This window comes from Glutamicibacter sp. St.4D3, assembly GCF_059728615.1.
In genome coordinates, this window is the sequence record NZ_AP039380.1 from 799512 (window position 1) to 1026494 (window position 226983).

A 226983-nucleotide genomic window follows, 5' to 3' on the forward strand; every position below is an offset into this window, starting at 1 on the left:
CGGCAACGAATACGCCGACATCGCCCTGCCGGGGGAGCTGGAGATCCGCATGCTCAGCGTGGACCCCACCGTGCAGCGCAGCGGCGCCGGCAAGGCGATGGTCGCTGCGGCCCTGGCCCACGCCCGCAGCCTGGACCGGGTGCACACCGTCTCACTGACCACCGGCGGTCACTGGGTCGCCGCGCGCGGGCTCTACGAGAAGCTGGGCTTCACCCACCGCGAGGAACGCGACTGGTTCGTCCCGGACACCGACATTCGCCTGGTGGTCTACACCTACGGGCTCTAGGCCGCGTCCGCGGCATTGCCCCCACCGGTGTTTCTTGGAACACTGTGGCCATGGGAATCATTTACGCCACCACCATGGATCCGACCAAGACCGAGCTGCTGACCTCCTGGCTGCCGCAGCAGGACTTCTTTAGCGGGACCGCGCGCCCGCAGCTGGACACCGTGGGCGGGTTCCGCCTGGAGGACCCCGCCGGGCAGGTCGGCATGGAATTCATCATCGCCTTGGACCGGCAGGACGGAACCGTCTACCACCTGCCGCTGAGCTACCGCGGCGAACCGCTGGAGGGCGGGCAGGACCACCTGCTGGGCACCAGCCAGCACGGGGTGCTGGGCCTGCGCTACGTCTACGACGCCGAGCACGACCCCACCTGGCAGCAGTGCGTGCGGGACCTGTTCGCCGGGCTGAGCGTGCCGCAGCACCAGAACAACTCGGACACCGACGAGCCGCGGGTCACCGTGGAGGGCGGGATGGACACCACCGGTTCCGGCGCCATCGGCATTGAACGCCGCCCGCGGCCCGGGGCCGGCACCGGACACTACCTCAGCGCCGAATGGGTGGATGGCGCCGGGGCCACACAGCGTGGTGCGGTATTGCGCATGGCGTAATGCGGCGCACCACATCTGGGCTTTGCCCTGCGGCCCAGGGGCTAGAATTGGAGGAGAAATCCAACCGCCCACCCTAGGGAGATATATGTCTGCCATCAGCCGTGAGGACGTTGTGCACCTGGCACGCCTGGCTCACATCGAGATGAGCGACGCAGAGCTGGACAAGATGACCGGTGAACTCGGCGTGATCGTCGATGCCATCGCCTCTGTCAGCGAAGTCGCATCCTCCGACATCCCGGCCACCAGCCACCCGATCCCGCTGACCAACGTCATGCGCGAGGACGTGGTGGGCCAGACCCTGTCGATCGACGAGGTCCTGGCCAACGCACCGGACTCCGATCAGGACCGCTTCAAGGTCCCGGCAATCCTGGATGGTGAATAAGGACATGAACCAGATCATCAAGCTCTCCGCCACCGAACTGGCCGCCAAGCTGCGCGCCGGGGAAGTCACCTCCGTCCAGGCGGTCCAGGCGCACCTGGAGCGCATTGCCGAGGTTGACCCCACCCTGAATGCGTTCCTGCACGTGAACGCGGAAGAGGCGCTGGCCGTGGCCGCCGAGGTCGACGCAATCCGCGCCGCCGGCGGCACCGAGGCCGAGGCGCTGCACCCGCTGGCCGGTGTTCCGATCGCCATCAAGGACCTGATCGTCACCAAGGGCCAGCCCACCACCGCCGCCTCGAAGATGCTCGAAGGCTGGATGAGCCCGTACGACGCGACCGTGATCGAAAAGATCCGCGCCGCGAAGCTGCCGATGCTGGGCAAGACCAACCTGGACGAATTCGCGATGGGCTCCTCCACCGAGCACTCCGCCTACGGGGTCACCCGCAACCCGTGGGACCTGAACCGCATCCCGGGCGGCTCCGGCGGCGGCTCGGCCGCGGCGGTCGCCTCCTTCGAGGCCCCGCTGGCGCTGGGCACCGACACCGGCGGTTCGATCCGCCAGCCCGGCGCGGTCACCGGCACCGTGGGCGTGAAGCCCACCTACGGCGCGGTCTCCCGCTATGGGGCCATCGCCATGGCCTCCTCCCTGGACCAGATCGGCCCGGTCTCGCGCACCGTGTTGGACTCGGCCCACCTGCAGGAGCTGATCGGCGGGCACGACCCGAAGGACTCCACCTCCCTTCCCGACGCCCTGCAGGGCCTGGTGGCCGCCGCCGAATCCGGTGCCGCCGGAGACCTGTCCGGGCTGCGCATCGGGGTCATCAACGAACTGCAGGGCGAGGGCTACCAGGCCGGCGTGCAGGCCCGCTTCGAGGAATCGCTGCAGCTGCTGCGCGAGGCCGGGGCCCAGATCGTGGAGGTCTCCTGCCCGAACTTCAAGTACGCGCTGGGCGCCTACTACCTGATCATGCCCTCGGAGGTCTCCTCCAACCTGGCCAAGTTCGACGGCGTGCGCTACGGCAACCGGGTGTTGCCCGAGGACGGTGCGCTGACCATCGAACGCGTCATGGGCGCCACCCGCGCCGCCGGCTTCGGTGACGAGGTCAAGCGCCGCATCGTGCTGGGCACCTACGCGCTGTCGGCCGGCTACTACGACGCCTACTACGGTTCGGCGCAGAAGATCCGCACCCTGATCCAGCGCGACTTCACCGCCGCGTTCGAGCAGGCCGACGTGCTGATCTCCCCGACCGCACCGACCGTCGCCTTCGAACTGGGCGCGAAGACCGATGACCCGCTGGCCATGTACCTGAACGACGTGGCCACCATCCCGGCGAACCTGGCCGGCGTGCCGGGCATCACCGTGCCCGGCGGGCTGAGCGAGGGGCTGCCGGTGGGCATCCAGTTCCTGGCCCCCGCGTTCGAGGACGCCCGCCTCTACCGTGCCGGCGCCGCGCTGGAGACCCTGCTGGAAAAGCAGTGGGGCCACTCGCTGATCTCGCAGGCACCCGCCATTGACACCGACTCGATCGCCCAGAAGGCCTAGGGGGAGAGCATGACCACCGAAGAACTCGTAGACTTCGACGTCGCACTGGAAAAGTACGACCCGGTACTGGGCTTCGAGGTGCACGTCGAACTGAACACCAAGACCAAGATGTTCTCCGACGCGCCCAACGCCTTTGGCGATGAGCCGAACACCAACGTCACCCCCGTGGACCTGGGCCTGCCCGGCGTGCTGCCGGTCGTGAACAAGACCGCGGTGGAATACTCCATCCTCATTGGGCTGGCGCTGAACTGCCAGATCGCCGAGAAGTGCGGTTTTGCCCGGAAGAACTACTTCTACCCGGACACCCCGAAGAACTTCCAGACCTCCCAGTACGATGACCCGATCGCCCACGACGGCTGGCTGGACATCGAGCTGGAGGACGGGGAGGTCTTCCGCGTCGAGATCGAGCGCGCGCACATGGAGGAGGATGCCGGCAAGCTGACCCACATGGGCGGGGCCGCCGGGCGCATCCAGGGCTCCGACTACTCGCTGGTGGACTACAACCGCGCCGGCGTGCCGCTGGTGGAGATCGTCACCAAGCCGATCGTCGGGGCCGGTGCCCGCGCCCCGGAACTGGCCCGCGCCTACGTCGCGGCGATTCGCGAGATCGTCAAGAACCTGGGTGTCTCCGATGCCCGCATGGAGCGCGGCAACGTGCGCTGCGACGCGAACGTCTCGCTGATGCCCAAGGGGGCGGAGAAGTTCGGCACCCGCACCGAGACCAAGAACGTGAACTCGCTGCGCGCCGTGGAGCACGCGGTGCGCTTCGAGATCGAACGCCACGCCGCGGTGCTGGATTCGGGCCAGAAGATCGTGCAGGAAACCCGCCACTGGCATGAGGACACCCGCTCGACCACCTCGGGCCGCCCGAAGTCGGACGCGGATGACTACCGCTACTTCCCGGAACCGGACCTGGTCCCCATCGTGACCACCGCGGACTGGATCGAGCAGCTGCGCTCCCGACTGCCCGAACCGCCGGCCGAGCGCCGCAAGCGGCTGAAGGCCGAATGGGGTTACGCGGAAAAGGAATTCCGCGACGTGGTCAACGCCGGGGTGCTCGATGAAATCGAGGCAACCATTGCCGCCGGGGCCACCGCCGCGGTCGCCCGCAAGTGGTGGATGGGCGAGATCGCCCGCCTGGCCAAGGCCGCGGACAAGGAAATCGCCGAGGTTGGCGTCACGCCGGAAACCATCGTCGAGATCGACCAGCTGATCCAGGGCAAGAAGATCAACGACAAGATTGCCCGCCAGGTGCTCGAGTACGTGCTGGCCGGGGAAGGCACCCCCAGCCAGATCGTCGAGCAGCGTTCGCTGGCGATCGTGAACGATGACGCGGCGCTGGGCAAGGCCGTGGATGACGCGATCGCCGCGATGCCCGACGTGGTCGAGAAGATCAAGGGCGGCAAGATGCAGGCCATCGGTGCGCTGATGGGCCCGGTCATGAAGGCGACCCGCGGGCAGGCCGACGCCGGCCGCGTGCGTGAACTGGTCATGGAGAAGCTGGGACTCTAGTCTCCAGCCACCGAGCAAGGCATCGCGCCTGCATCCCCGAACGCGGGGGGTGCAGGCGCGATGCCTATTTTGCCCGCTTCCTGGTACTCATCCGGTGCCGTGACCGATGTGAGGCCGCTGCCGGATACCGCGCCGGGGCAGTCCGCCCGCCCCGCTCGTGGCGCCAATGTCCGGCCGCTGGGCTGTGCGCCCGGTCCATGCCGCGGGCGCTTTGCTCACGGTTCGCCGCGCACGCCAGTGGCCACCTCGTTGAACGCAACAGCGACGGCCAGGGTTTTCACTGACCGGCCCCAGCGTACGCCGGCCGCGGCCGTGGTGGGCGTGCGATCCTGCACGTGGATGAGGGGACCGCGGCCCCTGGGAAAGCTGATCGTGGTTGGGCTGGGGACAGTACGTGAAGCGCGGCCGGCTGTGGCGTCTCTTGGGCGGGGGTTGGCGGGAGCCATCGCCCCGCTCCCCGGTGGGTGGGCGCAGGTGGAGGCACTACGATGAAAACCATGACTGCAGGCCGTTTCACCCCGCCGGGTGCGCCCGAGGCCGAAGTGCGCATCGACCGCTGCCTGGTGCAAGAGCTGCTCCGCGGGCAGGCACCGCAGTGGGCCGAATTGCCGGTGGCATACTTTGCCAGCGGGTGGGACAACGAGATCTACCGGCTGGGTCCGCGGCACCTCATCCGCCTGCCGCGCCGTGCCCAGGCCGAGCGGATCGGCACACAGGAACGCGCCTGGCTGGCCCGGCTGGCCGCCGACACGGGCCTAAGCCCGGGGCTGGCGCTGCATGTAGGGCACCCCACCGCAACCTACCCGTTCACCTTCTCCATCGTCCCCTTCGTCCCGGGGGTCAGCGCGGCGGGCCTGCCGCGCGCAGAGCGCGACGCCTACGCCCCGGCCCTGGCCGACTACCTCCGGGCATTGCACGTCCCCGCCCCCGCGCAGGCGCCGACCAGCAACTTCCGCGGTCTTGCCCTGCGGGAGCTCGATGGCGCCACCCGCGCGCTGTTGCCGCGGCTGCCGGCAGGACGACGACCGGCCGCCGCAGCGATCTGGGCGGCCGCGCTGCAGTCCGCGGATCATGCCGGCGCGCCGCGGTGGCTGCACGGGGACCCGCACCCGCACAACACCATCGTGCGCCGCGCCGCCACCGGGTACCGCTTCGCGGCCCTCGTGGATTTCGGGGATCTGTGCGCCGGGGATCCGGCCTCGGACCTGGGCATGCTGTGGCTGCATTTCGGGTCCACCGCACGAACCCGGGCCCTGGAACGCTACGGGGTGAGCGACGGGGAGGACCTGTGGCACCGTGCGCGGGGCTGGGCGTTGCGCTACGGGCTGCTCCTCTGCCAGCTCGACCCGGTGGACCCCTTGGAGCGCATCGGGCGGGAAAGCCTGGACCTGCTGCTCTCCGCCGGCCGATAGCTGGATTCGCCGCTTGCGCCAACCGTGAATCACGAACGTGACTTGTAATGATCTACCCGGGCGCCGCGGGGCATCGGTCCTGCGGTGCCGTGGCGGGCCGGTGGTCAATTGTTACCGGCGGCAAAGTGGGGAGCGCAAATGGTGGCACAATGATGAAAGTTCGCTTTCACATCGCGTGTAGAAAAACACATTCCCTCGAAAGGCCCCGGTGACATGAGTCGAAAAACGGATCCGGTGCGCGCGCAGAATTTTTCCGCAGTCCTGCAGCAGGTTTTCGCCGCGCCCGGCAGCTCCCGCAAGGAGGTCGCCGACGCCATTGGGGTCAGCGCCGCCTCGGTCACGAGTATTGCCGCTCGGCTGATCGATGCCGGGCTGATTTTTGAGGGGGAGCCGGTGGCCCGCGGCCAGGGCCGCCCGCGGGTTCCGCTGCATGTCGATGCGCGCTCCCACCTTGTCATGGGCATCCACCTGGGCCCACGGGTGACCGGCGTGGTGCTCACCGGGCTTGACGGGGTCAGCCAGGCCTCGGTGCTGATCCCGCACTCCGGCATGGACGTGGATCAGGCCTTCGAGGTGATTGTTGCCGGTGCACGGGATCTGATGCAGCAGCACGCCGGGGGACGACGGGTGCTGGGCACCGGGGTCGCCACCGGCGGCATCGTCGATCGCCAGCAGGGGAGGATCGTGGACAACCCCGGTGCTGCGTGGGTCGATGTGCCGGCGGTGCAGCTGCTGGCCGAGCAGCTTCCGCTCCCGGTCATCCTGGATCACAACGCCAGGGCGGCAGCGCAGTCCGAACTGCTCTACGGGCACGGCCGGGAGGAATCGGACTTCGTCATGCTGGTGAACACCTCGGACCTCGGCGCGGTGCTGGTCAGCGACGGCAGGATCCGCGCCGGGCGGACCCAGCACGCCGGGAACATCGCCCACCTTTCGGTCTCCGACGGGCGGCATCCCTGCCCCTGTGGTCGCAACGGCTGTCTGCAGGTGATGGCAACGGACGAGGCCACCGTGCGGCTGGCCCACGAGGCGGGCCGGGACGACGTGGTGCACTATGGTGACATCGACCGGCTGTACGACGCGGGGGATGAGCAGATCCGGGCGCTGGTGGCCGACCGGGACCGCTATGTCGCCCGTGCCGCTGCCACCCTGGTTGATTTGCTGGACCCGGGCCTTCTGGTGATCGCCGGCACTCCGGCCGAACGCCCCGAGACCCTGGCCCAGGTCAAGCGGGATGTGGCGCGCTTTTCGCTGCGGGGCGCCGAGGCGGCGCACAGGGTGGTTTATTCCACTGACCATGCGCTTTCGCTCACGCTCTTCGCCGCGAGCATTATGGTCAACGAGGTGTTGGCCCACCCGCTGCGCTTCATTGAAGCCATGGATCTGGGGACTTTCGCGGCCCTCGGCTAGTCATCTTGTTGACAACGTCACACTCGTATGTTTACTTTATTTCATAAAATAAAGTATGTGATGGCAGGCACAGGTCGCATTGAGGCGGCTCACGTGTCACTCGCACCAAGGAGAGACCATGAGGAAACATTCCAAGGCATTGGCGGCCGCCGCAGGCGCAGTCACGCTGATGATGGCGGCCACGGCCTGCTCATCCAACGGCCAGCCCAGCGCCGGACAGGACGGCGGGGAGCGCGTGCTCTCGTTCATGTCCACCGAGCCCAAGAGCATCGTCCCGCAGAAGGAGCCGGGCAGTCAGCTGGGGATGGCGCTGTGCGCCAACCTGATGGAAATCAACCTGGATACCCAGGAGTTCGAGCCGCTGGCCGCCAAGTCCGTCACCAGCGATGACGCCAAGGTTTGGGACATCGAGCTGCAGGAGGGCTGGACCTTCCACGACGGCACCGCGGTGACCGCCCAGTCGTTCGCCGATGCCTGGAACGCCACCGCCACCGGCTCCAACGCCTGGCAGGGCAACGGCACCTTCGTCAGTTTCGAAGGCTACAAGGACCTGAACCCGGAGGACGGATCCAAGCCGAGCACCAAGACGATGTCCGGGGTCAAGGTCATCGACGACACCCACATGCAGGTCACGCTGACCGCCCCGAACCGCGACTTCCCCAAGATCCTGAGCACCAACCCCACCTGCCCCATGCCGGAGTCGGCCTTTGACGACCTGGACGCCTACGAGCAGAACCCCGTCTCCAACGGCCCCTACAAGTTCGTCTCCTGGGACCACAACCAGCAGGTTGTGCTGGAAAAGTGGGACGACTTCCAGGGTGCCCAGGGCTTCAGCGGCGGCGCCGATCAGCTGGTCGCCAAGATCTACACCGCAGTGGATCCGGCCTACACCGACATGACCGCCGGGAACCTGGACATGATCCGCAATGTGCCGGCGACCATGGTCGACAAGGCCAAGAACCAGCTCGGCGAGCAGGCCCTCTACGAGGTCAAGACCAGCTCCAAGCAGCAGACCCTGCAAATCCCGGAGTACGTGGACACCCTGAAGTCCCCGGCGCTGCGCAAGGCGATCTCCATGTCCATCGACCGTGAGGCGATCGCCCAGTCGCTGCTCAAGGGCCACTCCGAGCCCTCCGACTCGCTGGTCCCGCCGTCCCTGGACTCCTACGTTGAGGGATCCTGCGAGGCCTGCGAATTCAACCCCGAGGAAGCCAAGAAGATCCTGGCCGATGACGGCGGCTTCGACGGCACACTGATCATCGAAAGCGATTCGGCCTCCGACCAGCAGCTGGTGCAGGCCATCGCCAAGCAGATCCAGGACAACCTGGGCATCAAGGTGCAGATGAAGCCGATGCTGGGAACCGAACTGTCCGAGCGGCGCAACTCCCAGAAGCTGGAAGGGTCGGCCTTTGGGCTGTGGGGCTGGTCCTACAAGTCCCCGGACCAGTACCTGAGCCAGTATGAAACCGGCGGCGACGGCAACTCGGCCACCGCCTACTCCAACCCGGAGGTCGACAAGCTGGTCAAGGCCGCCCGCGCCGAAATGGACGACGCCAAGTCGACCGAGCTGTTCAAGCAGGCCGAGGCCCTGATCATCAAGGACATGCCGGCCATCCCGCTGTTCATCCCCACCGACTACGGTCTTCAGTCCGGCTGCGCCGAACTGAATGACGTGCAGGGCGACCTGCAGTACTACCGCGCGGGCTACACCTGCTAACCAGATCGAACATGGACTTGGACCCGTGGTCCCACGGGTCCAAGTCTCTTTATCGAACAAAGAGGTAAGCAAATGCTGGGTTACACCCTACGGCGTGTGGCACAAATGATCCCGGTGCTGCTGGGAGCAACATTCATCATCTACGCCCTGACCTTCCTGATGCCGGGCGACCCGATTTCCGCCCTGACCGGTGAGCGGCCCCTGCCGGAGGCCACCGTGGCGCAGATCCGCCAGGCCTACCACCTGGATGATCCGTTCCTGGTGCAGTACGGCAACTACATGCTCGGCGTTTTCCAGGGCAACTTCGGCATCGACTTCTTCGGTCGGCCGGTCCTGGACCTGATCCTCGAACGCCTGCCGGTCACCTTCACCCTGGCCCTGACCGCCTGGGTGCTCAAGCTGATCATCGGCCTGGTCATTGGCGTGTACGGCGGGCTGCGCAACGGGCGGGCCGGAGACCACTTCGCGCTGGTGTTCACCGTCATCTTCATGGGTGTGCCCGGTTTCGTGATTGCCCTGGGTGCCCAGACCTACTTTGGTGTGCACCTGGGCTGGGTGGAGCCGGCCGGCATCCGGGCCGGTTGGCCCATGGCGTTCATCCTGCCGGCCTTGGTCATGGCGTTTGAAGCCGCCGCCGGCCTGGCCCGGCTCACCCGCACCTCACTGGTGGACGTGCTGCGTGCCGAGTACCTGCGCACCGCCAAGGCCAAGGGGCTTTCCCCGCGCCGCATCATTTGGGGGCACGCGCTGCGCAACTCGATGATCCCGGTGGTGACCTACCTGGGCCTGAGCCTGGCCGGCATGCTGGGCGGCGCGGTGATCATCGAGGCCATCTTCAACATCCCCGGCATCGGGGGACTGATGGTCAGCTCCATCAACAACAAGGAAGGCACCGTGGTCGTGGGCATCGCCACCCTGCTGGTGCTGGTTTACCTGGTCTTCAACCTGCTTGTTGACCTGACCTACGGCCTGATCGATCCACGGGTGAGAATATGAGTAACGTTACCGCGACCGTCGCCTCCGGGGACGGGGCAGAAGCCGTCGAGCGCGAACCGGACCAGCCCAAGGGCACGCACCGCCGCTGGTGGCTGCGTCCGCGCTTCGCGATCTCCGGGGCCATCGTTCTGCTGATGGTGCTGATGGCGGCCTTCCCGCAGCTGTTCACCGGCTTCGGACCCGGGCCGACCGAGAACTGCGACATCCTCAAATCAAACCTGCCGCCCAGTGCCGAGCACATCTTCGGCATCGACATCCAGGGCTGCGACTACTACACGAACGTGATCTACGGGGCCCGGGCCTCGATCCTGGTCGGCGTGCTCGTCTCGGCCATCGCCTTTGCGATCGCGGCCATCGTCGGGGCCATTGCCGGGTATTTCGGCGGTTGGGTCGACGCGGTCATCTCCCGCATCTGCGACATGGCCTTCGGGCTGCCGTTCATCCTGGCGGCCATCGTGGTGCTGCAGCTCTTCGGGGAGCGCAACGTGTGGACCGTGATCTTTGCCCTGGCCCTGTTCAGCTGGCCGGGTGGCGTCCGCTTCATGCGCTCCTCCGTCATGGAGGTGCGCCACCGCGAATACGTTCAGGCAGCCAAGCTGCTGGGCGCCGGCAACGGGCGGATCATCCGCAAGCACATCATGCCCAACGCGATCACCCCGCTGCTGGTGCTGCAGACCCTGGGCGTGGGCGGGATGATCTCCGCCGAGGCCGGGCTGACGTTCATCGGCATCGGCCTGACGCCCCCGGCCGTCTCCTGGGGGCTGCAGTTGGCCGCCGCGCGCGACTACATCGATGCGGCACCGCACCTGCTGATCTTCCCGGCAGTCTTCCTGACGATCACGGTGCTGGGCTTCGTGCTGTTCGGTGAAGCCATCCGCGACGAATTCGACCCGAAGGGCAAATGATGATTCCAACAACCCAGGCCCAGCATCACAAGCTGCTCTCGGTGAGCAACCTGCGCGTTGAGTTCGCCACCGCACAGGGGGTGGCGACCGCCATCAATGGTGTCAACCTGTCGGTCCAGGCCGGGCAGTCCCTGGGGATCCTGGGCGAGTCCGGCTCCGGCAAGTCCGTCACCGCCCGCACCATCATGGGGTTGCTGGATACCCCTCCGGCCCGGGTGGTCGACGGGGAAATCCTGCTGGATGGGGAGGACCTGCTCTCCATCAGCGCCAAGCGGCGCCGCCAGCTGACCGGTCCGAAGGTTTCCATGGTGTTCCAGGATGCCCTTAGCGCCCTGAATCCGGTTCATCCGGTGGGGCGGCAGATCGGTGAACTGTACCGGGTGCACCGCGGGATGAGCCGAACCGCAGCGAAGAAGGCCGCCATCGAAATGATGGACCGGGTCAAGATCCCCGCCTCGGCCAGCCGCGTGAACGACTACCCGCACCAGTTCTCCGGCGGGATGCGCCAGCGCATCGTCATCGCCATGGCACTGGCGCTGGGCCCGGAACTGCTGATCGCCGACGAGCCGACCACGGCGCTGGATGTCACGGTGCAGGCCCAGATCCTGCAGCTGCTCAAGGAACAGCAGGCCGAGAACAACATGGGCCTGATCCTGATCACCCACGACATCTCGGTGGTGCGTGAGGTGACCGACCAGGTGGCGGTGATGTACGCCGGGCGGATCATCGAGAACGGCCCGACCGCCCAGGTGCTGGATGAGCCGGCCCATCCCTACACCAAGGGGCTGGCCGAATCCATCGCCAGCGAGGAGCTCAAGGGCCAGTTGCTGCCGGCGATCCCCGGCAGCCCGCCGGACCTGCTGGCCCTGCCGGCCGGGTGCTCCTTCGCCGATCGCTGCCGGTACGTCACCGAGCACTGCACCACCGCGGTGCCGCCACTGGAACAGATTGACCCACAGCGCCACACCGCCTGCTTCAACTACCGGGAGGTCGAAAGCCTTGTCACTCACCGAAACTGAACTCGGCTTCACCGCCCAGAGCCATGAATCGATCATGGAGCTGCGCGGGGTCAAACAGCACTATCCGGTCGCCCGCCCGCTGCCCTTTGGGCCGCGCAAGGTCGTCAAGGCCCTGGACGGGGTGGATCTGCAGGTCGCCGGCGGCCGAACCCTGGGCGTGATCGGTGAAAGCGGGTGCGGCAAGTCCACCCTGGCCCGGATCATGAGCGGTCTGGAAAAGCCGACCGAGGGGCAGGTGCTGTTCCAGGGGGTCGACATCAACTCCCTGCACGGCGCCGAACGCGCCGAGATGCGGCGCAACATCCAGCTGATCTTCCAGGACCCCTATGCGTCGCTGAACCCGCGCATGACCATCGAACAAATCCTGCTCGAGCCCTTCGAAATCCACCCGGAGCTGGTGCGGCCCTCCGCCCGCCGGGCCAAGGTGCGCGAGCTGATGGAACTTGTCGGACTGAACCCGGACCATCTGGAGCGCTACCCGCACAACTTTTCCGGCGGCCAGCAGCAGCGGATCGGGATCGCCCGGGGCATTGCGCTGAACCCCAAGGTGCTGATCTGCGACGAGGCGGTCTCCGCCCTGGACGTCTCGGTGCGCGCCCAGGTGGTGAACCTGCTGATGCAGCTGCAGCGCGAGCTGGGGCTCAGCTACGTGTTCATCGCCCACGACCTGCAGATCGTGCGCCACATTTCCGACAGCGTCGCCACCATGTACCTGGGGCGCGTGGTGGAAACCGGCACCTACGACCAGGTGTACGACGACAGCGCCCACCCCTACACCCAGGCGCTGCTCTCGGCCGCGCCGGAGCTGCGTCGTGGCGATGGCACCGACCGGAAGCTGATCATGCTCCAGGGCGACCCGCCCTCGCCCATTGATCCACCCACCGGCTGCCGCTTCCACACCCGTTGCCCGATCGCGCAGCCCAGTTGTGCGCTGGGTGAACCGGCACTGGAGCCCTGGCGCGATGACCACCAGGTGCGGTGCTATTTCCCCGGCCCAATTTCTGTCAAAGCAGAGTAGATGCTCCGTGCCCCGCACGGAATCAAAGGAGAAGAATTAATGGATCTCAAAGTAGGAATCGTGGGCTTTGGCCTGCGCGCCTCACTGCACCGCTACGTACAGCGCCCGGGACAGGGCAGCGTGGTCAGCATCGTGTGCGACACCAGTGAGCGCGGACGGGCCGATGCGCGCAACGCCCTGCCCGAAAGCGTGGTCACCGACGATCTGCAGGAACTGCTGGACAGCGGTATTGACGCGGTTTTGGTGCTGACCCCCGACCACACCCACCGCGACGTCGTGGTGCGCACCCTGCAGGCCGGGATCCCAACCTTCTGCGAGAAGCCGCTGGACATCAGCACGCAGGCGGCCGACGAAATACTGCAGACCGCCTACCGCACCGGCGCCAGGCTCTACGTCGGCCACAACATGCGGCACATGCCGGTCATCCGCCAGCTCAAGCAGCTGATAGACGAGGGGGCAATCGGGCAGGTCAAGGCCGTGTGGTGCCGGCACTTCGTGGGCAATGGCGGGGACTACTACTTCAAGGACTGGCATGCCGAGCGCCGCTACTCCAATACCCTGCTGCTGCAAAAGGGAGCGCATGACATCGACGTGATCCACTGGCTGGCTGGCGGTTACAGCACCGAAGTTTCGGGACTGGGCGGCTTGACCGTGTACGGGGATGTGAGCGATCGGCGGGATAATTCGGACCGTCGCATGGGGGACTGGTTCTCGAAGGAGAACTGGCCGCCGACCGCGCAGAAGGACCTGAACCCGACCATCGATGTCGAAGACCTGTCGATGGTGCAGATGAAGCTGGACAATGGCGTCTTCGCCTCCTACCAGCAGTGCCACTTCACTCCGGACTACTGGCGCAACTACACAGTCATCGGCACCGAAGGACGCATCGAGAACTTCGGCGACGGGCCCGGCGAATCGATCTACCTCTGGAACACGCGCAGCACCAGCGGTTTTGCCGAACCGGACCGGAAGATCACCATCGAAGGAGACCCAGAAGGCCACGGCGGGGCCGATCCGGGGCTGATCGCCGAGTTCCTGCGCTTTGCCAGTGACGGCGGGGCAACCCAGACCTCCCCGCTTGCCGCGCGGGCCGCGGTGGCCGTGGGAGACCTTGGCGCCCAGTCGCTGCGCTCCGACGGCAGCAGCCAGAGCGTGCCGCCGCTGGACGCGGAGCTGGTCAACTACTTCGAGGCCAACCAGCAGTCGGTTAGCGTGTAGCGGACCCCGGGGTGCTGACCAGTTGCTGCACCGTGGCCTTGATCGCGGAAATCACCGTGTGAATAGTGCTGCGGTGCAGATGCTCGGAGCGAAGCAACAAGTCGATTTGTCGCCCCAGTCTCACCCCCTGCACCGGGCGTAAAGTCACCGCATTGCCCATACTGCGCCGTGCCGTGTAGCGTGGCAGGATCCCCAGGCAGCCACTGGCCTCAACCAGCGCCGCGGCCGTGGAGTAGTCGTTGACCCGGTGCTCCGCCTTCGCCTCGGCGCCGCCCAGCGCGGCAATTACCTCCAACACGTCAGCGGGTGAATAACCGCTACGCGAGACAACCCACGGCTCTCCGACGACCTGCTGCGGGGTCAGCTGGTCAAACTGCGCCAATCGGTGCTCACGCTGCATGGCCACATCCAGGGGTTCGAAGGCCAGCGGGATCACCGCAATATTCGAGGGCCACCGTTCGGTGTGCGGCATCCGGTGGGCCAGCACAAGATCGTAGCTGGACGTTAGCGCCGGAAACTGCGGCTGCGAAACATCTTCGTCGAAGAACTGCAGCTTCGGCATTCGGTGATCTTCCAAGGCCAGCAACGGGGCAAAAATGGTCTGCCCAATCGAATGGAATCCGGCAATCCTGATTGGCCGATCCTGCTCGTGCTGCTCGGTTTCAATCTGGGCCGTCGCCGAGGCCAGCGTGGAAGCCACGTCGGCGGCCGCCGAAGCCAGGATCTGTCCGGCATCGGTCAACACCAGGGCGCGTCCGGACTTTTTAGTCAGTGGAACATCGAACTGGCGCTGCAGCTGGGCCAGGTGCTGTGAGATCGCCGAGGGGGAGACGAACAGCGATTTGGCCACGGCGTTGACGCTGCCCAGATCCCCGAGCTCGCGCAGAATGCGCAACTGATGCAATTCCATAAGTAGATGCTAAATCAACAATTCAGAAAATCAGCGGATGACTAATGTGTCATTGCCTGGCATGACCTGCAACACTTGAAGTAATCCGACATGCTGCGTCCCGGCGGGCGCCCGGAACCGAAGGTAGAACACGATGAAAGCACTGTACAAGGCCAATCCCGAGGCAGGTCTGGAACTTGTCGACCGGCCTGAACCGGAAACCGGTGTCCACGACGTCAAGATCCGGGTGATGACCACCGGAATCTGCGGCACCGACCTGCACATCGAGGCCTACGATGACGCGGCCAAATCCATGATCAACACACCACTGATCCCGGGCCATGAATTCTATGGCGAGGTCGTGGAGGTCGGTTCCTTCGTGCATGGCGTCCAGATCGGGGACCGGGTCTCGGGCGAAGGGCACATTGTCTGCGGGCTGTGCCGCAACTGCCGCGCCGGCCGCCGCCAGATGTGCATCAACGTCAGCTCCGTGGGCGTGCAGCGCGACGGCGCGTTCGCCGAATACGTGGTCATCCCCGAAAGCAATGTCTGGGTTCACCAGGACGAGAAGATCACCCCCCTGCTGGGCGCCATCTTCGACCCCTTCGGCAATGCGGTGCACACCGCCCTGCAGTTTCCGATGGTGGGCGACGACGTGCTGATCACCGGCGCTGGGCCCATCGGACTCATGGCGGTGGCGGTGGCCCGCCACGTCGGTGCCCGCCGCATCGCCATCACCGATGTCTCCGAGCAGCGGCTGGACCTGGCCGCCGCCATGGGCGCAGACCTCGCGGTGAACGTCAGCGAGTCGCGCATCGCCCAGGCGCAGCAGCAGCTGGGCCTGCTGGAAGGCTTTGATTTCGGCATGGAAATGTCCGGGCATTCCTCGGCACTGCCGGAAATGATCAACAACATGAACCACGGCGGCAAGATCTGCATGCTTGGACTGCCCAGCGCCCCCATCGACATCGACTGGGGCAAGGTGGTGACCCATATGCTGACCCTGAAGGGAATCTACGGCCGCGAGATGTACGAGACCTGGTACGCGATGAGCGCCATGCTCACCAGCTCGGATCTCATGCGCGAGCGGATTTCCTCGGTGGTTACCGATTTCCTTCCCGCCTCCCAATGGCAGGACGGGTTCGCCGCGGCCAAGGCCGGACAGGGCGGAAAAGTAGTACTTGACTGGACCGTTTTCTAGGAGCGAGACAATGTACACGGACATGAAAGAGCAGCTGGCAACCGAACTGCAGGAGCTGCGCGAGTCGGGACTCTACAAGGCTGAACGCCATATTGATTCCCCGCAGTCGGCGCGCATCCAGGCCGGGGCCCTGGGGGATGAGGCGCGCGAGGTGCTGAACTTCTGCGCGAACAACTACCTGGGGTTGGCCGATGATGAACGGATCATCGCTGCCGCCAAGCAGGCACTGGACGAGCGAGGTTTCGGAATGGCCTCGGTGCGCTTCATTTGCGGCACGCAGGATATCCACCTGGAGCTGGAGCAGCGGCTGTCGGCCTTTTTGGGCACCGATGACACCATCTTGTTCTCCAGCTGCTTCGACGCCAACGGGGGAGTGTTCGAATCCCTGTTTGGGGCCCAGGACGCCATCATCTCCGATGCACTGAACCACGCCTCGATTATTGACGGCATCCGCCTGTCCAAGGCAGCCCGCTTCCGCTACGCCAACCGGGACATGGCTGACCTGGAGAAGCAGCTGCAGGCCGCCGCGCAGCTGAACGACGGCGCCGGTGCACGTCGGACCATCATCGTCACCGACGGGGTGTTCTCCATGGATGGCTACCTGGCGCCGTTGGAACAGATCTGCGACCTGGCGGATCAGTACGGTGCGCTGGTGATGGTTGATGACTCGCATGCCGTGGGCTTCATGGGCCCCACCGGCGCCGGCACCCCGGAGCACGCCGGGGTTTCTGAGCGCGTGGACATCTACACCGGCACCTTTGGCAAGGCCTTGGGCGGGGCTTCGGGCGGCTATGTCGCAGGACGGGCGGAGATCGTGGAGATGCTGCGCCAAAAGGCCCGCCCCTACCTGTTCTCCAATTCCCTGGCCCCCTCGATTGTGTCGGCCACCCTCACCGCCCTGGAGCTGGTGGCAGGTTCCGGACAGCTGCGCGAGAAGCTGGAAGACAACGCGAAGCTGTTCCGCACCAAGATGGCCGAGGCCGGCTTCGAGCTGCTTGACGGCGAGCACGCGATCATCCCGGTGATGTTCGGCGACGCCGTGCTGGCCGGCCGCATCGCGGCACAGATGCTCGAGCGCGGGGTCTTTGTCACCGCCTTCAGCTACCCGGTGGTCCCCAAGGGCCAGGCGCGCATTCGTGTGCAGCTCTCGGCGGCGCACTCGGCCGAGGACATCGAGCGTTGCGTGCAGGCGTTCATCGATTCCCGACAGGCCGTCTCCCAGGAGGCGTAGTCCCCGCCGTTGTCTGGGATCCCGGACGTAGGTCGCTGACCGGGCCCGCTCCCGGCCCATCCGATCCGATACGGTCTAACCAACGGTGCCCAGCTTCCAGCCGGGCACCGTTGGAGTCGTTTCAGGACGTGGAAGGGGAACTTGTGGCAAGCCTGCTGCTGACAAATATTGCCCAGCTCAATACCATCGATGCCGAGGGGACGGTTCTTGCCGATGCCGCGGTATTGATCGAAAACGGTCTCATCGCCTGGAGCGGCCCGGCGGGGCAGGCCCCTGAGGCCGAGGAGACCCACGACCTGGGCGGGCGCGCAGTGCTTCCCGGATGGGTCGATTCGCACAGCCACTTGATCTTCGGCGGCGATCGGGCCGATGAATTCGTTGCCCGGATGGCCGGGCAGGACTATGCGGCCGGCGGCATTGCCGTGACCACCTCCGCCACCCGTTCCCTGGACGACCAGCAGCTGGCGACCGCGGTGCGTGAACGTCGGGCCGAAGCCTTGTCCATGGGTACCACCTGGATGGAAACCAAAACGGGATACGGCTTGGACGTGGCCGAGGAAGCCCGCCATGCCCGCATCGCCCGTCCGCTGGTGGAACAGTTAACGTTCCTGGGAGCCCATCTGGTGCCAGCCGGTTGGGACGCGGAGCAGTACACGCAGACCGTCGCCGGTCCGATGCTGGACGAGGTGGCCGGGGATGTTGACTTCGTCGACGTCTTCTGTGAACGAGGCGCCTTCACCGAGGAGCAAGCACGCCAGGTGCTGCAGGCGGCCACGCACCGGGGAATCGCCACCAAGGTCCATGGCAACCAACTCGGCCCGGGTCCTGGAGTCCGACTGGCCGTTGAATTTGGCAGCCGGTCGGTGGACCATGTGAACTACCTGGACCGGCAGGACGTCGCCGCGCTCGCAGGCAGCTGGGCCCACTGGGAACAGGCAACCCGTACCGGACGGCCCGGGGTGGTGGCCACCTGCCTGCCGGCCTGCGATCTGTCCACCCGCCAACCCCTGGCCCCGGGACGCGACCTGCTCGACGCCGGGGCTGTGATCGCGTTGGCCAGCAACTGCAATCCGGGCACCAGCTACACCAGCAACATGAACTTCGTCGTGGCCACGGCCGTCCTGCAGATGCACCTGAGCCTGCCCGAGGCGCTGGAGGCGGCCACGTATGGCGGGGCGTTGGCCCTCGGCGTCCAGGACCACGTCGGCTCCATCGAAGTGGGCAAGCGGGCTGACCTGCATGTGCTCGATGCCCCGTCCGCGGCGCATTTGGCCTACCGCCCGGGCATGCCACTGACCTACGCGGTCTACCAGGCGGGGCAACGACGCGTCTGATCCTCGCATCGCAAGCTCCTTAGATGTTGTCCCAGTAGGTGTTGCGCTGCGGGGTTTGGGTGGGGTCGATGTGCTTTGGCATGATCACGTGGGGCAGTCCCTTGTAGTTGACGACCTTGATGATCCCAGCCTGCTCCGCAGTGTGGTCATTGCGGCACATCAGCGACCCGGAACCGATCCTGGTCCGGCACCCGCCCTTCCAGCCCCCGCCCTCGAAATGGTGGACGTCGCAGTTTTCCGGTGGTTCGGTGCACCCGGGAACGATGCAGCCCTTGTCCCGGCAGATGATCCCATCGCGGAGGTAGTCGGGGTAGAAGCGGCTGGCCCTGCCCAGATCCAATATCTGGCTCTCACCGCCAAACACGACCGGGATTATGTCGGCTTCAGTTAGCAGTCGTCGCAGCTCGCCCGGAGTGAGCCTCACGCCGTGCGTGGTGATTCCATGGGCCGTCGCCAGATCCCGCAGGTCATCGAGCTGCATGAAGACCATTAGCTGCGGTCGGATGGCCTTGGTCTTGGCGGTTCCCGAACCATTCTGCCGAATGAGGGTCATCATCGCGTTCATTCGCCGCATGGGGACCGGAACCTGCAGATCGATCTGTTCGGCCGGCGAAAGGCCCTCGGTATTCTCCGGAATCTGGGCACCAGTTGGCCCGGCCGCAGATCCTGTTTCCCCGGTTTCGTCCACCGCCCACGGGGGAGGGGGATCGGTGGGCTGCAGCCAGCTGGGTGTTTGCGTGCTGTCCACTGCCGGATTCGCTTCCCGTCCGGCCAAGTTCTCTTCATCCGGCTGCCGGGTGCGGGCTGCGGCACCGGCCTTGGTCCGGGGATTGTCGGCCTGCGCCACCAGGGAGCGCATGAAGCCGGCATCGGAGCCGCGCACCCGCAGGACGTACTCGTCGACCCCGTTGATGCTGCGGCGTTTGAACAACCCCAGTTCCGGGGTGGCGGCCTCGGCGTTTTCCTCCTTGTACTTCTTGACCAGTTCGTTCACCTGCTTCTTCGCGGTGCGCGGCTCATTGCCCTCCAGGATCTGCACCGCGCGTTCTTCCAGCGACGGCCCATCTTGCTGCCGGGCGGCAGGCGGCAAGGGGGCTCCCTCGCCGATGGTGTCCTTGGGCTCCAGCCTGTTCAGGCTGCGGGCCGTTTGGAGGGTCGCGCGCGGATCAACCGCGGGATCCTGGTAGGTGGTGCCCAACTGCTCGAAACGCGGTGTGGTGAGCGTTCCGGCAATGGTGACCCGCCCGATGACCAGGTGCGCGTCATTGAGCATGCCCTCGGCCTCGAAATAGGTGATTCGCAACCAGGCGGCCAGGAAATCCGCCGTGGTCTTGTAGCAGGGCCGGCCGGCGGCATACCTGGCCGGCCGCGAGTAGTCGGTCCTGCCCTCGCGCAGGTCGTCGTACTCTTCCAGGTCCAGTGTGTGGGCACCGGTGGCTTCGGCCAGCAGGGCCAGCTCCAGCCGGGCGCGGCTGATGCGGTGCGAGAGGCTTTCAACTATGCTGCCCATTTCGGCGGCAACGCGGGGGTCGGAACGGTGGGTGGCCGCCTGCAGCACGTTGTCCAGGATTTCCAGATTCAGCCGTGCCGTTTCGGCCAGCACTTGCCCCGATAATCGGGAACCGCCGGCCGCAGCGGCCCGGCGCAGCGCCTCCATTGCGGAGGCCAGGGAGATGGTGTTCATGGACCCAGTCTCGGTGCCGCCCAACGTCGGGGCTTCCAAGAAGCGGCGGGTTGGGGATAAACGCCTTCCGGCGCCGGAAGAGACGTGGCTGGACCAGGCGGGCGGTGCCGCGCGAGGGCGGCGGTGCCTCAATGGTGTCCGGGAGCAACGGGATGAGCCGGCGGGCCCCGGTGCACGCCAAGAGCGGAATTCATGTCATGTTCGCCGAAATCCGGCGGCGTGTGACCGGCTTCATGATAGACAAGGACTATGGCTACTACTGCAATTGATGGAAACCCAGTCCAGACCGTAGGCGAGCTGCCGGCCGTTGGCGCCAAGGCTCCCGAATTCACCCTGACCGGCACCGATCTTCAGGACGTGACCAGCGCGTCCCTGGCCGGCCGCCGCGTCGTGCTGAACATCTTCCCGTCGGTGGACACCGGCGTCTGCGCCGCCAGCGTACGCCGCTTCAACGAACTGGCCTCGGGCCTGGAGAACACCACCGTGGTGTGCGCCTCCAAGGACCTGCCGATGGCCCTGGGCCGCTTCTGCGGTGCCGAGGGCCTGGAGAACGTGGTCGCCGCCTCGGCGTTCCGTTCCAGCTTCGGCGAGGACTACGGCGTCACCCAGGCCGACGGCCCGCTGCGCGGCCTGCTGGCCCGCACCGTGATCATCCTGGATGAGGAGGGCAAGGTGATCTACAGCCAGCTGGTTCCGGAGATCAAGACCGAACCGGACTACGACGCCGCGATCGCCGCGCTGAGCTAAGCCCGGCAGCCAAGGAAACCGGCGCCCACACCCCTGTGCTTCAGGGGCGTGGGCGCCGGTTCGCGTTAATCGGTGCGCGGCGGCCTTTGGCCGGGGCAGGGTGCGTGCTTAGAGCGGTCGTCCTTGGCGGAAGACCTGAAGCAGCTCCAGGTCCTGGTCGACCACCAGCACATCGGCGCTCCGTCCGCTGCGCAGGGCACCGGCGGTGTCCTGCAGGCCCAGCAACCGGGCCGGGACCGCCGTCGCGGAGAGCAGGGCCTGCTCCAGCGGCACCCCACCGGCCACCGCCCGGCGCACGACATCCAGCAGGGTGGCGGTGCCCCCGGCCAGCGAGCCGTCCGAGCTGAGCCGGGCCTGCCCGTCGGCGACGGTGACCTGCTGCGGGCCCAGCTCATAGTTCCCGTCCGCCAGCCCGGTGGCGGCCATCGAATCGGTGACCAGCACGATGTTCGCGGCCCCCACCAGGGTGAACACCATGCGCACGGTGTCCGGGTCCAGATGCACCCCGTCGGCGATGAGCTCCACCACCGCCTGGCCCTGCCGGGCCTGTTCCAGGCAGGCGGCCAGCGGCCCGGGGCTGCGGTGATGCAGCGGCGGCATGCCGTTGAACAGGTGCGTCACCGTGGGGGTGGAGGGCATCGAGGCGTGGGCGCTCAGCCGGCGGTGGGCGTGGCGCAGCGAGTTGGCGGCTTGCGCGGTGCTCGAATCGGTGTGTCCAAGGGAGGGCAGCACGCCCAGGTCGACCAGCTGCCCGATCAGCTCGCTGCTGCCAGCGCGTTCCGGGGCGTAGGTCATGGTGCGCAGCGTGCCGCGGCAGGCGGCGGCCAGATCGGCAACGAAGCGGGGATCGGGATCGCCCAGGTAGCGCGGATCCTGCGCGCCGCAGCGCGCCTCGGAGAGGAAAGGTCCCTCGGCGTGGATGCCGGCCAGCAGCCCGGCCTCGACGAAGTCGGCCAGGGTGGCCGCGGCCTGCAGCATCGTGCCGCGCTCCGCGGTGACCAGGGAGCCAAGCAGCGTGGTGGTTCCGGCGCGGTGCAGGAAGTCGATGGCCTGGGCCACGGGGCCCGGCTGGGCGTTGGGGAAGTCGGCACCCACCGCGCCGTGGCAGTGCAGGTCGATCAGCCCGGGCAGCAGCTGGGCGCCCTCTGGCACCGGCCGGACGGTGAACGCCGCGGCATCGGCCCGGGCCAGGAACTGCGCGCGCGTGCCGGAAAAGGCGATGCGCTCGCCGGTGACGGCCAGCGCCCCGTCCGGCACGTGGGATCCGTCGGTGTGCAGGGGCGCGAAGATGACAAAACTGGTGCTGGGCATGGGATTAGTTTAGCGCCGGGGGTACCGCGTCCCGGGTGCCGGGGCGCTGGATGACCCGTGCTGCGGGCAGGGCGGGCAGGCGGGTGGGCGGTGCATGCCTTTCCTTGCGCGGAAGTACGACGTATACTCGTCTTAGATCGTTTCTGATTGTTAAACGGTAGAAACAATCATAAATAAGCATCACTGAGGTGAGTTGCACGCTCTGCGGAAGAATCGTGCCTGAAAGGTGGAGAACAATGAGTGAGAACACTGTGCCCGGGGCACATATGGAAGCCGAACTGCTCTCGCAGCCGGAGATGTGGACCCGGGCGGTCAGCCAGCAGCAGGCCGAGGACCTGCTGCCGGCCCCCGGCCAGAAGGTCGCGGTCGTGGGCTGCGGCACCTCCTGGTTCATGGCCGAAGCCTATGCGGCGGCCCGTGAGGCCGCCGGGTTGGGCGTGACCGACGCCTTCGCCGCCTCCGAGGCCCCGCTGGCCACGCGCGACTACGATGCGCTGGTGGCCATCACCCGCTCCGGCACCACCTCCGAGGTGCTGGACCTGCTGGAGCGGTTCGGCGGCCGGCTGCGCACCATCGCCCTGGTCGGTGACATCGACTCGCCGATCGCCTCCAAGGTCGATGCGATGATCGCCCTGCCGTACGCCGATGAGCAGTCGGTGGTGCAGACCCGCTTCGCCACCACTGCCCTGGCCTACCTGCTCTCCAGCACCGGGATGGACCTGGAGCCGGCCATCGCCCAGGCCACCGAGCTGCTGGGGCAGGAAACCGAGCAGGCGCTGATCGACGCGGAGCAGTTCACCTTCCTGGGCCGCGGCTACAGCGTCGGGCTGGCCCATGAGGCGGCGCTGAAGATGCGTGAAGCCGTGCAGGGCTGGACCGAGGCCTACCCGGCCATGGACTACCGCCACGGCCCGATCTCGATCGCCGCTGCGAACCGGGTGACCTGGATGCTCGGGGAGCAGCCCGAGGGCCTGGACCAGCAGCTGGCGCCCACCGGCGCGCTCTACCTGAACCGGGACCTGCATCCGCTGGCCGAGCTCGCCCAGATCCACAAGGTCACCCTGGACCGGGCCCGCGCGCGCGGAATGAATCCGGACACCCCGCGCAACCTGACCCGTTCGGTCATCCTGGAGCACTAGCAAATGGGTACCGGGCACTACCTGGTCTTCGACGTCGGCGGCACCGATGTGAAGGCGGGCCTGGCCGACGCCGGCGGCCAGCTGCACCACGTGCGGCGCCAGCCCACGGCCATCGCCGCACCGGGCGAGGATCCGGCGGCCGTGCTGATCGAACAGCTGGCCACCCTGGCCGGGACGCTGCGCCAGACCGCGCACGAGCCGCCGCGGGCGGTGGGCCTGGCCGTGTGCGGGCTGGTCGACGCCCCGGCCGGCATCGGGCGCTATTCGGCGAACCTGGGCTGGGTGGATGCACCGCTGCGCCAGATGGCGCAGGACGCGCTGGGCCTGCCGGTCGGCTTCGGACACGATGTGGCCACCGCCGCCCGCGCCGAACTGGAGCTGGGCGCCGGGGCCCAGGACCCGCAGTTGCGCCGCAACAGTGCCCTGCTGATCATCGGCACCGGCATCGCCTCCACCCTGGTGGTCGAGGGGCAGGTGGTCAGCTCCGAAGGGTACGCCGGGGAACTGGGCCACGCCCAGGTGCCCGGCGGGCTGCCGTGCAAGTGCGGGGCCACCGGCTGCCTGGAAACCATCGCCTCGGCCGGGGCCATTGCCCGGCTCTACAGCCAGCAGGCCAGCGCCGTGCCCGGGGCAGAGCAGGTGTTCGCCGCCCGGGCGGCCGGGGACAGCATCGCCGGGCAGGTGATCGAGCAGGCCATCGAGGCGCTGAGCTTCACCCTGGCCCAGCTGTGCGCCACCACCGCCCCCTACGGGATTGTCATCGGCGGGGGACTGGCCCAGGCCGGCCCTCCCTTCTTTGCCGAACTGGGCCAGGCGCTGGAACGCCGGTTGTCCTTCCACCGCCGCCCGCGCCTGGTTCCGGCCGCCCTGGGCGCCGACGCCGGGCTGCAGGGCGCCTGGCTGCTGGCCCGCCAGACCACCACCACGGGAGGGACCCCATGATCCTGACGCTTACCCCCAACCCGGCGATCGACGAGAGCTACCAGGTTCCCGGGATCACCCTGGACACCAGCCACCGAGTGCCGATGCCGCTGTGGCGGGCCGGGGGCAAGGGGATCAACGTCGCCCGGGTGCTTGAACAGCTCGGCTACCGCGCCCTGGCGCTTTTTCCCAGCGGCGGGACCAGCGGCGAGGCGCTGTGCTCCGAACTGCGGGCCGCACACCTGGCCCACCACGCGGTTCCGGTGTCCGGGCAGACCCGGCGTTCGATGGCGTTCCATGACCCGCAGGCCAACACCACCACGCTGTTCAACCAAAGCGGTGAGCCGCTGCGCCAGGAGGACATCCAGGCGCTGGAAAACGAGTTCATTCGGCTGCTGCCCACCTGCCGGGCGGTGACGATCAACGGGTCCTGGCCCCCACACACCCCCGCGGACCTGCTGCCGCGGCTGATCACCGCGGCCCGGCGGGCCGGGGTGTGGGTGCTGGCCGATGCCAGCGGCGAGGCGCTGCTGCAGGCCGCCCGGGCCGGTGCGGTGCTCAAGCCCAATGAGCATGAGCTGCGCGAGGCCACCGGGTGCAGCAGCCTGTCTCAGGGGGCCCGGCAGCTGCTGGAGCTGGGCGCCCCCGCCGTTTTCGCCAGCGCCGGGGCCGACGGGCTCTACCACTTCGCCCCTTCGCAACCGGTGACCCACGCACTGTTGCCGCAGGCGTTGAGCGGCAACCCCACCGGGGCCGGGGATTCGGCGGTGGCCGCGCTGGCGGCCAGCGCCCTGCAGGGCCTGGAGATCGAGCCGACGCTGCGCCGGGCCGTGGCCTGGTCCGCGGCCACGGTGCTGATGCCCACCGCCGGGGCGGTGCACCCCAGCTACCAGCAGCTGGCCCGGGAGGTCATCTGCCAAACCCTGTCCACCGACGCACACCACTAAGGAACCGCATGCCACTTGTACCCACCGCCCAGATCATGGACCAGGCCGTTCGCGCGGCGCGCGGGCAGGGCGCGTTTAACGTCATCCACCTGGAGACCGCGCAGGCCCTGATCACCGCCGCCGAGCAGGCCGCCGTGCCGGTGATCCTGCAGATCAGCGAAAACTGCATGAAGTACCACGGCTCACTGGCGCCGCTGACCCTGGCCTGCAAGGCGCTGGCCGAGGAGTCCAGCGCCGAAATCGCGCTGCACCTGGACCACGCCGAGGATGAGGCCCTGGCCTACCAGGCGATCGAGCTGGGTTTCGGTTCGGTGATGTTTGACGGGGCGAAGCTGGAATTCGAGCAGAACGTGGCCGCCACCGCCCGGGTGGTGGCCGCGGCCCGCGAGGCCGGGGTCTATGTCGAGGCCGAGCTGGGGGAGATCGGCGGCAAGGACGGGGCCCACGCCCCCGGGGTGCGCACCGACCCGCAGGAGGCCGCGCTGTTCGTGCAGCGCACCGGGGTCGACGCCCTGGCGGTGGCCGTGGGATCCTCGCACGCCATGACCGAACGCAGTGCCAACCTGGACTTGGAGCTCATCGACCGGCTGGCGCGGCACCTGGAGGTTCCGCTGGTCCTGCATGGCTCCTCAGGGGTGCCCGATGCCGTCCTGCAGGAGGGCATCCGCGCCGGGCTGCGCAAGATCAACGTCTCCACGCACCTGAACGGCTTCTTCACCCGAGCGGTGCGCCAATGGCTGGATGAGAACCCCGCCGGGGTCGATTCGCGCAAGTACCTGGCGGCGGGACGCTCGGCGTTGTCCCGGGAAGCTGCCCGGCTGCTGGGCCTCTTCGCGGGCGCGTGAGCAGTTCTGATTCTTTGGTGCGCCAGTTGCCGGAATGGAACACCGAACCCTTGACGTGAGATAGATAACATCTCATAATCGTGAGTAACCTGATTTTTACTGATTTATTTCAGTACAAAAAATCTAGAATCACTCACTCGCATCGCAGGGGACTGGCAATGAAACGCACCAAACGGACAACACTGCTGGCTTTGTCTGCCATCGGGGCCCTGGCCCTGAGCAGCTGCGGATTTTCCGACAAGCCCGCCGAAGGCGGCGGGGGCGAGGGCGGGGAGGCCGTGACCCTGCAGATGCTGGTCCCGACCTACTCCACCGGCACCAAGGGCCTGTGGGAAGGGGTCATCAAGGACTTCGAAGCCGAACACGAGAACATCACCGTGAACCTCGAGGTGCAGTCCTGGGAAAACATCGAAAGCGTGCTGAAGACCAAGCTGCAGGGCAACCAGGCGCCGGATATCTACAACGGCGGAGCGTTCGCCGAATTCGCCGCCGAGGAACTGCTGGCCCCGGCCAGCGACATCGCTTCGCAGGAGACCCTGGCCGACTTCCAGGAAAGCTTCGCCGAGGCCGAGAAGTACGAGGGCACCCAGTACGGGCTGCCGCTGATTGCCTCGGCCCGCGCGTTGTTCTACAACAAGGACCTGATGGAGGAGGCCGGGGTTTCCCAGGTGCCCGGCACCTGGGATGAACTGCATGAGGCATCCAAGAAGATCAGCGAAAAGACCAAGGCCTCGGGCTACGGTATGCCGCTGGGCAGTGAAGAGGCCCAGGGCGAGAGCCTGATCTGGTTCGCCGGCAACGGTGGCAACTTCGGCACCGACGAACAGATCCAGGTCGACACCCCGGCCAACCTGGAAGCCGCGCAGTTCATGAAGAAGATGATCGATGACGGGGTGACGCAGAAGGACCCGGGTGCGACCCAGCGCACCCCGATGCTCAACACCTTCATCCAGGGCAAGATCGGCTTCGCCTACGGCCTGCCGCAGACCGTGGGCCAGATCGAGGACGAGAACCCGGACCTGAACTACGGCATCGCGCCGGTGGCCACCAAGACCGGGGACCCGGCCACCCTGGGCGTGGCCGACCGGCTGATGTCCTTCAGCGCCGATGAGGCGAAGAAGGAAGCGGTAGGCGAGTTCATGGACTACTTCTTCTCCTCCGAGGTCTACACCGACTGGGTCTCCACCGAGGGCTTCCTGCCCACCACGAAGTCGGGGTCCGAGGCCATGGCCGGGGATGAAACGCTCAAGCCGTTCCTGGACCTGCTGCCCAACGCCGTGTTCTACCCGACCACCAACCCGGCCTGGAACGCCACCGACGGTGCGTTCAAGTCCCTGATGGGTGAACTGGGAACCGGCAAGTCGGCCGAGGACGTGCTGAAGTCGATCCAGGCCAAGGCCGACGCCGCACGCTAACCGGCGGCAAACCACACCGATCCATGGCGGAGGCCCGGCGCTCGCAACACCAGGCCTCCGCCATTGTCGATTCCCCATCCCGCCACCGGCCCGCCCTACCGGCATCGGCAACCGCCACCGCCCGCTGCACCGCCCCGGCTGCCAGGGCGCCGGCGGGAGGGGACCAAGGAGCTAACCATGAGTGCACCACCCGTGCTCACTGCGGTTGAGCCGGCCAAACGCCGGCCCACCAGTGGGAACCAGTCCTTCTTCAGCTCACTGCCGTGGATCGGCCCGGCGCTGCTGCTGATCCTGGCCATGGTCGCCTTCCCGGCCGGCTACATGATCTTCAACTCCACCCGCAAGATCTCCCAGGTCGGCACGGACCTGCATTCGGTGGGGCTGGCAAACTTCGTGACCGTCTTCCAGGACCCGGCGCTGCCGCGAATCCTGCTGAACACCTTCGTGTGGGTGGTTTCCGTCGTGGGAATCACCGTGCTGCTCTCCCTGGCACTGGCCCAGTTCCTGAACAAGCCGTTCCCGGGACGAACGATCGTGCGCATGGCCGTGATCGTGCCCTGGGCGGCGTCGGTGGTCATGACCACCACCGTGTTCTACTACGGCCTGGACCCGAACTACGGGATCTTCAACAAGTTCCTGATGGACGTGGGGGTCCTGGATGAGGGGTTCGGCTGGACGAAGTCCGCGGTGCCGGCGATGTTCGTCTCGGTGATCGTGGCGATCTTCGTGTCGATCCCGTTCACCACCTACACGCTGCTGGCCGGGCTGCAGTCAATCCCCCAGGAGACGCTTGAGGCGGCCCGCGTGGATGGGGCCGGGCGCTGGCAGACCTACCTGTTCGTCATCCTGCCCCAGCTGCGTTCCGCGCTGGCGGTCTCGGTGCTGATCAACATCATCAACGTATTCAACAACCTGCCGATCCTGAAGGTGATGACCGGTTCGATCCCCGGAACGAACGCCGACACCCTGATGACCTACATCTTCAAGGTGCTGCAGTTCGACCGGCGCCTGGACATCTCCTCGGCCCTGTCGGTCGTGAACTTCGCGGTGGTGGTGCTCATCGTGGCGATCTACGTCAAGACCGTCAAGCCCATGAAGGAGGTCTGAGGTGGCACTGCTGGACGCCGCGGACCGCGCGCCGCGCAAGGTGGTCATCACCCGCATGGTCGTGGGGCTGCTGATCGCGGCCCTGTTCCTGATCCCGTACGCGACGATGTTCATCGGTTCGCTGAAGACCCAGAGCGAGATCCTCTCCATTCCGCCCTCCTATCTGCCCCAGGCCGGGGCGCAGTGGTCGAACTACGCCTCGATGTGGGACACCCCGGAGACCCCGGTGCCCTACAACCTGGTTTCCACGATCGTGATCTCGGTGTTTGCGACCCTGCTGGTGCTGCTGGTGGCGACCCCGGCCGCGTACTTCACCGCCCGGTTCAAGTTCCCGGGCAAGATGGTGTTCATGTTCCTGGTGATCGTCACCCAGATGCTGCAGCCGGCGGTGCTCACCGCGGGATTGTTCAAGCAGATGCTGGCCTGGAACATCCACGACACGTGGCTGGCGATGATCCTGATCAACGCCGCGTTCAATCTGGCGTTCGCGGTGTGGATCATGCACTCCTTCTTCGCCGCGGTGCCCCGTTCCATTGACGAGGCGGCGCAGATTGACGGGGCCGGGAAGCTGCGGGTGCTGTTCACCATCAACCTGCCGCTGGTGTGGCCCGGGATCGTGACCGCGGTGATCTTCACGTTCATTTCCTGCTGGAATGAATTCGCCGCCTCCCTGGTGATCCTGTCCACCGCCGAGAACCAGCCGCTGAGCGTGGCGCTGACCAAGTTCATCGGGCAGTACGCCACCGCCTGGCAGTACGTGTTCGGGGTTTCGATCGTGGCGATCGTGCCGGTGATCATCCTGTTCGCGTTGATTGAAAAGCGGCTGATCGGCGGGTTGGCGGCCGGTGCCGTGAAGTAGCGTGACCGGCGCGGCGCCGCGCTTTTGGCAGTTGGCGCCGGTGCGGTGTTGACTTAATCAACGGGCGCGTGTCCCCGCCGGGGGCGGCAGGCGGCGCCCGATCGCAGGCAGGGCGGCAGGAGGAACCAGGGAGAATGAAGCGCGAGGAGCGGCTGAACCACGTGCTGGATTTGCTGGCCCGGCACGGGAAGATCGATGTTGAGCAGATCGTGGAGCAGCTGGGGGTATCCGCGGCCACCGCCCGGCGTGACCTGGATTCGCTGGCGGCGGCCTCCCTGCTCACCCGCACCCACGGCGGGGCGGTCTCCAGCACCGTGGCCTACGACCTGCCCGCCCGCTACCAGAACGATTCGCGCGACGATGAGAAGGCGCAGATCGCCCGGGCGGCGGCGGCGATGGTGCGCCCGGACATGGTGGTTGGGCTTTCGGGCGGGACCACCACCAAGGCGATCGCCCACGAGCTGGGGATGCGCCAGGACCTGATCGGGGAGCCGGGGCGCATCACCCTGACGGTGGTGACCAACGCCGTGAACATTGCCGGGCTGCTGGCGGTGCGCCCGCACATCCGGGTGATGGTCACCGGCGGGGTGCTCAATGCCCGGTCCTATGAACTGGTCGGGCCGATGGCGCAGGCGGCGCTGGGCAAGATCACCATGGATTTGTGCTTCGTGGGGGTCAACGGGCTGGACCCGCGGCTGGGGCCGATGGTCTCGGATGAGATGGAGGCGGCGGTCAACGAGCTGATGGTCGCCCAGTCCCGGGACAGCTACCTGGTGCTGGACTCCTCCAAGGTGGGCACCCGCTCCTTTGTCATCCTGGACACCGCTAACCTCACCGGCATGATCACCGACCGGCAGCTGGATGCCGGCCAGCTTGCGGCCCTGGATGCGGCCGGGCTGAAGGTGCTCACCGCCTAGGGTGCCGCCCGCTGCGCGGCGCACCGCCCGGCGTGGGGCCTAGCCGCGTGCGGCGGCGGCCGCCGCCATGCGCAGGCGCGGGCCGATTTTGCGCAGCAGCTTGTCCAGCCGCGGATGATCGGTGCGCGCAATGGCGTCGCTGAAGCGCTCCAGGCTCATCAGCCCCAGCCAGATCCTGGCCCGGCGGGCCTGCCCGGGATCCGGAGCGACCTGGTCGATCAGGTCCTGGCCGTGCCACAGGCACAAGTAGGCGGTGTTCAGCGCCGGGTCCCAGGCCGCGGCCAGGTCCCAGTCCAGGATCCCAATCAGCTCCCCGTCGACCCAGTGCATGTTGTGCCCGGCCAGGTCCCCGTGCACCAGGCCCGGGGGCACCTGGGCCAGTTCGGGCAGCTGCTCCCACAGGGTGAGGGCCGCCGGGCGCAGCTCGAGCGGCAGCGCATCGTGGCTGGCCTGGCGGCGCTCGGTGGTCCACGGCCCGCCGAACGCGAACGGTTCGGCCAGCAGCGGGCGCAGCGTGTCGAGCTCTACCTCGGCCAGGGCATCGACCACCCGGCGCAGGATGCACGCATCGCCCCGGTGCGGTGGGTGCGCGGTGCCGGGAATGTAGCGCATCGCCACCGCCGCCAGCCCTTGCGCGTCAGTGGCGATCGGGCCCAGCGCGGTGGGCACCTGCCAGGCAAGGCGTTCGGAGACGGCCCGGTGCAGGGCCACGCTGCGGGGCATGGCCGCGCTGGCCTGCGGGGTGCGGGCCATGCGGATCACCGCCTGCTCGTTGCCCAGCAGCACCCGGTGGAACTGCCCGCCTTCCTCCACCCGGGCCCCTTGCCAGGACAGCTGCGGGGCCAGGCGCCGGGCCAGGGCCAGCTCGGCATCGGTGGCGGCTCGACTCACGGGTTCTCCCTTGGTATGTGGTGGGCGGGGCGGCGCCCGGACCTGCGGGCCGAGCGGTTCCAACGCTATCGCAGCCACCGCGGTGCTTCAGCCCAGGCACAGCGGGCACGCATAGGATCAAGGGGTGCAAAGCAATCTGGCAGACGGCCCGCGGCAGGCGGGGCCGCTGAAATTCGAGATCTTTTTGGTGCTGGCGCTGTCGCTGGGCCAAAGCGCGGTGTATTCGATCGTCAGCTTCCTGGACAAGGTGACCCGCGCGCCGCTGGGTGAGCAGACCACCTCGATGAACAACCCGCTCAGCGCCCGGCCCTGGTTCGATCTGACCTACCAGCTGCTGGACATCGCCTTCGCCCTGGTGCCGGTGGCGCTGGCGCTGTACTTCATGGCGCGCAGTCTGGGGCTCGGGCCGCGGCAGGTGGGGTTCGATTTGCGCCGGCCCGGCCGAGACGCGGCCTGGGGCGCCGGCTTGTTCCTGGCGATGGGGCTGGGCACCCTGGGCCTGTACGCGGTGGGGCGGGCGCTGGGGCTGACCACCGCGCTGTCGGTGGCGAACCTGGAGGGGTATTGGTGGACGGTGCCGGTGCTGCTGCTGTCCGCGGCCCGCCACGCGGTGCTGGAGGAGGTGCTCATGCTGGCCTTCCTCTTCGCCCACGGCCGGGCGCTGAAGATCGCCCCCTGGGCGCTGCTTCTGGGGTCGGCGCTGCTGCGCGGCAGCTACCACCTGTACCAGGGATTCGGGCCGTTCATCGGCAACGCGGTGATGGGCGCCGTGTTCGGTTGGGTGTACCTGCGGTGGGGGCGGGTGATGCCGCTGGTGATCGCGCACTTCCTGCTCGACGCGGTGGGCTTTGTGGGCTTCGCGCTGATCGGTCCGGCGATCGGGATCGGCGGCTGAGCCGGCCGCCCGGCCTTTGCGCCGCGGCGCCGGCGGGTTAACGGATCAGGGGCAGGGGGCGAACCCTCGCGGTTCACGCCCTGCCCCTATATCCGTGCGTCCTTGGCTACAGCACGACCTCGCCCTTGGGGGTCTGGAAGGTGACCGAGAGGATGCCCGGGGTCCCGTTGGGGGACTGGTAGCTCATGGTGACCTCGCCCAGCTGCACCTCATCGGGCTTGCCCAGCCACTCCAGCACCCGGTCGCGGGAGCCGGCGATGGTGATCTCATCGATGAAGCCCACCGGGTCCAGGGCGCGGGAAGGGTGCAGGTCCTCGGTGCCGTCGTCCCAGCGCAGCAGGTAGGGCACCTGCGGGTCGGCGATCAGGCCCTTGATGCCGATCTGCTGCCAGGTCAGTTCGCGCCCGTCGGGGAACTTGCGGTTGCCCGGCACGGCCTGGCGGCCCAGCCGTTGCTCGGCCTGGCCCATCTCATCCAGGGACACGCACCAGCCCATCCATCCCCCGCCCAGTTCGGAGCGGGCGCGCACGGCCTGCCCGAAGGGGGCCTTGAGGCTTGCCGGGTGGTCCAGCACCTCGACGACTTCCAGGTACTGGTTGTGCTGCAGCGGAAAAATTACATTGCGAGTTCCGAATCGTGGGTGGATCCCACCCTTGACGAACTCCAGGCCCAGGGTCTGGGAGATGCGTTCGGCGGTTTCCATCAGCCCATCGGGGCCACATGCATACGAAACGTGATCTAGCCTCATCATGCGATCATCATGCCATTTTTGTGATCCAAGTCTCGACTTAGGGTCGCCTAATTATTTCTCCAGGTGTTGACGTTCCGGCCCGAACGTGCCAAGTGCGGCGCAAGGGGTGCGCTGTTGTGTGACCGATTGCGACGCCGCGGACGCAGCGCCGATTGCATCGTCCGCCGCGCCTGCGGCACACTGGTGGCAGGTCATGAGTCCCAGCTACGAGCCCCGGCTTGCTGGGCGGCAACCCTCCAACCGCGGTGGGGTGCCCCGGGTGAAGACCTGGCCCTGCACACCTAGGTGTGCCAAGGACAAGCGCGGGTTACACCCTGAGAACTCACCGGCCACCGGCCTCTTAGGGTGAATTTCAGTGGTGTACCCCCGAATAGTCAACGAACTATGGGAGGAAAACCATGAGCGAAAACTGGTCATTCGAGACCCGTCAGATCCACGCCGGGCAAAGCCCGGACCCGCACACCGGGGCCCGGGCCCTGCCGATCTACCAGACCACGTCCTTCGAATTCCCCACCGCGCAGACCGCGGCCGAGCGCTTTGCGCTGCAGGACCTGGGTCCGATCTACACCCGCATCGGCAACCCCACCCAGGAGGCGGTGGAGAACCGGATCGCCAGCCTGGAGGGCGGGGTGGGCGCCCTGCTGCTGGCCTCCGGGCAGGCGGCCACCACGTTCGCGATCCTGAACCTGGCCGAGGCGGGGGACCACATCGTGGCCAGCCCCAGCCTCTACGGGGGCACCCAGAACCTGTTCAAGCACACGCTGCGCAAGCTGGGAATCGAGGTCAGCTTCGTGGCCGACCCGGACGACCTGCAGGGGTGGCGCGCCGCGATCCGCCCGAACACCAAGGCGCTGTTCGGCGAGGTGGTCTCCAACCCGCGCCAGGACGTGCTGGACATTGCGGCGATCGCGGACATCGCCCACGCGGCCGGCGTGCCGCTGCTGGTGGACAACACCCTGTCCACCCCCTACCTGATCCGCCCGATCGAGTCCGGCGCGGACATCGTCATCCACTCGGCCACGAAGTACCTGGGCGGGCACGGCACCGCGATCGCCGGGGTGATCGTGGATTCGGGCAACTTCGACTTCGGGGCCGACCCGCAGAAGTTCCCGGGCTTCAACACCCCGGATGAGTCCTACAACAACCTGGTCTTCGCCCGCGACCTGGGCGTGGACGGCGCACTGGGGGCGAACCTGGCCTACATCCTCAAGGCGCGGGTGCAGCTGCTGCGCGACCTGGGTTCGGCCGTGTCCCCCTTCAACGCGTTCTTGATCGCCCAGGGCCTGGAAACCCTGTCCCTGCGCATGGAGCGCCACGTGGCCAACGCGGTCCAGGTGGCCCGCTGGCTGGAGGCGCACCCGCAGGTGCAGCAGGTCTCCTACGCCGGGCTGCCCTCCTCCCCGTGGTACGAACGCGGACGCAAGTACGGGCCGAACGGGGTGGGCGCGATCGTCTCCTTCGACGTGGCCGGCGGGGCCGCGGCCGGCCAGGCGTTCGCCGATGCGCTGGTGCTGCATTCGAACGTGGCCAACCTGGGGGACGTGCGCTCCCTGGTGGTGCACCCGGCCTCCACCACCCACGCCCAGCTCAGCGACGCCGAGCAGCTGGCCGCGGGGGTGCGTCCGGGGCTGGTGCGCCTGAGCGTGGGGCTGGAGAACGTCAAGGACATCCTGGCCGACCTGGAACTGGGCTTCGCGGCCGTGGCCGCCCGCCAGACCGACGAGACCCTGGCCGAAGCGCGCTAAGCCGATGACTGCGATCGCAAGGACCGGGCGGCCGGCCACCCGCACCGCCGTGCACGGCATGAGGCGCCGAGCGGCGGTGGGGGAGTATGGCTTTGAAACCGGCGGCTACCTGCCGCAGGTGGAGCTGGCCTACGAAACCTGGGGGGAACTGGACGCACAGGGCTCCAACGCGGTGCTGATCACCCACGCGCTGACCGGCGATGCCCACGTCAGCCGCGGGGACTCGGACTTCGACGGCTGGTGGGAGGACTTCGTGGGCCCCGGCAAGCCGATCGACACCAACCGCTACCACGTGGTGGCGGCGAACATCGTCGGCGGCTGCAACGGCAGCACCGGGCCGGGCAGCCTGGACGCCAACGGGCGGGCCTGGGGTTCGCGTTTCCCGTTCACCACCATCAAGGACTCGGTGCACCTGGAGGCCCGGCTGGCCGACGCGCTGGGGATCGAGACCTGGCACGCGGTGATCGGCGGGTCGATGGGCGGGGCACGGGCCCTGGAGTGGGCCGTGCTCTACCCGCACCGGGTGCGCAACCTGGTGGTGATGGCCGCCTGCGCGCAGGCCAGCGCCGAACAGATCGCCTTCGCCCAGGTGCAAAGCGAATCGATCCGGCTGGACCCGCACTTCGCCAATGGGGACTACTACCACACCGGGCGGGCGCCGGACGCCGGGCTCGGGGTGGCCCGGCGCCTGGCGCACGTCACCTACCGTTCCGAGGCCGAGCTGCAGCAGCGCTTCGGACGCAGGGGGCAGGGCCAGGAGGACCCGCTGGGATCGGCCAGCTGGCCGCGCGGACGCTACATGGTCGAAAGCTACCTGGACCACCAGGCGGCCAAGCTGTCCCGGCGTTTTGACGCGAACAGCTACCTGGTGCTCACCGAGGCGCTGATGAGCCACGACGTGGCCCGCGGGTTCGGCTCGCTGGAGCACGCCCTGGCCCGGCTGGCCGGGGTGAACACGGTGATCGCCGCGGTGCGCAGCGACCGGCTCTACCTGCCCGAGCAGTCCGAGCAGCTGGCCGCGCTGATTCCCGGCGCCGCGCCGGTGCACTACATCGACTCGCCGATCGGCCACGACGGGTTCCTGACCGACGCGGTGCAGCTGGCCGGGGTGCTGGCCGAGCGCGTGTTCGCCTAGCCGCCCTGCGACGCAGCAGCTTTTTTGCGCGCGCCGGGACATCCACCAGTATGCGGTGGATGTCCCGGCGCGCACTGCGTTAAAGGGCCCGGATCGTGCGGCGGCGGTGCCGTCCCCGCGGTGGGCGGCCCACCGCGGGGGCGGACCCCCATAGACTTATCGGGTGCCTTTAGAGAATCCTGGATTTCAAGCCTCCATCACGCCGCGCCAGTGGCTGTCCCTGTTCCGCCGGCCCTGGTTCCTGCTGGGCCTGGCCGCCGCGCTGGGGATCGTGCTGCTGGCCTCCCCGCTGTACGGGCTGGACTTCCGGGTGTACCGCGAAGGGGCGAAGGTGCTGTTCGCCGGGCTGAACGAGCGTTCCTTGTATGACCCGATGCCGCAGGAGCTGGGCACCCGGGGCCTGCCGTTCACCTACCCGCCGTTCGCCGCCGCCTTGTTCCTGCCCTTCGCGCTGCTGCCCGCGACGCTGGGCATGGTGCTGATCACCGCCACCACGCTGCTGTGCCTGGTGGGGGCCGCGCTCTTGGCGGTCGGCTACATGCACCGCCACGGGGCGCTGGGCTGGTTCGCCCACACCCAGCTCCGCCGCGGCCTGGCGGTGCTGCTGGCCATCACGCTGATCGGGGTGAGCGGGCCCTGGCGGGACAGCCTGGACTTCGGGCAGATCAACGCGATGATCATGGCGTTGATCGTGATCGACGTGGTGCGCCCGGGCCGCTGGCTGCCGCGCGGGGTGCTGATCGGGGTGGCCGCCGGGATCAAGCTCACGCCCCTGGCATTCGGGCTGATCTTCCTGGCCCGCCGGGATCTGCGGTCGCTGTTCGGGATGGCCGGCGGGTTCGCCGCCACCATCGCCATCGGCTGGCTGGTGGCCGGAGGCGAGTCGATGACGTTCTGGTCCTCGCTGCTGGAATCGGCCACCCGGGTCGGGGACCCGGCCGCGATGTACAACCTGTCGCTGAACTCGCTGCTGTTCCACCTTGGGCTCGAGGGCAGCGCCCAGAAGCTGGCCTGGGCGGCGGCCTGCCTGGGCATGGTGCTCCTGGGGTACGCGGCGATCCGCCTCGCGCAGCGGCGCGGAGACGTGCTGGCCGCGATCAGCGTCAACGCGCTGGTGATGCTGGCGATCTCCCCGGTGTCCTGGTTCCACCACTGGGTGTGGATCGCGTTGGGGCTGCCGGTGGTGTGGGTGGCCGCCTGGCGCCGCCGCGGGATCGCCCGCGCCCTGGGCCGGGGCCTGTGCCTGGTGCTGGTGCTGGCGTTCTCGCTCTCCTCCTACGCCTGGACGATCCTGGTGGCCGGGAAGATCTTCAATTCCGGGCCCTGGGGCTGGGAGATGTATTCCAGCCTCGGGCTGCTGGCCTCGCTCACCGCCGTGGCCGGGGCGCTGGTCACCCGCCCGCAACCCGCGCCGCCCGCGAACGCGGAGGCCGGGGCCGGCGCCGGAACGGTGCCCGCCAACCAGCGGCCGGGCACCGGCGGCTAAAGGCCGGGTAAACCGGCAAAAGTCCTGCCGGGCACCTTCCAAAAGGTGCCCGGCAGGACTTTTTCGCATTCGCCTGCCGGCTGGCGCCGGCGGCAGCTACTTCCCGGCGCCCAGGGATTCGTTCGGGGCCGGTTCGGTGAACGGGGTGGGTTCCGGGCGCTTGGGGGTGATCCCGTCCCCGGAGGACTGGTGGCGCAGCCGGCGCAGCACCCACGGGGCCAGGTGTTCACGCGCCCAATGCAGGTCCTCCAGCCGGGCGGTGCGCCAGGTGCGGGTGTCCGGCTCGAAGTTCACCTCAAGATCCAGGGTGTGCGGCACGTTCAGCGCGTCCAGGGCCATCGCGGCAATCCGCTGGTGCCCGAGCGGGGAGAAGTGCAGCCGGTCCTCGGACCACATGGCCGGGTGGTGCAGTTCGCGCAGCGCCCACATGTCGGCCACGATCGCATCATGGCGGGCGGCCACGGTACGGATGTTCTCGTTGTAGATCGCCACCCGGCCGCGGATTCCGCCCAGCACCGGGGTGTCACGGATGTCCGGGCCGTTGAAGATCAGCAAGGTGGCCCCCGAGGCGGCCAGGGCCCCGACCGCTGCATCGAGCTGCTCGGCGATCCGGTCCGGGTCCCCGCCGGGGCGCAGCACGTCGTTGCCGCCGGCGCAGATGCTGATCAAGTCGGGCTTTAGGGCGATCGCCGGGTCAATCTGCTCCTCGACGATCTGGGCGATCAGTCGTCCGCGGATGGCCAGGTTCGCGTAGGCGAAGTCCTCGACGCTGGAGCTGAGCTGTTCGGCCACCCGGTCGGCCCAGCCGCGGTGGCGTCCCGGGTTGTTCTCATCCGGGTCCCCGATGCCCTCGGTGAAGGAATCACCCAGCGCCACATAGCGGCGCCAGGGATGGGGGCCGGGGTTGCCGGTGCTGGCTGGTTCTACGTCTGGATTCTGTGACACACACAGTATGTTACTAGTCAGTCACCTACAGTCAATGGCCGGGCCCCGATCCCGGGCTGCGCTAGGCTGGTGGGCATTATGGACCCGATGACTTCCGCCCCCGTTGCCCTGATTTCCCGTTCCGAAACCGAGCGGGCCGGCACCCCGCTGCTGGTGCTGCTGCACGGCTATGGCTCCAATGAACAGGACCTGATGGGGCTGCTGCGCCTGCTGCCCGAGGAATTCACCTATCTTTCGGTGCGCGCCCCGCTGCCCGCCGGCCCCGGATACTCCTGGTTCCCGCTGAACCAGGACATCGACTATTCGCTGGATGCGGTGGAGACCAGCGTCCAGGCGCTGTGGCAGTTCCTGGCCCCGCAGCTGCAGCAGCATTCCTCGCTCAGCCTGCTGGGCTTCTCCCAGGGCATGGCGATGGCGACCTCGCTGGCCCGCTACCGGCGGGAGGCGGTCACCGCGGTGGTGGGCCTCTCGGGATTTGTGGTCCAGGCGCCGGATTCGCAGGTCTTTGACGACGCCAAGCTCAAGGCCGACCCGCTGCCGCTGTTCTGGGGCAGGGACGTGGCCGACCCGGTGATCACCCCGCAGAAGGTGGAGTACACCATGGGCTGGGTGCAGCAGCACGCTAAGCTGACCCACCACACCTACCCGCAGATCCAGCACTCGGTGTGCGCCGAGGAGCTGGCCGACGTCAGCGCGTTCCTGCGCGCCCACGTGCTCCAGCAGGCCAAGTAGCCGCAGCTAACCGGCGCGCTGCACCTGCACGCACTGCCCGTGCACGCACACGGTTTCGCCCCCGCGCAGCTGGGCGCCGCGCCGGGTCTCCACCTGGCCGTCCACGGTGACCAGGCCCTCGGCTATCAGCTCCTTGGCATCCAGGCCGTCCTCGGCCAGGTTCGCCAGCTTCAGCAGCTGGCCCAGGCGGATGGATTCGTCGCGGATTTGGATGGGGAAGATCTCTTCGCTGCTCATGCCTCCATTCTCGCCCATCCCGGCGCCGGGCGGGGCACCGCGGCCCGGAAGGTGAGTTCCACATCTCACGTGAGCTACTCAATGCGGTGCCCCGGGGATGGGGAGGATAGGCTGGGAGGGTATGTTTTTCCCCCTGCGGACCGCAACCAGCGGCCTCGTGAGTACCCATGGAGTTGATATGGCGCCACAGTCCAAGCTTGATCAAGTCATTTCCCTCGCCAAGCGGCGCGGTTTCGTCTTCCAGGCCGGTGAAATCTACGGCGGTTCCCGCTCCGCATGGGACTACGGGCCCCTGGGCACGGAACTGAAGGAGAACATCAAGCGCCAGTGGTGGCAGGCATTCGTGCGCGGCCGCGAGGACATGGTGGGCCTGGACTCCTCAATCATCCTGCCCAAGGCCGTCTGGGAGGCCTCCGGGCACGTGGCCACGTTCACCGACCCGCTGGTGGAGTGCACCAACTGCCACAAGCGCCACCGTCAGGACCACCTGATCGAGGCGTTCGAGGCTAAGAAGGGCCGCGCCCCGAAGGACGGGATGAGCGAGATCGCCTGCCCGGACTGCGGAACCAAGGGCCAGTTCACCGAACCGCAGCTGTTCTCCGGCCTGGTCAAAACGTACCTGGGCCCGGTGGACAACGAGGCCGGGCTGCACTACATGCGCCCGGAAACCGCGCAGGGCATCTTCGTGAACTTCGCCAACGTGCTCACCGCCAGCCGCAAGAAGCCGCCGTTCGGCATCGGGCAGATCGGCAAGGCGTTCCGCAACGAGATCACCCCGGGCAACTTCATCTTCCGCACCCGCGAGTTCGAGCAGATGGAGATCGAGTACTTCACCGCCCCGGAGGAGGCCAAGGAGCACTTCGACGCGTGGGTGGAGACCTGCTGGAACTGGTTCCTGGACCTGGGCATCAACGAGGAGAACCTGCGCCGCTTCGACGTGCCCGAAGACGAACGCGCCCACTACTCGGAGGCGACCATCGACTTCGAGTACCGCTTCGGCTTCGCCGGCTCGGAGTGGGGTGAGCTGATGGGCGTGGCCAACCGCACCGACTACGACCTGGCCTCGCACACCAAGGCCTCCGGCGTGGACCTGAGCTACTTCAACCAGGCCACCGGCCAGCGCTACACCCCGTACGTGATCGAACCGTCCTTCGGGCTGACCCGTTCGATGATGGCCTTCCTGGTCGACGCGTACACCGAGGACGAGGCCCCGAACACCAAGGGCGGGGTGGACAAGCGCACGGTGCTCAAGCTCGACCCGCGCCTGGCCCCGGTCAAGGCCGCCGTGCTGCCGCTGAGCCGCAACGCCGAGCTGTCCCCGAAGGCCAAGGAGCTGGCCAGCGAGCTGCGCCGCCGCTGGAACATCGACTTCGACGACGCCGGGGCGATCGGGCGCCGCTACCGCCGCCAGGATGAGATCGGCACCCCGTTCTGCATCACCGTGGACTTCGACACCCTGGAGGACCAGGCCGTGACGATCCGCGAACGCGACACCATGGCCCAGGAGCGCATCGCGCTGGATAAGGTCACCACCTACCTGTCCGAGCGGCTGAACGGGGCCTAGGGCAATGGCAGAGGTGAACTTCCGCCCCTGGCGTGCCGGCGATGACCTGCAGCTGCTGCAGGTCTTCGGCGACCCGCGCTCCCCGCAGGCCCACCAGGACCGCACCATGCTGCGCGCGGACTCCGACGCGCCGTTCTCCCGCTGCCTGGTGGCCACCGTCCAGGACGTGGCCGTGGGCGCCGGGGTGGTGTTCGCCTCCTCCCTGCACCCGCAGCGGCTGTGGCTGTTCGTGGAAATCGCCCCGGCCAACCGCCGGCAGGGCATTGGCCGGGAACTGGTCCGGCGGCTGCGCGCACTCATCCCGGGCGACCAGCCCGGCGAGCTCAAGGCCCGCTACACGGTGACCCCGGGGGACGCGGCCGAGGCCGCCGCCGGGTTCTGCGCGGCACTGGGGCTGAAGGAGATCCAGGTGTCCCGCGATGTGATCCTGGAGCCCGGGGCGCTGGCCGAACCGGACTTTGAAACCAACGAGCGGGTGATCGAGGACCTGGCCACCGGCAGCGTGGAGCTGACCAAGCTGGTCATGGACTTCTACAACGCCACCCACCAGTGGGACCCGGCGCAGATGACGCTGGGTTCGGCGCAGCGGATGCTGCTTGATGAGCACACCGGGGCGCAGGCCGCCCTGGTGCTGCGCGACCGGCCCAAGGCCCAGGGCGGGAACATCCTGGCCTTCGCGGTCAGCTACCTCCCGGCCCGGGAGAATGCGCCCAGCGACGTGCTGGTTGGGCACAACCCGGCGTTCAGCGACGAGGACGTGGCCGAGGCGGTGCGGGACATGGTGGCGATGCTGATCCACCAGTACCCGGTGAAACTGGAGGTCGACTCCTCGATGTTCGTGCTCTCCTCCCTGGTGGACGCACTGGCCGGGGTGGAGCAGGCCACGGTCATCTCCACCACCCACATCCTGGCCTCCGACGCCTAGCTCCGGCTGCCCGGAGGCAGGAGAACAACAGCGGGACCCGAACATTCGGGTCCCGCTGTTGTTTCAGGCCTCCGGCGTGGGCCTGGGCGCTACTTCCAGCCGAGCTGGCGCACCACCTGGCTCAGGTTCGTCATGACCTCTTCGTTGTACTCCACCCCCAGCTGGTTGGGCAGGGCGAAGAGCAGGTAGTCGGCCTCGTTCATGGCCGCATCCCGGTCGAATTGTTCGGCCAGCTCATCCAGCGACCCGGAATAGGTGGGTCCGGAGCGGGCCCGGCGTCCGTCGAGCACCCCCACCGAGTCCCCGGCCTCGCGCCGCCCGAAATACAGTTCGTCCAGGTCGGTGATGACCGGGAAGGCGCTGCGGGTCACCGCGGTCATCCCGCCGGTGCTGTGCCCGGAGTCCGCGTAGGACTGCCGGTACTGCTTGAGCTGATCGGCCTGGGTCAGGTGGAAGGGGCGCCCGTCATCCTCCAGCAGCAGCGTGGAGGAGAGCAGGTTCATGCCCTCCTGGCCGGCCCAGACGCCCGAGCCGATGGTCGCCGCGCCCCACCAGATCCGGTTGCTCAGCCCCGGGGAGACCGGCGCGATCGGCACCAGCTCATCACCCTGGCTGGGATGGGCGATGCCCTGCCCGGCGATGGCGGTCCGGAAGCGTTCGGCCCGTTCCCGGGTGTTCTGCGACCAGTCCTGCCCCTCGGGCAGCTCGAAGCCGAACTGCTGCGGCCCATCCACGACGGCAGAGGGCGCGCCGCGGCTGATGCCCAGCTGCAGGCGGCCATTGGAGACCGCGTCCACGATCCCGGCCTCCTCGGCCATGTACAGCGGATTCTCATAGCGCATATCGTGGTTACAACACTCGTCCACGTAAGCTTGGTTGCATGGTCGAACTGGTAGCGCTGAGGAAGACGAACGAGGTGGCGGCCTACGTCCGCGCCTCCATGGACCGCAAGGGCGACCGCTGGACGGTCGATACGCAACTGAGGAAGATCAGGGCACTGGCCGAGGCCAAGGACTGGACCGTGGTCGAGGTCTACGAGGACAACGCGGTGTCGGCGACGAAGAAGCGTCGAGCTGGTACCCGCTGGGCCGAGATGCTGGACGACGCCCGAGCAGGTCGGTTCTCGATGGTCGTCGCCGTGGACATGGACCGACTGCTGCGGAGCACGAAGGACCTCAACACGCTGATCGACCTCGGCCTGCGCGTCGTCACAGTGGACGGCGAGATCGATCTCTCGACAGCAGATGGAGAGTTTCGGGCGACGATGCTCGCAGCACTCGCCCGGTTCGAGGCACGGCGGAAGGCGGAGCGGCAGATCAGGTCGAACGAGCGCCGACGTGCCGAGGGCATCCCCGCGTCCACATGGAAGGCGTTCGGCTGGACGAGGGAGGGCGAAGTGATCGAGGAGGAGGCCGCCGCCGTCCGGCGGGCCTTCGACGCGTTCCTCGGCGAGCCATCGCTGTCGATCCGGCGCATCCGAGAGGACCTGAACAACGCCGGTCATCTCACCGCGCGCGGGTCCGAGTTCTCCGTCGATGCCGTGCGGTACCTGCTGGCGAACTCGCTCTACGCTGGCTTCATCCGCCACTACAAGACCGGCGAGCTGTACCCGGTGCAGGGCGAGGCGTTCCCGCCCATCGTCGGCGAGCAGACGTGGCGGGCCGCGGTGGCGAAGCTGGAGGACAACGTGCGGAGGTCGGCGAGGCAGGGCAATCAGCCGAAGTACCTCCTGTCCACGATCGGCCTCTGTGGGAAGTGCGGCGCGACGCTCGTCTCGGGGACAAATAGCCGCAAGCAGCCGACGTACCGCTGTGGCGAGCAGTTCCACCTCACCCGCCAGCGCGAGCCCGTCGATGCGATGGTCACCGAGGCGGTGCTCACGCGCCTGTCGTCCGTGGACGTGCACGACCTCGTGATGCCGCAGGAGGACGACGGGCCGGATCGCGAGGAACTGCTGACCGAGCGGAACGCCCTGGTCGAGCGTGTGAAAGAGCTGAGCCCGCTGCTGCGCGACATCCATCAGCCGGTCCTGGAGATCACCGCGGCGATCAACGACGTGAAGGCCCGCATCGATGAGATCGACACGGAGCTGCTGGACCGCTCGGTGTCGGTGGCGGCGAAGCTGCTGGCGGGCGTGGAGGAGGCGGTCGGCACCGCGGAGCGTCGTGAGGTCGTCGAGTCGAAGTGGAAGGCGTTGGACATGGACCGTCGCCGGATGCTCGTGGACGAGCTGGTGACGGTGACCATCGAGCCCATAATGCCGGGTCACGTGAAGTTCGACCCCGATCTCGTGCGGATCGAGCCGAGAAGCGACTGACTCATGACTCGACTCGTCATTGCACTGGTGAGTCGAGTCATGGGAGAATGGTTGCAGACAAGAAGATCCCACCGGGGCCGCGACTTAGAAGCGCGGGGTTCTGCTCCCGGATGAGTAGCCGGTCAAACAGCCCAATTACCGTGGCGGGGAACCGGAAGATACTCATGTCTGAGGACTTCCGATGTCTGTCGTTATCGACGTCCCCCGCGCATCCGCGCTCGACCACCCTCGCCTCGATCAGGGCTCCACTCCTTCGCCGCAGGCAGACGGCCACGATCCCGTCATCGCCGCCGCCCGTGCCGCTGGCCGCCGAGCCGGTGAGCGCCTGGCACTCACTCCGCTGACCCCGCGCCAGCGCGCCGCCGTTGCCTCTGTGATGGGTGGTGGTCGCTGATGAGCGCGAACTCCGCCGCCTTCGATCACCTGACCGGCTTCCGCTGGCGTCAGGGCGACCCGTCCCTCGCCGACGCCGAGGCCCAGCTCTACGACCTCGGCGTGCTCCGCTCCGTACTGGAGGAGGCGGTCGAGATCGCCGTCGCCGACGCCCGCGCCGACGGGGTGACCTGGGCCAGGATCGGCGACGCGCTCGGCGTCACGCATCAGGCTGTCATCAAGCGCTACGGCCGGGGCGGTGGTCGCTGATGTACGCCGACGCACGCAACCTCAGCACCGCTCCCACCGACCTGACCCCGCCCGGAGGGCCTGGCCTGGCACCCGCCGAAGGCGGGCTGCCCGTCGTCGTGATGACTGCCCGTAGCCGTGCTTCGCACTCCAAGAGTTACGAGACCCTCATTCGTTCCTACGGGCGCGGCAAGGGCTTGTCGATTGCCGCGCCATGCAACAACGTGCCTGGTCAGCAGCCGGTTCCACCCTCGCTCCGTCGCGTGGCCTCGTGGGATCATTTTGGGTCTCATTTGGGGGTCAATAGGGGGTCATTTAGGCGCCGCACTCCCTCTGAGACCCTCCGCGCCGCCCGCGGCGGGGGTGGTCGCCGTGGCTAAGCAGGAGAACAACCCGACGAGCATCGGGCTCACGCAATACCTCGATCCGTCGTACTGGGCCTGGGCTGCCGAGGACCCGAACGGGGCCGCGCTGCTCCAGCAGGGTGCCGAGGCGATCCTCGCCTACGTGGTGCAGCGGCTCGAGGCCACCGGCTGCGAGGTCGTCGAGGCCTACGGCATCGTGCACGACAAGGACGAGCGCGAGGTCTGGAGCGACACGGAGAAGGCCCTGGTGGTCGAACTGAAGCCCGAGCACCTGCACGCCGTGATCAAGTTCGCCAGCCGTGCGAAGAGTGCGCCGCTGGATCGGCTCGCGTTCGGCATCGGTGTCGAGCCTCAGTACGTCGAGAAGCCTGGCCGCGGGCGGTACGCCTTCGACAACATGCTGTCGTATCTGACGCACGTGAAGTACGCGGACAAGCACCAGTACGCGCCTTCGAAGGTTGCCACGGTGCGCGGGCCTGAGTATCTCGGGATCGACGCCCAGCGCCGGGAGACGTGGCTGAAGGGCCGCGCCCACGTGAAGAAGAAGGTCGTCGCCGAGAACTTCGAGGACATGCGGGAGCGCGTGCTCCAGGGTGAGATCACGCGGGATCAGATCATGCTCACGGACGAGCTGTTCGACATCTACTCGCGGCATCAGCGGGAGATCGACGACGCGCTGTCGGCCTACGGCCAGCGTCGCGCATACCGGGCAGCGGCGAAGCTCCGCGCCGGTGAGTTCTCGACGCACGTGGTGTTCGTCCATGGGGATGCCGGGATCGGTAAGACCCGGTTCGCCACGGACTTCATCACCGAGGCGATCAACGCGGCGAACGCGCACGGCGAACGGTGGCAGGTCTACCGGGCTGCGACGGGGAACCCGCTTGATGACTGGCGAGGCGAGGAGGTGCTGCTGCTGGACGATCTGCGGGCCTCGGCGATGGATGCGAACGACTGGCTGCTGCTGCTTGATCCGTACAACGCCTCGCCTGCGAAGGCTCGGTACAAGAACAAGGGCGAGGTGGCCCCGCGGCTCATCGTCATCACGGCGACGATCGAGCCTGTCGAGTTCTTCTACTACGCCCGCCAGAAGGGCAACGTGGACGAGGCGCTGGACCAGTTCATCCGCCGCTTGGCCTCGGTCGTGAAGGTCTATCGTGCCGACGACATCAATCGTTACCTCGTGCAGCACATCGGGAAGATCGAGCCCTACGAGTGGCACCAGTGCAGCATCCCGACCGCCGCACACACGCCCGGCATGTACGGCAACGCGTATCACCAGAACGTCGGGTCGCGGGAACTGACCTACGGTCCGGAGACCTCGGCGGAACATGACGCGGAGGGCGCGGTTGCTGAGCTGCTGGGCGGGCTCGCGGTGCGGAGCCCTGACGTGCCGCTGGCGCTGATCGGAGGTGCCGCATGAGCACCGAACGCGATGCGCTCTTCCAGGGGGGTCGAGGGGGCCGGAGGCCCCTCGCAAGCAGCCGGGGAGGACATGAGCGCCAGCGAAATGTCCGACACGGCTACTGCTTGCCACTCTGGCGTACAGGTGGAGCAGCAGACCGACTCCCAGGTGAACACCGGTCGGACTGATGCGGAGGCTGTGCGGCAGAGTCACGGCGGCGCGAAGCGTCGTGGGGGCCGCGCGAAGCTCGATACCGACTTCGGAGAGGAGACGCTCATGCCGCTTCGCACTCGTGCGAAGCGGCTCGGGCTGGCTCCGAGCACGTGGGTGCGGACCGTCGTGCGCGATGCGCTCCATGCCTCTCGGAGCGAGGAGCTGGACGCCGCCGTGGCCGCGCACCTGCTCGGGGTCGAGGAGCGCGTGCAGGCGTCTGCTGATGCTCGGGAGCTGGCCGCCCAGGTGCGCCCGCTCGCGATCAACGTCAACGACCTGGACCGCCGTGCTCGCGCGGGTGAGCCGGTGGCGCTGTCGGCGGAGGTGCCCGAGCTGATCGAGCTGCTGCGCGAGGTCCGCGCGCTGCTCGGGGATCGGGCGGCCTCATGAGCACGACGCATTACAGTCCGAGCGCCAGCGCCGCCGACACCGAGCGCTACATCCGTGGCAAGGAGGACGAGCGGGGCGTCGCGATCACGTGCGACGTGCCGGGAGGCCCCGGCGCGTTCTCGGCGCGCGCTCGGGCGCTCACGCAGAACACGACGCGCGAGGTCGAGGCGCTGCACTACCGCCAGTCGTTCAGCGACGAGGAGTTCGACCCGAAGAACCCCGAACACGTGCAGCGGGTGAACGATCTGGGCTACCAGCTCGCGAAGAAGATGCACCCGGATTCCGACTGCCTCATCGTCAGTCATGTGGATGGGCGGGGAAAGAAGCCGCACAACCATATTTTGGTCCTCAATCACAACAACCGCACGGGAAAGGCGCTCTCGGACTACCGCACGTTCCACGACCGCAAGGCCGGGAATCAGAAAGGCGTGCAGTCGGCGAACGACGAGCTGATGCGCGATCACGGCCTCTCGGTCGTGAAGCGTCTGGAGCACGCGCCGAAGGACTGGGAGCTGCGCCGCGAGGACTTCGCCGAGGGATCGCTCGACCGCGAGATGGGCGACCGGATGAGCGCTGCCCTGACCGATCCCCGCGCGGTGGACAAGGCCGGTCTCGAAGCGGTGATCGACGAGCAGAACCAGCAGCTCGGCGATGACGGGGAGAGGGTGCCGCGGATGCGGCTGCACAGCCCCGTCAGCAAGAAGGGCAAGCGCGCCGGGCAGGAGACCTGGACGCTCTACATCGAGGACCGCCGCGGCGAGTCCGGGCGCGCCGAGCGCCGCAAGCGCGCGAGCGCACTCTCGGCGGACTTCACCCCGGAGGGCGCGCAGGCGTTCTTCGACTACCACCAGCAGCAGAAGGAGCAGGAACATGAGCGCAGCACTCGACAGGCTGAAGCAGCAGAACGGGCCCGTGCAGTCGCCGCCGCCGCTCGGCAGTCCGGAGACGATGGAGCTGTTGACCTCGATCCTCGCCGCCGTCGAGGCGCAGAATACGAGGATCGCCACGCTGGCCGAGCAGCAGAAGAAGCTCGCGGGGTTCGTGAAGGTCATGGACGAGGAGACGACGAGGCGGCTGGAGCGGATCACGGCCCCGGCGTCGACCTCCTCGCCCTCCAGCGACGTGTCCGCGAGGATCGCGAGTATCGAGAGCAGGCAGAACGAGATCGCGAGCACGCTCGGCGAGTTCGCGCAGAGTCTCAACGGCGAGAGCTTGAACGCCGCGTCGCGGAGCTTGGTCGCGGAGGCGCAGAAGAATCGCGCGGCTACGGCCTCGGCGATTGAGGGGCTCAAGGCGCAGGCCGCGGCGAACCAGAAGCTCTTGAGCCAGGTCGGCGGCGCGGTGCAGCGGATCGAGAAGCGCACCGAGGAACGGGTCGAGAAGGCCGTCGAGCAGGTCGCCGGGGAGGCTTCGACCACGATGACCGCGAACCTCGATGCGTCGAACGAACGGGCCGAGCGGATCATCGCGGCGACGGCGAAGCTGGAAGCGCGTCAGCTCTGGTCGGCGGCCGCGGCGATGTGCCTCGCCCTCCTGCCGGTGGTCGTGGTCGTCGCCGGGCTTTGGATGGGTATCGCCGGGCTCATCACCGGCGCTCAGTGGGCGCTGGACGTGGACGGGAGCGTGTGGCTCGGCATCGGGCGGTGGCTCGCGGTCGGCGCTGGCCTTGCCGGGTCCGGCTACGGGCTCTTCGCGTCCGTCCGGTGGGCCGCCGGTCTCGTGGAGACGTGGAAGGGTCGCGGGATGCCGACGTGGCCGAGCTGGCGCAAGAGGTGACCGTGATTCCCGAGGGCAAGCGCGCGGAGCGCGTGCGGCAGCCCTGCAACTGGACGATAGGTCAGCACGCACTGTATAGTTCAGTGCATGCTGACTATTGCTTCGCGCCTCGACGTCATGAACCGGCTGGGCCGGGCCATGGCGGACCCGACGCGCTCCAAGATACTGATGTCCCTGCTCGACGGCCCGAGCCACCCCGCCGTGCTCTCGCGCGAGTTGGGGCTGACGCGGTCGAACGTGTCGAACCACCTAACCTGCCTGCGCGACTGCGGGATCGTGGTCGCCGAGCCCGAGGGCCGCCAGACCCGCTACGAGATCGCCGACCCACACCTGGCCGCGGCGCTGACGGCGCTGGTGGACGTGACGCTGGCGGTGGACGAGAGCGCGCCGTGCATCGACCCGCACTGCTCGGTGCCCGGTTGCTGCGCCGCGACAGGCTCGGAGGACGCTTCGTGAGCGCGGCCTGCGGCTGCGACGAGCCGGCCGCCAGCGCCGCCGAGGAGGTGGAGGAGGAGGCCGAGCGCCCGTGGTGGCGCGACCCGGGCCTGGTGGTGCCGATCCTCTCCGGCGTCGCGTTCGGCATCGGCCTGTTGCTGGAGTGGTTGGGGCTGCACGTCGCGGCGCTGGTCGCGTTCTGGGCGGGCCTGCTGCTGGGCGCGTACACGTTCGCGCCCGGCGCGCTGCGGAACCTGTTCGTCAAGCGGAAGCTGGGGATCGCGCCGCTGATGACGATCAGCGCCGTCGGCGCGGTCATCCTCGGCTACGTCGAAGAGGCCGCCGCGCTGGCGTTCCTGTACTCGATCGCCGAGGCCCTGGAAGACAAGGCGATGGACCGCGCCCGCGGCGGCCTGCGCGCGCTACTCAAGCTCGTGCCGGAGACCGCCACCGTGCTGCGCGACGGTGCCTCGGTCGAGATCCCGGCGAAGGAGATCGCCGTCGGCGACGTGCTGCTGGTCCGCCCGGGCGAGCGGGTCGCGACCGACGGCCTGGTCCGCGTTGGCCGCTCCAGTCTGGACACGTCGGCGATCACCGGCGAGTCGATCCCGGTCGAGGTCGCGCCCGATGATGCAGTGTCGGCGGGCGCGATCAACACCGCCGGAGTCCTGGAGGTCGAGGCGACCGCGGCGGGCACCGACAACTCGCTGACCACCATTGTGGAGCTGGTCGAGCAGGCCCAGGCCGAGAAGGGCGACCGGGCCCGCATCGCCGACCGGATCGCCCGCCCGCTGGTGCCCGGCGTGATGGTCCTCGCCGTCCTTGTCGGCGTGCTCGGCTCGCTGCTCGGCGACCCCGAGACCTGGATCACCCGCGCCCTGGTCGTCCTCGTCGCCGCCAGCCCGTGCGCGCTGGCGATCGCGGTGCCCGTCACCGTGGTCTCCGCGATCGGCGCGGCGACGAAGTTCGGCGTCGTCATCAAGAGCGGTGCCGCCTTCGAGCGCCTCGGCGGCATCCGCCACCTCGCCGTCGACAAGACCGGCACCCTGACCCGCAACCGGCCCGAGGTCACGGCCGTCGTCGCCGCCGACGGGTTCGACGACGCCCAGGTGCTCGCCTGGGCAGCGGCCGTGGAGCAGCACTCGACGCACCCGCTCGCCGCCGCCATCGCCGCCGCGGGCCAAGGAGCGCCCGCCGCGCAGGACGTGACGGAGGAGGCCGGGCACGGCATTGGCGGCATGGTGGACGGCCGCCGGGTGACGGTGGGCAGCCCCCGCTGGATCGACGCGGGGCCGCTCAAGGCCCGGGTCGAGGACCTGGAGGCCGAGGGCCAGACTTGCGTGCTCGTGGCCGTCGACGGCGAACTGGCCGGGGCGATCGGCGTCCGCGACGAGCTGCGCCCCGAGGTCCCCGAGGTCGTGCGCACGCTGCGGGCCCAGGGCGTCGAGGTGAGCATGCTCACCGGCGACAACGCCCGCACCGCGCACGCGCTCGCGCAGCTCGCTGGGATCGGCGACGTGCACGCCGAGCTGCGGCCCGAGGACAAGGCCCGCATCGTCGCCCAGCTCTCTAAGGCCTCGCCGACGGCGATGATCGGCGACGGCATCAACGACGCCCCCGCCCTGGCCGGTGCGACCGTGGGCATCGCGATGGGCGCGACCGGATCCGACGCCGCGATCGAGTCCGCCGACGTCGCCTTCACCGGTCACGACCTCGGCCTGATCCCGCAGGCTCTGCGGCACGCCCGCCGAGGCCGGGCGATCATGAACCAGAACATCGTGCTGTCCCTGGCGATCATCACCGTGCTGCTGCCGCTGGCCATCACCGGCGTGCTCGGCCTGGCCGCAGTCGTCCTCGTCCACGAAGTCGCCGAGGTCGTCGTCATCGCCAACGGGCTGCGCGCCGCGCGTGCCCGCAAGAGCCAAGCGGCGGCTGCGTCGCCTGAGACGGCGTCACCGGCCGCGGTCCGCGCGGACAGAGCCTGAGAGGAGTGGATCGTGGAGATCACGTTGCAGTACTTCGACGGGTGCCCGAACTGGGAGGTGCTCGACCGGCGGCTCACCGAGGCCCTCGACGGCCGATCGGACGTCCGCGTCGTGCATCAGCGAGTCGAGACTGCCGAGGACGCCGCCCGCCTCGGGTTCCACGGGTCCCCGACCGTCCTCATTGACGGCTCCGACCCCTTCGCCGACGAGCACACGCCGGTGGGGCTCGCCTGTCGAGTGTTCCGCACTCCTGCCGGGCTGGCTGGTTCGCCCACCGTCGATCAGCTGCGCGAAGTACTCGATGCGCCTCTATGAGGGTGGAGCACCGCCGGGTTGCGCGATCATCGCACCTACGCTCAGCGCAGGAAGAGCCGCCTTCATCGAAAACCAGCCAGGATTGCCGTCAACGTTGTGCTGTAGAGCGCGCCGACGCTGACAACAAGTGCTACAACCCAGGCATGCGCTAACGCAGGTCCACCACACCGGTGCCGACCTCCAGGGTGCTGGTGCGGGCGGCCATGGCCGAGAGCAGCGGGAACGGCGCGGAGAGCGAATGGGCGAAGTGGTGCACACGCACCCAGGCGCCGTCGAAACCGGCCCGTTCGGCGGCCTGCGCCAAATCCACCATCTGGCGCACCGCGGCCGGGCCGTCGGGCACCGGCGAGGTGGTCGAGCCGCCCCAATGGCCGAAACTGAGGAAACCGATCTTCTTGGTCATCACATCTTCCGTTCGCTGATCAACCGCCCCGGGCGGGCTGTCACTCGGGTTAAGCTCTTTTCACCCAAGTTTCATTCCTGCCTAGTCAACTACCGATTGCTTGTGGAAGATCGACGTGAACAAGGTGAGCGGCGCCGCATCCGGGCCGTGGTCCGCCACCTAGTGAAGGGGGATGAGGCGCGGCTCGGCCCCCTCGGCGATGACCAGCACGCGGGCCGTGTCCTGCGGCAGGCGCTGCAGCTGCTGCACCAGCAGCGGCAGCTCCGGCACCGACGCGGCCGGAAGACTCTGGCGCAGGTGCTGGACCGGCAGCCCGGTCGCGGCCGCCAGCTGTTCGGCCAGGGCGGCGTGGGCCGCATCGGTGACCAGCAGCACAGCCGGGGTGCGTTCCGCCGCAGGGGAGGGCGGACCGGCGGTGCCATGCGCCAGGGCTTCCCGGTCGGCGCGCCACAGCGCGAAGTGGTAGGCGAACACCGCGGCGGTGGCCAGCAGCAGCCCCAGCGGAGCCCGGATCTCACCGAGCAGGCTCGTCCCGGACGGCCCGGTGCCCAGGTAGTAGTCGAAGATCTGGTACACCAGGGCCAGCAGCGCACCGAGCGCCACCACGGCGCTGGCCCCGAAGAACACCACCAGGTACACCTTGCGGGCCTCGGGGTCCACGGCCCGGCCCGGACGCCAGTAGAACAGCCAGGGGAGCAGCCCGCACCACAGCAGGGCCAGGCCGACCCGCAGCAGATCGGCCGGATGATTGCCGGACAGGGAGGGGGAGAAGGTGGCCAGCAGTGCATTGATGACCATCCCAAATCCGGTTGCCGCGACCGCCAAGCTGATCCCGGCCAGCACCTGGCGCCCGGCCTCGCGCAACCGTGGCCCACCGGTGCCCAGCACCCCGGCCAGGTACGCCCACACCAGGCTGCCGGAGAGGGCAAACCCGGCGGCGACCGGCAACCGGTCAGCCAGCCGGTCGGTGAACGTATCCAGGTGCAGCGGCAGCAGCACCTCCACCACGAACACCAGCCCCAGCAGTCCGGCCAAAAACGCCGCGGCCACCCCGGCCACCAGCATCACCTGGGCCAGCGCCCCCGGCTCGACGCGCACGCCCAGCCCGAACCAGTGCCAGGCCCACGCCACGGTCCCCAGCAGCACCCAGACCCCCAGATTCGCCAGTTGCGCCAGCGGACCGGCGGAGGGCAGGAGTTCACCGCCGCCGGAAGCCCCCAGCGCGGCCACGGCGGTGCGCAGCAGCGAGGCCAGGCTCAGCGCCGCCACCAGCAACACCCAGTAGCAGCCCACCACCCAGCCCAGGGAAGGCAGCCGGGTCGGGGCCAGCCGCGCGGAGCGCAGCACCCGGTGCTGCCACATCCACAACAGCCCCCAGGCCGCGGCCGTGCCCACTGCGGACTGCCAGCCCACCGTGCTGCCCCCGGCCAGACGGCCCAGCAACGTGCACAGCGTACTGAACCCGATCCCCAGGCCCAGAAGGTAGACCAGGGCCGCCTGGATCGAGTAGATCAGCGACCCCGCCTGACCGGCGGCCAACCGCGGGACCAACGCCCGCCACAGCACCCAGGCCAGCGGGCCGGCCACCACGGTGGCGGCCAACGCCATCGGCAACGCACCGGAATCGGCCTCCGGGGCGCCGGCCATGGACAGGGCGGAGGAAATCAGTGCCGCCAGCCCGGAGGTGAAGATCATCAACAACACAAAAAGCAGGCCGTGCATGACCAGGGCCCGCACGGTGCCCACGGTGCTGCGCGGCGCGGCAGCCAGGGAGGTGGCCATCATCAGTACCCCAATTCCTCATCCGTGCACAACGCCACAAGCCACGGCGCCAGGCTGACCTTCCAGACCCCGTCCCGGCGGGTGAGCTGGAACTCATCCTCGTAGCCGCCCACCCCCACGGACAGGGGTCCTTCCAGGTGCAGCATGTTCATCCGCACCCGCACGGTCGCGGTGGAGCCGGTGGAGGAAGCGGACACCAGCTCCATCCCCACCTCCTCCAGCCCCTGCCCGTCGTTGCAGGCCCGCTGCCCGGGCTGCACGGACAGCCCGCGCACCTGCTCCCAGTCACCGGCCGAGTAGGCGTTCAGGTAGGACTGGGTGGCGGCCTGCGGCGAACCGGCCGGCAGCTGGGCGCCGCCCGGACGCAGCAGCACCACGCTCACGGCGGTGATCAGCACCACCGCGCACAGTCCTGCCAGGACCCACACCAGCCGTCGCGAGGAGGCGGCAATACTAGTCATGACCCAATTCTGCGCATCAGCGGGTGCGAAGGCCAGCCCGGGGTGGTCTCGGTTTGATGAAGATCTCAGCCCACCACGCCAAACTTTTTGGGATAATGGTTCGGTGACCCTGCTATCCGATACCCCCGCCGTGCCCCAGACGCCCACCAAACTCGAGCTGCCGCCCCTGCAACTGGGCAAGCACACCATCGAGACCCCGGTGGTGCTCGCCCCCATGGCCGGCATCACCAACCGGGCATTCCGCCGGTTGTGCCGCGAATACGGCGGTGGGGTGTATGTCACCGAGATGGTCACCGCCCGCGCCCTGGTCGAGCGCAACCAGGAGTCCATGCGCATCATCTCCCACGACGCCGACGAGCAGCTGCGCTCCATCCAGATCTATGGGGTGGATGCCAAGACCGTGGGCGCCGCGGTGCGCATGGTCGTCGAGGAGGACCTGGCCGACCACATCGACCTGAACTTCGGCTGCCCGGTCCCCAAGGTGACCCGCAAGGGCGGGGGAGCGGCCCTGCCATGGAAGACCGACCTGTTCACCGCGATCATCGCCGCCGCCACCTCCGAGGCCGCCAAGGGCGAGATCCCGCTGACCATCAAGATGCGCAAGGGCATCGACGAGGACCACCTGACCTACCTGGAGTCGGCGAAGATCGCCCGCGACCACGGGGTCGCGGCGGTGGCGCTGCACGGGCGCACCGCCCGCCAGCACTATTCCGGCCGCGCCGACTGGGAGGCGATCGCCACCCTGCGCGAGGCGCTGCCCGATGTGCCGGTGCTGGGCAACGGGGACATCTTCTCCGCCGAGGACGCGGTGGCGATGGTGGAGCAGACCGGCATCGACGGGATCGTGGTGGGCCGCGGCTGCCAGGGCCGGCCCTGGCTGTTCGGCGACCTGCAGGCCGCTTTCGAGGGCCGCGCCGACCGGTTCCGCCCGGGCCTGCGCAAGGTCGCGGACACCGTCTACCGGCACGGCGAGCTGCTCACCGAGTTCTTCGAGGACGAGGGCAAGGGCATGCGCGACATCCGCAAGCACATGGCCTGGTACTTCAAGGGCTACCCGGTCGGCGGGGAGATCCGCTCCGCCCTGGCCAAGGTCCCCACCCTGGCCGAGCTGCGCGAACTGCTGGACTCCCTGGACCTGGAGATGCCCTACCCGGGCGCCGACGCGGAAGGCACCCGCGGCCGGGCCGGGCACCCGAAGAAGACCCACCTGCCCGAGGGCTGGCTGGAGAGCCGGGAAATGGATGAGAAGCACAAGGCGATGATCGCCGCGGCCGAATTGGACATCTCCGGTGGATAACGCCCGGGGTGCCGACCAAAACTCACTAGACTGGTTTCCATGACCGAACTGCAGGGATATATCGAAGCTGATCAGGAGCGTTGGGTACCGGAACCGGCCAAGAAGGCCTACCGCACCGCATTCGAGCGGGACCGCGCCCGGGTGCTGCACTCTTCGGCCCTGCGCCGGTTGGGCGCCAAGACCCAGGTCGTCGCCCCCTACTCGGATGACTTTGTGCGCACCCGACTGACCCACTCCCTGGAGGTGGCCCAGGTGGGCCGCGAACTGGGCGCCGCGCTGGGGTGCGACCCCAACGTGGTGGACACCGCCTGCCTGGCCCACGACCTGGGCCACCCGCCCTTCGGACACAACGGCGAAAAGGCGCTGAACGAGCTGTCCACAGGCATCGGCGGGTTTGAGGGCAATGCGCAGACGCTGCGGCTGCTGACCCGGCTGGAAACCAAGACCTTCCGGCACAACGGGGCCAGCGCCGGGCTGAACCTCTCCCGCGCCTCCCTGGACGCGGCCTGCAAGTACCCCTGGACCCGGGACACGGCCCCGCTGCGCCACGACGGCAAGCCCACCGCCAAGTTTGGGGCGTACCTGGATGACCTGCCGGTGTTCAACTGGCTGCGGGAGGGCCCGGACACCGTCCCCGGCCAGGTGTGCATGGAGGGCCAGGTGATGGACCTGGCCGATGACATCTCCTACTCGGTGCACGATGTGGAGGACGCGATCGTGGGCGGGAACCTGCAGCTGCGCTGGCTGCGCCACGCCCGCCAGCGCGAACAGGCCCTGGAGGTCACCCGCCAGTGGTACCTGCCCGGCACCGAGCTGGCCGACATCGAGGCGGCCCTGGCGCGCCTGGAGCACACCGCCGAATGGGTGCCGCACGCCGACGGGTCGCGCCGTTCGCTGGCCGCGCTGAAGGACATGACCAGCCAGTTCATTGGCCGCTTCTGCCAGGCCGCGATGGACGCGACCCGCGCCGAATACGGCAACGGGGCGCTGACCCGCTATAACGCCCAGCTGATCGTGCCCACCGAGACCGAACACGAGATCGCGGTGATGAAGGGGATCGCGGCCACCTATGTGATGACCGACACCGAACGCCAGCCGCTGTACGCCGATCAGCGGGCGCTGCTCACCGACCTGGTCAACCTGCTGATGGAGACCGAGGAGAAGTACCTGGAGCCGATCTTCGCCGCGGACTGGCGCGACGCGGCCGATGACGACGAGCGGCTGCGGGTGGTGGTCGACCAGGTCGCATCGCTCACCGACGCGTCGGCCAAGGAATGGCACGCCACCCTGGTCAAGGGCGAAAGCTTCAACGAGCGCCTGTTCTAGCGCTCGGGAATGCGGCGTCATCCACAACGCGTTGACGCCAATAAGCAGGCGGGTACACCGCCTCTAGAGTGAGGGTCATGGCAGGGCTGATTAAACGCGAAGACATCGACGAGGTGCGCAACCGCACCGACCTGAAGGAGGTCGTCGATTCCTACGTCACGCTCAAATCCGCGGGCGTGGGTTCCTTCAAGGGGCTGTGCCCCTTCCACGATGAGCGCACCCCTTCCTTCCACATCCGCCCGCAGCTGGGCACCTTCCACTGCTTCGGTTGCGGCGAGTCCGGGGACGTGATCGCGTTCATCCAGAAAATGGACCACTCCTCGTTCACCGAGACCGTGGAGCTGCTGGCCGGGCGCATCGGCTACGAACTGCATTATGAGGACGGCGGCAGCGGGCCGCGCCGCGAGGAATACGGCAAGCGCCAGCGCCTGGTGGACGCACACAAGGTGGCCGAGGAATTCTTCCGCACCCAGCTGGGCACCGAGGAGGCGGCCACGGCCCGTGACTTCCTCACCGGGCGCGGCTTTGACGCGCAGGCGGCGAACCAGTTCAGCGTCGGCTACGCGCCCAAGGGCTGGGACGGGCTGCTCAAGCACCTGCGCTCGAAGGGGTTCCGGGATGAGGAGCTGAAGCTCACCGGCATGTTCTCCGAGGGGAACCGCGGCCTCTACGACCGGTTCCGCGGCCGGCTGACCTGGCCGATCCGGGACCTGGCCGGGGCCACCATTGGCTTTGGGGCGCGCAAGCTCTACGAGGATGACCAGGGCCCGAAGTACCTGAACACCCCCGAAACCCAGCTGTACAAGAAATCCCAGGTGCTCTACGGCATCGACCTGGCCAAAAAGCGGATCTCCAAGAACCGGCAGATCGTGGTGGTGGAGGGCTACACGGACGTGATGGCCTGCCATCTGGCCGGGATCGATACCGCCGTGGCCACCTGCGGTACCGCCTTCGGCACCGACCACATCAAGATTGCCCGCCGGCTGCTGCAGGATGACGGCACCGGCGGGGAAGTGATCTTCACGTTCGACGGCGATGAGGCCGGGCAGAAGGCGGCGCTGCGCGCCTTCGAGGAAGACCAGCGCTTCATCGCCCAAACCTATGTATGCGTCGAACCCACCGGGGCCGACCCCTGTGACCTGCGGGTGAACCGCGGGGATGAGGCGGTGCGGGAACTGATCGAGCTCAAGCGCCCGCTCTTTGAGTTCGCCATCCGCGCCGAGCTGAAGAAGTTCAACCTGAACACCGTCGAGGGGCGGGTGCAGGCGCTGCGCAAGACCGCACCGATCGTCGGGCAGATCCGCGACTCGGCCATCCGCCCGGCCTACGCCCGGGAACTGGCCGGCTGGCTGGGGATGGACAACGAGGATGTGAACCGGGCGGTGCAGGCCGCGATCCGCCGGGCCCGGCTGCCGCGGGCCGCGGACCTGGAACCGGTCCCGGCCCAGAACGGGGCCACGGCCACCGAGCCCGTCCAGCCGGCGTTCGAACGCCCCGATCACCGCGACCCGGTGGTGCGCCTGGAACGCCAGGCCTTGGAGGTGGTGATCCAGCAGCCCGGGCGGCTGGGCAACGAGCAGTGGCAGGCCTTCTACGAGGCCCGCTTCATGGCCCCGGCCCACGCCGCGGTGCATTCGGGGATCGTCGCGGCCAGCTCCGCCGGGGCCTCTGCCAGCGCCTGGGTGCAGGTCATCCGTGACGAGGTGCCCGAGCAGCTGCGCTCCCTGGTCTCCGAGATCGCGGTGACCTCGATCCCGGCCTCCGATGAGGACAGCCTGGCCCGCTACTGCACGGACATCATCAACGGGCTGATTGAGCTGCAAATCACACACCGCAAGGCGGAGCTCATCGGCCGGCTGCAACGGGCCGAGCTGGACCCGCAAGGTGAGGAATACAGCCAGATCAACCGCGAGTTGATGGAGCTGGAGATGCGGCGAAGGATCCTGCGCGGGAACTGAGTGGCCGATTTTGGCTTTTCGAATCCGCTCGGGTAAAGTTAAATCTCGTTGCAATCCTCCATAGCTCAATAGGCAGAGCATTCGACTGTTAATCGAAGGGTTGTTGGTTCAAGTCCAACTGGAGGAGCTCACAAGGTCCCGGATCCCATGGATCCGGGACCTTTTCCATGCCCGGGCACCCCTTGGACCACCTCATCGAGGACCGGTGATCCGAAAGTTCTCCCCCAAAAAGGCCCCGCGCACAGAACAAGCGCCCGGTCCGGGCCCGGGAAGGGGTCCGGACCGGGCGCCGCCGGGAGGAAGAAGTGGCTAGGCTTTGTCGATGGCTTCGCGCAGGGCCGCCAGCAGCAGCGCCACCGAGCCCGGGTTCGCGTTCGGGCCCATCAGGCCGATGCGCCACACCGAGTCGGCGTACTTGCCCACCCCGGCGCCGATCTCGATGTTGAAGCGCTCCAGCAGGTACTTGCGCACCCGCGCCGAATCCACGGTCTGGGGAACCTTCACGCTGGTCAGCTGCGGCAGGCGGTGGCCCTGGGCGGCAAACAATTCCAGGCCCATCTCCTGGATCCCGTCCTGCAGCGCAGTACCCGCCTCCTGGTGGCGGCGGGTGACCGCATCCAGGCCCTCTTCCAGGATGCGGTTGATGCCGGCCTCCAGGGAGGCGACCATCGCCACCGGGGCGGTGTGGTGGTAGGTGCGCCCACCGCCGGTGGACCCGGTGGTGTAGCCGCCCAGCAGCCCCAGATCCAGGTACCAGGACTGCGGGCGTTCAACCCGGCGCTCGAAGGCGCGCTCGGAAATGGTGAACGGGGCCAGGCCCGGGGCCACGCCAATGCACTTCTGCGATCCGGCGTAGCCGATGTCGATGCCCCATTCATCGGCCAGCACCGGCATGCCGCCGATGGAGGTGACCGCGTCGGTGATCAGCAGGGCATCGCCCTTGATCGCGCCCAGCGCGGCGATGTCCGAGACCACCCCGGTGCTGGTTTCCGCGTGCACCGCGGCAATCACCGCCGGGTTCGGGTGCGCATCGGCAACCCGCTGGGCGTCCACCGGGGTGCCGTACTCGTGATCCACGCGCACCACCTCGGCGCCCACCCGGGCAGCGACCTCGCACATGCGTTCCCCGAACAAGCCGTTGACCGCGATCACCGCAACATCCCCGGGGCGGATGGTGTTCACGAACGCGGCCTCCATGCCGGCCGAGCCGGTGGCGCTCAACGGCAGGGTGCGCCGGTTCTCGGTTCCCCACAGGGTGCGCAGCCCGTCGCACACCCGGTCCATGCGCTCGATAAACAGCGGGTCCAGGTGACCCAGCAGCGGAAGACCCAGGGCGGCGGTGGCCTCCGGATAGGGGTTGCACGGGCCGGGACCGAACAGGTGGCGGACGGGAACCAGGTTGCTCATAATTGCTCACTTTCGTCGAGGGGTTGGCGCACCTGGTTCCACCCTAGGCGGAAGTGGGGGCGAAGTGAAAGCTAGCTCACACCCGGCTGCCGACAGCACCGCGCCGGGCCGCCACCCGCGCCCCTGCGCGCTAGCTTGTCCCGGTCAGGTGCTTGTCGCGCAGCGGTCGCCCGGGGAGCACCGCCGCCGGATCCCCCAACCCGGACAGCGGGTTCTGTAGTTCCCCGGCATAGAGCAGCCCCGAGGACTGGTCGCTCAAATCCAGCATCTGCTGGTTGTTGCGCAGCTGCAGCCGGTTCAGGCAGGAGAGCGGGAACGCTTCGGTGAACAGTCCCAGCGCGTCGAAGTGCTGCGCCTGGGCCGGGTTCTGGCGTCGGTAACGCAGCAGCCGTTCGGCCACCAGCGCCCAAAGCTCCTCCTGGGCCAGCAGCCCCTCGGCATCCAGCAGCGGAGCCAGGAAGCGGAAAAAGGAGTCAAAGACGTCGGTGAACACCGAGAGCACCGGATCCCCGCCGGTACGCACCCGCCGGATGTGCTCGGGCAGCTGCACCCGGTCGGAGAGCACCGCGATCTCCTCACCCAGGTCCTTGAGCAGCACCTTGTCCACCGCCCCGTCGCGCAGCACCAGGATCACGTTCTCCCCGTGCGGCATGAACACCAGGTCGTAGGCGGCCAGGCAGTGCACCAGCGGGATCAGGTAGGCGCACCAGCGGGATCAGGTAGGCGTCCAGGTAGCGTTCCATCCAGGTGCGCGCCGGCAGCCCGCTGCGCCGGATCAAAGCCCCAACGAAGCTGTGGCCCTGCCCGTCAACATGCAGCAGGCTCGCCATGGTGGCCAGGTTCTGCCCCGGTTCCAGTGCCTCCAACGGGGATTCACGCCACAACGCGGCGAGCATCTTGCGTTGCGCGGCGCCCGGGGTGGTGGCCGCCTCGTACTGCCGGTTGCGGTAGCCGACCGCCGCGACCTCGCGCAGCAGCCCCACCGGGGCGTCGCGCAGGAACTCATCGGTGTCGAACAGCTCCTGCAGCCATTCGTTGATCGCCGGGGTAACCTGCATGTAGTCGGCGCTCAGTCCGCGCATGAACCCCATGTTCAGGATCGACATCGCCGTTTTCACATAGTGGCGCCGCGGGTGGCTGAGGTTGAAGAACGTGCGGATCGACTGCTGCGGCTGGTAGCGGTCCGCCCCGTGGCCCAGCCAGAGCAGCTCACCACGGGCCACGTCGTTGGCGAACGTGGTCGCCAGGCGGTGCTCCCACTGCCAGAGGTGCACCGGGATCAGCAGGTACTGATCCGGGTCCCGATCGGTGCCGGCCAGCAGGTGTTCCAGCTGCCCGCGCAGCCTGCGCAGCTCCGCCGCGCCCAGCTGCTGTCGCAGCAGGTGATCCAGTGCCTGGACCTGGGGCTGTGTTGCACCAAGGTGGGTGAAGGTGGCCCGGTTATGGTGGGCCGCCACCCAGCCCAAGGGGGTGTCGGCCCCGATTTCCGGGGCATAACGCAGATAGTCCCCGCGCCCCACCCCGATGCGCCCGTTGTTGGCCACGAAGCACGGGTGCCCCTCGGTCATCGCGGCCTCGATGCGCTGGAAGGACTGGGCGGGGGTGCCGGCGAACTCGGCCAGCTGCCCGCTGTCCTGCTGCGCGTGTTGCTGCTTGTAGCAGTGGCTGGCCAGGGTGCTGGTCAGCTCCTCCACATAGGTGGGCAGCTGCTGGGGGCTGAGGGTCAGCTCGTGGGCGAACACCGTGACGAAGTCCAGCACGTCCACGGTGTCCGGCTGCCACGCCTGATCGGTGAACACCCAATGGCGCAGCGAAGCCGGCTGCACCTGCCAATGCTCCAGCAGGTAGCGGCGGGCTTGGAATTCGTAGCGGTGCCCGTGCCCCTCAACCGGTAGCGGCCCTCCGGCAGCGGTTGCGGGTGCAGCAGCCGTTCATGGCTGAACTCGCCAATGGCCTTGGCCAGCAGGTGGTGGTGGGCCTGCTGCCAGTGCCCGGGCCGCAAATGCCCGGGGGAGGGGACCAGCCCGGTGGCCTGTTCAAAGTCGGCCCGGGTGCAGAGCGAGAGCAGTGCGTGCTTCTGCGACCCGTCCGCTTCGGTGAGCCGCACCTGGCCCGCCGGGCGGAACCCAACCCGGGCGTTCAGTGCCTGGATCGGCTTGTTGGCCAGGTCGGGTTCCACCACCACCCGTTCGGTGCCCGGCCCGGTGAATGCGTGGGCCAGTGCGGCGGTCATCGCCGCCAGCGTGAAACCGGGTTCTGCCGCGGCCGGTGGGGCGGGGACCAGCAGGTGCAGTCCCACATCCCCGGGCACCACGTGGTAGGCCTCGGCCAGCGGGGAGGTGGCCGGGTCATAGAGCTCGACCAGGAAGCGCGGTTGCCCGTCCCGCTCCCCAAGCAGCACCCGGTAGTCCTTCGTGGCCAGCAGTTGGCGGTATTCCTCCTGAACCCGTTGCCTGCTGGCCCCGGTCAGACCCCAGAAACGGGCCTGTTCGGTGCTCACCCAGCGGTGCAGCAGGGCCGCATCCTCGGGCAGCCGCAACGGGCGGAAGCTGAAATCGGTGGCGTTCATCGTCTGTCTCCTAGTCCTTCAGCACGGTGTTGGATGCTTCCCGGTGTTCGGTGGGCAGGCCTTCGAGCCCGGCGGCCCCAAACCGCTGGAACGCGATGCGCTGCTCCACCGGGTAGGCTTCGCGTCCGGTGATCCGGTTCAGCAGCACCGAGTTGCGGTATGCGCCCATGCCCAGGTCCGGGGCGGTGAACCCATGGGTGTGCAGTTCGGCGTTCTGCACAAAAATGTCCTGGTGCACACCCACCGCATAGTTGCGGTCCACATCCAGCCGCCCGTCCGGCAACCGGCGCAGCCGCGAGTCGATGCCGGAGAGGAAGTCCGGGGCCCCGGTGCGGTAGCCGGTGGCCAGCACCAGGTGGTCGGTGCCAAAGCGCAGCTGACGGTGGTCATCCTCGTGGCGCAAAGTCACCTGCAGTGCGTCTTCGGCGGTGCCGGATCCGGCCTCGATGGCGGTGGCAGTGCAGCCGGTGCGCAGATGCACCGGCGGGCGGCCGTGCACGCTGCGCTGGTAGAGCTGCTCGTGGATCTCATCGATCAGGTCGGCGTTGATGCCCTTGTACAGTCCCTTGTGCCGGGCGGAGAGTTCATCGCGACGGCGCATTGGCAGGGCGTGGAAGTGGTCGATGTACTCCGGGGAGGTCATCTCCAGGGTGAGCTTGGTGTACTCCAGCGGGAAGAAGCGGTTTGAGCGGGTGGCCCAGACCAGGTGGTCCTCCTGCGGCAGGTGCTGCAGCAAATCCAGGAAGATTTCTGCCGCGCTTTGACCACTGCCCAGTACCGTGACGACCTTTGGGCGCTCGCCGTCGGCGCTGAGCAGCTCCGGGCGGGAGAACACGTAGCGGCTGCTGTGCACCAGCCGCCCGGTCGCCTGGGCGGCCTCGTTCGCGATCGGCGGCACGTAGGGCTGGGAACCGGTGCCGATGACCAGCCGGTCGGCGCTGATCGTGGTCATGCCGCGATTGGTGAGCACCAGCAGGAGGTAGCGGCCGTTGGCGTAGCTGGCCTGCATGACGCGGTGGCCAAAGCGCACGCTGGGCAGCTCTTCGGCGGCCCAGGCCAAATAGTTGCTGTATTCGTTGCGCAGCGCGTAGAAGTTCTCCCGGATATAGAACGGGTAGATCCGCCCGTGCTGCTTCAGGTAGTTCAAGAACGTATACCGGCTGGTCGGATCCGCCATGGTGACCAGGTCCGCCATGAAGGGCACCTGCAGGTGCGCCCCCTCCAGCATCATTCCCGGGTGCCAGGCAAAATGGTCATCGGCCTCCAGTACGGCCAGGGACAGATCCTGCAGGGGTTCGGCCAGTGCCGCGAACCCCAGGTTAAAGGGTCCGGCCCCGATGGCCACGACGTCGAAGTGCTCCGCCGGAGTGCTGGCTGTCCCGGAAGCGCTCTGGGCGGTGTGCTTGGTCATGGGCGTCCTTTCGCGAAGTTCTCGGCGAGCAGCTCGTAGCCGGCCTGGCAGATCAGGTCGAGGATCTCCTCCAGGTCCCGCACCGTGGTGTTGGGGTTGAGCAGGGTCAGCTTCAGCAGGCGACGCCCTTGCACGGTGGTGGCGGCGACCATGGCCTGGCCCCGCTCGTACAGCCGCTGGCGGATCGCGTCATTCAGCGTGTTCGCGTGGTGTTGGGGCAGCGGCTCGGTGGGGTGGTTGAAGCCAAATACCACCGTGCTCAGCTGCACCGGTGCTTCAAGGCGCAGCTCGGCGCGCAGCCCGATCAGCTCCTGCGCTTCGCCGGCCAGCTCAATGACCCGGTCGAACATGGTGCCGATGGCTGACGCGCCGATCGTGCGCAACCCCACCCAGAGCTTGAGCGCGTCAAACCGCCGGGTGGTCTGCAGCGACTTGTCGACCTGGTTCGGGGTTTGCGCTGCGGCGGCCTGGGGGTTGAGGTAGTCGGCGTAGTGCCTGATGGAGTCAAAGTCCGTCCCCTCGCGAAGGACCAGCGCACTGGAGCCGATGGGCTGAAAGAAGGACTTGTGAAAGTCCAGAGTGACCGAGTCGGCCTGCTCGATGCCCGCCAACCGTTGCCGGTGGCGCGGTGATACCAGCAGACCGCAGCCGTAGGCCGCGTCAACGTGCAGCCAGGCCCCGAACCGGCGGGCGAGGGCCGACAGATCCGAGAGGGGGTCGATGGCCCCGAAGTCAGTGGTGCCAGCGGTGGCGGATATCGCCATCGGCACAAGTCCGGCGGCCACGTCCCGCTCAAGCTGCTCGAAAAGAGACACACTGTCCATGCGGTGGCGGGCATCGGTGGGGATGCTGCGCACCGCGTCCTGTCCCAGGCCCAGCAGCATGGCGGCATTCGCGATGCTGAAATGGGCGTCGGCGGAGGTGTAGATGCGCGATTGCGAAAGCCGGTGCGGCAACGGGCCGTCCAGACGGGCCACTGCCCGATTCCGCGCAATCAGCATCGCCTGGACGTTGGACTGGGTGCCGCCGGAAGTAAAGATGCCGTCCGCCCGTGAGACAGCAAATCCGATGAGCCCGGCGCTCCACTGCACCAGGCGTTGTTCGATCAGGGTTGCGCCGGCGCTCTGGTCGAAGGTGTCCATGGACGTGTTCAGGCTGCTGACGAACGCCTCCGCGGCCACCGACGGGATGAGCACGGGGCAGTTCAAATGCGCGGCGTACTTCGGGTGGTGGAAGTACACGGCATCACGCAGGTACAGCTCCTCCAGTTCGGAAAAGACCTCAGCGCTGGAACCCAGCGGTGTTTCCAGGTCAACGGCCTCGATGCGTGGTGCCAAGTCGGTGGGGGAGGGACCGGTGGTGGGGGAATTGGCCTGTTGCAGTTGGCGTGTGGCCCGATGAAGCGCGTCTTCGGTTTCCTCTCGGAATCGCGTCGCGGTGGCGCCGCACAGCAGCGTGTCCTCGGGCGTGGTCGGTTGCCGCCGTTGTGGCCGCAGAGTCTGAAGGGAGGTGCCCATGGCGTAGTCCTCAAGCTGATTACATGATATTTGGTCAGGCTTGCCTAATGGGAACTCATTAACATCACAACTAGGTAACGTATTGCAAACTCGATGCAGATCAACTCGAAATCGCCTCGGAGTTTTCTGATATTGACACCGAGGAAGAATGCAGTGATTTATGATGCCCGTCACCGACAGCATGAAGACCGTAATGTGAAGCTCCCGCGGCTCTGCCGCGACTGCGAAGCCATTGATGCCAGGGTCTCAACGAGGGCACCGCGGCCTGTTGGATTCGGTGTCAGAGCTCAGCGGGGGGAGTGCGCAAGGAGCCTCTCCACAGCAGGAGAAAACTCAAAGTGCCCACGGCGCACAACAGACACCAGGACAGCAAGGACGCCCAGATTCCCACGGTTGAGCCAATTGCGCCACCCGCCAGGGAGCCGACCGGCACCGCACCGAAGGTGAACAGGCGCCGGGCGCTGCTGACCCTGCCCACGAACGCCGGGTCAACGATCGTCGTCACCCACGACATGCTGGCAATGTTGAAGATGACCAGTACCACGCCCCACAACAGAGATTGGGCCAGCAGCAAGGCCAAGGACACGTAAGGCACCGTGAAATAAGAGGTGAACACCAGCCCTGCGAGCAGGAGCTGGAAGGATCCGGTCAGCACCGTCAAGCGAGGCAGCGCCATGCGCTGCACTATCCGCTCCGAAAAAGCCGCGCCCAGCAAGCCGCCCACGGCCCCGAACGCGGTAATCACGCCAAACCACTGCGGTCCCAGCCGAAGATGGCGCAGGATCAGGATTGACTCAACAGCCGCACCCACCGCCAAGCCCGCATTGCACAAGGTCACCAGGGCCGTGACCGCCAGCAGTCGCCGATCAGCAAACAGCAGCGTCAGTCCGCTGCGCCAATTGCCCTGGGGCTGCGGGCGGGGCGATTTAATCGAGGCGCCGGAGGCCGAACTATGGTTGCGGATGGGCTGGGCCAGCAGAAGCGCCGCGGAACCCAGGCCGGCAGCCAGGGCCATCAGCGTGCTGGCTCCCAGCTGGCTGATCAGCAGCCCAAAGAATGCGGGAATGATGATGCTCAGGGCCTGGTCCGCGGCGGTGAGCCGGGCGACGAGCCTGGTGATTCCGCTCGTCGACTTCGTCGGATCATTGAGCCCGGGCACCGCAGAGATCTGCGCGGTTTCAACCACCAGGTTGCCCAGTCCCAAGACCGTGACCAGCAGCAGGACCGCGGGTACGGTCAATTGGTTGGTGGCCAGCAGCAGGGTCAAGACCAGGAGCAGGGCAAGCTTTCCGGCCAACCCCACGCGCAACCAGCGCAGGGCGCCGTGCCGGTCCACCAGATGTCCCACCGGGATCGCCGCCACAACAAACGCCACCGATCCAAGCGCGTTGAGCACGCCGATCTGAAAGGCACTGGCCCCCAGCGTCGTTACCAAGACCAGGTCGATAATGAAGTCGGCCGCAGCCCGCCCTGCCGCATCCGCGGAGTTGGAGGAAAGCAGGAATCGCTGCGAACGGGCCAATTGGTCAGTCATTTTCCTGCCTCCTTCCTTCCGCCTCGTTACAGTCTTCTGCAGCCAAGCCGCCGGTCCTTTGGAGATTACCAGCAGGTCATCCACCGGACTGGATAAAACCCCTACTCGTTGCGCAGACAGTGTCCAGGAAAGAGCGGTGGCGCAACAGGTAACGGTCCGGATCAGCCACTAATGTGGAGAGGGTTGAGACCAGCGAACGTAAGGCGACCCGAAGAGTGAAACTCGTCATCGATGCCCGCTATACCCGTATCAATCACCATGATGGCATCAGCCGGTATACGGCAGGTTTGATTGAGGCCGTGAGCAAGCGGGCGGATGTCACCATGCTCGTCAGCGATCTGCGCCAATTATCGATGTTGCCCGACGTTCCCTACCTGAAGGTCACTTCTCCCACCTCGCCCCTGGAACCACTGGTGGCGTTGCAGGTTAACAAACTGCGTCCGGACGTCGTGTTTTCACCCATGCAGACGATGGGAACGCTGGGTCGCAAGTTCCCGGTGATCCTCACCCTGCATGACCTGATTTACTATGCGCACCCGAGGGCGCCCAAGTTTCTGCCGGCTCCCATCCGGGCGGGCTGGTTTCTGTTCCATCAGGTGTATTGGCCACAGCGGCTGCTGCTCAATCGGGCGGATGCGGTTGCCACGGTCTCCAACACCACTGCCGGGCTGATGAAACGCCATCGGTTGACCAGGAAGCACATTGGGCTGGTGTCTAATGCGCCCACCGGCCAGGCGGCTCCGCGAGCCCAGGATGTGAAGCCGGAAAAGTCCCTGCTGTATATGGGCTCGTTCATGGAATACAAGAACGTGGAGACCCTGATTAGGGCGATGGCCTGCTTGCCGGAGCACAGCTTGCATCTGCTCAGTCCAATCAGCGCTGCGCGGCGCAGCGAACTGGAGGCGTTGATTCCCGCGAGCGCAACGGTGATCTTCCATGACGGGGTCAGTGAAGAGGCGTATCAGGAACTGTTGGCCCAATGCACGGCCCTGGTCACTCTGTCCCGGGAGGAAGGCTACGGTTTGCCGCTGGTGGAGGCGATGAGCGTTGGGACTCCGGTTGTGGTGACGAACATGCCGATCTTTAGGGAAGTCGCGCAGGAAGCGGCACTCTACGTGGATCCGGATGACGCCCCGGGATTTGCCCGGCAGATCCAGCGTCTAGATGACTGGGAAGTGTGGAGGGAATATTCGCAGCGATCCCTCGAACGGGCCGCCGATTACTCATGGGACGAATCTGCCGAACAACTGATCGATCTGGCCCAGTTAGCGATCACTGAATACCGGAAGCGGAAATAAGACCACTGCCTGGTTTTTCGGGCTTTCATAACGGTCGACCGGGCCGAGAAACAATGTCGGTGACGCTCCATTGCTGGATTTGGAAACGGGTCTTGGCCAGTGCTAAGATATTACACGTTGCGATCCTCCATAGCTCAATAGGCAGAGCATTCGACTGTTAATCGAAGGGTTGTTGGTTCAAGTCCAACTGGAGGAGCTTTGAAAGGCCCTGATCCGTGTTTTACGGATCAGGGCCATTGTCATTTCCCCCTGATCTGCCTCCTGCCCGGCGGGCTTTTGGGGCTATAGGCAATAAAGTGTGTCTGGCCCGGGCGTGTTCCAAGGCCAGACACCTTCAAGACCAGTGACTAGTAGCTGTTTCGAATCCAGCCTCTTCTGATGAACTGTCCATCTTCGGTACTAGCGCCGGTGCCATAAAGCTCCGGGCCGATTGGCTCGTCATCTGACACTTGCTCAGCTGCCTTCTTTGCTTCTGGAGAGAAGTGCTCCGGCCGTAAAAGCTCTCCCAACGCAGGGCGATTCGCCTCATCGGTGTGCGTCCAGCAGAACCACTCGCATGCTCGTCTTCGATGCTCGACCGGCATCCCGCGATGATGAAAGATCATGGCTCGGATCCCGGAGTTCACCGCGCCTTCAATCATGTTCGTCGTCGCGTTGATCCCCAGACCTTTTAGGTCCTTGTTCAAGTACGTGAACAAGTGACCGCGCTGCATTGCTTTCCTCATGGACTCGTAGGCGCTTCGTAGCCGTTCATGGGTGTACCATCCCTTCCGGGTGCCATGAACACCTTGCGGTCTGGCACCGGGCCAGTCAGCAGCGTAGGTCTTCTCATTGATCAGGTTCTGGTTCTCTGCATGCCAGGCAGCGAAAGCGGCCATCCATTCTGTCGCGGCTTCCTGCGTCTGGATTTTCGTGAGTTTCAAGCTTAGACGCCGCAGCGATTTACCAGCCTGCAACCGAGGATTCATCGTCAGGTAGGTGCGAACGTTGCGCTGGATATGGACCAAGCAGCGTTGGATCTTCACATTAGGCCAGAGCTTTTTCAACGCTTTCATCAGTCCTGATCCGCCATCAGTCAGCACGACTTTCGGCTCGGGAAAATGCTCCAACAAAGCGATCCATGCCACGGCTTTTTCACGGTCGCACCACTGCCATCCGATAACGCTTCCGTTAGCGATAGCGATCAGCAGGCACCAGCCTGGACGGATATAGATACCGTCGACTTGGACTTCATTGAAAACTTCACCAGTTCGCGGTAAATAGGGTTCGACGTTCCAGCACCAAGCGGTCTGGTAGCGGAAAGTCCGGCCAGTGCCTCCGCCGAATTCGGCTTGAGAAAGCTTGCTCATGAGCCAACCGACGAAGCCAGTGAGTTGGTTGCGAGCTGTGGTGTCAGCTCGCTGGAAAGTGGTGCTCGAATTGCAGTTCTTGCATCGCCAGCGTTGGGTTCCTTTGGATGTCGTGCCGTTCTTTTTCATGGGTGAATGGCAGATAATACAAGTATGGGATTGTCCAGTAAGCTTCACACTTATGGATTGAATACCCATGTGAACCTTGATCCTGTCCCGGCTTTCCGGGGCAGGACCAGGTTTTCAGACACACTTTATTGCCTATAGGCCGGCTTTTGGGGCCCAGGCCGGAGGCGGATCATCCTAAGCCGCAGCAAAACGTGAGCTCAAAGGCCTATCTTCGGCGCGGGGATCGCTCCTACGATGGGCATACACCACGAAAAGGGGAGATGATATGAACTCCGTTGAAGTCCTCAAGGACTTGGCCTACCGTCCGCTCGAAGCCGCAAAATCCATTGAAGACCAGCTCACCGCCGAGAACCTGAACTGGCACCCCGGCCACGACAACTCCATCGCGTGGCTTCTGTGGCATTCAGCACGGGAAATCGATGTTCAGCTTTCCCAGCTCAGCGGCAAGGAGCCGGTGTGGACGGCGCAGGGCTACCAAGAGCGCTTCGACCTGTCTCTCGCCGAGGATGACATGGGTTTCGGGCACAGCCCCGAACAGGCGCGCAGCGTCGTCGTCGAGGATCCGCGCCTGTTGATGGAGCACCTCGAAGCCGTGATCAACGCCCAGCTGGACTACCTCAATGTTCTTAGCGACGGTGAGCTGGCGCAGATTGTGGACCGGCGCTGGGAGCCGCCGGTCAGCCGTGGGGCCAGGCTGCTCAGCATTTCATTGGATGCCTTCGCCCACGTTTCCCAGGCGCAATACATCCTGGGGATCCAGCGCTAGGGAACGAAGCGGTGAACAAGCCGCGAAGAGGCAATGAATCCTCGCGCGATGCCGCCCAGGGGACTGGTGGCCCGCCCCCCCGGCCGAGCGCCGATTCACACCCGAATTCTGTTCGGGGAATTGATCAAACCCTCCAATCTGCTGGTAAATGCCGGAAATGCGGGTTCATTAGACGATAGACTGGCGAATCGATGATACGTACAGCGCAAGTTGGGGGTTCTCATACCGTGGGTTTACCTCTTGAGGCTGAGTCCGAATCAGCGGCCGGGGTGTTAGTTTTGAACCACCGGTCGCTTGGCGATCGAGAAAACTGGAGAAACCATGTCTGAAGAAGGATCGACGCGAGTAGGCGGAAATCTGAAAACCAGCATCAAGAATGCCAAGGAGCAGGTAGAGGGGCTCAAGGAGCTGGTCCCACAGCAGCTGTCCGATGAGGCGAAGCTGGCGACCACCCTCCTGAAAGACAAGGGCATCCGCATGGGCGTCGCTGTCGGCCTTGCCGTCGGCGCGCTGGTTGTGCTGTTGCTGTTTGTGATTGCTGTAGTGGTCACCCTGGTCAACGTGTTGGCAATTTGGCTGCCCGGATGGGCTGCCGCGCTGATTGTTGCCGGGTTCTTCCTGCTTGTCGCTTTGATTCTGGGCTTGGTGGGCTACCGCAAGATCAAGAAGGCGCTGCCGCTGACTCCGGACGCTGCGATTCGAGGCATCCGCCACGATATCGGCGTGCTGAAGGAAGGCAGCGAGTTCGACGAGTCGAGCCTGGATGAACCGCGCAAGAAGAAGTCCAAGGACGACGAGCACGACAAGGACGGCAAGGACAAGGAACCGAAGCCTCCGGCACCGAGCGCCGACGAATTGATCCTGCGCACCAAGCGCCGCCGCCGCCAGATCCAGGCGCTGCGTGACAACCTCGAAGAGAGCATGCGCGGCCCAAAAGCTAAGGTCGATCGCGCCCGTCGCATGGCCGACCAGGCGGGGTCGACTGTCTCGGACGCCGCGGCGAAGGCCCGCAGCTTCGTACTGCCCTCCTCCACCACGGGGGTGCAGACCGATCAGGAACGCGCCACCCAGGAGCGGATGGAGAAGGCCAAGCCCTTCGCGCTGATCGGTGCCGGTGCGCTGGCGCTCGTCGGCGTGCTGCGCAAGCTGCTGCGTAAGTCCTAGCCTGCTTCGGATGCCGGCTGCCCCGGGCGGGGCAGCCGGCCCGGTCTGACGACCAAGGTCCACTCCAGTAACTGAATGTTCGCGACCAGACCGGGCGGACACCAGTGGGTTGACGTCGTTGCCGGTCACGAGCTGAGGAGATAGCACGGCCATGGTTTGGACCGCTGTAGCTGCCGCGTTATGTGGCGCTGTATGCCTGGCCTTCGGCGCACACTGGCAATCCGGGGCGGTGCGGACGCAAACCGGCGGGCTGAACCTTTCCTGGGGCAACATTCCGGCACTGCTGGCCAACCGACGCTGGGTATTGGGTACCCTGCTGTTGGGTGCCGGCACCGTGCTGAACGTCTACGCCCTGGCCAGCGCCCCGCTGACCGTTGTCCAGCCCATCGGCGCCATCGCGCTGGTGATCACCGCGGTGGTCAACGCGAAGGAAAACAACCTGAAGATGAACCGGCCCACGGTGCTGGCAATCGTTAGTTGCATGGTCGGTTCGGTGGGCTTCGTGCTGCTGGCCATCAACGTCACCACCCGCAACAGTGACGCCTCCCCGCAGCAGACCCTGCTGATCGAGATGATCCTCTCCATACTGGTGGTCTTCTTCGCCGTCTTCGGTTTCCTGGGACGCCACAAGTTTGGGCCGTTCTTCTACATCGCCGGGGCCGGGGTGCTCTTCGGGTTCGTGGCGGTGCTGGTGCGCACCATCGCCATCGCGCTGATGCACCTGGAAGAGTTCAAGTTCGCGAACCTGCCCTGGCTGGCCCTGGGATTCGTGGTGATCGCCGGGCTGCTGGGCTCCTACTTCGTGCAGAACGCCTATTCCAAGGGCCCGCCGGACTTGGTGATTGCGGGGTTGACTGTGATCGACCCGATCATCGGCATCGCCATCGGCATCTCGATCCTGAACGAACTGCGCCCGGACGTGCCAGGAGTCATCGGCGTGGTGATGGGCATCGCCGGCCTGCTGGCCATTGTCGGGGTGGTGGCCCTGTCAAAGCACCATCCAGATGTGATTGAACAACGCGCCAAGAAGGCTGCCGCCGGGGGAATGGAAAAGCGTGACGACGCCGACAAGTGAACTGATAACTGACCACACGCCTACAAGCAAGGAAGACTGCGTGGCCGAGGAAAAACCGCTGACCATCGTCATTGCCGCCGACACCTACCCGCCGGATGTCAATGGCGCGGCGACGTTCTGCTACCGGCTGGCCACCGCGATGCATTCGCGCGGTCATCGGGTCCATGTGCTGGCCAGCCGGGGCAACAAGGGAAAAACCTACACCGAGGTGCGTCCCGAGGCGATCGTGCACCGGCTCGAATCCCACGCCGTGCCCACCCACGACTACTTCCGCATCACCTACCCGTGGGAGGTCAACAAGCAGATCCAGCGGCTGCTGCGGGAGATCGGGCCCGATGCGATTCATGCCCAAAGCCACTACATGATCGGCCGGGCTGCGCTGTCCTACGGGCGCAGCAAGAATATCCGCACCGTGGCGACCAATCACCTGATGCCGGAGAACCTGAACCCGTTCCTGCCTTTCCCGCAGTGGTTCAACAACCTGTACTTCCGCTACTCCTGGTGGGACATGGGCAGGGTCTTCAACCGCGCCGAGGTGATCACCACCCCCACCCCCTTGGCGGCCAAGGCGATGCGCGAACGCGCCGGCCTGACCCGGGTGCGCCCGCTGTCCAACGGCATTGAGGTGGGCAACTACGAGCTCACCGAAGGTGAGAGCGTGCTGCGCAATGAACAACCCACCATCCTGTTCGTCGGGCGCCTGGCCGTGGAGAAGAACGTCAACGAACTGATCGAGGCACTGCCGCTGATGAGGCAGGTGCCCAACGCCGTACTGGAGATCGTTGGCGGCGGCGAACAGCGCAGCAAGCTTGAACAGGTGGCCAAGGAACAGGGCGTGGCGGACCGGGTCAAGTTCTTCGGGCACATCAGCGACGAGGAATTGCGCGAGGCCTACCTGCGCTGTGACCTGTTCTGCCAGCCGGGCACCGCCGAACTGCAGTCCCTGGTCACCTTGGAGGCGCTTTCGGCCTCCAAGCCCGTGGTCCTGGCCAACGCGTTGGCGCTGCCGCATTTGGTGGATGAAGGGATCAACGGCTATATGTTCCAGCCCGGTGACCGCAAGGACCTGGCCGAAAAGCTGGATCGCATCCTGTCACTGGATGAGACGGAGCGCGAGCGGATGGGCAGGGCCGGGCACCGCAAGGTCATGAACCACGCCCAGAAGAACACAATGGACGCCTTCGAGGGCATCTACCGCCGCATGCTCGACGGCTCGGAACAGGTGTGGGACTAAAATCCCGTGACACCCAGTTCCAGGAACCGGATGGTTATGCTCTAGAATATTTCGAGTGTGCTCAACCCCTTGGATGGTTTGCAGCTCATGTGGGGCGTTAGCTCAGTTGGTTAGAGCAGGGGACTCATAATCCCTTGGTCGCCGGTTCAAGTCCGGCACGCCCTACGCATAGAACACCGGATGCGCTGTGAAGACAGTCATCCGGTGTTTCGCATTCTCAGACGCTGCACCTGGCAGGGTTGAGCGACAGGGCAAGGCCGTGGCGCACCCACGTCGCGCCACCGATTGTTCGAGCGTTCGTTGCCTGCCCGCCACGTTGCCTGCCTAGCCTGAATCTTCATGGGCCGGCTTTTTGTTGCGATTGGTGATTCCTTTACCGAGGGCGTGGGGGACTGGGATCCGAGATTTCCCAATGGAGTGCGGGGCTGGGCCGATCGGGTCGCGAAGCAGCTGTCCAAACAGGATCCGCAATGGCGTTACGCCAATCTGGCGATCCGCAGTCGCCGGCTGGAACGCATCGTCTGCGAACAGGTTGAACCGGCGCTGGCCATGAAGCCGGACGTCATCAGCTTCTACGCCGGCGGCAACGACATCATGGAGCTGCGCAAGGACATGACGCAGCTGCTCCACTGCTACACCCAGGCCGTGCACCGGCTTGCCGGCTCCGGCGCCCAGGTTCTGCTCTTCACCGGTTTTGACATCCCGGTCCATCCGCTGCTGGCCCCGTTGAAGCGACGCAACTGGAAGTTCAACGAGCGGGTGCGTGAACTGGCCGAACAGTATCCTTCGACCGTGACGCTCGTGGACTACTGGACGTGGAACGCCTACCGGGATCGGCGGATGTGGGACACCGACAAGTTGCACATGAACCGAGCCGGGCACCGCTATATGGCGATTCGCATCCTGGAGATCCTGGGTGAAAACCACCGGCTCTCCTTCGTGCCATTCGACACCCCCGAACGGATGGGTCTGTTGCAGGCCACGCAGCGCGATGTTGAGTGGCTGCGCCAATGGGTGCTGCCCATGTTCGGCCGGCGGATGCGCGGCATCACCCTGGGCGACACCCTGCAGCCCCGTTGGCCTGAACCGATGTATCCGGCCAGGGGCATGAAGAAGCAGTATCGGAAGCGGCTGGCGCGCCAAAGCATCCAACTGCCCTGAGCCGAACCGGTGCAGCCGAACTCCTCCTGAGTCGGGCAGGGGATTCGTTGGCAGCAGCGGCACCGGAACAGCTGCATCAGTGCAGGGGAAGCAGGATCGAGGGGCGCAAGTCTTCGATCAACAACGCCGGGTCAATGTACTCGCCATTCAGCCGCACACCCCAATGCAGGCACCGGCCATCGCAGTGGGCGCCGGAGGCCACCTCACCGATGACTTCCCGTTCCCGCACCGCATCTCCGACCCGCAAGGATGAGGTCACCGGCTCAAAACTGGATTTGAAACCCTGCCCGTGATCGAGGACGATGACCGGCCGGTCCACGATGAACCCGCGATAGGACACCACCCCGCCCTGCGGGGCGAGCACGCTGATGCCGGCCGCCGCCTTTAGATCGACCCCGCGGTGGCCGGGCAACCAGGTCTGCGCCGGACCATCAAATTCACGCAGCACCTGCACATCCCCGGACAGCGGCCAGTGCCATGGCTGATCGAATTCGCCCGCCGTGCCGGAGGGCACCGTGGGCGGGAGGGGGGAGAGGGCCAGCAACACCGCCAAGAGCGGAAGGACGGCCAGGGACCGGAATCTGCGAAACTTTTTCATGCCTCCACCGTGGAGCCGCGTACCCCGGCCCGGGCGATGGCGGCGACGCAATGTGGGTAACCGGTGTCACTGGATCCACCGGCCCCTGGACACTGGAGCGCGTGGAGCCGTGTAGTACACTTGGAACTGCAGTTTCGTGCGACAGGTGTGCCCAAAACACCGGTCGCAGATGCGGAATTGACTTCGCGTGCCACGTTTCACGATTCATTTTGTGTCTAGGCCCCAGAGGTCCGAGCAATCGGTGGGGTCAGCCCGCCTGCCGCGTGCAGGCGTGAACGTAGCACTAGGGCGTATGGCCACCAGGGCCTTGCGCGGAAAACCCAAACAACTAGGGCAGTTACCGCGGTCGAAAACCGGCCGGTCCGCTACTGCCGGAAGGAGTTGCGACATGACAGTCGTAACCATGCGAGAGCTGCTGAACAGCGGCGTCCACTTCGGCCACCAGACCCGTCGCTGGAACCCGAAGATGAAGCGTTTCATCCTGACCGAGCGCAACGGCATCTACATCATCGACCTGCAGCAGTCGCTGTCGTTCATCGACCGCGCCTACGACTTCGTCAAGCAGACCGTCGCCCACGGCGGCTCGATCCTGTTTGTCGGCACCAAGAAGCAGGCTCAGGAAGCCATTGCCGAGCAGGCCACCCGCGTCAACCAGCCTTACGTGAACCACCGCTGGCTGGGCGGCATGCTGACCAACTTCTCGACCGTTTCCAAGCGCGTGCAGCGCATGAAGGAACTGGAAGAGATCAACTTTGAGGATGTTGCCGGTTCGGGCCACACCAAGAAGGAACTGCTGTTGCTCAAGCGCGAGCTGACCAAGCTGCAGAACAACCTTGGTGGTATCCGCAACCTGAACCGCACTCCGTCGGCAATCTGGATCGTTGACACCAAGAAGGAACACCTGGCCATCGACGAAGCCCAGAAGCTGGGCATCCCGGTGGTTGCCATCCTGGACACCAACTGCGATCCGGACGAAGTCACCTACCCGATCCCGGGCAACGACGACGCCATCCGCTCCGTCAACCTGCTCACCCGCGTTGTCGCCGACGCTGTTGCCGATGGCCTGATCGCCCGCAACAACAAGGCTGCCGGCAAGGCCGAGGGTGCCGCAGAGCCGATGGCCGAGTGGGAGCGCGAGCTGCTCGAAGCCGGTGCCAAGGAAGAGGCTTCGAAGGAAGAGGCCCCCAAGGCCGAGACCGCTACCGAGGAAGCTGCTGAAAAGCCAGCCGCCGAGTAGTCACCTGAATGACTCATGGAGTTTGTCCGTTGATGCTACGTTGAGATCAAGGGCGTAACTCCAGACCCTCTCGTGGGACGGGCCGGGACACCGACCCGTCCCACGAGCGAAATAACTTGAAACCTCCTAGTGAATGGGGAACGCACGTGGCAAACTACACCGCTGCTGATATCAAGGCACTGCGCGAGCGCACCGGCGCCGGCATGATGGACGTGAAGAAGGCCCTGGACGAGGCCAACGGTGACGCCGAGAAGGCCATCGAGATCATCCGCATCAAGGGCCTGAAGGGCGCCACCAAGCGCGAAGGCCGTTCGACCGCTGAGGGCCTGGTGGCCGCCAAGGTCGAGGGCAACGCCGGTGTCATGATCGAGATCAACTGCGAGACCGACTTCGTGGCCAAGAACGACAAGTTCATCGAGCTGGCCAACAAGGTTCTGGATGCCGCCGTGGCTTCCGGCGCCGCCGATGTGGATGCCCTGCTGGCTTACGAGCTGGACGGCAAGACCGTGGGCGACGTTGTTGTTGAAGAGGGCGCCGTGCTGGGCGAGAAGGTCGTCGTGCGCCGTGTGGCCCGCGTCGAGGGCACCAAGGTTGCCGCCTACCTGCACAAGACCAGCAAGGACCTGCCGGCCCAGGTGGGCGTGCTGCTGGCCGTTGACTCGGATTCCGAGGCTGCCGCCACCGCCGCCCACGACGTGGCCGTGCACACCGCAGCGATGGCCCCGACCTACCTGAGCCGCGACGAGGTTCCGGCCGAGCGCGTCCAGGACGAGCGCCGCATCGCCGATGAGACCGCGCGTGCCGAGGGCAAGCCGGAGAAGGCCCTGGAAAAGATCGTGGAAGGCCGCCTGACCGGTTTCTTCAAGGAAATCGTGCTGGTGGACCAGGCCTTCGCCAAGGACGCCAAGAAGTCCGTCGGCCAGATCTTCGAAGAGGCCGGCACCAAGCCGGTCGCGTTCGCACGCTTCCGCGTCGGCGCCTAACACGGGCAGCGATCCGCAGCTAGCATAGCCGCCCGGCACGGGCGGCGGGAATCAGGAGGGGAGGTGAGCACCGAGCATACTCGGTGACTCGCCTCCCCTTTCCCACGCCCGGACTCCATCCACACCGGCCGCACCGGCCACCCCAGACCCCCTGCCCCGACCACGGGACGCCCGCCAGGCACCCGGGCCCGCGCCTCGTTGCGGGGACACACCGACCAGCCGCAAGCACTACCATCCTCCAGGAGCAAAACTGATGGTCCCTACCGATACCCCCAAGCGTCGCCGCGTCCTTCTCAAGCTGTCCGGGGAGGTGTTCGGCGGCGGCAATGTCGGCGTGGACCCGACCACCGTGCGCGGCGTGGCCGAGCAGATCGCCCAGACCGTGGGCGAGGTTGAAACCGCGATCGTGGTCGGCGGCGGCAACTTCTTCCGCGGCGCCGAACTCTCGGCCGCCGGCATGGACCGCTCCCGCGCGGACTACATGGGAATGCTGGGCACCGTGATGAACTGCCTGGCGCTGCAGGACTTCCTGGAGCAGTGCGGGGTGGAAACCCGCGTGCAGTCGGCCATCTCCATGGCCCAGGTGGCGGAGAACTACATTCCGCGCCGCGCCATCCGCCACATGCAGAAGGACCGCGTGGTGATCTTCGGTGCCGGGGCCGGGCTGCCCTACTTCTCCACCGACACCGTCGCCGCCCAGCGCGCCCTGGAAGTGGACGCCGACGAGGTGCTGATGGCCAAGAGCGGCGTTGACGGGGTGTACACCGCGGACCCGAAGAAGGACCCGACCGCCCAGAAGCTGCAGACCCTGACCTACAACGACGCGCTGGTGCGCAACATCCGGGTGATGGACCAGACCGCGATGACCATGTGCCAGGACAACAACCTGAACATGCTGGTCTTCGGCATGGAAGGCGAAGGCAACGTCGCGGCCGCGATCCGCGGCGAACGGATCGGCACCACGGTCACGCCGTAGCCCATCGTGGCATAGGATTGAACTAGTTTGAATTGCCAAAGCCCGGTGGCACCGATGTGAAACCGGGTTTTGGTCCAGCCAAAGGACCCTGAAGGAGTACCGGTGATTGAGGAAACTCTGGCGGAAGCCGCCGAGAAAATGGAACGCACCATCGAGGCCGCCAAGGAAGACTTCGCGAACATCCGCACCGGGCGTGCCCACCCCGGAATGTATTCCAAGGTGATGGTCGACTACTACGGTTCGCCCACCCCGCTGCAGCAGCTGGCATCCTTCGCGGTGCCCGATGCGCGTACCATCATGATCACCCCCTACGACGTCTCCGCGCTGCGCGAGATTGAAAAGGCGCTGGGCGACTCGGAGGTCGGGGCCAACCCGTCCAACGACGGCAAGACCATCCGCGTGGTGCTGCCGGTGCTCACCGAGGAACGCCGCAAGGAATACGTGAAGCTGGCCCGCACCAAGGGTGAGGACTCCAAGGTCGGCATCCGCAACCACCGTCGCAAGGCCAAGGAAGCCATCGACAAGATGGTCAAGGACGGCGAAGTCGGTGAGGACGACGGCAACCGCGGTGAAAAGGACCTCGACGCGCTGACCAAGAAGCACACCGAGGCCATCGACGATTTGCTCAAGCGCAAAGAAGCAGAGCTGCTGGACGTCTAATGCCAGACCAGCCAGACCCGGTCGGCGGCACCGCAGCGCAGGTGCCGCCAGCCGACTCGGGCCCTCGTGCGCCGCGCACGCGGCGTGAGCTGCGCGCCGCCGAACAGGCGGCGGCAGCCAGCAAATCCAAGGCCGGACGCGACCTGCCCGCCGCCATCGCGGTGGGCCTGGTGCTGCTGGGCGCGGTCCTGGTGGGACTGTTCTGGTTCCCGCTGGCGCTGCTGGCCATGGTGGTCGTCCTGGCCGGGCTGGGCAGCTGGGAAGTTGCCCGGGCCACCAGCCACGTGCGCACCGCCGTCCCGCTGACCCCGGTGCTGCTGGCCTGCGCCCTGCTGCCGGCGGCCGCCTACTTCGGGGGGCTGCAGGCCCTGGGCTTCGCCTACCTGGGCTCACTGCTGCTGGCGGTGCTGTTCAGGATCATGGAGGGCCTGAAGGGCGCCAGCGCCTCGATCATGGCCTCGGTCTTCATCATCAGCTGGGTGCCGCTGCTTTTGAGCTTCGCCGTCCTGCTGCTGGCCGATGAGAAGGGCCGGTGGCTGATCGCCTCGATGCTGCTGCTGGTGGTCGCCAATGACACGTTCGGCTACATTGTCGGGGTGCTGCTGGGCCGGCACCCGATGGCCCCGAAGGTTTCGCCGAAGAAGTCCTGGGAGGGCTTCGCCGGGTCCATGCTCGGCGCCATGGTGATCGGTGCCCTGTGCGCCCAGTACCTGCTGCAAATGCCGTGGTGGACCGGGCTGATCCTGGCGGTGTTCATCGTGGTGGCCGCCACCACCGGGGACCTGTCCGAATCGATGGTGAAGCGCGAACTGGGCATCAAGGACATGAGCAACCTGCTGCCCGGCCACGGCGGGGTGATGGACCGGCTGGACTCGGTGCTCTTCTCCGTTCCGCTGACCTATCTCGCCTCCCACCTCATCGATTGGGTGACCACCTACTCCTAGGACCCGCGACGGTGTGCCCCGGCCCGCGGGGCAACTCGAACGCATAGAATATTGCCGGTACCGTGCGCGGTACGACCAGGCCACGAACCAGGGCGCGAGCCAGTACGACGAAGGATGAAACGTGTCGCAGCAAGCAGATACCCCGTTTTCCCGGGTCTCCGAGCAGAAGTTCGGGTACAACATGAAGCAGGTAGACGCTTTCCTGGACCGGGCGCGGGAGACCTTCAACGGCGAGGGGTCCGATGAGACCCTGGTGACCAGCCACCTGGTGCGCCGCACCACCTTCGCCCCGCAGAAGGGCGGCTACAACGCCCGCGAGGTCGACGGGGCACTGGACCGCCTGGAGGACGTGTTTGCCAAGCGGGAACGCGATGACCTGATCGCCCATCAGGGCGAGGAGGTCTGGCTGCAGCAGGTGGGCCGGTTGGCCGCCATCCTGCGTGGCCGCCTGCACCGCTCCCACGGGGAACGCTTCCGCCGCCCCTCGCGCTCCAACGCCGCCAGCTACAACGTCGAGGACGTTGACCGGTTGTGCGACCAGCTCATCGAGTACTTCGAAAAGGACGTGCCGATGAGCGTGGACTCGGTGCGCCGCGTCGAGTTCCGCACCGCGATCGGCACCGAGGGGTACGAGGAGTCCCAGGTGGACGCGTTCCTGGACCGCGTCGTGGAACTGATGGCCTCGATCGACTAGCACCGCAACGAACAAGAGCGCGGCGGGCCGCCCCTGGCATGGGGCGGCCCGCCGCGCTCTTTTCCTGCCTCCAGCTCGCCGCGGCACGGCGCTGAACGCCGGTGATCCGGTGAGGGTGGGGTCAGTCGCTCAGGGCGCTGCGTTCGGGCACGTGCAGCCGTTCCAGGATCCGGTCCACGTTGCGCGGAACCCGTTTGGCGGTGGTCAGCGAAACCAGGACCGTGACCACGAACGCCAGCGGCACGCTCCACGCGGCCGGCTGGCGCAGCAGCGCCGCCAGCGCGGACTCTGATTCGGTCAGCAGCCCGCTGACCAGCAGTGCGAGGGCGCAGCTCACCGCGCCGGTGAGCATCCCGGCCATCGCGCCAATACTGGTCAGCTGCCGCCACCAGATGCCCAGCAGCAGCAGCGGGCAGATGGTTGAGGCGGTGAAGGCGAACACGTTGCCGATCGCCCCGGCCAGCGCCAGGGAACTGGTCAACGCCGCCACCAGCAGCGGCGCCAGGGTGGCGATGACCGTGGAGATCCTGAACCCGCGCACCGTGCCGGCAAAGAACTCCTGGGACACCGCCCCGGCCAGGGAGACCACCAGGCCGGAGGTGGTGGACAGGAACGCGGCGAAGGCGCCGCCGACCACCACCGCGGTCAGCACGTCCGCGGCCCAGCCGTCAAAGATCCACTGCGGCAGCAGCAGCACCGTGGCATCGGCGTTGCCCGGGGCGTGGTGCTCGGGGGTGTAGAGCCGTCCCAGCACCCCCAGGGCCACCGGCCAGATGTAGAAGACCGACAGCAGCCCCAGCACGATGACCGTGGTGGAGCGGGCCGCCTGGCCGGTGGGGTTCGTGTAGAAGCGCACCAGCACGTGCGGCAGGCCCAGGGTGCCAAAGAGCAGGGCAATGATGATGGAAATGGTTTCGTAGAGCCCCAGGCTGCCGCCATCACCCATGCGTTCGCTCAGCTGCTGCACCCGCATCCCCGGGTCGTTGCCCGGGATGATGCGCACCAGCAACAGCACGGTGGGGATCACCAGCGCGGCCAGCTTCAGCCAGTACTGGAAGGCCTGCACGAACGTCACCGAGCGCATCCCGCCGGAGACCACGGTCAGGCACACCACCGCCGCCACGATCAGCGGCCCCACCCAGCCCGGCAGCCCGGTGGCAATCGAAAGGGTCAGCGCGGCCCCGTGCATCTGCGGGACGATGTACAGCAGGCAGATCAGCACCACCAGGTAGGTGGTCAGCTTGCGCAGCGGCAGGGAGGCGAAGCGGATCTGCGCGAAGTCCGGCAGCGTGTACGCCTGGGAGCGGCGCAGCGGCGCGGCCACAAAGAGCAGCAGCATCAGGTAGCCGGCCGTGTAGCCGATCGGGAACCACAGCCCGGACTGCCCGGAGACCACGATCAGCCCGGCCACCCCCAGGAAGGAGGCGGCCGAAAGGTATTCGCCGCCGATCGCCGAGGCGTTCCACCAGGGGCGCACGGTGCGGCTGGCGACATAGAAGTCGGAGGTGGTGCGGGACAGGCGCAGCCCGTGCACGGCCACCAGCACGGTGGCCAGGCACACCACCAGCAGGGTGAGCAGGCTGAGCACCGCCATCATCGGGCGATGCTCCGGTAGCGTTTCTCGTTGCGCACCGCGGAGATGTTGTACAGCACCCCGGCGATCAGGATCAGCGGGTACACCCCCAGCCCCAGGATCCACCAGGGCAGCGGGATGCGCGCCAGGGTGATCTGGGAAATCTGCGGCCAGTAGGAGAGCAGCACCGTGATGCCCACCAGCAGGACGATGATCCCGCTGGCCACCGAGACCGCCAGGCGCAGCTGGGAACGGATCAGCTGGCGCACATAGAAGTTCTCGGCGCTGTGCTCGGCGGAGGGAACCTGCAGGTCCACGGCGGCATCCGCCGGGGCCTGGACCCGGACCCGGGCCGGGCGCTGGGCGGCGAAGTGCACATCGGGGTCCTGGCTCACAGTGGCCGCACCCGGTTGGCCGAGAGCTTCTCGCGCAGGTAGGGCAGCGCCCGGCGGGAGATGGGCAGTTCCACGCCGTTGACCAGGACCGAGGCCTTGCCGGTGGCGAGCTTGACGGTCTGCACGTGTTCCATGTTCACCAGGTAGGAGCGGTGGATGCGCACGTAGCCGGCCGGGCCCCACTGGGTTTCCAGGTCGTTGAGCGGCACCCGGATCAGGTAGCTGGCGTTGGGCGTGTGCAGCCGTGCGTAGTCCCCGGCCGCCTGCACGTAGGCAATGGAGTCGCGTTCGATCAGCTTGGTGACCCCACCTTGGTCCACGGTGACCATTTCCGGTTTGGTTTGGGTGTCCTCGACCAGCTCACAGATGCGCCGCACCGACTCGGCCAGCCGCTGCGGGCGGATGGGCTTGAGCACGTAGTCCACCGCGGCCAGTTCGAAGGCCTCCAGCGCCTGGTCCTCGTCGGCGGTGACGAAGACGATGTGCGGGGGATTGGTGAAGCGGGAAATGACCCGGGCGATGTCCAGCCCGGATAACGCGGGCATGTGGATGTCCAGGAACAGGGCATCGACGTCTTCTTCCTCCAGCGCCTTCAGCGCCGCCGCCCCGGAGGTGGCCCGGAAGATCTGCCCGACCCGGGAGTCCTGGCTGAGCAGGTAGGCCAGTTCCTCGACTGCCGGCAGCTCATCGTCGGCTACTACGACATTGATCATTGTTCCAGTCTACCCAGTCGCCGCCGCGCACCCCGTTGGGCCAGGGGCCGGTTGGGGGCCGAGCCCGCCGCCGTGGCTAGGCGCCGATCTCCGCGTCGGGCAGCGGCACGAACTTGGGGATGCGCAAGGTGATCAGGGTGCCGGCCCCGGGGGCGGTGTCGATCACCAGTCCGTGGCCCGACCCGTAGATCTGGCGCAGACGCACGTCCACGTTGCGCAGCCCCACGTGCAGGTTGGTGGTGGTCCCGGCCAGCACGCTGGAGAGCTTCTGCGGGTCCATCCCGGCCCCGTCGTCCTCGACCTGGATCATCGCGTACTGTCCCTCGTCGGTGGCGGTGATGGAGATCAGCCCGCCGTCGGGTTTGGCCTCCAGGCCGTGGCGCACCGCGTTTTCCACCAGCGGCTGCAGCGAGAGGAACGGGATCTGGGTGGGCAGCACCTCGGGGGCGATCTGCAGGGAGACCCGGATGCGCTCCCCGAACCGGGCCTTTTCCAGCAGCAGGTAGCGGTCGATCGCCTCCAACTCCTCGGCCAGGGTGGTGAAGTCCCCGCGGCGGCGGAAGGAGTAGCGGGTGAAGTCCGCGAACTCGATCACCAGTTCCCGGGCGCGGGCCGGATCGGTGTTGATGAACGAGGCGATCGCGTTCAGCGAGTTGTAGATGAAGTGCGGGGAGATCTGGGCGCGCAGCGCCCGGACCTGGGCCTCGAGCAGCATCGCCTTGGACGCGTCCAGCTCGGCCAGGGACAGCTGGGCCGAAACGAAGGTGGCGACCTCGGAGACGGCGCGCACAAACCCGGCACCGGCGTGCGCGTGCACGGCGCTGACCGCACCGACTGGGGTGCCCGAACGCAGCAGCGGGGCACTGACCAGGGTGGTGCCCGGCAGCTTGTTCACCTGGGTCTTGGAGGTGGCGATCGCGTCCTTGACGGTGCCGCGCAATTCGGCGAGCACCGGCTCGGGCAGGGCCTGGCTGGTTTCAACGCCCAGCTCGGTGGCGGTATCGGAGATCACCAGGCCCTGGCAGCCCAGCAGCTTGCGCAGCGCCCGGGCCGCCTTGGCGGCACTGACCTCGTTCAGCCCCTCGGCCAGGTGCGGGACGGCGACGGACATGTGGTGCAGCGCCTGGAAGGTCGCCTGCTCGGCGTCGGTGCCCATCTCCCGGGTGGAACGCGAAATCCGGAAGCCGAGGAACCCCACGATGGCGATCCCGATGGACGCCACGGTGACGATCAGGGTGATCTCCAAGGCTGTTGACATGCCTCAATCCTAATCACTGCGCCGCCCGGCCGACCGTTCGTCGCGCCCGGGTGTGCCGTTGGGCGCATGATCTTGACCGCTGGCCATGCATGGGGCGCCGGCTACTACCGGGCGCGCGGGGGATCACGCATAGTGAAGTCAGTCACATCGTGCGTGTGGCAGTGATCACACCGCGTAAAGAATCCAAGGAGGAGAGCAATGAGCTCCAACCCGCAACACGACGTCGCCACCGAGGTCGACTTCGTCGCGGAACAGAACTCTGAAGAGTTCGGCGAGCTGCGCAAGACACATCGCAGCTTCGTGTTCCCCATGGCCATCTTTTTCCTCGTGTGGTACTTCGCCTATGTCATCCTGGCGGACTACTTCCACGACTTCATGTCCATCAAGGTGCTCGGCAACATCAACATGGGCATCGTGCTCGGGTTGCTGCAGTTCGTTTCCACCTTCGCCATCACCGCCGCCTACGTGCGGTTCTCCAACAGCAAGCTGGACCCCAAGGCGACCAAGATCCGCGAACGCCTGGAAAAGAAGGGTGTCAAGTAGATGTCCGCATCGATGATCCTGGCCCAGGCGGCCAGCGAGACCACGGCGGGCAACCCGTGGGTGAATATTGCGATCTTCGCCGGCTTCGTCGGGGTAACCCTGGTGATCGTGCTCAAGGCGAGCAAGAACAACAAGACCGCGGCCGACTACTACGCCGGCGGCCGGTCCTTCACCGGAACCCAGAACGGCACCGCCATCGCCGGTGACTACCTCTCCGCCGCCTCGTTCCTGGGCATTGTCGGGGCAATCGCGATCAACGGCTACGACGGGTTCCTGTACTCCATCGGGTTCCTGGTCGCCTGGCTGGTGGCTTTGCTGCTGGTCGCCGAACTGCTGCGCAACACCGGCAAGTTCACCATGGCCGACGTGCTCTCCTTCCGCCTGAAGCAGCGCCCGGTGCGCATCGCCGCGGCGGTCTCCACCCTGGCGGTGTGCGTGTTCTACCTGCTGGCGCAGATGGCCGGCGCCGGTGCGCTGGTCTCCCTGCTGCTGGGCATCGATGAGAAGCTGGGCCAGTCCCTGGTGATCGTGGTCGTCGGCGCGCTGATGATCCTTTACGTACTGGTCGGCGGCATGAAGGGCACCACCTGGGTGCAGATCATCAAGGCCTGCCTGCTGATTGCCGGTACCTTCGTGATGACCATCTGGACCCTGGCGCTGTTCGGCTTCAACTTCTCCGAGCTGCTGGGCACCGCCGCCGAGGTGGCGAACAACCCCGAGATCCTGAACCCGGGCCTGAAGTACGGGGTCAGCGAGACCAGCAAGCTGGACTTCATCTCCCTGGGCCTGGCCCTGGTGCTGGGCACCGCCGGCCTGCCGCACGTGCTGATGCGCTTCTACACGGTTCCCACCGCGAAGGAAGCCCGCAAGTCGGTGGTCTGGGCGATCTGGCTGATCGGTGCCTTCTACCTGTTCACCCTGGTGCTGGGCTACGGCGCCGGTGCGCTGATCGGACCGGACAAGATCCTCGCGGCCCCGGGCGGCGTGAACTCCGCGGCCCCGCTGCTGGCCTACGAACTGGGCGGCACCCTGCTGCTGGGTCTGATCTCCGCGGTCGCGTTCGCAACCATCCTGGCCGTGGTGGCCGGGCTGACCATCACCGCGGCGGCATCCTTCGCCCACGACATCTACTCCTCGGTGCTGGCCAAGGGCAAGAGCACCCCGCAGAAGGAGATGAAGGTGGCCCGCCGCACCGTGTTGGTGATCGGCGTGCTGTCCATCGCCGGTGGCATCGGTGCCCAGGGGCAGAACGTGGCCTTCCTGGTGGCCCTGGCCTTCGCGGTCGCGGCCAGCGCCAACCTGCCGACCATCCTGTACTCGCTGTTCTGGAAGGGCTTCAAGACCCGCGGGGCCCTGTGGTCCATGTACGGTGGCCTGTTCTCGGCCCTGGGCCTGATCATCATCTCCCCGGTGTTCTCCGGTTCGGAGACCTCGATGATCCCGAGCATCGACATGGCGATCTTCCCGCTGTCCAACCCGGGCATCATCTCCATCCCGCTGGCGTTCCTGCTGGGCTGGATCGGCTCGATTACCGATAAGGGCACCGAGGACGCGGTCAAGGCCGCCGAAATGGAAGTCCGTTCGCTCACCGGGGTTGGCGCCGAAAAGGCCGTGGACCACTAGCGAACACCGGCTGCGTCCCGTGGGGCGCGGTCCAAAAAACACCAGAAATCCTCCGGAAGAACCAGTTAGCGGTTCCTTCCGGAGGATTTTTGCGTTGCTCTAAGGCCCGAAAATATTTGAAGTGGGGACAAGCTGGAGCGCAGCGGGAAGATTCCAGGGCCGCTGCGGGGAAGGGGGTGCACCGTGATGGTGCTCAGGCCGGTTTCCCGCAACGGCCCTGCCCGTCCCCGGCCGTTTCGGCGTCGCTGCGGTGTTCTCCCAGGGACATCTCGATCAGCTTCGTGGTGCGGTAGGGCACCAGCTCGGCCATCGACAGGGCCGAGTCCGCGCGCTGCACCCCTTCAATGTTCAGCAGCCGGCCGTGCACCCGGAACAGCTCCTCGGCATTTGCCGCGGCCACCCGCACCAGGATGTCCGCCGACCCGGTCAGCCCATGGGCCTCGATGACCTCCGGGATTTGGCGCAGCTGTTCGGTGATGGTGCCCAGGTGGCGCTGCTGCACGTGCAGTTCCACGAAGGAGAGCAGGCCGAAGCCCAGTGCCGCTGGCGGGATGCGCCGGTCCATCGGATCCAACACCTCGCCCTCCAGCCGGCTGAGCCGGCTCTGCACCGTATTGCGTCCCATCCCCAGGGCGGCGGCGATCGCCGAGGCGCTGCGCCGGGCAACGGAGGACAGGGCCAGCAGAATCCGGCGGTCGGTTGAATCAAGGGCTTGCATAAGGTGCAGGTTAGCACCGTTCGGATCCCAAATATAGTGCATTGTGCGCTAACTGCCGGTGACCCATTGTGCATCCTGCATCTTGTGAGTAGCATCACAGTAAGCGGGAAGATGCCCCCTGCACTTCCCTAGTGACCACGCGAGATTAAGGATGCCGATCGTGTCCACACAACGCATGGATCTTGTGGCTGGGAGCCTACCCACGCACCAGCTGCTCAAGGTCAACGGTGAACGAGAACCCGATGCCGACCTGGATCAGTACCTGGCGGATGTCGACGAGAAGAAGCTGGGCGAACTGCTGCGCGACATGATGGTGCTGCGCCGCATGGACGTCGAGGCCACCGCCCTGCAGCGCCAGGGAGAACTGGGGCTGTGGGCCCCGCTGCTGGGCCAGGAGGCCGCGCAGATCGGTTCGGTGCGCGCCACCAACGACGACGACTTCATTTTTCCCTCCTACCGCGAGCACGGGGTGGCCTGGGCGCGCGGGGTGAAGGCCGAGGACCTGCTCAGCGTCTGGCGCGGGGTGACCCCCAGCGGCTGGGATCCGAACGAGGTGAACATCGCCTGCCAGCAGATCGTGATCGGCGCGCAGGCGCTGCACGCCGCCGGCTACGCGATGGGCATCAAGTTCGACGGCGGCAACCAGGTGGCCCTGGGCTACTTCGGGGACGGGGCCACCAGCCAGGGCGATGTGAACGAGGCGCTGGTCTTCTCCGCCAGCTACCAGGCCCCGGCGCTGTTCTTCTGCCAGAACAACCACTGGGCCATCTCCGAACCAGTGGGCCTGCAGACCCGCACCCAGTTGGCCGACCGCGCCGCCGGGTTCGGCCTGGCCGCCTGGCGGGTGGACGGCAACGACGTGCTGGCGGTGCTGGCGGTGACCCGCGCGGCGCTGGAGCACGTGCGCTCCGGACGCGGCCCGGCCTTCATCGAGGCGGTCACCTACCGGATGGGACCGCACACCACCGCCGATGACCCCACCCGCTACCGCACCGAGCAGGACCTGGCCGAATGGCGCCAGAAGGATCCGATCGACCGGCTGACCCGGCACCTGGAGGTGCTCGGCGCCGACGTGGCCGGGTACGTGGCCCGCGGGGAGCAGGCCGCGGACGAGCTGGCCGCGCAGCTGCGCGCGGCGATCACCTCGATGCCCGACCCGCACCCGGCCGCGCTGTTCGCGCACGTGTACGCGGAAGAGCACGCCCCGCTGGCCAAGGCGGAGCATGACTACCTGCAATACCTTGAAGGCTTCGAGACGGGGGAGGGCCGATGAGCCGCAGCTCAATGATCCAGGCGCTGAACAGCTCACTGCGCGATGCGATGAGCCAGGACGACAAGGTGGTGCTGCTGGGCGAGGACATCGGCACCCTGGGCGGGGTGTTCCGGGTGACCGCCGGGCTGAAGGACGAGTTCGGGGCCGAGCGGGTGATCGACACCCCGTTGGCCGAATCCGGGATTGTGGGTGCCGCGATCGGGCTGGCCTACCGCGGGTACCGCCCAGTGGTGGAGATCCAGTTCGACGGGTTCACCTACCCGGCTTTTGACCAGCTGGTTTCCCAGTTGGCCAAGATGCACTACCGTTCCCGGGGCCGGGTGAAGATGCCGGTGACCGTGCGCATCCCCTACGGCGGGGGCATCGGTTCACCGGAGCACCACTCCGAATCCCCGGAAGCCTACTTCGCGCACACCGCCGGGCTGCGGGTCTATGCCCCCTCCAGCGTGCAGGACGCGTACTCGATGCTGCGCCACGCGATCGCCAGCGATGACCCGGTGATCTTCTTTGAACCCAAGCGCCGCTACCACGAAAGCGCCCAGATCGAGCGGGAAGCGGCCGAGCCCGGTCCGCTGAAGGCCAAGATCGTTCGCCCCGGACAGGACGCGACGGTGATCGGCTACGGGCCAACGGTGTACACCATCACCGAGGCGGCGCAGGCCGCCGAGGATGAGGGAATCAGCCTGGAGGTCATTGACCTGCGCAGCGTGGACCCGCTGGACATGGACACCGTGGTTCAGTCGGTGAAGCACACCGGCAAGGTCGTGATCGTGCACGAGGCCGGCCCGACCGCCGGAATGGGGGCGGAAATCGCCACCCAGATCACCGAACGCTGCTTTGACTACCTGGAGCACGCCCCGGTGCGGGTCACCGGCTTCGACATCCCCTACCCGCCCTCACGATTGGAGAAACACCACCTGCCGGATCTGGATCGCATCCTGACCGGCGTGGACACCGTCATGCGCCGCAACGAATCCGCCCACCAGGTGAGTGCCCTATGAACGCCACACAGATTTTCAAGCTGCCCGACCTGGGTGAAGGACTGACCGAATCCGAGGTGCTGAACTGGAAGATCCAGGTCGGCGAGCAGGTGGAGCTGAACCAGGTGATCGCCGAGGTGGAAACCGCCAAGGCCGTGGTTGAGCTGCCCTCCCCGTACTCGGGAGTGGTGGAGCAGATCCACGCCGAGGCCGGGGAAGTGGTCCCGGTGGGCAGCCCGCTGGTGACCTTCGGCGACGGGGCCGGGGGCGCTGGCCAGGCTCCCTCCGGCGCGGACGGGTCCGGGACCACCAAACGCACCCCGACCCTGGTCGGCTACGGCGCCGAACCCTCCACCGGCAAGCGTCCGGCCCGCAAGGCCCGGCGCGGGCCGGGAACCACCCAGGCGCCGGGACGGAGCGCGCCCGAACCGGAGACGCCGGCCGCTGCGGCCCCGAATACGCCGGCAGAGAGCCCGGGTGAAGTCCTGGACCTGGACGCGCGGTCCACGGTGCCGCGCAGCACCCCTCCGGTGCGCAAGTTCGCCCGGGACCACGGCATTGACCTGAATGAGGTGACCGGCAGCGGCCGGGACGGGCTGATCGTGCGGGCCGACGTGGAGGCGGTGCTGGCGGCCCGCGGCACGCAGGCCACCGCCGGGCAGCAGCCTGCCGTCGCGCAGGGACAGCCGCCCGCGCCCTCGCCCGCGGCACAGGACGAGGACCGGGTGGTGAAGATCAGTGCGGTGCGCCGCGCGACGGCCAAGGCGATGGTCGACTCCGCCTTCAGCGCCCCGCACGTCACCGAGTTCTTGACCGTGGATGTCACCGCGAGCCTGGAACTGATCGAGCAGCTCAAGCAGCACCCGAGCCTGCGGGGGAAGCACGTGAACTTCACGACCCTGCTGGCCCTGGTCAGCACCCGGCTGCTGGCCACCCACCGCGCCATCAACGCCAGTTGGGATGGGGAGAACGGGCAGATCATCGAACGCGGCTCGGTGAACCTGGGGATGGCGGTGTCCACCGACCGGGGACTGCTGGTTCCGGTGGTGCCGGCCGCGCAGCGCCTGTCACTGGGCGAGCTGGCCGAGGCGCTGTCGGGCATCATCGAACAGGGCCGGGCCGGGACGCTGTCCCCGGCGCAGCTCAGCGGCGGTACGTTCTCAATCACGAACGTGGGAGTCTTCGGCGTGGATGCCGGTACACCCATCTTGCCGCCGGGTCAAGCGGCAATCCTCGCCGTGGGGCAGATCAAGCGCCGTCCGTGGGAGTACCGGGACGAGCTGGCGCTGCGCCACACGGCCACGCTGGCGCTGTCCTTCGACCACCGGCTGATCGACGGGAAGGAGGGCAGCCAGTTCCTCGCGGACCTCGGAGGTGTGCTGGAAAATCCGGGGCTGATCAACCTTTTCAGATAATCGCGGGACCGTGACGCTGGCGCCATTTTCCCATGTGTGCATATCAGGCGGATAACAATCCGCAAAATATGTGAATGTTCATTAGTTGTTTCGGAATGTTTGCTGTAACGTCTTTCACTAGTGCTGCGGCTCACTAGTGCCGCGGGACAAAGACTGTTCGTTGTAGCGAACTGCAACTCAAAGTTGAGGAGAAATAGGATGCGATACTCGCAGGCATCCAAGGCGCTGGCGCTGTCCGCGGCCTTGGCGCTAACCCTAACCGCTTGCGGTGGTGGCTCGTCCGACGAAGGTGGCAACGGATCCGCTGAGGGTGGCGGCGACACCTCGAAGGTCATTAGCGCTAATACCACCGAACCGCAGAACGGCCTGCTGCCGGCCAACACCAACGAGGTTGGTGGCGGCCGCATCATGGACATGATCTTCACCGGCCTGGTCAGCTACGACGCTGACGGCAAGGTCGTCAACGAGATCGCCGAGTCGATCGAGACCGAGGACTCGCAGAACTACACCATCAAGATCAAGGAAGGCCAGACCTTCTCCGACGGTTCCCCGGTGACCGCGGCATCCTTCGTCGACGCCTGGAACTTTGGCGCCGCAGCGAAGAACGCGCAGCTGAACTCCTACTTCTTCGAGTCCATCAAGGGCTACGACGAGGTCATCAAGAAGGACGCGAAGACCGACGAGATGGAAGGGCTGAAGGTTGTGGACGACCACACCTTCACCGTGGAACTGAGCCAGCCGGAGTCCGACTTCCCGCTGCGCCTGGGATACACGGCCTTCTACCCGCTGCCGGAGGCCGCGTATGACGACCCGAAGGCCTTCGGCGAGAAGCCGGTGGGCAACGGCCCGTACAAGTTGACCGAGTGGAACCACGACGTCAACCTGAAGCTGGAGCCGAACGAGAGCTACGACGGTCCGCGCAAGGCGCAGAACGCCGGCATCGACTTCAAGGTCTACCAGTCCACCGAGTCGGCCTACCAGGACCTGCTGTCGAACAACCTCGACGTGCTGGACCAGGTGCCGCCAAGCGCATTGGCGCAGTTCCAGGATGACCTCGGGGACCGTTCGGTCAACTCGCCGTACGCCGGCAACGCGACCATCACCATCCCGAACTACATCGACCACTTTGGCCAGGACGAGGAAGGCAACCTGCGTCGCCAGGCGATTTCCCGCGCGATCGACCGCCAGCAGATCATCGACAAGATCTACTTCGGCAACAAGGTCATCGCCAAGGAATTCACCGCCCCGGTCCTGGAAGGCTACTCGGACTCGATTCCGGGCAGCGAGGTGCTGGAGTTCAACGTGGACGAAGCCAAGAAGCTGTGGGAGGAAGCGAACAAGATCAATGAATGGTCTGGCGCTTCGCTGTCCATCGGCTACAACGTCGACGGTGCCGGCAACAAGGAATACGTCGAGGCCGTGGTGAACCAGATCAAGAACAACCTGGGCATCGACGCCACTCCGGAGCCGTTCACCTCCTTCAAGGCCCTGCGTGACAAGGTCACCGCCAAGGACATGAAGGGCGGCTTCCGCACCGGCTGGCAGGCCGACTACCCGTCGCTGTACAACTTCCTCGGAGCCCTGTACGGCACCGGCGCCGGCTCGAACGACGGCGACTACTCCTCGAAGGAATTCGACCAGAAGCTCTCGGAGGGCTTGGCTGCCAAGACCCCCGAGGACGGCGCGAAGATCTTCAACGAAGCCCAGGAGATCCTGTTCAAGGACCTGCCGGCCATCCCGCTGTGGTACCAGGCAGTCCAGGGCGGCTGGAGCGACAACGTCTCCAACGTCGAATTCGGGTGGAACGGCGTGCCGCTCTACTACGAGATCACCGGCAAGTAATTCGCGAGTGGCCTGAGCCGTGGAAGCGGTTCGGGTGCTTGTGCACGGCGAAGGGAGACCCTCCTGCGTGTGGGTCTCCCTTTGACGTGTCACTTCACCAAGCTTGCGCGTCCGGCAATATCCGACGGAAATGAGGAAAGACAATGGCCCAGTGCCCTACCGCATCATGGAGTGAGACCCAGCCATGATTACATTTACGCTACGAAGGTTCCTGCAGCTGATACCGGTGTTCCTCGGTGCCACCCTGCTGGTCTACTTCCTGGTCTTCGCGACCCCTGGTGACCCCATCCAGGCGCTGTCCGGCGGTAAGCCGATGTCCCCGGCGGTAGAGTCCGCCCTGCGCGCCCAGTACAACCTGGACAAGCCGTTCTGGGTGCAGTATGCCCTGTACCTCAAGAGCCTGGTGACCTTCGACTTGGGCACCACCTTCTCCGGCCAGGAAGTGCGCGACGTGCTGGCCCGGGCCTTCCCGGTCACTGCGCGCCTGGCCGTGATGGCCCTGGCCATCGAATCGGTCTTCGGCATCATCTTCGGCGTCATCGCCGGGATGCGCAAGGGCAAGATCTTCGACTCCACCGTGCTGATCGCCTCGCTGATCGTGATCGCCGTGCCGACCTTCGTGCTGGGCTTCGTGCTGCAGTACGTGGTGGGCGTGCAACTGCAGTGGGCCAAGCCAACCGTTTCCGGGGGCGCGCGCTGGGATGAGCTGATCCTGCCGGCCGTGGTGCTGGGCCTGGTGTCCTTCGCCTACGTGCTGCGCCTGACCCGTACCTCGATCATTGAGAACAAGCAGGCCGACTACGTGCGCACCGCCACCGCCAAGGGGCTGAGCCGCAACCGCGTGATCACCGTGCACATCCTGCGCAACTCGCTGATCCCAGTGGTCACCTACCTGGGCGCCGACCTCGGTGCCCTGATGGGCGGCGCGATCGTCACCGAGGGCATCTTCAACGTGCCCGGGGTGGGCCACCTGCTCTACCAGGCGATCCAGAAGGGCGAAACGCCCACCGTGGTGGCCGTGGTTGGGGTGCTGGTGATCGTGTTCGTGCTCGCCAACCTGATCGTTGACCTGCTCTACGCCCTGCTTGACCCGAGGATCCGTTATGCCTGAGAACATCACACCAACTAATGCCTCCGGCGGCATGGAACCCAACCGCCGGGCCGGGAAGGTCTCCAAGTACCACATCCCGCACTACGTCGCCCCGCTGGACGAAACGCCGCTGAAGGCCGTGGACGCGGTGGAGGAAACCAGCAAGCCGCTGTCCATGTGGGCCGAGGCCTGGCGTTCGCTGCGCAAGCAGCCGCTGTTCATCATCTCGGTCATCATGATTTTGGCGGTGCTGTTCGTCGCCGCGCTGCCCGGGGTGCTCACCGGCAACGACCCGCTGCAGTGCGATCTGATGAACTCCAACTCCCCGGCCACCGAAGGCCACCCCATGGGCTTCAACTTCCAGGGCTGCGACATCTACTCCCGCGTCATCTACGGCACCCGGGCCTCCCTGCTGGTGGGCGTGATGACCACGATCTTCGTGGTGATCATCGGTGGTTCCATTGGCGCCCTGGCTGGCTACTACGGCGGCTGGCTGGATGCGGTGCTGGCCCGCATCGGTGACATTTTCTTCGCCCTGCCGCTGATCCTGGGCGCCATCATCGTGATGCAGCTGCCGGCGTTCCGCGAGAACAAGAGCGTGTGGACGGTGATCGTGACCTTGACGATCTTCGGCTGGCCGCAGGTGGCCCGCATCGCCCGCGGTGCGGTCATCGAATCGCGCGCGGCCGACTACGTGAAGGCCTCCCGGGCCCTGGGCCTGTCCAAGTTCAGTGCCCTGGTCAAGCACGTGATCCCGAACTCGCTGGCCCCGATCATCGTGATCGCGACCGTGAACCTGGGCATCTACATCGTGGCCGAGGCGACGCTGTCCTTCCTGGGCATTGGCCTGCCGCCGGACGTGATGAGCTGGGGTAACGATATCGCCGCAGCCCAGACCCAGCTGCGCAACAACCCGTGGGTGCTGTTCTGGCCCGCACTGTTCCTCTCCGCCACCGTGCTCAGCTTCATCATGCTCGGCGATGCCGTGCGTGATGCGCTGGATCCCAAGTCCCGGAAGGGGGCCTAGTCATGGCTGAGACCCAAACTCCGCAGCCGCTGCTGGAAATCAAGGACCTGGCCATCACCTTCTCCACCCCGGACGGGCCGGTGCACGCGGTACGCGATGCCAACCTGACCGTCATGCCGGGGGAGACCGTGGCAATCGTGGGCGAGTCCGGTTCGGGCAAGTCCACCACCGCGCTGTCGGCCATCGGCCTGCTGCCGGGCAACGGCAAGGTCTCCTCGGGGCAGATCCTCTTCGATGGGGAGGACATTGCCCAGGCCAGCGAGAAGCGCTTCGTGCAGCTGCGCGGCAACCAGATCGGCATGGTCCCGCAGGACCCGATGAGCAACCTGAACCCGGTGTGGAAGATCGGCTTCCAGGTGCGCGAGACGCTCAAGGCCAACGGCCTGGCCGGGAAGAACCCGAAGGAACGGGTCTCCCAGGTGCTGGCCGACGCCGGGCTGCCGGACCCGGAAACCCGTGCCGGGCAGTACCCGCACGAGTTCTCCGGCGGCATGCGCCAGCGTGCGCTGATCGCCATTGGCCTGGCCTGCCGTCCGCGGCTGCTGATCGCCGATGAACCGACCAGCGCGCTGGATGTGACCGTGCAGCAGCAGATCCTGGATCACCTGGACACCATGACCAGCGAACTGGGCACCGCGGTGCTGCTGATCACCCACGACCTGGGCCTGGCCGCCGAACGCGCCGAGAAGGTTGTGGTGATGTACAAGGGGCGGGTGGTTGAATCCGGCCCGGCCCTGGAGCTGCTGCGCAATCCGCAGCACCCGTACACCAAGCGCCTGATCGCCAAGGCCCCATCCCTGGCCAGCCAGCGGGTGGACCCCTCCGAGGGGGCGGGAGCCAAGGCGAAGGATGAGCTGCTGAAGATCACGGACCTGACCAAGGTCTTCGATATCCGCCGCGGTTTTGGGCGCAAGGACAAGTTCACCGCGGTGGACAAGGTCTCCTTCTCGATCCCACGCGGCACCACCACCGCAGTGGTGGGCGAATCCGGGTCGGGCAAGTCCACCATCGCCCAGATGGTGCTGAACCTGCTGGAGCCGACCAGCGGGGAGATCGAATTCGACGGTGAGAAGATGGGCAAGCTCAGCGAGAAGGAACTGTTCAAGTTCCGTCGCCGGGTCCAGCCCATCTTCCAGGACCCCTACGGGTCCCTGGACCCGATGTTCTCGATCTACCGCACCATCGAGGAACCGTTGCGCATCCACGGGATCGGCAACTCGGCCAGCCGGCAGAAGCGGGTGAAGGAACTGCTGGACCAGGTCTCGATGCCGTCCTCGACCATGCACCGCTTCCCGAATGAGCTCTCCGGCGGCCAGCGCCAGCGCATCGCCATCGCCCGCGCCCTGGCCCTGCAGCCGGAGATGATCGTGTGCGACGAGGCCGTCTCGGCCCTGGACGTGCTGGTCCAGGCCCAGGTGCTGGAGCTGCTCGATGAGCTGCAGCGCGAGTTGGGGCTGACCTACCTGTTCATTACCCACGACCTGGCGGTGGTGCGCCAGATTGCCGACCACGTGTGCGTCATGGAGCGCGGGCAGATCGTTGAACAGGGCACGGCCGATGACATCTTCAACGATGCCAAGACCGAGTACACCCGCAACCTGCTCGGCGCGATCCCGGGGGCGACCCTGATCTAGCCGCAGCCCTGGCCGCGGGCCCGCGGTGCGCGGGCTCCGTTACGAACAGGCGCCACCGATCCCATCTGGGATCGGTGGCGCCTGTTTTCGTCGTTCAAGACGCAAATTCAGGAAATGCTTCGGATTCTTACCTCCTGAAGCAGATGTTGCAAAAATGTTATAAAGCAATTCCTTGAGGTTGGGCGCATCCTAACGCGTTCCCATTGAATTTTCCCAATGTGAAAGAGTTCCTTGAGTTCTCGCGGATATGAGAGCCGCATCACGATACGGGCGGGTAACTATGGCGCATAACACTGCGTTACGAGAGCTGGCTCACGCAGAATCTGAAGCGCTCTTTTTATATCCAAGGACTCAAAAACCCGCTAGTCTATTGCTCAACGGAATCCATCGTGTGATGTATTCCACATGGAACCGAGGGTTCTTCACCGTTTGCTCGATCATCTCAAGGAGGCGAAATGCGCTTTCAACGCGTTTCGAAGGCCGTAGCGCTGGGCGCTGCATTGGCCTTTACCATGTCGGCCTGTGCACCGGGTGGATCCGATGCACCGCAGGAAAGCGGGTCGGCGACCCAGAACGGCGGAGGCGGCGGCGACGCCAGCACCACCGGCCTGGCCGACCTGGGTGACATCACCACCAAGGACGACACCATCACCGTCAGCGTGGGTGCACCGGAGTTCATTAGCTACAACGGCTTCACTCCGCAGACCTACTCGACCTACAACTCGGCCATCACCGACCGCCTGGTCTCGGGCTTCTCCTACTTCGGCACCGATGGAAAGATCTACGCCAACGAGGATCTGGGATCCTACGAGAAGGTCAGCGACGACCCGCTGACCATCGAGTACACCATCTCCGATGACGCCAAGTGGTCCGATGGCACCCCGATCACCACCGCGGACGCGGTGCTGGCCTGGGCCATCCAGAACCCGAACCTGAAGGACGGGGACAAGGCCCTGTTCGACTCGGTTTCCCAGGACCTGGGTGACACCGTCCCCAAGGGCCCTGAAGGTGAACCGGACAGCAAGAAGTTCACCGTGACCTTCAAGGCCCCGGATCCGGACTGGGAAATCCAGACCTGGATGGTCAGCCCTGCCCACGTGGTCGCCAAGCAGGGCGGCATGTCCACCGAGGAAATGGTGGAGGCCGTGCGCAACGGCGACGGCAAGGCGCTGAAGAAGGCCGCTGAGTTCTGGAACACCGGATGGAACACCGACCCGGGCAAGCTGCCCGACGAGGCGCTGATCCCGTCCTCCGGCCCCTACAAGCTGGACAGCTGGCAGGCCGGTGAGTCGGTGACCCTGGTGGCCAACGAGAACTACTACGGCACCCCGGCAGCGACCAAGAACATCACCTTCCGCTTCTCCGCCGACAACACCATGGTGCAGTCGCTGGAGAACCAGGACCTGAACGTCATTGCTCCGCAGCCCACCGTGGACACCCTGACCCAGCTGGAAGCCTTGGGGGATTCGGTAAACGTGTTGACGGGTGACACCTTGACCTGGGAGCACCTGGACTTCAACTTCCGTGATGGCAACGCGATGACCGATCCGGAACTGCGCAAGGCCTTCGCCATGTGCGTTCCGCGCCAGGAAATCGTGGACAACCTGATCAAGCCGCTGAACCCGGACGCCAAGGTGATGAACCTGCGCGAGGTCTTCCCCTTCCAGGAGAACTACCAGGAAGTGGTCGACGCAGCCTATGACGGCCGCTACGACGAGGTGGACGTTGACGGGGCCAAGAAGATCCTGGAGGACAACGACGCGGTGGGCACCAAGGTGCGCATCGGCTACTCCTCGCCGAACGAACGCCGCACCAACGAGGTGGCTGCGATCAAGTCCTCCTGTGACAAGGCGGGCTTCAAGGTCGAGGACGCCGGTGATCCGCAGTTCTTCGCCCCGGGCGGTACCCAGGAGCGTGGTGACTACGAGGTAGCACTGTTCGCCTGGGCCGGTTCCGGCCAGATCTCCTCGGGCCAGAACATCTACTCCACCGGCAAGCCGCAGAACTACGGCAAGTTCTCCAACAAGGAAGTTGACCAGGCATGGGAGACCCTGGCCGGATCGCTGGACCCGGCCGTGCACCTGGAGCAGACCAAGAAGATCGAAAAGCTGCTGTGGGATGAGCTGTACGGCATCCCGCTGTTCGCCCACCCGGGTCTGAACGCAGCCAGCTCCGACATCGACAACGTCCGCTTCACCGCCACCCAGAGCGGCATTGTTTGGAACGCCGAACAGTGGGTGCGAGCAGAGTAGCAGTCCCCGGACCGCTAGCTGACTCCAACCGCTGAACGCCTGTGGGGCCCGACCCATCGGTCGGGCCCCACAGCATGCCCGCGGCCAGCCCACCGGCTGCCCACAGCGTTCACGGTGCCGTAGAGAGTAGGTAAACACACCGTGCTGAAATACATCCTCAAGCGACTGGCCTCCGCCCTGGGCGTGCTGCTGGGCGCCTCACTGCTGCTGTACATCCTGGTCATCAATTCCGGTGACCCCCTGGGGGATCTTCGGGAGTCCAACGCCGACAACCGCGAATTTCTCATGCAGCAGCGCATCGAGTACATGGAGCTGGACCAACCCTGGTACGGCCGGTACCTGGGCTGGCTTGCCGGTGCCTCCCGCTGCCTGATCGGGCAATGTGACCTGGGCCGGAACATCAACGGCATCGAGGTCTCCGGACTGCTGTCCAACGCCGCCTCCTCGACCCTGCGGCTGGTGGTGCTGGCCACCATCATCGCGGCCATCGTCGGCATCGCCATCGGTGTGCTGACCGCGGTCCGCCAGTACTCGGGCCTGGACTACCTGGTCACCTTCCTGACCTTCCTCTTCTTCTCCCTGCCGGTCTTCTGGGCCGCGGTGCTGCTGAAGAACTACATGGCCATCGAATTCAACAACTGGATCGCCGCGCCCCACATCACGCTGGGCACCTCCATACTGATCGGCATCATCGCCGGTGTGATCCTGCAAATGCTGCTGGGCGGCTCGCTCAAGCGCCGGGGACTGACCCTGGTCATCACCGCCGTGTTCGTGCCGCTGATGCTGCAGTACTCCCTGTGGCTGAACTTCTACCGCTACCCGCAGATGGGGCCGGCGGTCATCGTGGTGCTCACCGGGCTGGTGGCGCTCAGCGCCACCGCCATGAGCGTGGGCCTGAAGGAACGCCGCGTCCTGTACCCGGCACTGATCACCACCGCACTGGTGCTGGTGATCTACTACGCCAGCTTCAACCTGCTGCTGGAACCCAACGTCTGGGTCCTGCTGCTGGGCCTGATCCTGGCCCTGGCCCTGCCGGCCGTCATTGGCCGGATGATGGGCGGGCGGCTGCGCAAGGCGGCGATGAGCGTCAGCATGCTGGTGGGCTTCACCGGTGCCGCACTGACCGTGATCGACCACCTGTTCCGCGCCTGGCCGGGATTCATGAAGATCAAGTCCCGCCCCATTTCCACGATCGGCTCCTCGACCCCGAACCTGGAGGGCGGGTTCTGGGACCACTTCCTGGACAACGGCACCCAGCTGCTGCTGCCCACCATCCTGCTGGCGATCATTTCCCTGGCCAGCTACTCGCGCTACACCCGCTCCTCCATGCTTGAGGTGCAGCAGCAGGATTACATCCGCACCGCGCGCTCCAAGGGCCTGGCCGAACGCACCGTGATCTTCCGTCACGCCTTCCGCAACGCGCTGATCCCGATCGCCACCATCGCGGCCTTCGACTTCGCCGGACTGATCGGCGGCGCGGTGATCACCGAGACGGTGTTCGGCTGGAAGGGCATGGGCGAAATGTTCACTACCGGGCTGCGCGCCGTGGACCCGAACCCGGTGATGGCCTTCTTCCTGGTCACCGGCACCGCCGCGATCCTGTTCAACCTGCTGGCCGACATCGTCTACGCGCTGCTTGACCCGCGCATTCGCGTATAGGACGGATCAGATGGCAAAGCATAGAAATTCAGGGTGGGACACCGAAGGACACACCATGAGCAACACCAATGACACCGAGCGTCAAGGCTCCCTGCCGCGCGAACCGATGCCGGATGACGTGACTACCGGCGAGCAGCTGCATGGCAGCGAGCCCATTGAGGATCCGCTGGAGCAAAACCTCACCTCGATCGCCGAGGTGGAGGACGCCAAGCTCTCCCGCAACGACGAGCTGTCCAAGAGCCAGGGACGCATTGTCCTGGAACGCTTCATGCGCCACCGTCCGGCCATGATCTCCTCGGCGGTGCTGATCCTCATCACCGTCGTGGCGTTCACCTCCATCGGCTACGGTCCGATTCCCGGCTGGTGGGGCCAGTCCTACCTGAATGCCGGAGATGTCGTCAACGGCGGCAAGCCGACGATGAGCCTGCTGCCCACCTGGCTGGGTGGCTCCGGCTTCCAGATCGGGGAGCACCCGTTCGGGCAGGATTCAATTGGCAAGGACTACTTCGCGCTGGTGATGAACGGGACCCAGAAGTCCATCATCATCGGCGTGGTGGTGGGCCTGGTCTCCACCTTCATCGGCTCGATCGTCGGCGCGATCGCCGGCTACTTCCGCGGGTGGGTCGATGAGGTGCTGATGCGCCTGACCGACCTGTTCATCGTGATCCCGCTGCTGGTGCTGGCCGCAGTGCTCGGCCAGATGGCCGGGGCCTCCTCCGGTTCGATCATCACCCTGGCCCTGGTGCTGGGCCTGGTGACCTGGACGGGCCTGGCCCGCCTGGTGCGCGGCGAGGTGCTCTCCCTGCGGGAACGCGAGTACGTCGCCGCCGCCCAGGCCATGGGCTCCAAAACCGGCCGGGTGGTCTTCAAGCACCTGCTGCCAAACACCATCGGGGTGATCGTGGTCAACGCGACCTTCGCGATTGCCGGGGCGATCCTGCTTGAGTCCTCGTTGTCCTTCCTGGGCTTCGGGGTCAAGGCACCCGAATCCTCGCTGGGCCTGTTGATCAGCCAATACCAGAACGCGTTCACCTCCCGCCCGTGGCTGTTCTGGTGGCCGGGCATGATCATCGTGGCCATCGCACTGAGCGTGAACTTCCTCGGTGACGGGCTGCGCGACGCGTTCGACCCGCGCCAGACCTTTAGGGCACGCCGCCGCCGACTGTCGCTGAAGATCCGGAAGGAACAGGCATGAGCACCGAGATGAGCGAAAACTACGCACTGAGCTTCAAGGACCTGAAGGTCACCTTCGAAACCGAGAGCCGTGACGTGCATGCGGTGAAGGGGCTGAGCCTTGAGGTGCGTCCCGGGGAAGTGGTGGCGCTGGTCGGCGAGTCCGGTTCGGGCAAGTCGGTCACCTCCACCGCGGCCATGGGGCTGCTGCCGGGCAACGCGAACGTGAGCGGAGCGGCCCGGGTGGGCAACGTCAACGTGGTGGGCCTGGACCAGGGGCGGATCCGCAAGATGCGCGCCACCGACATCGCCATGGTCTTCCAGGAGCCGATGACGGCCCTGAACCCGGTGCTCACCGTTGAGCGCCAGCTGACCGAGGCGCTGGAGCTGCACGGAATCGCCTACGGCAAGGAGGCGACCGCCCGGGCAGTGGAACTGCTGAGCATGGTGGGGATTCCGGATCCCGAACGCCGCATCCGCCAGTACCCGCACCAGTTCTCCGGCGGCCAGCGCCAGCGCATCGTCATCGCCATGGCGATTTCCTGCGACCCGAAGGTAATCATCGCCGACGAGCCGACCACGGCGCTGGATGTGACAGTGCAGGCCGAGATCCTGGACTTGCTGCGCGAACTGAAGGACCGGCTGAACACCGGCATCCTGCTGATCACCCACAACATGGGCGTGGTCGCGGACATGGCCGACCGGGTCGCGGTGATGTTCCAGGGAAACCTGGTGGAAACCGGGACCGTGGACCAGGTGCTGCTCAGCCCCCGCCACGAATACACGCAACGGCTGCTGGCCGCCGTGCCCAAGCTGCGCGAATTCTCGCTGAACGGCACCGGCGCGCACGCGACGGAAACCCACGCCAGCCAGGGCGCCCAACCCGGGCGGGAACTGGTGCTGGAGGCCAAGGACCTGGTCCTGGAGTACGACATGCGCGGCACCAAGTACCGGGCGGTGGAGGGGGTTTCCTTCGACATCGCCAAGGGTGAGGTGCTGGGCATCGTGGGGGAGTCCGGTTCGGGCAAATCCACGGTGGCCAAGGCGGTGCTCGGCCTGCTGCCGGTCGCCGAGGGCAGCCTGCTGGTGCAGGGCAACAACCTGCCCAAGCTCTCCCCGCGCCAGGCCCGGGAGGTGCGCAAGTCCATTGGGGTGATCTTCCAGGACCCGGCCGCCTCCCTGAACCCGCGGTTCCCGATCGGTGAGTGCATCACCGAGCCGATGGTGGTGCACAAGGTGGGGAACAAGGCCTCGCGGATCAAGCGCGCCCAGGAGCTGCTGGACGCGGTGAAGCTGCCGCGCAACGTGATCAACCGCTACCCGCACGAGCTCTCCGGCGGACAGCGCCAGCGCATCTGCATCGCCCGGGCGCTGACGCTCAGCCCGCAGCTGCTGATCGCGGACGAGCCGACCAGTGCGCTGGACGTCTCGGTACAGGCCGTGGTGCTGGAGATGCTGCAGGATCTGCAGCGCGACTTCAACTTCGCCTGCCTGTTCGTCAGCCACGACCTGGCGGTGGTGGACATGCTGGCCGATTCGGTGGTGGTCATGCAGAACGGCAAGGCGGTGGAGCAGGGCCGGGTCACCGATGTGCTGCACGCCCCGCAGCATGACTACACCCGCCGCCTGTTGGCCGCGGCCCCGGTGCCCGACCCGCACCAGCAGGCCGAACGCCGTGCAGCGTGGCGGATCCTGAACAAGTCATAGCCGCGCAGCCGTGAACCGAACTGCCTGCGGTGCCCGGTCCTGGGGGGACGGGTGCCGCAGGCTCTTTTTATGCCAACGACGGTAAAGGCCCCCGCGACGGCGAGGGCCGGTGCCCTCAGGCGTGCAATGGCCGTTCTGGGGTTAAACAGCACCGGGTGAAACAGGAGCCGCGATGGCGGCACGTCCTGTTTCACCCGGTGGTGGCCGGCGCGGCGTCGTTGGCGCGCGGCGGGCAGCTAGTCCAGCTGCATGACGTTTTCGGTGACCACTTCGGCGCGGGAGTTGGAAAAGACATCCTCGGTGCCCACCAGCTTGAAGCCCCGGCGTTCCAGGACCTTGATCGATCCCAGGTTGTCCTGCACCACGTGGGCGAGCAGCGGACGCTTGGTGTATTCGGCCAGGAAGGCATCCACGGCGCTGGTGGTGATGCCCTTGCCCCAGAACTTGCTGGAGGTCCAGAAGTTGATCTCCGGTGTCTTCTCATGTTCGAAGACCAGGATGGACCCGGCCACCTCGCCCTCGTGCTCGATGGTGCGCACAATGACCTTGGGGTCATTGAGGATGGAGGACCAGTGGTGGTTGAACACCGAGCGGTCCGAGGGGTTGCGCGCCTGATAGGCAGCCATCAGGTTGGCCTCCGGCTCCTGCTGGTGGGCGAAGAAGTCGTCGAGGTCGGAAGGGCGCACTTCACGTAGATGCACGAGAACAGCCTTTCGTCTTGAAACGGGGACCGCATCGGTCGATACGGCATCAAAATGGGTGGTCGGCACTAGCCTACCGGGGAAGTGAGGGCGGCGAGAGCCATCTGGGACAGCAGCGCCTTCAAACCGGACTTCTTGGTGCGCGGGTTGTGAACCGAATGTGACGTCGAGTTCAGCAGCCCGAAGACCGCATGGGCCCGGAAGCGATTGATTTGCGAGGTCGCGTTCGGGTGCAGCTTGCCCAGCTGGTCCGTCCACAACCCGATGTAGGAGTTCTGCAGCTTGCGAACCAGCTGCAGCTCATTCTTGGGCAGCGACTTCAGGTCGCGGTCCTGCACCTGGATGATGTCCGGGCGCGAGAGCGAGAAGTCGGTGTGGAAATCCACCAGTCGGCCCAGCACCTCCAGCGGCTCACCGCCGGAACCCACCGCCTTCTGCCCGCCGTCGAGGATGTCCTTGGACATGTCCACCATCAGCGCGATCAACACGGCCTGCTTGCCGGAGAAATGCCGGTACACCGCCGGACCGGAAATCCCGCAGGCCGCCCCCAGATCCTCCAGTGACACCCCGGCGTAGCCGTGCAGGGCAAAGAGCCGGGTGGCTTCGCGCAACAGGGACTCGCGCCGCTCGGCCTTGGCCCGCTCACGCTCGGTCGGCTCGCTCAGATGCGGGTAGCTCTTGGCCATGTGAACGCCCCCTTGCACTCGTGGTTCGGCTAACGCTAGACAAGTGTGAACTGCGCCACTAGTCTCGAATTAGTTAATCATTATTAACCTTACGTGCTGTGCCGGGGCGACTCAACGCATTACGCACCGGCACCGCCAAGTCCCTCGCCGTCCCCGGGACCCACCGGCACCCGGGTGCGGCGCGGCCAAGCTGTGGAGGAAGACTCGCATGTTGGAACACGAACTGGATGAGAGCTACCAGGACCTGGTGCAGGTAGTCCGCGAATTTGCCCGTGAGGTTGTTGCCCCGGTCAGCGCCCACCATGATGCCACCCACACCTTCCCGTATGAGGTTGTGGCGCAAATGGGGGAGCTGGGGCTGTTCGGGCTGCCCATCAGTGAGGACTACGGCGGCATGGGCGGGGACTACTTCGCCCTGGCCCTGGCGCTGGAGGAACTGGGGCGGGTGGACCAGTCGGTGGCCATCACCCTGGAAGCCGGGGTGTCCCTGGGCGCCATGCCGATCTACCGTTTTGGCTCCGAGGAGCAGAAGCAGCGCTGGCTGCCGGAACTGGCCGCCGGCACAAAGCTGGGCGGCTTTGGGCTGACCGAGCCGGGCGCCGGATCCGACGCCTCGGCCTCCAAGACCAAGGCCGTGCTGCAGGACGGGCAGTGGAAGATCAATGGGGCCAAGGAGTTCATCACCAACTCCGGCACCGACATCACCTCGCACGTGAGCATCACTGCGGTCACCGGCCAGGACGCGAAGACCGGCGCCAAGGAAATCTCCGCGCTGATCGTGCCCAGCGGCACCCCCGGCTTCACCGTGGAGCCGGCCTACGACAAGGTCGGCTGGCGGGCGAGCGACACCCACCCGCTGAGCTTCAACGACGCGGTGGTTCCCGAGGAGAACCTGCTCGGCGAGCGCGGACGCGGCTACGCCTATTTCCTGGAGATCCTGGATGAGGGGCGCATCGCGATCGCGGCCCTGGCCACCGGCGCCGCCCAGGGGTGTCTGGACGAGGCCGTCGAGTACGCCAAGACCCGCACCACCTTCGGCACGGCGATCGGCAAGAACCAGGCGATCTCCTTCACCATCGCGCGCATGGCCTCCCGGGTGCACTCGGCCCGCCTGGCCTATTATGCGGCGGCGGCGAAGATGCTGGCCGGACAGGACTTCAAGATCGAGGCGGCGCATGCGAAGCTGATCGCCTCCGAGGCGGCCATGGACAATGCGCGTGATGCCACCCAGGTCTTCGGCGGCTACGGCTTCATCAACGAGTCGCTGGTGGCCCGGCACTACCGGGATTCAAAGATCCTGGAAATCGGCGAGGGCACCACCGAGGTGCAGCTGATGCTGATCGCCCGCAGCCTGGGACTGTAGGGCAGGGGCGCAGATGAAGCGGATTGAGCAGCGCGGCCTGTATTTTGATGAGCTTCAGGAGGATGCGCTCTATGTGCATTCACCGGGACGGACCATGACCGAGACCGACAACGTCCTGTTCACGACCATGACCATGAACACCCAGGCGCTGCACCTGGATGAGGTGTTCGCCAGCGCCCAGCCGCTGGGCGGGCGGGTCATGAACTCGATGTTCACCCTGGCCACCATGGTGGGCCAGTCGGTGCCGCAGCTGACCCAGGGCACCATCGTGGGGCAGCTGGGACTGTCCGAGATCAACTTCCCGCACCCGCTCTACCCGGGGGACACGCTGTACACCGAGTCGAAAGTCATCAGCCTGCGCGAGAGCAAGTCGAAACCGGGGATGGGCATTGCCACGTTCGAGCACACGGGCAAGAACCAGGACGGCGTGGTGGTGGCCACCGCCCGGCGCACCTGCCTGATGTTCACCCGGCAAGGGCACAGCGCGGCCGGGTCGGGGCAGTAGCCCGCGGCTGCACGCAGGGTAAACCACGACGCTGCGCCGGCCCCGAACCCCAGGGTGGTTCGGGGCCGGCTACCCACGGCTAGCTCCCGCTCTTGGGGGAGAGGTTCTTATAGGACGCGGTGCGCAGGGTCCCGCCTTCGGCCACGTGGGTTTGCATCCCCGGGGCGCGGTCGGTGTTCTGGGCGCTGACCGCCCGCCAGATCTCACCGTCGCGTTCGGCCACGAAGCTGAAGATCCCGGTGCGGGCCCCGGCCTTCTGGCCGTGCTCGGTGTTCTGCCCGGTCACCTCCCACAGGGCGTGGACCACCGCATGGTCCTGGCCCAGGGGGCGCACGCGCACCTCGATCAGCGTCATGAAGCTGTCGGCGAAGATCCGTTCAAACCCGTAGGCGTGCCGGTCCATGATGGTTTCGCGGTCGTTCCACCACAGGCCCACGACGTTCACGAAGTCCGCGTCCTTGGCAAAGACGGCCCCCAGGGCCTGGGCGTCCTTCTTGTTCCAGCCTTCGGCGAAGAGCTCGGGAATCTGCTGCGGGGTGCTGGCGTTCTTCACCGCCACTGCCTCGTCCGCCTGGTTGCCGTTGTTCGCCTGGTTCTCCATGAGCTGCTGCCCTCCTGCTGACGTTGCTGGGATCCGTGGCCGTCCGCCAGCAGCATATCGGTGCGCGCCAGCGGGGCGGGGGACCTGAGCCCAGAGTAGTGCGGCGCCCGCGCCCCAGGCGAGCCATCCGGTTCAGAATCACACCCCGGCCAGCTCTTTGGGCGCTCACAGCGTTCACGTCCATAATTGTTGGGTGAGCACCGAATCTGTTTTTACCCCCGCCGGGCACCCGCGCCGCGTCACGCTGCTTGGATCCACCGGCTCCATCGGCAACCAGGGCCTGGACGTCATCGCCAAGGCCCCTGAACGCTTTTGCGTCGCCGCGCTCGCCGGAGGACGCAACCTCACCCTCCTGGCCCAGCAGGCCGTGGCCTTCCGCGCCGAACTGGTCGGGTGCGCGCTGCCCGACGTGGACGCCCTGGCCTCGGCGATCGCCCAGGCCGCCGAGGCCGCCGGGGCCAGCGGCTACCACCCGCAGCTGGTCGCCGGTGAGCAGGCGGCCACCACCGTGGCCGGGTATGAGCGTGCCGATGTGGTGCTCAACGGGATTACCGGGGCCATCGGGCTGAAGCCCACCCTGGCCGCACTTCAGGCCGGTCACCTGCTGGCGCTGGCCAACAAGGAATCCCTGATCATTGGCGGGCAGGTCGTCAAGGCCGCCGCCGCCCCCGGGCAGATCGCCCCGGTGGACTCCGAACACTCCGCCCTGGCCCAGGCCCTGCGTTCGGGCACCCCCGATGAGGTGGCCAAGCTGATCGTCACCGCGTCCGGGGGACCGTTCGTCGGCTACAGCCACGAACAGCTGCGCGAAGTCAGCCCCGAGCAGGCGCTGGCGCACCCGACCTGGGACATGGGCCGGGTGGTCACCACGAACTCGGCGACCATGGTCAACAAGGCGCTGGAGGTCATCGAGGCGCACCTGCTCTTTGACGTACCGCTGGAGCGGATCGAACCGGTTGTGCACCGCCAGTCGATCGTGCATTCCATGGTCCAGTTCATTGACGGTTCGGTGATCGCCCAGGCCTCCCCGCCGGACATGCGCCTGCCGATCGCGCTGGGCATGAACTGGCCGCACCGGGTTCCCGGGGCCGCGCAGGCCTGTGATTTCTCCACCGCCGCCAGCTGGACGTTCGAGCCGCTGGATGAGCAGGTGTTCTCCGCGGTGCGCCTGGCCAAGCAGGCCGCGCAGGCCTCGGCCACGCACATGGCCGTGTACAACGCGGTGAACGAGGAAGCGGTGGACGCCTTCCACGACGGGCGCATCCGCTTCACCGACATCGTGGACACCATCGAACGGGCCCTGGAGGCCTACCAGGCGCCGCAGCAGGCACCCAGCGCCGAGCTGGTGCTGGACACCGACCGCTGGGCGCGGTCCTTCGCCGGGAACTTCATCAAGGAGCTGGCATGAACACACTCATGTTCATTGGCGGGGTGCTGGTCATGGTGGTGGCGATCGCCGCCTCGATCGCCCTGCACGAGGTGGGGCACCTGCTGCCGGCCAAGAAGTTCGGGTTGCGGGTTCCGCAGTACATGATCGGCTTTGGCAAGACCCTGTTCTCCTTCGAGCGCGGGGAAACCGAGTATGGTCTCAAGGCGATCCCGCTGGGCGGCTACGTGTCCATGGTGGGCATGTACCCGCCGCGCGCCCAGGCCGTGGCGGGCAAGAAGCCAGGGCTGATGACCCGCGCGTTCGGGCAGCTGATCGATGATGCACGCTCCCAGGCCAACGAGCAGGTGGTGGACACCGACGCGGGCCGGATGTTCTACCAGCTGCCGATCCACAAGCGGATCATCATCATGCTCGGCGGTCCGCTGGTGAACCTGGTGATCGGCTTCGTGATGATCGCGATCGTGGTGATGGGCTTCGGGGTCTCCACCGCCACCACCACGGTGTCCGAGGTGTACCAGTGCATGGCCACCGCGCAGAACGCCGACGAGGCCCAGTGCGGTGCCAACGACCGGTCCGCCCCGGCCTACGCGGCCGGGCTGCGTCCGGGGGACACCATCACCTCGGTCAACGGCCAGCCGGTGGCCCACGATGAATGGTACGAGTTGACCGGGGTGATCCGCGAGCACCCGGGCCAGAGCATCGCCCTGGAGTATGAGCGGGACGGGACCAGCCACAGCACCACGCTGTCCCCCTACTTGACCGAGCGTCCGCAGCTGGATCCCAACGGCTACCCGGTGAGCGGGGATGACGGCAAGGTGCTCACCGAGCAGGTGGGGTTCGTGGGGATGAGCTCCAGTGTCCAGAACCTGCCCCAGCCGCTCAGCGCGGTGCCGGCAGTGGTGGGCAACCAGCTGAAGCAGATCGGCAACGTCATCCTGCACCTGCCCCAGCGCCTGGTGGATGTGGCGCAGGCGGCCTTTGGCACCGAGGAACGCGACCCGAACGGGCCGGTGTCCGTGGTCGGGGTGGGCCGGATCGCCGGGGAAATCAACGCCTCGGACCAGTTGGGGCTGCAGGACAAGGTCGCCTCACTGATCTCGCTGATTGGCGGGCTGAACCTGGCGTTGTTCGCCTTCAACCTGATCCCGCTGCTGCCCCTGGATGGCGGGCACGTGGCCGGGGCGCTGTTCGAAGGGCTCAAGCGCTTCTTCGCCCGGCTGCGCGGGCAGAAGGACGTGGCCCCGGTGGACACGCTGAAGCTGTTGCCGCTGACCTACGTGGTGGTGGTGGGCATGATGATCATGGGCGGGCTCTTAATATACGCGGACATCTTCAAACCCATCCAGATCTTCTAGGCGCCGTGCCGCTACGCTGAAACCATGAAAGTTTTTGCCGTTGAATACGTGTACGCCGAAGATTCCGAAGAACTGCGCAATGAGCACCGCCCGACCCACCGCGGGTACCTGTCCGAATTCCTTGAATCCGACGGTCCGGTGCAGCTGCTGGCCTCCGGGCCGTGCCCGATCACCGATGGGGCGCTGCTGATCATGCGCGCCGAGTCGGAAGAGGCGCTGCGCAAGGTGCTGGATGAGGATCCGTTCAACAAGACCGGCGCCCTGGACAAGACCGTGATCACCCAGTGGAATCCGGTTACCGGCCTGCTGAAGGAATACTCCTCGTAGGCCACAATCCTGCCTTTCCGGTGAACCGCTGGGTGCCTGGCGCACAGGTGCGGGAAATTCCCGGCCCATCAGCAATGGTGGGCCGGGAGTCCTGTTTTAACGCCCCCGCACCCCAGGGGGAACAGCCGATGCGGGTTAGGTGGGAAAACACCGTGAAATCCTCCCGGTGGTTGGCCGGGTCCGGGCTGCCCGGTAGCGTGCGGAGCACAGAAGGGCGCATCGGCACCACCGGTGCGCCCCGGACCGACCGCGGAGGACCACCGGCCATGGCCACTGACATGCGCATCGATCAGGACAAACTGCATCAGTACCTCAGCGAGCACCTCTTGGGCTCCCGCTCCGGGCTGGAACACTTCAAGGCAGCCGTCGAAACATGGCAGGGCACGGCCAATGAACAGCGTCTGATCTCCCTGGAGAATCAGGTGCACGCCGACCAGGAGGACCTGAAGCGGATCATTGCCCAGCTGGGTTTCGAAGAGCACAAGGCCTTGAAACTCTTTGCCCCTCTCGCCTGGATCGTGGGGCGCTTTAACCCGTTCAACCCCTCCCGCATGCGACGGCTCTCGCTGGCTCAGGTGCAGCTGGATGTGCTGACCGGCCTGCTGAACGCCAAGCTGCGCATGTGGCGAACCCTGGAGCTAATGGTCCCCGAGGAGCCGCGGCTGGATCCGGAACTGCTGGCGGACCTGGCCCGGCGGGCCGAGGACCAGATCAGTCAACTGTGCGATATCAGCAATGACTCCTGGAAGGACCGCTTCATCGACAAGGGCTAGGAGCACAGCCGAGCAGGAAGCCGACCGTCCCGGTCAGGGGCGGTAAAGAACAGGAGCAGGGGAGAACGAGCAATGGTGTTGCGTGCGAACGTGGTGGGTTCTGGACCCAATGGCCTGACCGCTGCGGCGGTGCTGGCCGAGCACGGGGTGCAGGTGCAGCTTTTCGAGCGCAACGCCGTGGTTGGCGGTGCCGCCGCCTCGGGCCACACCCTGGGTGATGATGTCACCGTCGACCTGGGCGCGGCGGCGCACCCCTTCGCCTACGGCAGCCCGGCATTCGCGCATCTGGGACTGACCGAGGCGGGGCTGGAGTGGGCGTTCCACGACTACCCGCTGGCCCACCCGCTGGACGGGGCCGACTCGGTGCTCCTGCACCGGGGCATGGAGGCCACGGTGCAGCAGTTCCCCCAGGATGCGCGGGCCTGGCGGGTACTGCATTCCCCGTTCGTGCGCCGCCCTGCCGAGATCCTGCGCAACGCCACCAGCCCGCTGACCCGCATCCCGCCACACCCGGTGCTGATGGCCGGATTCGGGATGCGTGCACTGGTGCCCACCGCGCTGCTCGGCCCGGCACTGTTCCGCAGCCGCCAGGCCCGGGCCCTGTTCGCCGGGGCCAGCGCCCACTCCATGCTGCCCATGGAGCACCCCTTCACCTCCGGGTTCGGAGTCCTGTTCGGTGCGCTGGGCCAGACCTGGGGCTGGCCGGTGGCACGCGGCGGCACCGGATCCATTGCCGCGGCGCTGGAACGGGTCGTCCGCCAGCGCGGGGTGCAGATCCACACCCAAGTACCCATCCAGGACCTGGATGAGCTGCCTCCGGCCGAACTAAACCTGCTGGACATCACCCCGCGCCAGGTCCTGCAGCTGGCCGGGGACCGGCTCTCGGCCCGATACCGCACCCAGCTGGGGCGCTGGCGCTACGGCACCGCCGCCCACAAGGTCGATTACCTGCTGGACGGCCCGGTACCGTGGCGGGATCCACGCACCGCCAATGCCGGCACCGTGCACGTGGTGGGCAATGCCGAGGAACTGGTCGCGGCCGAACGCGAGGTCGCCCGGGGTCGGCTGCCCGAGCGCCCGTTTGTCATGGTGGTCCAGCCGTCCTCCGCCGACGCCTCGCGGGCCCCGGCCGGAAAGCACGTGGTGTGGGCCTATGCCCACGTGCCGCAGGGCTACCAGGGCCCGGCCGGGGAGAAGATTGATGAGCAGATTGAACGCTTCGCCCCCGGCTTCCGGGATCGCGTCCTGCGCCGGGTGGAAACGGACCCGACCGCACTGGAGGCCTGGAACCCGAACCTGGTGGGCGGGGACATCGGCGGCGGTGCACTGAACAGGCTGCAGCAGTTCCTGCGGCCCACCGCGTCCCTGACCCCGTACCGGCTTGGGGTGCCCGGGCTGTACCTGTGCTCCTCCTCCACCCCACCGGGCGGGGGAGTGCACGGCATGGCCGGATGGCATGCGGCGCGTCAGGCGCTGAAGGATTCCGGGATCCGGGTCTGAAGCGGCAGGCCTGATCGGGACAGGAGACAGGGGCAGAGGGGCCTTCAGACCGTGTCCGCGGCCGGCCGGCCCCCGGGCCTGGGACGGGTCGCGGCGTACCAGCCGATAAACAGCAGCACGATCAGGCCAACGTCCACCGCATCCCCGCCGTAGTACATCAGCTGGGCCCCAGCCCGCCCATCCGCGGCCTCCACTCCGACGGGCGGATGCGCGTACAACCACTTCGCCAGAATTGCATGGGCCGCGATGAAGCTGACCAGCACCGTGGCCCGCATCCGGAACGAGGCCCGGTGCGGATCCGGATCTCCGCCAACCACGGAGGCGGTGAACACGTACCCGGCCAGGAAGATGTGCACGTGAACCACCGCATGGAGCAGCACCGAGGAATGCATGAGGTGATACAGGTCCGTGGTGTAGAGAAGCCACAGCCCGCCGGCGTTCAGGATGCCGGCAACGAACGGATGGGTGAGCACCCGAATCGGGGCCGAGCGCAGCAGCCGGGTCACTGCCCGCGCCTGCCTCACCGGCAGGGCGCGCAGGGCCAGCGTGATCGGGCGGGCCAGCACCAGCAGCAGCGGGGCGAGCATGCCCAGCAGCAGGTGCCCGAACATGTGGGCGGTAAAACTGGTGTGGGCGGCCGTCGCCACCGGTCCAGCCAGCCCGGCCGCGGCACACAATAGCCCCGCATACCAGGCGAGCGTGCGGGGCGCCGGCCAGCGGCCGCGGTTCCGGGAGGTGATCAGCCCCGCCGCGTAACCGAACGCAGCTGCCGCCAACAGCAACACGGCCACAACCTCAAACACCTGCCAGCCCAGGGGCTGGTGGCCATGGGCTGCCAACAGGGCGGCATGGTGGGTATGTCCCATGAAACCGCCTACGTGTCCGTGCGGTGCGGCCGGGCGCGCCACAGGATCAGCAGCCCAACCAGCAGCAGCACCATGGCCGACCCAATCCAGATCGCGTCGTAGGGCAGCAGATCCACGTCGTAGCGGATCTGATGGATTCGCAGGATCTTGTGGTCCACAATCCCGTCAAAGAGCTGGAAGAAGCCCACCCCGGCGATCAACGCACCGCTCCAGCGTTTCCAATTCACTTCGCCCCGGCGCCGCACATCGGCCAGCAGGAACAACCCCCAGATGGTGATGAACCAGCCAAAGGCATGGAAGAACCCGTCGGCGGTCAACGCGACCTCGGTGGTGGACAGGTCATAGAAGTGATGCCACTGCAGCCCGAGGTGAAAGATGAACAGGTCGATCATCGAGGCGGCGATGCCGCAACCGAAGAGGAACCCGGAAAGGATGGTGCGCCGGGCGGGGTTGATGCCACCCCGGCCCTTCCCAGAGCGTGCCGGCGCACCCCGGCGGTCATTTGCCTCAGCACTGGACATCAGAAAACCTCCGCTTTGGTGTCAGACCATGCCATTGTGTCCCCCACGGGAACCTGCCCACCCTCGAATCTGCGTGCCGCCTGCCTAGAGCTGTCGCGCCGACTGGCAACCGATGGCGCACCCCTTTCCATTTCCCACCGCTGCTGTTACGTCCCGGCCGCAGCCACTTTGCTCCAGGACGGCTCCGTGCACCGCGGCATCCAAGACCCTAAGAATCCTCGCGCCGGCAACCGGAAACCGCAATGGGGCCGCACTGTTTCCTCGGGGACCTTCAGGCAACGTTCCGTACCCTCCTCGGAGGCGGGCAGGTCCTCAGCGGACATGGCATGAATGGACCATGGACTGGAATTCACTTTTGGCCCCGACCCTGCCCTTGCTGGAGGTGGTGGTGCGCGGAACCATCATCTTCCTTGCCTTGCTCATCCTGATGCGTTTGGTCGGTCAGCGGGAATCCGGGGGCCTGGGCATCACCGACGTGCTCTTGGTGGTGCTGGTGGCCCAGGCGGCAGCCCCGGGACTGAACGGCGAGGGGGAGTCGATTGGGGACGGACTGATCCTGATCGTCACGATGCTGGTGTGGAGCGTCATTGTTGATGCGCTGGCTTATCGTTTCCCCTTCGTCGCTCGACTGCTCAAGGCCAAGCCGAAGCTGCTGATCAAGAACGGCAGGCTAAACCGGAAGGTCATGCTCCGAGAATTCATGACCCGGGCGGAAGTGGAATCACAACTGCGTCTGCACGGGATTGAAGAAGTTGGGCAGGTTGAACGGGCCTATGTGGAACCCAACGGGATGATCAGCATCGTCCGCCGTGACGGAGCGGAAAGCGAACCCTCCGACCCGCCCTTCTGATCAAGACTCCTGCCGTCCACTGATCCCCGTCGCGGACTGGATGCGGCGCTTCACGCCTCAGGCGGCGTCCGGTTCGGCTTCTGCGCCTCCTGGCCGCTTCTGCCAGGGCCAACGCCCGGTAATCTCCAATTCCAGCGACCAGCTGAGGAAGGTTCGGATCAGCACAATCGCGGCGAGCACCGCAACGCTTTCCATGGACGGGGTGACCGCCACGGTGCGAATGATGTCGGCCGCCACCAGCAGTTCAAGGCCCAGCAGGATGGAGCGCCCCAGAAACTGGCGGAACTTTCGGTAGACCTCGCCCTCGCGGCGTAGCAACCGGGTGGCGGCGAAGAGCGCGGCCAGCAGCGTGCCGATAATAACGGCGGCAACGCCGACGGCATCCACGGCCCGCCCCGCGGAATCGATGAAGTGTTGAAAGCTGTCCATGTTTTCCTCCTGGTGTCGGATCGGTTCTTGTCCCTTACCGTAGGACTCCGGCAATGCCGGCGAAATGGGTTCAAAGGTTCTCCGAAGTTGGGAGCAGAGTGGTCCCCAGGGGCAGGAGCACGGAACGCTCAGTCCCCTGGCAATCCACCCGCAAGCCGGCGCGGGGCGGAAACCAGAACGCTGGCCGTGTCCAGCGTCACAGCCCTCAAACGGAATGCAGTACGGAAGGGTACTGTTTAGGTAGTTGAAGCGTCATCAGTATGACGCGGTGTTCTAGCTTCACTATCTAAGGAGACGCCCTATGGCGACCAAGGTCCTGACCCTTGTCGGTTCCCTGCGCAATGGATCCACCAACCGCCAGCTGGCCGAGGCCACTGTCGAAAACGCCCCGGAAGGCGTGGAAGTCAGCGTGTATTCCGGCCTGGAGAACCTGCCGTTCTACAACGAGGACAAGGACGTCGAGGGCCAGGTTCCCGCCGCCGCCGCGGCCCTGCGTGCCGCAGTGGCCGAGGCCGACGCCCTGCTGGTGGTTTCCCCGGAGTACAACGGAACCATGCCGGCCGTGCTGAAGAACGCCATTGACTGGCTCTCACGCCCCTTCGGCGCCTCGGCGGCCACCGGCCTGCCGACCGCAGTCATCGGCACCGCCTTCGGGCAGTACGGTGGCGTGTGGGCCCAGGATGAGGCCCGCAAGGCCCTGGGAATCGCCGGCGCCAAGGTGATCGAGGACATCAAGATCGCCATCCCGAACTCCGTCGTCCGCTTCGCCGAGACCCACCCGAAGGACGACGCCGAGGTGGCCGAGCAGGTCTCGGGCATGCTCAGCGACATCCGCCGCATCGCCGAAGCCAACTAGTTTCCCTCCAGGCCGTTTCCCGGCCCGCGGGCCCGACCTACCCTTTCGGGCCCACCCCCTGCGTCCCCCGCCAATACGTTGAAGGCGGGGGACGCGTTCGTACCCGGGCGGCTATCCCGGGCCCCGGGCCGATGCGTGCACCGGTGCCCGGGTGGTTTAGCTCGCATCCGTACCCCTTCGGGCGCAGACAGTGACATACTTGGACTTGAGAACTACCTACAGATCCTTCGGAGGCCTCCATTGACTTCGGTCAAACTCGGCATGCCGGCTGCACCCCCGCCGGTCATCGCCCCCCGTCGCAAGACCCGTCAGTTTAAAGTCGGCAGCGTGGGCATCGGGTCGGACTCGCCAATCAGCGTCCAGACGATGACCACCACCAAGACGCATGACATCAATGCGACCCTGCAGCAGATCGCGGAGCTCACGGCTGCCGGCTGCGACATTGTCCGGGTGGCCTGCCCCACCGACAAGGACGCCGAGGCGCTGAAGATCATCGCGATGAAGTCGCAGATCCCGGTCATCGCGGACATCCACTTCCAGCCCAAGTACGTTTTTGCCGCCATCGAGGCCGGCTGCGGTGCGGTGCGCGTGAACCCGGGCAACATCCGCAAGTTCGATGACCAGGTCAAGGAAATCGCCCAGGCCGCCAAGGACCACGGCACCTCGATCCGCATCGGCGTCAACGGCGGATCCCTGCACCCCAAGCTGCTGAAGAAGTACGGCAAGGCAACCCCGGAGGCGCTGGTTGAGTCGGCGATCTGGGAAGCCTCCCTGTTTGAGGAACACGGTTTCCACGACTTCAAGATCTCGGTCAAGCACAGCGACCCGGTGATCATGGTGCGCGCCTACCAGCTGCTGGCGGAATCCGGGGACTGGCCGCTGCACCTGGGCGTCACCGAGGCCGGCCCGGCATTCCAGGGCACCATCAAGTCCGCGACCGCCTTCGGCGCCCTGCTCTCGCAGGGGATCGGCGACACCATCCGCGTCTCGCTCTCCGCCCCGCCGGTGGAAGAGGTCAAGGTTGGCAACCAGATCCTGGAATCGCTGAACCTGCGCCCGCGCAAGCTGGACATCGTCTCCTGCCCGTCCTGCGGACGCGCCCAGGTGGATGTCTACGCGCTGGCCGACAAGGTCACCGCCGGGCTGGAAGGCATGGAGGCGCCGCTGCGCGTGGCCGTCATGGGCTGCGTCGTCAACGGGCCGGGCGAGGCCCGCGACGCCGACCTCGGGGTGGCCTCCGGCAACGGCAAGGGCCAGATCTTCGTCAAGGGCGAGGTCATCAAGACCGTGCCCGAGGATGAGATCGTGGAGACCCTGATCGAAGAGGCGCAGCGAATTGCCAGTGAGATGGGCGTGAACGATGGCGAAAATCCTGCCGCGGGTTCTCCCGTGGTTACCGTCAGCTAAGGACGAAGCCGACCAGGTAACGCGCGTGCTGGGCCGGAGCGATACCCCGGCCCTGCTCGCGATGCTGGATGAAGATCCGGTCACCAACATTTTCCTGCGGGCGCAGCTGGACCAACACCGTTCGGCTGCGCCTGACAGCTTCGCCCAGATCTTCGCGCCCAAAAATCCCGGGGAACTGAGCAATGCGTGCTGGGTGGGCGCCAATATCGTGCCCACCGCCATGCACTACACCTACGCCCAGGCCTATGCGCGTCGGGCCTTGGCCACCCGGCAGCGTTTCGCCTCGGTCTTCGGCCCGCGCGAGGCGGTAATGGCCATGGAGCCGGTGCTGTCCACCGGACCTCAGCGCATTTTTGACGTGCGCGCCAACCAGCCGCTGATGACTATCGAAGACCTTTCCCCGGTTCCGCCGGCCACCACGCTGCGCACCGCCACCCTGCAGGACTTCGATTTGGTGCTGCCCGCCAGTGCGGCAATGTTCGAAGAGGAATTGGGCTACTCGCCGCTGGAAAGCGGGGGAGGGTACTACCGCAGCCGGTGGTGCGCAACATGTTGCGCCAAGGCCACACCTTCTTCGATGTGGACCAGTACGGAGAGGTGATCTTCAAGGCGGACCTGGGCACCGTGACCGCCAAGGCCACCCAGATCCAGGGCGTGTGGATCAACCCCCGCTACCGCGGGCAAGGGCTGGCCGCCGGATACATGTCTGCCGTGGTCAACCACGCGCTGAGCTTCGCGCCGGTCGCGAGCCTATATGTCAATGACTACAACACCGCGGCGATCCGCAGCTACGAGCGCGTGGGTTTCCGCCAAATTGGCACGTTCGCGACCATTCTGTTCTAACCTTTATTGAGGCGAATTGGCGCGCCCAAGGATATTTTCAGGAGCCGTGAATCATGAGGCGAAAGGCTGGGCAATGAAACTGCGCAGGGGACGTCGCTTCACGGTGCTATCCCTGATGGTGGCATTAACCGCGACAATGGCCGGCTGCAGCGCGGAGCCGACCGACGCCGCCGAAGGCGGTTCCCAGGCGGCGGCCATTGAACGTTCCGCGAGCCAGATGCACGATGCACTGAACGAATTTTCCCAGGGGGCCAATGACGCTCACCTCATCGACGACGAAGAGCTGCGCCGCACCATTCCTGCCGCCCAGAGCTGGCTAAAGGACATCAAGGTCAACCCCGCTGAATGCGGCCCGATCATGGACATCCCCCTGGCTGAGCAGCTGGCCGGCGCCACCATGGCACTGCTGGAAACCGATGAGGGCACCGTGGCCGCTGCTGCCTTCAAGGACACCCAGAGGCTAAAGGACCAGCTGGCCAAGGACGATGAATTGTCCAGCAAATGCACCCGATACACGGTGCTGCGCGGGGACAAGCACGTGGCCTATCACCTGGCCAAGCAGCCGGTGTCCTCCGGTGCCGAGTATTCCCGCGCCCACCTGCTCACCAGCAGCGATGGCTCGGCGGCCATGCAGCAGACGGTGGTGCGCGCGGCCCACGGCAACCTGATGGTCACCATCAGCCAGCCACTGGATAGGAAAAACCAGGCGCAGCAGCTGGAACAGGCGACCGAAGATGCCGATCGGGTGCTGGAGCTGGTGCGCAACCAGCAGTAGCCGAGAACCGCAGACCCGCAGCGGGCAGGGCGTGGTGGCGTGCCGCTTCAATTCAAATGCATGGAATGAATCGATCCGAGCGGCAGAAAAATCTCGAAAAAGTTCGCGTCACGAGTTTTATTTCCAATCATTATTCTAATAGACTGCTCGGGAACGATCATCTAACTTGAGGGAGTAGCCATGAAGAAGCGTTCGCTGATGATTCTGCCGCTGGCAGCCGCATTTGCCCTGTCCGGTTGTGGAGGATCCGACAACAGCGGATCGAACGATTCCGCGCCCGCCGACCCAGGCCAGGCCCAGAGTCAGCCGGCCAACGAGGCCCCAACCCTGGACGGCGCGCAGGTCAAGACCGTGGCCGAATCGATGGTGGAGGGCGAGGAGAAGGCACAGGTGCTCGACGGGGACACCATCGCCGCGAACATGCCCCAGGCCAAGAAGATGATCGATGAAATGAAGATCGAGCCGGCCAAGTGCGCCGAGGTGATCGCCGAGCAGAGTTCCTGGGACGTAGAAGGCATCAACATGGCGGTCGCCACCGTTGTGGACGGCACCAACGCCAAGAGCTACTCCGTAGCCTCCTATGAAGATGACGCCAAGCTGGAGGCCGCCCGCAAGGGCGCCGAGTCCAAGGACCTGAACGGCTGCGACAGCTTCTCCATGGAGGCCCAGGGCCAGAAGCTGACGGCTTCGGCAGAAATCCTTGACGGCACCTCGGACGCAGAGCTGACCGTGGTGACCAAGACCAATGTCGCCATGGACGGAGTGGACGTGCCGATGAACAGCATCAGCGTCCAGGCCCTGGATGGGCGCACCGCCATCTCGGCCAGCGCCTCGGGCGACGTGAAGGACAGCCAGGACCTGATCGACTCCCTGATCAAGGACGTCAACAAGGGATTGGCGGAGGCCAAGAACGTCAAGTAACCTAGTGCAGCCGGATTTCGAGTCGTTCAACGACAAGGAATCCGGCTGACCACCCGGCTTCACGCTGTTCGCGGCGTGCCCGGCCCGGGCAGGAAAATCAACCACCCAAGGAGTTCGCAGTGCAGAAGCGCTCAATGATGATCCTGCCCCTGGCCACAGCGTTCGTGCTGGCAGGCTGCAGCGGTACCGTGGAATACGGCAGCGGTGTCGCGCCCACGGCCAGCACAACCCAGTCCCCGGCGCCCGTCTCATCGGAAAATTCGATTCTGAGCGATGAGCAGGCCATGAAGGTCGTTGAACAGTTGCTCGGGGACGCCGAAGGCGCCCACATCCTGACCACCGAGGAACTTAGGGCCCAGTCCCAGGCCATGAAGCAGCAGTTCGACGGGGTGCAGATTGAGCCGGCCAAGTGCCGTCAGGTCCTGACCGGCTCCTCGCTTAGCGACCTGGGTGCCTCCACCCAAGTCGTTGGCACCTCCCAAACCGCTTCCTCCAGCCGCACCTATCAAGTGATCTCACTGGATGACACCAAGCTGGACACCGTGCGGCAGCTGCTGCAACCCGACAGCTTCGACGGGTGTGAACAGGTCACCGAACACGTCAAGGGGCAGGACATCGAACGGCAGATCAAAACGCTGCAGACCAACCTCGCTGCCGACCAGGCATCCGCCTTCCAGCTCACCACCACCGGTCCGCAGGGCAGCAACACCACCGCCGTTGCGGTATCCGTCCAGGGGCTGCACGGCAACGAGTACGTTTCGGTCACCGATGTCGTCATGAGCACCCATGGTGGTGAGGAAGTCGACGTTCAACAGGTGCTTTCCTCACTGACCAAGAACGCCAACAAGGCTTTCGCGGCGCTTGAGTCCATGCGCTAGGACCCGCGGTGGCTCCGGCGCACATCCAAGTCAAGACCCACTGGCTCAACGGGTGGTTCATCGGTCTCTTCGCCCGTCCGTTCGTGGTGGTTGACCATATGGAATACGAGACAGCCTGGGGCAGTTCGCTGCGCGTTACCATCCCGTCCGGTACGGTCTGCATCGGCGCCGGGATTCGGTACACCCGTCCGGGCCAACTGCTTGGCCGTGTGCCGCAACAACGGACCGTAACCCCCACGCACCAGGAATCGGCACAGCTGCAGATCATCTTTCGCAACGGATCCTGGAACCATTCCCCCTTCGCCGTTGCCCGGTGGCAGCAGCGCTAGGGAAAGAACCCCGGAAGCAATGCGCCAAGCCGTTTCGCAGCTCGGAACAGCGGCCGAAAGCGCGGTACCGGGCCCGTCATGCCCAACAAGGCAATGTGTTTGGGGCCGGTGTGACCGGCTAAGATTGTTGGTGGCCGTCAAATCGGCCAAACCCACAAGATTTGCATTGCTAAGTTCATGGCCCACCGGTCACTCCGGTCGAGGTGTGCAACTTACGGAAAAGGATACGACGCGTGGTTTTGAAGCTTTCCACCATGTTCCTGCGCACCCTGCGCGAAGATCCGGTTGACGCCGAGGTTGCCAGCCACAAGCTGCTGGTGCGTGCCGGTTACATCCGCCGTGCCGCCCCGGGAATCTACACCTGGCTGCCGCTGGGCCTGAAGGTGCTGGGCAAGGTCGAAAACATCATCCGCGAGGAAATGAACGCCATCGGTGGGCAGGAAGTGCACTTCCCGGCGCTGCTGCCGCGCGAACCCTACGAGCAGACCGGGCGCTGGACCGAATACGGGGAGGCGCTCTTCCGGCTCAAGGACCGCAAGGACGCGGACTACCTGCTGGCCCCGACCCACGAGGAAATGTTCACCCTGCTGGTCAAGGACCTGTACTCCTCGTACAAGGACCTGCCGGTGTACCTCTACCAGATCCAGCACAAGTACCGTGATGAGGCCCGCCCGCGGGCCGGCCTGCTGCGTGGGCGCGAGTTCATCATGAAGGACTCCTATTCCTTCAACATCGACGACGAGGGCCTGGACGAGGCGTACGCCGCACACCGCGCCGCCTACCTGAAGATCTTCGAGCGCCTGGGCCTGGAAGTCGTTCCGGTCTATGCCCAGGCCGGAGCCATGGGCGGGTCGAAGTCCGAGGAATTCCTGCACCCCACCGAGATCGGCGAGGACACCTTCGTGCGCTCCCCGGGTGGCTACGCCGCCAACGTGGAGGCCGTGACCACCGTGGTGCCCGAGTCCATCGACTACGCGAACGCCGAACCCTTCGAGGTGCTGGACACCCCGGACACCCCGACCATCGAAACCCTGGTTGCCGCAGCGAACCAGCTGCGTCCGCGTGCCGAACGCGAATGGGAAGCCAAGGACACCCTGAAAAACGTGGTGCTGGCGATCGTGGACCCCGAGGGCGAACGCCACCTGGTCGTCCTGGGCGTGCCCGGGGACCGGCAGGTCGATGAAAAGCGCGTGGAAGCCACCATCGGCGCGGCGCTGGGCATCAACGGAGAGGTGCAGGTCGAACAGGCCAGCGCCGAGGACCTGAAGAAGCACCCGGAAATCGTCACCGGCTACCTGGGCCCCGGCCTGGGCCGCGACCAGCAGCTGCTGGGCGCCGAAACCAGTGGGAAGATCACCTACCTGGTTGACCCGCGCGTGGTTCCCGGCAGCGCCTGGATCACCGGGGCCAACGAACACGGCAAGCACGTGTTCAACCTGGTTGCCGAGCGCGACTTCACCTGGGACGGCACCATCGAGGCCGTCAACGTGCTGGACGGGGACCCGGCTCCGGACGGCTCCGGGCCGCTGAGCACCGAACGCGGCATCGAAATGGGCCACATCTTCCAGCTGGGCCGCAAGTACGCCGAGTCCCTGGACTTGAAGGTGCTGGACTCCAATGGCAAGCTGCAGGTGGTCACCATGGGCTCCTATGGTGTGGGCGTCACCCGCGCGGTCGCCGCCCTGGCCGAGTCCTACCACGACGAGAACGGGCTGACCTGGCCCCGGCAGATCGCCCCGGCCGACATCCACTTGGTGGTCACCGGCAAGGGAGCCGAACTGATGCAGGCCGGCGCGAAGCTGGCCGAGGAATTTGAGGCGGCCGGGCTGGATGTTATCTTCGATGACCGTCCCAAGCTCTCGGCCGGCGTGAAGTTCTCCGACGCCGAGCTGATCGGCGTGCCGACCATCGTGGTGGTCGGTCGCGGCCTGGCCGACGGGCTGGTGGAGGTCAAGGACCGGGCCACCGGCGAACGGCGCGACGTGAAGCTTGATGAGGTCGTCGCCGAACTGAGCAAGTAGCGTTGCCACCCCGGCGGGAAGGCACCCGCCGGGGTTAATTCGATAGCAACTTCGGTAAGGAAGCAGCGCGTGCAAGAGCTCCTTGATTTCCTGTCGGTCAACTCCGAACCGGTCGCCGCCTGGCCGCTGGCCCTGCTGCTCCTGGCAGGGTTCGCCGCCGGGTGGGTCGACGCGGTGGTCGGCGGCGGGGGACTGATCCAGCTGCCCGCGCTGCTGCTGTTTCCGGGCATCACCCCCGTCCAGGCGCTGGCCACCAACAAGCTCGGCTCCATCTTCGGGACCACCACCAGCGCCATCACCTACTACCGGCGCACCAGCCCGGATCTGAAGACCGCCATCCCCATGGCCCTGTGCGCGCTGGTTGGCGCGTTCGGCGGGGCCGGGATCGCGGTGATCCTGCCCACCGAACTGATCGAACCGATCATCATCGCCGCGCTGGTGGCGGTGCTGATCTTCACCATCGCCAAGCCACGGGCTGGGGAGCTGTCCCAGCTGAAGTACACCGGAAGCGCCCACTACCTGCGGGCGGTGCTGATCGGGGTGGTGATCGGGGCCTATGACGGGATGATCGGCCCGGGTACCGGTTCGTTTTTGATCATCGCGATGGTCACCGTGCTCGGCTACAGTTTCCTGGAGGCCTCGGCGAAGGCCAAGATCGTGAACCTGGCCACCAACCTGGGGGCGCTGCTGCTGTTCCTGCCCGGCGGGCACGTACTGGTGGGCCTGGGCCTGGCCATGGGCGTGATGAACATGCTCGGCGGCTACTTGGGCGCGCGGATGGCCATCTCCAAGGGCAGCAAGTTCATCCGGGTGATCTTCGTGATCGTGGTGGCCGCGCTGATCATCAAGCTCGGTTCGGATCTCATCCTCGGAAAATAGGGCGCCGGGTCACCAGACCATGCGGCCGCGGGCAAACCCAGCATGGGGGCAGTAGCCGCTTAAAGAGGTGGACCCATTGTCCTCCCGCATGAAGCGGCGGGATGACAATGGGCCAAGGCTTCCTCCCCCAAAGAAGCCCGATCCGGTTCGTGGCGTACTGCTGCGATGCACCCGTGAAGGGCGCCCGTCTGAGCGGTGAAGACCTGCCAAGTGAACCCGATCCTCATTGGGCAACCAGGCGAAGGATCTGACCTGGCCGCCGAAATGGTGCCGGGAACGCCCCATACCGATCCCGGTGTTTGATCATTTCCCTTTCAGCTTGACTGATTCACAAGCATTTTTCGTCATACCAGGACGGTATCTTTCCCTTCCCGGGTTGCAGAGGCCACCGGGCAGGGGGACAGGCCAGGTCAACGGGCCACTGCTAGGCAGGCACCGGGTCGTCGGGGTGCACGAACCCCGAACGGTAGGCCAGTGCCACCACCGCGGCCCGGTCCCGGGCCCCGGTCTTGAACAGGATCCGGGCCACATGGGTTTTTACGGTGGCCTCGCTGAGCACCAGGGTGTCGCGGATTTCCTGGTTGGACAGCCCGGCCGCGACCAGGCGCAGTACTTCCTGTTCCCGTGGGGTGAGCACCTCGGTGATGTCGGTGGGCTCCGCCGAGGAGGCGCGCAGCCGCTGCACCAGCCGTGTGGCCGCGGTGGCATCCAGCCAGGTGTCCCCGGCGGCCACCCGGCGGATCGCATCGGCGATCTCGGTGGGGGAGGCGTGCTTGAGCAGGTAGCCGCTGGCCCCGGCCTGCAGCGCCTGGACCACCACGTCCTCATCGTCAAAGGTGGTCATGATCAGCACCCGAATTAGCCGGTCCGGGTTCCCCTTCGATTCGCGCACCAGTTCCCGGGTGGCGGCCACCCCGTCCATGCCCGGCATCCGCACGTCCATGAGCACTACATCCGGGCACGAGCTGCGCGCCAGCTGCAGGGCCTGCTGTCCGGAACCAGCCTCCCCGATGACCCGAATGTCATCCTCGGCCATCAACAGCATGCTGATTCCGGCGCGCACCAGCGGCTGGTCATCGACAATCAACACATCGATCATGCTCACTCCTCCTCGCTTCCCGGCACTCCGTCCGGCTGCAGCCCCGGCGCCCGTCCCTGCCCGTTAAGCCCCGTCTGCTGCGGCGCTCCGGAGCCGGACAGCTCGCCCTGCCCGGTGACCGGCAGGGTGGCCTTGAGCAGGTAGCCGTTGCTGGTCGCTCCGTGGTCCAGGGTGCCGCCCGAGACGCTGATGCGTTCGCGCAGTCCCAGCAGCCCGTACCCGCCGGAGACCCCGGGCTTCTTAATCAGTCCTGAGATCGAACGCACCGTGAGCACCAGCTCGCTGCTGCTCCAGTCGATGCCCAACTCCACCTTCGCCCCGGTGCCGGCGTGTTTCATCGCGTTGGACAGGCCCTCCTGCACCACCCGGTAGGCGGCGTGGCTGATGCTGGGGTCCAGTGGCCGTTCCCGGCCGGTGACGTGTTCCTCCACCTCCAGTCCGGAGGCGCGGGCCGAGGCGACCAGTTCGGCCACATCCGCGATGCTGTGCGGCCGGTCGGAGGAGCCGTTGTGCTCGGCGCTGCGCAGCATGCCCAGCAACCGGTGCAGTTCGCGCATGCTTTGCTCGGCGGTGGATTGCACGTCCTCCAGCACCTTGTCCACGTCCACCCCGTCCTTCCCGCTCTTGAGCACGGTGCGCACCCCGGCGACCTGCAGCACAATGGCGGTCATCGAGTGGGCGACCGAGTCATGCAGGTCCCGGCTGATGCGCAGCCGCTCGGTGGCGGTGGCCTCATCCAGCGCCTCTTCGGCCCAGCGGCGCTCGGTGACCAGCTGGTGGTCATTGTTCAGCAGGGCCCGCCCGGCACTCCAGGCGGCCAGGCTCAGCAGCGTCCATAGTCCCACCACGATGAACGTGGTCACCAGGGACACCGGGCCGTCATAGGTCAAGGCGTTAAAGGAAATGACGCCAATCGGGTAGACCGAGCCAGCCAGCGCATACACCGACCTGCGCCCAGGCACGTTGCGGGCCACCAGGAACAGCGCCATCAGGTAGCCGCCCATGTATTCGAAGGTCTCCACGCCCAGGGCCACGCTGGCCATCAGCATCATCGCGATGTAGCCGTACCAGGGGGAGCGGCCCAGCAGGAGCCAGGCGTAGGCGATCACGCAGAGGCTGAACAGCAGCCAATACGGCACCTGGAAGCTGCCGATCATTGGCGGCACCGTGCTCCAGATCGCCAGGTCGATGCCGAAGACCAGGAGCGTGGCGACGGTGCGCATCAGGCGGGGTCGTTTCAGCATCGCGGCAACCAGGGGAAGTAGTGGCACCAACCCGGCTGGCGCACCGGGTCACCCGGCGGGCGGGGCGGTTCCAGCCCGGGCGGGAAGGCATCCCCGCTCAGCTCCAGGGTGCCGGCGGGCAGCAGCAGGGCGCTGAGCGGCTCCCAGTTCCCCTTTCCGGTGGTGCTTTCATGGACCTTGAGCACCCCATGGTCCCGGCCGTTGACCGTGACGGTGGCCGATTCATCCAGCCCGGATGCGCGTACCAGCACGGCGTCATCCCGGATGGCCCAGCCGGTCAGCAGCAGCCGGCCCCAGTGCACCGGGATCGTTGCCGCGCGCGGCCATCCGGGCGTGCCGTGGGCAGCGCTGCTTGGCGGCCGGTCACCTGGTTCCGGACCGGACGGATGGGACATGGTGTTCTCCTCATGAAGGGTGCAAGTGATGCTGATCGGTGCGAGTGACAGTATCGTGACACATTTAGTGGCCCACGGGCATCATCCGTGAACGGTACATGCGTTGATCATCCCAGTTCAGCCCCGGGTGCCTGGTCGCCCCGGCACGGGTTGTGGAGCGGCTTCGGCCGGTGCGGGCAGCCGGGTGCGGCAAGGACGCCGGCCACCCCGATGTTACGGGACCGCTCAGGCCACCGCTGCTGCCGCCCGTGCAGGGCGGAAGCGGCGGGCCGGTGAGCGCGCCCGAAGTCTTGAACGTGGCGATTCGTCCGCCGTTGCGTTGAATGAACCTATTTCGCCTGATTGAATAACGGTACGTGGACAGCTGTCCCCAACGAGGAAAGTGTCCTCATCAAGACTGTGCAGGGGTGGAACATGGCCAAAGACCAGGAAGTGAACCATGAAGCCGGAAGCGTGGGTGACACGGTACAGAAGGCGGCTGAGGCGCCGCCGGCGGATCACGCCTCAAAGCCCAAGCTTCCCACGGAGCTGAAGCTGCGTTCCTGGCGCTACATCTTCAAACGCTCGATCAACGAATTCACGGGCAAGAAGTGCACGGACCTGGCCGCAGCCCTGACCTACTTCACGATGCTATCGATCTTCCCGGCGCTGCTGGCGATGGTTTCGTTGCTCGGTGTGGTGGGCCAGGCGGAGAAGACCACGCAGAATCTGCTGCAGCTGCTGGGTGAGGTGGCCAGCGACCAGGTGGTGCAAACCCTGAAGCAGCCGATCGAGCAGTTGACGAACGCGCCGTCCGCGGGATTCGCGTTGGTTGCCGGTCTGCTCGGTGCGCTGTGGAGCGCCTCGGGCTATGTGGGTGCCTTCGGTCGAGCGGTGAACAAGATTTATGACGTGCAAGAAGGCCGCCCGTTCTACAAGCTCAAGCCGATCCTGCTGCTGATTACCCTTGTGCTGCTGGTGGCAGCCTCGCTCATGGCAATCCTGCTGGTCGTCTCCGGACCCATCGCCCAGGGTATTGGCCAGGCACTGGGACTGGGGGAAAGCGGCATCCAGGTCTGGAACATCGCCAAGTGGCCGGTCATCGTGATCTTCGCGGTGATGCTTGTGGCCATCCTGTACTACGGGACCCCCAACGTGAAGCAGCCCAAGTTCCGCTGGATCAGCGTCGGCTCGGGCATCGCGCTGTTGGTGCTGGCCCTGGCCACCGTCGGCTTCTTCTTCTACGTATCGAACTTCGGCAACTACAACAAGACCTACGGCGCCATCGGTGGCGTGATCGTGCTGCTGCTGTGGATCTGGATCGCCAACAACGCCCTGCTCTTCGGTGCGGTCTTTGACGCGGAGATGGAACGCGGGCGCGAGCTGCAGGCCGGAATTGAGGCCGAGGAATCCATCCAGCTGCCGCCACGAGACACCTCGGCGGCGCAGAAGAAGGAGGAGAAGGAAGAAAAGGTGATCCGCCAGGGGGAGGAGCTGCGCTACTCCAGCGAGCTGGCAGCTGAGGAACAGCGTGAAGCCGCCGCACGGGAAGCAGAAAAGCCCCGCGACACCTAGACCCACTTCTCTGGCACCATGGGTGTCTACGACCCACAAGGACCGCGAGCTCCGGAGAGCTGTTGAGGAACACTGTCCGGTCTCGCGGTCTCTTTTATGGTCCCACGGGCTGCGCAGCCTTTTGGCGATACGCGTTCAGTTTGTCCCACGGGGAAGCCGGACCATCAGGCAATAAATGGCCTGACTATACCCGCCTCGGCTGGGGTTGCAAGCAAGGTTGGTGCACTGATGGGAGAAATCTGAGGGTTCCATCAACGTCGTTGCCCCACCCCGGTCCCGCTGTTTGAATATCGGCAAGTGGACCAGGGGTCCTACGCCGAACGCTTGCGGAGGTGGAACGTGGGCAGCATGCAGGAAAGCCATCGGGCAGGGAGAAGTGCGCAGACGGCCCATAAGGCCGAGCACGCCCCGGCCCCTGACGACAACAGGAAACCGGACCTGCCGACCGATCTGAAGTCGCGGTCCTGGAAGTATGTGTTCAAGCGCTCGATCGGCGAGTTCACACGCAAGAAGTGCACCGACCAGGCAGCGGCCCTGACCTACTTCACCATGCTGTCGCTGTTCCCGGCACTGTTGGCCATGGTTTCGCTGCTGGGCCTGGTAGGCCAGGCGGAGAAGACCACGCAGAACATGCTGCAGCTGCTGGGTGAGGTGGCCAGTGACCAGGTGGTGCAAACCCTGGAACAGCCGATTCAGCAGCTGACCAACGCGCCGTCGGCGGGATTCGCGTTCGCCGCCGGTTTGCTCGGTGCGCTGTGGAGTGCCTCCGGCTACGTGGGGGCGTTCGGTCGGGCCATCAACCACATCTATGACGTGCAAGAAGGCCGCCCGTTCTACAAGCTCAAGCCGATCCTGCTGCTGATTACCCTGGTGCTTTTGGTCGCCGCAGCAGTGATGGCGGTGCTGCTGGTGGTCTCCGGGCCACTGGTGCAGGGCATTGGACAGGCCCTGGGGCTGGGTGAAACCGGCATCATGGTCTGGAACATCGCCAAGTGGCCGGTCATCGTGATCTTCGCCGTGATCCTGGTGGCGATCCTGTACTACGGCACCCCCAACGTGAAGCAGCCCAAGTTCCACTGGATCAGCATGGGCTCGGCCATCGCGCTGATCGTGCTGGCCATCGCCACCGTCGGCTTCTTCTTCTACGTATCGAACTTCAGCAACTACAACAAGACCTACGGCGCCATCGGTGGCGTGATCGTGCTCTTGCTGTGGATCTGGATCGCCAACAACGCCCTGCTTTTCGGCGCAGTCTTTGACGCTGAGATGGAACGTGGACGGGAACTGCAGGCCGGAATTGAGGCCGAGGAATCCATCCAGCTGCCGCCGCGGGAAACCAAGGCCAGCGACAAGCTGGCGGCGAAGGCTGAAAAGGACATCCGCCAGGGTGAACAGCTGCGCAAGGACAGCGAACTGGCGGCGCAAGACCACACCGGGGATGACTCCCCGGCAGGTGAAACCAAGCGGAGGAGGGAGGACTGACTTCTGCGGGCACCTGAACCCGCTGCATCGATTCGCGCGGCCCCTGCCAGCCAAGCAGGGAGCTGACCGACACCAAGAAGGCGCTCGCCGGAGCCACCGGCAACGAAATACGTGCCCGAGAACAGAACTATCGAGCAATGGAGTAACAGGAGGGCAACAATGAGCAGCAACGATTACACCACTCCGGAACCCAACCGCAACATTCCACCGACGCAGGTGCCAGATCCGCTGGCCGGCGTGAACGACCCGATCGTTCCGCCGGGTGAAGGGGCCCCGCTCAGCGAGCCGGTTCCACCCGCCGAGCCGGTGGACACCGAACTGACCGGCTTGGGCACCGGAACCGGTGTGGGAACCGGCACCGACGACACCGACCAGTCCAAGGCGCAGGAGGCTGCCTCCGAGGCCAAGGACCTGGCGCAAGAGGGCAAGCAGTCCGCCGCCCATGTCATGGACAGTGCCAAGCAGGAGGCCTCGATGGTCGCCGAGCAGGCCCGCGACAAGGCCAGCAACCTGCTTGATGAGCTGGGTTCGGATGTTCGTGAGCAGGCCTCGGCGCAGCAGCAGAAGATCTCCGCGAACCTGCGAGACATCAGCGAGGAATTCCGCAACATGCTGGACAACTCGCAGGCCTCGGGCACCGCGTCCAGCCTCGTGGATCAGGCCGCCCACCACAGCGGCAAGGTCGCCGACTGGCTGGAGCAGCGTGAGCCGGGGGACCTGGTCGAGGAAATCAAGGGCTTTGCCCGCCGCCGCCCAGGCGCCTTCCTGGGGCTGGCACTGGGTGCCGGCCTACTGGCAGGCCGCCTGACCCGCAACGCCAGCGGTCCGGATAAGGACTCGGACCGGGACACGCGGCGCGACGCGCTGCCGCGGCACGCCACCCAGGGCTCCCAGGACCAGTACCGGGATGTGTCCACCGATGACGTGCCGCCGGGCATGACCCGCGGCCAGGTGCCGCCCGAGGTGACCTCGCAGCCCACCACCCAGCCGCGGACCGTGGGAATGCCGGAAACCGGAACCCCGGGAGTCCTTCCGGGGGAGCCGGAACCGGGAAGCACCTACCCGCCGACCCCACGGCGGACGGACTTCGAGTAGGAGGCTGCGATGAGCGAGCACACAAATGACTACGGAACGCCGGGGCCCGGCGCGGTCCCAGCCGGTGGCGGGTCACACGCGGCCGAGGAGGAGCAGACCACCCTGGGCGGACTGTTTAGCGACCTGACGCAGAACGTGTCGGTGCTGGTTCGCCAGGAAGTGGAACTGGCCAAGACCGAGCTGAAGGAGTCAGCAGCCTCGGCAGGCAAGGGCGCCGGCATGTACGCCGGTGCGGGCATCGCGGCACACTTCGTGCTGATGTTCCTGTCCCTGGCCGCAGTGTTCGGCCTGGCCACCCTCATCGGCTACGGCTGGTCGGCCCTGATTGTGGCCGGTGTCTGGGCCATCATCGCCGCCATTCTGGCCATGGTTGCCAAGAAGAAAATGGAGCAGGTCAAGGGGCTGCCCAAGACCTCCTCAACCGTGAAGAAGATTCCGTCGGCTTTCAAACCTCAGGAGGAAACGCGATGAGCAGGGATTCCGAAGAACTCAGGCAGGACATTGCCCAGACCCGACAGGAGCTGAGCGATGACGTGGACGCGATCGTGGACCGGGTTAGCCCGTCGCAGATCGCCCACCGGCAGAGCGAGAAGATCAAGGGAACGTTCCACCGAGCGAAGGATGCAGTGATGGGAAGCGGTGAATCAGCCAGCGACCAGGCCCACGATGCCATGGAAAGCGCCAAGGAGGGAATGAACCGGGCCCCACAGCGGGTCGTGGAGCAGACCCGCGGCAACCCGCTGGCCGCCGGGCTGATTGCGTTCGGCGCAGGCCTATTGGCCTCCTCGCTTCTGCCCGCCACCGACCGAGAAGGGGAAATGGCGCAGAAGCTCAAGGAGAAGGCCGAACCGCTGACTCATGAGCTGACCGAGAGCGCGAAGCAGGTGGCCGAGGACATGAAGGAACCGGTCAAGAATGCTGCTGAGGAGTTGAAGGACTCCGCGCAATCCTCAGTGGAAAGCGTCAAGGAAGAAGCCAGCGGTGAAGTCGATGACCTGCAATCGCAGGCCAAGGACAAGGCCCAAGGCCTTTCCGATAACGACAACCGCTAACGGTTGACGCTCACGCCTCACGGCTGGAAGGGCACGACAGGCACGGTGGCCGAAACCTGGTACGGAATCGGCCACCGTTGCCTTGCCCGGCAGCTACTGCTTCAGGCAGAGCGCAGAAGCGTTATGGTTCCGCGACGGATGTTCGTCCAGAAACCCGGACGGTGAAAACTGAATAGTGTCGAGGGTGCTGGGAGGATTCCCGGGCATGAGGGGAACACGCCGCACACAACAGTGGCTGCGCCGTTCTTGCGAACAGCACAGCCACTGGTATTACCGATGCCGCGGCGCGGGTTGATGCTGATTCCGCGGCATTACCGATTGTCGTTACTGCATCGGGGTTCCCAACCGACCGAATGAGCGGAAGCTCTTGTCCGGTGCGTGCATGGGCGGCAGCGCATGTGCCACTGCACTGCAGGAGAGCTGATTAATCCGGAACATCAGGAAGGAATCAGTCTCCAGTGCCTCGGAGTACAAATCGCTGATGGTGTCGGTTGAACCCCGCGGGTCCACGACTTCCAGCGCGTCGCCGCCCAGGGCGACGTAGGTGAAGCACAAACGGGACTCGTTATCCATGGTCGCAACCAAGACTGGTGGCTGGTGCACGGAGACCAGCGCCATGACTTCGGCGAGTTTCTCGTGCGGCTGAGCCATCACGATGGGCATTCCTTGTGCCCATCCATGCTGTTCGAGGAGTTCTCGTCCCTGACGGGAACCAATGACGTCAGCGACGAGCTCGGCGATCTTGGAGCGAACGAAGCGGCCTGGCATTTTTCTACCTCCATTTTCAAGCAACTTAGCGAGCGAGTGTTCCCCATAGTTCTGCATGGTGGTGTTTTCAATACCTGAATTAACCGGTATTGAAATTGTGTTCTGTCTGGAACTGCAATTCCACACTAACCCGCTTCTGAAGAAACCTCGAGCACCTTATGGGTGTGTGAAACAATCCGCCATACTTGCTTCTTGCGTCAAAAATTTGCTACTTGACTAGCTATTTTATGGAATGAACGGCTCTGGGGGAGTCCGTTCAAGCTGAGCTTGGAGTGTGATCTCTGAGATGTTTCTCAGGATCAATAGAGTCATCCTGAAATCTACCTGAAAGTATTTATGCCGACTCCACAGTCCGTGGGTTATCTGCTAGGGATAATGGTATCTGGCGCGCAAGTTTATTTGATTTTACTGCCGCATAAATGGGGCATAAATACGAAGTTAATGTATTTGAATGCATGTAATGGCGCGTTCCCGGTGCGAAGTGTAACTGCTCAGTGCGCGCGAGCGGGTTAACGCGGCATCCTCGTGGCGTTGCCCGCCGGTGGGGTGCGGCCGAGGATCCAGGGCAGCCGACATGCCTTGCGCACGAGCCGAAGCAAAGGGGCAAGAGCAAGACACGACCCGTTCCCGCCCGCGGGATGGATCGAAGGGCTATCGCTTGGCAGGTGCCAGGAGCTGAGCTGGCTTCCCAGCGTCCTGCTGCTCGGTGGTGACGTTCCAGACGAGGTCACCCAGAACCTGGCGTGTCTGGTCCTCTGCAGCGCCCACGGCTAGCAGCAGCTCGGTGGTGAATTCCTGTTGCAGCGAGCTGGCCAGGGAGGGCAATTTCTCCAGGCCGCCGTCCGGCAAATCGTAGGCCGTGAGGCGAAGGTCGGGACAGTCTGCGGGAACGGTTGCTCGCAGGTCCTGTAGGTGCTCGGCCAGTTGCTGGCGGTGCTGCTCGATGGTCGCGGCCTGCTTGGCACCACTACGGGCGGCCTGCACCTGCAGTACATAGTCCAGTGCGTAACCGCGATCCAATGCCCGGGCCGCATGCAGGGCGACCAGGTCGGTGTCCTCCGGGAGTGCGGTCTGCTGATCCAACAATTGCCGGTCGGTAAGGCATGCCACTGCGCCGGTCTCGGGCTGCGCCGGAGCGTCACCCGCACCCTCTGTGCTGCCCAGCGGTGCCGGGACTTGCCGTGCGTCATCTTCTTGCACGGCATGCAGCACGCTGCGCGCATCCAGGCTCACCTCGAAGGCAATGCGGGCCAGCAGCGCGCCGCCAGCCTCATCCTCGGCCTCATTCACCGGCACGCTCTGACCTGCCTGCAGCACTTCATTGGCCAGCCTCGTAGCCGCCTCGGCGGAATAACTGGTCGCCAGCTCGGTCGGCTGCTCGTCCTCGTAGTGCAGTTCGCCAAGCAGTGCACTGGCCTGAGACAGTGAGTCATGCAGGGCCTGCAGCGTTGGCGCCGTTTCCTGCTTTGCCTCCTTGGCCAGGGCGGCCAGGGTTTCGCTCCGCTGGCCCAGCTGCTTCAGCTGTGCGCCGTACTCCCATTCGCGCAGCTGTTCATTGCTCGATCCGCGAATTTCCTCGGGCAGCCCCCGGTCTTCCAGTGCCCCGCGGAACACGGTGACGCCCAGGGCCCACATTAGGGCCAGGACCAAAACCACGGCCAGCAGGGGTGCCAGCCAGCTGGGGGCTTTGCGGGAAGATGAGGAAGCAGCGTCTTTCATATCCCCTTGATCATCCCATGATCTCCTCCGGAGCCGGTTCCGGGGTGCCGGTCCGGCGGGATTCCGCGTGAGTTCCTTCACCTGCAGGGCTAAACTCGTATCCAGCCGTGCCCCCTTCGCGCTACGCTTGGATGTACAACATCGAATAACGTGGGAGGATATCCATGACCGGCAAGCCGGCCGATACCGAACAGGAAGCAAAGCGGTTGATGACCGTGCTGCAAAAGGAAGTTGAATCCCACGGGCTGGTTCTCGAAGACATCACCCTTCGGCCAGCGGGCAAGCAGCAGCTGATGCAGATTACCGTAGACCTTCCCGAGGGCACCGACTCGGTCAACCTCGATCAGCTGGGCGAAGTCACCGACACCATCTCCAAGGCACTGGACGCCGATTCCGTGTACGCCAATGCCGCTCCCTATGAGCTTGAGGTCAGCTCCCCGGGTCTGTCCCGTCCGTTGACCGTTCCCCGCCATTGGGCGCGCGCCGTGGGGCGAATGGTCAACATCACCCTGACTGACGGCAGCAAGCTGCACGGCCGGATCTGTGAGGTGGGCGAGGATGAGGTGCAGCTTGCCGTGCACCACGCCCCGGCCAAGAAGGGCATGAAGGAGAAGGTGGATGACCCGCGTCCCTTCGCCCTGGCTGAGATTCGCAAAGCCGTCGTTGATGTGGAATTCAACCGCACCGACGAGCACCTGGACATCATCGACGTAGAAGACCCGGAGGCCTGAGCATGGACATCGATATGGATGCACTGCGCACCTTGGAAAAGACCCGAGACATCCCCATGGATGTCTTGATCACCACCATCGAGTCGGCCCTGCTGCTGGCCTACAACAAGACCGAGGGCGCCATGCCCAACGCCCGCGCCGTCATCGAGCGCGGCAACGGGCACGTGGCGATCATGGTTGAGGACTATGACGAGCACGGTGTGCTGCTGGGCGAGTTCGACGACACCCCACTGGGCTTCGGCCGCATCGCCGCCTCCACCGCCCGCCAGGTGATCATGCAGCGTCTGCGAGAGGCGGAGGATGACCAGGTGGTCGGCGAATACCGCTCGCGCGTGGGCGGACTGATCTCCGGCACCATCCAGCAGGGCACCAGCGCCCACATGGTGCAGGTCAACGTCGGAGACGTCGAAGCGGTGCTGCCCCCGCCGGAGCAGGTTCCCGGTGAACGCTACAAGCACGGCGAGCGGCTGCGCGCCTTCGTGGTGTCCGTGGAGCGCGGCACCAAGGGACCGGCCATCACCCTGTCCCGCTCGCACCCGTCCCTGGTGCGCCAGCTCTTTGAAATGGAAGTCCCGGAAATCGCCGACGGCGTCGTGGTCATCGAGGCGCTGGCCCGCGAAGCCGGGCACCGCACCAAGATTGCGGTGCGCGCCACCGAGGCCGGCGTGAACGCCAAGGGCGCCTGCATCGGTGAAATGGGCACCCGCGTGCGTGCGGTGATGAACGAGCTGAACGACGAGAAGATCGACATCGTGGACTACAACGAGGACCCGGCCAAGTTCATTGCCGCGGCCCTGTCGCCCTCGAAGGTCAACTCCGTGGAAATCCTAGACGAGGCCGAACGCCGCGCCCGCGTCATCGTGCCGGACGGGCAGCTGTCCCTGGCGATCGGCAAGGAAGGGCAGAACGCCCGCCTGGCCGCCAAGCTCACCGGCTGGCGCATTGACATCCTGGCCGCTTCCGGCGGGAAGGAACCGCGCTACTAGCTGCGACGGGAAGCCCCGGTCGGGTACGTGATAGTTACCTCACACGCGCACCGGGGCATAAACGCGCTAGACTATTAGTTGGCTCATTTAAAGAATAAGTGGAAGTGGGAAGTCCCAAGGGCATGAAGCTGCATCAGCAACGCACCTGTCTGGGATGCCGCACCACCACGAACATGGATGAGCTCATCCGTTGGGTACTGCACCCTGGCACCCCGCAACCGCGGGCGCGGCTGGCCGTGCTGAGCCCGGCGCCCGGACGTGGCGCCTGGACGCACCCGACACCAAAGTGTGTGCAGCAAGCCGTACACCGCAAGGGATTTGCCCGTGCCTTTCGCGCGCAGGTGGATGCCGGGTCGGTGCTGGAGGATTTTGCTGCATACGAAGCTCGACTGGCACCCCGCCAGCGAACTGGCAGAGATAAGGAAAGCGGGTCAGAAATCTGATGGCTACCCGATGAGTCCGCAACGATGAGCGCCAAACGATGACAAATCAGTTTCGCGTATTCCACCGTGCGGCGGAAGACCAAGACGAACTAATCCACTGATCTGCCGAAACCCATTTCCCCTGTGGTGTGGAGTGACGGCCGATCACACTGATACAGGAGAGATGTGGCTAAACTCCGCGTTCACGAGCTCGCCAAAGAGCTCGGAATCACCTCTAAAGACGCATTGAATAAATTACAGGAAATGGGCGAATTCGTTCGCTCCGCTTCCTCCACCGTCGAGCCCCCGGTCGTGCGCAAGCTGCGCGCCGCCTTTGGTGGTTCGGCCCCCGCTGCCAACAAGCCCGCCGCTGCCCGTCCGGCAGCCCCGAAGGCCCCGGCAGCACCGAAGTCCAACGCACCCAAGCCTGGCGGCAGCGCCCCCAAGCCCGGTGCCGCACCGAAGCCGGCCCAGAAGCCGGCCCCGGAGGCCAGCAGCGAACCGGCCAAGCCGGCTGCTGCTGCCCCGACCCCCGGTGGCCCGAAGCCAGGACCCAAGCCGGCCCCGAAGCCGGCCGGTCCGCGCCCGGGCAACAACCCGTTCGCTTCCCAGCAGGGCATGCGCTCGACCGACGCCCCGGCACCGCGCCCCGGTGGCGGTCGTGGCCCGCGTCCGGGTGGTCCGCGCCCGGGCAACAACCCGTTTGCCTCCCAGCAGGGCATGCGCGGTGAGGGCGGCCCGCGTCCCGGTGGCGGCCGTGGTCCGCGCCCGGGTGGCGCCCCGCGTCCCGGTCAGGGCGGCCAGGGTGGTCCGCGTCCGCAGCGTCCGGCAGGTCAGGGCGGTCCCCGTCCGGCGGCCGGCCAGGGCGGACCGCGCCCGGCAGCTGGCCAGGGCGGCCCGCGTCCCTCGGCCCCGCGCACCCCAACCGGTGCCAAGGCCACCCCGGGCATCATGCCCAACCGCACTGAGCGTCCGGCTCCGGCCGGCGGCGGCCGCCCCGGTGGCGGCGGTCCGGGCCGTGGTCGTCCCGGTGGCGGCAGCGGTGGCGGCGGTTTCCGTCCCGGTGCCCCGCGTGGCCGCGGCGGCGTAGGCGGCGCGTTCGGCCGCGGTGGCGGCGGACGCGGCAAGCAGCGCAAGTCCAAGCGCGCCAAGCGCCAGGAATTGGAGCAGATGAGCGCACCGTCGCTGGGCGGCGTGAATGTGCCGCGCGGCAACGGTTCGACCGAGATCCGGCTGCGCCGCGGTGCGACCATCACCGATTTCGCCGACAAGATCGGCGCGAACCCGGCAGCCCTGGTCACCGTGCTGTTCCACCTGGGCGAAATGGCCACCGCGACCCAGTCGCTGGATGAGGCCACCTTCGAGGTGCTCGGCGAGGAGCTGGGCTACAAGGTGCTGGTGGTCTCCCCGGAGGACGAGGACCGCGAACTGCTCGAAGGCTTCGGGCTGGACCTGGATGCCGAGCTGGAAGCCGAAACCGAGGACATGCTCGAAGAGCGTGCCCCGGTGGTGACCATCATGGGCCACGTCGACCACGGTAAGACCCGTCTGCTCGATGCCATCCGCAAGTCCAACGTGATCGAGGGCGAGCACGGCGGCATCACCCAGCACATCGGTGCGTACCAGATCGTGCACGAGCACGAGGGCCGCGAACGTCCGATGACCTTCATCGACACCCCGGGCCACGAGGCGTTCACCGCCATGCGTGCCCGCGGTGCCAAGGTCACCGACCTGGCCGTGCTGGTGGTGGCCGCGGACGACGGCGTCATGCCGCAGACCGTGGAGGCGCTGAACCACGCCCAGTCGGCCGGGGTGCCGATCATCGTGGCGGTCAACAAGGTTGACAAGCCCGAGGCGAACCCGGACAAGGTCATGGGCCAGCTCACCGAGTACGGCCTGGTGCCCGAGGAATACGGCGGCGAGACCATGTTCGTGAAGGTCTCGGCGCTGCAGAAGCTGGGCATCGACGACCTGCTGGACGCCCTGCTGCTCACCGCCGACGCCAGCCTGGAACTGCAGGCGAACCCGGACAAGTCCGCCCGCGGTGTGGCCATCGAAGCGAACCTGGACAAGGGTCGCGGCGCCGTGGCCACCGTCCTGGTGCAGTCCGGCACCCTGTGCGTGGGCGACACCATCGTGGCCGGCACCGCGCACGGACGTGTGCGTGCCATGTTCAACGAGAACGGGGAGAACCTGGACGTGGCCCTGCCGTCGCGTCCGGTCCAGGTGTTGGGCCTGTCCAGCGTCCCGCGCGCCGGCGACAGCTTCCTGGTCACCGAGGATGAGCGCACCGCCCGCCAGATCGCGGACAAGCGTGAGGCTGCCGAGCGCAACGCCCAGCTGGCCAAGCGTCGCAAGCGCATCACCCTGGAGGACTTCGACCAGGCCGTGGCCGAGGGCAAGATCGACACCCTGAACCTGATCCTCAAGGGCGACGTCTCCGGTGCCGTGGAGGCCCTGGAAGACTCGCTGATGAAGATCGACGTGGGCGACGAGGTGCAGCTGCGCGTCATCCACCGTGGCGTGGGTGCCATCACCCAGAACGACGTGAACCTGGCGACCGTGGACAACGCGATCATCATCGGCTTCAACGTCCGCCCGGCCGAGCGCGTCACCGAGATGGCCGACAAGGAAGGCGTGGACATGCGCTTCTACTCGGTCATCTACGCCGCGATCGACGACATCGAGTCCGCCCTGAAGGGCATGCTCAAGCCGATCTACGAAGAGGTCGCACTGGGCACCGCGGAAGTCCGCCAGGTGTTCCGCTCCTCGAAGTTCGGCAACATCGCCGGTTCGATCATCCGTTCGGGAACCATCAAGCGCAACAGCAAGGCGCGCCTGGTGCGTGATGGCAACGTCATCGCCGAGAACCTGTCGATCGATTCGCTGCGTCGCGAGAAGGACGATGTCACCGAGGTCCGCGAGGGCTTCGAGTGCGGTATCGGCCTGGGCTCGTTCAACGACATCAAGGAAGGCGACCTCATCGAGACCTTCGAGATGCGAGAGAAGCCGCGCGACTAAGACCGCGTCAGGCAATCTGCGTGGGCGCGCACCGGAGCAGCGTTCCGGTGTGCGCCCACGCGCCTTTCAGGCTGGGAATCCGCAGCCAACTCGGGCCGTGGCGCTTGGCAAAACCAGGCCGCCCGGTCCTAAGCTGGGGGAACCACCGCTTGGGAAACTGAAGCTTGAAGCCGCAGCAGGGCTGCCAGGGCAACCTGGGACCGCTGCTGGGGCTTGAACCGTGAAGGAGTAAGAAGATGGCTGACTCAGCCCGTGCCGCCCGCCTGGCCCAGCGCGTGAAGGTGCTCATGGCGCAGTCGCTGCGCAATGTCATCAAGGACGAGCGGATCGACAACGTGACCGTCACCGACGCCCGGGTCACCAACGACCTGCAGCACGCCACCGTGTACTACACGGTGCTCGGGGAGGCCGAATTGAAGGCCGAGGTCGCGGAGCTGTTGGTGCAGAAGACCGGTGCGCTGCGCAAGGAATTGGGCCGGAACCTGACCATCCGGTTGACCCCGACCGTCGAGTTCGTGCCCGATGAGATCCCGGAAAGCGCCTCGCACCTGGAGGAGCTGCTGGCCAAGGCCCGCGAGAAGGACGCCGAACTGGCCGCGCTGCGTGAAGGCAAGACCTTCGCCGGCGGCGAGGACCCGTACAAGAAGGAGTCGGAGGAGGACGAGGAGTAGTCCTCGACCATCAAACCGCTCATCCGCCGCGGCGGATGCCACAAGGATCCCCAGGGTGGGGGCTCAATGCGAGCCTGCCGCCCTGGGGATCCCTTGTTGTGGCCGAACCGCTGTTCACGGTTGCGGCAGGGGCAGTGGTTACTGCACCCGGGCGCGCAGCACCTTCCCCTCCGTGCCCAGTGCATCGGTGCTGGCGATCAGCTGGTGCCCGGAGACCTCCACGTCCGCGGACATTGCCGCCGGCAGCACGGTCACCGCCTTGCCCCGCACCACCTTGGCCACCCCGCCGCCGAACAGTTCGGAGACGTACACCCCGCCGCGGTGATCCACGGCCACGCCGGTCGGTGCGTTCAGGCCGCTGGCCACCGTGTAGGTCTTCTTGGTGTGCAGGTTCATCTTGTAGACCTTGCCGGTGGCCAGGGACTCACCCGGGGCGCCGGGAAGCACCGTGTAGTACATCCAGTTGCCCTTCACCGTGATGTCGGTGGGTACCGGCTGGGCCCAGTAGGTCAGGCCCAGCATGCAGTCCGGGATCTGGATTCCGGACTCCGAGGCCAGCTGGCGCACGGCCTCGGTGATCTTGATGGGCTCGGCCGGCAGGGCCTTGACCAGCCGGGTCTTGCCGCGGCGGTCCACGTGCAGGATCGCGTTGGCCCCGGCGTCCCCAACGTACACGCCGCTGCGCACCGGCGCGCTGGAGTAGGGGTGGGAGTAGAGCTCGCCCTTGGAACGCAGTGCCGGTGCCTGGGCCAGGCAGGCCTTGGAGACCTTGCGTACCCCGTACACGGTCTTGCCGTCCGGGTCGTGCTTGCGCTCGAAGGCCGCCAGGTCCGCGATGGTGCGCACCTTGCCCCGGTGGTCAATGGACTTGAGCAACGCCGGGTCCTTGGGGCTTGGCGGTGCCTGGTCACTGCCGACCAGATTGTCGAAATAGTAGGCGGTGTGCCGGGCGTAGGAGACCCCGACGATTTCCCGGCCCGGAGCGTTGACCAGGGTCCGCTTCTTGCCGTGGGCGCTGATGGAGGTCAGCTGCCCGGACATGGACTCCGCAACAAGAATCGAGCCATGGTCTCCAAAAGCGATCCGCAGTGGGCCGACGAGATTGATGGCGACGGTCTTGACGTTGCTGATCCCGGTGGGCGGCCGGTGGTGGTCTTGCTGATGGGCCTGGGCGGGGGGCAAGGCTGAGCGTGACCGCCAATGCGGACGCGGCGGCCCCGGCCGCTATGTGTCGAAGCTTCATGATGATTCCTCGTCAAAGGGTGCCGCGCTCCAAAAAGGACCGCAGCAGCTGCAGTTGGTCCGCATGGTTCCCGGGGCATCGCTGGAAAAGGTGGCAGGCTGATCGTGGAGGAGAGGGAGCGTTTCGTAGCAAGAACTGAAGGCAGTGAGCGATGGGGAACGTTTGCGGGTGACACCGTGGAAACGGGATGCGCGCGGTGCCCCAGCTACACCGTGCTCAACGGTGGCGACATGTGCCGTCACGAGTAGCCACGACTTTATGAACTGCTGTGTGCGCCGGTCAATGGCAACCGTGAAAAGCACGTACTTCATGGGCCGAAAGCGGGTAGCGGATGGACTGCTGTCCGCACCGGCAGACGGTTGGAACCTAGGTTGGACACCATGAGCGAGCCATCTGCAGGGTACCGGATCCGCCGCGCGCGGCCCGAAGACGAGGCGGGGGTGGCGAGGTTGTGCCAACGCAGCGGACAGCTCGGCTGGGACCGCGAAGCACTGCGGAAGACCGCATCACGGGTCAGTCTCGTGGCCACCCAGGACGATACCGTCATTGGCGTTGCCAAGACCCATTGGCATGCTGAGCCGGACCGTGCCGCGCCGGCAGGGCATTACCTGGGCGGGATTGTCATCGACCCGCGGTGGCGCAGACACGGGGTGGGCCGGGCGCTGACAGCGGCACGCCTTGCCTGGATCGCCCCTCGCGCCGACGTCGTCTACTACTTCACGAACGAGAACAACACGGCCTCGATTAAGCTGCATGAGAGTTTCGGTTTTCAGCTGTTGTTTGCCGCCGGAAGCCTCCATTCAGTATCGGCAGATGACGGCAGGTCCAAGCTCCTGCTTTTTGCGCTGCACCGGTTGGCCAACTCTGTGTCACCGCTCACCCTTGATGATAAGGACAGGCTAAATAGTTGATACCACGCCTATACTGGAGGGCGTGAGTAAAGCCGGACAGCCCCAGGAAACGCAAGCATCAGGTCTGGTGCTGGTCGACAAGGACCAAGCAATGACCTCCCATGATGTCGTCGCCCGTGTGAGGCGGCTGGCCGGCACCCGAAAAGTAGGCCACGCCGGCACCCTGGATCCCATGGCCACCGGAGTCCTGGTGGTCGGCGTGAACAAGGCGACTCGTCTGCTGACCTACATCGTGGGCCATGACAAGACCTACACGGCGACAATTCGTCTGGGGCAGTCCACCGTCACCGATGACGCCGAAGGCGAGGTCCTCTCCGAGCGCATCGCCGCGGCGGTCACGGAGGAAGACATTGAACGCGAGGTGTCCAAGCTGCGTGGGGACATCGAACAGGTGCCCAGCCAGGTTTCCGCCATCAAAGTGGACGGCAAGCGTTCCTACGCTCGCGTGCGCGAAGGCCAGCAGGTGGAGCTGAAGGCCCGTCCCGTCACGATCAGCCGCTTCGACATCCTCGAGGTGCGCCGCGAACACGGCGGGAAGATCATCGATGTGGACGTGATCGTGTCCTGCTCCTCCGGCACCTACATCCGCGCCCTGGCCCGCGACGTGGGGGAGGCCCTGAACGTTGGGGGACACCTCACTGCCCTGCGCCGCACCGAGGTCGGCCCCTACAAGATTTCCCAGACCAAGCGGCTGGCCGAACTGGCAGAGGAATTCGAGATGCTGCCCCTGGACGAGGCGGCCGCAGCACTCTTCCCGAACCGGACCGTGAGCGTGGATGAGGCCGTGGAGCTGTCCTTCGGCCGCACGATCGCCGCCTCCAGCAGCGTCATGGACGTTACGAAGGACGAGATCGTGGCGGCCTTCGCCCCGAACGGCACCCTCGTGGCGTTGCTCAAGGACCAGGGAGCCAAGGCGCGCACCCAGCTGGTCTTCACCGCCAAATAGCGGTGTGCGGCCGGTGGGGGAACACCGGTGGAGAAAAGCACGACACCTGCACAAGTATCGAAAGGGCACAAGCCTGTGATCATCGTTGACGGCTTCTTTATTGCCGGCGCCATCATTTGTGGCCTGGCCGTGCTGCTGGGACTGGTCGCCACCATCATCCGCACCTACCCGGATGACTACGCGTTGATCGCCACGGCACTGACCGAAGTCTTCCTGGTTGTCTATGGCATCTCCGCCGCGATCCGCCAGCTGGGCGGACAGCCGATCACCGGGGAAGTCTGGGAATTCTGGGGCTATCTGATCACCGCCCTGCTGATTCCGCCGATTGCCTTCTTCTGGGCCGTCAGCGACAAGAGCCGCTGGGCCAACGCGGTACTGACCGCCAACGGGCTAATAGTTTTCGTCATGTTGTTCCGCATGGAACAGATTTGGGATGCAGGAGCATTGGTATGAGTGAAAAGGCGCGCAACTCGCGCATCGTCGACGCCGCAGCGGCACGCAAGGGCGAGCAGCGCGCGCCCAAGCCGGCACGATCCACGGGCCTGGGTCGAATCATCATCGCGGTGTACGGCGTGCTGGCACTCTCGGCAACGATCCGGGCGCTGTACCAAATGTTCTTCCGGGACTTCTCCGAGGCCCCGGTGGCCTACACCCTGTCACTGATTTCGGGGCTGGTGTACATCCTGGCCACCGTGACCCTGGCCTCCTCCAAGCCGAAGGCCTGGTTCACCGCCCTCTACGCGGTGTCCTTCGAACTGGTGGGCGTGCTGGTGGTGGGCATCCTGTCCTTCACCCACCCCGAGCTTTTCGGCCACGATTCGGTGTGGAGCTTCTTCGGCAAGGGATACGGCTACGTCCCGCTGGTTCTGCCGTTCGTGGGCCTGTGGTGGCTGTACCGCAACCGCGATGAGCGCCGCGCCTAACAGACATGTAAGAATTGCTTGGGCAGGTTTGCTGCCCTCCACCACACCTAAGGAGCAACGTGCACTATTGGAAGGGTCTTGAAGCGGTTCCGGCAGCTGTCGGTCCCACGGTGGTGACCATTGGCAACTTTGACGGGGTTCACCTCGGGCACTGCCAGGTGCTGGACCGCGTGGTCCAGCAGGCCAAGCAGCGGGACGCCAAGTCGGTCGCGATCACCTTCGACCCGCATCCGGCCCTGGTGCACCGTCCCGAATCGGCGCCCGAACTGATCATGGGCCTGGCCGACCGCATCGACACCCTGGATGCCGTGGGGTTGGATGCGGTCCTGATGATCCACTACACCCTGCAGTTCGCGCAGAACTCCGCCGAGGACTTTGTGCGTGAGGTGTTCGTGGACAAGCTCGGTGCCGTTGCCGTGGTGGTGGGCCACGACGTGCGCTTCGGCAAGGACAATGCCGGGGACTTCGCGTACATGTGCGAGCTGGGCGAAAAGTACGGTTTCGACGTCATCGGCGTGCAGGACGTGGGGGACAAGCGCCGCCTGTCATCCACCTGGGTGCGTGAGGAACTTTCCGCGGGCAACGTTGAGGGCGCCGCCGAGATCCTGGGCCGCCCCCACCGGATGCGCGGGGAGGTGGTTCACGGCGCCAAGCGCGGACGTGAACTGGGTTTCCCGACCGCCAATCTTTCCAGCGACGCCAGCGGCATCATCCCGGCCGACGGCGTCTATGCCGGATGGCTCGTGGATGAGGCCGACATGCGTTGGCCGGCCGCGATTTCCGTGGGCTCCAACCCGACCTTCGACGGCGTTTCGCGTGTGGTCGAGGCCCACGTCATTGACCGGCCTTCCGAGGACTTCGGGGACTTTGACCTCTACGGCCAACAAATCGTGGTGGAATTCGTCAGGCACCTGCGCCCGATGGTCGCCTACCGCGGCATCGAGGCCCTGATCGAGCAGATGAACGAAGACGTCGAGCAGGCCCGCTCGGTGCTCTCCCAGCAGGCGTAGCCGGGCACGGGCTTTGACGGATTATGGCTGAGATTCCCTCGCTGCCGCAGCGCGCCTTCATCCTGCCGGAGCAGAAGCGGGCCGCGATGGCCGCCGCCTACCAGCATGGCGCCAAGAGCTATGACCGGATCCGACCCCCGTACCCGCAGGCCGCACTGGACTTCACCCTGGAGGGGCCGGTCAAACAGGTGGCCGACATCGGGTGCGGCTCGGGGATCTTTACCGAACAGCTGGCCTCGCGGGGTGTCGAGGTGTGGGCCGTTGATCCTTCCCAGGACATGCTCGAAGTTCTCAATTCCCGTTTGCACTGTGCGCATACCGTCCTCGCGCCGGGGGAGCAGACCGGGCTTGCCGAGTCCAGCGTGGACGTGGTCAGCTACGCCCAAGCCTGGCACTGGGTTGATCCCGAGCAGGCCAGCGCCGAGGCAGCCCGGCTGCTGCGCGAAGAGGGCAGGCTGGTGTTGCTGTGGAACCAGCTGGATGTCTCGGTGCCCTGGGTGCACCGGCTGACCCGGATCATGCATGCCGGGGACGTTCACCGACCGGAACTCATTCCGCCCTTCGGGCCCCAGTTCGCGGCCCCTGAATCAGGGATCTGGCACTGGTCCATGGCACTAACGCTTCAGGAGGTCATTGAACTGACCCGTTCGCGCAGCTACTACCGCCGCGCGAACGAAGCAACCAGAAACAAGGTTGAGTCCAACCTGCGTTGGTACTGGTACGAGCACCTTGGCCATGACGCCGCCGAACGGGTTGACGTGCCATATCTCACCCATGCCTGGAGGGCGCGAAAACGCCGGGGTCGGTGATAGCATTAACGCTGGCCTACGCTGCAGTCCGCGGTTGCGTAGGCTTCGCACTGGGAGTCAAAACCCGGAGCACTACCTTGTAAGCGCGGTCCAACTCTAGGAGTTTGTATGGCACTGGATGCCGCAGTCAAGCAGGAAATCATCAAGGCTTACGCCACCCACGAAGGCGACACCGGTTCGCCTGAGGTGCAGATCGCTGTGATGTCGCGCCGGATCTCGGACCTGACCGAGCACCTGAAGCAGCACAAGCACGATCACCACACCCGCCGTGGTCTGATGGCTCTGGTCGGTCGTCGTCGTCGTATGCTCGGCTACCTGAAGAACACCAACATCGAGCGCTACCGCTCGCTGATCGAGCGTCTGGGTCTGCGTAAGTAGTACCCCCTCGCAAATTTGAAATCCCCGGCGCTGCCGTGGGCAAGTCGACGAAAGTCGGATGAGCTCATTGCGGTGTCGGGGATTTCTGTATCCTTGATGACTTGGCAAAGTACGGTAGAGGCAACTGTGTTGTGGAATGTATGTTGTTAGCTGCGCCTTCTTGTGATCCCACCTGTGACATGACCAGAATGTAGAACCTCACCCCTGCGGATCCCAAGGACAAGCAATGAGCGAACCAGTCCCAGAACAAGGACAATCCGAGGTGCCGGTCTGGCCGAAGTTCATTTTGCCTGTGCTGACGGTACTCGAAGATGGAAGTATCGTGCACCGCCGGGATCTGATTCACCGATCCATTGAAGCAGCTGGCCTCTCAAAATCTGCCCGAGAAGAGACCCTCAACTCCGGTGGTTTGCGTGCCGAACAGCGACTGGGCTGGGCCTTCAGCCACCTGACCAAGGCCGGATGGATAGAACGGCCAACGCGTGGCAACTACCGGATTACCGAAGCCGGCCGCAGATGGGCAGCAGAGCATCCCAATGGATTGGACTCACTCTCGGAAGCCAACAAGATCTTCGAACCATTTTGGCCCCAGGGAAAGAAAACGGCGCTGCCCAAGGATGAAGCCGTCTTGGTACAGGTAGTGGATGATCCCATCGAACAGATCGAATTCGGGATTAACAGAATCGCCAAAGATGTGGGGGAACACCTGCTGACGCGCTTACGCGACAGCCACCCCGATTTCTTTGAAGAGGCCGTCGTCAAGCTGTTGCTGGCCATGGGCTATGGAGGGGCCGAGCAGCGTGGGCGACGTATAGGCGGTACCGGTGACGGGGGAGTCGCTGGCGTCATTGACCAGGACGCCTTGGGCCTGGAACGAATCTACGTCCAGGCAAAGCGGTACAAGGAAGGCAACAGCGTCGGGCGCGAAACAATCCAGGCATTCATCGGTGCACTGCACGGATTTGGCGCGAGCCGCGGAGTCTTCATCACCACCAGCACATTTACCCAGCACGCTCGTGACTACGCATCCGGGATCCAGTCGCGGGTCATCCTGATAGACGGGAAGAGACTGGTTTCCTTGATGATTAAGTACCGGGTCGGTGTTCAAGTAAAGCAGACATACGACGTCGTTGAAGTGGACGAGGATTTCTTCGACTAGCAGGGCTGAGGCACAGAGCTAACTTCCACCCGGCCGCGGGGACAGCAGAGGAAAGCATCGGGCCGACGCTCAGCGTTCGCTAAAGCGAGCCAAGCTGGTTATCGTGGTTGGCACGTACCTCCACGGCTGGAGCGTGGTTTTCCTGCACGGCAGGCTCCAGCCAGTAACGAAGGGTTGAATCCATGCCGGAAACTGCAATGTTCGGAATGTCTTCTCGTCTCAAGGTCTTCGTTGCGGCCTGCTTGGCGACCGGTTCGATCTTTACCGGAGCGAACGGACTGACCATCGTCCCCCTGTTAGCAGCGGCGGCGATGCTGGCCGTGGGGATTGCGGCCACGTCGGAATCCGGGCGGGATGCTCAACTTGTCGTCCCTGTCCTAGGGATTATGGCCAGTACTTTCTCCGTCATGGGCACCGCGTTTGTTCTGACCTCGAACTCGATACTTCCCTTTGGCGCCACCGCTGTCATCGCTGCTGTTCCGGTTCTCGCATGGATTTCTCTTGGCCTGACAATGGGCAGGCCTGGGGCCACCGCCACCGCATAAACCTGGCAACCGTCAGCAGACGGCTCGAAGCGCGCAAACCGGCCGGCCCCTGCGCATAGGGCAATGCAGAACCGGAATGAGCCTTCGACTTTGAAATTCCTGCCCGGTTTCTTGGACTGCGGCGGGGTACTGTTTCCTACCTTATGTTGCGTACGGCAATCTGGCGCTGCTCCTGTGTGGGGTACGCTCAAAGTTGACGATGACTGTGGAGGTCAATGCGATGAGCGCAGTACAAACCACCGAATCCATCCGGTCGCAGCCGTTGAACAAGATTTCTGTTTTTGCATTCGTCATCGCACTTCTAAGCGTTTTCGCCCTTTGGTTCTTCGACCTGGCAACCGTGGCGATCTTCGCCGTCGGTGCAGGCCACGTGGCCCTGCACCAGCTGAAGACCACCCCGGGCAGGGGAGCGCTGCTGGCCCGCTCCGCACTTTTTATCGGGTACACGGTTGCGGCGATATCGCTGTTTTCCTTCCTGATGATGCTTCCGGTCATCATTCAGCGCCTCACGCTCTAGACGCTGCCTTGTCACCGAAACCCCTTCAACAGGACGTGAAAGAATAGCGGCATGGGCGCCTCGAAAGCCGAAGGGCACAAACTCCAAAGCATCGTGCTGATCCGCCGGGTACGCGACCGGATCGACCGGGAGTATGCCCAGCCACTGAACCTTGAGGCGTTGGCGCGCGACGCGCATATCTCCAGCGGCCACCTGAGCCGGGAGTTCCGGCGCATCTATGGGGACTCCCCATACTCGTATTTGATGACCCGGCGAATCGAACGTGCGATGACCCTGCTGCGCCGCGGAGATGTCAGCGTCACCGACGCCTGCTTCATGGTGGGCTTTTCCTCATTGGGGACATTTAGCACCCGCTTCACCGAGCTGGTAGGAGTCGCGCCCAGCGTGTACCGGCATGAGCATTCGCCCAGCAGCCCGGGGATCCCTCCCTGCCAGTCACGGCAGGTCACCAGACCGGTCAGGAATCAAGAAGCCGCCGCGAAATAGCGCTGGTAGCTTTTAGGCATGGACATCAAAATCAACTACGCATTTCTGCCGCACACCGACGGCGAAGCCGCCCTGGGGTTCTACCGCGATGCCCTGGGATTTGAGGTTCGCAAGGATGTCGGATACCAGGACATGCGCTGGATTACGGTTGGTCCGGTGGGCCAGCCGGAAACCTCCATCGTGCTGCATCCGCCGGCAGTGGACCCGGGTATCAACGAGGAAGAACGCGCCACCATCCTGCAGCTGATCGCCAAGGGCGCCTATACGGCGCTGACCCTTTCCAGCGATGACCTTGATGGGCTGTTTTCACGGCTCGAGGCCGCGGGCGCCGACGTGGTTCAGGAGCCCATGGATCAGGATTATGGGGTGCGGGACTGCGCCTTCCGTGATCCGGCAGGCAACCTCATCCGCATCAACCAGGCGTAGGCGCCCCAGCGTCACCGAAAGCCGCCGAACTTCGACAAGGAACCAAAATGCCGCTTCGCCTGGATATGGTTCGGCTCAGATCCTCCGACCCTGTCGCCAGCCACTCCTTTTACCGCCAAGCCTTCGCGCTCAATGACGCCAATGCCACTGATGCCGCCGATACACCGCTGAATATCCACGGTAAGGGTCAGCTGCACATTGTCCCGGGGGAGGGAACACCCCCGGCAAGCCCGGCCTTTGACGGGTATGTCCTCGGTGTCATTCTCCAGCAGCCCACTGATGTGGACCAGCTGCTGGGCGCGGCGAACCAGCAGGGGGCACGGATGATCAAACCGGCCAAGAAACAGTTCTTCGGGGACTACTCCGCCTCCTTCCACGCCCCGCAGGGAGCGATCTGGAAAGTCTCCGCGGCCACCAAGAAGAACTCCGCCACCGGGCAGGCCTCGCCCAAGCCGAATGAGCTGCTGGTCCTGTTGGGGGTTGAGCAGCCCCAGCAGACCGCCACCTTCTACCAGCAGCTGGGAATGCTTACCCGCCACGATTACGGGGACAAGTTCATTGACTTCCAGCTCACCGAGGGCGGTTTCCGGCTGGGGCTGCTGCCGCGCAAGGGGCTGGCCAAGGACGTCGGGGTCAACGACGAGGGCACGGGCCATGACGGTGCCCTGACCCTCTGCCATCATGCGGCGTCCCGCAACGCACTGCAGGCACTGCTGGATACGGCACGAGCCGCGGGAGCCGGGAACGTTCTGGAACCGCACCAGCAGGACGGCCAGTGGCATGCCGGCTTTACCGACCCGGCCGGGTACGGCTGGAAGCTCACCAGCCCGGTGTAGGCAAACCCGCCGGAACACGAAAGTGGCGGCGACTGCGTCCCGATGAGGGAGGAGTCGCCGCCACTGACATGCTGCCGCTTGCTAGGCGGCCACGCTCTCGGCCTGCGCCGGGAACAGGGCCGCGCCGATGGCGACCGCCTCACTGCCCAACTCGCTGGGCAGGATCTGCACCGGATGCCCGGAAATGGGCGGGATCTCCTCCAGCGTGGCGCCGATAACCGGTTCCAGCAGATCCCAGGAACGGGCCAGCCCGCCACCGATCACGAAGGCGGACAGATCCAGCAGCCCTGAAACCACCAGGGCCGCCTGGGCCAGCCCCTCGCCGGCCTCCTGGAAAATATGCTGCGCCGCGCCATCGCCCTGCCGGGCGGCCTGGGCCACCTGCTGGGCGGTCAGCGGAGAACCGGTCATCTCGTAGTAGCGTGCCGCCACCGAGCGGCCCGAGGCCAGGGTCTCCAAGTGGCCGAGCCGGCCACAGGTGCACAGGCGCTCGCCGAAGCCGGGAATGTGCCCGATTTCCGCGGCCGCGCCGTGCTCCCCGGTGAACAGCCGCCCGCCGAGCACCAGTCCGCCGCCGACCCCGGTGCCCAGCGTGATGCCGAAGAAGTTGGGGTGCCCGTACCCGGCCCCGTAGAACTGTTCGGCCAGCACGAATGCGGCCACGTCGTTGCCGATGCTCACCGGCATGGACAGCGCCCGCTGCAGGTTGGCCCCCAGGTGGTAGCCCTGCCAGCCGCTAAACGAGTCGCTGGCCACCCTGACCACGCCGTGCGCGTCAATCACCCCGGCGGCACCGACCCCGGCGCTGATCGGGGTGGCCCCGGACTGGGCGATTGCCTCGACACTGACCCGGCGCACGGCCTGCACCATGGCGTCCCCGCCCTCGGAGGCCGGGGAGGGGGTGGCACACTTGGCCAGCACCTGACCGGCCGGATCCAGCATCACCGCCGAGATCCCGGTGCCGCCGATGTCTATTCCTAGTCGTGCCTTCAACTATTTCCCTTCACTTCCAAGTGCGAGCAGTTCCCGGCGGGCCTGGCGGCGCAGCGCCTGGGCTTCTGGATCCGGGGAGGGGACCGAGGCCAGCAGCTGCCGGGTGTAGTCCTGCTGCGGGTCGGTGAGCACCCGGGCCGCCGGACCGGACTCCAGGACCTGGCCCTGGCGCATCACGCTGACCGAGTCGCACACCGAATGCACCACCGCCAGGTCGTGGCTGATGAACAGGCAGCCGAAGCCGTGCTCCTGCTGCAGCTCCAGCAGCAGGGTGAGCACCTCGTCCTGCACCGAGACGTCCAGGGCGCTGGTCGGCTCGTCGGCGATCAGCAGCTTCGGGGCCAGGGCCAGCGCCCGGGCCAGGCCGATGCGCTGGCGCTGCCCACCGGAGAGCTCATGCGGGTAGCGCAGCGCCGTGTCCTTGGGCAGGCGGACCGCGTCAATCAGTTCGGCGACCCGGCGCTCGCGGAAGCCGCGGCCGGGGTCGGCCAGCTCCTTGCGGTGCATGATCATCGGCTCGGCAATCGAATCGCCCAGGGTCATGCGCGGGTCCAGGGAGCCGCCCGGGTCCTGGAAGATGATGCCCAGCCGGGAGCGCAGCCGGCGCAGCGCCCGGCGGGACAGGCCGGAGATGTCCTTGCCGAACAGTTCCACCCTGCCGGAGCTCAACGGCACCAGCCCGAGCGGGACCCGGCCCAGGGTGGACTTGCCCGAACCGGACTCGCCCACCAGCCCGACGATCTGGTTCTGGTGGATCACCAGCTCGGCGTGGTCCACCGCCCGGATCTTGCGGGTGCCGGAGGTGAAGTCCACGCAGACCTCGCCCATCACCAGGATTTCCTCCCCGGCCGCACGGCGTGCTGCCTCCTGGGCGTCGGGTACGGTCTGGGCGTGGACTTCCCGCTGCTCAAGCTGCATCTGCGGCAGCTTGGGCACCGCGGCCAGCAGCGCCTGGGTGTAGGGATCGGTGGGGGTGCGCAATACCTCGAACGCCGGTCCGCTTTCCACCACGAGCCCGGACTTCATCACCACCACCCGGTCGGCCAGGTCGGCCACGACCCCCATGTTGTGGGTGATCAGCACCAGGGCGGTGTTGGTTTCGCGCACCAGCTGGCGCAGCAGCTCCAGGATCTCGGCCTGCACCGTCACATCCAGTGCCGTGGTCGGCTCGTCGGCGATGATCACCGCCGGGTTGCAGGCCAGGGCGATGGCGATGACCACGCGTTGGCGCTGGCCGCCAGAGAGCTGGTGTGGATAGTTGCGGGCCTTGCCGGCCGGGTCGGGGATGCCGACCTTCTCCAGCAGGCTCACCGCCCGCTCGTGGGCCTGGGCCTTGCTGGCCTCGGTGTGGTTCAGGATCGCCTCGGCGATCTGCGCACCGATTTTCATGGACGGGTTCAGGGCGGTCATCGGCTCCTGGAAGACCATGGAGACCACGTTGCCGCGCAACGTGTCCATCATCGAGTCCGGGCTGCCCAGCACCTGGTGCCCGGCGACCTGCAGGGAACCGCGGGTGCGGGCGGTGCTGGGCAGCAGGCCCAGCGCCGCCAGGGAGGTGATGGTCTTGCCGGAGCCGGATTCACCGACCACCGCCAGCACCTCGCCGCGGTTGACCTCGAAGCTGACCCCGCGCACCGCGTTGACGGTGCGGTTCTTGGTCACGAAGTCCACTTCCAGGTCCGACACCTGCAGCGCCACTTCGGCCGGCTCGGCCGCGCGGCGCGCCCGCCGGGTGGATTCGGGGGTAGGGTTCTGGTTCACTGCTGACCTCGCACATCAAACATGTCGCGCAACCCATCACCGATGAAGTTGAACGCACAAACTACAAGAACAATGGCGATGCCCGCCGGGAAGATCAGCCACCAGGCCCCGGAGTAGACCGAGGAGATGCCCTCGCTGAGCATCGCGCCCCAGTCGGTGGCCGGTGGCTGCAGGCCCATGCCCAGGAAGGAGATGTAGGCGATCAGCAGGATCGCGTCGGCCACCTGGAAGGTCGCGTTGACCACGACGGTGCCGATGGTGTTCGGGATGATGTGGCGCACCACGGCGCGGGTGTTGCTGCCGCCGGTGGCCTTCACGGCCAGCACATAGTCCCGGGTCTTCAGGCTCAGGGCCTCGGCACGGGTCAGGCGCGCGGGCACCAGCCAGGAGACCAGGCCGATGATCAGCACCATCATGGACTCACTGGGGCGCACGATCGCGGAGATCACCAGCAGCAGGAAGATGCCGGGCACCGCGATGCCCGCATCCACGATGCGCATCATCACCGCGTCCACCCAGCCCCCGGCGTAGCCGGCGATTGAACCCCACAGGGTGCCGATCACGGTGGCCAGCACGCCGGCGGCAAGGCCCACCAGGATGGAGGTCTGCCCGGCGACCATCAGCCGGCCGAGCACGTCATAGCCCAGCCCGTCGGTGCCCAGCACGTGCCCCTGCTCCCCGGGGGTGAGGTTGGAGGCCATCAGGTTCGTGGAGACCTGTTCGGTGGGGTACAACAGTGGTCCCAGGAAGCTGAAGAGCACCAGGGCCACCAGGATGGCGGTGCCCAGCACCGCGAGCTTGTTGGAGAAGAACTGGCGCACCGCGCGCCTGGTCGGGCTCATCGCCGCCTCGGCGCTGCGCGCCGGGGTGGCCGGGGCCGTCGGGTTCTTGGTTGTCTCACTCATTTGACGCCTCCACGGGAACGCGGATCGAGGATGAACTGGGTGATGTCGGCCAGCAGCGAGCCGATCACGGTGGCCAGGGAGATCACCAGGATGCAGCCCAGCAGCACCGGGAAGTCGGTGGTCTGTGCCGCATTCCAGAACAGCAGGCCCATGCCCGGGTAGTTGAACAGCTGCTCCACCACCAGCGCCCCGCCGAACATCACCGGCAGGTAGTAGCCGAGCATGGTCACCACCGGGGTCAGCGAGTTGCGCAGCACGTGGCGGGCCACGACCCGCTTCATCGCGGTGCCCTTGGCCCGGGCGGTGCGCACGTAGTCCTCGTGCAGGTTGTCAATGGTGGAGGAGCGCATGTAGCGGGAGAAGGTGGCCACCCCGGCCAGCCCGCTGGTGAGCACCGGCAGCACCATTTCCTTGGGCTGGGCCAGGATTTCGCCCACGGTGTTGCCCTGCGGGGCGCTGGCCGGAAGGATGCCCAGCAGCTGGGCGAAGAACATGATCAGCAGCAGGCCCAGAAAGAAGCTGGGGGTGGAGTAGACCACGAAGTTGATGCCGGTGATGATGTAGTCAAAGGGCTTGTTGCGGCGCAGCGCCTGGGCCATCCCCAGCGGGATGGAGACCAGCAGGGCCCCGCCCACGGCGGCGATCGCCAGGATCAGGGTCTTGGGCAGGCGCTGGGCGATCAGCGAGGAGACGTCCTCGTTCATCACGAACGAGCGGCCCAGGTCCCCGGTCAGCCACTGGCTGACGTAGTTGAAGTACTGCTGGATCAGCGGCAGGTCGAAGCCCATCTCATGGTTGAAGGCCTCGATCTGGGCGGGCGTGGCCGCCTGGCCCAGAATGCCGCGGGCCGGGCCCCCGGGCAGTGCCTGCAGCAGCAGGAAGACGATGACCGACACAATGGCGATCACCACCGCGGCCTGCACCAGGCGTTTGATCATGAACAGCCCGAAGAGGCGGATATTCGAATTATCCCGGACGGCGGTAGTCGTCATCGGTGATAGTCCTTTCAAAAGTTGTGTGCCTGCCCGTGGCCCGGCCCCGCGCAGCGGCGCCGGGCCACGGACACACCGCAGGTATTACTTGTTCCAGCCCCAGCGCTGCGGGAAGAAGTTCCCGGTCGGGTCCTGGGTGGTGCCGGTCATGCCGTCGCGGATCACCGAGACCTGGTAGACCGGGTTGGGCAGCCACATCACCGGCAGGTCCTCGGCCAGCAGCGCCGAGTAGTCCTGCATGATCTGCGGGTCGTTGCTCTCCAGCGCCTTGGTCATCAGCTCATCGGCCTTGGGGTTGGAGTAGTTGCCGAAGTTCACCGAGGCGCCGGTGGCGAAGATGCGCTCCCCGGTCGGGTAGGCCGGGAAGTACCAGGAGCCGGCGGCACCGAAGTAGGAGAACTGCCAGTTGCAGTCCGAGGAGTCGGCCTCACACGGCACGGTGCGGTTGAGCACCGAGTTCAGCGGCGCGCGATCGAAGCTCACCGCGACCCCGGCCTCACGGAAGGAGGACTGGATGGCGGCGAACTGCTTGTCCGCCTCCTCCGAACCGTTTTGCACCATCATGGTCAGCTCCATCTTGGTGCCTTCCTTGATGCCCTCGCCGCAGTCCGAGTCCCCGGCGCCGGCCGACTCGCAGACCAGGATGCCGTCGCTGCCGGCCTTCCAGCCGTGGTCGGCGAACAGCTGCTTGGCCTTTTCGATGTCGTACGGGTAGGGGTTGTTCTTCTGGGTGTCGGAAAGGTAGTGGGACTCGATGTCCTGCGGCACCGGGCCATAGACCGGGTTGGCCCCGCCCATCCAGACCTTTTCGGAGATGGTGCTCTGGTCCACCGAGGACTGCAGCGCCTGGCGCACGTAGAGCTGCTTGAAGACATCGCCCATCTTCGGGTTGTTGAAGTTGTAGGGCATGTAGGTGATGGCCCACCCTTCCCAGGGGTCCATGTTGTAGTTGTTCGCCTGGAACTGCTGCTGCTGGTTCAGCAGTGAGGTGGGAATGTAGCCGTAGTCAATGCCCTTGGAGCGCAGCAGGTTCACTTCGGCATCGGCGGAGGTGAACGGCAGCAGGTTCACGGTCTGGACCTGGGCGGCGTCCTTGCCGTCGTAGTTTTCGTTCTTCTCCAGCGTGACCTTGCCGGAGTTGTCAAAGCCGCCGAGGGTGAACGGGCCGGAGACCACCTTCCACAGCGGGTTGTCCACGTAGTCCGAGATGTTCTCCGATTCCTTCATCAGGAACTTGAAGATCTCCTTGGCGCCCTTCTCGGTGCGGTCCGCGTCCCCGACTTTGCCGTCCTGGCTGGTCTTGGCCCAGGCATGGTGCGGCAGCGGGCGCACGGAAGCCAGCTGGCCGGAGTTCAGCCAGTCCTGGTTGTAGACCTTGTCGAAGGTGACGGTGAAGGTCTTCTCGTCGGTGTACTCCACGTCGGTGATGTTGTCCGGCAGACGGCCTTCCTTGTACCCGCCCCACTGTTCCTTGTTCGCCTTGATCAGGTTGAACCAGAATTCCACGTCACGGGTGGTGATCGGTTCTCCGTCGGACCAGTGCATGTCACGCATGTGGAAGGTGACCTGCTTGCCGTCCTCGGAGTATTCCACCTTGTCGGCGATGCCGGTTTCGGTGTCCATGGCCATTTCGCCCTTGGAGCCGTCGAAGGTGAACATCGGGGACCACAGGGCCTGGTGGATGGAGGAGTTGTGGGTGGCCATCTTGCCGGCCACGCCGATCGGCAGGATCCAGTTTGGCGTGGCGTTCGGCGGCAGGGCGTAGTTCACGGTGTTGGTGTCCACGCCGGCCGGCACGGTCTTGGCCGCGGCATCGCTGTCGCCGTCGGTGGCGGAGTTGGTGTTGCTGTTTGCCCCGCCGCAACCGGTGAGCAGCAGCGCCAGCGCTGCCAGGCCGGCGGTGACGGACTTTTTCATGCGTCTCTGGTCGAAAGCCATGAGTTCCTCGCTAACGGTGTGAGTGGCTGACGATCCGCCGCCAACCTTTATTCAACATCGAACAAAGTATTGATACTTATGATCAAACTATGTGTAGTATAGGTCACGAGAGCTAAGACTTGCACCTGAATCGAAAAAAGTTTTGCGAATCTTGGTAATAGAAAGCGTCGTATGAGCCCAATGAGAGGATGTGTTCATGGCTTCTGGAAACCTGGCGGCGGACATCATCCATCGCATCGCTGTTGAACCAGTCACCCGCTCGGCCCTGGCCCGCGAGTTTGAACTGGCCCCCTCCACGATCTCGGCAAAAGTCAATGAACTGACCGAGGCCGGGCTCATCGTTGAAGGCGGTGCTGCGCTCTCCCGCGGCGGACGCCCCGGCAAGCTGCTGACCTTGCGTTACCAGTCCGGACGCCTTGGGGTGATCTCCATGGGTTCGCGCCACGCGCGGGTTGGGGTGGCGGACATGTCCCGCAAAATCCTGTCCATCCGCGAGGTGCGGATCGATGTCGGCCAGGGCGTGGATGCCACCTTGGAAACTCTCTGGGCTGCGCTGAGGCAGGTGGCGGCCGAGGATGGCGGACAGCTGCTGGCGGTGGGCCTGTGTCTGCCCGGACCGGTGGATGTGGAGCGAGGCGTCGTCGTCTCGCCCTCGCGCATGCCCGGCTGGCACAACCAGCCGGTGGCCGAGATGGCCCGGCAAAAAATGGGCATACCGGTGAACATGGACAACGATGCGAACCTCGCGGCGCTGGGGGAGTACCTGACCCGGGGTGATGACGCCGCCGCCAACTCGATCACGCTGATCGCCGGATCCGGCATCGGCTCGGGCATCATGGCCAACGGCGAACTCTTCCGCGGCTCCTCCTACGCCGCCGGGGACATCACGCACACCAAGGTCGAGGCCGCCGGGGACCGGTTGTGCTCCTGCGGCAACCGCGGCTGCCTGGAAACCATTGCCTCCGGCGCGGCCATCGTGCGCGACCTGGCCGCGGTGGGCACCCACGTCGATGACATCCACGACGTGATCCAGCTGGTGCGTGACGGGCACCCGGCCGCCAATGGAGTGGTGCGCGAGGCCGGCCGGCAACTCGGGCTCGCGCTGAGCACCGTAGTGAACTTCTTCAATCCCGGGGACGTCTACCTCACCGGCACCCTGTCCAGCGCCAGCGTCTACGTGGCTGCGGTGCGCTCCCAGCTTTATGAACGCTGCCTGCCCATGGCCACCTCCGGGCTGCGCGTGGAAGCGGCAATGGCCGGGGCACACGCCGGGCTGATTGGCGCCGCGGAGATCGCCTTGATCGAGTTGCTGAGCCAGCCCAGCCTCCCCGCAGAATTTTCAGACCCGCCGGCCTAGCCGGTGGGCGGCGCTCAGGCGCCACGACCCTCCATGAAAGGAAACCGTCTCGTGAACCCAACCCCTGCAGCACTGAAAATCGGCTTCGGCGGCATGTCGATTGAAGCCTCGAACTTCTCCCCGCACCGTTCGGGATTCGAGGCCTTCAACTTCACCCGCGATGACGCGCTGATGGGCCGGTACAGTTTCCTGCAGCCTGAGCACGAGAACTATGACGCCGCCCTGGACGCCGCGTTCACCGCCATCCCGCTGGTCCACGCCCGCTCCCTGCCCGGAGGCATGGTTGAGCCCGAAGTCTATGAGACGCTCAAGCGCGATCTGATCGCCATGATCCACGAGCACGGCCCGTTCGATGGTTTCTTCTTTGACATCCATGGCGCCATGACCGTGCTGGGGCGCCAGGACGCGGAGGCGGACCTGGCCCGCGCCGTGCGCAGCGCCCTGGATGAGGAAAGCCAGAAGGCCGGTGCACCGCGCTGCCTGGTTTCGGCCACCATGGACCTGCACGGCAACGTCACCGCCGATCTGGTTGAGCAGTGCGACCTGATCACCTGCTACCGCATGGCTCCGCACGAGGATGAGCAGGAAACGAAGCAGCGCGCCCTGCGCAACCTGGTGGATCGGCTGCAATCCGGTGCCGGGGCACCGCACAAGGCGTTCGTGCGGATCCCGGTGCTGCTGCCCGGGGAGAAGACCTCCACCCGGCTGGAACCGGCCAAGGGCATCTATGCCGCCATCCCGGGCATTGAAGCCCTGGACGGGGTCACCGACGCCTCGATTTGGGTGGGCTACGCCTGGGCCGATGAACCGCGCTGCTACGCCACCGTGGTGGTCACCGGTGATGACGCCGAACTGATCGGGCAGCAGGCCACCGAGCTGGGCAAGCGCTACTGGCAGGCCCGCGCGGACTTCAAGTTCGTGGCCCCGGCCGCCTCCCTGGAGGAATGCCTGGCCGCCGCGCTGGCCGAAGACGCGCCGCGCCCCTACGTGATCTCCGATTCCGGGGACAACCCGACCGCCGGCGGATCCGGGGACGTGACCTGGACGCTGCGCGAACTGCTGGCCGATGAACGGCTCATCGGGCAGGATTCCCCGCGCGTCGTGGTCGCCTCGGTCTTTGATGCCCCGGCCGTGGCCGCGTGCTTCGAGGCCGGACTGGGTGCCGAGATCAGCCTGGAGGCCGGGGCGCGGGTGGACCACGTGCATTCCGGTCCCGCAGAGCTCAGCGGCGTCGTGCACAGCCTCACCGACGGGGATGCCACCAGTGGGCGGGTCGCCGTGGTGCGGGTCGGTGGGGTGCACGCCATCATCACCGAACGGCGCAAGCCCTACCACACCCGTTCCGACTTCGCCGCCGCCGGGCTGCAGGCCACCGACTTTGACCTAGTCGTGGTCAAGATCGGCTACCTGGAACCGGAACTGTTCGACCTGGCTGAAGGATGGATGCTCGCGCTGACCCCCGGCGGCGTGGACCAGGACCTGCTGCGCCTGGGCCACCGAAAGATCGAGCGTCCCATGTTCCCGTTCGACCAGGACATGGAAGACCCGGACCTTGGCGCCCAGCTGTTCGCAGCCCGCCCGCACGGAGCCTAGCCATGCCCGTACTGGAAATCGCGGTCCAGGACGCTGCCGGTGCCCGCATTGCCCGCAGTGAGGGGGCCGAGCGGGTGGAGCTGTGCTCGGCACTGTCCACTGGAGGGCTGACCCCCTCGGTGGGGATCCTGCGCACCACCATCGAGGTGGGCCTGCCGGTTCACGTGCTGATCCGTCCCAGGCCCGGCGGATACGTCTACGATGTCACCGAGGTTGAGGCAATGGTCGCGGACATCGTCTGCAGCATGGAGCTTGGCGCGCAGGGCGTGGTGATCGGAGCACTGGACGGTGCAGAGAGCGCCTTGGACCTGCCGGTGCTCGGCCAGCTGGCCACCGCCGCACGCAGCGTGAACCCGGATGCCGAAATCACCGTGCACCGCTGTGTGGACGTCTTGCTGGAGCGCGGCATCGAACCGCAGCGGATCATCCGGGATCTCGTCGAGCTCGGCGCCACCCGGGTACTGACCTCCGGGGGAGCGACGCGTTCCATCGACGGCGTGGACACGTTGACCCAGCTTCACCAATTGGCAGAAGGGCGCGTGCAGATCCAGGCTGGCGGGGGAGTACGCATTGGCGACATTCCCAGATTGCGCCATTTGGATGGGGTCCACCTCTCCGCCCGGCACAGCGTCAACGGGGGAGCGGCCGGTCCCGGCGGCGGCAGCGGGCACATCGATGCCACCAGCGCTGAGCTGGTGCACCAGGTCCGGGTAGCCCTGGACGCGTCATAAAGTCCTGCCCCAATGTTCCGCACGCGGACCTAGCCTGGGCGCTTGGGCAGCGCTGCTGACCGAAGGAGCGCCAGAGCGCCAGCTCCGCTTCGCGCTGGCGTGCCGTGAACGTTTTCGGCCTGGTTCGTGGCTGTGCAGCCCGGTATTCACCGGTGGGATGGTCTTTCCCTGGTGAATACCGGGTTTTGCGCTTTTCCAAGGAGTCATCCTCGTGGGGGAGCCGTGACCGTGCAGGGGCGCCGCGGCAACGAGGTCTGTCTAACTTGTGTGTATCAAAAACACTCCACGTCATGCTGCTACCTTTTTGTCCACAAGATCGGGTAACGTCTCGTGTGTCACTAGCCCCCAAGAAAGTGAGAGAAACATGAAGGCGCTTTTCGATCTCGACTTCCGCCGCTTCGTCACCCCGACCATCATCAAGATCGTCTACATCCTGATCATGGTGATGCTGGGTATCGGTTACCTCGTGGCCGTGTTCACCAGCTTCCAGGCCAGCACCGGCTTCGGCATCTTCACGCTGTTGATCCTCGGACCGCTCTTCGTCCTGCTCTACCTGGTCCTGGCCCGCGCCAGCCTTGAATCGCTGCTGGCCGCGATTCGCACCGCGGAGAACACCGCGGAACTGGTGCGTCTGGCTGGCGGCCACGCCCCGGGCACTGATCCGCAGTTCCCGGCCGGGCCGCAGTCCCCGGCGGGCCCGTCGGCTCCGACCAACCCGCAGATGCCGAACACGCCCCAGCCCGGAAGCGGACCGGCAGCCCCGACCAACCCGTACCAGCAGTAGGTCCTGGACCTTCAGCCGGAACTGCAACTGCCCTGCGGCAACTGGAGAACCAGTTGCCGCAGGGCAGTTTTGTGTTGGGGCGGTGAATCGGTGCCTTGGCTACCAGGCGTACTCGGCCTTCAGGGAGAGCACCGGGCATTCGGCCTGCAACAGGATCCGCTGCGCGGTGCTTCCCATGATGTACTTGCCCACGGGCGAGCGCTTGCGCATGCCGATGACAATGAGTTCGGCCCGCTGGGCACGGGCCACGCCCAGGATCTTGTCCGCCGGGTCGGAGCCCACCGGCGAGCGCTCGATCCAGAAGTCCACTCCCGACGCGGCGAGGCGTTCTTCCAGCTCATGATGCTGCTTGGCATCAATCAGCCGGTTGTCGATGGGGGTATCACCCTTGGACGGGTTGACGACGGTGAGCCGGCTTTGGGAACGCTCGGCTTCGAGGATGGCCCGCTGCAGTGCCGCCTCTCCTTCCGGGGAAGGGATGTATCCGACCACGATGCTCATGAGTGATCCTTCCTGGTATCTTCCCCATGCGGCCGGCTCTGTTCGGCCACATGGCTTCCGCCCTTCAGGTGCTGGTGGTCCAGGGGCGAGAGCTCATCCTCGGTGAGGTTGCCGCCCCCGGCCAGCCCTTGGGCCAGTTCGGAGGAGCCGCCGCGGGAACGGCGGATTGCCATGAAGATGACCGGCAGGAGCAACAGGATGGCAATGATGATGTAGATCGCCACCGCCACCGGCTCGCTCCACAGCCCGGAAACTTCACCGGCACTGAGCTGGAAGGTTTTGCGCAGTTGTTCCTCGGCCATCGGCCCGATGATGACACCTAGGATCAGCGGCAACACCGGCAGTCCGAAGCGGCGCAGTGCGAAGCCGAGCAGCCCGATGACCAACAGCAGCCACAGGTCCGCGGTCTGCATGTTTACCGAGAACGCGCCCAGCGTGGCGAAGAACAGGATCCCGGCATACAGGTAGGGGCGGGGGATCTGCAGCAGCTTCGCCCAAACCGGGGCCAGCGGCAGGTTGATCAGCACCAACAGGGTGTTGCCGATGAACAGGCTCGCAATCAGCGCCCACACCAGTGCCGGCTCATTTTCAAACAGCAGCGGACCGGGCTGGATGCCCTTCATGACCAGGAAGGCGAGCATGACCGCGGCGGTGGCGTTGGTCGGCAGGCCCAGGGCGAGCATCGGGGTGAGGGTGCCGGCAGCCGAGGCATTGTTCGCCGCCTCCGGGCCCGCCACGCCCTCGATGGCGCCGTGGCCAAACTCCTCGGGGTGCTTGGACAGCTTTTTCTCGGTCACGTAGGACAGGAAGGTTGGCACCTCGGCGCCGCCGGCGGGCAGGGCGCCAAAGGGGAAGCCGTACGCGGTGCCGCGCAGCCACGGCTTCCAGGACCGCTTCCAGTCTTCCTTGCCCATCCACGGGGCGCCGACCGGAATGGTGCGGGTGGGGGTGCGGCGCAGGTGCGCGGCAATCCACAGGGCCTCGCCAATCGCGAAGATCGCGACGGCCACCACCACAATGTCCAACCCGTCCACCAGCGGCGCGAAGCCGAAGGTGAGCCTGCTCTGCCCGGAGACCGGGTCCATGCCCACCAAACCGATGGCCAGGCCGAGGCCCAGGGAGGCAAAACCTCGGATCTTGGAGGAACCCAGGACCGCGGTCACGGTAATCAGTGCCAGCACCATGATCGCGAAGTAGCTGGGGGCGCCCAGGCTCACCGCGAACTTCACCACGAAGGGGGCCACCGTCACCAGCAGGGCGGTGCCGATGGTTCCGGCCACGAAGGAGCCGATGGCTGCGGTGGCCAGCGCCTGGGCGGCACGGCCGGCCTTGGCCATCTTGTGCCCCTCGATGGCGGTGATCACCGTTGCGGATTCACCGGGGGTGTTGAGCAGGATGGAGGTGGTTGAACCGCCGTACATGCCGCCGTAGTAGATGCCGGCGAACATGATCAGCGCACTGGAGGTCTCCATCCCGTAGGTGACCGGCAGCAGCAGCGCCACCGCCATGGCCGGACCGATGCCCGGAAGTACACCGACCGCGGTGCCCAGGATGACCCCGGCGAACGCGAACAGCAGGTTGATGGGGGTCAGGGCGGCGGCGAAGCCGTCCATCAGGAGGCTGAGCGTATCCACCTACAACACCCCCGACAGGATCCCGGCCGGCAGCTTGATGCCCAGACCGAGGTAGAAACCATAGAAGGAACCCAGCGCCATGACCAGGGAGATGACCAGGGTCAGGACATAGCGTCGGGCACCCAGGCACAGAGCCGAACCGAAGAACAGCAGCGTGCCGGAGATGACCCAGCCGGCCCAGTTGATCAGCAGGATGTTCACCACGAACACTCCGATCAGCGGCAGCAGGGTTTTCCAGTCCGAGGGCTGGCTCAGGTCCACGTCTTCGCCTTCCTCGCCCTGGGCGAGGTTGCCGCGCCATACGGTGATGGCCAGCGCCACGGCGGAGAGGACCAGAATCACCGAGACCACGTAGGGCAGGGCCTTGGGCCCGACCACGTCGGCCTGGGAGTACGTCACATGAAGCTGCGACGCGTCAACGAACACCAGGATTCCCACCAAGAGAAGAAACGCGGCGAACAGCAGTTCGACGCGCTTCTTCCTGGTTGTGGCTACTTCGCTCACGCCAGCCCCAGGGCCTTGAGCACGTTGGCCACGCGCTCATCCTGTTCGCTCAGGAAGCTGGAGAAGTCCTCACCGGTCATGAACGCATCGCTCCAGCCGTTGGTCTCCAGTGCTTCCTTCCACTGCTCGGAGTCGTGCATCTTGGTGACGACGCCAATCCACTTCTGCTTGTCGGCGTCCGAGATCTCCGGCGGGGCGACAATGCCGCGCCAGTTGGAGAAGACCAGGTCGATGCCGGACTCCTTGAGTGTCGGGGCATCCACGCCCTCCAGGCGCTCTTCGCCGCTGGTGGCCAGGACGCGCACCGAGCCCTCTTCGATCTGCTGCATGTATTCACCGGCACCGGAGGCGGCGAACGCCAGCTTGTTGCCCAGGATGGCCGGCAGCAGATCCCCGCCGCCGTCGTAGGAAACGAAGTTCACCTTCTTCGGGTCAATGCCCACGGCCTGGGCCAGCTGCATCGGCAGCAGGTGGTCCGGGCCGCCCGGCGAGGAGCCGCCGCCGACCGAAAGCTTGCCCGGATCCTTCTTCCAGGCCTGAACCAAATCGTCGATGGTCTTGTACGGGGAGTCCTTGGAGACCATGATCGCTCCCGGCTCCTCGATGAGCTTGGCAATCGGGGTGGTTTCGGTCAGCTTCGCATCGGATTCGTTGGTGTAGCTGGCGCCCACCACGCCCAGACCCATCAGCATTGACAGGTCCCCGGTGCCCTTTTCATTGACCAGGCGGGCCAGCCCCACGGTGCCCCCGGCACCGGCCAGATTGAAGACCTCGGGGTTCGAAGCAATGTCCGCCTCATCCATGACCTTGGCGGCCACGCGGGCGGTGGTGTCATAACCGCCGCCGGCGGTGTTGGGAACCATGATGCGCAGTCCGGCCACCGGGCCACTGTCCGCCGACTGGCCTTCGGACGAGTTCTCGGAGGTGACACCGCAGCCGGTGGCGGTCAGTGCCAGTGCCGCGGCGGCGGCAACAGTGGCCACCTTGCGCAGGGATCTGAAAGTTCTCATCGGGATCGTGCCTCACTACCTTCATTGTTGGGCGAGTGCTTTAGACACTATGGCCCGCGGTGCCGCGCGTCACGTTTGCGTAAGCAGAGTAGATATTGTTCATTGTGTAACCAAAAAATGTGATCCCGCTCTCGCGTCGCTTCGGTACGCTAAAGGGTGGAGAACGCCGCAACATCAATGGCGGCAAGAGGAGAACGGGACACATGAAAACGGCCCATGCCGCGAGGGGACGAAAGCCCGGTCGGCAACTGACTTTGGCCGGGCAGTACCTGATCATGCAGCTGTTGATCATTGGGGTCGTTCTCACCGGGGTCATCGCCGTATCGGTGAATCAGGCGACCAACAATTTTGAGAAGTCCGAAACCCGCAGAAGCCTGTCCGCGGCTGAATCCCTGGCTTCCAATCCCCTGCTGCGCGCGCTCCTGCCCGATGCGGCCCCGGAGATGGGTTCGGCCCTGCCTGCCATGGCCGAGTCCGCGCGCAGCATTTCGGGCCTGGATTTCGTGGCCATCGCCGACGCTGCGGGCACGATCATCACCTCCAGCTACCCCGATGAAGTCAACTCCTCCATCCTCACCCCGGACAGCACCGTGACCCAGGGCCGCGCATGGCGCGGAGAACGCGTCCATGACGGGAAGCATGAACTGATCGCCCACATCCCGGTGCTGAACGAGGAGGGAAAGCTGATCGGGATCGTGGGGGCCGGGCAAAGCTACCCCAATACCGCCGAGCTGCTCCGGGAGATCGCGCCCAGCGTGCTGTTCACCCTGCTGGTGTGCATCCTGCTCGGAGCCGGAGGCTCAGTCCTGCTGGCCCGAAAGGTCAAGCACCAGACCAGGGGAATGGAACCGCGGGACATCACCAAGCTCTTTGAACATCGCGAGGCGCTGCTGCATGGGGTGAAGGAGGGCGTGATCTCGGTTTCCCCCAACCACCGGATCACCCTGGCCAACGATGTGGCCATTGAACTGCTGCGCCTGCCTGAAGACTGTGTGGGGCGCACATTGGAGGAGCTGAACGTCGCCCCGCAGGTGACCCGTGCCCTTCTCACCCAGCAGGAGGAAGCCGACCGCCAGTTCCTGATCGGGGAGCGGGTTCTGGTCTTCAACCGCATGCCCATCAGCCGCGGGGAACGGGATCTGGGGTCGGTGACCACGTTCCGCGACCGCACGGAGCTAAGCCGCCTGGAACAGGAACTGGGAAACACCAAGGCCACCAGCGACATGTTGCGCGCCCAAACCCATGAGTTCGCGAACCAGCTGCATGCGATTTCCGGACTCATCAAACTCGAAGAATATGGGGAAGTGGAGCGCTTCATTGAAGGGGTCAGCCTCAGCCGCAGCCAGTTGTTCGACAGCGTGTCGACCTCGATTGAGGATCCCACGGTGGCAGCTCTGCTGATCGCCAAGGCCAGCGTCGCCTCGGAACGCGGCATCCAGCTGGAACTGAACGAGGAATCCCGCCTCAGCCGGTGCGAAGAAGCACTGGCCCGCGACCTGACCACGGTGGTTGGCAACTTGACGGATAATGCAATAGAGGCCCTGACCCAGATTCGTGACGCGCACATCCAGATCACCATCAAAGACACGGATTCCCAAATAGCCATCACCGTCGCGGATAACGGCCCCGGAATTGACGACGGGGTCATTGAGGAAATCTTCGCCCAGGGGTTCTCGACCAAGGACCACCACGCAGCGGGAGGGCGCGGTTTTGGCTTGGCGCTGGCCCGCCTGGTCTGCCAGCGCCACGGCGGGCACGTGATGGCCAGGAACGACAACGGTGCGCTCTTCACCGCCACACTCGCAAAGTAAAGGACAGCACGCCAGATGATCAAGGTACTGGTGATCGACGACGATTTCATGGTCGCCAAGGTTCACTCCGGCTTCGTGAACAGCATCGACGGGTTCGCCGTGGTGGGGGTGGCGCATAACGGGGCCGAGGCCGTCAAGGCCGTCGAATCACTGAACCCGGCACTGGTGCTACTGGACATCCACCTGCCGGACATCAATGGGCTGGATCTGCTGCAGCAGCTGCGAACGATCAAACCCGACCTGGACGTACTGGTCATCAGCGCCGCCCGGGAAATGGACACGGTCCGCAGGGCGTTGCGCGGGGGAATCGTGCACTACTTGATGAAGCCATTCTCCCGGGACGATCTCAATGAACGACTTGAGCATTACCGAAGCTCCTACGCGCCCCTGCAAACCTCGGACCAGCAGCTGCAGCAGGAGGACGTCAATCGGCTCTTCGGATTGGGAAAGGGGCAGGAACACCGGCCACTGCCCAAGGGCTGCAGCATCGAAACGCTGGAGCTCGTGGAGAAGATCCTCAAGCAGGCGCCGCAGCCGATCTCAGCCACCGAAACAGCAGAACAACTCGGCATTTCCCGAGTCAGCGCTCGCCGGTACCTGGAGTATTTGGCGGAGGAAGGGCTGGTGCAGGTGAACCTGAAGTACGGGGGAGTGGGCCGCCCGGAACGACGATACGCGTCTGTCTGAAAAGCCGTTGTATCCGGGATGACGCTTCCACCGGTCGGGAGCAGTCGCTGGGGCGGGGATGGGCGCAGGCATGCGCCAAACCGGCTCAGAAGGCCCGGGGATTCAGCGCCAACCACACGCAATCCCCGGTTTGCCCAATCGCGGCCCATGACCCTGCGGTTCTCAGTAGATGAGAATTTGGCGGGGACATCCCACCGCCCGCGACCTCCTCAGTGGTAGCTTGAAGGTGAATCGAGGAAAACCAAGGACCCTGGGGTTCATTTCCCCCGACTAGGGAAGCCAGATAGGGGCACACGATGACTTCCACGCCAGAAACCGACATGAGTGATCTTGCCATTGCCTCGCGAGCGGTGCTCAAGCCAATTTCGCAGATCGCCCGGTCGGCCGGGATCCCGGAGACTGCGGTGGAGCCTTACGGCAGGTACAAGGCCAAGATCGACCCGGCCCTGCTGACTGCTCGCGGTTCCGGCCTGGGAAAGGTGGTCCTGGTCAGCGGCATGTCCCCGACACCCGCGGGGGAAGGGAAATCCACCATGGTGGTGGGCTTGGGCGATGCCTTGGCCGCCGCGGGAACGAAAACCATGATCGCCCTGCGTGAACCCTCCGTGGGCCCGAGTTTCGGCATGAAGGGTGGGGCCACCGGCGGCGGCAAGTCGCAGGTGCTTCCGATGGATGAGATCAACCTGCATTTCACCGGGGATTTCCATGCCATCACCAGCGCGAACAACCTGTTGATGGCACTGATCGACAACCACCTGCACCAGGGAAATTCCCTGGGCATTGATCCGCGTCGCATCACCTTCAAACGCGCCGTGGACATGAACGACCGGGCGCTGCGCAACGTGGTCATCGGCCTTGGCGGACCGGCCGACGGGATGCCGCGGGAAACCGGTTTCGAGATCACCGCTGCTTCCGAGGTCATGGCGGTATTCTGCCTGGCCACCGGGCTGGAGGACTTGCGCGCCCGGCTCGGCCGCATGACCATCGGCTATACCCGCGACAACGCTCCGGTCACCGTGGACGAGCTGGGGGCCGCCGGAGCCATGGCCTTGCTGCTCAAGGAGGCGATCAAACCCAACCTCGTCCAGACCATAGGCGGTACCCCCGCCCTCATCCACGGCGGGCCATTCGCCAACATTGCGCACGGCTGCAACTCGGGGGTCGCCACCAATACCGCGCGCACGCTGGCCGACATCGTGGTGACCGAGGCGGGCTTCGGCACCGACCTGGGCGCCGAGAAGTTCATGGACATCAAGGCCCGCTATGCCGGGTGCGACCCGGACACCGTCGTCATCGTGGCTACCATTCGTGCCCTGAAAATGCACGGGGGAGTGTCCCTGGAGCAGCTGCGTGAAGAAGACGTTGAGGCCGTGCGCGCGGGCCTGACGAACCTCGCCCGGCATGCCTTGAACATTTCGAAGTTCGGTATCCAGCCGGTCATCGGCATCAACCGGTTCACCACGGATACCGAAGCGGAATTGGCCGTAGTCACCGAATGGGCCGCGGCGAACAACATTGAATGCGCCGTAGCCGATGTCTGGGGCCACGGCGGGGCCGGGGCCGGGGAGCTGGCCGCCGCGGTCTTGCGGGCCATTGAACCACCGAACAATTTCTCCCCGTTGTACGAGCTGACGCAACCGGTTGAGGAGAAGATCCTAACCCTGGTGCGCGAGCTCTATGGCGGAGTGGGCATTGAATATTCTGCCAAGGCAAGACGGATGCTCGAGCAGATCCACGCCAACGGCTGGGACGACCTGCCGGTGTGCATGGCCAAGACCCAGTATTCGTTCTCCGATGACCCCACGCTGCTGGGAGCCCCTGAAGGATTCACGTTGCAGGTCCGCGAGATCGTTCCCAAGACGGGTGCCGGTTTCATTGTGGTCATCACCGGGGCGATCACAACCATGCCTGGCCTTCCCAAGGTGCCGGCCGCCATGCACATGGATGTCGATGACCAAGGGCGCGCAGTGGGTTTGTCGTAGCGGGGGACCGGTCCGTCAGCGCCACGGCAGGCAGGTGGCGGGAAGGCGCTTTTGCGGCCACCGGGTGAGGGCTAGGCGGTTGAAATGGCCGCAGCGTGCGGGGCATTTAACGTGCGCATGCAGGTTAGGGCCAGATCGTGAATGCGGGTCAGCACCTGTTGCGGCGCAGAAGACAGATCAAGCGGATACTCGTGAATGCAAACTCCAGAATTGATGATCCGGCGGCTTAAGGGCTCGCCCTTTCCTGCGTACACCAGCCAGATATGGCCCAGCCCCAGCGCCGTGGCGTAGGCCAGCATTTGGTAGTAATCGGCGTTGGCGTGTTGTCCGGAGCTGGACTCGGCTTTGTATTTCGCATCCAACGCCAGAACCGGTGCGCGATCGCGCATCAGAACGATGTCGGGACGGATATCGACGCGGGAGGCGCCGTCCATGCGCGGCGCATCCAGCTTGTATCCGACCTGCGTCTGGGGTGCAACGTCAAACTGCGTGAGCGCTTGGGCCAAGGCAATGGAGATGAAGTCTTCGAAGACCTTGGCCATGTTGACCACGAATGCGGCAACCCGCAATCTCCCGTGACGAGCCTCGGCGACCAGATTCTCCAACACTAGTTCTGCAATTCGCAGGGCGGGAATATAGCGACTGTTTCGTCGGGTAGGCTGCCAGGCGGGTCGGCCAACCCCGGCGGCCAACGGTGACACTTCAGCAAGTCGCGACGCAACGCGTTCCAACCTTTGCCGCACGTCTGCTCCTAAGCCGGGAAGCAGCAGCAGCCGGTAGGTGGCGGCTTTGAGGATGCGGTTTTCGGGAATATCCGTAGTGAACTCGTCGTACGTAACTTCCAGCGGGAACATCATTCCCGGATGCCGCGCCAGCTGATCGGACATCCGTATGCGCCCGCGGAGGGTGCGTTCTGAATCATCGACAGACCGGTACCCGTGCAGCACCCCCTGGGCGATGGCTTGTTCGCTCAATCGAGCGAACGTTTCACCCATGGCTGGCCACAGATCATTGGTCGAGGAAGCCTCGACGTTCTCCGGACGAAATCCGGGATCCTTGGCATAGCTGAGCAGGAAGAGCAGCTGGGAGACTCCGACTCGTTCCTTGGGACGCACTTCAACCAGCAGCTCACCGAACTGCACGGCGCCCACATAGCCGTTGGGCAGCATCATCCACCGGTTTGCCGGGGCGGGAACGACGGTGACGAGCTTCGTTTGCTGCAGGGCCTGCCGCGTGATGTCATCCAGGTTGAGGTGCTCGGAACTTGTAGCCAATTCATCCAGAACGACGTGTTTGAGTTGTGGCTCGTTCATCGCACCTCGTCCGATTCCTCTTCATAGTCGGAGCGGGTGGTGCCGGTCTCGAACAACCGCAAATCCAGGTTCGAAGAGATCGCGTCAAAGCCGAATCTGTTGTGCACCTCGGTCCGGTTCAGGAATCCATAGTGGTATTCCTCGAGCAGCGGCAGGAGCTCGTATTTCCAGATTCTTCGCAGCCCCTGGACCGTTGCTGCCTCATCGCGCATGAAGTAGGAGGGCCCGATGGCCAGGTCGCGTTGGTCGGAATCAAGTTCGTCGTTCAGGGCGGTCAGCATTTGGAACGCCAGGGTCGAGCGCTGTTTGGCGGTCAGGAAGCGGGGCAGCACGTTCCCGATCAGATGCCCCTGGGGATGAAGCTCGACGAAGGCGAAGCGCCGTCTAATGGCCGCATCGACCATGGCGATCGATCGGTCAGAAGAATTCATGGTTCCGATGATGAACAGGTTGGGCGGAAGCTGGAACTCTTCTTCCGGGCTGTACTGAAGCCGAATCTTGTCATCCCGATACTCCAGGAGAAAGTAAAGCTCGCCAAAGACCTTGGCCAAGTTGCCCCGGTTCATCTCGTCGATCAGCAGGAAGTAGGGCTTGTTGCGGTTCTCCTCCCGGCTTGCCAGCGCGGCCAGGCGTCGCAACGGTCCCTGATGGAGGGAAAACCCGACTTGTCCCTCTGTTGTTCCCGCCGGCCGGAAGCCTTCGAAGAAATCCTCATAGGAGTAGGAGGGGTGGAACTGGACGATTTGGACACTGTCCGGCTGTTGGGAATTAGACAGGAAGCGGGCCAGGTGTTTTCCGATATAGGTTTTGCCGGTACCTGGAGGCCCGTAGAACACGATCTGTCTGCGTGCCTGCAAGAGGTCAATAATCTCCTGGAGGTCTTCACGATCAAGATACAGTTCGTTGGCCAACTCCTCACTGGCGGGTTTCAACCTCAGGAGGGCCTCGGCGATGAGGGGTGCCGGTGTTTGGTTCAAGGAAGTTGCGGCTTCCTTGGATGCATCGAAATCGTGCATGGCAGGTGCCGGAGTGCTCGGTTCCGCGTCTCCGCGCCATTGCCTGAATTCTGTGGCTTCGTCGCTTGACCAGGATGAGTCAGGATCGGTGCTCAACAATGTCCACATGAGGCCTTGTGCGTCCAGCCGGTCGCGAATCGGCAGACCGGCACCCTGGGCCTGGGCACACAGGTCATCAAGCACTTTGAGGAACTGTGTATAGCGTTCACTGGCGGGTGCCTTCGCAGGCAAGGGCTTGAGCCCGAGCAGGCGCAGGAACTGTGCCGATTTTCGAGCCCTGAAGGGCGGGTACTTGGCTGGTGAGATGCTCATCAGGAGCAGTGAACCGAATGCTATTGCGCCTCCGGCCGACAACCGTTCCTTGTTCAGGGCGCGCAACGAATTCTCCAGCTCGTCGAGCTTGCTCACCGAGGCAGGTTCGGCCCAAAACCGCAGGACGGCCGAACGCACGGCATCGGACTGCTCTTGGTACTCCTTGATAAGTGCCATCATGAAGTACTGATTCAGCAGGTTGGTTCTGGCGACGGCCCTGCGCAAGTTATCGAACCATGCCTCATCCCCTGCCAACAGTTGGGTGCGGGCCTCCTGCGCGTTTTCGGCGAAAGCGACCTTGTAATCGCGTTCCTCTGCTGCCTGATCGATCTGGATGATCAGTTTCCCTGAAAAGCGGACAACCTTCTCCCATGGGGCCACGGAACATCTCCTTTGAGTCCAGTCAGGCGCGGGCATCTGCGTTTGGTCATCATCATAGTGATGATGTTCGGGGCAGTCGCGGTATCGCACGGGGCAGATTCGCACAGAGCTGCCGCCGGAGCATTCGTGTACAGGCCGCGTCTGATCCGCTGCTCCGAGCCATTTACCACGAGGACTGGCCGTTCCAAGGCTGCATATCGCAGAAGGAAGGAGCAACGCGTAGAGCCCGGCAGCGCCACGAGGGGCTGCGCCGCGCACCGCCGTATTTTCGTTTCGGGTACATCTAGACGATATGAGGTGTAGGGCTTGGTAGGTCTGGTATGGGCTGGAACCTCCGCTTCATAATGATTGAACGCTCTACGGCGTAGCGTGGATCACCAACATGATCACCACGAACCCGTGGATTTCCTCGGGTCTGTGGCGCCACTGTTGTGTTGGTGCCGACAGATGAACGAGGAGGTTCCAGCTACGTACCAGCGTACTTTCATCGGCATGGACGTGCGTGCCCGCAGCGTGAAAATCTGTGCCATCACCCCGGAGACCGGAGAAGTGCAACGCGCAGCCTTGGCCATGGACGCAGCCGCTGTCCGCCAATGGATCCTGACCCATGGTGGTGAGATCTCCACCCTCCGGGCTACCTACGAGGCCGGACCGACAGGGTATGGCCTGGCCCGCACCTTGATTGCGGCCGCAATCCAGTGCGTCGTCGCGGCCCCGTCCCGGTTGATCCGGCCTTCCGGGCACCGGTGATTTGCGACGTTCGTCGCTAGACCAGCGGCTCGGCTTCCCGCCGAAAAGTCGTCATGCGGTAACCAACCCGCGGATATCAGATTCGACCACGTCGTCGCTGAATAACAGCACGAATCATGAACCGGCCTGAAGGTCGGGGCTCCCGGGGAACGGCAAGGCGACCACGCGTCCATTTGGATGCGGGGTCGCCTTGTTCTGCCTATCTTGACAAAGTCAGCAACATATCAGGTGCTGGTTGGGGCCGCGCGCCGGTCAATCCCGGAGGCGATCGTATCCAGGCGTTCGATAGCCGCTTCAAATTCACGCAGTGCAGCGAAGAGGTCCTGGTGCTGCCGGCGCAGTTCGGCCATCGATGAATCGTCGGTTGTCGAGCTGGCCAGGTCGAAGCTGACATTAGTACGGGCGCCAGCAAGCGTGGCGCGCAATGAGCCCAAAGCGACCACCACATCGGAAATCAGCGCCTGGTTGCCGTTCAGGGCCAGCCATTCAAGGTCGTCAATGGCCATAACGGCGTGCTTGCCCAGCGTCGCCGAGGCCCGGGCAGCGTTGATGCTGGCTTTCTTGATCGCGGTCTCACGTTCCCTTCCAGGCTCCAGGTGGAACGCGGCGCCGAAGGCCTTGGACGCGGAGGCGTCTTCGTCCGCCAGGCGCAGCGCCGTCTGCCGCAACTCCAAGGCACGGCGTCGAAGGCTCTGCACGTGGGCGGCCTGCGGTTCCTGCGCATCCGTGTAACCGGCAACCATGGAGATCAGGGAGGCGGCAATGGCCAGCATCAATCCGGCACCGGCGCCGCCACCGGGCGAACCGGTGGACTGGGCCAGTGCCGCCGTCCACTGTTCGACGGTTGAGTCCTGGGTGGTGACTGCTTCGGGCTTGTCCATGGCATCAAGTCTCTACTACCTGGGGCCGCAGGCCGCACCGAATGTAAGGAAGCTGAGAATCAATTGCGGCCTGCCCCGGCTCCTGTGCTGTGGGGCTACAAGATCGCGTTGCTAGCCAACCGGCGAGCCACTGTAGTGGGCACGGAGGCGCTCAATTCCCTCATCGATGCTGACTTCCGGCTTCCAGTCCAGGATTTCGTGCGTTTGACGTTGATCGAACCAGTGGGCGGTGGACAGCTGCTCGGCCAGGAATCGGGTCATTGGAGGTTCGTCGGTCACCAGGTTGCGGCGGCCGGCGGCCAGCCACGCTTTTTCAATCACCGATCCCGCGCCGCGGGCCAACCAGCCGGGCACGTTCAGTTTGGGGGCCGGTGCGCCGCCGGCCTGGCAGATTCCCGCCATGAGTTCTCCAACCGGACGTGGTTCCCCGTTGGTTACCACCAGGGCACGGCCGTGGGCATGATCCATGCGTTCCAGCCCTCGCACGATCGCGGCGGCGGCGTTGTCGATGTAGGTGGTATCAATCAGTGCGGCACCCTGGTCCAGCAGGGGCAGCCGGCCCGCCTTGGCGCGCTGGATGACACGTTCGACCAACTGTGTGTCACCCGGGCCCCAGACAACGTGCGGCCGGATGGCCGTCACCCGGAATTCGGGCTGGTCCTCCGACAGGGCGATCAGTTCCGCGGCCGCCTTGGAGCGGGCGTAGAACCCGCGGGCGCGTTCCGGGTCGGCGGTGCCCGCCGACTCCCCGGCCAGGGCTGCGCCGAAGTGCGCTACCGAGGGGGAGGAGACGAAGACGAAATCCGAAACCCCGGATTCCTGGGCGGCCTGCAACAGGTTCCTGGTGCCGACGATGTTCGTGGAGACGAACTCGTCCCAGTCCCCGGTGAAGGAGACCTTTGCCGCCAGGTGAATGACCGCGTCCATGCCCTTGGCGGCACGATTGACCGCTCCCTGGTCCGTCAGCGATCCCAGGACTTCATCCGTGGCGCCGTTCGAGGCACGCCGCTGGAACGTGCGAACATGGTGCCCCTTGGTGCGCAACAATTCGGCGACGGCTCCGCCGAGCAGGCCGCTGGCGCCGGTGACCAGCACCCGGCGCGGTGTTGCTGGGGAATCAGGGGTGCTCATGGTTTGCGGATCCTTCCTCCGGCCAGGGTCTTTTCGGCCCAGGCTGCCAGGGCGGCACGATCAATCTTGGAGTTGTGCCGGATGTCGGTGGGAAGATCCGGGACCACGAGCACCGCCGCCACCTCGACACCGGCGGCGGACACCGCCTCCCGGACCTCGTTGGCCGGGGCCGTGGACGCCGGGCCGGGCCGTTTGGCCGGCGGATTGGTTTCCATGACGACCACGGCCACCTGGGTGCCGGCCGGTCCGACACCGACCAGAGCGGCGCGTCCGGCGCCGGGCACCGACTCCGCCGCCTGCTCCGCGGCGACCGGGGTCAACGGCCCGCGGGCGGTGCGCACGACGTGGCCCAGGCGGCCTTCGACCCACAGGCGTCCCTCGGCATCCAGGTGGCCAACGTCCCCGGTCCGGTGCCATCCGGGGATGGAGACGCTTTGCTGCTCAGTGATCCAAAGCCGGTCGTAGCGGTCCTTGACGTGGGGAGCCCGAACCAGGATCTCCCCGGTGAGCTCCGGGGTCGTGGTGGGCTCATCCGCCGCGTTCCCGGAGGCGTCCAGGGCGGCGATCGCGATCTGCGCCCCGGCGACGGGGGTGCCGACACAGACGCCATTGCCGTTGCCGGCCGCCCGGATCTCGTCCAGGTCAATGTCCGTCACCGGCAGGGCCTCGGTCATCCCATAGGGGGTGTGCACCCCGGCGTGGGGCACCAGCTGTTGGACCTTGGCCAGCAGGGGTTCGGGCACCGGGGCCCCGGCCGAGAGCATCAGGGTGACCTGCTCCAGGACCTGGCGTTGCCCGGCATCCAGGCGCCCGCTGGTGGCCACCACGTTGGCCAGGGCGGCCGGGGAAGCGAACACCGTGCTTGCGTTGATCGCCGCGGCGGCATCGGCCAGTGCGGCGGCGGTGAGCGTGCGCGGGGCGGTGACATCCATGTCCGGGGTGACCGAGGTGGCACCCAGCGCCGGGCCGAGCAGCGCGAAGGGCGCAAACCCGGCCACCAGCGCGGAGCCGGCCTTCAGGTCGTAGGTTTCGGCCAGGGTGTCGCGCATGGCGGCCAGCTGCCGGTGCGTGTAGACCACGCCCTTGGCCGGGCCGGTCGAGCCGGAGGTGAAGAGCACCGCGGCGTCCGCGTCCGGATCAGCGGCCGTGAAATCGTCGGCGGTGGGATTGGCGGCCGCGCCGGTGAGCAGCAGCTCTGGCACCGTGTGCGCCACGCCCAGCAGCTTGAGCTTTGCCGCCGGCAGGTCATCCACGGCCACCTTGGTCCCAGGCCAGCCCAGCACCCGGGCCCCGGTCAGGGCGCGTTCAATGCCGATCAGGTAGTCCGGCCCGGCGCCGCGGATGGCCCGGCCCAGCCCCTTGGTTCCCAAACCGGCATCGGCGACCACGATCACCGCGCCCAGCCGCAGGCAGGCGTAGATCAGGGAGGTCAGTTCGATGCCCGGGGGCACCAGCAGGTTGACCCGGCTGCCCGAGCGGACCCCGATGCTGGCCAGCCCGGCGGCCAGGGTATTCACCCGGTGGCCCAGGTCCGACCAGGACAGGGTGCGTGGTGGGCTGACGTCCACCACCGCCGCGGTGTTGTCCTGGGTGCGGGCATCCAGTTCGGCCAGCATGGGCCGGTAGCCGTTCAGCGGTTCGGCACGCCCCGCAGGCCCGTCCTGCTTGTCCAGCCAGTCGAAGATGGGGGTGGCGATGTCGCGGTCCTCGGGCAGCAGGTGTCCCGCGCCTTCGAAGCGGTGCACCTGCGCGTGGGGGAGCCGGGACAACAAGTCCCGCAGGTAGCGGTCGGAGAATACCGGGTCCTTGGGCCCCCACAGCAGCAGGGCCGGAACCGAGAGCGTGCGAAGGGATTCGGCAATGGACTCCAGGGTGGAGCGGCTGGGGTGGTCCGGGGCGAAGGGGATGTCGGCAACGAAGTTCGCCACCCCATCGCGCCGCTCGGCGCTGGTGTACGGTGCCATGAACGCCTCACGGGTACCGGGATCCAGTTTGGGGTGGGCCAGCGAATGGGTTACCCGCAGGAATGCGTCGGTGCTCTTGGTTCCCCAGCCGTGCACGGCCGGGTGGGAGGCAAGGCGCAGCGCGGCAGGCATCTGGAACCCCGCAGGGTGCACCGCGGTGTTGGTCAACACCACCCCGGCCAGCTGCTGCTGGTGGTCCAAGGCCCAGCCCAGGGAAATGATGCCGCCCCAGTCGTGCCCCACCGTGATGACCGGGCCGTCCAAGCCCAGGGCAGCGGTCAGATCCCCGAGGTCGTTGACCCGGTCGGCCAACCGACGCAGGACCCCGGTGCGCGGGGAGAAGCCCATGTCCAGCTGGTCCACTGCGACCACCCGCCAGGGCAGGGCATGGGCCGAGACGTGGTTCAGCAGCTCGCGCCACAGGTAGGACCAGGTGGGGTTGCCGTGCACGCACAGCAAGGTGCCCACGGGGCTGATTCCGCGTTCTTCCAGTTCGCCATGGTTGTCCAGCAGGTGCCACCGGTGGGTGGTGCCGGCCGGATCCACCGCGGAGGTGGAGGGCACTTCGAGATAGCCCGAGTACCGTGCAGCGACACCGGGAAAAATCTCAGTTACCAAGCCAGCTCCATCATGGTGGTGTTCAGTCCCGAGCCCACGCCCATGCACAGCACGCGGTCGCCGGGCTTGAGGGTTTCGGCTTCCTGCGACAGGGTCATCGGCAGCGAGGCCGGGCCGACATTGCCCCACTTGGGGAAGGTGACCGGCACCCGGTCACGGATCAGGCCCACCGCCTTGATGATGGCGTTGGTGTAGGACTTGGAGACCTGGTGGGTGACGTAACGGTCCATTGAACGCCAATCCCAGCCGGACTGATGCGCCTCTTGCCAGGCGTTGACCACCAGGTCCAGCCCGTTATCCAGCAGCCCCTTGGTGTCGGTGTACATGCCGGCCGGCCCGCCGACGCACAATTCGTGGTGCTGGGTGCCGGCCCGGGAGACCCCGCCCACGATTCGGTGGCCACCGGGGTGTTCGTCGGCGGGGCCCACCACTGCGGCGGCGGCCCCCGACCCCAGGGTGAGGGTGGCGAATTCGCGCAGGTAGTCTTCGCGGGTGGAGTTTTCCGCATTCAGCCGCTGGAACGTGGTTTCCTGGGTGGGCTGGGCGTCTTCCCCGGCCACGATCAGCGCGTACTTGATCTGTCCGGAGTCGATCATGTTCGCCGCCAGGGACATGCCGTTGACGAACCCGAGGCAGGCGTTGGCCACGTCGAAGTTCATCGCCGAGGAGGGCAGCCCCAGGTCGTGGTGGATCTTGGAGGCCACCGAGGGTTCCAGGTTGCGCCGGGTCACCGACGTGTTGATCAGCAGGCCGATTTGCCCCGGCTCGATGCCGGCTTCGGCCATGGCCTTGCCGCCGGCTTCCACCGCGGCGTCGTCAAAACCGGTGCCCTCGGACCACCAGCGGCGTTCCTTCACCCCGGAGGCGCGTTCGAGCAGTTTCTTGGACAGTCGCAAACGTTTCAGGCTGGGGGCCAGTCGCTCGTCGAATTCGGCGGAGCTGAGCACCACCGGTGCCTGCACCCTATTGACGGCCAAAAGGGCCACGTTGTGATGCCTAAACGTTGCGTTGCCGTTCAATATCAAGCCTTCGTGTCGTGCCGACGCGGACCCTTTGGGGCCCGCACCGAAAAATGGTCGCCGGTTCCGCAGGGTCGCCGACGGAGAATAGTCTGTTCTTACCGTATTCCTTCCTGTGGGCCAGCGCATAAGCGAAAGCGAAGTTTTCAGCGAATAGCAGGAAAAATCTGGATCATTCATAGGTTTCTGTGTGACTCACCCGCCTTTCGGCCAGTACTGCTACACGCCCATGCAGTGGGTGCATGGGCGTGGCCCCGCCACGGTTTTGGGCACCAGCCTGATGGGGGACTGGCAGAAGCGCCCGGCAATCACCTGGGCAGTGGTAGTCTCCGTCGTACTATCGGAGCAACACGGTATGGGTACAGCGACATTTTCTTGGGAAGGAACTGCCATGGACGCCATGGATCAACAGGGCAATGCCGTGATGGTGGACGTCACGAACTGGAAGCAGCCGCAGAACCTGCACTGGTCCTTCCAGCACATGGCCGACTTCCTGCCCACCGCGCCCATCGCACGGGGGTCCGGGCCGGTGGCCGAGCTGCCGGCCGCGCACCGTGACCTGGATTCGGTGCTGGTTCCGGGCACCGTGCCCGGGCAGGCACCGGTCAGCGTGGGAGCGGTCATGGCTTCGACCAACACCGACGGGTGGATGCTGCTGCACCGCGGCCAGGTGCTCACCGAACAGTATTTCGGGCAGATGAACGCAGACTCGGTCCACCTGCTGATGTCGGTGAGCAAGTCCCTGATCGGGGTGGTGGCCGGCGCGCTCTGCGACGCCGGGACGCTGGATGCCGATGCCCAGCTCACCGACTATCTTCCCGAACTGGAGGGCACCGGGTACGCCGGGGCGACGGTCCGCCACCTGCTGGACATGCGTTCGGGCATCAACTTCTCCGAGAACTACCTGGACCCGCTCTCGGGCATCCGGCTGTTGGAGCAGGCCATTGGCTGGGCCCCCACCCTCGCTCCGGGGCCCACGGGAATGTACCCCTTCCTGAAGACGCTGCAGCGCAAGACCGCGCACGGCGGGTTCTTTGAATACCGTTCCTGCGAAACCGACATGCTGGGCTGGGTGTGCGAGGCCGCCGCCAGGCAACCCATGGCGCAGCTGATGTCCGCGGTGCTCTGGGGGAAGATCGGCGCCGAGGCGGACGCCGTCCTTGACATTGACCAGTTCGGGACCGGCACCTTTGACGGGGGGATCAGCGCCAGCCTGCGGGACATGGCCCGCTTCGGGTCCATGCTGCTGAACGACGGTGTCTCCCTGAGCGGGCAGCGGGTGCTCTCCTCAACGTGGATGGCCGAAACCCTGGAGGGGGCACCGGATTCGCGGGACGCCTTTGCCACCAGCCCCGGCGACTACCGGATGCCCGGCGGCATGTACCGCAACCAGCTCTGGTTCCCCTACTCGGGCAATGACGTGTTCCTGTGCATGGGGATCCACGGCCAGCTGGTCTACATCAACCGTCCGGCCGAAGTCGTGGCCGTCAAGCTCTCCAGTTGGCCGCTGCCGCAGGAACCGGCCAAGCTCTTCGCCACGCTCGGTGCCTTTGACGCCATCGCCGCCGCGCTGCTCGTGGAAACCTCGACCGCCCCGGAACCCGGAGCCGCGGCCGCCGGTCCGGCAACCGCCGCTGGCCAGTAGGCCAAAGGCGCCCGGGTCCCACGATCGGGGACACCGCACGGGCCGGTGCCCTTAGCCGAGGATCGGCGCGGTGCGTTCCGGCTCGTGCCATAGGCGACGGGATTCCAGGTACCAGAAGTATGAGAACAGCCCGATCTCGAACCATTCGACAATGAACAGCGCCTGGGAGATCCCCAACGCCTCAAGGACGGGCCAGGCGATGAGCCCTGCGGCCATCAACCCCACCAGCACCGCGTAATGCCAGCTGCGCTCGCCGGCCCCGCCATCCGGGCACAGCCGGGCCGGGCCCACATGGCTGGCGATGGCGATGCCCATGCTGCCGATCATCAAGGCCGCGGCCGAGGCATGCACCCCGGCAAATTCCGCCCCCTCGATCGTTCTCCAGGTCAGCAGCACCAGAAATCCGGCCAGCAGCACCACCCCGATGTGGGTCAGCACGGTGGTGGGCAGGTTGTGCATGAACTCCCCGCGCGGCCACCGCTTGGTGCGCCAGCCGAGCCACGCGAAAACTGCGGTCACCACCAGGATGGCAATGATTGCCACGCGCACCGAGAGCACCAGCTTCACCCGTTCGCCCTGCGATAACTCCTGCAGCGTCTGCCCGAGCTTCGTGGGCACCAGTGCCACGAACATGGCGTAGAACCCGGCCAGGTTCAGCGACAGGTCTTCCAGGGGCGGGCCGCTATATACCACCAGCAGCACCCCGGTGGTGACCAGCATGGCCACGAACAGGTCGCGCGCGGGACCCAAATAGTAGGAGCTGATGGATGATTCAATCCGCTGGTTCACGACGCCGTAGACGATGATGGCCACCACCAGAAGCAGCGGAACGACCAGCAGCATCAGGCGCACATAGCGCAGAGTATCGCGGCCGTAGAACGATTGCACAGAGTTGCCCATACCTGATTGTGCAATGCCCGGGCCGCGCTGGCCAGCGTCCGGCAGGCATCCCTTGGCAAGGCTGAAGGACACCTTAAGCGGCGAGGTCAGCGCCGGTTTTTCTCATAAAGCTCTCATGCACCCGTCATCTGAGTCTCACGAACGTCTAATTACGGTCTCACAAGGGATTTCTAGTGTTGGGGACATGATCAGACGCATACTTATCATTCTCGTCGTGCTGGCCGTTCCGGCCGGTCTGGCGACGGCCAGCCAGCTGCTGGCCGACACCGCCAATCCACCAACCCCGCCCCAAGAGCCGGTGGTTGTCGAACTCTCCCCGGCCCCGGACACACCCAAGCCGGAAACCCCCAAACCCGGAACCTCCGCGCCGGGTACCGAAGCGCCGGGGGAGGCCGAGCCGGCGCCGCCGGCCCGGCAGGAGCCGGCTTCCACGGTGCCCTCAACCAACCCGGGGACCACTCCCACAACCGAATCCGATTCCGACGATGACGTTGCGGATGACCGGGGCGGTGAGGACGATGACTAAGACCATTGACACGCGAACCCCCGCCGGGCACCCGCTGCGCCCGGCCCCGGACGGCGGCACCGAGACCGCCGCGGCGAAGCAGCCGGTCCAGGGCCAGGGTTCGGCGGTCTCCGCCCGCTGGCGGATCGTTGGCTGGATCGTGGTCACCACCGCGCTGACCCTGCTGGCCGTCACCGTCACCATGCGCTCGGTGATGTCCGGACAGATCGCCGAGGCCGCGAACGCCGGCATCACCCAGGAGATCCAGGAGTTCCGCACCTTCGCCGCCGAGGGACTGGACCCGCAGACAGCCAAGCCGTTCACCTCCATGGATGAGCTGATGGAACGCTACGTCGCCCGCCAGCAGCCGGTCGCCGGTGAAGCGATCATCGGTGAGGCCGGGCAGCAGGTGTACACCGCCCAGGGCGCACTGGACCAGGCCGGGGACCGCCTGGCCACGGACCACGCCCTGCTGCAGCGCATCGTGCAGGACCCGCAGTCCTCCGGCGTGTACGACACCAGCCATGGGCCGGTGCGCTGGGCGAAGGCCGAAGCCACCGGTGAGGGGACCGCGGTCGCCGACCCGTCCACCGAGGCGCACCTGGTGGTTGCCCACTTCACCGGGGCCGCACAGGAGCAGGCCGACCGGCACACCGTGCTGCTGCTGGCCATCGCCGCCGGCGGCCTGGCGTTGACCGCCGGGATCGCCTGGCTGGTGGCCCGGCACATCATGCGCCCGATCCGCGCGGTGCGCGAAACCGCCGAGCAGATCACCGCCCAGGACCTCTCGGCCCGCATCCCGGTGCACGGCCGGGATGACCTGGCGCAGCTGGCCGAGACGGTCAACGCCATGCTGGACCGGGTGGAGGGATCCCACCTGGCCCAACGCCACTTCATCGCCGAGGCCCGGGCACACCTGTCCGAACCGCAGCACCGCCTGGCCGTTGCGGTGCGCGAACTGGCCCGCGGGGAGCTGTCCACCACCAAGCGCTCCCACATGGCCGCCCAGGCACAGGACCTGATTGGGCAGATGGGCCAGTGCCTGGCGGACCTGGAAATCCTGGCCCAGAGCACCAACCCCGGTTTCGTTGCCCCGCAGTGGGCGTCCGTCGGGGAGGTGACCGCCCAGATCGCCGCGCAGGCCTCGGGCAGCGACCTGCTGGCCGGACGCCACCTGGCGATCGAGGCCACCTCCGCCACCAAGGCCTGGCTGGATCCGGCGCGCATCACCGATGCGCTGCGCCAGCTGATCGGCAACGCCGTGCAGTTCACCGGCCCGGGGGACACCATCCACCTGGGTTCGGCGGTCACCGGCGGCACCGCCAGCTTCTGGGTCCAGGACCACGGGGCGGGGCTGGAGGCCGAGCAGGCCCGCAGCCTGCTAGAAAGCTACCGTACCCAGGGTGCGGACCGCGGCCAGCCGGGCATGGGCCTGGGCCTGGCGGTGGTCAAGGCGGTCGCCGAAGCCCACCGGGGCAGCGCCTGGGTGGAATCCGGCGCCGGGCAGGGCACCTGCTTCGGAATCAGCTTCGGCGCCGACGCCCTGGCCCCGGCCGCCGCCGGCAGTGAACGCTTCGCCGACTGCATGGCCAGCACCCTGGGAGCCGAGTCATGACCGGCACCAGGCAGCGCACCCGCAGCACCGAGCGCTTCCGCTACAGCACCGCCCCGGCCGGTGCCGGGCCGGTCCCCGAGGCGCGCACCGCCCGGGCGTGGAGCCGGCAGCGTTGGGCCGCGGTCATCGCCGCCGTGCTGCTGGCCGGGTTCATCACCTGGTGCATCCTCAGCGTGTTCGAGCAGCCGGCGGATCCGGATACGGCGCTGCCGGCCCAGGGTGCGCTGACCCTGGGCGTGTTCGCGGTGGCGATCTGGCTGTGGATCTTCTCCCCGGTCTCCGACACCTACGTGGCGCTGGGCGCCGCCCTGGTGCTGGTGCTGATGGGGGTGCTGCCCGAAGCCGAGCTGTTCGCCTCCCTGGGGGAGGACACCATCTGGCTGCTGCTGGCCGCGTTCGTCATCGCCGCCGGGATCACCGCCACCGGGCTGGCCACCCGGGCCGCGGCCTACATCGTGGCCGGGGCGCGCACCCCGCGCCAGCTGGTGCACCTGGTGGCCGGGGTGCTGGTGGCCACCGCCTTCGCGGTGCCCTCCACCTCCGGGCGGGCCGCCCTGGCCATCCCGGTGTTCGTGGCCCTGGCCAAGGCGCTGGGCGACCGGCCTCGGGTGGTGCTGGCCCTGTCCCTGGTCTTCCCCTCGGTGATCCTGCTTTCCGCGGTCGGCTCCTACCTGGGGGCCGGGGCGCACCTGATCACCAGCCAGATCCTGCAGGCCTCCGGGTTCAGCGGATTCTCCTTCGCCTCCTGGCTGCTCTACGGGCTGCCGCTGGCGTTCGTCTCATCCCACCTGGCGGCCGAACTGATCCTGTGGATGTTCACCGGCCACCAGGACCGCAAGGCCCGGCTGGCGGTGAGCCTGGAGCAGCTGCAGCAGAACTCGCCGGTGCCGTTGACCGGTCCGCTGAGCGTGGCCCAGTCCCGGGCGGCCCTGCTGGTGGCCGCGGTGGTGGTGCTGTGGTGCACCGAACCGCTGCACCAGCTGCACCCCGCGATCGTGGCACTGCTCGGCGCCCTGCTGGTGACCAGCCCGGGCTTCGGATCGGTGCCGCTGGCCAAGGCGCTGAAGGCGGTGCCGTGGGCGATGCTGATCTTCATGGCCGCCACCCTCACCCTGGGCACCGCGCTGGCCAACACCGGGGCCGCCGGCTGGCTGGCCAACAGCGCCCTGGCCCCGGTCAAGCACCTGGGCCAGGCCGCCGGATGGGTGTTCGCGGTGCTGGTCATCGTGATCTCCGCCGCCGCCCACCTGGTCATCCAGTCCCGTTCGGCCCGCTCGGCGGTGCTGATCCCGCTGGTGATCTCCCTGGCGCCCGGGCTCGGGGTCAACGCGGTGGCGATCGCCTTCGCCTCCACCGCGGCCGCCGGTTTCTGCCACACCCTGACCAGCAGCGCCAAACCGGTGAACCTGTTCTCCGACATCGAGGACGTGCCCATCTACACCCCGGCCCACCTTCTGCGGCTGAGCGCGGTGCTTGGCCCGCTGATGGTGCTGCTGGTCGTGGTCTTCGCCTTCTGGGTCTGGCCGGCCATGGGCCTGCCGCTGATGCTCTAGCTCCAGCGCCGACCAGCACCGGGTCCCAACATTTTCAACCATCCACCCACCACCGAACCTTCCCCAGCTCAACAAAGGAGTTCCCCCATGGCTCACGCACTGCCCCAACGTATTCTTGTCGCCCCGTCCGGATTCAAGGAGTCCCTGGACGCCGACGCCGTCGCCGCCGCCATCGGCGCCGGGGTGCGCCGCGCCCTGCCCGGCGCCATGGTCAAGGCCGTACCGATCGCCGACGGCGGCGAAGGCACCGCCAAGACCCTGGCCGCCGCCACCGGCGGACGGCTGATCCCGGTCACGGTCACCGGCCCGGTCGGCCAGCCGGTCGAAGCCCACTACGCGATGCTCGGAGGGGATGCGTCCGGGACCGCCGTGGTGGAAATGGCGGCAGCCGCAGGGCTGCGCCTGGTGCCCCACGACCAGCGCGATCCCGGGCTCACCACCAGCCGCGGGGTCGGGGAGCTGATCGCCGCGGCCATCGATGCCGGCGCGCAGCAGATCCTGGTCGGCTGCGGGGACTCGGGCACCTCCGACGGGGGCATGGGCGCCCTGCAGGCCCTGGGCGTGCGGATCCTGGACGCGGTGGGCAACGAGGTTCCCGCCGGAGGAAACCACCTCTGCCGCATCGACAGGCTGGACCTTTCTGGCCTGCATCCGGCGCTCGCCGACCGGAGCGTTCCGCTCACCCTGGCACTGAACCAGCACAATGTGCTGACCGGGGCACGCGGGGTGGCCCGCGTCTTCGGGCCGCAGAAGGGCGCCACCGCTCAGCAGGTGGAGGCCATGTCGGCCGGGTTCGAGCACTGGGCCGCGGTGCTGCGCCGCGACGCCCTGGATTCGGCGCGCACCACCGACTTCGCCACCGCCCCGGGCACTGGCGCCTCCGGGGGACTGGGGGCCGGCCTGGCCGCCGTTGGGGCCAGCCTGCTGCCGCGCTTTGAGGCCCTGCTGGACTCCGGGCTGGCGGGAATCGACCTGGACGGGCTGCTGCGCGGGGCGGACCTGGTGATCACCGCAGAAGGGGCGATTGACTTCCAGACCCCGCGCGGCAAGGTGCCGGCCGAGGTGGCCCGGCGCGCGGCCCTGCACGGCGTGCCGGTGGTGGCGCTGGCCGGCACCCTGGGCCGCGGCTGCCGCGACGTGCACGATATCGGCATCGACGCCATCGCATCGATCGTGCCGATTCCCATGACGCTGCGCGAAGCCGTTGACGACGGGGAGCGCCTGCTGGTTGAAGCGGCCGAACGCTTCATGCGCACCATCATCCTTGGCGCCTCCATGGCCGCAGCCCGGCTAAGTGCGCGCGACGCCTGGTAAACAAGCAGAAGCGGTCGCCGTCTTTCCTCGTCGGGAAGCCGGCGACCGCTGCCTGAACTGCGCCGGCCCACCTCCCGGCAAGACCGACCGCGGATTAACCTGAGCGTGTTTTCGCCATGCCCGCCCTCCTGGACAGCCGGTACTGTTCTCCTGGTTCGGCCGTTGCACGTAGCAGCGACGCCTAGGACTTGCCCGGGTGTGGCGTGAAAAACTGCGGCTGAGGGCAATAAACGGTACGCTTATATGTGGGTCTCCAGGTTGTACCGGAACCCACGATTAAAAATATCTCCCAAGACTGCGACACCGTAGGTCCCGACCGCTTCTAGATCGCGGTCCTCGGTAGTGGCTTTCGCTTTGGAACGCACCGAAGCGCGAGTCTCGATCGAAGACCAGATCTGGGTAGGGCTACACGGTTCGCTATGTCCCAAGCATTGGGAGCGACCGAAAGGAGCACCCCCTTAATGGAGGGTCCAGAAATCCAATTTGCCGAGGCAGTCATTGACAATGGCCGCTTCGGACAGCGCACCATCCGCTTCGAGACCGGCCGCCTTGCCAAGCAGGCCGCTGGTTCGGCAATGGTCTACATTGACGAAGAAACCGCACTGCTCTCGGCCACCACTGCCGGCAAGCACCCGCGTGAGGGCTTCGACTTCTTCCCGCTGACCGTGGACGTCGAGGAGCGCATGTACGCTGCCGGTCGCATCCCGGGCAGCTTCTTCCGTCGTGAAGGCCGTCCCTCGACCGAGGCCATCCTGGCCTGCCGTCTGATGGACCGCCCGCTGCGTCCGGCCTTCGTCAAGGGCCTGCGCAACGAGGTCCAGGTAGTCGTCACCGTCATGGCCATCCACCCGGATGAGCTCTACGACGTGGTCGCCATCAACGCCTCCTCCATGTCCACCCAGCTCTCCGGTCTGCCGTTCTCCGGCCCGATCGGTGGCGTACGCGTGGCCCTGGTTGACGACGGCAACGGCCCGCAGTGGGTTGCCTTCCCACGCCACTCCGAGCTGAAGAACGCCGTGTTCAACATGGTGGTTGCCGGGCGTATCGCCGGTGACGATGTCGCCATCATGATGGTCGAGGCCGAAGCCACCGACCACGCCTGGGAACTGATCAACGAGCGCGGTGCCCAGGCCCCGACCGAAGAGATCGTCGCCGAGGGCCTGGAGGCTGCCAAGCCGTTCATCAAGGTGCTGTGCGAGGCCCAGGCCGACCTGGCTTCCCGCGCCGCCAAGGAAACCGTTGAGTTCCCGATCTTCCGCGACTACGAGGAAGACGTGTTCGCAGCCGTCGAGGCCAAGGCCACTTCCAAGCTGACCGAGATCTACCAGATCGCCGGCAAGCAGGACCGCGACAACGCGGCATCGGCCTACAAGGAAGAAATCGTCGCCGAGCTGTCGGGCGAAGGCGCAGAATTCGCCGATCGTGCCGGGGAAATCTCCAAGGCCTTTGGCGCCGTCACCAAGCAGGTGGTGCGCCAGCGCATCCTGACCGACCAGGTACGCATGGACGGGCGCGGTCTGGCCGACATCCGTCAGCTCTCGGCCGAGGTCGAGGTGCTGCCGCGTGTTCACGGTTCGGCCATCTTCGAGCGTGGCGAAACCCAGATCATGGGCGTGACCACCTTGAACATGCTGAAGATGGAGCAGCAGATCGACTCGCTGAGCCCGGTCACCTCCAAGCGCTACATGCACAACTACAACTTCCCGCCGTACTCGACCGGTGAAACCGGCCGCGTGGGTTCGCCCAAGCGCCGCGAAATCGGCCACGGTGCCCTGGCCGAGCGTGCGCTCGTGCCGGTGCTGCCGTCGCGCGAGGAGTTCCCGTACGCGATCCGCCAGGTCTCCGAGGCGCTGGGCTCCAACGGCTCGACCTCGATGGGTTCGGTCTGCGCCTCGACCCTGTCGCTGCTGAACGCCGGTGTGCCGCTGAAGGCGCCGGTGGCCGGTATCGCCATGGGCCTGGTCTCGGACACCGTGGACGGGGAAACCCGCTACGCCGCCCTGACCGACATCCTGGGCGCCGAAGACGCCATGGGTGACATGGACTTCAAGGTGGCCGGTACTTCCGAGTTCATCACCGCGATCCAGCTGGACACCAAGCTGGACGGCCTGCCGGCCTCCGTGCTGGGTGCCGCACTGACCCAGGCCCGCGAAGCGCGCCTGCACATCCTGAACGTGCTCAACCAGGCCATCGACACCCCGGATGAGCTCAGCGTCAACGCGCCGCGCATCATCTCGGTGAAGATCCCGGTTGACAAGATCGGCGAGGTCATCGGCCCCAAGGGCAAGATGATCAACCAGATCCAGGAAGACACCGGCGCGGACATCTCCATCGAGGACGACGGCACCGTGCTGATCGGCGCCACCGACGGCACCGCCGCCGAGGCTGCCCGTTCGGCGATCAACGCGATCGCCAACCCGCAGGTTCCCGAGGTGGGCGAACGCTACCTGGGCACCGTCGTGAAGCTGACCACCTTCGGTGCGTTCGTTTCGCTGACCCCGGGCAAGGACGGTCTGCTGCACATCTCCGAGCTGCGCAAGATCAACGACGGCAAGCGCGTCGAAGATGTTGAGGACGTTGTCTCGGTGGGTCAGAAGATCCAGGTTGAGATCACCAAGATTGATGACCGCGGCAAGCTCTCGCTCGCCCCGGTCGTGGAGGAAGAGGCACTGGCTTCGGCCGAGTAAGCTTCCCACTTCATTACGCCAGGCCCTGGCCCGCTACTTGCGGGCCAGGGCCTGGCGTTTAATGGTGGCGCTGAGCCGAAGGATAACAAGAAGATTGAGCAGCAGTGCCCGCGTCGCCTTGGCAGGGGAGGAAAGCCAGGGAAGGGCGCGTAGCTCCGAGACGGGCTACGATCATCTGATGACAAACAAAAAAGTGCCATCGATTCCGTCCACGGAGTTCGTGCTCACCAGCGGAGATGGCCTAGAGCGTACAGGTCTGGTCGTCTCGGGTTTGGGCGCGGTGCTGGGCATCCTGTTGTTGGTAACCTCCGGCTCCCCGGTGCTGTTGGGGCTAATTCCCATTGGACTGCTGCTGATGATCACCGGTTATACCAAAAAGTCTTCAACCGCTAACGTAGCCGCGTTCATTTTGGAAATGGAACGGTTCGAAGCCAGCTATGCAACTGATGGACGCACGCACCAGCCCCCGGCAGCAGCCGAATAAACCTCGGGCCGCTCACCCACGCCTCGTCCCGTGCAGACAGAGGGTCCTAGAAGATCTTCTTGCGGAATCCCAAGCCCTTGCCGAGGCGAATACTGAGATTGCCGCGGGAAGACAGGGTAAACGGGCCGGCCTTCTTGGAAACAGATGGTCCGGACTTGTACACGTTCAACGTCAGACCCTTACCGAGCTTCTTACGTTTACGAAAGACAAAGCCCACAGCAATCCCCGCCTCAAATCGATGTATACCGACACCATCAGCGTACGTCGCTGGTGGCAAAGAGGCGAGGGCTGAAATGGAAATTCAACTTTGGGCGGGAAACTAACCGACTAAAGCGCCATCGTTCAGGTGCTGTTCCCAGAACGTACGCAGTTGTGCGCTCTTACGGGCCACCACAGACAACCAGTCTTCGATGGTGGTACTGCTGTCCGCGAAGTCTGAAGGCACCTTGAAGATCTGCAGCGGTACATTGAAGCGTTGGCAGATGCTGGCGTAGGCATAGCCTTCCATGTCCACCAGGGCGGCACCCGACCCGGCGATGCGAGAGCGCTGATGATCATCACTGACGAAGACATCGCCGGTGGCCATGGTCAGTTGGTGTTCGGGAACGATGAGTTCACCGCTGGGGGCAAGCGGCTCAGTTTCCAAGGGAAAGTCGTGCTGCAGCACCCTGGTCACCTGGTAGACAGTGTCCATGTCGGGGCGATCCGCACCGTCCGCGACAACCCCAGCAGTTCCGAGCACGACGACTCGTTGGATATCGCCCTGGGCGAGTGCCCCGGCCAGCGCTGTTGCCGCATTGATTTTCCCGATGCCAGTGACCAGATGCTCGACATCGCTGAATGCGGTAGCTTCTCCAGGATGGGCGAACACGTACAAGGACTTCTGGTCCGGCATGGATTTCCCTTCGTCTGTGGTCTCCGGGCGTGCGCCGCAGAGCATCCAATCCATTTTAGCGCCGACTAAAAACAGTCAGAACTGACGCAGTACGCCGATATCCACGAATCCTCGGTTCAACTGGGCGTTTATCGGCGTAGGCCAAGTAGCATAGGCTCAACTGCCGCAGGCGAGAGGACCACAGGTGCTGTTGACCATTACTTTGGAGTCGAACCCGGAAACCGAGATCGATGCGACGGCACTGTCCCACTTGCTACGCAAGCATCCGGCGAAGGTCCAGTCCTTCAACCTGCCCGTCGGGCAGGCCCACGTCTTTTACCCTGAGGTCTCAGCCCAGCTCACCACCGCGGCATTGCTGCTCGAAGTTGACCCCATCGGGCTGGTCCGCAACCGACGTTTCCGCGGCGATTCCGGCGTGCTGGACTACTACGTCAACGACCGGCCCTATGCCGCATCCAGTCTGATGTCTGTGGCGCTGGGAAAAGTACTTCGAAGTGCCATGACTGGCATGAGTGAAATGTACCCGGAATTGGTGCAGGCACCTTTGCCATTGAGGCTTGAATTGCCCGTGGTCTCGGCTCGCGGAAATCAGCAGGAGGATTTGATTCAGCGGCTTTTTGAGCCACTGGGATGGTCGGTGGAAACTGGAACCCTGCCCTTGGATCCCAACTACGAGAGTTGGGGCGCATCCAGGTATCACCACCTGAAGCTGGAGGGGCAGATCCGTCTTGATCACGCGCTGCGCCAACTCTATGTGCTGCTTCCGGTACTGGATGACTCGAAGCATTATTGGGTCAACGATGATGAAACCGAAAAGCTTGCCCGTCAGGGCGAAGGGTGGCTCGCTCAGCATCCGGAACGTGAATTGATCCTGCAGCGCTACCTCGCCCATCAAAAGGCTCTGGTCGGTCTGGCGCAGGAACAACTGACCGTCGCTTCTACGGAACTCGGTGGGGAATCGGCAGATGACCTTCGAAAGTCGCCGGCCACTGGTCAAACGCCGTTGCGCGTACACCGCGCCAACACCGTTCTCAGCGTCCTCAAGGAATGCGGCGCACAAAGCGTGGTGGATGTGGGATGCGGTGCTGGAGCCTTGCTGCGTCGTCTGCAGCAGGACCGGTTCTTCACCCGCATTGTCGGAACTGATGTCTCCGTCCGCTCCCTGCAACAGGCAGCACGCAACCTTCAACTGGAGGAGCGCTCTGACAGGGAGCGAAGCCGTATCGACCTGCTGCACAGTTCGGTTCTCTACACCGATGAACGTTTGCGGAATCATGACGCACTCGTGCTGATGGAGGTCATTGAGCACATCGACCTGTCGCGGCTTCCGGCATTGGAGAACTCTGTCTTTGCCGAGACATCTGCGGGAGTCGTGATCGTCACCACCCCAAATTCGGAATTCAATGAACTGTACCCACGGCTGGCGGCTGGCACGATGCGGCATGAGGATCACCGTTTTGAATGGACCCGGGAGCAGTTCGCGACGTGGTGCTCCGAGATCACTTCACGCTACGGCTACGCAGTGGAGATCCGGGGGATAGGCGATAACTCACCAAGAGCCGGAACATCCACCCAAATGGCGATCTTTCGAAAGGAGCAGGCATGAGTCGGTTATTGATCCCGGAGGTCGGCCTGGTTCTATTGATCGGTGCGTCAGGCTCTGGGAAGTCGCGCTTCGCTGCCGAACACTTTGGCAAGTTCGAGGTACTCTCCAGTGACTACTTTCGGGGACTGGTAGGTAATGACGAGACCGACCAATCGGTGACGGCCGCGGCCTTCGAAGCGCTGAACTTCGTGGCCGGCAAACGGCTGGAAGCGGATTTGCTCACGGTGGTTGATGCGACCAGCGTGCAGCACTCGGCGCGCCAACAGCTGATTGAGGTCGCTCGCGCCCATGACGTGCTCGTCTCAGCCATTGTGTTAGATATGCCTTTGCGGCTGTGTCTCGAACGCAATGAGGCGCGGGTCGCGTACCGGGTCCCGCCCGCGGCGATCGAGCGCCAACATCAACAGCTGCGCAAGTCCTTGAAGGGGCTGCGCAAGGAAGGCTACGCGCGCCTGCACATCTTGAACACTCCAGAGGAGGTCGCGCAGGCGACGGTCGTGCGGCACAAGCTGCTCAACGACTTCCGGGATCAGCATGGCCCCTTTGACGTCATTGGGGATGTGCACGGCTGTCTGGAGGAACTGGTTCTGCTGCTGCAGCGGCTGGGGTATCGGATCAGCCGCGACAAGCTGAACCGTCCGGTGGATGCGCTGCCGCCAGAGGGTCGCAGGGCGATCTTCGTCGGCGACTTGGTGGACCGCGGGCCGGATTCGGCCGGCGTGCTGCGGCTGGTGATGGGGATGTCCGCCTCCGGGCATGCCCTGGCGGTCCCGGGAAACCACGAAGACAAGCTGGTGCGGGCTCTGCGCGGGCGAAAGGTCAGCCTGGCTCATGGGCTGGAAGGAACCCTGCAGCAACTGGAAGCCGAGGGGCCCGACTTCAAGCGAGACGTGCTCGATTTTTGCTCCGGACTGGTTTCCCACATGGTGCTTGATGTCGGAAACCTGGTCATCGCCCACGCCGGCCTGATCCAGCAGTACCAGGGCAGGGCCTCTGGTAGGGTCCGTGCGTTCGCCCTGTACGGCCAGGTGACCGGGGAGAAAGATGAGTATGGCCTGCCGGTGCGTTATCCGTGGGCCAGGGACTACCGCGGGCCGGCCACGGTGCTTTACGGGCACACGCCGGTGACCGAGGTGGCGTGGATCAACAACACCGCCTGCCTGGATACTGGCTGCGTCTTTGGAGGACAGCTCAGTGCCATGCGCTACCCGGAACGAGAAGTCGTCGCCGTGGATGCCCTCAGAAAACACAGCGAACCGATACGTCCGCTGGAGTCCCCACATGGGCCACAACGTGAACCTGGCGTTTTGTCCATGGAGGATGTCACCGGCCCGCTGCACTTGAAAGCCAAGGGGCTGGGCACCATCCGGATTAGCCAAGAGCAGGCTGCCGGGGCGCTGGAGACCATGAGCCGATTTGCCATTGACCCGCGCTGGTTGCGCTACCTGCCACCGACCATGGCTCCGGCGGAATCCTCCAAGAGTCCCGGGTACCTGGAGCACCCGACCGAAGCGTTCACCTATTTCCGTAAGCAGGGAATCACCACGGTGGTGTGCGAAGAGAAGCACATGGGATCCCGGGCGGTGCTGTTGCTCAGCCGCAATCCCAAGCGCTTTAACGCACCGGCTGAGTGGCTGGGGGCCCTGCACACCCGAACCGGGCGATCGTTTCTGGAGGGCGCCGCCGAGCGCGAGCTACTGCAACGGGCGCACCAGATCTGTGACGAGTCGGGGTTATGGGCGGAACTGGACACGGACTGGGTGATGCTGGACGGTGAACTGCTTCCTTGGTCTCTCAAGGCAGAGTCCCTGATCAAGGACACCTACGCGTCGGTTGCCGCCGCCGGGACCGCGGCGATGGCCGCAGGTGTTTCAGTGCTGGAGAAGGCAGCCGCCACGGGCTTGGATGTCACGGACCTGCTGTCACGCACGCGGGAGCGTGGCGAGCACGTGGTGCAATTCCGCGAAGCCTACCGCCGATACATCGGTTCACCCGATGAGCTGCGATTCGCTGCGTTCCAGGTACTGGCCTCTGAGGGGCAGACTCATGAGGAACGGGACCACGGTTGGCATCTGGACATCGCCAGGCGTTTGGCCCGGACCGGTCCGGACGTGTTTTCCGCAACCCGCTGGCAGCAGGTGAACCTCGAGGATCCGCGTTCCGAACGGGAAGCGGTGCAGTGGTGGCAGGAACTCACCCAGAGCGGTGGTGAGGGCATGGTGGTCAAACCGTGGAGCAACCTGACTCGCGGAGCCAAAGGCTGGGTGCAGCCCGGCATCAAGGTGCGCGGCCGTGAGTACCTGCGGCTGATCTACGGTCCTGACTACCTGAAGCCGGAAAACCTGGAGCGCCTGCGACAACGGGCCACGGATCGCAAGCGATCCCGGGCCTTGCAGGAGTACATCCTTGGACTTCAGGCCCTGCGCTTGACCGCCCAGGACGAACCGCTGTGGAAGGTGCACCAAATGGTGTTCGGGGTGTTGGCCCTGGAATCCGAGCCGCTGGATCCACGGCTCTAGCGTTCGGTTCGGCGGCGGCTCGTGCGCCGGTGATGGTCATGGGAGCCGAGGTGAGAGCTTGCTCCCACGCAAAGCTGAAATACAGGACGCTATGCGAAAATAGTTCAAGCTATTTTGGGGTTGGCGAGACCCCAAGATTCCAAGTTTTCTTCCCAGAAAAGGACGTTCCTCAGTGGTCATGATTCCGTTGCCGTTGCATTCACTGTCAACCAGTGAGTTCTCTTCGGTGGATCCGGCCGACCCCACCTTGGTGCACCGTGGGGACGGCGGTTCCGAGGTTCGGCGCAGCATTCTGCCTGGCGGAGTGCGGGTCCTGACCGAGGCCATGCCCGGGCAGCGTTCAACCACGGTTGGATTCTGGGTGCCGGTCGGTTCCCGGGATGAAACCGAAGGGCATCACGGTTCCACCCACTTCCTGGAACACCTGCTGTTCAAGGGCACCAAGAAGCGTTCTGCCCTGGAAATTGCCCACGCCTTTGACGAGGTCGGTGGGGAAGCCAACGCGGCCACAGCGAAGGAATCGACCTGCTACTACGCCCGGGTGCTCGACTCGGATCTGCCCATGGCCATGGAGGTCATTGCCGACATGGTCACCTCCGCGGTTATCGACCCGCAGGAGCTGGAGCAGGAACGCGGGGTCATCATTGAAGAAATCGCCATGGACGCCGATGATGCCATGGATGTAGCCCATGAAAAGTTTGTCGCCGCCGTCCTCGGGGACCACCCGTTGGCCCGTCCCATTGGCGGAACGCCGGAGGAAATCCGCAGCACCACCCGTGAAGCGGTCATGGAGCACTATCACGCCCATTACCGTCCTAGCGAGCTGATTATCACCGCGGCAGGATCGTTGCAGCACGATGAGGTGTGCCGCCTGGTGCTTGAGGCCCTGCAGGATGCCGGCTGGCACCTGGACCCGATGGCCGAGCCAGAACCGCGCCGCGACGCCACCCCGGCAGACATCACCGGCCACGCCGGCGTTGAAGTCATCACGCGCCCGGGGGAGCAGGCAAACATCATCATCGGTTGCCCCAGCATCACCGGCCACGACGAGCGCCGCCATACCCTGGCCGTGCTGAACTCCGTGCTCGGCGGGGGCATGAGTTCGCGTCTGTTCCAGGAGATTCGTGAAAAGCGCGGCCTGGTGTACTCGACCTATTCCTTCTCCGCCGCCTACTCGGATGCCGGTTATTTCGGCATGTACGCCGGCTGCACTCCGGCCAAGGCCGGGGAAGTGATCGGGCTACTGGAAGCCGAGCTGGAGAAACTGGCAGCGCAGGGCATCTCCGAGGAAGAACTGCGCAAGGCCAAGGGGCAGCTTTCGGGCGGCACCGTGCTGGCGCTGGAGGACCCGGGCAGCCGGATGTCACGCCTGGGACGGGCCGAAATGATCACCGGTGAATTCCAGGACCTGGACGAAGCCCTGGCCCGGGTGGCCGCAGTGACCTGCGAGAGCGTTCAAGAACTGGCGCGGGAACTGGCGGCCAAGCCACGTACCATCACCGTGGTTGGGCCATTTGACTCCGAGGCCGAGCTGGGGCTGTAACCCCTCCCGGCCGTCCGAAACCCGGCAACCGGCGAAGAGGGGCAGCCACTACTCTTCGCCGGGCACCGACGAGCTGACCCCGCCATACTTCTCAATGGTGGACCACAGATCCTCGGGGAAGGTTTTCTTGACGTCTTCCTGGTACTGCTTGCCTTCACGGGGTACCGTCACGGTTTCACCCTGAACCTTGAACGGGTAATTCGCTGACTGCTCGATTTGCCCGGAATCAACGTTTGACGCGTTGGTGCATTCGGCCCAGCCAAAGGTCGTGTCCCCGTCCTGGCGGAATACCTCGATGCTGCACGTCGGGTCGTCCACCCACGTACTGGCCTCAATCTGCGCTACCAGATCCTGTTTCTCATCATCGCTGATGGCCTGTGGTTCGACTGCGTCGCTGCAGCCGGAAATCATGGTTGCCAGGGTCAACATCAAAGCCCCAACGGCCAACCCTGCTTTCGTGCGTGCCACGGTATTCCATTCCTAGATCCAATCCTGCGAAAAGCATTTCACCACTGACAGGGCAAAGGCAAGACGAAGTGGACAGCACCGTGCGTACGAACAGAATCCGGGCAGGCCGCAACGCGCACCCTTGATGTCATGCCAGGTGCAGATCACTTAACCCAGCGACGAGTCAGCGCTGGGCAGGGGATAGGCTTAAACGCATGAGTGCACAAATCAAGGTGGCCGTGCTCGGTGCCGGCGGACGCATGGGTTCTGAAGCCGTCACCGCCGTCAAAGCGGCCGAGGATATGGAACTGGTCGCGGCCCTGGGACGCAATGATGAACTGAGCGCCGTACTGGATGCCGGGGCAACACACATTGTGGATCTGTCGGTGCCCGCCGCCACCGAGCAAAACGTGCGTTTCGCCGTCGAGAACGGCCTGCATACAGTGGTTGGCACCACCGGTTGGGATGACCACAAGCGCGAAAGCCTCTGCGAACTGCTGCAGTCCAAACCCGACGTGGGTGTGCTCATCGCCCCGAACTTTGCCCTTGGATCCGTGCTCACCAGCGCCTTTGCGGCCACGGCCGCGAAGTACTTTGAGTCGGTGGAAATCATCGAACTGCACCACCCGAACAAGGTGGATGCCCCCAGCGGAACCGCAGTGCGAACCGCGGAGCTGATCGCCACCGCCCGGCAGGACGCCGGGGTCGCGCCAAGCCCGGATGCCACCGAAACCCAGCTGGATGGTGCCCGGGGCGCCGTTGTTGATGGGGTCCACGTCCACTCGGTGCGTCTCCGCGGCCTGGTGGCCCATCAGGAAGTCCTGCTCGGTGGACCGGGGGAGCAGCTGACCCTGCGTCATGACTCCTTTGACCGCGCCTCCTTCATGCCCGGCGTGCTGCTGGGGCTGCGGACCGTGGCCAGCCGGCCGGGACTGACCTACGGGTTGGACGGATACCTGGAGTTGGGCGCATGAAAACCAAGATTTGGGTAGGCGGAATTCTGCTCCTGTTTGTCCTCTATCTGCTGATGGCCTTCAACCAGGCGGTTCGGTTCTTGTCCACGGACGAACCGGTGGCCAAGGTCCTGGGTGTGGCGATCCTGGTGATTCCCGCCTTGGGCGTGTGGATCCTGATCCGCGAAATCCTCTTCGGGCTGCGCACCCAGAAGATGGGCCAGCAGCTGGCTGACACCGGCGGGCTGCCCGAGGAACTGCCGCGCATGCCCTCGGGGCGCTTCGTGCGCGAAGCCGCCGACGCCGACTTCGAGAACCACAAGCGCGATGTCGAAGAGCATCCGGAATCCTGGCAGTCCTGGTACCGCCTGGCGTTGGCCTATGATGCCAGCGGGGACCGCAAGCGGGCCCGCACCTCAATGCGCACGGCGATCAACTTCTGGCTCGGCAAGCAGAAAACCAACAGCTAACCGGCTACAAAGACTCGTGCCCCCGGTTCCCAGCGGGGGCACGAGTCTTTGCCTTACCGGCGGTAATCCGCCGCGCTACCTTGAATCAACGCCGCTCAGGTACCTCACCCCTGCCTCCAGTGGCGCCGAGCGCCCCGTACGGGACAGGGTGAGCGCCGTCAGCAGGACCACGGCCCAAAGAATCCACCAGCAGGTTGTCGGCCGGAAGAACAGCTGCAGGATGGGCAGGAGAATCAGGTGCCCGGCATAGAGGGTCAGCGGCGCCCGGCCCGCGGCGGCGATCAGCTGACCCACGTATCCGAGCCGGTCGGTGAGCAGAAGGAAGATTCCCAGTACCGCCACGGCGCAGGCCGCCGCGTGCACCGAGGCCACCAGGGAAGTGCTGTGCGGCGTGGGAAGCCACAGATACCTCGGATCGCCGAGGAACGCGTCAAGGTTCCCGCCGGCGGAGCGTCCGGTGAGCAGCGCGGTGCTCGCATCTCGCCTGCTCATGCCGGACGTGGAGGCCAACTCCCCAAGGAAGCGCTGGGCAGCGAACCAACCGGCGGCAAACGTTGCCGCCGCGATGGCCGTCCCGCCAGCGAAGAACCACCACGCGGTGCGCGGCTGGCCCAGCGCGAACCGGGAGAGCCACAGACCCAGCAGGCCAAACCCGCACCACACCAGCAGCGGGTAGTAGCCGGTGACCACCAGGTCTTGGAGCAGCAGCACGGGGTGGGCCAGATCCACGAACGTGGGATTGTGCCCGAGCACCTTCGGCTCCAGCAACGCCGCCAACGGCCGCCAGGCCACCGGAGTCAGTGCCAGCCACAGCACCGCGGCCGGCCCCAGGATCCGGGCGGGCAGGAACACCGCGGCGGCAAGCACCGCAAACAGCAGCCCGTAATGCACCAGGATGTTCGCGATCCGCTCATTGGCCGGTCCAAGCAGCATGCCCAGCGCCGCGATCACCAAGGCCCGGCGCAGGATCACGGTGGTGACCTGGCCGCGGGTCAGGCCGCGGCGCTGCAGGCTGCGGCAAAACAAGCCCAATGACACCCCGGCCAACACCATGAACAGGGCCGAGGCCCGCCCGGCTGCCAGCCACCCGGTCACCGTCGGCGCAGAGCCGCCCACCAGCGGATCCTGGTGGTACAACGGAAAAACATGGGCGGCAAACATGCCCAGGATGGCCGCGGTGCGGGCCGCATCAAGACCCGACAGCCGACCGGTTGTGCTCAGTCGCATAGCCCTTATGGCATCACAGATTAACAAGAAGATGCTATCGGCACGGTGCGACGTGTAGATTTGACTCATGGCTTCTAGTGCATCCGATTTCTCCACGTACCCGTTTGGCACCGTACTGACTGCGATGGTCACCCCCTTCACCACCGATGGTGAAGTTGACTATGACGCCGCAGCTAAGCTGGCCAACAAGCTCGTGGACGACGGATGCGACGGCCTGGTCGTCACCGGCACCACCGGCGAAACCTCCACGCTGACCGATGAGGAAAACATCGGCATGTTCCGCGCCGTCGTGGAAGCCGTGGGGGACCGGGCCAAGGTCCTGGCCGGTTCCACCACCAATGACACCCGGCACTCGATCAACCTCAGCCGCGAAGCCGCCAAGACCGGGGTGGACGGCATCCTGGTCACCGCACCGTACTACAACAAGCCGAGCCAGGCCGGCATCGTCGCACATACCGAGGCCATCGCCAACGCGGTGGACCTGCCGATCATGATGTACGACATCCCGGGCCGCGCCGGGATCGCCATCGCCGCCGAAACCCTGATCCGCCTGGCCGACATCCCGCAGGTCATCGCACTGAAGGACGCCAAGGCCGACTACCAGTCCACGACTGCCGTGCTGGCCAACACCGACCTGCACGTGTACTCCGGGGATGACGGGTTGACCCTGCCGCTGATGGCCGCCGGGGCCGTGGGCGTTGTCTCGGTCTCGGCCCACGTGGCCGCGGCCCAGTACCGCAAGCTCGTGGACGCCATGCTGGCCGGGGACCTGGCCACCGCGCGCGCCACCCACTTCGAGCTGGACCCGATCCAGCGCGCCGTCATGGGCCACATCCAGGGGGCCGTGGCGGCAAAGCACATTCTTCACTGGCAGGGTGTCCTGCCGACCAACACCGTCCGGCTGCCGCTGTTCGCGCCGTCGGACGCCGAACTCGATGCCATTCGTTCCGACCTTCGTGAGGGCGGCTGGGATCTGTAAAAGAAAGGGCGTTTTCGTTCATGACCGAATCCTCTGTCGGCAAGGCTGATACTGCACGGCTGCAGACACCTGCCAAACTCAAGAAGGGCACCCTGCGTGTGGTCCCGCTCGGCGGTCTGGGCGAGGTCGGCCGTAACATGGCGGTCTTCGAGATCGACTCGAAGCTGCTGATCGTTGACTGCGGCGTGCTCTTCCCCGAGGAGCACCAGCCCGGCGTGGACCTGATCCTGCCGGACTTCTCCTACATCAAGGACCGCCTGGACGACGTGGTGGGCATGGTGCTCACCCACGGCCACGAGGACCACATCGGTGCGGTGCCCTACCTGCTGCGTCTGCGCGAGGACATCCCGATCTACGGCTCCAAGCTGACCCTGGCGTTTGTGGAGGCCAAGCTGGCCGAGCACCGCCTGAAGGCCAACTCCACCGTCGTGGTGGAGGGCGAGGTCACCCAGATCGGCCCGTTCGAATGCGAATACGTGGCCGTGAACCACTCCATCCCTGATGCGCTGGCGGTGTTCATCCGCACCAAGGCCGGAACCGTGCTGCACACCGGTGACTTCAAGATGGATCAGCTGCCGCTGGACGGGCGCATCACCGACCTGCGCCACTTCGCGCGCCTGGGCGAGGAGGGCGTGGACCTGTTCCTGCCGGACTCCACCAACGCCGAGGTGCCCGGCTTCACCGTGCACGAGAAGGACATTGGCCCGGTGCTCGAGGCACAGTTCGCCAAGGCCCGCCGCCGGATCATCGTCGCCTCCTTCTCCTCGCATGTGCACCGCGTGCAGCAGGTGCTGGATGCCGCGGCGATCCACGGCCGCAAGGTCGCCTTCATTGGACGTTCGATGGTGCGCAACATGGGCATCGCCGAGCGCCTGGGCTACCTGCATGTGCCGCAGAACGTGCTGGTTGACCTCAAGCAGGTCGAGCAGCTGCCGGACCACAAGATCGTGCTGATGTCCACCGGTTCGCAGGGCGAGCCGATGGCCGCCCTGTCGCGCATGGCCAACGGCACCCACAAGGTCGAGGTCGGCGCCGGGGATACCGTGATCCTGGCCTCCAGCCTCATCCCGGGCAACGAGAACGCGGTGTTCCGCGTCATCAACGGCCTGATGCGCCTGGGCGCCGAGGTGATCCACAAGGGCATGGCCAAGGTGCACGTCTCCGGGCACGCCTCGGCCGGCGAGCTGCTGTACTGCTACAACATCCTGCGCCCGAAGAACGTCATGCCGGTGCACGGTGAAACCCGCCACCTGATCGCCAACGGCCGGCTGGCCGCGCAGTCCGGGGTGCCGGAGGAGAACGTGATCCTGGCCGAGGACGGTTCGGTCATCGACCTGAAGGACGGGGTCGCCCAGCTGGTCGGCCAGGTTGACTGCGGCTACGTGTACGTGGACGGCTCCAAGGTCGGCACCATCACCGAGGATGACCTGAAGGACCGCGTGGTGCTCGGCGAGGAGGGGTTCATCTCGGTCATCACCGTGATCAACCGCCAGAACGGCACCGTGATCACCGGACCGGACATCCACGCCCGCGGCGTGGCCGAGGACGACAAGGTCTTTGACGAGATCAAGCCGAAGATCGAAGCGGCAATCGTGGAGGCGGTGGCGAACAACCCGTCGCACACCACCCATCAGCTGCAGCAAATCACCCGCCGCGTCATTGGTTCCTGGGTGTCGCGCAAGCTGCGCCGACGCCCGATGATCGTGCCGGTCGTGCTCGAAGCGTAAACGCTGCCCATAACGTCAGCCCCCGCCCTTTTTCTGAGTTGATTCGGAAAAATTGCGGGGGCTGATGTTGTTAAGTGACAGCGGCATGCCGGTCCAACAACCGGCCCAGCGGGCTGCGGGCCGGCAGGTGGCGGTATATCCAGTAGTCCGCGGTCCACTCCCAGACATTGCCGATCATGTCGAACAGCCCGAATCCGTGTGGCGGGAACAGCCCTACCGGGGTGGTGCCAACCCAGAGTGAATCATTCCTAGCAGTGTCTGTAGCCGCACCTTGGGAAATGGTTCGGGCTGATTTCTTCGGACGACAACCCGGCGGCGAACAGGTCTCCGTGTGGAAAGCGATCCTGAAGTTCATAGGATGTGTCCATGAAACATCTTGCTGCCGAACCTGTCGGGCGGCTCTTTCGCTACCAGTTGGTGGTGGGTGTGCTGATCGGCGCGTTGCTGGGCGCCATTCTCGGCGCCTATTTGATGCTGCCCGCAATAGAGCAGAGGATGGCCGCCTCCGTAGCCTCGGTGGTGGTGGGCCTGGCGTATGGGGGAGTGTTCGGGGTCCTGCTTGCCGCGGCGCCGATTCTCGGTGCAGCCGTGCTGCTGAGCTTCGTCGAAAAACGCCGCCCCGGAAGCAGCGGGTGGCGCCAGGCCCGTCTTTCGGCCATGGGCGCGGGACTGGGGGCGGTCCTGCCGGGACTGTATTGGGGTGCAGGAGCCCTGACGGTGAACGACGGGGTTTGGCCGGTGCTGGTTGCCGCGATGTTTGTTGTCTTGAGCATGCTCGTAGCGTGGGTGGCCACCTGCGGAATCCTGAAATACCTGCCGCGACGTGACGCGGTACAGATCCATGGCCCGTGAGAGCTGTCATGGCCCTGGCCGTGGAAGAGCAGGTCTTGCAGGTGCGCGGTGGGGGCGCTGTGATGATCATCCAGCACAGGGTTACGGGCCTGTTCCGTGTAAATTCGGGTAGCGCACAAATTGGGGCGATACCCTAGTTATATGGCTCCACGTACCCAATCAAAGGGCGCGAAGACCTCCTCCACGCGCAAACCGCGGGGATCGAGTGGCGCGTCCAAGAAGAAGACTCCCGAGAATCCAGAGAATGAGCTGGCGCTGCCGCTGCGCGCCATCCTCGGTTTCTGGATGGGCATTGCCCGGGTGGTTGGCGGCGCGTTCCGCAAGATCGGGCGCAACGTCCGCCCGGACTATGAGGTGCGCCGTGACGGTACGGGACTGTTCCTGACCCTGACCGCGATCCTGGTCGCCATCGTTGAATGGTGGGGTCTGCGCGATGTGGGATGGTTTGGCCGCGGCGTGCACGCGGTCGCCGGTGGTTCGCTGGGCTTTATGGCCGTCATGCTGCCCCCGATCCTGCTGATCGGCGCCGCCCGGCTCTTCCGTTACCCCCAGAACGATGCGGCGAACAACCGCATCGGCATCGGCCTGCTGGTGATGACCCTATCCGGGGCCGCGGTGGCGAACCTGGCCGCCGGCGCCCCGGCGGTGTCCTCCGACTTTGAGACCCTGTGGACCAGCGGCGGGATGAGCGGAGCCATCCTCGGGCCTCCGCTGGCGTCCCTGATCACGGTCCCCGGAGCCATGGCCGTGTTCATCTTCCTGCTGTTCATGTCGCTGCTGATTGTCACCGCCACTCCCATCACACAGATTCCCACGCGGATCCGCGGAGGCTACAACCGGCTGCTCGGCCAGGACCCGAATGCCCCGCGCACCGCGGTGGCCCCGAAGGTCAACGACCTGGACCCGCACGCCGAGGAGCACGACCAGTCCTACCTGTATGGGGAACCCGAGCCCGCCCCGGCCCCCAAGAAGAAGAAGTCCTCGTTCTTCAAGCCCAAGGCCAAGAAGGCCACCGAAGTCTACGACGTGGACGGGGAAGTGGAGCACGAGCGCGTCGGGGACGTGGCCTACGACAAGGCGGTCATCGACGATGCCGCCACCGTCTCCCTGGACCAGATCCCCGAACTGCACGGCGAAGCCGGCCTGGAGGCCGAACCGGCGACCGAGGCGATCAGCCACCCGGCCCCGGATACCCCGCCGCCGGGAGTCAAGCGACCCACCAAGGCCGAGGCCGAGATGGCGGCCATCATGAACCAGGTGGGCCTGGGCAAGGACGAGCCGGAGGCGGCCACCGATGCGATGAGCACCGTGGCGCTGGACCGCACCAAGCCGGCCCCGCCGCTGAGCCCCATCCCGCAGCGCACCGAACAGCTGCAGCTCTCCGGCGACGTGACCTACACGCTGCCCTCCAACGACTACCTGCCCGCCGGCCCGCCGGCCAAGGAACACTCCGAGGCCAACGACGCGGTGGTCGCGGCGCTGACCAACACGCTTACCCAGTTCAAGGTGGACGCCCAGGTCACCGGGTTCTCCCGCGGCCCGACGGTCACCCGCTACGAGATCGAACTCTCCCCGGGCACCAAGGTGGAGAAGGTCACCGCCCTGTCCAAGAACATCTCCTACGCGGTCGCCTCCTCCGATGTGCGCATCCTGTCCCCAATCCCGGGCAAGAGCGCGATCGGCATCGAGATCCCGAACACCGACAAGGAAATCGTGGCGCTGGGCGACGTGCTGCGCAGCCACAACGCCAAGAAGTCCGCCCACCCGATGGTGATGGGCGTGGGCAAGGACGTCGAGGGCGGCTTCGTGGTCGCGAACCTGGCCAAGATGCCGCACCTGCTGGTCGCCGGTGCCACCGGTGCCGGTAAGTCCTCGTTCGTGAACTCCATGATCACCTCGATCCTGATGCGCGCCACCCCGGATGAGGTGCGCATGGTGATGGTTGACCCCAAGCGCGTGGAACTGACCGCCTATGAGGGCGTGCCGCACCTGATCACCCCGATCATCACCAACCCGAAGAAGGCCGCCGAGGCGCTGGCCTGGGTGGTGCGGGAAATGGACACCCGCTACGACGACCTGGCGAACTTCGGGTTCAAGCACATCGATGACTTCAACAAGGCGGTGCGCGCGGGCAAGGTGCAGGTCCCGGCCGGGTCCGAGCGCGTGCTCAAGCCGTACCCGTACCTGCTGGTGATCGTCGACGAGCTCGCCGACCTGATGATGGTGGCCCCACGCGACGTCGAAGACGCGATCGTGCGCATCACCCAGCTGGCCCGTGCCGCCGGCATCCACCTGGTGCTGGCCACCCAGCGCCCCTCGGTGGACGTGGTCACCGGCCTGATCAAGGCGAACGTGCCCTCCCGCATGGCCTTTGCCACCTCCTCGGTCACCGACTCGCGCGTGGTGCTGGACCAGCCCGGCGCGGAGAAGCTGCTGGGCCAGGGCGACGCACTGTTCCTGCCCATGGGCTCCTCCAAGCCGATGCGCGTGCAGGGTGCCTGGGTCACCGAATCGGAGATCCAGCGCGTGGTCAAGCACGTCAAGGAGCAGCTGCAGCCCGAATACCGCGACGACGTGGTGCCCACGGCCGAGAAGAAGAAGATCGACGAGGACATTGGAGACGACCTGGAGCTGCTGCTGCAGGCCACCGAATTGGTGGTCACCAGCCAGTTCGGCTCCACCTCGATGCTGCAGCGCAAGCTGCGCGTGGGCTTCGCCAAGGCCGGACGCCTGATGGACCTGATGGAATCGCGCGGCGTGGTCGGCCCCTCGGAGGGCTCCAAGGCCCGCGACGTGCTGGTCAAGCCGGACGACCTGCCGGCGGTGCTCGCCGCCATGCGCGGGGACGAGGCGGCCAGCCACCAGGCCACCGCCGCCGAGCAGGCGCTGGTGGACGAGGCCAACGTGAACCACGCCGGCCCGGTGGACGAGGTGGCCGCGGACCTGGACAGCCGGGAGGCCGCGGTGGACTACTACGACGGTGACGACCAATCGGGCGAGGACGCCTGGAACCTGACAGGACGGTAATTGATGACCAATCCCGCGAGCGGTGAAGCCCCGGTTCCCACGCTGAACATCGCCAATGTGCTCACCACGGTGCGCATCATCATGGTGCCCTTCTTCGTCTGGGCGCTGCTGGCCGACAACTCCACCCAGGGGGTGTGGCGCTGGGTGGCGGTGGCGATCTTCGCCGTGGCCATGTACACCGACAAGCTGGACGGGGACCTGGCCCGCAGCCGCGGACTGATCACCAACTTCGGCAAGATCGCCGACCCGATCGCGGACAAGCTGCTCACCGGCTCGGCGCTGGTGGTCTTCTCCATCATCGGCGAATTGTCCTGGTGGGTGACGATCGTGATCCTGGTGCGCGAGTGGGGGATCACCCTGCTGCGCTTCGCCGTCATCCGTTACGGGGTGATCGCGGCGGACATGGGCGGGAAGATCAAGACCGTGCTGCAGACCGTGGCCATCATCCTCTACCTGCTGCCGTTCACCCACACGATTGACTGGTTGAGCGACACCGCGTTGATCATCATGCTGCTCACCGTCGCGGTGACCGTGCTGACCGGCCTGGACTACGTCGTGAAGGCGGCGAAGCTGCGCTCAAACGCGCGCCGGACCCAGTAGGCGGCCAGGGGATACGGCCAGGCCCACCGCCGCCGGCCGGCCAAGGATTAGAACACGTAGGACACGTGGAGGGAAGGCAGGAGCATGCATACGGAACTAGCAACTCGGGTTGTTGAGCTGGCCAGGGCCACCGGGCGACAGATCGCCACGGCCGAATCACTGACCGCCGGCATGATCAGCGCCACCCTCGCCTCGGTGCCCGGCTCCTCGGCCGTGCTGCAGGGCGGGGTGGTCTCCTATTCCTCCAAGGTCAAGGCCTCACTGTTGGATGTGCCCGCCGAGCTGCTCTCCACCCACGGCTCGGTGGACCCGGAGGTCGCACGGCTGATGGCCGTCGGCGTCCGGCAAGCGTGCGGTGCCGATGTGGCGGTGTCGGCCACGGGCGTTGCCGGGCCGGCCGCGCACGACGGCAAGGCCGTGGGCACCGTCTACATCGGCTGGGCCACCGCCACGCAGGCCGGGTCGGTGCTCCACCACTTCGTCGGCAGCCGGCAACGGATCCGGGAGCAGAGCACCACGGCTGCGCTGCAACAGCTAGTTGCCATGCTCGGCCAAGAAAATTCACAGGCTGGCTCGAAATAATTAGAAGCGGCAACACATATCGCAACAGTTCCCGTTAATTGGCTGGTGATGTGGCGTTCGTCGCAAAGTATTGATTAGGGTAAGGGTACCGGGAACAAAAGACCCGGTGGCACCGTTGAAACAGACAACGGCCGAGGGTATCTCGGCCGGGTCTCAGACCCGAATTTAGGACCCAGGAGCAAAGGCAACACACATGGTTAAGCAACCCGTCACAGTCAATGGAGTTGTCCGTTGGCGCGACATGGGCCAACCAGCCGAGGTCCAGCACGAGAAGGAGGAGCACAAAATGGTAGTACTCCGTCACGAAATCGGTGATGTCCTACGCGACGTCCGTCAGCGTCAGGGCCGCACTCTACGCGAGGTCTCCCATAGTGCCCGTGTGTCCCTCGGCTACCTTTCGGAAGTCGAACGCGGTCAGAAGGAGGCTTCCAGCGAACTGCTGTCCTCGATCTGCATCGCCTTGGAGGTGCCACTGTCACTGATGCTGCGCGAGGTTTCCGAACGCATCGCACTGGCCGAAGGCATCACCATCCCGGACACCATCCCCTCCGAGCTGTCCAGCGAATTCGCCACCGATCTTCCGGAGCGTTTCAACAAGCCGCTGGCTTCGGCATCCAACTAATCAACATCCCGGCATTTCAAACTTCTAAAACACCGGCAGGACCTTCGCCTTGGGCGGGGGTCCTGCCGGTATTTCGTGGGAGAATAACTACGTGCGATTAAGCGATTTTTGGCGAAACATGGAGCATGAGTTCGGTCCCCGGTACTCCCGGGTGTTGGCCGGCTCGTTGGCGCTCACCGAGCTGGGCAGTCTGAACGCCTCCCAGGCGCTGGAGCGCGGAATCGACCCGAAAACAGTGTGGGAAGCGGTCTGCCGCATACAGGAAGTGCCGACGGACCGTTGGCTGGGCCCGGACATCGAAATCAAGGAATAAACTTCCCGGCGTGTTCGAAGGCAGAAGCTTTGATTTCGAACACATGTTCGGATACCGTTGTTTTCGTACACACGCGCAAGCGCAGAAAAACACAAAACTTCTCCACACTTGGCGTCATCGAGTCCAAAGTGTCGGAGCGCAGTCCTACTGTGGAGAGCAGTAAGACAAATATCGATAGGCATACCCAGGTAGCCACGACGACTTAAAGGTGAACCATGGCAGCAAAAAATGATCGGGAAAAGGCGCTCGAATCAGTCCTCGGCCAGATTGACAAGCAATTCGGCAAGGGCTCGGTCATGCGTTTGGGCGATGACACTCGCGCGCCCATCGAAGCCATTCCCACCGGTTCGGTCGCCTTGGACGTGGCCCTGGGCATTGGCGGACTGCCGCGCGGACGCGTGGTGGAGGTCTACGGCCCGGAATCCTCGGGTAAGACCACTGTGGCCCTGCACGCCGTAGCCAGCGCGCAGCGGGCCGGCGGCATCGCGGCGTTCATCGACGCCGAGCACGCCCTGGATCCCGAATACGCCAAGAAGCTGGGCGTGGACACCGACGCCCTGCTGGTCTCCCAGCCGGACACCGGTGAACAGGCCCTGGAAATCATGGACATGCTGGTCGGCTCCGGCGCCCTGGACATCATCGTCATCGACTCGGTGGCCGCCCTGGTGCCGCGTGCTGAAATCGAAGGCGAAATGGGCGACAGCCACGTGGGTCTGCAGGCACGCCTGATGTCCCAGGCGCTGCGCAAGATCACCGGTCGCCTTTCCGCCTCGAAGACGACCGCCATCTTCATCAACCAGCTGCGTGAAAAGATCGGTGTGTTCTTCGGCAGCCCGGAAACCACCACCGGTGGTAAGGCACTGAAGTTCTACGCCTCGGTGCGCATGGACATCCGCCGCATTGAGACGCTGAAGGAAGGCGCCAACCCCGTCGGCAACCGTACCCGCGTGAAGATCGTGAAGAACAAGATGGCCCCGCCGTTCAAGCAGGCCGAGTTCGACATCCTCTACGGTGTGGGTATTTCCCGTGAAGGCAGCCTCATCGACATGGGCGTGGAGCACGGGCTGGTCAAGAAGTCCGGTGCCTGGTTCACCTATGACGGCGACCAGCTGGGGCAGGGCAAGGAGAACGCCCGCCGCTTCCTGCGTGACAACCCGGATCTTGCCAATGAGCTGGAACTGCAGATCAAGCAGAAGCTGGGCATTGTGGAAATGCCAGAGGCCGAGGGCGAGGACACCGAAGGCCTGCGCGTCGTCGAAGGCGAGTAAGTAGCAGTGCCCCCACGCAAGAAACGCGGCGCCGTGCCCGGAAACTCTTCCGGGTACGGCGCCGAGCGCGTATCCGATGAGTTCTTCGGTGACCCGCAGGAGATGCCCGACTGGGCCAGACCCGACCCCGACGAGCAGGCCGTAGACGACGATTCGGTTATGGCGGGTGCCGCGGCGGATGCCTCCGCAGGCACACCTTCCACCGCGACGTCCGGTCCACTCGCATCCGCGCAATTGGCTGGTGCCGAGGACGGGTCGCCAGCCACGGTGGAGGAGTTGCGTGCCTCCATGGAGCGGATCATGCAATCACCCGCTCCGCCGCGGAAGGCCGAAAAAAAGAAACGCTCCGCCAAGCGCCTGCCCAAGGCACAGCGGGAAACCGAAGAACCCGAAGAACTCAGCGATGACCAATGGCGGGAGAAGGCGCGCGTCATCCTGCTGCGCCAGCTGACCGCCAGCGACAAGTCTGCGAAACAGCTGAAGGACAAGCTGCTGGACAAGGAGTGTCCCGAGGCCATCGCTGATGAGGTCATCGAACGCTTCATCGAGGTCGACCTGGTGGATGACCAAAAGTTCGCCGACGCCTGGGTCCGCGCCCGCACCCGAACCCGGGGGCTGGCTCGCCAGGCGCTGAAGCATGAACTGCGGTCCAAGGGAGTCGATGACGAAATCACCCAGATGGCCCTGGAACAAGTGGATGACGCGGACGAGGAAGAGCGGGCCCGCGAATTGGCCCGGACCAAACTCCGTCCGGCATCCATGGGGGTAGACCGCGCAAAGGCACTGCGCCGACTGGTTGGGATGCTAGGGCGCAAGGGCTACAACGGATCCATGGCCTTCCGCGTCGCGCGTGAGGAATGGGACGCCCGCTTCGGCGAACACTAGGGCCAACGCGCGGATACGCAGCCGCGGCCCCCGACGGCTACCGACGTCTTAGCCGGCGCTCAGAACAGCCAAGGCTAAGATGTCCAGACCGGTAAGATTCGGTAACCTTGAATGGTGACTGAGCAAGCAACCCTGACCCCGATTGACGACGAAAACCTGCCCCGCACCTATGAGGTGCGCACTTTCGGTTGTCAGATGAACGTGCACGATTCCGAGCGGCTCTCCGGCCTGCTCGAAGATGCCGGGTTGAGCCGCAAACCCGACGAGCAGGTCGATGACGTGGCCGACGTGATCGTCTTCAACACCTGTGCCGTGCGCGAAAACGCGGACAACAAGCTCTACGGCAACCTGGGACGCCTGGCCCCGCTGAAACGCGAACGCCCGAATATGCAGATCGCCGTCGGCGGCTGCCTGGCCCAGAAGGACCGGGACACCATCCTGAAGAAGGCGCCTTGGGTGGACGTGGTTTTCGGAACCCACAACATCGGCTCACTGCCGACCCTGCTGGCTCGCTCACGCCATAACAAGAAGGCCGAGCTGGAGATCCTGGAGACCCTGGACGTCTTCCCCTCCACATTGCCCACCCGCCGCGAATCCGTGTATGCCGGATGGGTGTCAATCTCCGTGGGATGCAACAACACCTGCACCTTCTGCATTGTTCCCTCCCTGCGCGGCAAGGAGCGCGACCGCCGTCCCGGGGAGATCCTGGCAGAAATCAAGGCCCTGGTCGCCGACGGCGCCATCGAGGTGACCCTGCTGGGCCAGAACGTGAACTCCTACGGTGTCGAGTTCGGGGACCGGCTGGCCTTCGGCAAGCTGCTGCGCGCCTGCGGTGAGATCGAGGGCCTGGAACGCGTGCGCTTCACCAGCCCGCACCCGGCCGCGTTCACCGATGACGTCATCGAGGCCATGGCCGAAACCCCGAACGTCATGCCCCAGCTGCACATGCCGCTGCAGTCGGGTTCGGACAAGGTGCTGAAGGACATGCGCCGCTCGTACCGCTCCAAGAAATTCCTGGGCATCCTGGACAAGGTGCGCGAGCGGATCCCGCACGCGGCGATCACCACCGACATCATCGTCGGTTTCCCCGGTGAAACCGAAGAGGATTTCCAGGCCACCCTGGACGTGGTCGAAGCCTCCCGGTTCTCCTCCGCGTTCACCTTCCAGTACTCGCCGCGCCCGGGCACCCCTGCGGCCACCATGGAGGAGCAGCTGCCCAAGGCCGTGGTCCAGGAACGCTTCGAACGTTTGACCGCGTTGCAGGACCGCATCGCCAAGGAAGAGAACGCCAAGCAACTGGGCCGCACCGTGGAGGTACTGGTCACCGAACAGTCTGGGCGCAAGTCCGAGGAAACTCACCGTCTGGCCGGGCGTTCCCAGGACCAGCGTCTGGTGCACTTCTCGGTGCCCGAAGGTGCCCAGAGCCCGCGCCCGGGCGACTTGGTGACCCTGCCGATCACCGAGGCCGCCGCATTCCACCTGATCTCCGACCCCAGCCTGGAACAGTACTCGCTGCGCCGTTCGCGGGCCGGGGACGCATGGGACCGCGCTCAGGCCGAAAGCTGCGGGGTGCCGGCCTCCGGCGGCAACAGCACCCCGGGCAAGACCAGCCTGGGCATGCCCACCCTGATGGTGCGCAAGTAGCCGGGACGTGGATGCAGCATACCTGCCGGTGATCGCGGTCGTCGGGCCCACCGGCACCGGAAAATCGGATCTGGCGATCGCCCTGGCCCAACAGCTGGGCGGGGAGATCGTCAACTCCGACGCCCTGCAGTTCTACCGTGGGATGGACATCGGCACCGCCAAGCTGCCACTGGGGGGGCGCGGCGGCATCGAACACCACCTGATGGACATCATGGACATCACCGAGGAGGCATCGGTGGCCCGTTTCCAGGAACAGGCGCGCATCTGCTTTGAGCAGATCCGTTCCCGCGGCCGGGTGCCGGTCATGGTCGGCGGCTCCGGGCTCTATGTGCGTGCGGCACTGGATGTCATCGACTTCCCGCCCACTGATCCGCAGGTGCGCCGGCGTCTGGAAGAGCAGGTGGATCACGAAGGTGAAGCGCCGCTGCGCGCGCACCTGGCCGCGGTGGACCCGGTTTCGGCGGCTCGGAACCTGGACCTGCGCCGCGCCATCCGCGCCGTGGAGGTCCATGAGATCTCCGGGCGTGCGTTCAGCTCCTATATGCCCCAACGCCAGTACTTCCAGCCGGCCATCCAAATCGGGTTGAACCTGGACCGGCCGGCACTGCATGAACGTCTGGCCGCCCGGGTGCATCACATGGATGCACAGGGCCTGGAAGATGAGGTGCGTGGCCTGCTTGATCGGGGGCTGCGTAAGGGGAAAACCGCGTCCCGGGCCATCGGCTACCAGCAGTACATTGACCTGATCGATGGGAAGCTCACCCGCGAGCAGGCCATCGACGCCACCATTGTGGCCACGCGCAAGTTCGCCCGTCGCCAGATTACCTGGTTTTCGGCAGATGACCGGGTTACTTGGCTGGACCCCACCGAGGATGGAACCATAGAGCGGGCGCTGGAACTTGTCTCCAGCGACGCCGCCGCGCACTAGCGAAACCACCGCCAGCAAAGGACACCCCCATGGCTCATGCACTTGATCAGCTCACCGGCCTGTCCTATGCCAAGGGCCACGCCACCGGCAACGACTTCGTGCTTATTTCCGATCCCCAGGACCAGCTGGTGCTGCAGGCCGAGCACGTGGCCGCGCTGGCCGACCGGCACTTCGGGCTCGGCGGTGACGGGGTCATACGTGCCGTGCCCACCGCAGCGGTGGAGGAGTACGCCTACCAGGTGGAGGCGCAGCCCGACGCATACTGGTTCATGGACTACCGCAACGCCGACGGGTCCATCGCGGAAATGTGCGGCAACGGGGTGCGCCTGTTCGTGCATTTCCTGATCCAGGAGCAGCTGGTGGACCTGCCGGTGGGCAGCACCCTACAGATTGGCAGCCGTGCCGGGGTGAAGCAGGTGACCCGGCTGGAGGACGGGTATGCGGTCAACCTGGGTCCCTGGGGGCTGATCCATTCCGAACAGGCCAACGACAACGCGCTGGACAGCCTGGTGCGAGCCCACGGCTGGGAGCAGGGGCGCCCGGCCTTGTCCATCACCATGGGCAATCCGCACGCCGTGGTGGCCCTGGCCGAGATGCAGGAGCTCTCGGCCCTGGATCTGAGCGTCGCGCCCGCGGTGGATCCGGTGCCCGAACACGGGACGAACGTGGAATTCGTGGTGCCGGCCGAGCCGTTGGTCTCCGAAGGGATTGGGGCCGTGACCATGCGGGTTCACGAGCGCGGGGTCGGGGAGACGCTCTCGTGCGGCACCGGAGCCTGTGCCGCAGCGGCGGCGGTCCGCTATTGGGCCGGTTCGACCACGGTAATCGATGACTGGGTGGTGAACATCCCCGGCGGACAAGTGGGGGTGGCTTTCCGCAAGAACGAGGATGGCACCGACGATGTCATCCTCAGCGGCCCAGCGGTCCTGGTCGGGCGCGGAGTATTGACCCGCGACTAGGCAGGCAGCGCTTCGTGCTGGCCAAGGCCAGCCACCTTCGAACGGCGCTTGGCCCGGGCACGGATTAGTTCGGCCGGGTGACCTTCAGGATGCGGAAGCCCTTGGAGCTGGTCTCGCGGGTGATGCTCCAGTCCGTTGGCAGCTGCCCCACCAGCCACTTCTGCAGTGAATCGCTGCCCAGGTTCTTTTGGACCACCATCCACGCTTCACCGCCCGGAGCCAGCCGGGGCAGCCACTTCAGCAGCAGCTCGTGCAGCGCGTCCTTGCCGATGCGGATCGGCGGGTTGGACCAGATGGTGTCGAATTGCAGGTCATCCTCGAGCCCGTCGGGGTCGCTGATGGTCAGGTTCTCCAGTCCAAGCGCCTGGGCGTTGAGCCGGGCCAAGTCGATGGAGCGCTCATTGACCTCAACCCCGTAAACCTTCGAATCCGGGTTCTGCAGTGCCGCGGTCATGGCGACCGGACCCCAGCCACAGCCGATGTCCAGGACGGTGCCGCGTGGGGCCGGCACGTGCTCCAAGAGCACCGCGGTGCCCTTGTCCAGCCCGGTGGGGGAGAAGGTCCCCGAAGCGGTTTGCACCTGGTACTTCTGGCCGTTGAGCTCGACCGTGATGGTGCGCCGTTCATCGGCGGACGCGGGTGTGGCGCTGAAGTAGTGATCCGAGCTCATACACCGAAGATTATCCCGGAGTGTTCACGGCCAACAAACGATGTGCGCTACGCAATATCGCCAGGACCGGGCAACTGGTAGAATTTCTGGCATGATCCTGATTTTCGTCTAACACCGTCAGCACGGTAACCCGCGAATCCCGCTAACAGCCCGGGCATATTTCTGATGCCCCCAGCGTTGAGATTCCATGGACGACATCAGGGTTTTTCTCTTTGGACTGCTTCCCTTCCTTGCCCAGCTCTCAAGGTGAAGTGTTTGCCAGGGATCTTAATTTCCCTTGTTCCAGCGTGTTGCCGATTCGAATCATTAATCAGCAGCGAACAGCGCAAGGAAGACAACCATGTCGAATCACATCGAACGTCCCCGTGGCCAATCGCCAACCGGGGGCAGCGAGCACTATTCTGGAATGTACAGCACTTCAAAGGGGAACATGACCAATACCGAGTCCAACGAGAACAACTCGCCGATGGATGACGAGCAGATCCAGGCCGCCATCGACCGGATCCTGGCTGCCGACAAGCAGCAGACGCCGACCACGCACCGGTTCGCCGCCGAGGACGAAGAGGACATCTTCGCCAACCGCGCCACCGCCCTGGACAGTTTCGTCCAGGAGCACACCGAATACGACGGCTTCCAGGAAGATCTGGCCGATCGTCGCGCGCTGCGCCGCGTAGCCGGGTTGTCCACCGAACTCGAAGACGTCACCGAAGTTGAAAATCGCCAGCTGCGCCTGGAACGCGTGGTGCTGGCCGGGGTCTGGTCCGAAGGGACCGCCCAGGAGGCCGAGAACTCGCTGCGCGAACTGGCCGCGCTGGCCGAAACCGCCGGTTCGGAAGTCCTGGACGGGGTCGTGCAGCGTCGCCTGAAGGTCGACCCGAATACCTACCTGGGATCGGGCAAGGCCGAGGAGCTGCGCGGCATCGTCGCCGACACCGGGGCGGATACCGTGATCGTGGACGCGGAGATCGCGCCCTCCCAGCGCCGTGCGCTGGAGGACATCGTTAAGGTCAAGGTCATTGACCGCACCGCACTGATCCTGGACATCTTCGCCCAACACGCCAAGTCCCGCGAGGGCAAGGCCCAGGTGGAACTGGCACAGCTGGAGTACCTGCTGCCGCGCCTGCGCGGTTGGGGCGAGTCGATGTCCCGCCAGGCCGGTGGCCGGGTTGGCGCCGCCGGCGGCGGCATCGGTTCGCGCGGTCCTGGTGAAACCAAGATCGAAATGGACCGCCGGCGCATTCGCGACCGGATGGCCAAGCTGCGCCGCGAGATCAAGGGCATGAAGCCGGCCCGCGAGGCCAAGCGCGCCAACCGCAGGCGCAACGAGGTCCCCTCCGTGGCGATCGCCGGGTACACCAACGCCGGCAAGTCCTCGCTGCTCAACCGGCTGACCAACGCCGGGGTGCTGGTGGAGAACGCATTGTTCGCCACCCTGGATCCCACCGTGCGCCAGGCGGCCACCGAGGACGGGTTGACCTACACACTGGCGGACACGGTTGGTTTTGTCTCCAACCTGCCCACCCAGCTGGTGGAGGCGTTCCGCTCCACGCTGGAGGAGATCGCCGACTCGGATCTGATCCTGCACGTGGTGGATGCCTCCCACCCGGATCCCGAAGGCCAGATCGCCGCGGTGCGCAAGGTGCTCACCGAGGTGGAGGCCATGCACATCCCGGAGATCATCGTGCTGAACAAGGCCGACGTGGCCGACCCGTACGTCATCGAACGGGTGCGCAACCGCGAATCAAACTCGGTGGTGGTCTCGGCCTACACCGGGCAGGGCATCGACGAGCTGCTTGCCAAGATCAGCTCCTCGATCCCGCGGCCGGACATCCAGCTTGAAGTGCTCATCCCGTATGAGCGCGGGGACCTGGTGGCCAAGCTGCACCAGGCCGAAGCCGAGATCCTGGACAGCGAGCACCAGGAATCGGGCACCCGCATGATCGTCAAGGTCCGCAAGTCGCTGGCTGCGGAGTTGGAGCAGTACAACATTCATGGATAAGCAGAAGCAGGCGTTGGACCTGTTGGAGACCGCCGTGTCCTCCATGGGCGGCCAAAGCCGCACCGGGCAGCAGGAAATGGTGCGCCAGGTGGTGCGCGCCCTGGAGGAGGACGAGCACCTGCTGGTGCAGGCCGGCACCGGTACGGGCAAGTCGATGGGGTACCTGATTCCGGCCCTGGCCTACGCCCAGACCTCGGCCAAGCCGGTGATCGTCTCCACCGCCACCCTGGCGCTGCAGTCCCAGATTGTGGGCCGCGATGTCCCACGCCTGCTTAACGCCCTGAAGGGCAAGCTTTCGCGTCCCATGGACGTCTCCCTGCTCAAGGGCCGGGCCAACTACCTGTGCCAGTACAAGCTCGGCGGCGGGTACCCGGATGACGAGGGCACGCTGTTCGCCATGGACGAGGCCCCGGCCGCCGGCCAGGTCTTCTCCCCGCTGGCAACCGAGGTCATGAAGCTGCGCGAGTGGGCCGAGGAAACCGAGACCGGGGACCGGGACGAACTGGTGCCCGGGGTCTCGGACAAGGCCTGGCGCCAGGTCTCGGTTTCCGCCATGGAATGCCTGGGCTCCCAAAAGTGCCCGATGGCCGATGAATGCTTCTCCGAGATGGCCCGGGCCCGGGCCGCCGAGGCCGACGTGGTGATCACCAACCACGCATTGCTGGCGGTGTCCGCGTTCGAGGGGCTCTCGGTGCTGCCGGACTTCGATGTGGCGATCATCGATGAGGCCCACGAACTGCAGGACCGGGTCACTTCCTCGGTGGCCAGCGCGTTGTCTCCGCGCACCGTGCTCACCGCCGCCGGGTCGATGAAGCGCCACTGCGCGGTCAACGTCGATGAAATGGTCAACGCCGCCAACCGGCTGGACAAGGCGCTGTCCGGGCAGGCCACTGGCCTGCTGGAACGCGGCCTGGACGAGGCCAGCGGGATTGCACTGAACGACATCGCCGAACAGGCCCGGGTCATCCTGTCCCTGACCAAGCCCGAAGCCGGGGATCCGGTGGACGGTGGCCGGCAGACGGCCCGCTCGCAGATGCAGGCGGTGCTCGATGACTCGCTGCGGATGCTGGAGCACGAGGAACGCCGCGAGGTGATTTGGACGTCACGGCCGCGTGAGTTCGTTGAGGGCCGTGGCTATGTGGAGGCCGATGAATCCACCCCCGCCACCCTGAACGTGGCGCCGCTGTCGGTGGCCGGCAAATTGCGCGAGGGCCTGTTTGACGGGCGCACGGTCGTGCTCACCAGCGCCACCCTGGCCATCGGCGCCCAGTTCGACTCCGTCGCCGGGGCGCTGGGCCTGATGGGGGAGGGCGCCCCCTCCTGGCAGGGCGTGGACGTGGGCAGTCCGTTCAACTACCCCAAGCAGGGGATCCTGTACGTGGCCAAGCACCTGCCCAAGCCCGGGCGGCAGCTCAGCGCCGAAACCCTGGATGAGATCGAGGATCTGATCGAGGCCTCCGGGGGAGGGGCGCTGGTGCTGTTCACCTCGAAGCGCTCGGCCGAGGAGGCGGCGGCGATCCTGCGCCCGAAGCTGGACGTGCCGATCCTGTGCCAGGGGGAGGCGAGCATGAAATCCCTGGTCGCCGACTTCAGCGCCGACCGGGATGCGTGCCTGTTCGGCACCATGACCCTGTGGCAGGGGGTGGACGTGCCGGGGGACGCCTGCCGGCTGGTGATCATCGACAAGATCCCGTTCCCGCGCCCCGATGACCCGATCTCCAAGGCCCGCACCCAGGACATCGCCCGCCACGGCGGCAACGGATTCATGCAGGTCTCCGCCGCCCACGCTGCGGTGCGCCTGGCCCAGGGGGCCGGACGCCTGATCCGGTCGATCAACGACAAGGGCGTGGTGGCGGTGCTGGATTCCCGGATGGCCACTGCACGCTACGGCGGCTACCTGAAGAGCTCGCTGCCGCCGATGTGGCCCACTCCGGACAAGAAGGTCATCCTCGGGGTGCTCAAACGGCTGAACCCGAACAAGTAGCCGGGGCCGGCCGCCCCCGCCCGGGTCAGCCGCGCAGGCGCACCAGAACCTTTCCATGAAGCCCACCGGCCTCCACCAGCCGGTGGGCTTCGCCAGCCTGCTCCAAGGGCAATTCGCGATCCACCCGGTACTTCAGCTCCCTCGTGGCCAGCAACTCATTCAGCGCGGCGGCCGCCGCAGAAAGTTCCTCGGCTCTCGCGTTCGAGACGGCGAAACCCTTCACGCTCACATCCCGGGTGTAGAGCGCACCGACCGGAATGCTGGCCTCGGCCTGCAGGCCCGCGGAAATCAACACGGTGCCCCGGTTGGCCAGCGCCGGGATAAGCTGGGCCAGCTGCTGGTGACCCGACGTGTCCCACCAGATCGCGGCACCTTCGGGCACATGGGAGGCCACCGCTTCGATGAGGTCGGGCCGGGCATAGTCCAGCACGGTGTCAGCCCCCAAATCCCTGACCCAGGAATGATCCGCCGGGGCGGCGCTGGCAATCACCCGGGCGCCCCGGGCGCAGGCAAACTGCACGGCTGCACTGCCCACGGCACCGGCCGCCCCACCAATGAACACCGACTGCCCGGCGGCCAGCGGTGCGCTGCGCCCCAGCCCCAGCCACGCGGTGGTCATGGCATGGGACAGCGCCACCACGCCGCGCAAATCCGCCACGTTCTGCGGGAGCGTGAAAAGCCGTGCGGCCGGCACCACGCAGAATTCGGCAAAGGACCCCTGCCGCCTGTCATACCCCAACGAGTTTGACCAGACCCGGTCCCCGACGCTGAACCCGGTGACCGACTCGCCCACGGCCTCGACCGTGCCGGCCACATCCCGACCGAGGATGAACGGGGAGGGAAGCTCGGTGGCGTACGCGCCGGAACGCACAAAGGTGTCCACATGGTTCACGCAGGAGAACTCGGCGCGCACCAACACCTCGTCCGGTTTGGGTGTGGGAATCGGAACCTCACGCACCGCAATGGCTTCAGCCGGACCGGGAACATCGATAACCGCCGCATGCATCATGTCTCCAGCATGCTCCCGCGGCCGGCGCCAAGCCAAGTACGGCGGCCAATGCGCGCGCTGGGCGGGAAACGTAGACTCGTCACAGAACACCGCCGCACCCGGTGGTTGCCCGCCGACCCCTGTCAGGTAGAGGAGCAGTGCATGACCCACAGCTGGACCGCGCTGGCCGACAACGCTGCCCGTGATGTCAACGACCGTTTCGGGCACCGGCTCATGGGGCTGCCCGGCACCTGGATCGGAGCGTTGCGGGCACCGGTTCCCACCCCTAAGGCGCCGGCAGCCCGTGGGCGCCGGATCCGAGGGGACGCCCCATGGTCTGAATGGCACTACTGGTGGCAGGCCCACTACCTGGACGCGATCGTGGACATGGGGTGTCACTATGCGCGGGCCGGCGCACCCGAGGCAGCCAAGGCCGAGGTGCGCCGCGGGCTGCGGCTGCTGCGCGGGATCAAGATCCGCAACTTCGGGGTGTTCCCGAACTATTTCTTTGATGACATGGCCTGGCTGGCGCTCTCCAGCCACCGGCTGAACGCGCTGTGCCTGGAACTGCACCAGCAACCGGCAAAACTTGCCCAGTCGGCGGTGGACTCGCTGACCCGCCAACTGCGCAGCGGTCAGGATTCGGTGCTTGGCGGCGGCCTGTACTGGTCACGCAAACGCGCGTTCAAGAACGTGCCGGTCAACGGCCCCGCGGCCCTACACTTCGCCCGCATCGGGGACCGGAAAACCGCTGGCGCGCTGGTCGACTGGATGCGAGAGAAGCTCTTCGACCCCACCCTGGGCCTCTACCTGGATGGGATCTATCTGGTTAACGCCGGGCATCGGCTCGAAGGACAGATCTACACCTACAACCAGGGCCCAATCCTTGGGGCCTGGCTGGAGCTCGGGGACGAACGGTACCTGCGCCAGGCCGCCGACCTCATCGACGCGGTGGACCGTGGGCTCACCGTTCCACAGCAGGGGCTGCGCCTGGAACAGGGCGGGGATGGGAGCCTATTCACCGGAATCCTCTGCCGCTACCTGGCGCTGGCCGCTACGGATCACCGACTGCCGCAGCAGGCGCGGCAAACCGCCGCGCGGCTCGTTTCCGATACCGCCGCCACCGTCCTGGACAAGCAGACGGCTCAGCTCTCGGAAGCCGTGCAGCGCTGGAGCATCCTCTCGGCCGCAGCGGTCGTCACGCAGAGCACCGACCTGAAACGAAGGACCTCATGAGCCTTCCACCGCAGGACTTGCCTCCGGCACGCAGCGGACTCATCGCAGTGAGTTACGTGATCTTTCGCCAAGCCGACGCCGTGCTGCTGCAACAGCGGCGAGGCACTGGTTTCCTGGACGGGTACTGGGGCGCTGCCGCCGCCGGGCATCTGGAGAATGGGGAAAACGCAGTAGCGGCAGCCATTCGAGAAGCTGGCGAGGAGCTGGGTGTACTGGTCTGCCAAGAACATCTTCACCCCCTGACGGTGCTGCAGCGCCCGGCTGCGGTCAAGGATCAGCCCGGCCGCGTCGACTTCTTTTTCGAATGCCGCACCTGGCAGGGCACACCCGAGATCCAGGAGCCGGACAAGGCCGTGGATCTTCGCTGGTTCGGGCTCGATGACCTGCCAATCCCCGTGGTGCCCCACGAAAAGGTGGTCCTTGAACAACTGCGCCTGCCACTGCCGGCCTTCACCTGCCTCGTCCCCTAGCGGACGTTTTCCGGATGAATTGATTCCCGGCTTGGGTGGGAGCGTCGAGCAGAGCCAAAACAAAATCCCGGTGTGCCGCGTTTGGTAACGCGAAACACCGGGACTGTGCCGAAGGTGGCAGGAAGGCTAGAGCGAACGCATCACCGAAACAACGCGGCCCATGATGGTGGCGCTGTCGCCCAGGATCGGTTCGTAGCGCGAGTTCTGCGGAAGCAGCCAGGTGTGGCCATCACGCTGGCGGAAGGTCTTGACGGTGGCTTCCTCATCCAGCAGGGCGGCAACAATGTCGCCGTTGTCGGCGGTCTGCTGACGGCGCACCACCACCCAGTCGCCGTCGCAAATGGCGGCATCCACCATGGAGTCGCCCGAAACCCGCAACATGAACAGCTCACCGTGGCCCACGAGCTGACGCGGCAGGGAGAAGACATCCTCGACGCTCTGCTCAGCTAGGATCGGACCACCGGCGGCAATACGTCCAACCAGTGGCACCATCGTGGTGTCCGCCGAGGTGCTCAGCTCAATGACCTTGGTCTCATCGGCCGGCTCCGGCTGGGCGGCCGGTTCCTTGGAAGCGGATTCAGACTCGTCGTTCAGCTGCAGCGGAAGCAGAATTTCCATGGCGCGGGGGCGGCGCGGGTCCCGCCGGATATAGCCGAGCTTCTCCAGCTGACCCAACTGGTGGGTTACCGAGGAGAGGCTGGCCAACCCGACCGAGTCGCCAATCTCACGCATCGAGGGCGGGTAGCCGTTGTTCCCGATGGCCCGCTGGATGGTTTCCAGGATCTTCTTCTGGCGGATGGTCAGCGACCGAGCATTGGCACGCGGAGTGCGTTGTGATGCTGACATGTAATTTCTGCCTTCCCTAACGATTGCGAGTCATGGCCGAGCGGTCAAACTGTCGGTGCTGACTGTTGTGATGTCCTCATGCTCGATTTACTTCGAAATCCTAGTGGATTTCGAAGCCTCTTTCAAAGATTTGTTCGAACTATCTAGACAAGTGTCGCCGAGCTCTGTTAGAAAAGATGTACTAGATCCGAACATATCTTCGAATGAGATGTTCGAACATTAGAAACTCGCATCACGCTCGTCCTGAGAGGAGATCGGCCATGGCCACTACGGCACTGGATAAAGATCAAAGCACCACACGCATGCGAATCCGCCTGACCCGACGCGGCTGGGTTGTGTTGATCGGGGTTCCGGTCTTCCTGCTGGCCCTGGCGGCAACTTTCCTGCTGACCACGTTCTCCAACTCCGTAATGGCCTCCGACCAGGAGCCAGCAGGCGTTGAAACGGTGGAGGTGACCGTCATTCCCGGGGACACCCTGTGGGACTTGGCCAGCGAATACGCGCAAGGCTACAACCAGGAAGATGCCATTCGCTACATCGGCGAAATGAACTCGCTGCATGGCGGCGTGCTGCAGGCCGGACAAACCCTGCAGATTCCGGTCCTGGACCAGCAGTAGCCCGCGGTTCATTGTTACCGCCTGGAGCGTCACTGATTCACTGCCAGCGGCCGCCCCAGCTTAGAATTACCGTGTGAAAGACCGCAGTGAACTGTTAAGTCAACTGCCCTTGCGTGAGAATCTCCGCGGGCTCTCTCCCTACGGCGCGCCGCAAATCGACGTGCCCATCCAGTTGAACGTCAACGAAAACACCCATCCACTGCCGCCGGCCGTGGTCGAGGCAATTGCACAAGAAGTGGCCAAGGCCGCCACCACCCTCAACCGCTACCCGGACCGCGAATTCACCGAACTGCGTGAACTGCTCGCCGACTACCTGGGGCATGAACTGCGTGCCGAGAACATCTGGGCGGCGAACGGCTCGAACGAAATCCTGCAGCAAATCCTCCAGGCCTTCGGTGGACCGGGACGCAGCGTCATGAGCTTCGTACCCACGTACTCCATGTACCCGCTGCTGGCCAGCGGCACCGACACCGCCTTCATCGCCGGAACCCGTGCCGCGGACTTCACGCTCAGCGCCGAATCGGCGGCCAGCCAGGTGCGCGAACACCGCCCGAACATCGTGATCCTCTGCTCACCCAACAACCCCACGGGTACCGCCCTGGGGCTGGATGTCATCCAAGCCGTCTACGAGGCGGCCAGCGAGAACAACGCGATCGTGATCGTCGATGAGGCCTACGCCGAGTTCGCGTTGGCCGGAACCAAGTCCGCGCTGGGCCTGCTGCCCGGCCGCCAGCGCCTGATCGTCACCCGGACCATGTCCAAGGCGTTTGCGCTGGCCGGGGCACGCCTTGGCTATCTGGCCGCGGCCCCTGAAGTCAGTGACGCCATCCGGTTGGTGCGTCTGCCCTACCACCTCTCGGCGGTCACCCAGGCCACCGCGATCGCGGCACTGAAAAACGTGGACGCGCTGCTGGCCGAGGTCGAACAGATCAAGACCCAGCGTGACCGGATCGTCACCCGGTTGACCGAACTGGGCCTGCAGCCCTCGGTCAGCGATTCGAACTTCGTGTTCTTCGGCGGGCTGCAGGATCCGGAAGCGATTTGGCAGGGCCTGCTCGAGGCAGGGATCATTGTGCGTAACAACGGGATCCCTGGCACCCTGCGCGTCACCGCCGGCACCGAGGCGGAAACCACCGCCTTCCTCGACCGGCTCAGCGAGCTGCTCGAACCGGCGCACCAGCAAACTGCCAGAAGCTAGCGAAGGAAGAAGATGTCTGCCGAATCCCTGGGCGGCCGCAAAGCCCGCATGGAACGCGTGACCAGCGAATCGTCCGTGTTCGTCGAACTTGACCTGGACGGCACCGGCAAGTCCGAGATCAGCACCTCCGTGCCGTTCTTCGACCACATGCTCACCGCACTGTCCAAGCACTCGCTGATCGACCTGACCGTGCGCGCCACCGGCGACACCCACATCGACGTGCACCACACCGTGGAGGACACCGCCATCACCATTGGCGAGGTGCTGCGCACCGCCCTGGGCAACAAGGCCGGCATCCGCCGGTTCGGCACCGCCTACGCGCCGTTGGACGAGGCCCTGGCCCGCGCCGTCGTGGACATCTCCGGGCGGCCCTACCTGGTGCACGGCGGGGAGCCGGCCGGCCAGGAATACCACCTGATCGGAGGGCACTTCACCGGGTCGATGACGCGCCACGTCTTCGAGTCGCTGACCTTCCACGCCCAGATCTGCGCCCACATCGAGGTACTCTCCGGGCGCGACCCACACCACATCGTTGAAGCGCAGTTCAAGGCCCTGGCACGGGCGCTGCGCGAAGCGGTGGAAACCGACCCCCGCATGGGGGACCAAATCCCGTCCACGAAGGGTGCGCTGTAGGTGGGAAGTAAAAACGTAGTCGTCCTGGACTACGGGTCCGGCAATGTCCGCTCTGCGGTACGCGCCCTGGAGGCGGCCGGAGCCAACGTGGAGTTGACCGCCAACTCCACCGCGATCCTGGAAGCCGATGGCCTGGTGGTCCCCGGGGTGGGGGCCTACGCCTCGGTGATGCAACAGCTCAAGGCCATTGACGCGCCGCGCTGGATCGGACGCCGGGTTGCCGGCGGCCGACCGGTGCTGGGCATCTGCGTTGGCCACCAGGTCTTCTTCGATGAGGGCGTGGAACACGGGGTGCGCAGCCAGGGACTGGGCGAATGGCCCGGCGTCGTGGAGCGCCTGGAAGCCGAAGTGATCCCACACATGGGCTGGAACACCGTCCAGGTTTCCGAGGGCAGCCGATTGTTCGAGGGGATCGAACAGGAGCGGTTCTACTTCGTGCACTCCTACGGCGTGCGCCACTGGGAGTTTGACATCACCCAGCCGGCGATGAGCGCCCCCAAGGTCACCTGGAGCACCCACGGCACCCCGTTCGTCGCCGCCGTGGAAAACGGACCGCTCTCCGCGGTCCAGTTCCACCCCGAGAAATCCGGCACGGCGGGCAACCGCCTGCTGCGCAACTGGTTGGAGACCCTCTAAACATGTGGACCGTTGTCTTGTTGGGAGTCGGAGCCTTCCTGGCCGGGGGAGCGATCTCCCTGAAAAGCCAGAAAGCCCACATCTCCTGGATCATCGCCTGCTGGGCGCTGGCCGCCATGGCAGTCATTGCCGGGTGGGTCCTGACCCTGTAGCGCCCTACGCCACCGCAGAACACAAAGGAAACAATGAGCGAGCAAACACACCTGGAACTGCTTCCCGCCGTCGACATCGCCAACGGGCAGGCCGTACGCCTGGTCCAGGGCGAAGCCGGCTCCGAGACCGGCTACGGCGATCCGCTGGAAGCCGCATTGGCCTGGCAGAACGACGGCGCCGAATGGCTGCATCTGGTGGACCTGGACGCCGCCTTTGACCGCGGACACAACACCGACATTGTCCAGCGCATCGCCCAGGAACTGCAGATCAAGGTGGAGCTCTCCGGCGGCATCCGCGATGACGCCTCACTGGAGCGGGCCCTGGAATTCGGCGCCACCCGAGTGAACCTGGGCACCGCCGCCCTGGAGAACCCCGAATGGACCGCCAAGGCCATTGAGCGCTTTGGCGACAAGATCGCCGTCGGCCTGGACGTGCGCGGCACCACCCTGGCCGGTCGCGGCTGGACCAAGGAAGGCGGGGACCTGTGGGAGGTGCTCGCCCGGCTGGAGGACGCCGGCTGCCCGCGCTA

The 226983-nt window shown here is 65.7% G+C and carries 214 protein-coding genes, 3 tRNA genes, 1 pseudogene and 1 riboswitch (2 of these 219 running past the window's edge); of the genes and pseudogenes, 157 read left to right on the top strand and 61 right to left on the bottom strand.

Annotated elements, in window-relative coordinates; translation table 11 throughout:
- From AC6I21_RS03650 to AC6I21_RS03710, 13 genes are all read left to right on the top strand, one after another.
- Positions 1-286, top strand: partial view of a GNAT family N-acetyltransferase gene (locus AC6I21_RS03650; protein ID WP_138175291.1) — the 3' portion only. Its footprint begins 239 nt before the window's first position; the window shows 286 of its 525 coding nt (coding positions 240-525); its start codon lies beyond the left edge, outside the window; its stop codon occupies positions 284-286.
- A 50-nt stretch (positions 287-336) separates the two neighbouring features.
- Positions 337-891, top strand: a complete 555-nt coding sequence (locus AC6I21_RS03655; RefSeq protein ID WP_138925787.1) for a maltokinase N-terminal cap-like domain-containing protein — start codon at positions 337-339, stop codon at positions 889-891.
- Positions 892-976: 85 nt separating this feature from the next.
- Entirely contained in the window at positions 977-1273 is a 297-nt protein-coding gene (gatC, locus tag AC6I21_RS03660) for an Asp-tRNA(Asn)/Glu-tRNA(Gln) amidotransferase subunit GatC (RefSeq protein ID WP_054822085.1), read from the top strand.
- A gap of 4 nt (positions 1274-1277) precedes the next feature.
- Positions 1278-2816 (top strand): Asp-tRNA(Asn)/Glu-tRNA(Gln) amidotransferase subunit GatA, encoded by a 1539-nt coding sequence (gene gatA, locus AC6I21_RS03665; protein ID WP_343830997.1) that lies wholly within the window; start codon positions 1278-1280, stop codon positions 2814-2816.
- A 9-nt stretch (positions 2817-2825) separates the two neighbouring features.
- The gene (gene gatB, locus AC6I21_RS03670) at positions 2826-4328 is read left to right on the top strand and encodes an Asp-tRNA(Asn)/Glu-tRNA(Gln) amidotransferase subunit GatB (RefSeq protein WP_497763113.1); all 1503 of its coding nucleotides are present in this window, start codon (positions 2826-2828) and stop codon (positions 4326-4328) included.
- Positions 4329-4825: 497 nt separating this feature from the next.
- Positions 4826-5740 (top strand): phosphotransferase, encoded by a 915-nt coding sequence (locus tag AC6I21_RS03675; protein ID WP_171021152.1) that lies wholly within the window; start codon positions 4826-4828, stop codon positions 5738-5740.
- Between the two features lie 213 nt (positions 5741-5953).
- Entirely contained in the window at positions 5954-7150 is a 1197-nt protein-coding gene (locus tag AC6I21_RS03680) for an ROK family transcriptional regulator (RefSeq protein ID WP_138175283.1), read from the top strand.
- A 118-nt stretch (positions 7151-7268) separates the two neighbouring features.
- Complete coding sequence (locus tag AC6I21_RS03685) at positions 7269-8867, top strand: peptide ABC transporter substrate-binding protein (protein ID WP_138175281.1); 1599 nt, start codon at positions 7269-7271, stop codon at positions 8865-8867.
- A 72-nt stretch (positions 8868-8939) separates the two neighbouring features.
- The gene (locus AC6I21_RS03690; protein WP_138175279.1) at positions 8940-9863 is read left to right on the top strand and encodes an ABC transporter permease; all 924 of its coding nucleotides are present in this window, start codon (positions 8940-8942) and stop codon (positions 9861-9863) included.
- Positions 9860-10768 carry an ABC transporter permease gene (locus tag AC6I21_RS03695; protein ID WP_138175277.1) on the top strand — a complete coding sequence of 303 codons (909 nt, stop codon included), beginning with the start codon at positions 9860-9862 and terminating at the stop codon, positions 10766-10768. Before AC6I21_RS03690 ends, AC6I21_RS03695 begins: the two co-directional genes overlap by 4 nt.
- Positions 10765-11787, top strand: coding sequence for an ABC transporter ATP-binding protein (locus tag AC6I21_RS03700; protein WP_212743873.1), 1023 nt, complete (start codon positions 10765-10767; stop codon positions 11785-11787). The genes AC6I21_RS03695 and AC6I21_RS03700 overlap by 4 nt, the downstream gene beginning before the upstream one ends.
- Positions 11768-12805 (top strand): ABC transporter ATP-binding protein, encoded by a 1038-nt coding sequence (locus AC6I21_RS03705; RefSeq protein ID WP_249354388.1) that lies wholly within the window; start codon positions 11768-11770, stop codon positions 12803-12805. Before AC6I21_RS03700 ends, AC6I21_RS03705 begins: the two co-directional genes overlap by 20 nt.
- A 39-nt stretch (positions 12806-12844) precedes the next feature.
- Positions 12845-14023 carry a Gfo/Idh/MocA family protein gene (locus AC6I21_RS03710; protein WP_138175275.1) on the top strand — a complete coding sequence of 393 codons (1179 nt, stop codon included), beginning with the start codon at positions 12845-12847 and terminating at the stop codon, positions 14021-14023.
- Here AC6I21_RS03710 and AC6I21_RS03715 read toward each other — a convergent pair.
- A complete protein-coding gene (locus AC6I21_RS03715) occupies positions 14013-14933 on the bottom strand; it encodes a LysR family transcriptional regulator (protein WP_138175273.1) in 921 nt (306 codons plus the stop codon). The genes AC6I21_RS03710 and AC6I21_RS03715 overlap by 11 nt on opposite strands.
- A gap of 133 nt (positions 14934-15066) precedes the next feature.
- Between AC6I21_RS03715 and tdh the strand changes: the two genes are divergently transcribed.
- From tdh to hutI, 3 genes are all read left to right on the top strand, one after another.
- Positions 15067-16113, top strand: coding sequence for an L-threonine 3-dehydrogenase (gene tdh, locus AC6I21_RS03720; RefSeq protein ID WP_138175271.1), 1047 nt, complete (start codon positions 15067-15069; stop codon positions 16111-16113).
- Between the two features lie 10 nt (positions 16114-16123).
- Positions 16124-17344 carry a glycine C-acetyltransferase gene (locus AC6I21_RS03725; protein ID WP_138175269.1) on the top strand — a complete coding sequence of 407 codons (1221 nt, stop codon included), beginning with the start codon at positions 16124-16126 and terminating at the stop codon, positions 17342-17344.
- A gap of 143 nt (positions 17345-17487) precedes the next feature.
- Entirely contained in the window at positions 17488-18678 is a 1191-nt protein-coding gene (gene hutI, locus AC6I21_RS03730; RefSeq protein WP_138175423.1) for an imidazolonepropionase, read from the top strand.
- 19 nt (positions 18679-18697) lie between these two features.
- Here the strand turns inward: hutI and AC6I21_RS03735 are convergent, their stop codons facing one another.
- Positions 18698-20362 (bottom strand): HNH endonuclease signature motif containing protein, encoded by a 1665-nt coding sequence (locus tag AC6I21_RS03735; protein WP_138175267.1) that lies wholly within the window; start codon positions 20360-20362, stop codon positions 18698-18700.
- A 249-nt stretch (positions 20363-20611) separates the two neighbouring features.
- Here AC6I21_RS03735 and tpx point away from each other — a divergent pair, with 249 nt between their 5' ends.
- Positions 20612-21109 (top strand): thiol peroxidase, encoded by a 498-nt coding sequence (gene tpx, locus AC6I21_RS03740; RefSeq protein WP_138175265.1) that lies wholly within the window; start codon positions 20612-20614, stop codon positions 21107-21109.
- Between the two features lie 108 nt (positions 21110-21217).
- On the opposite strand, the gene AC6I21_RS03745 is transcribed toward tpx, so the two are convergent.
- Positions 21218-22420 carry an N-acetylglucosamine-6-phosphate deacetylase gene (locus AC6I21_RS03745; RefSeq protein WP_138175263.1) on the bottom strand — a complete coding sequence of 401 codons (1203 nt, stop codon included), beginning with the start codon at positions 22418-22420 and terminating at the stop codon, positions 21218-21220.
- Between the two features lie 236 nt (positions 22421-22656).
- Between AC6I21_RS03745 and AC6I21_RS03750 the strand changes: the two genes are divergently transcribed.
- From AC6I21_RS03750 to AC6I21_RS03785, 8 genes are all read left to right on the top strand, one after another.
- The gene (locus AC6I21_RS03750; protein ID WP_138175261.1) at positions 22657-23559 is read left to right on the top strand and encodes an SIS domain-containing protein; all 903 of its coding nucleotides are present in this window, start codon (positions 22657-22659) and stop codon (positions 23557-23559) included.
- Between the two features lie 3 nt (positions 23560-23562).
- The gene (locus tag AC6I21_RS03755) at positions 23563-24501 is read left to right on the top strand and encodes an ROK family protein (protein WP_138175259.1); all 939 of its coding nucleotides are present in this window, start codon (positions 23563-23565) and stop codon (positions 24499-24501) included.
- On the top strand, positions 24498-25427 hold the full coding sequence (locus tag AC6I21_RS03760) for a 1-phosphofructokinase family hexose kinase (RefSeq protein ID WP_138175257.1): 930 nt from the start codon (positions 24498-24500) through the stop codon (positions 25425-25427). Before AC6I21_RS03755 ends, AC6I21_RS03760 begins: the two co-directional genes overlap by 4 nt.
- A gap of 8 nt (positions 25428-25435) precedes the next feature.
- Entirely contained in the window at positions 25436-26272 is an 837-nt protein-coding gene (locus AC6I21_RS03765) for a class II fructose-bisphosphate aldolase (protein WP_138175255.1), read from the top strand.
- A gap of 158 nt (positions 26273-26430) precedes the next feature.
- Complete coding sequence (locus AC6I21_RS03770) at positions 26431-27687, top strand: extracellular solute-binding protein (RefSeq protein WP_138175253.1); 1257 nt, start codon at positions 26431-26433, stop codon at positions 27685-27687.
- A 177-nt stretch (positions 27688-27864) separates the two neighbouring features.
- A complete protein-coding gene (locus AC6I21_RS03775; protein ID WP_138175251.1) occupies positions 27865-28794 on the top strand; it encodes a carbohydrate ABC transporter permease in 930 nt (309 codons plus the stop codon).
- A gap of 1 nt (position 28795) precedes the next feature.
- The gene (locus tag AC6I21_RS03780; RefSeq protein WP_249354385.1) at positions 28796-29653 is read left to right on the top strand and encodes a carbohydrate ABC transporter permease; all 858 of its coding nucleotides are present in this window, start codon (positions 28796-28798) and stop codon (positions 29651-29653) included.
- Between the two features lie 134 nt (positions 29654-29787).
- A complete protein-coding gene (locus AC6I21_RS03785) occupies positions 29788-30570 on the top strand; it encodes a DeoR/GlpR family DNA-binding transcription regulator (protein WP_138175249.1) in 783 nt (260 codons plus the stop codon).
- 39 nt (positions 30571-30609) lie between these two features.
- Here the strand turns inward: AC6I21_RS03785 and AC6I21_RS03790 are convergent, their stop codons facing one another.
- On the bottom strand, positions 30610-31461 hold the full coding sequence (locus AC6I21_RS03790) for a phosphotransferase family protein (RefSeq protein WP_138175247.1): 852 nt from the start codon (positions 31459-31461) through the stop codon (positions 30610-30612).
- Positions 31462-31585: 124 nt separating this feature from the next.
- On the opposite strand from AC6I21_RS03790, the gene AC6I21_RS03795 reads away from it, so the two are divergent.
- Positions 31586-32356: a CPBP family intramembrane glutamic endopeptidase gene (locus AC6I21_RS03795; RefSeq protein WP_249354383.1), complete on the top strand. Its 771-nt coding sequence runs from the start codon at positions 31586-31588 to the stop codon at positions 32354-32356.
- Positions 32357-32462: 106 nt separating this feature from the next.
- Here AC6I21_RS03795 and AC6I21_RS03800 read toward each other — a convergent pair whose 3' ends face one another.
- Entirely contained in the window at positions 32463-33107 is a 645-nt protein-coding gene (locus tag AC6I21_RS03800) for a VOC family protein (RefSeq protein WP_138175245.1), read from the bottom strand.
- 189 nt (positions 33108-33296) lie between these two features.
- Positions 33297-33416: riboswitch (SAM riboswitch) on the top strand.
- A gap of 89 nt (positions 33417-33505) precedes the next feature.
- Between AC6I21_RS03800 and AC6I21_RS03805 the strand changes: the two genes are divergently transcribed.
- The 3 genes from AC6I21_RS03805 (at position 33506) to AC6I21_RS03815 (ending at position 37473) form a co-directional block, all read left to right on the top strand.
- Entirely contained in the window at positions 33506-34852 is a 1347-nt protein-coding gene (locus tag AC6I21_RS03805; protein ID WP_138175243.1) for a bifunctional o-acetylhomoserine/o-acetylserine sulfhydrylase, read from the top strand.
- A 4-nt stretch (positions 34853-34856) separates the two neighbouring features.
- A complete protein-coding gene (gene metX, locus AC6I21_RS03810; RefSeq protein WP_138175241.1) occupies positions 34857-35987 on the top strand; it encodes a homoserine O-acetyltransferase MetX in 1131 nt (376 codons plus the stop codon).
- Positions 35988-36150: 163 nt separating this feature from the next.
- Positions 36151-37473: a glycosyltransferase 87 family protein gene (locus AC6I21_RS03815; protein ID WP_138175239.1), complete on the top strand. Its 1323-nt coding sequence runs from the start codon at positions 36151-36153 to the stop codon at positions 37471-37473.
- A gap of 96 nt (positions 37474-37569) precedes the next feature.
- Here AC6I21_RS03815 and AC6I21_RS03820 read toward each other — a convergent pair whose 3' ends face one another.
- Positions 37570-38418: an SGNH/GDSL hydrolase family protein gene (locus AC6I21_RS03820; protein WP_138175237.1), complete on the bottom strand. Its 849-nt coding sequence runs from the start codon at positions 38416-38418 to the stop codon at positions 37570-37572.
- Between the two features lie 78 nt (positions 38419-38496).
- Here AC6I21_RS03820 and AC6I21_RS03825 point away from each other — a divergent pair, with 78 nt between their 5' ends.
- On the top strand, positions 38497-39150 hold the full coding sequence (locus AC6I21_RS03825) for an alpha/beta hydrolase (RefSeq protein WP_138175235.1): 654 nt from the start codon (positions 38497-38499) through the stop codon (positions 39148-39150).
- Between the two features lie 6 nt (positions 39151-39156).
- Here AC6I21_RS03825 and AC6I21_RS03830 read toward each other — a convergent pair whose 3' ends face one another.
- Positions 39157-39387, bottom strand: a complete 231-nt coding sequence (locus AC6I21_RS03830) for an RNA-binding S4 domain-containing protein (RefSeq protein ID WP_138175232.1) — start codon at positions 39385-39387, stop codon at positions 39157-39159.
- Between the two features lie 178 nt (positions 39388-39565).
- Here AC6I21_RS03830 and AC6I21_RS03835 point away from each other — a divergent pair, with 178 nt between their 5' ends.
- Together AC6I21_RS03835 and AC6I21_RS03840 are read left to right on the top strand one after the other, a co-directional pair.
- Complete coding sequence (locus tag AC6I21_RS03835) at positions 39566-40951, top strand: glycine--tRNA ligase (RefSeq protein ID WP_138175230.1); 1386 nt, start codon at positions 39566-39568, stop codon at positions 40949-40951.
- A 4-nt stretch (positions 40952-40955) separates the two neighbouring features.
- A complete protein-coding gene (locus AC6I21_RS03840) occupies positions 40956-41876 on the top strand; it encodes a GNAT family N-acetyltransferase (RefSeq protein ID WP_138175228.1) in 921 nt (306 codons plus the stop codon).
- A gap of 89 nt (positions 41877-41965) precedes the next feature.
- On the opposite strand, the gene AC6I21_RS03845 is transcribed toward AC6I21_RS03840, so the two are convergent.
- On the bottom strand, positions 41966-42718 hold the full coding sequence (locus tag AC6I21_RS03845; protein ID WP_138175226.1) for an LLM class flavin-dependent oxidoreductase: 753 nt from the start codon (positions 42716-42718) through the stop codon (positions 41966-41968).
- Positions 42719-42756: 38 nt separating this feature from the next.
- On the opposite strand from AC6I21_RS03845, the gene AC6I21_RS03850 reads away from it, so the two are divergent.
- The 9 genes and pseudogenes from AC6I21_RS03850 to AC6I21_RS03890 all read left to right on the top strand — a co-directional run bounded on the left by AC6I21_RS03850 (position 42757) and on the right by AC6I21_RS03890 (position 51695).
- Positions 42757-44193 carry a recombinase family protein gene (locus tag AC6I21_RS03850; protein ID WP_068256110.1) on the top strand — a complete coding sequence of 479 codons (1437 nt, stop codon included), beginning with the start codon at positions 42757-42759 and terminating at the stop codon, positions 44191-44193.
- A 393-nt stretch (positions 44194-44586) separates the two neighbouring features.
- Positions 44587-44835: a hypothetical protein gene (locus tag AC6I21_RS03855; protein ID WP_007321353.1), complete on the top strand. Its 249-nt coding sequence runs from the start codon at positions 44587-44589 to the stop codon at positions 44833-44835.
- Between the two features lie 342 nt (positions 44836-45177).
- The gene (locus AC6I21_RS03860) at positions 45178-46599 is read left to right on the top strand and encodes a Rep family protein (protein ID WP_138175224.1); all 1422 of its coding nucleotides are present in this window, start codon (positions 45178-45180) and stop codon (positions 46597-46599) included.
- A 72-nt stretch (positions 46600-46671) separates the two neighbouring features.
- The gene (locus AC6I21_RS03865; RefSeq protein ID WP_249354372.1) at positions 46672-47184 is read left to right on the top strand and encodes a hypothetical protein; all 513 of its coding nucleotides are present in this window, start codon (positions 46672-46674) and stop codon (positions 47182-47184) included.
- Positions 47181-47642: pseudogene (locus AC6I21_RS03870) on the top strand (relaxase/mobilization nuclease domain-containing protein); the annotation flags it as partial. The gene AC6I21_RS03865 and the pseudogene AC6I21_RS03870, both read left to right, overlap by 4 nt.
- A gap of 412 nt (positions 47643-48054) precedes the next feature.
- Positions 48055-48960 carry a hypothetical protein gene (locus tag AC6I21_RS03875; RefSeq protein ID WP_040521891.1) on the top strand — a complete coding sequence of 302 codons (906 nt, stop codon included), beginning with the start codon at positions 48055-48057 and terminating at the stop codon, positions 48958-48960.
- 87 nt (positions 48961-49047) lie between these two features.
- Complete coding sequence (cmtR, locus tag AC6I21_RS03880; protein ID WP_007321358.1) at positions 49048-49416, top strand: Cd(II)/Pb(II)-sensing metalloregulatory transcriptional regulator CmtR; 369 nt, start codon at positions 49048-49050, stop codon at positions 49414-49416.
- Positions 49413-51380 carry a heavy metal translocating P-type ATPase gene (locus AC6I21_RS03885; RefSeq protein ID WP_497763114.1) on the top strand — a complete coding sequence of 656 codons (1968 nt, stop codon included), beginning with the start codon at positions 49413-49415 and terminating at the stop codon, positions 51378-51380. Before cmtR ends, AC6I21_RS03885 begins: the two co-directional genes overlap by 4 nt.
- Positions 51381-51392: 12 nt before the next feature.
- Positions 51393-51695 carry a hypothetical protein gene (locus AC6I21_RS03890; RefSeq protein ID WP_007321360.1) on the top strand — a complete coding sequence of 101 codons (303 nt, stop codon included), beginning with the start codon at positions 51393-51395 and terminating at the stop codon, positions 51693-51695.
- A 148-nt stretch (positions 51696-51843) separates the two neighbouring features.
- On the opposite strand, the gene AC6I21_RS03895 is transcribed toward AC6I21_RS03890, so the two are convergent.
- From AC6I21_RS03895 to AC6I21_RS03905, 3 genes are all read right to left on the bottom strand, one after another.
- Positions 51844-52098 (bottom strand): LLM class flavin-dependent oxidoreductase, encoded by a 255-nt coding sequence (locus tag AC6I21_RS03895; protein WP_138175220.1) that lies wholly within the window; start codon positions 52096-52098, stop codon positions 51844-51846.
- A 159-nt stretch (positions 52099-52257) separates the two neighbouring features.
- Entirely contained in the window at positions 52258-53883 is a 1626-nt protein-coding gene (locus tag AC6I21_RS03900; RefSeq protein WP_138175218.1) for a DUF5671 domain-containing protein, read from the bottom strand.
- Positions 53883-54341, bottom strand: a complete 459-nt coding sequence (locus AC6I21_RS03905) for a hypothetical protein (RefSeq protein ID WP_138175214.1) — start codon at positions 54339-54341, stop codon at positions 53883-53885. The genes AC6I21_RS03900 and AC6I21_RS03905 overlap by 1 nt, the downstream gene beginning before the upstream one ends.
- A gap of 103 nt (positions 54342-54444) precedes the next feature.
- Between AC6I21_RS03905 and dusB the strand changes: the two genes are divergently transcribed.
- From dusB to AC6I21_RS03925, 4 genes are all read left to right on the top strand, one after another.
- A complete protein-coding gene (gene dusB / locus AC6I21_RS03910) occupies positions 54445-55638 on the top strand; it encodes a tRNA dihydrouridine synthase DusB (protein ID WP_246049750.1) in 1194 nt (397 codons plus the stop codon).
- A gap of 39 nt (positions 55639-55677) precedes the next feature.
- Positions 55678-56964 carry a deoxyguanosinetriphosphate triphosphohydrolase gene (locus AC6I21_RS03915; protein ID WP_138175210.1) on the top strand — a complete coding sequence of 429 codons (1287 nt, stop codon included), beginning with the start codon at positions 55678-55680 and terminating at the stop codon, positions 56962-56964.
- Positions 56965-57041: 77 nt separating this feature from the next.
- Positions 57042-58922 carry a DNA primase gene (dnaG, locus tag AC6I21_RS03920; RefSeq protein WP_138175208.1) on the top strand — a complete coding sequence of 627 codons (1881 nt, stop codon included), beginning with the start codon at positions 57042-57044 and terminating at the stop codon, positions 58920-58922.
- A 54-nt stretch (positions 58923-58976) separates the two neighbouring features.
- Positions 58977-59049, top strand: a tRNA-Asn gene (locus AC6I21_RS03925).
- A 182-nt stretch (positions 59050-59231) separates the two neighbouring features.
- On the opposite strand, the gene AC6I21_RS03930 is transcribed toward AC6I21_RS03925, so the two are convergent.
- From AC6I21_RS03930 to AC6I21_RS03960, 7 genes are all read right to left on the bottom strand, one after another.
- Positions 59232-60329 carry a pyridoxal-phosphate-dependent aminotransferase family protein gene (locus AC6I21_RS03930; RefSeq protein WP_138175206.1) on the bottom strand — a complete coding sequence of 366 codons (1098 nt, stop codon included), beginning with the start codon at positions 60327-60329 and terminating at the stop codon, positions 59232-59234.
- Positions 60330-60459: 130 nt separating this feature from the next.
- On the bottom strand, positions 60460-60981 hold the full coding sequence (locus tag AC6I21_RS03935) for a ferric iron reductase (protein WP_497763115.1): 522 nt from the start codon (positions 60979-60981) through the stop codon (positions 60460-60462).
- Entirely contained in the window at positions 60905-62155 is a 1251-nt protein-coding gene (locus AC6I21_RS03940) for an IucA/IucC family protein (protein WP_249354368.1), read from the bottom strand. The genes AC6I21_RS03935 and AC6I21_RS03940 overlap by 77 nt, the downstream gene beginning before the upstream one ends.
- Positions 62053-62898: a GNAT family N-acetyltransferase gene (locus AC6I21_RS03945; protein WP_249354366.1), complete on the bottom strand. Its 846-nt coding sequence runs from the start codon at positions 62896-62898 to the stop codon at positions 62053-62055. Before AC6I21_RS03945 ends, AC6I21_RS03940 begins: the two co-directional genes overlap by 103 nt.
- Positions 62899-62908: 10 nt before the next feature.
- Positions 62909-64309, bottom strand: a complete 1401-nt coding sequence (locus AC6I21_RS03950) for a lysine N(6)-hydroxylase/L-ornithine N(5)-oxygenase family protein (RefSeq protein WP_138175204.1) — start codon at positions 64307-64309, stop codon at positions 62909-62911.
- A complete protein-coding gene (locus AC6I21_RS03955) occupies positions 64306-65826 on the bottom strand; it encodes a pyridoxal phosphate-dependent decarboxylase family protein (RefSeq protein WP_138175202.1) in 1521 nt (506 codons plus the stop codon). The genes AC6I21_RS03950 and AC6I21_RS03955 overlap by 4 nt, the downstream gene beginning before the upstream one ends.
- A gap of 280 nt (positions 65827-66106) precedes the next feature.
- On the bottom strand, positions 66107-67360 hold the full coding sequence (locus tag AC6I21_RS03960) for an MFS transporter (protein ID WP_497763116.1): 1254 nt from the start codon (positions 67358-67360) through the stop codon (positions 66107-66109).
- A 215-nt stretch (positions 67361-67575) separates the two neighbouring features.
- On the opposite strand from AC6I21_RS03960, the gene AC6I21_RS03965 reads away from it, so the two are divergent.
- Both AC6I21_RS03965 and AC6I21_RS03970 read left to right on the top strand, forming a co-directional pair.
- On the top strand, positions 67576-68658 hold the full coding sequence (locus tag AC6I21_RS03965; protein ID WP_138175198.1) for a glycosyltransferase family 4 protein: 1083 nt from the start codon (positions 67576-67578) through the stop codon (positions 68656-68658).
- Positions 68659-68781: 123 nt separating this feature from the next.
- Positions 68782-68854, top strand: a tRNA-Asn gene (locus AC6I21_RS03970).
- Between the two features lie 151 nt (positions 68855-69005).
- Here AC6I21_RS03970 and AC6I21_RS03975 read toward each other — a convergent pair.
- On the bottom strand, positions 69006-70205 hold the full coding sequence (locus AC6I21_RS03975; protein ID WP_497763117.1) for an IS1249 family transposase: 1200 nt from the start codon (positions 70203-70205) through the stop codon (positions 69006-69008).
- A 196-nt stretch (positions 70206-70401) separates the two neighbouring features.
- On the opposite strand from AC6I21_RS03975, the gene AC6I21_RS03980 reads away from it, so the two are divergent.
- The 6 genes from AC6I21_RS03980 to AC6I21_RS04005 all read left to right on the top strand — a co-directional run bounded on the left by AC6I21_RS03980 (position 70402) and on the right by AC6I21_RS04005 (position 75536).
- Positions 70402-70902, top strand: a complete 501-nt coding sequence (locus AC6I21_RS03980) for a mycothiol transferase (RefSeq protein ID WP_138173418.1) — start codon at positions 70402-70404, stop codon at positions 70900-70902.
- 321 nt (positions 70903-71223) lie between these two features.
- Positions 71224-72066, top strand: a complete 843-nt coding sequence (locus AC6I21_RS03985) for a phage holin family protein (RefSeq protein ID WP_138173416.1) — start codon at positions 71224-71226, stop codon at positions 72064-72066.
- A 151-nt stretch (positions 72067-72217) separates the two neighbouring features.
- Positions 72218-73141, top strand: coding sequence for a DMT family transporter (locus tag AC6I21_RS03990; RefSeq protein WP_138173414.1), 924 nt, complete (start codon positions 72218-72220; stop codon positions 73139-73141).
- A gap of 40 nt (positions 73142-73181) precedes the next feature.
- Complete coding sequence (locus AC6I21_RS03995) at positions 73182-74375, top strand: glycosyltransferase (protein WP_138925835.1); 1194 nt, start codon at positions 73182-73184, stop codon at positions 74373-74375.
- Positions 74376-74466: 91 nt separating this feature from the next.
- Positions 74467-74540, top strand: a tRNA-Ile gene (locus AC6I21_RS04000).
- Between the two features lie 174 nt (positions 74541-74714).
- Positions 74715-75536, top strand: coding sequence for an SGNH/GDSL hydrolase family protein (locus tag AC6I21_RS04005; RefSeq protein WP_497763118.1), 822 nt, complete (start codon positions 74715-74717; stop codon positions 75534-75536).
- Positions 75537-75612: 76 nt separating this feature from the next.
- Here the strand turns inward: AC6I21_RS04005 and AC6I21_RS04010 are convergent, their stop codons facing one another.
- A complete protein-coding gene (locus AC6I21_RS04010) occupies positions 75613-76134 on the bottom strand; it encodes a M23 family metallopeptidase (RefSeq protein ID WP_138925837.1) in 522 nt (173 codons plus the stop codon).
- 388 nt (positions 76135-76522) lie between these two features.
- Here AC6I21_RS04010 and rpsB point away from each other — a divergent pair, with 388 nt between their 5' ends.
- The 6 genes from rpsB (at position 76523) to AC6I21_RS04040 (ending at position 81628) form a co-directional block, all read left to right on the top strand.
- A complete protein-coding gene (gene rpsB / locus AC6I21_RS04015) occupies positions 76523-77371 on the top strand; it encodes a 30S ribosomal protein S2 (RefSeq protein ID WP_497763119.1) in 849 nt (282 codons plus the stop codon).
- 146 nt (positions 77372-77517) lie between these two features.
- Positions 77518-78354 carry a translation elongation factor Ts gene (gene tsf, locus AC6I21_RS04020; protein ID WP_138173404.1) on the top strand — a complete coding sequence of 279 codons (837 nt, stop codon included), beginning with the start codon at positions 77518-77520 and terminating at the stop codon, positions 78352-78354.
- Positions 78355-78607: 253 nt separating this feature from the next.
- Positions 78608-79330, top strand: coding sequence for a UMP kinase (gene pyrH, locus AC6I21_RS04025; RefSeq protein ID WP_138173402.1), 723 nt, complete (start codon positions 78608-78610; stop codon positions 79328-79330).
- 102 nt (positions 79331-79432) lie between these two features.
- On the top strand, positions 79433-79990 hold the full coding sequence (gene frr, locus AC6I21_RS04030; RefSeq protein ID WP_138173400.1) for a ribosome recycling factor: 558 nt from the start codon (positions 79433-79435) through the stop codon (positions 79988-79990).
- On the top strand, positions 79990-80934 hold the full coding sequence (locus AC6I21_RS04035) for a phosphatidate cytidylyltransferase (RefSeq protein ID WP_138173398.1): 945 nt from the start codon (positions 79990-79992) through the stop codon (positions 80932-80934). Before frr ends, AC6I21_RS04035 begins: the two co-directional genes overlap by 1 nt.
- A 121-nt stretch (positions 80935-81055) precedes the next feature.
- The gene (locus AC6I21_RS04040; RefSeq protein ID WP_497763120.1) at positions 81056-81628 is read left to right on the top strand and encodes a DivIVA domain-containing protein; all 573 of its coding nucleotides are present in this window, start codon (positions 81056-81058) and stop codon (positions 81626-81628) included.
- A 121-nt stretch (positions 81629-81749) separates the two neighbouring features.
- Here AC6I21_RS04040 and AC6I21_RS04045 read toward each other — a convergent pair whose 3' ends face one another.
- From AC6I21_RS04045 to AC6I21_RS04060, 4 genes are all read right to left on the bottom strand, one after another.
- Entirely contained in the window at positions 81750-83225 is a 1476-nt protein-coding gene (locus tag AC6I21_RS04045; protein ID WP_497763121.1) for a sodium/solute symporter, read from the bottom strand.
- The gene (locus tag AC6I21_RS04050; protein ID WP_497763122.1) at positions 83222-83596 is read right to left on the bottom strand and encodes a hypothetical protein; all 375 of its coding nucleotides are present in this window, start codon (positions 83594-83596) and stop codon (positions 83222-83224) included. Before AC6I21_RS04050 ends, AC6I21_RS04045 begins: the two co-directional genes overlap by 4 nt.
- Positions 83593-84309 (bottom strand): LytR/AlgR family response regulator transcription factor, encoded by a 717-nt coding sequence (locus AC6I21_RS04055; RefSeq protein WP_138173390.1) that lies wholly within the window; start codon positions 84307-84309, stop codon positions 83593-83595. Before AC6I21_RS04055 ends, AC6I21_RS04050 begins: the two co-directional genes overlap by 4 nt.
- A 76-nt stretch (positions 84310-84385) precedes the next feature.
- Positions 84386-85567, bottom strand: coding sequence for a sensor histidine kinase (locus AC6I21_RS04060; RefSeq protein WP_138925840.1), 1182 nt, complete (start codon positions 85565-85567; stop codon positions 84386-84388).
- Positions 85568-85765: 198 nt separating this feature from the next.
- On the opposite strand from AC6I21_RS04060, the gene AC6I21_RS04065 reads away from it, so the two are divergent.
- Both AC6I21_RS04065 and AC6I21_RS04070 read left to right on the top strand, forming a co-directional pair.
- Positions 85766-86110 carry a DUF485 domain-containing protein gene (locus AC6I21_RS04065; RefSeq protein ID WP_054821422.1) on the top strand — a complete coding sequence of 115 codons (345 nt, stop codon included), beginning with the start codon at positions 85766-85768 and terminating at the stop codon, positions 86108-86110.
- The gene (locus AC6I21_RS04070) at positions 86111-87733 is read left to right on the top strand and encodes a monocarboxylic acid transporter (protein ID WP_497763123.1); all 1623 of its coding nucleotides are present in this window, start codon (positions 86111-86113) and stop codon (positions 87731-87733) included.
- 193 nt (positions 87734-87926) lie between these two features.
- On the opposite strand, the gene AC6I21_RS04075 is transcribed toward AC6I21_RS04070, so the two are convergent.
- Positions 87927-88451: an Lrp/AsnC family transcriptional regulator gene (locus AC6I21_RS04075; RefSeq protein ID WP_446754812.1), complete on the bottom strand. Its 525-nt coding sequence runs from the start codon at positions 88449-88451 to the stop codon at positions 87927-87929.
- A gap of 151 nt (positions 88452-88602) precedes the next feature.
- Here AC6I21_RS04075 and pdhA point away from each other — a divergent pair, with 151 nt between their 5' ends.
- From pdhA to AC6I21_RS04130, 11 genes are all read left to right on the top strand, one after another.
- Positions 88603-89724: a pyruvate dehydrogenase (acetyl-transferring) E1 component subunit alpha gene (gene pdhA, locus AC6I21_RS04080; RefSeq protein ID WP_138173382.1), complete on the top strand. Its 1122-nt coding sequence runs from the start codon at positions 88603-88605 to the stop codon at positions 89722-89724.
- Complete coding sequence (locus AC6I21_RS04085) at positions 89721-90725, top strand: alpha-ketoacid dehydrogenase subunit beta (protein WP_138925845.1); 1005 nt, start codon at positions 89721-89723, stop codon at positions 90723-90725. The genes pdhA and AC6I21_RS04085 overlap by 4 nt, the downstream gene beginning before the upstream one ends.
- Entirely contained in the window at positions 90722-92119 is a 1398-nt protein-coding gene (locus AC6I21_RS04090) for a dihydrolipoamide acetyltransferase family protein (protein ID WP_497763124.1), read from the top strand. Before AC6I21_RS04085 ends, AC6I21_RS04090 begins: the two co-directional genes overlap by 4 nt.
- 198 nt (positions 92120-92317) lie before the next feature.
- Complete coding sequence (locus tag AC6I21_RS04095) at positions 92318-93961, top strand: peptide ABC transporter substrate-binding protein (protein ID WP_138173376.1); 1644 nt, start codon at positions 92318-92320, stop codon at positions 93959-93961.
- 184 nt (positions 93962-94145) lie between these two features.
- Complete coding sequence (locus AC6I21_RS04100; protein WP_138925847.1) at positions 94146-95072, top strand: ABC transporter permease; 927 nt, start codon at positions 94146-94148, stop codon at positions 95070-95072.
- Between the two features lie 31 nt (positions 95073-95103).
- Positions 95104-96078 (top strand): ABC transporter permease, encoded by a 975-nt coding sequence (locus AC6I21_RS04105; RefSeq protein WP_138173442.1) that lies wholly within the window; start codon positions 95104-95106, stop codon positions 96076-96078.
- A gap of 2 nt (positions 96079-96080) precedes the next feature.
- The gene (locus tag AC6I21_RS04110) at positions 96081-97712 is read left to right on the top strand and encodes an ABC transporter ATP-binding protein (RefSeq protein ID WP_497763125.1); all 1632 of its coding nucleotides are present in this window, start codon (positions 96081-96083) and stop codon (positions 97710-97712) included.
- 455 nt (positions 97713-98167) lie between these two features.
- Positions 98168-99964 (top strand): ABC transporter family substrate-binding protein, encoded by a 1797-nt coding sequence (locus tag AC6I21_RS04115; protein WP_138925848.1) that lies wholly within the window; start codon positions 98168-98170, stop codon positions 99962-99964.
- A 141-nt stretch (positions 99965-100105) separates the two neighbouring features.
- A complete protein-coding gene (locus tag AC6I21_RS04120; RefSeq protein WP_138925849.1) occupies positions 100106-101623 on the top strand; it encodes an ABC transporter permease in 1518 nt (505 codons plus the stop codon).
- Positions 101624-101729: 106 nt separating this feature from the next.
- The gene (locus AC6I21_RS04125; RefSeq protein WP_138927164.1) at positions 101730-102818 is read left to right on the top strand and encodes an ABC transporter permease; all 1089 of its coding nucleotides are present in this window, start codon (positions 101730-101732) and stop codon (positions 102816-102818) included.
- Positions 102815-104503, top strand: a complete 1689-nt coding sequence (locus AC6I21_RS04130) for an ABC transporter ATP-binding protein (protein WP_138925850.1) — start codon at positions 102815-102817, stop codon at positions 104501-104503. The genes AC6I21_RS04125 and AC6I21_RS04130 overlap by 4 nt, the downstream gene beginning before the upstream one ends.
- A 236-nt stretch (positions 104504-104739) precedes the next feature.
- Here AC6I21_RS04130 and AC6I21_RS04135 read toward each other — a convergent pair whose 3' ends face one another.
- Both AC6I21_RS04135 and AC6I21_RS04140 read right to left on the bottom strand, forming a co-directional pair.
- Positions 104740-105204, bottom strand: a complete 465-nt coding sequence (locus AC6I21_RS04135) for a GNAT family N-acetyltransferase (protein WP_138173364.1) — start codon at positions 105202-105204, stop codon at positions 104740-104742.
- A gap of 68 nt (positions 105205-105272) precedes the next feature.
- Positions 105273-105890, bottom strand: a complete 618-nt coding sequence (locus AC6I21_RS04140) for a TetR/AcrR family transcriptional regulator (protein WP_138925851.1) — start codon at positions 105888-105890, stop codon at positions 105273-105275.
- A gap of 208 nt (positions 105891-106098) precedes the next feature.
- On the opposite strand from AC6I21_RS04140, the gene AC6I21_RS04145 reads away from it, so the two are divergent.
- Both AC6I21_RS04145 and AC6I21_RS04150 read left to right on the top strand, forming a co-directional pair.
- Entirely contained in the window at positions 106099-107253 is a 1155-nt protein-coding gene (locus AC6I21_RS04145) for an acyl-CoA dehydrogenase family protein (RefSeq protein WP_138925852.1), read from the top strand.
- Between the two features lie 13 nt (positions 107254-107266).
- Positions 107267-107758 carry a MaoC family dehydratase gene (locus AC6I21_RS04150; RefSeq protein ID WP_138925853.1) on the top strand — a complete coding sequence of 164 codons (492 nt, stop codon included), beginning with the start codon at positions 107267-107269 and terminating at the stop codon, positions 107756-107758.
- Between the two features lie 79 nt (positions 107759-107837).
- On the opposite strand, the gene AC6I21_RS04155 is transcribed toward AC6I21_RS04150, so the two are convergent.
- Positions 107838-108359, bottom strand: coding sequence for a YybH family protein (locus AC6I21_RS04155; RefSeq protein WP_138925854.1), 522 nt, complete (start codon positions 108357-108359; stop codon positions 107838-107840).
- 193 nt (positions 108360-108552) lie between these two features.
- Between AC6I21_RS04155 and dxr the strand changes: the two genes are divergently transcribed.
- The 5 genes from dxr to AC6I21_RS04180 all read left to right on the top strand — a co-directional run bounded on the left by dxr (position 108553) and on the right by AC6I21_RS04180 (position 113704).
- Positions 108553-109767, top strand: coding sequence for a 1-deoxy-D-xylulose-5-phosphate reductoisomerase (gene dxr, locus AC6I21_RS04160; RefSeq protein WP_138925855.1), 1215 nt, complete (start codon positions 108553-108555; stop codon positions 109765-109767).
- Positions 109764-111104 carry a M50 family metallopeptidase gene (locus AC6I21_RS04165; RefSeq protein WP_138925856.1) on the top strand — a complete coding sequence of 447 codons (1341 nt, stop codon included), beginning with the start codon at positions 109764-109766 and terminating at the stop codon, positions 111102-111104. The genes dxr and AC6I21_RS04165 overlap by 4 nt, the downstream gene beginning before the upstream one ends.
- Positions 111105-111128: 24 nt before the next feature.
- A complete protein-coding gene (locus tag AC6I21_RS04170) occupies positions 111129-111431 on the top strand; it encodes a YciI family protein (protein ID WP_138173352.1) in 303 nt (100 codons plus the stop codon).
- Positions 111432-111697: 266 nt separating this feature from the next.
- Positions 111698-112204: a hypothetical protein gene (locus AC6I21_RS04175; protein ID WP_246049761.1), complete on the top strand. Its 507-nt coding sequence runs from the start codon at positions 111698-111700 to the stop codon at positions 112202-112204.
- A gap of 72 nt (positions 112205-112276) precedes the next feature.
- On the top strand, positions 112277-113704 hold the full coding sequence (locus tag AC6I21_RS04180; protein ID WP_497763126.1) for a phytoene desaturase family protein: 1428 nt from the start codon (positions 112277-112279) through the stop codon (positions 113702-113704).
- Positions 113705-113748: 44 nt separating this feature from the next.
- Here AC6I21_RS04180 and AC6I21_RS04185 read toward each other — a convergent pair whose 3' ends face one another.
- Both AC6I21_RS04185 and AC6I21_RS04190 read right to left on the bottom strand, forming a co-directional pair.
- Positions 113749-114570 (bottom strand): cytochrome c oxidase assembly protein, encoded by an 822-nt coding sequence (locus AC6I21_RS04185; RefSeq protein WP_138925858.1) that lies wholly within the window; start codon positions 114568-114570, stop codon positions 113749-113751.
- A gap of 8 nt (positions 114571-114578) precedes the next feature.
- On the bottom strand, positions 114579-115091 hold the full coding sequence (locus AC6I21_RS04190; protein WP_138925859.1) for a DUF2243 domain-containing protein: 513 nt from the start codon (positions 115089-115091) through the stop codon (positions 114579-114581).
- Between the two features lie 337 nt (positions 115092-115428).
- Here AC6I21_RS04190 and AC6I21_RS04195 point away from each other — a divergent pair, with 337 nt between their 5' ends.
- On the top strand, positions 115429-115941 hold the full coding sequence (locus AC6I21_RS04195) for a DUF421 domain-containing protein (protein WP_138925860.1): 513 nt from the start codon (positions 115429-115431) through the stop codon (positions 115939-115941).
- Between the two features lie 57 nt (positions 115942-115998).
- On the opposite strand, the gene AC6I21_RS04200 is transcribed toward AC6I21_RS04195, so the two are convergent.
- Positions 115999-116370 carry a DUF1622 domain-containing protein gene (locus AC6I21_RS04200; protein WP_138925861.1) on the bottom strand — a complete coding sequence of 124 codons (372 nt, stop codon included), beginning with the start codon at positions 116368-116370 and terminating at the stop codon, positions 115999-116001.
- A 301-nt stretch (positions 116371-116671) separates the two neighbouring features.
- On the opposite strand from AC6I21_RS04200, the gene AC6I21_RS04205 reads away from it, so the two are divergent.
- The 10 genes from AC6I21_RS04205 to AC6I21_RS04250 all read left to right on the top strand — a co-directional run bounded on the left by AC6I21_RS04205 (position 116672) and on the right by AC6I21_RS04250 (position 125279).
- Positions 116672-117226 carry an NAD(P)H-dependent oxidoreductase gene (locus AC6I21_RS04205; RefSeq protein WP_138173342.1) on the top strand — a complete coding sequence of 185 codons (555 nt, stop codon included), beginning with the start codon at positions 116672-116674 and terminating at the stop codon, positions 117224-117226.
- Positions 117227-117466: 240 nt separating this feature from the next.
- Complete coding sequence (ispG, locus tag AC6I21_RS04210; RefSeq protein WP_138925862.1) at positions 117467-118633, top strand: flavodoxin-dependent (E)-4-hydroxy-3-methylbut-2-enyl-diphosphate synthase; 1167 nt, start codon at positions 117467-117469, stop codon at positions 118631-118633.
- A 25-nt stretch (positions 118634-118658) separates the two neighbouring features.
- On the top strand, positions 118659-119234 hold the full coding sequence (locus AC6I21_RS04215) for a DUF4081 domain-containing protein (RefSeq protein WP_497763127.1): 576 nt from the start codon (positions 118659-118661) through the stop codon (positions 119232-119234).
- Positions 119183-119476 carry a GNAT family N-acetyltransferase gene (locus AC6I21_RS04220; protein WP_497763128.1) on the top strand — a complete coding sequence of 98 codons (294 nt, stop codon included), beginning with the start codon at positions 119183-119185 and terminating at the stop codon, positions 119474-119476. Before AC6I21_RS04215 ends, AC6I21_RS04220 begins: the two co-directional genes overlap by 52 nt.
- Before the next feature lie 73 nt (positions 119477-119549).
- Complete coding sequence (locus AC6I21_RS04225; protein WP_497763129.1) at positions 119550-120251, top strand: hypothetical protein; 702 nt, start codon at positions 119550-119552, stop codon at positions 120249-120251.
- 180 nt (positions 120252-120431) lie between these two features.
- Positions 120432-121172: a hypothetical protein gene (locus tag AC6I21_RS04230; protein WP_138925864.1), complete on the top strand. Its 741-nt coding sequence runs from the start codon at positions 120432-120434 to the stop codon at positions 121170-121172.
- 119 nt (positions 121173-121291) lie between these two features.
- Positions 121292-122050 (top strand): hypothetical protein, encoded by a 759-nt coding sequence (locus AC6I21_RS04235; RefSeq protein ID WP_138925865.1) that lies wholly within the window; start codon positions 121292-121294, stop codon positions 122048-122050.
- A gap of 8 nt (positions 122051-122058) precedes the next feature.
- Positions 122059-122379: a hypothetical protein gene (locus AC6I21_RS04240; RefSeq protein ID WP_138925866.1), complete on the top strand. Its 321-nt coding sequence runs from the start codon at positions 122059-122061 to the stop codon at positions 122377-122379.
- 233 nt (positions 122380-122612) lie between these two features.
- Positions 122613-124400 carry a proline--tRNA ligase gene (locus AC6I21_RS04245; protein WP_054820847.1) on the top strand — a complete coding sequence of 596 codons (1788 nt, stop codon included), beginning with the start codon at positions 122613-122615 and terminating at the stop codon, positions 124398-124400.
- Positions 124401-124490: 90 nt separating this feature from the next.
- Positions 124491-125279: a TSUP family transporter gene (locus AC6I21_RS04250; RefSeq protein WP_138927167.1), complete on the top strand. Its 789-nt coding sequence runs from the start codon at positions 124491-124493 to the stop codon at positions 125277-125279.
- A 424-nt stretch (positions 125280-125703) separates the two neighbouring features.
- On the opposite strand, the gene AC6I21_RS04255 is transcribed toward AC6I21_RS04250, so the two are convergent.
- Genes AC6I21_RS04255 through AC6I21_RS04265 form a run of 3 tightly spaced genes read right to left on the bottom strand, consistent with a single transcriptional unit; the run spans position 125704 to position 128017 of the window.
- Positions 125704-126378, bottom strand: a complete 675-nt coding sequence (locus tag AC6I21_RS04255; RefSeq protein ID WP_138925867.1) for a response regulator — start codon at positions 126376-126378, stop codon at positions 125704-125706.
- A gap of 2 nt (positions 126379-126380) precedes the next feature.
- Positions 126381-127622, bottom strand: a complete 1242-nt coding sequence (locus AC6I21_RS04260; protein ID WP_138925868.1) for a sensor histidine kinase — start codon at positions 127620-127622, stop codon at positions 126381-126383.
- Positions 127616-128017 carry a hypothetical protein gene (locus AC6I21_RS04265; protein WP_138925869.1) on the bottom strand — a complete coding sequence of 134 codons (402 nt, stop codon included), beginning with the start codon at positions 128015-128017 and terminating at the stop codon, positions 127616-127618. The genes AC6I21_RS04260 and AC6I21_RS04265 overlap by 7 nt, the downstream gene beginning before the upstream one ends.
- 414 nt (positions 128018-128431) lie before the next feature.
- Between AC6I21_RS04265 and AC6I21_RS04270 the strand changes: the two genes are divergently transcribed.
- The 5 genes from AC6I21_RS04270 (at position 128432) to AC6I21_RS04290 (ending at position 133200) form a co-directional block, all read left to right on the top strand.
- A complete protein-coding gene (locus tag AC6I21_RS04270) occupies positions 128432-129571 on the top strand; it encodes a YihY/virulence factor BrkB family protein (RefSeq protein ID WP_138925870.1) in 1140 nt (379 codons plus the stop codon).
- A 348-nt stretch (positions 129572-129919) separates the two neighbouring features.
- Complete coding sequence (locus AC6I21_RS04275; RefSeq protein WP_138925871.1) at positions 129920-131053, top strand: YihY/virulence factor BrkB family protein; 1134 nt, start codon at positions 129920-129922, stop codon at positions 131051-131053.
- A 159-nt stretch (positions 131054-131212) separates the two neighbouring features.
- The gene (locus AC6I21_RS04280; RefSeq protein WP_138925872.1) at positions 131213-132148 is read left to right on the top strand and encodes an ATP synthase F0 subunit B; all 936 of its coding nucleotides are present in this window, start codon (positions 131213-131215) and stop codon (positions 132146-132148) included.
- A gap of 9 nt (positions 132149-132157) precedes the next feature.
- On the top strand, positions 132158-132619 hold the full coding sequence (locus AC6I21_RS04285) for a phage holin family protein (RefSeq protein ID WP_138173321.1): 462 nt from the start codon (positions 132158-132160) through the stop codon (positions 132617-132619).
- The gene (locus tag AC6I21_RS04290; protein ID WP_138173319.1) at positions 132616-133200 is read left to right on the top strand and encodes a DUF3618 domain-containing protein; all 585 of its coding nucleotides are present in this window, start codon (positions 132616-132618) and stop codon (positions 133198-133200) included. Before AC6I21_RS04285 ends, AC6I21_RS04290 begins: the two co-directional genes overlap by 4 nt.
- A gap of 324 nt (positions 133201-133524) precedes the next feature.
- Here AC6I21_RS04290 and AC6I21_RS04295 read toward each other — a convergent pair whose 3' ends face one another.
- Positions 133525-133851 (bottom strand): hypothetical protein, encoded by a 327-nt coding sequence (locus AC6I21_RS04295; RefSeq protein ID WP_175419320.1) that lies wholly within the window; start codon positions 133849-133851, stop codon positions 133525-133527.
- A 27-nt stretch (positions 133852-133878) separates the two neighbouring features.
- On the opposite strand from AC6I21_RS04295, the gene AC6I21_RS04300 reads away from it, so the two are divergent.
- On the top strand, positions 133879-134046 hold the full coding sequence (locus AC6I21_RS04300; protein WP_175419321.1) for a hypothetical protein: 168 nt from the start codon (positions 133879-133881) through the stop codon (positions 134044-134046).
- A 573-nt stretch (positions 134047-134619) separates the two neighbouring features.
- Here AC6I21_RS04300 and AC6I21_RS04305 read toward each other — a convergent pair.
- Complete coding sequence (locus tag AC6I21_RS04305) at positions 134620-135687, bottom strand: hypothetical protein (protein ID WP_138925873.1); 1068 nt, start codon at positions 135685-135687, stop codon at positions 134620-134622.
- A 164-nt stretch (positions 135688-135851) separates the two neighbouring features.
- On the opposite strand from AC6I21_RS04305, the gene rimP reads away from it, so the two are divergent.
- The 5 genes from rimP (at position 135852) to rbfA (ending at position 141518) form a co-directional block, all read left to right on the top strand.
- The gene (gene rimP, locus AC6I21_RS04310) at positions 135852-136418 is read left to right on the top strand and encodes a ribosome maturation factor RimP (RefSeq protein WP_138173312.1); all 567 of its coding nucleotides are present in this window, start codon (positions 135852-135854) and stop codon (positions 136416-136418) included.
- A 2-nt stretch (positions 136419-136420) separates the two neighbouring features.
- The gene (nusA, locus tag AC6I21_RS04315) at positions 136421-137404 is read left to right on the top strand and encodes a transcription termination factor NusA (protein ID WP_138173310.1); all 984 of its coding nucleotides are present in this window, start codon (positions 136421-136423) and stop codon (positions 137402-137404) included.
- A gap of 122 nt (positions 137405-137526) precedes the next feature.
- Positions 137527-137847: a YlxR family protein gene (locus AC6I21_RS04320; protein ID WP_138173308.1), complete on the top strand. Its 321-nt coding sequence runs from the start codon at positions 137527-137529 to the stop codon at positions 137845-137847.
- Between the two features lie 165 nt (positions 137848-138012).
- Positions 138013-140847: a translation initiation factor IF-2 gene (gene infB / locus AC6I21_RS04325; RefSeq protein ID WP_138925874.1), complete on the top strand. Its 2835-nt coding sequence runs from the start codon at positions 138013-138015 to the stop codon at positions 140845-140847.
- Between the two features lie 236 nt (positions 140848-141083).
- A complete protein-coding gene (gene rbfA, locus AC6I21_RS04330) occupies positions 141084-141518 on the top strand; it encodes a 30S ribosome-binding factor RbfA (RefSeq protein ID WP_138173304.1) in 435 nt (144 codons plus the stop codon).
- 138 nt (positions 141519-141656) lie between these two features.
- Here rbfA and AC6I21_RS04335 read toward each other — a convergent pair whose 3' ends face one another.
- Complete coding sequence (locus tag AC6I21_RS04335; protein WP_138925875.1) at positions 141657-142700, bottom strand: ScyD/ScyE family protein; 1044 nt, start codon at positions 142698-142700, stop codon at positions 141657-141659.
- 441 nt (positions 142701-143141) lie between these two features.
- Between AC6I21_RS04335 and AC6I21_RS04340 the strand changes: the two genes are divergently transcribed.
- The 13 genes from AC6I21_RS04340 to AC6I21_RS04400 all read left to right on the top strand — a co-directional run bounded on the left by AC6I21_RS04340 (position 143142) and on the right by AC6I21_RS04400 (position 151707).
- On the top strand, positions 143142-143672 hold the full coding sequence (locus AC6I21_RS04340) for a GNAT family N-acetyltransferase (RefSeq protein WP_138925876.1): 531 nt from the start codon (positions 143142-143144) through the stop codon (positions 143670-143672).
- A gap of 22 nt (positions 143673-143694) precedes the next feature.
- Positions 143695-144618 carry a tRNA pseudouridine(55) synthase TruB gene (gene truB / locus AC6I21_RS04345; RefSeq protein ID WP_138925877.1) on the top strand — a complete coding sequence of 308 codons (924 nt, stop codon included), beginning with the start codon at positions 143695-143697 and terminating at the stop codon, positions 144616-144618.
- A gap of 75 nt (positions 144619-144693) precedes the next feature.
- Positions 144694-145071, top strand: coding sequence for a hypothetical protein (locus AC6I21_RS04350; protein WP_246049763.1), 378 nt, complete (start codon positions 144694-144696; stop codon positions 145069-145071).
- Positions 145068-145541 (top strand): hypothetical protein, encoded by a 474-nt coding sequence (locus AC6I21_RS04355; RefSeq protein ID WP_171021084.1) that lies wholly within the window; start codon positions 145068-145070, stop codon positions 145539-145541. Before AC6I21_RS04350 ends, AC6I21_RS04355 begins: the two co-directional genes overlap by 4 nt.
- A gap of 59 nt (positions 145542-145600) precedes the next feature.
- Complete coding sequence (locus AC6I21_RS04360) at positions 145601-146551, top strand: bifunctional riboflavin kinase/FAD synthetase (RefSeq protein WP_138925878.1); 951 nt, start codon at positions 145601-145603, stop codon at positions 146549-146551.
- 23 nt (positions 146552-146574) lie between these two features.
- On the top strand, positions 146575-147360 hold the full coding sequence (locus AC6I21_RS04365) for a class I SAM-dependent methyltransferase (protein WP_138925879.1): 786 nt from the start codon (positions 146575-146577) through the stop codon (positions 147358-147360).
- A gap of 108 nt (positions 147361-147468) precedes the next feature.
- Positions 147469-147738: a 30S ribosomal protein S15 gene (gene rpsO, locus AC6I21_RS04370; protein WP_054820746.1), complete on the top strand. Its 270-nt coding sequence runs from the start codon at positions 147469-147471 to the stop codon at positions 147736-147738.
- 226 nt (positions 147739-147964) lie between these two features.
- On the top strand, positions 147965-148897 hold the full coding sequence (locus tag AC6I21_RS04375) for a restriction endonuclease (RefSeq protein WP_138925880.1): 933 nt from the start codon (positions 147965-147967) through the stop codon (positions 148895-148897).
- A gap of 182 nt (positions 148898-149079) precedes the next feature.
- Positions 149080-149442, top strand: a complete 363-nt coding sequence (locus tag AC6I21_RS04380; RefSeq protein ID WP_246049765.1) for a hypothetical protein — start codon at positions 149080-149082, stop codon at positions 149440-149442.
- Between the two features lie 199 nt (positions 149443-149641).
- Positions 149642-149959, top strand: a complete 318-nt coding sequence (locus AC6I21_RS04385) for a hypothetical protein (RefSeq protein ID WP_138925881.1) — start codon at positions 149642-149644, stop codon at positions 149957-149959.
- Between the two features lie 51 nt (positions 149960-150010).
- The gene (locus tag AC6I21_RS04390; RefSeq protein ID WP_138925882.1) at positions 150011-150445 is read left to right on the top strand and encodes a helix-turn-helix transcriptional regulator; all 435 of its coding nucleotides are present in this window, start codon (positions 150011-150013) and stop codon (positions 150443-150445) included.
- A gap of 18 nt (positions 150446-150463) precedes the next feature.
- Complete coding sequence (locus AC6I21_RS04395; RefSeq protein ID WP_138173286.1) at positions 150464-150871, top strand: VOC family protein; 408 nt, start codon at positions 150464-150466, stop codon at positions 150869-150871.
- A 47-nt stretch (positions 150872-150918) separates the two neighbouring features.
- A complete protein-coding gene (locus tag AC6I21_RS04400) occupies positions 150919-151707 on the top strand; it encodes a VOC family protein (RefSeq protein WP_138925883.1) in 789 nt (262 codons plus the stop codon).
- Between the two features lie 81 nt (positions 151708-151788).
- On the opposite strand, the gene AC6I21_RS04405 is transcribed toward AC6I21_RS04400, so the two are convergent.
- From AC6I21_RS04405 to AC6I21_RS04425, 5 genes are all read right to left on the bottom strand, one after another.
- Complete coding sequence (locus AC6I21_RS04405) at positions 151789-152700, bottom strand: ROK family protein (RefSeq protein WP_217496552.1); 912 nt, start codon at positions 152698-152700, stop codon at positions 151789-151791.
- Positions 152701-154461: a dipeptide ABC transporter ATP-binding protein gene (locus tag AC6I21_RS04410; RefSeq protein ID WP_175419323.1), complete on the bottom strand. Its 1761-nt coding sequence runs from the start codon at positions 154459-154461 to the stop codon at positions 152701-152703.
- Positions 154458-155366 (bottom strand): ABC transporter permease, encoded by a 909-nt coding sequence (locus AC6I21_RS04415; RefSeq protein ID WP_138925884.1) that lies wholly within the window; start codon positions 155364-155366, stop codon positions 154458-154460. The genes AC6I21_RS04410 and AC6I21_RS04415 overlap by 4 nt, the downstream gene beginning before the upstream one ends.
- Positions 155363-156358, bottom strand: a complete 996-nt coding sequence (locus tag AC6I21_RS04420) for an ABC transporter permease (protein WP_138173280.1) — start codon at positions 156356-156358, stop codon at positions 155363-155365. The genes AC6I21_RS04415 and AC6I21_RS04420 overlap by 4 nt, the downstream gene beginning before the upstream one ends.
- Before the next feature lie 84 nt (positions 156359-156442).
- Positions 156443-158296 carry a peptide ABC transporter substrate-binding protein gene (locus AC6I21_RS04425; RefSeq protein WP_138925885.1) on the bottom strand — a complete coding sequence of 618 codons (1854 nt, stop codon included), beginning with the start codon at positions 158294-158296 and terminating at the stop codon, positions 156443-156445.
- Positions 158297-158492: 196 nt separating this feature from the next.
- Between AC6I21_RS04425 and AC6I21_RS04430 the strand changes: the two genes are divergently transcribed.
- The 4 genes from AC6I21_RS04430 (at position 158493) to AC6I21_RS04445 (ending at position 162761) form a co-directional block, all read left to right on the top strand.
- On the top strand, positions 158493-159653 hold the full coding sequence (locus AC6I21_RS04430) for an ROK family transcriptional regulator (RefSeq protein WP_138925886.1): 1161 nt from the start codon (positions 158493-158495) through the stop codon (positions 159651-159653).
- 51 nt (positions 159654-159704) lie between these two features.
- Positions 159705-161246 (top strand): M81 family metallopeptidase, encoded by a 1542-nt coding sequence (locus AC6I21_RS04435; protein ID WP_281283956.1) that lies wholly within the window; start codon positions 159705-159707, stop codon positions 161244-161246.
- 2 nt (positions 161247-161248) lie between these two features.
- Positions 161249-161977, top strand: a complete 729-nt coding sequence (locus tag AC6I21_RS04440; RefSeq protein ID WP_138925888.1) for a copper homeostasis protein CutC — start codon at positions 161249-161251, stop codon at positions 161975-161977.
- A 364-nt stretch (positions 161978-162341) separates the two neighbouring features.
- Positions 162342-162761: a DUF4282 domain-containing protein gene (locus AC6I21_RS04445; protein ID WP_138925889.1), complete on the top strand. Its 420-nt coding sequence runs from the start codon at positions 162342-162344 to the stop codon at positions 162759-162761.
- A gap of 99 nt (positions 162762-162860) precedes the next feature.
- Here AC6I21_RS04445 and AC6I21_RS04450 read toward each other — a convergent pair whose 3' ends face one another.
- The 4 genes from AC6I21_RS04450 to AC6I21_RS04465 are packed head-to-tail and all read right to left on the bottom strand — an operon-like array spanning position 162861 to position 166410.
- Entirely contained in the window at positions 162861-163262 is a 402-nt protein-coding gene (locus AC6I21_RS04450) for a universal stress protein (protein ID WP_497763130.1), read from the bottom strand.
- Complete coding sequence (locus AC6I21_RS04455) at positions 163259-164896, bottom strand: tripartite tricarboxylate transporter permease (protein WP_246049768.1); 1638 nt, start codon at positions 164894-164896, stop codon at positions 163259-163261. The genes AC6I21_RS04450 and AC6I21_RS04455 overlap by 4 nt, the downstream gene beginning before the upstream one ends.
- A complete protein-coding gene (locus AC6I21_RS04460; protein WP_138173266.1) occupies positions 164897-165400 on the bottom strand; it encodes a tripartite tricarboxylate transporter TctB family protein in 504 nt (167 codons plus the stop codon). It abuts the gene before it with no gap.
- Positions 165397-166410, bottom strand: a complete 1014-nt coding sequence (locus tag AC6I21_RS04465; protein WP_138925891.1) for a Bug family tripartite tricarboxylate transporter substrate binding protein — start codon at positions 166408-166410, stop codon at positions 165397-165399. The genes AC6I21_RS04460 and AC6I21_RS04465 overlap by 4 nt, the downstream gene beginning before the upstream one ends.
- A 203-nt stretch (positions 166411-166613) precedes the next feature.
- On the opposite strand from AC6I21_RS04465, the gene AC6I21_RS04470 reads away from it, so the two are divergent.
- From AC6I21_RS04470 to AC6I21_RS04480, 3 genes are all read left to right on the top strand, one after another.
- On the top strand, positions 166614-168221 hold the full coding sequence (locus AC6I21_RS04470) for a sensor histidine kinase (RefSeq protein WP_246049770.1): 1608 nt from the start codon (positions 166614-166616) through the stop codon (positions 168219-168221).
- Between the two features lie 15 nt (positions 168222-168236).
- On the top strand, positions 168237-168908 hold the full coding sequence (locus AC6I21_RS04475; protein WP_138925892.1) for a response regulator: 672 nt from the start codon (positions 168237-168239) through the stop codon (positions 168906-168908).
- A 296-nt stretch (positions 168909-169204) separates the two neighbouring features.
- Positions 169205-170890 (top strand): formate--tetrahydrofolate ligase, encoded by a 1686-nt coding sequence (locus AC6I21_RS04480; RefSeq protein WP_138925893.1) that lies wholly within the window; start codon positions 169205-169207, stop codon positions 170888-170890.
- A 71-nt stretch (positions 170891-170961) separates the two neighbouring features.
- Here AC6I21_RS04480 and AC6I21_RS04485 read toward each other — a convergent pair whose 3' ends face one another.
- Together AC6I21_RS04485 and AC6I21_RS04490 are read right to left on the bottom strand one after the other, a co-directional pair.
- Complete coding sequence (locus AC6I21_RS04485) at positions 170962-172203, bottom strand: McrC family protein (RefSeq protein WP_138925894.1); 1242 nt, start codon at positions 172201-172203, stop codon at positions 170962-170964.
- A complete protein-coding gene (locus AC6I21_RS04490) occupies positions 172200-173912 on the bottom strand; it encodes an McrB family protein (RefSeq protein ID WP_342773587.1) in 1713 nt (570 codons plus the stop codon). The genes AC6I21_RS04485 and AC6I21_RS04490 overlap by 4 nt, the downstream gene beginning before the upstream one ends.
- A gap of 447 nt (positions 173913-174359) precedes the next feature.
- Between AC6I21_RS04490 and AC6I21_RS04495 the strand changes: the two genes are divergently transcribed.
- A complete protein-coding gene (locus tag AC6I21_RS04495; protein WP_138925895.1) occupies positions 174360-174662 on the top strand; it encodes a hypothetical protein in 303 nt (100 codons plus the stop codon).
- 224 nt (positions 174663-174886) lie between these two features.
- Here AC6I21_RS04495 and AC6I21_RS04500 read toward each other — a convergent pair whose 3' ends face one another.
- The 4 genes from AC6I21_RS04500 to AC6I21_RS04515 form a co-directional block, all read right to left on the bottom strand.
- Positions 174887-175543, bottom strand: coding sequence for a cyclodeaminase/cyclohydrolase family protein (locus AC6I21_RS04500; RefSeq protein WP_138925896.1), 657 nt, complete (start codon positions 175541-175543; stop codon positions 174887-174889).
- A gap of 111 nt (positions 175544-175654) precedes the next feature.
- Positions 175655-176674 carry an NAD-dependent epimerase/dehydratase family protein gene (locus AC6I21_RS04505; RefSeq protein ID WP_138925897.1) on the bottom strand — a complete coding sequence of 340 codons (1020 nt, stop codon included), beginning with the start codon at positions 176672-176674 and terminating at the stop codon, positions 175655-175657.
- On the bottom strand, positions 176671-179256 hold the full coding sequence (locus AC6I21_RS04510) for an alpha/beta fold hydrolase (RefSeq protein WP_497763131.1): 2586 nt from the start codon (positions 179254-179256) through the stop codon (positions 176671-176673). Before AC6I21_RS04510 ends, AC6I21_RS04505 begins: the two co-directional genes overlap by 4 nt.
- Positions 179250-180275: a 3-oxoacyl-ACP synthase III gene (locus AC6I21_RS04515; RefSeq protein WP_175419324.1), complete on the bottom strand. Its 1026-nt coding sequence runs from the start codon at positions 180273-180275 to the stop codon at positions 179250-179252. The genes AC6I21_RS04510 and AC6I21_RS04515 overlap by 7 nt, the downstream gene beginning before the upstream one ends.
- Positions 180276-180666: 391 nt before the next feature.
- Between AC6I21_RS04515 and AC6I21_RS04520 the strand changes: the two genes are divergently transcribed.
- Entirely contained in the window at positions 180667-181920 is a 1254-nt protein-coding gene (locus AC6I21_RS04520; protein ID WP_217496553.1) for a serine hydrolase domain-containing protein, read from the top strand.
- Positions 181921-181971: 51 nt separating this feature from the next.
- On the opposite strand, the gene AC6I21_RS04525 is transcribed toward AC6I21_RS04520, so the two are convergent.
- Positions 181972-182820 carry a hypothetical protein gene (locus AC6I21_RS04525; RefSeq protein WP_138925900.1) on the bottom strand — a complete coding sequence of 283 codons (849 nt, stop codon included), beginning with the start codon at positions 182818-182820 and terminating at the stop codon, positions 181972-181974.
- Positions 182821-183004: 184 nt separating this feature from the next.
- Here AC6I21_RS04525 and AC6I21_RS04530 point away from each other — a divergent pair, with 184 nt between their 5' ends.
- From AC6I21_RS04530 to AC6I21_RS04555, 6 genes are all read left to right on the top strand, one after another.
- A complete protein-coding gene (locus AC6I21_RS04530) occupies positions 183005-183346 on the top strand; it encodes a hypothetical protein (RefSeq protein WP_138925901.1) in 342 nt (113 codons plus the stop codon).
- Complete coding sequence (locus AC6I21_RS04535; protein WP_175419325.1) at positions 183339-184940, top strand: sensor histidine kinase; 1602 nt, start codon at positions 183339-183341, stop codon at positions 184938-184940. Before AC6I21_RS04530 ends, AC6I21_RS04535 begins: the two co-directional genes overlap by 8 nt.
- Positions 184937-186493: an SLC13 family permease gene (locus tag AC6I21_RS04540; RefSeq protein ID WP_138925903.1), complete on the top strand. Its 1557-nt coding sequence runs from the start codon at positions 184937-184939 to the stop codon at positions 186491-186493. Before AC6I21_RS04535 ends, AC6I21_RS04540 begins: the two co-directional genes overlap by 4 nt.
- Positions 186494-186580: 87 nt before the next feature.
- Positions 186581-187807 carry a glycerate kinase family protein gene (locus AC6I21_RS04545; RefSeq protein ID WP_138925904.1) on the top strand — a complete coding sequence of 409 codons (1227 nt, stop codon included), beginning with the start codon at positions 186581-186583 and terminating at the stop codon, positions 187805-187807.
- Between the two features lie 461 nt (positions 187808-188268).
- On the top strand, positions 188269-190494 hold the full coding sequence (locus AC6I21_RS04550; protein WP_138925905.1) for a polyribonucleotide nucleotidyltransferase: 2226 nt from the start codon (positions 188269-188271) through the stop codon (positions 190492-190494).
- A 94-nt stretch (positions 190495-190588) separates the two neighbouring features.
- A complete protein-coding gene (locus AC6I21_RS04555; protein ID WP_138925906.1) occupies positions 190589-190978 on the top strand; it encodes a hypothetical protein in 390 nt (129 codons plus the stop codon).
- 46 nt (positions 190979-191024) lie between these two features.
- Here the strand turns inward: AC6I21_RS04555 and AC6I21_RS04560 are convergent, their stop codons facing one another.
- Positions 191025-191195 carry a DUF4236 domain-containing protein gene (locus tag AC6I21_RS04560; RefSeq protein ID WP_138925907.1) on the bottom strand — a complete coding sequence of 57 codons (171 nt, stop codon included), beginning with the start codon at positions 191193-191195 and terminating at the stop codon, positions 191025-191027.
- 102 nt (positions 191196-191297) lie between these two features.
- A complete protein-coding gene (locus tag AC6I21_RS04565; protein ID WP_497763132.1) occupies positions 191298-191927 on the bottom strand; it encodes a phosphorylase family protein in 630 nt (209 codons plus the stop codon).
- A 130-nt stretch (positions 191928-192057) separates the two neighbouring features.
- Here AC6I21_RS04565 and AC6I21_RS04570 point away from each other — a divergent pair, with 130 nt between their 5' ends.
- The 3 genes from AC6I21_RS04570 (at position 192058) to AC6I21_RS04580 (ending at position 197541) form a co-directional block, all read left to right on the top strand.
- Positions 192058-193479: a 3' terminal RNA ribose 2'-O-methyltransferase Hen1 gene (locus AC6I21_RS04570; protein WP_497763133.1), complete on the top strand. Its 1422-nt coding sequence runs from the start codon at positions 192058-192060 to the stop codon at positions 193477-193479.
- Positions 193476-195998, top strand: coding sequence for a polynucleotide kinase-phosphatase (locus tag AC6I21_RS04575; protein WP_138925909.1), 2523 nt, complete (start codon positions 193476-193478; stop codon positions 195996-195998). Before AC6I21_RS04570 ends, AC6I21_RS04575 begins: the two co-directional genes overlap by 4 nt.
- A gap of 172 nt (positions 195999-196170) precedes the next feature.
- Positions 196171-197541, top strand: coding sequence for a M16 family metallopeptidase (locus AC6I21_RS04580; protein WP_396278146.1), 1371 nt, complete (start codon positions 196171-196173; stop codon positions 197539-197541).
- Positions 197542-197589: 48 nt separating this feature from the next.
- Here AC6I21_RS04580 and AC6I21_RS04585 read toward each other — a convergent pair whose 3' ends face one another.
- A complete protein-coding gene (locus AC6I21_RS04585) occupies positions 197590-197970 on the bottom strand; it encodes a hypothetical protein (RefSeq protein ID WP_054820585.1) in 381 nt (126 codons plus the stop codon).
- Positions 197971-198203: 233 nt separating this feature from the next.
- Between AC6I21_RS04585 and dapB the strand changes: the two genes are divergently transcribed.
- Positions 198204-198962, top strand: a complete 759-nt coding sequence (gene dapB / locus AC6I21_RS04590; protein ID WP_497763134.1) for a 4-hydroxy-tetrahydrodipicolinate reductase — start codon at positions 198204-198206, stop codon at positions 198960-198962.
- Positions 198959-199411 (top strand): hypothetical protein, encoded by a 453-nt coding sequence (locus AC6I21_RS04595; RefSeq protein ID WP_497763135.1) that lies wholly within the window; start codon positions 198959-198961, stop codon positions 199409-199411. Before dapB ends, AC6I21_RS04595 begins: the two co-directional genes overlap by 4 nt.
- A gap of 75 nt (positions 199412-199486) precedes the next feature.
- On the opposite strand, the gene AC6I21_RS04600 is transcribed toward AC6I21_RS04595, so the two are convergent.
- The gene (locus tag AC6I21_RS04600) at positions 199487-200638 is read right to left on the bottom strand and encodes a heparan-alpha-glucosaminide N-acetyltransferase domain-containing protein (RefSeq protein WP_497763136.1); all 1152 of its coding nucleotides are present in this window, start codon (positions 200636-200638) and stop codon (positions 199487-199489) included.
- A gap of 67 nt (positions 200639-200705) precedes the next feature.
- Here AC6I21_RS04600 and dapA point away from each other — a divergent pair, with 67 nt between their 5' ends.
- Together dapA and AC6I21_RS04610 are read left to right on the top strand one after the other, a co-directional pair.
- Positions 200706-201617, top strand: a complete 912-nt coding sequence (gene dapA, locus AC6I21_RS04605; RefSeq protein ID WP_497763137.1) for a 4-hydroxy-tetrahydrodipicolinate synthase — start codon at positions 200706-200708, stop codon at positions 201615-201617.
- 20 nt (positions 201618-201637) lie between these two features.
- On the top strand, positions 201638-203344 hold the full coding sequence (locus AC6I21_RS04610) for a ribonuclease J (protein WP_054820580.1): 1707 nt from the start codon (positions 201638-201640) through the stop codon (positions 203342-203344).
- Positions 203345-203414: 70 nt separating this feature from the next.
- Here the strand turns inward: AC6I21_RS04610 and AC6I21_RS04615 are convergent, their stop codons facing one another.
- Entirely contained in the window at positions 203415-203699 is a 285-nt protein-coding gene (locus tag AC6I21_RS04615) for a formylglycine-generating enzyme family protein (RefSeq protein ID WP_497763138.1), read from the bottom strand.
- An 11-nt stretch (positions 203700-203710) separates the two neighbouring features.
- Here AC6I21_RS04615 and AC6I21_RS04620 point away from each other — a divergent pair, with 11 nt between their 5' ends.
- The 11 genes from AC6I21_RS04620 to dapF all read left to right on the top strand — a co-directional run bounded on the left by AC6I21_RS04620 (position 203711) and on the right by dapF (position 215024).
- A complete protein-coding gene (locus tag AC6I21_RS04620; protein WP_497763139.1) occupies positions 203711-204196 on the top strand; it encodes a hypothetical protein in 486 nt (161 codons plus the stop codon).
- A 141-nt stretch (positions 204197-204337) separates the two neighbouring features.
- Positions 204338-207223: an FtsK/SpoIIIE family DNA translocase gene (locus AC6I21_RS04625; RefSeq protein WP_497763140.1), complete on the top strand. Its 2886-nt coding sequence runs from the start codon at positions 204338-204340 to the stop codon at positions 207221-207223.
- A gap of 3 nt (positions 207224-207226) precedes the next feature.
- Positions 207227-207823, top strand: a complete 597-nt coding sequence (gene pgsA, locus AC6I21_RS04630) for a CDP-diacylglycerol--glycerol-3-phosphate 3-phosphatidyltransferase (protein WP_497763141.1) — start codon at positions 207227-207229, stop codon at positions 207821-207823.
- Between the two features lie 84 nt (positions 207824-207907).
- A complete protein-coding gene (locus AC6I21_RS04635) occupies positions 207908-208405 on the top strand; it encodes a CinA family protein (protein ID WP_346921806.1) in 498 nt (165 codons plus the stop codon).
- A gap of 193 nt (positions 208406-208598) precedes the next feature.
- Complete coding sequence (locus AC6I21_RS04640; RefSeq protein WP_054821044.1) at positions 208599-209027, top strand: helix-turn-helix domain-containing protein; 429 nt, start codon at positions 208599-208601, stop codon at positions 209025-209027.
- A gap of 91 nt (positions 209028-209118) precedes the next feature.
- Positions 209119-209340: a DUF3046 domain-containing protein gene (locus AC6I21_RS04645; protein ID WP_138173214.1), complete on the top strand. Its 222-nt coding sequence runs from the start codon at positions 209119-209121 to the stop codon at positions 209338-209340.
- 215 nt (positions 209341-209555) lie between these two features.
- Complete coding sequence (gene recA / locus AC6I21_RS04650; protein WP_138173212.1) at positions 209556-210608, top strand: recombinase RecA; 1053 nt, start codon at positions 209556-209558, stop codon at positions 210606-210608.
- A 33-nt stretch (positions 210609-210641) separates the two neighbouring features.
- Positions 210642-211493, top strand: coding sequence for a regulatory protein RecX (locus AC6I21_RS04655; protein ID WP_497763142.1), 852 nt, complete (start codon positions 210642-210644; stop codon positions 211491-211493).
- Between the two features lie 111 nt (positions 211494-211604).
- Positions 211605-213137, top strand: coding sequence for a tRNA (N6-isopentenyl adenosine(37)-C2)-methylthiotransferase MiaB (miaB, locus tag AC6I21_RS04660; RefSeq protein ID WP_138173210.1), 1533 nt, complete (start codon positions 211605-211607; stop codon positions 213135-213137).
- Positions 213138-213144: 7 nt separating this feature from the next.
- Positions 213145-214065, top strand: coding sequence for a tRNA (adenosine(37)-N6)-dimethylallyltransferase MiaA (gene miaA, locus AC6I21_RS04665; protein ID WP_138173208.1), 921 nt, complete (start codon positions 213145-213147; stop codon positions 214063-214065).
- A 29-nt stretch (positions 214066-214094) separates the two neighbouring features.
- Positions 214095-215024 carry a diaminopimelate epimerase gene (gene dapF, locus AC6I21_RS04670; protein ID WP_138173206.1) on the top strand — a complete coding sequence of 310 codons (930 nt, stop codon included), beginning with the start codon at positions 214095-214097 and terminating at the stop codon, positions 215022-215024.
- 64 nt (positions 215025-215088) lie between these two features.
- Here dapF and AC6I21_RS04675 read toward each other — a convergent pair whose 3' ends face one another.
- On the bottom strand, positions 215089-215694 hold the full coding sequence (locus tag AC6I21_RS04675) for a class I SAM-dependent methyltransferase (protein WP_138174301.1): 606 nt from the start codon (positions 215692-215694) through the stop codon (positions 215089-215091).
- 430 nt (positions 215695-216124) lie between these two features.
- On the opposite strand from AC6I21_RS04675, the gene hflX reads away from it, so the two are divergent.
- Together hflX and AC6I21_RS04685 are read left to right on the top strand one after the other, a co-directional pair.
- Complete coding sequence (gene hflX / locus AC6I21_RS04680; protein ID WP_138174303.1) at positions 216125-217693, top strand: GTPase HflX; 1569 nt, start codon at positions 216125-216127, stop codon at positions 217691-217693.
- Positions 217686-219677, top strand: coding sequence for an ATP-dependent DNA helicase (locus tag AC6I21_RS04685; RefSeq protein ID WP_138174305.1), 1992 nt, complete (start codon positions 217686-217688; stop codon positions 219675-219677). Before hflX ends, AC6I21_RS04685 begins: the two co-directional genes overlap by 8 nt.
- A 25-nt stretch (positions 219678-219702) precedes the next feature.
- Here the strand turns inward: AC6I21_RS04685 and AC6I21_RS04690 are convergent, their stop codons facing one another.
- Positions 219703-220686, bottom strand: coding sequence for an NADPH:quinone reductase (locus AC6I21_RS04690; RefSeq protein WP_138925917.1), 984 nt, complete (start codon positions 220684-220686; stop codon positions 219703-219705).
- A gap of 141 nt (positions 220687-220827) precedes the next feature.
- Here AC6I21_RS04690 and AC6I21_RS04695 point away from each other — a divergent pair, with 141 nt between their 5' ends.
- Both AC6I21_RS04695 and AC6I21_RS04700 read left to right on the top strand, forming a co-directional pair.
- Positions 220828-221901: a glycoside hydrolase family 76 protein gene (locus tag AC6I21_RS04695; RefSeq protein WP_138925918.1), complete on the top strand. Its 1074-nt coding sequence runs from the start codon at positions 220828-220830 to the stop codon at positions 221899-221901.
- On the top strand, positions 221898-222371 hold the full coding sequence (locus AC6I21_RS04700) for an NUDIX domain-containing protein (RefSeq protein WP_138925919.1): 474 nt from the start codon (positions 221898-221900) through the stop codon (positions 222369-222371). Before AC6I21_RS04695 ends, AC6I21_RS04700 begins: the two co-directional genes overlap by 4 nt.
- 126 nt (positions 222372-222497) lie before the next feature.
- Here the strand turns inward: AC6I21_RS04700 and lexA are convergent, their stop codons facing one another.
- Positions 222498-223217: a transcriptional repressor LexA gene (gene lexA, locus AC6I21_RS04705; protein ID WP_138174313.1), complete on the bottom strand. Its 720-nt coding sequence runs from the start codon at positions 223215-223217 to the stop codon at positions 222498-222500.
- A gap of 260 nt (positions 223218-223477) precedes the next feature.
- On the opposite strand from lexA, the gene AC6I21_RS04710 reads away from it, so the two are divergent.
- The 6 genes from AC6I21_RS04710 to priA form a co-directional block, all read left to right on the top strand.
- Positions 223478-223834, top strand: a complete 357-nt coding sequence (locus tag AC6I21_RS04710) for a LysM peptidoglycan-binding domain-containing protein (RefSeq protein WP_175419327.1) — start codon at positions 223478-223480, stop codon at positions 223832-223834.
- Positions 223835-223907: 73 nt separating this feature from the next.
- Entirely contained in the window at positions 223908-225032 is a 1125-nt protein-coding gene (locus AC6I21_RS04715; protein ID WP_138174317.1) for a histidinol-phosphate transaminase, read from the top strand.
- A 12-nt stretch (positions 225033-225044) separates the two neighbouring features.
- Positions 225045-225665 (top strand): imidazoleglycerol-phosphate dehydratase HisB, encoded by a 621-nt coding sequence (gene hisB / locus AC6I21_RS04720; RefSeq protein ID WP_138174319.1) that lies wholly within the window; start codon positions 225045-225047, stop codon positions 225663-225665.
- Positions 225666-226301, top strand: a complete 636-nt coding sequence (gene hisH / locus AC6I21_RS04725) for an imidazole glycerol phosphate synthase subunit HisH (protein WP_138174321.1) — start codon at positions 225666-225668, stop codon at positions 226299-226301.
- Between the two features lie 2 nt (positions 226302-226303).
- The gene (locus tag AC6I21_RS04730) at positions 226304-226453 is read left to right on the top strand and encodes a CG2302 family histidine operon protein (RefSeq protein WP_171021122.1); all 150 of its coding nucleotides are present in this window, start codon (positions 226304-226306) and stop codon (positions 226451-226453) included.
- A 33-nt stretch (positions 226454-226486) separates the two neighbouring features.
- Positions 226487-226983, top strand: partial view of a bifunctional 1-(5-phosphoribosyl)-5-((5-phosphoribosylamino)methylideneamino)imidazole-4-carboxamide isomerase/phosphoribosylanthranilate isomerase PriA gene (gene priA, locus AC6I21_RS04735; RefSeq protein ID WP_138174323.1) — the 5' portion only. It continues 244 nt past the right edge of the window; the window shows 497 of its 741 coding nt (coding positions 1-497); its start codon is at positions 226487-226489; its stop codon lies beyond the right edge, outside the window.

Excerpts from the sequence above, each read along its gene's own strand:
- recA (WP_138173212.1), top strand. The coding sequence starts at position 209,556 with ATGGCAGCAAAAAATGATCGGGAAAAGGCGCTCGAATCAGTCCTCGGC.
- AC6I21_RS04195 (WP_138925860.1), top strand. The coding sequence starts at position 115,429 with ATGGACTGGAATTCACTTTTGGCCCCGACCCTGCCCTTGCTGGAGGTG.
- AC6I21_RS04690 (WP_138925917.1), bottom strand. The coding sequence starts at position 220,686 with ATGATGCATGCGGCGGTTATCGATGTTCCCGGTCCGGCTGAAGCCATT.
- AC6I21_RS04575 (WP_138925909.1), top strand. The coding sequence starts at position 193,476 with ATGAGTCGGTTATTGATCCCGGAGGTCGGCCTGGTTCTATTGATCGGT.
- pgsA (WP_497763141.1), top strand. The coding sequence starts at position 207,227 with ATGACCAATCCCGCGAGCGGTGAAGCCCCGGTTCCCACGCTGAACATC.
- AC6I21_RS04620 (WP_497763139.1), top strand. The coding sequence starts at position 203,711 with ATGAAACATCTTGCTGCCGAACCTGTCGGGCGGCTCTTTCGCTACCAG.
- AC6I21_RS04340 (WP_138925876.1), top strand. The coding sequence starts at position 143,142 with ATGAGCGAGCCATCTGCAGGGTACCGGATCCGCCGCGCGCGGCCCGAA.
- AC6I21_RS04380 (WP_246049765.1), top strand. The coding sequence starts at position 149,080 with ATGCCGGAAACTGCAATGTTCGGAATGTCTTCTCGTCTCAAGGTCTTC.
- AC6I21_RS04150 (WP_138925853.1), top strand. The coding sequence starts at position 107,267 with ATGAAGCGGATTGAGCAGCGCGGCCTGTATTTTGATGAGCTTCAGGAG.
- AC6I21_RS03775 (WP_138175251.1), top strand. The coding sequence starts at position 27,865 with ATGAGTGCACCACCCGTGCTCACTGCGGTTGAGCCGGCCAAACGCCGG.
- AC6I21_RS04420 (WP_138173280.1), bottom strand. The coding sequence starts at position 156,358 with ATGACGACTACCGCCGTCCGGGATAATTCGAATATCCGCCTCTTCGGG.
- AC6I21_RS04635 (WP_346921806.1), top strand. The coding sequence starts at position 207,908 with ATGCATACGGAACTAGCAACTCGGGTTGTTGAGCTGGCCAGGGCCACC.
- AC6I21_RS04070 (WP_497763123.1), top strand. The coding sequence starts at position 86,111 with ATGTCCGCATCGATGATCCTGGCCCAGGCGGCCAGCGAGACCACGGCG.
- AC6I21_RS04175 (WP_246049761.1), top strand. The coding sequence starts at position 111,698 with ATGGCCACTGACATGCGCATCGATCAGGACAAACTGCATCAGTACCTC.
- AC6I21_RS04125 (WP_138927164.1), top strand. The coding sequence starts at position 101,730 with ATGCCGGATGACGTGACTACCGGCGAGCAGCTGCATGGCAGCGAGCCC.
- AC6I21_RS04625 (WP_497763140.1), top strand. The coding sequence starts at position 204,338 with ATGGCTCCACGTACCCAATCAAAGGGCGCGAAGACCTCCTCCACGCGC.
- AC6I21_RS03745 (WP_138175263.1), bottom strand. The coding sequence starts at position 22,420 with ATGCCCAGCACCAGTTTTGTCATCTTCGCGCCCCTGCACACCGACGGA.
- AC6I21_RS04090 (WP_497763124.1), top strand. The coding sequence starts at position 90,722 with ATGAACGCCACACAGATTTTCAAGCTGCCCGACCTGGGTGAAGGACTG.
- AC6I21_RS03685 (WP_138175281.1), top strand. The coding sequence starts at position 7,269 with ATGAGGAAACATTCCAAGGCATTGGCGGCCGCCGCAGGCGCAGTCACG.
- AC6I21_RS03855 (WP_007321353.1), top strand. The coding sequence starts at position 44,587 with ATGAGCGCGAACTCCGCCGCCTTCGATCACCTGACCGGCTTCCGCTGG.
- AC6I21_RS04550 (WP_138925905.1), top strand. The coding sequence starts at position 188,269 with ATGGAGGGTCCAGAAATCCAATTTGCCGAGGCAGTCATTGACAATGGC.
- AC6I21_RS03675 (WP_171021152.1), top strand. The coding sequence starts at position 4,826 with ATGACTGCAGGCCGTTTCACCCCGCCGGGTGCGCCCGAGGCCGAAGTG.
- AC6I21_RS04355 (WP_171021084.1), top strand. The coding sequence starts at position 145,068 with ATGAGTGAAAAGGCGCGCAACTCGCGCATCGTCGACGCCGCAGCGGCA.
- AC6I21_RS04190 (WP_138925859.1), bottom strand. The coding sequence starts at position 115,091 with ATGTCCAGTGCTGAGGCAAATGACCGCCGGGGTGCGCCGGCACGCTCT.
- gatA (WP_343830997.1), top strand. The coding sequence starts at position 1,278 with ATGAACCAGATCATCAAGCTCTCCGCCACCGAACTGGCCGCCAAGCTG.
- AC6I21_RS04055 (WP_138173390.1), bottom strand. The coding sequence starts at position 84,309 with ATGATCAATGTCGTAGTAGCCGACGATGAGCTGCCGGCAGTCGAGGAA.
- lexA (WP_138174313.1), bottom strand. The coding sequence starts at position 223,217 with ATGTCAGCATCACAACGCACTCCGCGTGCCAATGCTCGGTCGCTGACC.
- nusA (WP_138173310.1), top strand. The coding sequence starts at position 136,421 with ATGGACATCGATATGGATGCACTGCGCACCTTGGAAAAGACCCGAGAC.
- AC6I21_RS04615 (WP_497763138.1), bottom strand. The coding sequence starts at position 203,699 with ATGAACTTCAGGATCGCTTTCCACACGGAGACCTGTTCGCCGCCGGGT.
- AC6I21_RS04675 (WP_138174301.1), bottom strand. The coding sequence starts at position 215,694 with ATGAGCTCGGATCACTACTTCAGCGCCACACCCGCGTCCGCCGATGAA.
- AC6I21_RS04520 (WP_217496553.1), top strand. The coding sequence starts at position 180,667 with ATGGACGCCATGGATCAACAGGGCAATGCCGTGATGGTGGACGTCACG.
- AC6I21_RS04320 (WP_138173308.1), top strand. The coding sequence starts at position 137,527 with ATGAAGCTGCATCAGCAACGCACCTGTCTGGGATGCCGCACCACCACG.
- tdh (WP_138175271.1), top strand. The coding sequence starts at position 15,067 with ATGAAAGCACTGTACAAGGCCAATCCCGAGGCAGGTCTGGAACTTGTC.
- AC6I21_RS03900 (WP_138175218.1), bottom strand. The coding sequence starts at position 53,883 with ATGATGGCCACCTCCCTGGCTGCCGCGCCGCGCAGCACCGTGGGCACC.
- AC6I21_RS03680 (WP_138175283.1), top strand. The coding sequence starts at position 5,954 with ATGAGTCGAAAAACGGATCCGGTGCGCGCGCAGAATTTTTCCGCAGTC.
- AC6I21_RS03960 (WP_497763116.1), bottom strand. The coding sequence starts at position 67,360 with ATGACTGACCAATTGGCCCGTTCGCAGCGATTCCTGCTTTCCTCCAAC.
- AC6I21_RS03975 (WP_497763117.1), bottom strand. The coding sequence starts at position 70,205 with ATGGGTATTCAATCCATAAGTGTGAAGCTTACTGGACAATCCCATACT.
- AC6I21_RS03695 (WP_138175277.1), top strand. The coding sequence starts at position 9,860 with ATGAGTAACGTTACCGCGACCGTCGCCTCCGGGGACGGGGCAGAAGCC.
- AC6I21_RS04540 (WP_138925903.1), top strand. The coding sequence starts at position 184,937 with ATGACCGGCACCAGGCAGCGCACCCGCAGCACCGAGCGCTTCCGCTAC.
- AC6I21_RS04400 (WP_138925883.1), top strand. The coding sequence starts at position 150,919 with ATGCCGCTTCGCCTGGATATGGTTCGGCTCAGATCCTCCGACCCTGTC.
- dapA (WP_497763137.1), top strand. The coding sequence starts at position 200,706 with ATGGCTTCTAGTGCATCCGATTTCTCCACGTACCCGTTTGGCACCGTA.
- AC6I21_RS04075 (WP_446754812.1), bottom strand. The coding sequence starts at position 88,451 with ATGCAAGCCCTTGATTCAACCGACCGCCGGATTCTGCTGGCCCTGTCC.
- AC6I21_RS03980 (WP_138173418.1), top strand. The coding sequence starts at position 70,402 with ATGAACTCCGTTGAAGTCCTCAAGGACTTGGCCTACCGTCCGCTCGAA.
- AC6I21_RS03845 (WP_138175226.1), bottom strand. The coding sequence starts at position 42,718 with ATGCGCTATGAGAATCCGCTGTACATGGCCGAGGAGGCCGGGATCGTG.
- AC6I21_RS04440 (WP_138925888.1), top strand. The coding sequence starts at position 161,249 with ATGCCCGTACTGGAAATCGCGGTCCAGGACGCTGCCGGTGCCCGCATT.
- AC6I21_RS04110 (WP_497763125.1), top strand. The coding sequence starts at position 96,081 with ATGGCTGAGACCCAAACTCCGCAGCCGCTGCTGGAAATCAAGGACCTG.
- AC6I21_RS04730 (WP_171021122.1), top strand. The coding sequence starts at position 226,304 with ATGTGGACCGTTGTCTTGTTGGGAGTCGGAGCCTTCCTGGCCGGGGGA.
- dapF (WP_138173206.1), top strand. The coding sequence starts at position 214,095 with ATGGCTCATGCACTTGATCAGCTCACCGGCCTGTCCTATGCCAAGGGC.
- miaB (WP_138173210.1), top strand. The coding sequence starts at position 211,605 with ATGGTGACTGAGCAAGCAACCCTGACCCCGATTGACGACGAAAACCTG.
- AC6I21_RS03835 (WP_138175230.1), top strand. The coding sequence starts at position 39,566 with ATGGCGCCACAGTCCAAGCTTGATCAAGTCATTTCCCTCGCCAAGCGG.
- AC6I21_RS03765 (WP_138175255.1), top strand. The coding sequence starts at position 25,436 with ATGCCACTTGTACCCACCGCCCAGATCATGGACCAGGCCGTTCGCGCG.
- AC6I21_RS04275 (WP_138925871.1), top strand. The coding sequence starts at position 129,920 with ATGCAGGAAAGCCATCGGGCAGGGAGAAGTGCGCAGACGGCCCATAAG.
- AC6I21_RS04450 (WP_497763130.1), bottom strand. The coding sequence starts at position 163,262 with ATGAGCATCGTGGTCGGATACATCCCTTCCCCGGAAGGAGAGGCGGCA.
- dapB (WP_497763134.1), top strand. The coding sequence starts at position 198,204 with ATGAGTGCACAAATCAAGGTGGCCGTGCTCGGTGCCGGCGGACGCATG.
- gatC (WP_054822085.1), top strand. The coding sequence starts at position 977 with ATGTCTGCCATCAGCCGTGAGGACGTTGTGCACCTGGCACGCCTGGCT.
- AC6I21_RS04415 (WP_138925884.1), bottom strand. The coding sequence starts at position 155,366 with ATGAGTGAGACAACCAAGAACCCGACGGCCCCGGCCACCCCGGCGCGC.
- AC6I21_RS03800 (WP_138175245.1), bottom strand. The coding sequence starts at position 33,107 with ATGATGAGGCTAGATCACGTTTCGTATGCATGTGGCCCCGATGGGCTG.
- AC6I21_RS03905 (WP_138175214.1), bottom strand. The coding sequence starts at position 54,341 with ATGACTAGTATTGCCGCCTCCTCGCGACGGCTGGTGTGGGTCCTGGCA.
- AC6I21_RS04295 (WP_175419320.1), bottom strand. The coding sequence starts at position 133,851 with ATGGCTCAGCCGCACGAGAAACTCGCCGAAGTCATGGCGCTGGTCTCC.
- AC6I21_RS03930 (WP_138175206.1), bottom strand. The coding sequence starts at position 60,329 with ATGAGCAACCTGGTTCCCGTCCGCCACCTGTTCGGTCCCGGCCCGTGC.
- AC6I21_RS04180 (WP_497763126.1), top strand. The coding sequence starts at position 112,277 with ATGGTGTTGCGTGCGAACGTGGTGGGTTCTGGACCCAATGGCCTGACC.
- AC6I21_RS03985 (WP_138173416.1), top strand. The coding sequence starts at position 71,224 with ATGTCTGAAGAAGGATCGACGCGAGTAGGCGGAAATCTGAAAACCAGC.
- AC6I21_RS04600 (WP_497763136.1), bottom strand. The coding sequence starts at position 200,638 with ATGCGACTGAGCACAACCGGTCGGCTGTCGGGTCTTGATGCGGCCCGC.
- AC6I21_RS04480 (WP_138925893.1), top strand. The coding sequence starts at position 169,205 with ATGACTTCCACGCCAGAAACCGACATGAGTGATCTTGCCATTGCCTCG.
- metX (WP_138175241.1), top strand. The coding sequence starts at position 34,857 with ATGACTGCGATCGCAAGGACCGGGCGGCCGGCCACCCGCACCGCCGTG.
- AC6I21_RS04305 (WP_138925873.1), bottom strand. The coding sequence starts at position 135,687 with ATGAAAGACGCTGCTTCCTCATCTTCCCGCAAAGCCCCCAGCTGGCTG.
- AC6I21_RS04595 (WP_497763135.1), top strand. The coding sequence starts at position 198,959 with ATGAAAACCAAGATTTGGGTAGGCGGAATTCTGCTCCTGTTTGTCCTC.
- pdhA (WP_138173382.1), top strand. The coding sequence starts at position 88,603 with ATGCCGATCGTGTCCACACAACGCATGGATCTTGTGGCTGGGAGCCTA.
- AC6I21_RS04375 (WP_138925880.1), top strand. The coding sequence starts at position 147,965 with ATGAGCGAACCAGTCCCAGAACAAGGACAATCCGAGGTGCCGGTCTGG.
- AC6I21_RS03865 (WP_249354372.1), top strand. The coding sequence starts at position 46,672 with ATGAGCGCCAGCGAAATGTCCGACACGGCTACTGCTTGCCACTCTGGC.
- AC6I21_RS03850 (WP_068256110.1), top strand. The coding sequence starts at position 42,757 with ATGGTCGAACTGGTAGCGCTGAGGAAGACGAACGAGGTGGCGGCCTAC.
- AC6I21_RS03760 (WP_138175257.1), top strand. The coding sequence starts at position 24,498 with ATGATCCTGACGCTTACCCCCAACCCGGCGATCGACGAGAGCTACCAG.
- AC6I21_RS03935 (WP_497763115.1), bottom strand. The coding sequence starts at position 60,981 with ATGCCGCACGGGGAGAACGTGATCCTGGTGCTGCGCGACGGGGCGGTG.
- AC6I21_RS03735 (WP_138175267.1), bottom strand. The coding sequence starts at position 20,362 with ATGAACACCATCTCCCTGGCCTCCGCAATGGAGGCGCTGCGCCGGGCC.
- AC6I21_RS04170 (WP_138173352.1), top strand. The coding sequence starts at position 111,129 with ATGAAAGTTTTTGCCGTTGAATACGTGTACGCCGAAGATTCCGAAGAA.
- AC6I21_RS03700 (WP_212743873.1), top strand. The coding sequence starts at position 10,765 with ATGATGATTCCAACAACCCAGGCCCAGCATCACAAGCTGCTCTCGGTG.
- AC6I21_RS03725 (WP_138175269.1), top strand. The coding sequence starts at position 16,124 with ATGTACACGGACATGAAAGAGCAGCTGGCAACCGAACTGCAGGAGCTG.
- AC6I21_RS03770 (WP_138175253.1), top strand. The coding sequence starts at position 26,431 with ATGAAACGCACCAAACGGACAACACTGCTGGCTTTGTCTGCCATCGGG.
- AC6I21_RS04115 (WP_138925848.1), top strand. The coding sequence starts at position 98,168 with ATGCGCTTTCAACGCGTTTCGAAGGCCGTAGCGCTGGGCGCTGCATTG.
- AC6I21_RS04525 (WP_138925900.1), bottom strand. The coding sequence starts at position 182,820 with ATGGGCAACTCTGTGCAATCGTTCTACGGCCGCGATACTCTGCGCTAT.
- AC6I21_RS04145 (WP_138925852.1), top strand. The coding sequence starts at position 106,099 with ATGTTGGAACACGAACTGGATGAGAGCTACCAGGACCTGGTGCAGGTA.
- AC6I21_RS04430 (WP_138925886.1), top strand. The coding sequence starts at position 158,493 with ATGGCTTCTGGAAACCTGGCGGCGGACATCATCCATCGCATCGCTGTT.
- AC6I21_RS04285 (WP_138173321.1), top strand. The coding sequence starts at position 132,158 with ATGAGCGAGCACACAAATGACTACGGAACGCCGGGGCCCGGCGCGGTC.
- rimP (WP_138173312.1), top strand. The coding sequence starts at position 135,852 with ATGACCGGCAAGCCGGCCGATACCGAACAGGAAGCAAAGCGGTTGATG.
- AC6I21_RS04165 (WP_138925856.1), top strand. The coding sequence starts at position 109,764 with ATGAACACACTCATGTTCATTGGCGGGGTGCTGGTCATGGTGGTGGCG.
- rbfA (WP_138173304.1), top strand. The coding sequence starts at position 141,084 with ATGGCTGACTCAGCCCGTGCCGCCCGCCTGGCCCAGCGCGTGAAGGTG.
- AC6I21_RS04470 (WP_246049770.1), top strand. The coding sequence starts at position 166,614 with ATGAAAACGGCCCATGCCGCGAGGGGACGAAAGCCCGGTCGGCAACTG.
- AC6I21_RS04220 (WP_497763128.1), top strand. The coding sequence starts at position 119,183 with ATGTTGCGCCAAGGCCACACCTTCTTCGATGTGGACCAGTACGGAGAG.
- AC6I21_RS04300 (WP_175419321.1), top strand. The coding sequence starts at position 133,879 with ATGCTGTTCGAGGAGTTCTCGTCCCTGACGGGAACCAATGACGTCAGC.
- rpsO (WP_054820746.1), top strand. The coding sequence starts at position 147,469 with ATGGCACTGGATGCCGCAGTCAAGCAGGAAATCATCAAGGCTTACGCC.
- AC6I21_RS04255 (WP_138925867.1), bottom strand. The coding sequence starts at position 126,378 with ATGATCGATGTGTTGATTGTCGATGACCAGCCGCTGGTGCGCGCCGGA.
- AC6I21_RS04010 (WP_138925837.1), bottom strand. The coding sequence starts at position 76,134 with ATGAAAAAGTTTCGCAGATTCCGGTCCCTGGCCGTCCTTCCGCTCTTG.
- AC6I21_RS04225 (WP_497763129.1), top strand. The coding sequence starts at position 119,550 with ATGAAACTGCGCAGGGGACGTCGCTTCACGGTGCTATCCCTGATGGTG.
- AC6I21_RS04365 (WP_138925879.1), top strand. The coding sequence starts at position 146,575 with ATGGCTGAGATTCCCTCGCTGCCGCAGCGCGCCTTCATCCTGCCGGAG.
- AC6I21_RS03830 (WP_138175232.1), bottom strand. The coding sequence starts at position 39,387 with ATGAGCAGCGAAGAGATCTTCCCCATCCAAATCCGCGACGAATCCATC.
- AC6I21_RS03785 (WP_138175249.1), top strand. The coding sequence starts at position 29,788 with ATGAAGCGCGAGGAGCGGCTGAACCACGTGCTGGATTTGCTGGCCCGG.
- AC6I21_RS03715 (WP_138175273.1), bottom strand. The coding sequence starts at position 14,933 with ATGGAATTGCATCAGTTGCGCATTCTGCGCGAGCTCGGGGATCTGGGC.
- AC6I21_RS04155 (WP_138925854.1), bottom strand. The coding sequence starts at position 108,359 with ATGGAGAACCAGGCGAACAACGGCAACCAGGCGGACGAGGCAGTGGCG.
- AC6I21_RS03990 (WP_138173414.1), top strand. The coding sequence starts at position 72,218 with ATGGTTTGGACCGCTGTAGCTGCCGCGTTATGTGGCGCTGTATGCCTG.
- AC6I21_RS04205 (WP_138173342.1), top strand. The coding sequence starts at position 116,672 with ATGGCGACCAAGGTCCTGACCCTTGTCGGTTCCCTGCGCAATGGATCC.
- AC6I21_RS04390 (WP_138925882.1), top strand. The coding sequence starts at position 150,011 with ATGGGCGCCTCGAAAGCCGAAGGGCACAAACTCCAAAGCATCGTGCTG.
- pyrH (WP_138173402.1), top strand. The coding sequence starts at position 78,608 with ATGGTCCCTACCGATACCCCCAAGCGTCGCCGCGTCCTTCTCAAGCTG.
- AC6I21_RS04200 (WP_138925861.1), bottom strand. The coding sequence starts at position 116,370 with ATGGACAGCTTTCAACACTTCATCGATTCCGCGGGGCGGGCCGTGGAT.
- AC6I21_RS04465 (WP_138925891.1), bottom strand. The coding sequence starts at position 166,410 with ATGAGAACTTTCAGATCCCTGCGCAAGGTGGCCACTGTTGCCGCCGCC.
- AC6I21_RS03825 (WP_138175235.1), top strand. The coding sequence starts at position 38,497 with ATGGACCCGATGACTTCCGCCCCCGTTGCCCTGATTTCCCGTTCCGAA.
- AC6I21_RS04700 (WP_138925919.1), top strand. The coding sequence starts at position 221,898 with ATGAGCCTTCCACCGCAGGACTTGCCTCCGGCACGCAGCGGACTCATC.
- AC6I21_RS04100 (WP_138925847.1), top strand. The coding sequence starts at position 94,146 with ATGATTACATTTACGCTACGAAGGTTCCTGCAGCTGATACCGGTGTTC.
- AC6I21_RS04095 (WP_138173376.1), top strand. The coding sequence starts at position 92,318 with ATGCGATACTCGCAGGCATCCAAGGCGCTGGCGCTGTCCGCGGCCTTG.
- AC6I21_RS04685 (WP_138174305.1), top strand. The coding sequence starts at position 217,686 with ATGGATAAGCAGAAGCAGGCGTTGGACCTGTTGGAGACCGCCGTGTCC.
- hflX (WP_138174303.1), top strand. The coding sequence starts at position 216,125 with ATGACCAATACCGAGTCCAACGAGAACAACTCGCCGATGGATGACGAG.
- AC6I21_RS04280 (WP_138925872.1), top strand. The coding sequence starts at position 131,213 with ATGAGCAGCAACGATTACACCACTCCGGAACCCAACCGCAACATTCCA.
- AC6I21_RS04140 (WP_138925851.1), bottom strand. The coding sequence starts at position 105,890 with ATGGCCAAGAGCTACCCGCATCTGAGCGAGCCGACCGAGCGTGAGCGG.
- AC6I21_RS04535 (WP_175419325.1), top strand. The coding sequence starts at position 183,339 with ATGACTAAGACCATTGACACGCGAACCCCCGCCGGGCACCCGCTGCGC.
- AC6I21_RS03945 (WP_249354366.1), bottom strand. The coding sequence starts at position 62,898 with ATGAACGCCACCGATTTCAGCTTCCGCCCGTTGCGGCTGCCCGAGGAT.
- AC6I21_RS04060 (WP_138925840.1), bottom strand. The coding sequence starts at position 85,567 with ATGTCAACAGCCTTGGAGATCACCCTGATCGTCACCGTGGCGTCCATC.
- AC6I21_RS04065 (WP_054821422.1), top strand. The coding sequence starts at position 85,766 with ATGAGCTCCAACCCGCAACACGACGTCGCCACCGAGGTCGACTTCGTC.
- AC6I21_RS04130 (WP_138925850.1), top strand. The coding sequence starts at position 102,815 with ATGAGCACCGAGATGAGCGAAAACTACGCACTGAGCTTCAAGGACCTG.
- AC6I21_RS03915 (WP_138175210.1), top strand. The coding sequence starts at position 55,678 with ATGACCGAACTGCAGGGATATATCGAAGCTGATCAGGAGCGTTGGGTA.
- AC6I21_RS04005 (WP_497763118.1), top strand. The coding sequence starts at position 74,715 with ATGGGCCGGCTTTTTGTTGCGATTGGTGATTCCTTTACCGAGGGCGTG.
- AC6I21_RS03955 (WP_138175202.1), bottom strand. The coding sequence starts at position 65,826 with ATGGGCACCTCCCTTCAGACTCTGCGGCCACAACGGCGGCAACCGACC.
- AC6I21_RS04530 (WP_138925901.1), top strand. The coding sequence starts at position 183,005 with ATGATCAGACGCATACTTATCATTCTCGTCGTGCTGGCCGTTCCGGCC.
- AC6I21_RS03690 (WP_138175279.1), top strand. The coding sequence starts at position 8,940 with ATGCTGGGTTACACCCTACGGCGTGTGGCACAAATGATCCCGGTGCTG.
- AC6I21_RS04185 (WP_138925858.1), bottom strand. The coding sequence starts at position 114,570 with ATGGGACATACCCACCATGCCGCCCTGTTGGCAGCCCATGGCCACCAG.
- hisB (WP_138174319.1), top strand. The coding sequence starts at position 225,045 with ATGTCTGCCGAATCCCTGGGCGGCCGCAAAGCCCGCATGGAACGCGTG.
- AC6I21_RS04385 (WP_138925881.1), top strand. The coding sequence starts at position 149,642 with ATGACTGTGGAGGTCAATGCGATGAGCGCAGTACAAACCACCGAATCC.
- AC6I21_RS04265 (WP_138925869.1), bottom strand. The coding sequence starts at position 128,017 with ATGTCCCATCCGTCCGGTCCGGAACCAGGTGACCGGCCGCCAAGCAGC.
- AC6I21_RS04545 (WP_138925904.1), top strand. The coding sequence starts at position 186,581 with ATGGCTCACGCACTGCCCCAACGTATTCTTGTCGCCCCGTCCGGATTC.
- AC6I21_RS04505 (WP_138925897.1), bottom strand. The coding sequence starts at position 176,674 with ATGAGCACCCCTGATTCCCCAGCAACACCGCGCCGGGTGCTGGTCACC.
- AC6I21_RS04485 (WP_138925894.1), bottom strand. The coding sequence starts at position 172,203 with ATGAACGAGCCACAACTCAAACACGTCGTTCTGGATGAATTGGCTACA.
- AC6I21_RS04045 (WP_497763121.1), bottom strand. The coding sequence starts at position 83,225 with ATGATGGCGGTGCTCAGCCTGCTCACCCTGCTGGTGGTGTGCCTGGCC.
- AC6I21_RS04445 (WP_138925889.1), top strand. The coding sequence starts at position 162,342 with ATGAAGGCGCTTTTCGATCTCGACTTCCGCCGCTTCGTCACCCCGACC.
- AC6I21_RS04290 (WP_138173319.1), top strand. The coding sequence starts at position 132,616 with ATGAGCAGGGATTCCGAAGAACTCAGGCAGGACATTGCCCAGACCCGA.
- AC6I21_RS03750 (WP_138175261.1), top strand. The coding sequence starts at position 22,657 with ATGAGTGAGAACACTGTGCCCGGGGCACATATGGAAGCCGAACTGCTC.
- AC6I21_RS03875 (WP_040521891.1), top strand. The coding sequence starts at position 48,055 with ATGAGCGCAGCACTCGACAGGCTGAAGCAGCAGAACGGGCCCGTGCAG.
- AC6I21_RS03655 (WP_138925787.1), top strand. The coding sequence starts at position 337 with ATGGGAATCATTTACGCCACCACCATGGATCCGACCAAGACCGAGCTG.
- AC6I21_RS04105 (WP_138173442.1), top strand. The coding sequence starts at position 95,104 with ATGGAACCCAACCGCCGGGCCGGGAAGGTCTCCAAGTACCACATCCCG.
- AC6I21_RS04500 (WP_138925896.1), bottom strand. The coding sequence starts at position 175,543 with ATGGACAAGCCCGAAGCAGTCACCACCCAGGACTCAACCGTCGAACAG.
- AC6I21_RS04695 (WP_138925918.1), top strand. The coding sequence starts at position 220,828 with ATGACCCACAGCTGGACCGCGCTGGCCGACAACGCTGCCCGTGATGTC.
- AC6I21_RS04425 (WP_138925885.1), bottom strand. The coding sequence starts at position 158,296 with ATGGCTTTCGACCAGAGACGCATGAAAAAGTCCGTCACCGCCGGCCTG.
- gatB (WP_497763113.1), top strand. The coding sequence starts at position 2,826 with ATGACCACCGAAGAACTCGTAGACTTCGACGTCGCACTGGAAAAGTAC.
- AC6I21_RS04640 (WP_054821044.1), top strand. The coding sequence starts at position 208,599 with ATGGTTAAGCAACCCGTCACAGTCAATGGAGTTGTCCGTTGGCGCGAC.
- AC6I21_RS04475 (WP_138925892.1), top strand. The coding sequence starts at position 168,237 with ATGATCAAGGTACTGGTGATCGACGACGATTTCATGGTCGCCAAGGTT.
- AC6I21_RS04260 (WP_138925868.1), bottom strand. The coding sequence starts at position 127,622 with ATGCTGAAACGACCCCGCCTGATGCGCACCGTCGCCACGCTCCTGGTC.
- dnaG (WP_138175208.1), top strand. The coding sequence starts at position 57,042 with ATGGCAGGGCTGATTAAACGCGAAGACATCGACGAGGTGCGCAACCGC.
- AC6I21_RS04610 (WP_054820580.1), top strand. The coding sequence starts at position 201,638 with ATGACCGAATCCTCTGTCGGCAAGGCTGATACTGCACGGCTGCAGACA.
- AC6I21_RS04270 (WP_138925870.1), top strand. The coding sequence starts at position 128,432 with ATGGCCAAAGACCAGGAAGTGAACCATGAAGCCGGAAGCGTGGGTGAC.
- AC6I21_RS03840 (WP_138175228.1), top strand. The coding sequence starts at position 40,956 with ATGGCAGAGGTGAACTTCCGCCCCTGGCGTGCCGGCGATGACCTGCAG.
- AC6I21_RS03805 (WP_138175243.1), top strand. The coding sequence starts at position 33,506 with ATGAGCGAAAACTGGTCATTCGAGACCCGTCAGATCCACGCCGGGCAA.
- AC6I21_RS04230 (WP_138925864.1), top strand. The coding sequence starts at position 120,432 with ATGAAGAAGCGTTCGCTGATGATTCTGCCGCTGGCAGCCGCATTTGCC.
- AC6I21_RS04085 (WP_138925845.1), top strand. The coding sequence starts at position 89,721 with ATGAGCCGCAGCTCAATGATCCAGGCGCTGAACAGCTCACTGCGCGAT.
- cmtR (WP_007321358.1), top strand. The coding sequence starts at position 49,048 with ATGCTGACTATTGCTTCGCGCCTCGACGTCATGAACCGGCTGGGCCGG.
- AC6I21_RS03895 (WP_138175220.1), bottom strand. The coding sequence starts at position 52,098 with ATGACCAAGAAGATCGGTTTCCTCAGTTTCGGCCATTGGGGCGGCTCG.
- rpsB (WP_497763119.1), top strand. The coding sequence starts at position 76,523 with ATGACAGTCGTAACCATGCGAGAGCTGCTGAACAGCGGCGTCCACTTC.
- AC6I21_RS04565 (WP_497763132.1), bottom strand. The coding sequence starts at position 191,927 with ATGGATTGGATGCTCTGCGGCGCACGCCCGGAGACCACAGACGAAGGG.
- AC6I21_RS04395 (WP_138173286.1), top strand. The coding sequence starts at position 150,464 with ATGGACATCAAAATCAACTACGCATTTCTGCCGCACACCGACGGCGAA.
- AC6I21_RS04585 (WP_054820585.1), bottom strand. The coding sequence starts at position 197,970 with ATGTTGACCCTGGCAACCATGATTTCCGGCTGCAGCGACGCAGTCGAA.
- tpx (WP_138175265.1), top strand. The coding sequence starts at position 20,612 with ATGGCTACTACTGCAATTGATGGAAACCCAGTCCAGACCGTAGGCGAG.
- AC6I21_RS03710 (WP_138175275.1), top strand. The coding sequence starts at position 12,845 with ATGGATCTCAAAGTAGGAATCGTGGGCTTTGGCCTGCGCGCCTCACTG.
- AC6I21_RS04495 (WP_138925895.1), top strand. The coding sequence starts at position 174,360 with ATGAACGAGGAGGTTCCAGCTACGTACCAGCGTACTTTCATCGGCATG.
- AC6I21_RS04710 (WP_175419327.1), top strand. The coding sequence starts at position 223,478 with ATGGCCACTACGGCACTGGATAAAGATCAAAGCACCACACGCATGCGA.
- AC6I21_RS03755 (WP_138175259.1), top strand. The coding sequence starts at position 23,563 with ATGGGTACCGGGCACTACCTGGTCTTCGACGTCGGCGGCACCGATGTG.
- AC6I21_RS04035 (WP_138173398.1), top strand. The coding sequence starts at position 79,990 with ATGCCAGACCAGCCAGACCCGGTCGGCGGCACCGCAGCGCAGGTGCCG.
- AC6I21_RS03950 (WP_138175204.1), bottom strand. The coding sequence starts at position 64,309 with ATGACCAAGCACACCGCCCAGAGCGCTTCCGGGACAGCCAGCACTCCG.